General features: G+C 62.5%; 208 protein-coding genes and 3 pseudogenes (2 of these 211 cut by a window edge). 120 read left to right on the forward strand and 91 right to left on the reverse strand.

The window, feature by feature from the left end:
- The 3 genes in view from BTO02_RS24875 to BTO02_RS24885 are tightly spaced (at most 39 nt apart) and all read left to right on the forward strand, a layout consistent with a single transcriptional unit that may run on beyond the window.
- On the forward strand, nt 1-283 hold the 3' portion of the coding sequence (locus BTO02_RS24875) for an ABC transporter permease (protein ID WP_075159845.1). It extends 707 nt beyond the left edge of the window; only the last 283 of its 990 coding nucleotides appear in the window; the start codon falls outside the window, past its left edge; it ends in the stop codon at nt 281-283.
- Nucleotides 284-307: 24 nt separating this feature from the next.
- Entirely contained in the window at nt 308-1,204 is an 897-nt protein-coding gene (locus BTO02_RS24880) for an amidohydrolase family protein (protein WP_075159846.1), read from the forward strand.
- A 39-nt stretch (nt 1,205-1,243) separates the two neighbouring features.
- Nucleotides 1,244-3,022 carry an IlvD/Edd family dehydratase gene (locus tag BTO02_RS24885; RefSeq protein WP_075159847.1) on the forward strand — a complete coding sequence of 593 codons (1,779 nt, stop codon included), beginning with the start codon at nt 1,244-1,246 and terminating at the stop codon, nt 3,020-3,022.
- A gap of 117 nt (nt 3,023-3,139) precedes the next feature.
- On the opposite strand, the gene BTO02_RS24890 is transcribed toward BTO02_RS24885, so the two are convergent.
- The 4 genes from BTO02_RS24890 to BTO02_RS24905 all read right to left on the reverse strand — a co-directional run bounded on the left by BTO02_RS24890 (nt 3,140) and on the right by BTO02_RS24905 (nt 6,702).
- Complete coding sequence (locus BTO02_RS24890; protein ID WP_075159848.1) at nt 3,140-3,619, reverse strand: CreA family protein; 480 nt, start codon at nt 3,617-3,619, stop codon at nt 3,140-3,142.
- 75 nt (nt 3,620-3,694) lie between these two features.
- A complete protein-coding gene (locus BTO02_RS24895; RefSeq protein WP_232243663.1) occupies nt 3,695-4,156 on the reverse strand; it encodes a hypothetical protein in 462 nt (153 codons plus the stop codon).
- 196 nt (nt 4,157-4,352) lie between these two features.
- Nucleotides 4,353-5,834: an MFS transporter gene (locus BTO02_RS24900; protein ID WP_156883976.1), complete on the reverse strand. Its 1,482-nt coding sequence runs from the start codon at nt 5,832-5,834 to the stop codon at nt 4,353-4,355.
- On the reverse strand, nt 5,797-6,702 hold the full coding sequence (locus BTO02_RS24905; protein ID WP_075159850.1) for a halocarboxylic acid dehydrogenase DehI family protein: 906 nt from the start codon (nt 6,700-6,702) through the stop codon (nt 5,797-5,799). Before BTO02_RS24905 ends, BTO02_RS24900 begins: the two co-directional genes overlap by 38 nt.
- A 421-nt stretch (nt 6,703-7,123) precedes the next feature.
- On the opposite strand from BTO02_RS24905, the gene BTO02_RS24910 reads away from it, so the two are divergent.
- Nucleotides 7,124-7,738: a TetR/AcrR family transcriptional regulator gene (locus tag BTO02_RS24910; RefSeq protein WP_075159851.1), complete on the forward strand. Its 615-nt coding sequence runs from the start codon at nt 7,124-7,126 to the stop codon at nt 7,736-7,738.
- Between the two features lie 131 nt (nt 7,739-7,869).
- On the opposite strand, the gene BTO02_RS24915 is transcribed toward BTO02_RS24910, so the two are convergent.
- The 4 genes from BTO02_RS24915 to BTO02_RS24930 form a co-directional block, all read right to left on the reverse strand.
- Entirely contained in the window at nt 7,870-8,784 is a 915-nt protein-coding gene (locus BTO02_RS24915) for a LysR family transcriptional regulator (protein WP_075161353.1), read from the reverse strand.
- A gap of 500 nt (nt 8,785-9,284) precedes the next feature.
- On the reverse strand, nt 9,285-9,662 hold the full coding sequence (locus tag BTO02_RS24920) for a hypothetical protein (RefSeq protein ID WP_156883977.1): 378 nt from the start codon (nt 9,660-9,662) through the stop codon (nt 9,285-9,287).
- 44 nt (nt 9,663-9,706) lie between these two features.
- Nucleotides 9,707-9,910: a cold-shock protein gene (locus BTO02_RS24925; RefSeq protein ID WP_075159853.1), complete on the reverse strand. Its 204-nt coding sequence runs from the start codon at nt 9,908-9,910 to the stop codon at nt 9,707-9,709.
- A gap of 71 nt (nt 9,911-9,981) precedes the next feature.
- Nucleotides 9,982-10,266 (reverse strand): hypothetical protein, encoded by a 285-nt coding sequence (locus BTO02_RS24930; protein WP_156883978.1) that lies wholly within the window; start codon nt 10,264-10,266, stop codon nt 9,982-9,984.
- 227 nt (nt 10,267-10,493) lie between these two features.
- Here BTO02_RS24930 and BTO02_RS24935 point away from each other — a divergent pair, with 227 nt between their 5' ends.
- Entirely contained in the window at nt 10,494-11,969 is a 1,476-nt protein-coding gene (locus BTO02_RS24935) for an aldehyde dehydrogenase (protein ID WP_075159855.1), read from the forward strand.
- Nucleotides 11,970-12,042: 73 nt separating this feature from the next.
- Here the strand turns inward: BTO02_RS24935 and BTO02_RS24940 are convergent, their stop codons facing one another.
- A complete protein-coding gene (locus tag BTO02_RS24940; RefSeq protein WP_083615355.1) occupies nt 12,043-12,705 on the reverse strand; it encodes a hemerythrin domain-containing protein in 663 nt (220 codons plus the stop codon).
- Between the two features lie 365 nt (nt 12,706-13,070).
- Between BTO02_RS24940 and BTO02_RS24945 the strand changes: the two genes are divergently transcribed.
- Complete coding sequence (locus tag BTO02_RS24945) at nt 13,071-13,331, forward strand: hypothetical protein (RefSeq protein WP_075161354.1); 261 nt, start codon at nt 13,071-13,073, stop codon at nt 13,329-13,331.
- Between the two features lie 17 nt (nt 13,332-13,348).
- Here BTO02_RS24945 and BTO02_RS24950 read toward each other — a convergent pair whose 3' ends face one another.
- The 3 genes from BTO02_RS24950 to BTO02_RS24960 all read right to left on the reverse strand — a co-directional run bounded on the left by BTO02_RS24950 (nt 13,349) and on the right by BTO02_RS24960 (nt 16,117).
- The gene (locus BTO02_RS24950) at nt 13,349-14,092 is read right to left on the reverse strand and encodes a hypothetical protein (protein WP_083615356.1); all 744 of its coding nucleotides are present in this window, start codon (nt 14,090-14,092) and stop codon (nt 13,349-13,351) included.
- Between the two features lie 249 nt (nt 14,093-14,341).
- Nucleotides 14,342-14,815 carry a GDP-mannose mannosyl hydrolase gene (locus tag BTO02_RS24955; protein ID WP_075159857.1) on the reverse strand — a complete coding sequence of 158 codons (474 nt, stop codon included), beginning with the start codon at nt 14,813-14,815 and terminating at the stop codon, nt 14,342-14,344.
- Nucleotides 14,816-14,836: 21 nt separating this feature from the next.
- Complete coding sequence (locus tag BTO02_RS24960; protein WP_075159858.1) at nt 14,837-16,117, reverse strand: glycosyltransferase WbuB; 1,281 nt, start codon at nt 16,115-16,117, stop codon at nt 14,837-14,839.
- 259 nt (nt 16,118-16,376) lie between these two features.
- Here BTO02_RS24960 and gmd point away from each other — a divergent pair, with 259 nt between their 5' ends.
- The 3 genes from gmd (at nt 16,377) to BTO02_RS24975 (ending at nt 19,178) form a co-directional block, all read left to right on the forward strand.
- On the forward strand, nt 16,377-17,489 hold the full coding sequence (gene gmd / locus BTO02_RS24965) for a GDP-mannose 4,6-dehydratase (RefSeq protein ID WP_075159859.1): 1,113 nt from the start codon (nt 16,377-16,379) through the stop codon (nt 17,487-17,489).
- 10 nt (nt 17,490-17,499) lie between these two features.
- Nucleotides 17,500-18,471: a GDP-L-fucose synthase family protein gene (locus tag BTO02_RS24970; RefSeq protein WP_075161356.1), complete on the forward strand. Its 972-nt coding sequence runs from the start codon at nt 17,500-17,502 to the stop codon at nt 18,469-18,471.
- Between the two features lie 95 nt (nt 18,472-18,566).
- Nucleotides 18,567-19,178: a putative colanic acid biosynthesis acetyltransferase gene (locus tag BTO02_RS24975; protein WP_083615357.1), complete on the forward strand. Its 612-nt coding sequence runs from the start codon at nt 18,567-18,569 to the stop codon at nt 19,176-19,178.
- Between the two features lie 385 nt (nt 19,179-19,563).
- Here the strand turns inward: BTO02_RS24975 and BTO02_RS24980 are convergent, their stop codons facing one another.
- From BTO02_RS24980 to BTO02_RS25045, 14 genes are all read right to left on the reverse strand, one after another.
- Entirely contained in the window at nt 19,564-20,703 is a 1,140-nt protein-coding gene (locus BTO02_RS24980; RefSeq protein WP_075159860.1) for an acyltransferase family protein, read from the reverse strand.
- Nucleotides 20,704-20,842: 139 nt separating this feature from the next.
- Nucleotides 20,843-21,412 (reverse strand): hypothetical protein, encoded by a 570-nt coding sequence (locus BTO02_RS24985; protein ID WP_156883979.1) that lies wholly within the window; start codon nt 21,410-21,412, stop codon nt 20,843-20,845.
- A 4-nt stretch (nt 21,413-21,416) separates the two neighbouring features.
- The gene (locus tag BTO02_RS24990) at nt 21,417-22,670 is read right to left on the reverse strand and encodes a glycosyltransferase (RefSeq protein WP_198039317.1); all 1,254 of its coding nucleotides are present in this window, start codon (nt 22,668-22,670) and stop codon (nt 21,417-21,419) included.
- On the reverse strand, nt 22,667-23,800 hold the full coding sequence (locus tag BTO02_RS24995) for a glycosyltransferase (protein ID WP_075159862.1): 1,134 nt from the start codon (nt 23,798-23,800) through the stop codon (nt 22,667-22,669). The genes BTO02_RS24990 and BTO02_RS24995 overlap by 4 nt, the downstream gene beginning before the upstream one ends.
- A 103-nt stretch (nt 23,801-23,903) precedes the next feature.
- Nucleotides 23,904-25,100: a glycosyltransferase family protein gene (locus tag BTO02_RS25000; RefSeq protein ID WP_075159863.1), complete on the reverse strand. Its 1,197-nt coding sequence runs from the start codon at nt 25,098-25,100 to the stop codon at nt 23,904-23,906.
- Entirely contained in the window at nt 25,097-26,362 is a 1,266-nt protein-coding gene (locus BTO02_RS25005) for a hypothetical protein (protein ID WP_075159864.1), read from the reverse strand. The genes BTO02_RS25000 and BTO02_RS25005 overlap by 4 nt, the downstream gene beginning before the upstream one ends.
- 34 nt (nt 26,363-26,396) lie before the next feature.
- Nucleotides 26,397-27,353, reverse strand: a complete 957-nt coding sequence (locus BTO02_RS25010; protein WP_075159865.1) for a glycosyltransferase family 2 protein — start codon at nt 27,351-27,353, stop codon at nt 26,397-26,399.
- A 17-nt stretch (nt 27,354-27,370) separates the two neighbouring features.
- Nucleotides 27,371-28,819, reverse strand: coding sequence for a lipopolysaccharide biosynthesis protein (locus tag BTO02_RS25015; RefSeq protein ID WP_198039318.1), 1,449 nt, complete (start codon nt 28,817-28,819; stop codon nt 27,371-27,373).
- A 7-nt stretch (nt 28,820-28,826) separates the two neighbouring features.
- Nucleotides 28,827-30,797, reverse strand: a complete 1,971-nt coding sequence (locus tag BTO02_RS25020; RefSeq protein WP_075159867.1) for an acyltransferase family protein — start codon at nt 30,795-30,797, stop codon at nt 28,827-28,829.
- A gap of 139 nt (nt 30,798-30,936) precedes the next feature.
- Complete coding sequence (locus tag BTO02_RS25025) at nt 30,937-33,081, reverse strand: right-handed parallel beta-helix repeat-containing protein (RefSeq protein ID WP_083615361.1); 2,145 nt, start codon at nt 33,079-33,081, stop codon at nt 30,937-30,939.
- Nucleotides 33,082-33,084: 3 nt separating this feature from the next.
- Nucleotides 33,085-35,385, reverse strand: coding sequence for a polysaccharide biosynthesis tyrosine autokinase (locus BTO02_RS25030; protein WP_083615362.1), 2,301 nt, complete (start codon nt 35,383-35,385; stop codon nt 33,085-33,087).
- A 126-nt stretch (nt 35,386-35,511) separates the two neighbouring features.
- Entirely contained in the window at nt 35,512-36,768 is a 1,257-nt protein-coding gene (locus BTO02_RS25035; protein ID WP_083615363.1) for a polysaccharide biosynthesis/export family protein, read from the reverse strand.
- A 78-nt stretch (nt 36,769-36,846) separates the two neighbouring features.
- A complete protein-coding gene (locus BTO02_RS25040) occupies nt 36,847-37,866 on the reverse strand; it encodes a helix-turn-helix domain-containing protein (RefSeq protein WP_083615364.1) in 1,020 nt (339 codons plus the stop codon).
- A 79-nt stretch (nt 37,867-37,945) separates the two neighbouring features.
- The gene (locus BTO02_RS25045; RefSeq protein ID WP_075159870.1) at nt 37,946-38,353 is read right to left on the reverse strand and encodes a GFA family protein; all 408 of its coding nucleotides are present in this window, start codon (nt 38,351-38,353) and stop codon (nt 37,946-37,948) included.
- Between the two features lie 716 nt (nt 38,354-39,069).
- Here BTO02_RS25045 and BTO02_RS25050 point away from each other — a divergent pair.
- A pseudogene (locus BTO02_RS25050) lies at nt 39,070-40,197 on the forward strand (glycosyltransferase family 4 protein); the annotation flags it as partial.
- 191 nt (nt 40,198-40,388) lie between these two features.
- Here BTO02_RS25050 and BTO02_RS25055 read toward each other — a convergent pair.
- From BTO02_RS25055 to BTO02_RS25070, 4 genes are all read right to left on the reverse strand, one after another.
- Entirely contained in the window at nt 40,389-41,147 is a 759-nt protein-coding gene (locus BTO02_RS25055; protein ID WP_075159871.1) for a molybdopterin-dependent oxidoreductase, read from the reverse strand.
- The gene (locus BTO02_RS25060; RefSeq protein WP_075159872.1) at nt 41,144-41,770 is read right to left on the reverse strand and encodes a cytochrome b/b6 domain-containing protein; all 627 of its coding nucleotides are present in this window, start codon (nt 41,768-41,770) and stop codon (nt 41,144-41,146) included. Before BTO02_RS25060 ends, BTO02_RS25055 begins: the two co-directional genes overlap by 4 nt.
- Nucleotides 41,771-41,831: 61 nt before the next feature.
- On the reverse strand, nt 41,832-42,524 hold the full coding sequence (locus BTO02_RS25065; protein WP_075159873.1) for a hypothetical protein: 693 nt from the start codon (nt 42,522-42,524) through the stop codon (nt 41,832-41,834).
- A 270-nt stretch (nt 42,525-42,794) separates the two neighbouring features.
- Nucleotides 42,795-44,240, reverse strand: coding sequence for an NAD-dependent succinate-semialdehyde dehydrogenase (locus BTO02_RS25070; protein WP_075159874.1), 1,446 nt, complete (start codon nt 44,238-44,240; stop codon nt 42,795-42,797).
- A gap of 264 nt (nt 44,241-44,504) precedes the next feature.
- Here BTO02_RS25070 and BTO02_RS25075 point away from each other — a divergent pair, with 264 nt between their 5' ends.
- On the forward strand, nt 44,505-45,134 hold the full coding sequence (locus BTO02_RS25075; RefSeq protein WP_075159875.1) for a nucleoside/nucleotide kinase family protein: 630 nt from the start codon (nt 44,505-44,507) through the stop codon (nt 45,132-45,134).
- A 21-nt stretch (nt 45,135-45,155) separates the two neighbouring features.
- Here the strand turns inward: BTO02_RS25075 and BTO02_RS25080 are convergent, their stop codons facing one another.
- Entirely contained in the window at nt 45,156-45,569 is a 414-nt protein-coding gene (locus BTO02_RS25080) for a GFA family protein (RefSeq protein ID WP_075159876.1), read from the reverse strand.
- Nucleotides 45,570-45,931: 362 nt separating this feature from the next.
- On the opposite strand from BTO02_RS25080, the gene BTO02_RS25085 reads away from it, so the two are divergent.
- The 8 genes from BTO02_RS25085 (at nt 45,932) to rbsK (ending at nt 54,699) form a co-directional block, all read left to right on the forward strand.
- Nucleotides 45,932-46,873 (forward strand): ABC transporter substrate-binding protein, encoded by a 942-nt coding sequence (locus tag BTO02_RS25085; protein ID WP_075159877.1) that lies wholly within the window; start codon nt 45,932-45,934, stop codon nt 46,871-46,873.
- A 72-nt stretch (nt 46,874-46,945) separates the two neighbouring features.
- Nucleotides 46,946-48,508 carry a sugar ABC transporter ATP-binding protein gene (locus BTO02_RS25090; RefSeq protein ID WP_075159878.1) on the forward strand — a complete coding sequence of 521 codons (1,563 nt, stop codon included), beginning with the start codon at nt 46,946-46,948 and terminating at the stop codon, nt 48,506-48,508.
- Nucleotides 48,501-49,541 (forward strand): ABC transporter permease subunit, encoded by a 1,041-nt coding sequence (locus BTO02_RS25095; RefSeq protein ID WP_442953506.1) that lies wholly within the window; start codon nt 48,501-48,503, stop codon nt 49,539-49,541. The genes BTO02_RS25090 and BTO02_RS25095 overlap by 8 nt, the downstream gene beginning before the upstream one ends.
- Before the next feature lies 1 nt (nt 49,542).
- Nucleotides 49,543-51,261 carry a ribulokinase gene (locus tag BTO02_RS25100; protein WP_075159880.1) on the forward strand — a complete coding sequence of 573 codons (1,719 nt, stop codon included), beginning with the start codon at nt 49,543-49,545 and terminating at the stop codon, nt 51,259-51,261.
- Nucleotides 51,246-51,974 carry an L-ribulose-5-phosphate 4-epimerase AraD gene (gene araD / locus BTO02_RS25105; protein ID WP_075161361.1) on the forward strand — a complete coding sequence of 243 codons (729 nt, stop codon included), beginning with the start codon at nt 51,246-51,248 and terminating at the stop codon, nt 51,972-51,974. Before BTO02_RS25100 ends, araD begins: the two co-directional genes overlap by 16 nt.
- A gap of 57 nt (nt 51,975-52,031) precedes the next feature.
- Nucleotides 52,032-52,832 carry a DeoR/GlpR family DNA-binding transcription regulator gene (locus BTO02_RS25110; RefSeq protein WP_075161362.1) on the forward strand — a complete coding sequence of 267 codons (801 nt, stop codon included), beginning with the start codon at nt 52,032-52,034 and terminating at the stop codon, nt 52,830-52,832.
- A 67-nt stretch (nt 52,833-52,899) separates the two neighbouring features.
- Nucleotides 52,900-53,562, forward strand: a complete 663-nt coding sequence (locus BTO02_RS25115; protein ID WP_075159881.1) for an HAD-IA family hydrolase — start codon at nt 52,900-52,902, stop codon at nt 53,560-53,562.
- 198 nt (nt 53,563-53,760) lie between these two features.
- Entirely contained in the window at nt 53,761-54,699 is a 939-nt protein-coding gene (gene rbsK, locus BTO02_RS25120; RefSeq protein ID WP_075159882.1) for a ribokinase, read from the forward strand.
- Between the two features lie 69 nt (nt 54,700-54,768).
- Here rbsK and BTO02_RS25125 read toward each other — a convergent pair whose 3' ends face one another.
- Nucleotides 54,769-55,704 carry a LysR substrate-binding domain-containing protein gene (locus BTO02_RS25125; protein ID WP_075159883.1) on the reverse strand — a complete coding sequence of 312 codons (936 nt, stop codon included), beginning with the start codon at nt 55,702-55,704 and terminating at the stop codon, nt 54,769-54,771.
- A 156-nt stretch (nt 55,705-55,860) separates the two neighbouring features.
- On the opposite strand from BTO02_RS25125, the gene BTO02_RS25130 reads away from it, so the two are divergent.
- The 5 genes from BTO02_RS25130 to BTO02_RS25150 all read left to right on the forward strand — a co-directional run bounded on the left by BTO02_RS25130 (nt 55,861) and on the right by BTO02_RS25150 (nt 61,097).
- Nucleotides 55,861-57,201 carry an NAD(P)/FAD-dependent oxidoreductase gene (locus BTO02_RS25130; RefSeq protein WP_075159884.1) on the forward strand — a complete coding sequence of 447 codons (1,341 nt, stop codon included), beginning with the start codon at nt 55,861-55,863 and terminating at the stop codon, nt 57,199-57,201.
- Nucleotides 57,202-57,290: 89 nt separating this feature from the next.
- Nucleotides 57,291-58,109: an ABC transporter substrate-binding protein gene (locus BTO02_RS25135; RefSeq protein ID WP_075159885.1), complete on the forward strand. Its 819-nt coding sequence runs from the start codon at nt 57,291-57,293 to the stop codon at nt 58,107-58,109.
- Nucleotides 58,110-58,201: 92 nt separating this feature from the next.
- On the forward strand, nt 58,202-58,999 hold the full coding sequence (locus BTO02_RS25140; protein ID WP_075159886.1) for an amino acid ABC transporter permease: 798 nt from the start codon (nt 58,202-58,204) through the stop codon (nt 58,997-58,999).
- A 37-nt stretch (nt 59,000-59,036) separates the two neighbouring features.
- On the forward strand, nt 59,037-60,374 hold the full coding sequence (locus tag BTO02_RS25145; RefSeq protein WP_075161363.1) for an NAD(P)/FAD-dependent oxidoreductase: 1,338 nt from the start codon (nt 59,037-59,039) through the stop codon (nt 60,372-60,374).
- A gap of 39 nt (nt 60,375-60,413) precedes the next feature.
- Nucleotides 60,414-61,097 carry an SDR family NAD(P)-dependent oxidoreductase gene (locus BTO02_RS25150; protein WP_075159887.1) on the forward strand — a complete coding sequence of 228 codons (684 nt, stop codon included), beginning with the start codon at nt 60,414-60,416 and terminating at the stop codon, nt 61,095-61,097.
- Nucleotides 61,098-61,161: 64 nt separating this feature from the next.
- Here BTO02_RS25150 and BTO02_RS25155 read toward each other — a convergent pair whose 3' ends face one another.
- Nucleotides 61,162-61,998 (reverse strand): class I SAM-dependent methyltransferase, encoded by an 837-nt coding sequence (locus BTO02_RS25155; RefSeq protein ID WP_075161364.1) that lies wholly within the window; start codon nt 61,996-61,998, stop codon nt 61,162-61,164.
- Nucleotides 61,999-62,186: 188 nt separating this feature from the next.
- On the opposite strand from BTO02_RS25155, the gene BTO02_RS25160 reads away from it, so the two are divergent.
- On the forward strand, nt 62,187-62,423 hold the full coding sequence (locus tag BTO02_RS25160; RefSeq protein ID WP_075159888.1) for a type II toxin-antitoxin system Phd/YefM family antitoxin: 237 nt from the start codon (nt 62,187-62,189) through the stop codon (nt 62,421-62,423).
- Nucleotides 62,423-62,803, forward strand: a complete 381-nt coding sequence (locus tag BTO02_RS25165) for a type II toxin-antitoxin system VapC family toxin (protein ID WP_075159889.1) — start codon at nt 62,423-62,425, stop codon at nt 62,801-62,803. The genes BTO02_RS25160 and BTO02_RS25165 overlap by 1 nt, the downstream gene beginning before the upstream one ends.
- Nucleotides 62,804-62,858: 55 nt before the next feature.
- Here BTO02_RS25165 and BTO02_RS25170 read toward each other — a convergent pair whose 3' ends face one another.
- From BTO02_RS25170 to BTO02_RS25180, 3 genes are all read right to left on the reverse strand, one after another.
- Nucleotides 62,859-63,998: a GGDEF domain-containing protein gene (locus BTO02_RS25170; protein WP_075159890.1), complete on the reverse strand. Its 1,140-nt coding sequence runs from the start codon at nt 63,996-63,998 to the stop codon at nt 62,859-62,861.
- Between the two features lie 416 nt (nt 63,999-64,414).
- Complete coding sequence (locus BTO02_RS25175; protein WP_083615365.1) at nt 64,415-65,386, reverse strand: response regulator transcription factor; 972 nt, start codon at nt 65,384-65,386, stop codon at nt 64,415-64,417.
- A complete protein-coding gene (locus BTO02_RS25180; RefSeq protein WP_075159891.1) occupies nt 65,379-68,813 on the reverse strand; it encodes a hybrid sensor histidine kinase/response regulator in 3,435 nt (1,144 codons plus the stop codon). Before BTO02_RS25180 ends, BTO02_RS25175 begins: the two co-directional genes overlap by 8 nt.
- A 192-nt stretch (nt 68,814-69,005) precedes the next feature.
- Between BTO02_RS25180 and urtA the strand changes: the two genes are divergently transcribed.
- The 9 genes from urtA (at nt 69,006) to BTO02_RS25225 (ending at nt 78,455) form a co-directional block, all read left to right on the forward strand.
- Complete coding sequence (urtA, locus tag BTO02_RS25185; protein WP_075159892.1) at nt 69,006-70,319, forward strand: urea ABC transporter substrate-binding protein; 1,314 nt, start codon at nt 69,006-69,008, stop codon at nt 70,317-70,319.
- 59 nt (nt 70,320-70,378) lie between these two features.
- Nucleotides 70,379-71,296 carry an urea ABC transporter permease subunit UrtB gene (urtB, locus tag BTO02_RS25190; RefSeq protein ID WP_075159893.1) on the forward strand — a complete coding sequence of 306 codons (918 nt, stop codon included), beginning with the start codon at nt 70,379-70,381 and terminating at the stop codon, nt 71,294-71,296.
- A gap of 73 nt (nt 71,297-71,369) precedes the next feature.
- Nucleotides 71,370-72,557, forward strand: coding sequence for an urea ABC transporter permease subunit UrtC (gene urtC / locus BTO02_RS25195; RefSeq protein ID WP_075159894.1), 1,188 nt, complete (start codon nt 71,370-71,372; stop codon nt 72,555-72,557).
- On the forward strand, nt 72,547-73,290 hold the full coding sequence (urtD, locus tag BTO02_RS25200; protein ID WP_075159895.1) for an urea ABC transporter ATP-binding protein UrtD: 744 nt from the start codon (nt 72,547-72,549) through the stop codon (nt 73,288-73,290). Before urtC ends, urtD begins: the two co-directional genes overlap by 11 nt.
- A 10-nt stretch (nt 73,291-73,300) precedes the next feature.
- A complete protein-coding gene (gene urtE / locus BTO02_RS25205; protein ID WP_075159896.1) occupies nt 73,301-73,990 on the forward strand; it encodes an urea ABC transporter ATP-binding subunit UrtE in 690 nt (229 codons plus the stop codon).
- Nucleotides 73,991-74,071: 81 nt separating this feature from the next.
- A complete protein-coding gene (gene fmdA / locus BTO02_RS25210) occupies nt 74,072-75,310 on the forward strand; it encodes a formamidase (RefSeq protein ID WP_075159897.1) in 1,239 nt (412 codons plus the stop codon).
- 29 nt (nt 75,311-75,339) lie between these two features.
- On the forward strand, nt 75,340-75,693 hold the full coding sequence (locus BTO02_RS25215) for an FmdB family zinc ribbon protein (RefSeq protein WP_075159898.1): 354 nt from the start codon (nt 75,340-75,342) through the stop codon (nt 75,691-75,693).
- An 88-nt stretch (nt 75,694-75,781) separates the two neighbouring features.
- A complete protein-coding gene (locus BTO02_RS25220; RefSeq protein WP_075159899.1) occupies nt 75,782-76,822 on the forward strand; it encodes an aliphatic amidase in 1,041 nt (346 codons plus the stop codon).
- Nucleotides 76,823-76,907: 85 nt separating this feature from the next.
- Nucleotides 76,908-78,455, forward strand: a complete 1,548-nt coding sequence (locus BTO02_RS25225; RefSeq protein WP_075159900.1) for a class I adenylate-forming enzyme family protein — start codon at nt 76,908-76,910, stop codon at nt 78,453-78,455.
- Between the two features lie 91 nt (nt 78,456-78,546).
- On the opposite strand, the gene BTO02_RS25230 is transcribed toward BTO02_RS25225, so the two are convergent.
- Nucleotides 78,547-78,873, reverse strand: coding sequence for a DUF4148 domain-containing protein (locus BTO02_RS25230; RefSeq protein ID WP_075159901.1), 327 nt, complete (start codon nt 78,871-78,873; stop codon nt 78,547-78,549).
- Nucleotides 78,874-79,048: 175 nt separating this feature from the next.
- Between BTO02_RS25230 and BTO02_RS35660 the strand changes: the two are divergent.
- A pseudogene (locus tag BTO02_RS35660) lies at nt 79,049-79,093 on the forward strand (hypothetical protein); the annotation flags it as partial.
- A gap of 35 nt (nt 79,094-79,128) precedes the next feature.
- Here BTO02_RS35660 and BTO02_RS25240 read toward each other — a convergent pair.
- Complete coding sequence (locus BTO02_RS25240) at nt 79,129-79,887, reverse strand: CerR family C-terminal domain-containing protein (RefSeq protein WP_075159903.1); 759 nt, start codon at nt 79,885-79,887, stop codon at nt 79,129-79,131.
- Nucleotides 79,888-79,981: 94 nt separating this feature from the next.
- Between BTO02_RS25240 and BTO02_RS25245 the strand changes: the two are divergent.
- From BTO02_RS25245 to BTO02_RS25255, 3 genes and pseudogenes are all read left to right on the forward strand, one after another.
- Nucleotides 79,982-81,131: pseudogene (locus BTO02_RS25245) on the forward strand (HlyD family secretion protein).
- Nucleotides 81,097-82,707, forward strand: coding sequence for an MDR family MFS transporter (locus tag BTO02_RS25250; protein ID WP_075159904.1), 1,611 nt, complete (start codon nt 81,097-81,099; stop codon nt 82,705-82,707). Before BTO02_RS25245 ends, BTO02_RS25250 begins: the two are co-directional and overlap by 35 nt.
- A 17-nt stretch (nt 82,708-82,724) precedes the next feature.
- Complete coding sequence (locus tag BTO02_RS25255) at nt 82,725-84,209, forward strand: efflux transporter outer membrane subunit (protein ID WP_075161366.1); 1,485 nt, start codon at nt 82,725-82,727, stop codon at nt 84,207-84,209.
- Nucleotides 84,210-84,232: 23 nt separating this feature from the next.
- Here BTO02_RS25255 and BTO02_RS25260 read toward each other — a convergent pair whose 3' ends face one another.
- Nucleotides 84,233-85,099, reverse strand: a complete 867-nt coding sequence (locus tag BTO02_RS25260) for a LysR family transcriptional regulator (RefSeq protein ID WP_075159905.1) — start codon at nt 85,097-85,099, stop codon at nt 84,233-84,235.
- 200 nt (nt 85,100-85,299) lie between these two features.
- Here BTO02_RS25260 and BTO02_RS25265 point away from each other — a divergent pair, with 200 nt between their 5' ends.
- Together BTO02_RS25265 and BTO02_RS25270 are read left to right on the forward strand one after the other, a co-directional pair.
- Nucleotides 85,300-86,124, forward strand: a complete 825-nt coding sequence (locus BTO02_RS25265; RefSeq protein ID WP_232243665.1) for a DMT family transporter — start codon at nt 85,300-85,302, stop codon at nt 86,122-86,124.
- 266 nt (nt 86,125-86,390) lie between these two features.
- Entirely contained in the window at nt 86,391-87,005 is a 615-nt protein-coding gene (locus tag BTO02_RS25270; RefSeq protein ID WP_075159906.1) for a LysE family translocator, read from the forward strand.
- Here the strand turns inward: BTO02_RS25270 and bla are convergent.
- Nucleotides 87,002-87,910: a class A beta-lactamase gene (gene bla / locus BTO02_RS25275; protein WP_075159907.1), complete on the reverse strand. Its 909-nt coding sequence runs from the start codon at nt 87,908-87,910 to the stop codon at nt 87,002-87,004. The genes BTO02_RS25270 and bla overlap by 4 nt on opposite strands.
- A gap of 221 nt (nt 87,911-88,131) precedes the next feature.
- Between bla and BTO02_RS25280 the strand changes: the two genes are divergently transcribed.
- Both BTO02_RS25280 and BTO02_RS25285 read left to right on the forward strand, forming a co-directional pair.
- On the forward strand, nt 88,132-89,559 hold the full coding sequence (locus BTO02_RS25280; RefSeq protein WP_075161368.1) for a cytochrome P450: 1,428 nt from the start codon (nt 88,132-88,134) through the stop codon (nt 89,557-89,559).
- Between the two features lie 385 nt (nt 89,560-89,944).
- Complete coding sequence (locus BTO02_RS25285; protein WP_075159908.1) at nt 89,945-91,090, forward strand: porin; 1,146 nt, start codon at nt 89,945-89,947, stop codon at nt 91,088-91,090.
- 49 nt (nt 91,091-91,139) lie between these two features.
- Here the strand turns inward: BTO02_RS25285 and BTO02_RS25290 are convergent, their stop codons facing one another.
- The gene (locus BTO02_RS25290; RefSeq protein WP_156883981.1) at nt 91,140-92,180 is read right to left on the reverse strand and encodes an AraC family transcriptional regulator; all 1,041 of its coding nucleotides are present in this window, start codon (nt 92,178-92,180) and stop codon (nt 91,140-91,142) included.
- A 208-nt stretch (nt 92,181-92,388) separates the two neighbouring features.
- On the opposite strand from BTO02_RS25290, the gene BTO02_RS25295 reads away from it, so the two are divergent.
- The 4 genes from BTO02_RS25295 (at nt 92,389) to BTO02_RS25310 (ending at nt 96,485) form a co-directional block, all read left to right on the forward strand.
- Nucleotides 92,389-93,927 carry an FAD/NAD(P)-binding protein gene (locus BTO02_RS25295; RefSeq protein ID WP_075159910.1) on the forward strand — a complete coding sequence of 513 codons (1,539 nt, stop codon included), beginning with the start codon at nt 92,389-92,391 and terminating at the stop codon, nt 93,925-93,927.
- A gap of 138 nt (nt 93,928-94,065) precedes the next feature.
- On the forward strand, nt 94,066-94,797 hold the full coding sequence (locus BTO02_RS25300; RefSeq protein WP_075159911.1) for a PIG-L deacetylase family protein: 732 nt from the start codon (nt 94,066-94,068) through the stop codon (nt 94,795-94,797).
- Nucleotides 94,794-95,489 (forward strand): 4-carboxy-4-hydroxy-2-oxoadipate aldolase/oxaloacetate decarboxylase, encoded by a 696-nt coding sequence (locus tag BTO02_RS25305; protein WP_075159912.1) that lies wholly within the window; start codon nt 94,794-94,796, stop codon nt 95,487-95,489. Before BTO02_RS25300 ends, BTO02_RS25305 begins: the two co-directional genes overlap by 4 nt.
- An 84-nt stretch (nt 95,490-95,573) precedes the next feature.
- Complete coding sequence (locus BTO02_RS25310) at nt 95,574-96,485, forward strand: NAD(P)-dependent oxidoreductase (protein WP_232243667.1); 912 nt, start codon at nt 95,574-95,576, stop codon at nt 96,483-96,485.
- Here BTO02_RS25310 and BTO02_RS25315 read toward each other — a convergent pair.
- Entirely contained in the window at nt 96,482-97,771 is a 1,290-nt protein-coding gene (locus BTO02_RS25315) for a LysR family transcriptional regulator (RefSeq protein WP_075159913.1), read from the reverse strand. The two genes, BTO02_RS25310 and BTO02_RS25315, sit on opposite strands and share 4 nt — an antisense overlap.
- A gap of 76 nt (nt 97,772-97,847) precedes the next feature.
- Nucleotides 97,848-99,608, reverse strand: coding sequence for a SulP family inorganic anion transporter (locus BTO02_RS25320; RefSeq protein ID WP_075159914.1), 1,761 nt, complete (start codon nt 99,606-99,608; stop codon nt 97,848-97,850).
- A gap of 165 nt (nt 99,609-99,773) precedes the next feature.
- Between BTO02_RS25320 and BTO02_RS25325 the strand changes: the two genes are divergently transcribed.
- A complete protein-coding gene (locus BTO02_RS25325) occupies nt 99,774-100,790 on the forward strand; it encodes a hypothetical protein (RefSeq protein ID WP_075159915.1) in 1,017 nt (338 codons plus the stop codon).
- Between the two features lie 34 nt (nt 100,791-100,824).
- On the opposite strand, the gene BTO02_RS25330 is transcribed toward BTO02_RS25325, so the two are convergent.
- Entirely contained in the window at nt 100,825-101,406 is a 582-nt protein-coding gene (locus BTO02_RS25330) for a BPSL1445 family SYLF domain-containing lipoprotein (protein ID WP_075159916.1), read from the reverse strand.
- A 329-nt stretch (nt 101,407-101,735) separates the two neighbouring features.
- Here BTO02_RS25330 and BTO02_RS25335 point away from each other — a divergent pair, with 329 nt between their 5' ends.
- Complete coding sequence (locus BTO02_RS25335) at nt 101,736-102,323, forward strand: hypothetical protein (RefSeq protein ID WP_075159917.1); 588 nt, start codon at nt 101,736-101,738, stop codon at nt 102,321-102,323.
- A gap of 16 nt (nt 102,324-102,339) precedes the next feature.
- Here the strand turns inward: BTO02_RS25335 and BTO02_RS25340 are convergent, their stop codons facing one another.
- A complete protein-coding gene (locus tag BTO02_RS25340) occupies nt 102,340-102,861 on the reverse strand; it encodes a hypothetical protein (RefSeq protein ID WP_075159918.1) in 522 nt (173 codons plus the stop codon).
- 430 nt (nt 102,862-103,291) lie between these two features.
- Here BTO02_RS25340 and BTO02_RS25345 point away from each other — a divergent pair, with 430 nt between their 5' ends.
- The gene (locus tag BTO02_RS25345) at nt 103,292-103,882 is read left to right on the forward strand and encodes a TetR/AcrR family transcriptional regulator (RefSeq protein WP_075159919.1); all 591 of its coding nucleotides are present in this window, start codon (nt 103,292-103,294) and stop codon (nt 103,880-103,882) included.
- A 107-nt stretch (nt 103,883-103,989) separates the two neighbouring features.
- Nucleotides 103,990-104,718: a cysteine hydrolase family protein gene (locus tag BTO02_RS25350; protein WP_075159920.1), complete on the forward strand. Its 729-nt coding sequence runs from the start codon at nt 103,990-103,992 to the stop codon at nt 104,716-104,718.
- Between the two features lie 29 nt (nt 104,719-104,747).
- On the opposite strand, the gene BTO02_RS25355 is transcribed toward BTO02_RS25350, so the two are convergent.
- Both BTO02_RS25355 and BTO02_RS25360 read right to left on the reverse strand, forming a co-directional pair.
- On the reverse strand, nt 104,748-106,151 hold the full coding sequence (locus BTO02_RS25355) for a PhoPQ-activated pathogenicity-related family protein (protein WP_232243668.1): 1,404 nt from the start codon (nt 106,149-106,151) through the stop codon (nt 104,748-104,750).
- A gap of 54 nt (nt 106,152-106,205) precedes the next feature.
- Complete coding sequence (locus tag BTO02_RS25360) at nt 106,206-107,207, reverse strand: isoaspartyl peptidase/L-asparaginase family protein (protein WP_075159922.1); 1,002 nt, start codon at nt 107,205-107,207, stop codon at nt 106,206-106,208.
- A gap of 466 nt (nt 107,208-107,673) precedes the next feature.
- Here BTO02_RS25360 and BTO02_RS25370 point away from each other — a divergent pair, with 466 nt between their 5' ends.
- From BTO02_RS25370 to BTO02_RS25400, 7 genes are all read left to right on the forward strand, one after another.
- Nucleotides 107,674-108,453 carry a sulfite exporter TauE/SafE family protein gene (locus BTO02_RS25370; RefSeq protein WP_075161370.1) on the forward strand — a complete coding sequence of 260 codons (780 nt, stop codon included), beginning with the start codon at nt 107,674-107,676 and terminating at the stop codon, nt 108,451-108,453.
- A 279-nt stretch (nt 108,454-108,732) separates the two neighbouring features.
- A complete protein-coding gene (locus BTO02_RS25375) occupies nt 108,733-109,752 on the forward strand; it encodes an AAA family ATPase (RefSeq protein ID WP_075159923.1) in 1,020 nt (339 codons plus the stop codon).
- A 4-nt stretch (nt 109,753-109,756) separates the two neighbouring features.
- Entirely contained in the window at nt 109,757-110,641 is an 885-nt protein-coding gene (locus BTO02_RS25380) for a DUF58 domain-containing protein (protein WP_075159924.1), read from the forward strand.
- A complete protein-coding gene (locus tag BTO02_RS25385) occupies nt 110,638-111,624 on the forward strand; it encodes a hypothetical protein (protein WP_083615368.1) in 987 nt (328 codons plus the stop codon). The genes BTO02_RS25380 and BTO02_RS25385 overlap by 4 nt, the downstream gene beginning before the upstream one ends.
- Nucleotides 111,625-112,623 carry a vWA domain-containing protein gene (locus BTO02_RS25390; RefSeq protein ID WP_075159925.1) on the forward strand — a complete coding sequence of 333 codons (999 nt, stop codon included), beginning with the start codon at nt 111,625-111,627 and terminating at the stop codon, nt 112,621-112,623.
- Nucleotides 112,620-113,177 (forward strand): hypothetical protein, encoded by a 558-nt coding sequence (locus BTO02_RS25395; RefSeq protein WP_075159926.1) that lies wholly within the window; start codon nt 112,620-112,622, stop codon nt 113,175-113,177. Before BTO02_RS25390 ends, BTO02_RS25395 begins: the two co-directional genes overlap by 4 nt.
- Complete coding sequence (locus tag BTO02_RS25400; RefSeq protein ID WP_075159927.1) at nt 113,174-114,100, forward strand: MxaL protein; 927 nt, start codon at nt 113,174-113,176, stop codon at nt 114,098-114,100. The genes BTO02_RS25395 and BTO02_RS25400 overlap by 4 nt, the downstream gene beginning before the upstream one ends.
- A gap of 21 nt (nt 114,101-114,121) precedes the next feature.
- Here BTO02_RS25400 and BTO02_RS25405 read toward each other — a convergent pair whose 3' ends face one another.
- Both BTO02_RS25405 and BTO02_RS25410 read right to left on the reverse strand, forming a co-directional pair.
- The gene (locus BTO02_RS25405; protein ID WP_083615369.1) at nt 114,122-115,078 is read right to left on the reverse strand and encodes a helix-turn-helix domain-containing protein; all 957 of its coding nucleotides are present in this window, start codon (nt 115,076-115,078) and stop codon (nt 114,122-114,124) included.
- A gap of 17 nt (nt 115,079-115,095) precedes the next feature.
- Complete coding sequence (locus tag BTO02_RS25410; RefSeq protein ID WP_156883982.1) at nt 115,096-116,481, reverse strand: hypothetical protein; 1,386 nt, start codon at nt 116,479-116,481, stop codon at nt 115,096-115,098.
- 230 nt (nt 116,482-116,711) lie between these two features.
- Between BTO02_RS25410 and BTO02_RS25415 the strand changes: the two genes are divergently transcribed.
- Both BTO02_RS25415 and fliD read left to right on the forward strand, forming a co-directional pair.
- Nucleotides 116,712-118,166: a flagellin N-terminal helical domain-containing protein gene (locus BTO02_RS25415; protein ID WP_075159930.1), complete on the forward strand. Its 1,455-nt coding sequence runs from the start codon at nt 116,712-116,714 to the stop codon at nt 118,164-118,166.
- A gap of 138 nt (nt 118,167-118,304) precedes the next feature.
- Nucleotides 118,305-119,876, forward strand: coding sequence for a flagellar filament capping protein FliD (fliD, locus tag BTO02_RS25420; RefSeq protein ID WP_075159931.1), 1,572 nt, complete (start codon nt 118,305-118,307; stop codon nt 119,874-119,876).
- Between the two features lie 36 nt (nt 119,877-119,912).
- Here fliD and BTO02_RS25425 read toward each other — a convergent pair whose 3' ends face one another.
- The 6 genes from BTO02_RS25425 to BTO02_RS25450 form a co-directional block, all read right to left on the reverse strand.
- Complete coding sequence (locus tag BTO02_RS25425) at nt 119,913-120,953, reverse strand: hypothetical protein (protein ID WP_075159932.1); 1,041 nt, start codon at nt 120,951-120,953, stop codon at nt 119,913-119,915.
- A 145-nt stretch (nt 120,954-121,098) separates the two neighbouring features.
- Nucleotides 121,099-122,124 carry a beta-ketoacyl-ACP synthase III gene (locus tag BTO02_RS25430; RefSeq protein WP_075159933.1) on the reverse strand — a complete coding sequence of 342 codons (1,026 nt, stop codon included), beginning with the start codon at nt 122,122-122,124 and terminating at the stop codon, nt 121,099-121,101.
- A gap of 38 nt (nt 122,125-122,162) precedes the next feature.
- Nucleotides 122,163-122,507, reverse strand: a complete 345-nt coding sequence (locus BTO02_RS25435; protein ID WP_075159934.1) for an acyl carrier protein — start codon at nt 122,505-122,507, stop codon at nt 122,163-122,165.
- Between the two features lie 44 nt (nt 122,508-122,551).
- On the reverse strand, nt 122,552-126,424 hold the full coding sequence (locus BTO02_RS25440) for a type I polyketide synthase (protein ID WP_075159935.1): 3,873 nt from the start codon (nt 126,422-126,424) through the stop codon (nt 122,552-122,554).
- A 57-nt stretch (nt 126,425-126,481) separates the two neighbouring features.
- Nucleotides 126,482-127,759 carry a crotonyl-CoA carboxylase/reductase gene (ccrA, locus tag BTO02_RS25445; protein WP_075159936.1) on the reverse strand — a complete coding sequence of 426 codons (1,278 nt, stop codon included), beginning with the start codon at nt 127,757-127,759 and terminating at the stop codon, nt 126,482-126,484.
- A 43-nt stretch (nt 127,760-127,802) separates the two neighbouring features.
- Nucleotides 127,803-128,561: an SDR family NAD(P)-dependent oxidoreductase gene (locus BTO02_RS25450; RefSeq protein ID WP_075159937.1), complete on the reverse strand. Its 759-nt coding sequence runs from the start codon at nt 128,559-128,561 to the stop codon at nt 127,803-127,805.
- 292 nt (nt 128,562-128,853) lie between these two features.
- On the opposite strand from BTO02_RS25450, the gene BTO02_RS25455 reads away from it, so the two are divergent.
- Entirely contained in the window at nt 128,854-130,038 is a 1,185-nt protein-coding gene (locus BTO02_RS25455) for a carboxymuconolactone decarboxylase family protein (RefSeq protein ID WP_232243670.1), read from the forward strand.
- Between the two features lie 45 nt (nt 130,039-130,083).
- Nucleotides 130,084-130,578 carry a MaoC family dehydratase gene (locus BTO02_RS25460; protein ID WP_075159938.1) on the forward strand — a complete coding sequence of 165 codons (495 nt, stop codon included), beginning with the start codon at nt 130,084-130,086 and terminating at the stop codon, nt 130,576-130,578.
- A 65-nt stretch (nt 130,579-130,643) separates the two neighbouring features.
- On the opposite strand, the gene BTO02_RS25465 is transcribed toward BTO02_RS25460, so the two are convergent.
- The 5 genes from BTO02_RS25465 to BTO02_RS25485 all read right to left on the reverse strand — a co-directional run bounded on the left by BTO02_RS25465 (nt 130,644) and on the right by BTO02_RS25485 (nt 133,967).
- Nucleotides 130,644-130,853 carry a DUF2945 domain-containing protein gene (locus BTO02_RS25465; protein ID WP_075159939.1) on the reverse strand — a complete coding sequence of 70 codons (210 nt, stop codon included), beginning with the start codon at nt 130,851-130,853 and terminating at the stop codon, nt 130,644-130,646.
- 33 nt (nt 130,854-130,886) lie between these two features.
- Nucleotides 130,887-131,606, reverse strand: coding sequence for an MgtC/SapB family protein (locus BTO02_RS25470; protein ID WP_442953507.1), 720 nt, complete (start codon nt 131,604-131,606; stop codon nt 130,887-130,889).
- A gap of 257 nt (nt 131,607-131,863) precedes the next feature.
- The gene (locus BTO02_RS25475) at nt 131,864-132,346 is read right to left on the reverse strand and encodes a PRC-barrel domain-containing protein (protein WP_075159941.1); all 483 of its coding nucleotides are present in this window, start codon (nt 132,344-132,346) and stop codon (nt 131,864-131,866) included.
- 86 nt (nt 132,347-132,432) lie between these two features.
- On the reverse strand, nt 132,433-132,666 hold the full coding sequence (locus BTO02_RS25480; protein ID WP_075159942.1) for a DUF2795 domain-containing protein: 234 nt from the start codon (nt 132,664-132,666) through the stop codon (nt 132,433-132,435).
- Between the two features lie 578 nt (nt 132,667-133,244).
- Entirely contained in the window at nt 133,245-133,967 is a 723-nt protein-coding gene (locus BTO02_RS25485) for an EAL domain-containing protein (RefSeq protein ID WP_232243671.1), read from the reverse strand.
- Between BTO02_RS25485 and BTO02_RS34845 the strand changes: the two genes are divergently transcribed.
- From BTO02_RS34845 to BTO02_RS25500, 4 genes are all read left to right on the forward strand, one after another.
- On the forward strand, nt 133,953-134,309 hold the full coding sequence (locus BTO02_RS34845; protein WP_198039362.1) for a hypothetical protein: 357 nt from the start codon (nt 133,953-133,955) through the stop codon (nt 134,307-134,309). The genes BTO02_RS25485 and BTO02_RS34845 overlap by 15 nt on opposite strands.
- A gap of 659 nt (nt 134,310-134,968) precedes the next feature.
- Entirely contained in the window at nt 134,969-136,678 is a 1,710-nt protein-coding gene (locus BTO02_RS25490; protein ID WP_075159944.1) for a sensor histidine kinase, read from the forward strand.
- A gap of 215 nt (nt 136,679-136,893) precedes the next feature.
- Nucleotides 136,894-137,607, forward strand: coding sequence for a response regulator transcription factor (locus tag BTO02_RS25495; protein WP_075161373.1), 714 nt, complete (start codon nt 136,894-136,896; stop codon nt 137,605-137,607).
- A 381-nt stretch (nt 137,608-137,988) separates the two neighbouring features.
- A complete protein-coding gene (locus tag BTO02_RS25500) occupies nt 137,989-139,308 on the forward strand; it encodes an MFS transporter (protein WP_083615370.1) in 1,320 nt (439 codons plus the stop codon).
- A gap of 32 nt (nt 139,309-139,340) precedes the next feature.
- Here BTO02_RS25500 and BTO02_RS25505 read toward each other — a convergent pair whose 3' ends face one another.
- Complete coding sequence (locus tag BTO02_RS25505) at nt 139,341-140,234, reverse strand: LysR family transcriptional regulator (RefSeq protein WP_075159945.1); 894 nt, start codon at nt 140,232-140,234, stop codon at nt 139,341-139,343.
- A 135-nt stretch (nt 140,235-140,369) separates the two neighbouring features.
- On the opposite strand from BTO02_RS25505, the gene BTO02_RS25510 reads away from it, so the two are divergent.
- Nucleotides 140,370-141,407 carry a TauD/TfdA family dioxygenase gene (locus BTO02_RS25510; protein ID WP_075159946.1) on the forward strand — a complete coding sequence of 346 codons (1,038 nt, stop codon included), beginning with the start codon at nt 140,370-140,372 and terminating at the stop codon, nt 141,405-141,407.
- A 123-nt stretch (nt 141,408-141,530) separates the two neighbouring features.
- Here the strand turns inward: BTO02_RS25510 and BTO02_RS25515 are convergent, their stop codons facing one another.
- Nucleotides 141,531-143,093 (reverse strand): methyl-accepting chemotaxis protein, encoded by a 1,563-nt coding sequence (locus BTO02_RS25515; protein ID WP_075161374.1) that lies wholly within the window; start codon nt 143,091-143,093, stop codon nt 141,531-141,533.
- Between the two features lie 653 nt (nt 143,094-143,746).
- Between BTO02_RS25515 and BTO02_RS25520 the strand changes: the two genes are divergently transcribed.
- Nucleotides 143,747-144,724, forward strand: coding sequence for a zinc-binding alcohol dehydrogenase family protein (locus BTO02_RS25520; protein ID WP_075159947.1), 978 nt, complete (start codon nt 143,747-143,749; stop codon nt 144,722-144,724).
- 45 nt (nt 144,725-144,769) lie between these two features.
- Here BTO02_RS25520 and BTO02_RS25525 read toward each other — a convergent pair whose 3' ends face one another.
- The gene (locus tag BTO02_RS25525) at nt 144,770-145,681 is read right to left on the reverse strand and encodes a LysR family transcriptional regulator (RefSeq protein WP_075159948.1); all 912 of its coding nucleotides are present in this window, start codon (nt 145,679-145,681) and stop codon (nt 144,770-144,772) included.
- A gap of 124 nt (nt 145,682-145,805) precedes the next feature.
- On the opposite strand from BTO02_RS25525, the gene BTO02_RS25530 reads away from it, so the two are divergent.
- The 18 genes from BTO02_RS25530 to BTO02_RS25610 all read left to right on the forward strand — a co-directional run bounded on the left by BTO02_RS25530 (nt 145,806) and on the right by BTO02_RS25610 (nt 161,842).
- On the forward strand, nt 145,806-146,654 hold the full coding sequence (locus tag BTO02_RS25530; RefSeq protein ID WP_075159949.1) for a transporter substrate-binding domain-containing protein: 849 nt from the start codon (nt 145,806-145,808) through the stop codon (nt 146,652-146,654).
- Nucleotides 146,655-146,668: 14 nt separating this feature from the next.
- Entirely contained in the window at nt 146,669-147,352 is a 684-nt protein-coding gene (locus tag BTO02_RS25535) for an amino acid ABC transporter permease (RefSeq protein WP_075159950.1), read from the forward strand.
- Nucleotides 147,342-148,004: an amino acid ABC transporter permease gene (locus BTO02_RS25540; RefSeq protein WP_075159951.1), complete on the forward strand. Its 663-nt coding sequence runs from the start codon at nt 147,342-147,344 to the stop codon at nt 148,002-148,004. The genes BTO02_RS25535 and BTO02_RS25540 overlap by 11 nt, the downstream gene beginning before the upstream one ends.
- A gap of 63 nt (nt 148,005-148,067) precedes the next feature.
- The gene (locus BTO02_RS25545; protein ID WP_075159952.1) at nt 148,068-149,045 is read left to right on the forward strand and encodes an agmatinase; all 978 of its coding nucleotides are present in this window, start codon (nt 148,068-148,070) and stop codon (nt 149,043-149,045) included.
- A 3-nt stretch (nt 149,046-149,048) separates the two neighbouring features.
- On the forward strand, nt 149,049-149,456 hold the full coding sequence (locus tag BTO02_RS25550; protein ID WP_075159953.1) for a RidA family protein: 408 nt from the start codon (nt 149,049-149,051) through the stop codon (nt 149,454-149,456).
- A 317-nt stretch (nt 149,457-149,773) separates the two neighbouring features.
- Nucleotides 149,774-150,871 carry a BMP family ABC transporter substrate-binding protein gene (locus tag BTO02_RS25555; protein WP_075159954.1) on the forward strand — a complete coding sequence of 366 codons (1,098 nt, stop codon included), beginning with the start codon at nt 149,774-149,776 and terminating at the stop codon, nt 150,869-150,871.
- Nucleotides 150,872-150,946: 75 nt separating this feature from the next.
- Nucleotides 150,947-152,089 carry an ABC transporter permease gene (locus BTO02_RS25560; RefSeq protein WP_075161375.1) on the forward strand — a complete coding sequence of 381 codons (1,143 nt, stop codon included), beginning with the start codon at nt 150,947-150,949 and terminating at the stop codon, nt 152,087-152,089.
- Nucleotides 152,082-153,008 carry an ABC transporter permease gene (locus tag BTO02_RS25565; RefSeq protein WP_075159955.1) on the forward strand — a complete coding sequence of 309 codons (927 nt, stop codon included), beginning with the start codon at nt 152,082-152,084 and terminating at the stop codon, nt 153,006-153,008. The genes BTO02_RS25560 and BTO02_RS25565 overlap by 8 nt, the downstream gene beginning before the upstream one ends.
- A gap of 54 nt (nt 153,009-153,062) precedes the next feature.
- Complete coding sequence (gene biuH, locus BTO02_RS25570; RefSeq protein ID WP_075159956.1) at nt 153,063-153,755, forward strand: biuret amidohydrolase; 693 nt, start codon at nt 153,063-153,065, stop codon at nt 153,753-153,755.
- Between the two features lie 2 nt (nt 153,756-153,757).
- Nucleotides 153,758-155,362: an ABC transporter ATP-binding protein gene (locus BTO02_RS25575; protein WP_075161376.1), complete on the forward strand. Its 1,605-nt coding sequence runs from the start codon at nt 153,758-153,760 to the stop codon at nt 155,360-155,362.
- Between the two features lie 19 nt (nt 155,363-155,381).
- Complete coding sequence (locus BTO02_RS25580; protein ID WP_075159957.1) at nt 155,382-156,392, forward strand: formamidase; 1,011 nt, start codon at nt 155,382-155,384, stop codon at nt 156,390-156,392.
- Nucleotides 156,393-156,395: 3 nt separating this feature from the next.
- A complete protein-coding gene (locus tag BTO02_RS25585) occupies nt 156,396-157,055 on the forward strand; it encodes a cysteine hydrolase family protein (RefSeq protein ID WP_075159958.1) in 660 nt (219 codons plus the stop codon).
- A 14-nt stretch (nt 157,056-157,069) separates the two neighbouring features.
- Nucleotides 157,070-157,468, forward strand: a complete 399-nt coding sequence (gene hpxZ / locus BTO02_RS25590; protein WP_075161377.1) for an oxalurate catabolism protein HpxZ — start codon at nt 157,070-157,072, stop codon at nt 157,466-157,468.
- 60 nt (nt 157,469-157,528) lie between these two features.
- Nucleotides 157,529-158,254: a GntR family transcriptional regulator gene (locus BTO02_RS25595; protein ID WP_232243716.1), complete on the forward strand. Its 726-nt coding sequence runs from the start codon at nt 157,529-157,531 to the stop codon at nt 158,252-158,254.
- Between the two features lie 152 nt (nt 158,255-158,406).
- Nucleotides 158,407-159,342 carry a non-homologous end joining protein Ku gene (gene ku, locus BTO02_RS25600; RefSeq protein WP_075159960.1) on the forward strand — a complete coding sequence of 312 codons (936 nt, stop codon included), beginning with the start codon at nt 158,407-158,409 and terminating at the stop codon, nt 159,340-159,342.
- Nucleotides 159,339-160,181, forward strand: a complete 843-nt coding sequence (locus BTO02_RS25605; protein WP_075159961.1) for a tetratricopeptide repeat protein — start codon at nt 159,339-159,341, stop codon at nt 160,179-160,181. Before ku ends, BTO02_RS25605 begins: the two co-directional genes overlap by 4 nt.
- Nucleotides 160,182-160,472: 291 nt before the next feature.
- Nucleotides 160,473-160,637 carry a DUF6531 domain-containing protein gene (locus BTO02_RS34465; protein ID WP_156883984.1) on the forward strand — a complete coding sequence of 55 codons (165 nt, stop codon included), beginning with the start codon at nt 160,473-160,475 and terminating at the stop codon, nt 160,635-160,637.
- Nucleotides 160,638-160,708: 71 nt separating this feature from the next.
- A complete protein-coding gene (locus tag BTO02_RS25610; RefSeq protein ID WP_075159962.1) occupies nt 160,709-161,842 on the forward strand; it encodes a porin in 1,134 nt (377 codons plus the stop codon).
- Between the two features lie 50 nt (nt 161,843-161,892).
- Here the strand turns inward: BTO02_RS25610 and BTO02_RS25615 are convergent, their stop codons facing one another.
- The 7 genes from BTO02_RS25615 to BTO02_RS25645 form a co-directional block, all read right to left on the reverse strand.
- On the reverse strand, nt 161,893-162,690 hold the full coding sequence (locus BTO02_RS25615) for an IclR family transcriptional regulator (protein WP_075159963.1): 798 nt from the start codon (nt 162,688-162,690) through the stop codon (nt 161,893-161,895).
- A gap of 41 nt (nt 162,691-162,731) precedes the next feature.
- The gene (locus BTO02_RS25620) at nt 162,732-163,655 is read right to left on the reverse strand and encodes an SMP-30/gluconolactonase/LRE family protein (protein WP_075159964.1); all 924 of its coding nucleotides are present in this window, start codon (nt 163,653-163,655) and stop codon (nt 162,732-162,734) included.
- Nucleotides 163,652-164,488 carry a citryl-CoA lyase gene (locus tag BTO02_RS25625; protein WP_075159965.1) on the reverse strand — a complete coding sequence of 279 codons (837 nt, stop codon included), beginning with the start codon at nt 164,486-164,488 and terminating at the stop codon, nt 163,652-163,654. Before BTO02_RS25625 ends, BTO02_RS25620 begins: the two co-directional genes overlap by 4 nt.
- Nucleotides 164,489-164,515: 27 nt before the next feature.
- Nucleotides 164,516-165,973 (reverse strand): MFS transporter, encoded by a 1,458-nt coding sequence (locus BTO02_RS25630; protein ID WP_075159966.1) that lies wholly within the window; start codon nt 165,971-165,973, stop codon nt 164,516-164,518.
- A gap of 44 nt (nt 165,974-166,017) precedes the next feature.
- Complete coding sequence (locus BTO02_RS25635) at nt 166,018-167,229, reverse strand: CaiB/BaiF CoA transferase family protein (protein WP_075159967.1); 1,212 nt, start codon at nt 167,227-167,229, stop codon at nt 166,018-166,020.
- 374 nt (nt 167,230-167,603) lie between these two features.
- Nucleotides 167,604-168,479 carry a glutathione-dependent disulfide-bond oxidoreductase gene (yghU, locus tag BTO02_RS25640; protein ID WP_075159968.1) on the reverse strand — a complete coding sequence of 292 codons (876 nt, stop codon included), beginning with the start codon at nt 168,477-168,479 and terminating at the stop codon, nt 167,604-167,606.
- Between the two features lie 127 nt (nt 168,480-168,606).
- A complete protein-coding gene (locus tag BTO02_RS25645; RefSeq protein ID WP_075159969.1) occupies nt 168,607-169,281 on the reverse strand; it encodes a RibD family protein in 675 nt (224 codons plus the stop codon).
- Between the two features lie 168 nt (nt 169,282-169,449).
- On the opposite strand from BTO02_RS25645, the gene BTO02_RS25650 reads away from it, so the two are divergent.
- A complete protein-coding gene (locus tag BTO02_RS25650) occupies nt 169,450-170,019 on the forward strand; it encodes a TetR/AcrR family transcriptional regulator (RefSeq protein ID WP_075159970.1) in 570 nt (189 codons plus the stop codon).
- 66 nt (nt 170,020-170,085) lie between these two features.
- On the opposite strand, the gene BTO02_RS25655 is transcribed toward BTO02_RS25650, so the two are convergent.
- From BTO02_RS25655 to BTO02_RS25665, 3 genes are all read right to left on the reverse strand, one after another.
- Nucleotides 170,086-171,540: an efflux transporter outer membrane subunit gene (locus tag BTO02_RS25655; RefSeq protein WP_075161378.1), complete on the reverse strand. Its 1,455-nt coding sequence runs from the start codon at nt 171,538-171,540 to the stop codon at nt 170,086-170,088.
- Between the two features lie 116 nt (nt 171,541-171,656).
- Nucleotides 171,657-174,803, reverse strand: a complete 3,147-nt coding sequence (locus BTO02_RS25660; protein WP_075159971.1) for an efflux RND transporter permease subunit — start codon at nt 174,801-174,803, stop codon at nt 171,657-171,659.
- Nucleotides 174,804-174,826: 23 nt separating this feature from the next.
- Entirely contained in the window at nt 174,827-176,080 is a 1,254-nt protein-coding gene (locus tag BTO02_RS25665; protein ID WP_075159972.1) for an efflux RND transporter periplasmic adaptor subunit, read from the reverse strand.
- A gap of 557 nt (nt 176,081-176,637) precedes the next feature.
- Between BTO02_RS25665 and BTO02_RS25670 the strand changes: the two genes are divergently transcribed.
- The 6 genes from BTO02_RS25670 to BTO02_RS25695 all read left to right on the forward strand — a co-directional run bounded on the left by BTO02_RS25670 (nt 176,638) and on the right by BTO02_RS25695 (nt 180,852).
- Nucleotides 176,638-177,057, forward strand: coding sequence for a VOC family protein (locus BTO02_RS25670; protein WP_075159973.1), 420 nt, complete (start codon nt 176,638-176,640; stop codon nt 177,055-177,057).
- A gap of 1 nt (nt 177,058) precedes the next feature.
- On the forward strand, nt 177,059-177,967 hold the full coding sequence (locus BTO02_RS25675; protein ID WP_075159974.1) for an RNA polymerase sigma-70 factor: 909 nt from the start codon (nt 177,059-177,061) through the stop codon (nt 177,965-177,967).
- A 271-nt stretch (nt 177,968-178,238) separates the two neighbouring features.
- Nucleotides 178,239-178,718 (forward strand): carboxymuconolactone decarboxylase family protein, encoded by a 480-nt coding sequence (locus BTO02_RS25680; protein WP_075159975.1) that lies wholly within the window; start codon nt 178,239-178,241, stop codon nt 178,716-178,718.
- Nucleotides 178,719-178,807: 89 nt separating this feature from the next.
- Nucleotides 178,808-179,218, forward strand: coding sequence for a cupin domain-containing protein (locus BTO02_RS25685; protein ID WP_075159976.1), 411 nt, complete (start codon nt 178,808-178,810; stop codon nt 179,216-179,218).
- Between the two features lie 104 nt (nt 179,219-179,322).
- Nucleotides 179,323-180,363, forward strand: a complete 1,041-nt coding sequence (locus tag BTO02_RS25690) for a LysR family transcriptional regulator (RefSeq protein WP_075159977.1) — start codon at nt 179,323-179,325, stop codon at nt 180,361-180,363.
- Between the two features lie 78 nt (nt 180,364-180,441).
- A complete protein-coding gene (locus tag BTO02_RS25695; RefSeq protein WP_075159978.1) occupies nt 180,442-180,852 on the forward strand; it encodes a DUF3331 domain-containing protein in 411 nt (136 codons plus the stop codon).
- Nucleotides 180,853-180,899: 47 nt separating this feature from the next.
- Here BTO02_RS25695 and BTO02_RS25700 read toward each other — a convergent pair whose 3' ends face one another.
- The gene (locus BTO02_RS25700; RefSeq protein WP_075159979.1) at nt 180,900-181,184 is read right to left on the reverse strand and encodes a hypothetical protein; all 285 of its coding nucleotides are present in this window, start codon (nt 181,182-181,184) and stop codon (nt 180,900-180,902) included.
- 120 nt (nt 181,185-181,304) lie between these two features.
- On the opposite strand from BTO02_RS25700, the gene BTO02_RS25705 reads away from it, so the two are divergent.
- Entirely contained in the window at nt 181,305-182,255 is a 951-nt protein-coding gene (locus BTO02_RS25705; protein WP_075159980.1) for an NADP-dependent oxidoreductase, read from the forward strand.
- 54 nt (nt 182,256-182,309) lie between these two features.
- Here the strand turns inward: BTO02_RS25705 and BTO02_RS25710 are convergent, their stop codons facing one another.
- From BTO02_RS25710 to BTO02_RS25720, 3 genes are all read right to left on the reverse strand, one after another.
- Nucleotides 182,310-184,757, reverse strand: coding sequence for a glucose/quinate/shikimate family membrane-bound PQQ-dependent dehydrogenase (locus BTO02_RS25710; RefSeq protein WP_083615373.1), 2,448 nt, complete (start codon nt 184,755-184,757; stop codon nt 182,310-182,312).
- 248 nt (nt 184,758-185,005) lie between these two features.
- Nucleotides 185,006-186,175, reverse strand: a complete 1,170-nt coding sequence (locus tag BTO02_RS25715) for a zinc-dependent alcohol dehydrogenase (protein WP_075159981.1) — start codon at nt 186,173-186,175, stop codon at nt 185,006-185,008.
- Nucleotides 186,176-186,578: 403 nt separating this feature from the next.
- A complete protein-coding gene (locus tag BTO02_RS25720; RefSeq protein WP_083615374.1) occupies nt 186,579-187,757 on the reverse strand; it encodes a porin in 1,179 nt (392 codons plus the stop codon).
- A 247-nt stretch (nt 187,758-188,004) separates the two neighbouring features.
- Between BTO02_RS25720 and BTO02_RS25725 the strand changes: the two genes are divergently transcribed.
- Both BTO02_RS25725 and BTO02_RS25730 read left to right on the forward strand, forming a co-directional pair.
- Complete coding sequence (locus BTO02_RS25725; RefSeq protein ID WP_075159982.1) at nt 188,005-190,359, forward strand: FdhF/YdeP family oxidoreductase; 2,355 nt, start codon at nt 188,005-188,007, stop codon at nt 190,357-190,359.
- Nucleotides 190,360-190,439: 80 nt separating this feature from the next.
- Entirely contained in the window at nt 190,440-191,306 is an 867-nt protein-coding gene (locus BTO02_RS25730; RefSeq protein ID WP_075159983.1) for an SDR family oxidoreductase, read from the forward strand.
- A gap of 25 nt (nt 191,307-191,331) precedes the next feature.
- On the opposite strand, the gene BTO02_RS25735 is transcribed toward BTO02_RS25730, so the two are convergent.
- On the reverse strand, nt 191,332-191,547 hold the full coding sequence (locus BTO02_RS25735; RefSeq protein ID WP_075159984.1) for a hypothetical protein: 216 nt from the start codon (nt 191,545-191,547) through the stop codon (nt 191,332-191,334).
- A gap of 136 nt (nt 191,548-191,683) precedes the next feature.
- Nucleotides 191,684-192,622, reverse strand: coding sequence for a manganese catalase family protein (locus tag BTO02_RS25740; RefSeq protein ID WP_075159985.1), 939 nt, complete (start codon nt 192,620-192,622; stop codon nt 191,684-191,686).
- Between the two features lie 356 nt (nt 192,623-192,978).
- On the opposite strand from BTO02_RS25740, the gene BTO02_RS25745 reads away from it, so the two are divergent.
- Together BTO02_RS25745 and BTO02_RS25750 are read left to right on the forward strand one after the other, a co-directional pair.
- On the forward strand, nt 192,979-193,233 hold the full coding sequence (locus BTO02_RS25745; RefSeq protein ID WP_075161381.1) for a hypothetical protein: 255 nt from the start codon (nt 192,979-192,981) through the stop codon (nt 193,231-193,233).
- A gap of 13 nt (nt 193,234-193,246) precedes the next feature.
- Complete coding sequence (locus BTO02_RS25750; RefSeq protein ID WP_075159986.1) at nt 193,247-193,777, forward strand: DUF488 domain-containing protein; 531 nt, start codon at nt 193,247-193,249, stop codon at nt 193,775-193,777.
- Between the two features lie 10 nt (nt 193,778-193,787).
- Here BTO02_RS25750 and BTO02_RS25755 read toward each other — a convergent pair whose 3' ends face one another.
- The 3 genes from BTO02_RS25755 to BTO02_RS25765 all read right to left on the reverse strand — a co-directional run bounded on the left by BTO02_RS25755 (nt 193,788) and on the right by BTO02_RS25765 (nt 196,947).
- The gene (locus tag BTO02_RS25755; protein WP_232243718.1) at nt 193,788-194,378 is read right to left on the reverse strand and encodes a PqiC family protein; all 591 of its coding nucleotides are present in this window, start codon (nt 194,376-194,378) and stop codon (nt 193,788-193,790) included.
- 62 nt (nt 194,379-194,440) lie between these two features.
- Nucleotides 194,441-195,742, reverse strand: a complete 1,302-nt coding sequence (locus BTO02_RS25760; RefSeq protein ID WP_075159988.1) for an MlaD family protein — start codon at nt 195,740-195,742, stop codon at nt 194,441-194,443.
- A complete protein-coding gene (locus BTO02_RS25765; protein WP_075159989.1) occupies nt 195,739-196,947 on the reverse strand; it encodes a paraquat-inducible protein A in 1,209 nt (402 codons plus the stop codon). The genes BTO02_RS25760 and BTO02_RS25765 overlap by 4 nt, the downstream gene beginning before the upstream one ends.
- A 254-nt stretch (nt 196,948-197,201) precedes the next feature.
- On the opposite strand from BTO02_RS25765, the gene BTO02_RS25770 reads away from it, so the two are divergent.
- The 4 genes from BTO02_RS25770 (at nt 197,202) to BTO02_RS25780 (ending at nt 200,032) form a co-directional block, all read left to right on the forward strand.
- Nucleotides 197,202-198,236 carry a flavodoxin family protein gene (locus tag BTO02_RS25770; protein WP_075161382.1) on the forward strand — a complete coding sequence of 345 codons (1,035 nt, stop codon included), beginning with the start codon at nt 197,202-197,204 and terminating at the stop codon, nt 198,234-198,236.
- A 95-nt stretch (nt 198,237-198,331) separates the two neighbouring features.
- Nucleotides 198,332-198,478 carry a hypothetical protein gene (locus tag BTO02_RS34850; protein WP_198039319.1) on the forward strand — a complete coding sequence of 49 codons (147 nt, stop codon included), beginning with the start codon at nt 198,332-198,334 and terminating at the stop codon, nt 198,476-198,478.
- A 104-nt stretch (nt 198,479-198,582) separates the two neighbouring features.
- Complete coding sequence (locus tag BTO02_RS25775) at nt 198,583-199,290, forward strand: succinate dehydrogenase/fumarate reductase iron-sulfur subunit (protein ID WP_075159990.1); 708 nt, start codon at nt 198,583-198,585, stop codon at nt 199,288-199,290.
- A 256-nt stretch (nt 199,291-199,546) separates the two neighbouring features.
- Entirely contained in the window at nt 199,547-200,032 is a 486-nt protein-coding gene (locus BTO02_RS25780) for a hypothetical protein (protein WP_075159991.1), read from the forward strand.
- Between the two features lie 80 nt (nt 200,033-200,112).
- On the opposite strand, the gene BTO02_RS25785 is transcribed toward BTO02_RS25780, so the two are convergent.
- The 4 genes from BTO02_RS25785 to BTO02_RS25800 all read right to left on the reverse strand — a co-directional run bounded on the left by BTO02_RS25785 (nt 200,113) and on the right by BTO02_RS25800 (nt 204,998).
- Nucleotides 200,113-201,723, reverse strand: coding sequence for an FGGY-family carbohydrate kinase (locus BTO02_RS25785; protein WP_075159992.1), 1,611 nt, complete (start codon nt 201,721-201,723; stop codon nt 200,113-200,115).
- Between the two features lie 36 nt (nt 201,724-201,759).
- The gene (locus BTO02_RS25790; RefSeq protein ID WP_075159993.1) at nt 201,760-202,491 is read right to left on the reverse strand and encodes an SDR family oxidoreductase; all 732 of its coding nucleotides are present in this window, start codon (nt 202,489-202,491) and stop codon (nt 201,760-201,762) included.
- On the reverse strand, nt 202,484-203,458 hold the full coding sequence (locus BTO02_RS25795; RefSeq protein ID WP_075159994.1) for an AraC family transcriptional regulator: 975 nt from the start codon (nt 203,456-203,458) through the stop codon (nt 202,484-202,486). Before BTO02_RS25795 ends, BTO02_RS25790 begins: the two co-directional genes overlap by 8 nt.
- A 205-nt stretch (nt 203,459-203,663) precedes the next feature.
- Nucleotides 203,664-204,998, reverse strand: coding sequence for an aminotransferase-like domain-containing protein (locus BTO02_RS25800; RefSeq protein WP_075161384.1), 1,335 nt, complete (start codon nt 204,996-204,998; stop codon nt 203,664-203,666).
- A gap of 107 nt (nt 204,999-205,105) precedes the next feature.
- Here BTO02_RS25800 and BTO02_RS25805 point away from each other — a divergent pair, with 107 nt between their 5' ends.
- The 3 genes from BTO02_RS25805 (at nt 205,106) to BTO02_RS25815 (ending at nt 208,564) form a co-directional block, all read left to right on the forward strand.
- A complete protein-coding gene (locus BTO02_RS25805; RefSeq protein WP_075161383.1) occupies nt 205,106-205,714 on the forward strand; it encodes a DJ-1/PfpI family protein in 609 nt (202 codons plus the stop codon).
- 199 nt (nt 205,715-205,913) lie between these two features.
- Nucleotides 205,914-207,782: an FAD-binding oxidoreductase gene (locus tag BTO02_RS25810; RefSeq protein ID WP_232243672.1), complete on the forward strand. Its 1,869-nt coding sequence runs from the start codon at nt 205,914-205,916 to the stop codon at nt 207,780-207,782.
- A 59-nt stretch (nt 207,783-207,841) separates the two neighbouring features.
- A complete protein-coding gene (locus BTO02_RS25815) occupies nt 207,842-208,564 on the forward strand; it encodes a haloacid dehalogenase type II (protein WP_075159995.1) in 723 nt (240 codons plus the stop codon).
- A gap of 43 nt (nt 208,565-208,607) precedes the next feature.
- On the opposite strand, the gene BTO02_RS25820 is transcribed toward BTO02_RS25815, so the two are convergent.
- Nucleotides 208,608-209,036, reverse strand: a complete 429-nt coding sequence (locus tag BTO02_RS25820; RefSeq protein WP_075159996.1) for a hypothetical protein — start codon at nt 209,034-209,036, stop codon at nt 208,608-208,610.
- Nucleotides 209,037-209,345: 309 nt separating this feature from the next.
- Between BTO02_RS25820 and BTO02_RS25825 the strand changes: the two genes are divergently transcribed.
- The 10 genes from BTO02_RS25825 to BTO02_RS25870 all read left to right on the forward strand — a co-directional run bounded on the left by BTO02_RS25825 (nt 209,346) and on the right by BTO02_RS25870 (nt 220,163).
- The gene (locus BTO02_RS25825) at nt 209,346-210,521 is read left to right on the forward strand and encodes a helix-turn-helix transcriptional regulator (RefSeq protein ID WP_075159997.1); all 1,176 of its coding nucleotides are present in this window, start codon (nt 209,346-209,348) and stop codon (nt 210,519-210,521) included.
- Nucleotides 210,522-210,635: 114 nt separating this feature from the next.
- On the forward strand, nt 210,636-211,862 hold the full coding sequence (gene fmdA / locus BTO02_RS25830; RefSeq protein ID WP_075159998.1) for a formamidase: 1,227 nt from the start codon (nt 210,636-210,638) through the stop codon (nt 211,860-211,862).
- A gap of 27 nt (nt 211,863-211,889) precedes the next feature.
- Complete coding sequence (locus tag BTO02_RS25835) at nt 211,890-212,408, forward strand: AmiS/UreI family transporter (protein ID WP_075159999.1); 519 nt, start codon at nt 211,890-211,892, stop codon at nt 212,406-212,408.
- Between the two features lie 37 nt (nt 212,409-212,445).
- Nucleotides 212,446-212,802, forward strand: coding sequence for an FmdB family zinc ribbon protein (locus BTO02_RS25840; RefSeq protein WP_075160000.1), 357 nt, complete (start codon nt 212,446-212,448; stop codon nt 212,800-212,802).
- A gap of 390 nt (nt 212,803-213,192) precedes the next feature.
- Nucleotides 213,193-213,639, forward strand: a complete 447-nt coding sequence (locus BTO02_RS25845) for a DUF2231 domain-containing protein (RefSeq protein ID WP_075160001.1) — start codon at nt 213,193-213,195, stop codon at nt 213,637-213,639.
- Nucleotides 213,632-214,951, forward strand: coding sequence for a PQQ-dependent sugar dehydrogenase (locus BTO02_RS25850; protein ID WP_075160002.1), 1,320 nt, complete (start codon nt 213,632-213,634; stop codon nt 214,949-214,951). Before BTO02_RS25845 ends, BTO02_RS25850 begins: the two co-directional genes overlap by 8 nt.
- Before the next feature lie 660 nt (nt 214,952-215,611).
- A complete protein-coding gene (locus tag BTO02_RS25855) occupies nt 215,612-216,547 on the forward strand; it encodes an AraC family transcriptional regulator (RefSeq protein ID WP_075160003.1) in 936 nt (311 codons plus the stop codon).
- A gap of 239 nt (nt 216,548-216,786) precedes the next feature.
- Nucleotides 216,787-217,062 (forward strand): hypothetical protein, encoded by a 276-nt coding sequence (locus BTO02_RS25860; protein WP_075160004.1) that lies wholly within the window; start codon nt 216,787-216,789, stop codon nt 217,060-217,062.
- 219 nt (nt 217,063-217,281) lie between these two features.
- The gene (locus tag BTO02_RS25865) at nt 217,282-218,556 is read left to right on the forward strand and encodes a multidrug effflux MFS transporter (protein ID WP_075160005.1); all 1,275 of its coding nucleotides are present in this window, start codon (nt 217,282-217,284) and stop codon (nt 218,554-218,556) included.
- Nucleotides 218,557-218,762: 206 nt separating this feature from the next.
- Entirely contained in the window at nt 218,763-220,163 is a 1,401-nt protein-coding gene (locus BTO02_RS25870) for an amidase family protein (RefSeq protein ID WP_075160006.1), read from the forward strand.
- Nucleotides 220,164-220,380: 217 nt separating this feature from the next.
- On the opposite strand, the gene BTO02_RS25875 is transcribed toward BTO02_RS25870, so the two are convergent.
- The 4 genes from BTO02_RS25875 to BTO02_RS25890 all read right to left on the reverse strand — a co-directional run bounded on the left by BTO02_RS25875 (nt 220,381) and on the right by BTO02_RS25890 (nt 224,273).
- Nucleotides 220,381-221,256, reverse strand: a complete 876-nt coding sequence (locus tag BTO02_RS25875) for a hypothetical protein (protein WP_083615377.1) — start codon at nt 221,254-221,256, stop codon at nt 220,381-220,383.
- A 91-nt stretch (nt 221,257-221,347) separates the two neighbouring features.
- Nucleotides 221,348-222,271 carry a DUF2950 domain-containing protein gene (locus BTO02_RS25880; protein WP_075160007.1) on the reverse strand — a complete coding sequence of 308 codons (924 nt, stop codon included), beginning with the start codon at nt 222,269-222,271 and terminating at the stop codon, nt 221,348-221,350.
- A 10-nt stretch (nt 222,272-222,281) separates the two neighbouring features.
- Nucleotides 222,282-223,748, reverse strand: coding sequence for a DUF3300 domain-containing protein (locus BTO02_RS25885; RefSeq protein WP_075160008.1), 1,467 nt, complete (start codon nt 223,746-223,748; stop codon nt 222,282-222,284).
- Between the two features lie 126 nt (nt 223,749-223,874).
- Complete coding sequence (locus tag BTO02_RS25890; RefSeq protein ID WP_075161387.1) at nt 223,875-224,273, reverse strand: hypothetical protein; 399 nt, start codon at nt 224,271-224,273, stop codon at nt 223,875-223,877.
- Between the two features lie 274 nt (nt 224,274-224,547).
- Here BTO02_RS25890 and BTO02_RS25895 point away from each other — a divergent pair, with 274 nt between their 5' ends.
- The 5 genes from BTO02_RS25895 to BTO02_RS25915 all read left to right on the forward strand — a co-directional run.
- On the forward strand, nt 224,548-224,766 hold the full coding sequence (locus BTO02_RS25895) for a DUF2964 family protein (RefSeq protein WP_075160009.1): 219 nt from the start codon (nt 224,548-224,550) through the stop codon (nt 224,764-224,766).
- 189 nt (nt 224,767-224,955) lie between these two features.
- Nucleotides 224,956-227,457 (forward strand): glycogen/starch/alpha-glucan phosphorylase, encoded by a 2,502-nt coding sequence (locus tag BTO02_RS25900; protein ID WP_075160010.1) that lies wholly within the window; start codon nt 224,956-224,958, stop codon nt 227,455-227,457.
- Nucleotides 227,458-227,679: 222 nt separating this feature from the next.
- Nucleotides 227,680-228,579 carry a LysR family transcriptional regulator gene (locus BTO02_RS25905; RefSeq protein ID WP_075160011.1) on the forward strand — a complete coding sequence of 300 codons (900 nt, stop codon included), beginning with the start codon at nt 227,680-227,682 and terminating at the stop codon, nt 228,577-228,579.
- A gap of 210 nt (nt 228,580-228,789) precedes the next feature.
- Nucleotides 228,790-229,824, forward strand: a complete 1,035-nt coding sequence (locus BTO02_RS25910; RefSeq protein ID WP_083615378.1) for a PDR/VanB family oxidoreductase — start codon at nt 228,790-228,792, stop codon at nt 229,822-229,824.
- 40 nt (nt 229,825-229,864) lie between these two features.
- Nucleotides 229,865-230,053, forward strand: the 5' portion of a protein-coding gene (locus BTO02_RS25915) for an aromatic ring-hydroxylating dioxygenase subunit alpha (RefSeq protein ID WP_075161389.1). The gene runs 924 nt beyond the window's last position; only the first 189 of its 1,113 coding nucleotides appear in the window; its start codon is at nt 229,865-229,867; its stop codon lies off the right edge, out of view.

Consider the following 230,053-nt stretch of genomic DNA (forward strand, 5'->3'; position numbering starts at 1 on the left):
GCACGGAACGTTCTATGAGCTGTACGGTATCGCGGCCGCGGTGCTCGGCGGCTGCTCGCTGCGCGGCGGCGAAGGATCGGTATTCGGCATTGCGTTGGGTGCCGTGTTGCTGCAAGTGCTGCAAAACCTCGTCAATCTGCTCGGCATTCCGTCATCGCTCAACTTCGCGGTGATGGGTACCGTGATCGTGATCGGCGTGCTGTTCGACGGACAGTTGCAGGCGCTGCGCAAACGTCGCGCGGCGAGCATCGCTCACGCACAGCGCGTCGTCGCAACGAAATAGCGGACCATTGCCGCGAGAGCCATCATGTCACACCCTGCGAACCACGACGCGCCGCTCTGCGCGCCACCGCCGCCGGCGCAAACACGCTCTGGCGAGTTTGCAATGCCCGCTTATGCGGTCGATGCGCACGCCCATGTGATTGGTATGCCGCCGCGCCATCCATGGATGCCGGACCGCGCCTATACGCCGTACGAGGCTAGCGCACAAGCGTACCTGCGCATGCTCGACGAGGTCGGCTGCGCGTTCGGCGTGCTCGTGCAGGTCAGCGTACATGGCCAGGACAATACGCTGATGCTCGACACGTTGCGCGCGCATCGCGACCGGCTGCGCGGTGTCGTCGTGCCGTCGTTGTCGCTTCCCGACGCACGGTATCAGGCCATGAACGACGCGGGCACGGTCGGCATGCGTATCAATGCCATGCATGCAGGCGGCGGCATTTCATTCGACCAGCTCGACGAATACGACGCGCTGGCATGCGACTGGGGCTGGCATCTGCAAATGCTCGTCGATGCGCGTCAGCTGGTCGAACTCGCGCCACGGCTGTCGAAACTTCGCTCGACGCTCGTGATCGATCATATGGGACACGTGCCTGCGGCAAGCGGCGTGCAAACACCGGGTTTCACCACGCTCGTCGACATGGTGCGCGACGGCGCGTGGGTCAAGCTATCGGGTGCCTATCGCATGAGCGAAGCGGAGCCGCCATATCGCGATACGGCCGCTTTCGCGCAACGGCTCGTCGACGCCGCGCGCGAGCGCTGCGTGTGGGGCTCGGACTGGCCGCATGTCGCGCATTGGCGCACGATGCCCACCGTCGCGCAGTTGCTCGATACGCTTGCGCTGTGGGTGCCCGACGCTCCGACTCGCGACGCGATCCTCACGACCAACGCGCATGCGCTCTATGGTTTTTCGCCGCGCGGCTGAGCGGCACGATTATTCGAACTTCACTGCAATCACATACTCATGGCTGACACCAGGAAGCAGGAACGCGAGGCCGACGCGGCCGCCAATGCGACGTCGAATGACAAGACGGGCTTGCGCCGTGGGCTGACGAACTACGGCGATAACGGCTTTTCTCTTTTCCTGCGCAAGGCCTTCATCAAGGGCGCAGGGTTCACCGACGGCGCGCTGGATCGCCCCGTCGTGGGCATCGTCAACACGGGCAGCGCCTACAACCCGTGCCATGGCAACGCGCCGCAACTGATCGAGGCCGTCAAACGCGGCGTGATGCTGGCGGGCGGCCTGCCGATGGACTTTCCCACGATCTCGATCCACGAAAGCTTCTCCGCGCCGACGAGCATGTACTTGCGCAACCTCATGTCGATGGACACCGAGGAAATGCTCCGCGCGCAACCGATGGACGCAGTCGTGCTGATCGGCGGCTGCGACAAGACGGTCCCCGCGCAGTTGATGGGCGCTGCATCGGCCGGGCTGCCAGCGATCCAGTTGATCACGGGTTCGATGCTGACGGGCTCGCATCGCAGCGAACGGGTCGGTGCATGCACCGATTGCCGGCGTTATTGGGGGCGCTTTCGCGCCGAGGAAATCGACGCTGACGAGATCGATGACGTGAACAATCAGCTTGTGGCAAGCGTCGGCACGTGCTCGGTGATGGGTACCGCAAGTACCATGGCATGCATTGCCGAGGCGCTCGGCATGACGGTGCCCGGCGGTGCGTCGCCGCCCGCCGTGACGGCCGACCGCATGCGGATTGCGGAACGCACGGGCGAACAGGCGGTGCGTATAGCGCGCGAACGTCTGACCATCGACAGGATCCTGACGCCCGAGGCGTTCGAGAATGCGATGCGCGTGCTGCTTGCGATCGGCGGCTCGACGAACGGCATTATCCATCTCGCGGCCATCGCGGGGCGCTGCGGACTCGAGATCGACATGAAGGCGCTCGACAGAATGGGCCGCGAAACGCCAGTGCTTGTCGATCTGAAACCTTCCGGCCAGCACTATATGGAAGATTTCCATCACGCAGGCGGTATGGCGACCTTGCTTCGCGAACTGAAGCCCTTGCTCAATCTGAATGCACTCACCGTGACGGGGCGCACGCTCGGGGAAGAAATCGGGCGCGCAGGCGAGGGGTTTGCGCAGGACGTCGTCAAGCCGTTCGATCAGCCGATCTATCCGCAAGGCGGCATCGCCGTACTCGAGGGCAATCTGGCGCCTGGCGGCGCGATCATCAAGCAATCCGCGGCCGATCCGGCTTTGATGGAACACACGGGGCGCGCCGTTGTCTTCGAGAACGCCGAGGATATGGCCAATCGCATCGACCGCGACGATCTCGATGTCACCGCCGACGACATCCTCGTGCTGAAGAATATCGGCCCGAAAGGCGCACCGGGTATGCCTGAGGCCGGCTACATTCCGATTCCGCGCAAGCTGGCGCGAGCGGGAGTAAAAGACATCGTGCGCATTTCGGATGGCCGCATGAGCGGCACGGCGTTCGGCACCATCGTTCTGCACGTGACGCCTGAAGCGGCGGTGGGCGGCCCGCTGGCCTATGTGAAGACGGGAGATCGCATCCGGCTAAGCGTCGCGGAACGCAAGCTCGAATGGATGGTGTCCGAGGCGGAACTCGCCGAGCGCATGCGCGCCGTGCCGGTCGTGGCACCTACCGCCGGACGCGGTTATCGCAAGCTGTTCCTCGAAACGGTCACGCAGGCGGATCAGGGTGTGGATTTCGATTTCCTTCGGGCGGAAGAGGTGAAAGCGAAAATACCGCGGTCGTCTTGATAAAAACTGCCTAAAACCCGCCTAGGCCCGCCTGAGCGCCGTTTAGCTGGGAGTCCGGGAGTCCGCCAAATTTCTATGATCCGTTAGCCGCGAACTCGACCGCGGCTGTTGGATTCCCTACTCCCCACTCTGGGCCGTCCGACCCTGCAGCCGAATCACGTCGATACGGCCTGGCATATCTCCAGCCAGTTCGCTCTCCGAATAACTGAAATACAGCACGGTTAGCCGTTTCGGGTCCAGGATCCGGAACACGTGAAGCTCCCTGAAGACGGGATCCATCGATTCGTCGAAAACCTGCGCCTGTTGAGGGATGTTTTTTGACACACTGATCTTCCCAACCTGATGACAGGAGACCTCGGCGCCAGGTATGCGCCCAGGCTGGGCGTTACCTCCGAAGGAGTTTTCGTCATGTGTTCTGGAGACGTAGCAGGTTACGCCCTTCAAAAGGGGATCGTCGAAGGCAGAGATTCCGATTTGCCCGCCATAGCGTTGTGAGTGCGTCGCGATTCTCGCGACTTCTTCACTGTGACCCGGGAGGGATACCAACAGGGCGAGCGCAGCTGCCACACTGCGACGAAAAACAAGGCAACGACTCATGACAATTCTCCTTGGGCGTTGCACCCGAAATGTTGTCGTCGCTCGTTCCTGCCGCAAACAGCGGCGCTTTCGTGCTCAGTAGCGATGCTCGTAATCGAACCGGATATTGGTCGGCTTCGGCTGATCTTTTTGCGTGATGGCCAGAGCGACGTGGTAAATGCCACTCCATGGCATCTCGAAGTCATTGCCGTACGTGACGTCGTTGCCGGCTTTGTCGACATCGAGGTGCTTCCGGATGGGCCTGGCGTGAAAATGCGTTTCGTAGCCGCGGGGGCCCTTGACGCTCGCGATCACGCTCGCATCGCTCACGCGTTTGCCCGTGGCGGTATCGAAAATCGCGACCGTCAGGTGATAGGCATTGGGACGCGTCCCGCCGGCATTGCTTGCAGCTGTCGGGTCGGCCTCGGCGGCCTTGCTGGCGGGGACCACGCCGTAGTGAACAGTAAGGCCGTGCGCGGTGACTTTACGGGAGAGATCGTCTGCATGGGCGACAAGGCATGCGCTAACGAGAAACGCCGTAAAGATCGCGCCGATCATTTGAACTCGGATCCGCATATGAACTTCTCCGCTGCTGATGACGAGGCTTGAATGCCCCACTGTCGAGGGCTGCACGGAGATATGTTCGGGCCTTACGGGCATGGCGCGTTGATTCAGATCAATCAATGACTGCGCACGACTGAACTGCGACTTCGAGGTCTCCTCGACGCACCGGGCAGCGCACACTGGCGCTTGTTCAATCGCTCGCGCCGCCGGCGGCGAGCGGTACGCGGCGCGCGGCATCATCGTCGGTGCCGAGGTGGCAGCCGGCCGTTTCGGGTGCCACGAGTAGCGTGACGAACGTGATCGTCGACACCAGCATCAGCCACAGCGAAATCGGCCAGGGCTCGCCACCCGACCAGGCGAGCCCCGCGGTCGCAATCAGCGGCGACGGTCCGCCAGCGACGATAGCCACCAGCTGAGCGCCGATCGACATGCCCGAGTAACGCACCTGTGGCTCGAACAGCTCGGCGAAATACGCTGCTTGCGGCGCATACATCGCTGCCCAGCCTATGGCCAGCGCGAGCACCAGGGCAAGCGCGACCATCATCGGTTCTCCGGTGCGCAGCAGTAGGAAGAACGGAAACGCGAACACCAAAGTAAACAGGCTGCCACCGATGAATATCGGGCGCCGGCCGAAGCGGTCAGTCAACAGGCCGAACAAAGGAATTGTCACGGTGGTGGCGAGCGCGCCTAACACGACCGCGCCGAGTATCACGCCACGCGGCACGTGAAGATACTGCGTCGCATACGAGAGGCTGAATACGCTGAAAATGAAGAACGATCCGTTTTCGGCAAAGCGCGCACCGATTGCAATCAGGATGCGCTTTTTCTTGCGCCGGAAAACTTCGACCACCGGAAAACGCGCAACCTGCTTCTTTCTTTCGATCGCCGCGAATACCGGCGTCTCTTCCACCGCGATCCGGATGAACAGGCCGACAGCCACTAGCACGATGCTCAGAACAAACGGCACGCGCCAGCCCCAGCTTTCGAACTCGCTTCCCGACAGCGCGGCCACCAGCGTGATCACGCCGGTCGACAGCAACAGTCCGACCGGCACACCCATTTGCGGCCACGCGCTATGCCAGCCACGGCGATGCGCCGGCGCATGCTCGACTACCATCAGCACAGCGCCGCCCCATTCTCCACCCAGCGCGATACCTTGCACGAGGCGCAACAACGTGAGCAGCACAGGCGCCCAGATGCCGATGGTTGCGTATGTGGGCAACAAACCGACAAGGCAGGTCGATAGACCCATGATGCCGAGTGTGGCCACCAGCACCGTCTTTCTACCGAGGCGATCGCCGAAGTGCCCGAAGATGATGCCGCCTACAGGACGCGCGACGAAGCCCACCGCGAAGGTACCGAAGCTCGCCATGGTTGCCGCGAACGGACTGGTGTTTGGGAAAAACAGATGTCCGAACACCAGCGCGGCCGCGGTGCCGTAGATGAAGAAGTCGTACCATTCAATCACGCTGCCGATCAGACTCGACAGACGTGCACGCCTGAGCGTAGTGGAGGGCAGCCGGATGCTGCCGAGCGATTCACCGTGGACATCCATTGCGCGCTCCTTCATGCGGATGCACCGCTTGTCGGGCCGGCACGCGCATACCGCCGCGCGACACCGGCGCCGTACGGGCCTAGACCGGGAACTTGTTTTCCGTTGCGTCCTGAGCACCGCCGAACGCCTGTTTCAGGCGAATCACCGCAATCGTGATGTCGGCGATGAAGCGGTTGTACATGAACAGCAGGCCGGTCAAGCCCGCGATCTGCTCCGCCGTGAGTTGTTCGGTCATATCGCGCCACGCAACTCCGCCTGGCTTCGCGAAGTCGCGAATGTGCTCGCGGGCGATCTTGCGGATTCGCCATGAAGTGTTGTCATATTCGGCGCTCAATGCGACAGGTTTGAGCGCATCCTCATAGGCGATTTCGAGGTAGTCGGGCCATGCAGCAAGTACCCGGTAATCGCTCGCTGGCCCGTGATGCAGCGATGCATCGCGGATGTCCCGCAACACACGTTGCACCCGCTCGCCCGCACCGTCCGGGTCGATCAGATGGAATTTCTCGACCCCTTCGGGCAATCCGTACGGCAGCAACTGCGCGTCCGTGCCGCTCAACTGCTTGTCGGATCGACCGCCGGCGTCCCGTTCATGCCATGCCTCGTTCCATGCGCTAATCAGAATCAGATACTTCGGATTCCCATAGTTCAGGGCATCGAGCGCTGCCTTCAGCTTGTCGATATCCTGCATGCTCCAGCCGTTCTTCAACAGCTTCGGCGTGGGGTCGGGCGGCGCGTCGCCGGGAATGATTGACGCCTCGCGAACCTTGTCGGCCCCCAGCTCCGCATACCGGGTCGAGATCTGCGGCTTGAGCGCCTCCCATGCAGCCGGGACGAAATGTTGGAACTGCGACATGACGCGGATACCGAATGCAACCCATGGTACCCGCAACGTGTTGTGAATATCTTCATACACTTCGGCAAGTTTGCCGCTCGCCTGATGGTGATCGACTTGTGGAAACTTTTGCAGAACCGGCCGCTGCGACATACAAACCTCCTCGTCAGTAGGTCTCGCTCAATTACGAGACTTATCGGTATCGTAATTGAGCGCGCGCGAATTTCAAGGCAATGTTGTGCGTCGACGATGGAGGAGCACGCCCGCAATGCAGCACGCCGGGTCGATACAAAGGATATCGAAGCGATGTTGATTTGCCGCGCAAAAGCTTGTCGAAGCGGCTGCTCGGCCTGTTGCTGTCCGTCAGTTTTCGCGCTGCTGCAGCGCGACGCCTCTGCGCGCGGAACATTAACGCCGAACCACCTGGGACTTTCCCGCATCGGCTGTCTCTGCTTGGCCGGGTCGACAGCCCAGCAGTGCTAAGCTGATGCATGAAAGGCGCGCGGGCAGCGGCTATGCATAAGGCGGCCGCGCGCTGGCGAACAGACATCGTCTATTGGACACATTGACCACCATGGCACACGGAACTGCATCTGCGCTGGAACAGGACGCCCCGCGCGCGGGCCGGCCGCGCAATCCCGAAACGGAGAAGCAGATCGTGCGCGCGGCGGCGCAGATTCTGTGCGATGAGGGCTACGACGGCTTGACGATGGAAAAAGTCGCGGCGCGTGCGAACGTCAGCAAGATGACCGTGTACCGCCGCTGGAAGTCGCGCGCCGATCTGATCGCCGCCGTGCTCGATGAAGCGAACCTCGCATGGCCGATGCCGAACCCGCAGTCCAGCAGCCTCGCCGATGATCTCAGCATTCTGTATCGCAACTGGGTAAATGGCATGAAAGGAGCGGGCCGCGTGATTCCCGCGCTGATCGCCGAGGCGGTGCAGAATCCGGATCTCGCCACCCTGCTGCACGAGCGCTTCATTCTGCCGCGACGGTTACTGGCGGTCGCAATCGTCGAACATGCAATCCGGCGCGGTGAAATACCGGCCGGCGCCGACGCGCAAACCGCCATCGACATGTTCATGGGACGCATGTGGTACCGGCAACTCGTGACAGGGGCGAGCATTCGCGTGGCCGACGAGCAGAAAGTCGTCACGTTGCTGCTCAACGGCTTGCGCAACAGCGGCTAGTGCCGCGCGACTGCAGCGGTGGGGTGGCACCGCATTCGTCAATGCCCGCTCGATGACGAGCTGCAGATCGACGTCAGCGATGCTCTTAAACCCGGCAGTCCGGTAACCCGGGGCGCGCGGAATGCGTTTCCCTATCGCATGCAGTAGCGTGAGCCACGGAAAAACTGTATCGAAAAATCGATGAACTGGCGTACCCGGACCTGTTGTCTCGTCCGCCCTGAATAAACGATCGACACCCCGTTTGCAAAGCTGGCGGGCGGCATATGAGACGGCAGTACACGTACTAACGTGCCGTGGTGCAGTTCGTCGCTAACCATGTCCAAGGGGAGGAGGGCGATGCCCATTCCCTGCACCGCTGCAATGCGGGCGGACGAGTAACTGGGCACTCTTAGCACGCTGCGCAGCGGTTCGATACGGAACATGTCGCTACCGTCGGTCAGGTCCCATGCGCGTTGCGTCCGGTCCGCCACCATCAACAGGCGATGAACGGCAAGCGACGCCGGCGTGGTCGGAATGCCGTGGTTGGCTAAATAGTCGCGAGACGCGGTGAGTCCTTCGTCGAACGTCAACAGCGTACGCGATATCTGTGACGAAGCAGGCTGATAACGCCTGTCGGTGAAGCTGACATCAAAGCGGTCAGCCCGGAAGTCGTCGGACGAATAATGGGAGCGTACATCGAAAGTCACCGGTGCCTCGGTTGCGTGATAAGCCGCGAGCAGATCGCATACGTGCGACGAGGCGGATGCGGCGGATACACCGATGCGCAGTACGCCCTGCTTCGCTCTGCTATTCCGGATCACTTTTGCGTCCATGTCATCGAGCATTCGGACCAGTTTCCGGCAATCGTCGAGATACTGTTCTCCGATATCGGTCAACGAGACCGAACGGGTAGACCGGTTGAGCAGGCGGACATTAAGATGCGCTTCAAGCATATTGACGCTGCGAGTGACCGCCGCGGCCGACATGCCCAGTTCCTTCGCGGCTGTCGAAAACCCTTTCAATTCGACTACGCGTATGAACACGCGCATTCCCAATAGCTGATCCATTTGAGTAGCCTGAATCGCCGACTTCACATCGAACGACATTGATTTGGATAAAGGGATGCGCCGGTCAACGCCCGCACGGTTGTGGACTTCCGGTTAGGGCGACGGCCAGGCGATCTCTGTAGTTCAATATCGTTAGTTCGGATGGGCGCGTTGTCCGGTTACATCGAACAGAAAGAATTGCGACGGTTCAGGCGTTGTCGCCACGGCCTCGGTCTTCCGGTTGGGACAGTCTCGAAGGGCTTCGCTCGTTGCGAGCGGTACTTGCCACATTACTGGGCCTCAGACGGGCGGTGCGACGGTGCGACGATGCGCGCGGTCGCTGCGGCGTTTCTAGCGTTGGGACGATTGCTTGGACCCGACGCGCTCGATGAGCGTACACGCTCAGATGCGAGATGCCTCGTCAGCACTCAGGCCGTTTCGGTTTATCGTGCGAGCCTGATTTTGTTTGCCCGGGTTCGAATGAGCGACAACTCCATATCGCCGTGGCCGCGCCCGGGCCGTCACCATCGCCCCCAGTAGCCGAAGCGGAACGACACCGATGGCCCCCACCACCCCGGCCAGCCATACCATGGGTAGGGCGCGTAGTAGGCAGGAGCATAGTAGGGAGGGTAGGCGGGCGCGACGTAGACCGGCACCGGATAAACGTACGCGGCGGCGCCCTGCGACGCCGGCGGGATGTTCTGCGCGTCGGCGCCGTTGGCGAGGCCGGAGCCTGGGACGGGCACCTCGCGCTGCGTAGCGTAGGCCGGCACGGCGGGATAGTAGCCGTACGGGTAATACCCGTAAGGATAGTAGCCAGGGCCGACGTAGTAGCAGCCGTACAGCGCAAGTAGTGCGGCAGCGCTAACTGCGCGCACCGCCGCCGCGGAGGGTCCCATGACATGTTCCTGATAGCCGCGATACCTGGCGGCTTCTTTCAAGCTTAGCCTGGCCGAATGTTGGCTGCCTGCTTTCCCTTCGGACCTTGCTTGATGTCAAATGTCACCTTCTGATTTTCCTGCAATGATTTGAAGCCTCGAGACTGGATCTCGGAGAAGTGTGCAAAGAGATCTTCACCGGCGTCGTCCGGCGTGATGAAGCCTAAGCCCTTTGCATCGTTGAACCATTTCACGGCGCCAGTTGCCAATCTTTCCCCTGATTCAAAGCGGGCAGGTCGTTACCTGCGGTTGATAAATGTGATCGTGCTTCGCGCCGAACTCACGGGGCAACAGCAGTCACGTCCGACGCTACGCCTGCCGCCTGCAGGGATGGGGCGGCAGATCCAGAAAGCAGTGATGCGGCGGCATCGAGGCTTGCTTCCTTCGACCGGGCGAGCTCGCGCATGGCCGCATGCAGCGCTGGCCAGGGCGCCAGCCATTTCGTCCTGTAGATACAGGCGCCATAGGCATTGCTGATACGCAGATCCTGCGTGTCGGGATAATAGTTCAGGGTGACGGCGACGCCGTCGATGACGCACGTTGCGATGCAGGGTTTGGAACTCAACACAGGGACTCCGGTAACTCGAAAAAATGCCGCGCAACTCAAGCATTTCGCGTGCCCGGCCCTCACGTGCGCCGCCGTACGACTCGCTGTAAGTATCTCGGCCCGATGAGAGACTTACGTTGTCGGAAAATGCAGGCTTCCATGTAACCGTGCCTATAGCACCGAAGACCGCGGCACAAAACTCCCGCTACCGGTACGCTATCCAACCATTCACCAGGAGAATCGGAATGAAAACCTACAGCCATTTCATCGATGGTCAATACGTCGAGCCAGCCGACGGGGAATGGATGGACACCGTCAATCCATACACGGGCGAGGCCTGGGCGCGCATTCCCAAAGGCAGCGCGAAAGACGTGGATCGCGCGGTACAGGCGGCGAAGCGGGCGATGTCGTCGGGGCCTTATGCCGCGATGAGCGCATCCGAGCGCGGCAAGATGATGCTGCGCCTCGCCGATCTGGTCGCCGCGAACGCGCAGCGTCTCGCGGAAATCGAGGTGCGCGACAACGGCAAGCTGCTGTCGGAGATGCGCGGTCAGCTGAACTACCACCCCGAATGGTGGCGCTACTTCGGCGGCATCGCCGACAAGCTCGAAGGCGCCGTCGTGCCGATCGACAAGCCCGATCACTTCGCGTTCACGACGCATGAACCGGTGGGCGTGGTGGGCGCGCTGACCGCGTGGAATTCGCCGCTGCTGTTCATCGCGTGGAAGTGCGCACCGGCGATTGCGGCCGGTTGTTCAGTGGTGGTGAAGCCTTCGGAGTTTACGTCGGCCTCGACGCTGGAATTCGCGGCCCTGACCAAAGAAGCGGGTTTTCCCGACGGTGTGTTCAACGTGGTGGCCGGACTGGGACCCACGGTCGGTGCAGCGCTGGTCGAGCATCCGGATGTCGCCAAGATTACGTTCACGGGCTCGGATGCGACGGGCGCGGCGATCTATGCGCAGGCCGCCAAAACCATGAAGCGCGTTACGCTGGAGCTCGGGGGCAAATCGCCGAATATCGTGTTCGACGATGCGGATCTCGACAAGGCCGCGAGCGGTGCGATTTCCGGTATTTTCGCGGCGACGGGGCAGACCTGTATCGCCGGCTCGCGGCTGCTCGTGCAGAACTCCATCAAGGATGCGTTTACGAAGCGTCTCGTCGAACTGGGCGGGTCGGCCAGAAAGGGCGATCCGATGGACCCGCAGACGAATATCGGGCCGGTCACGACGCCGGCGCAGTACCGGAAGGTGCTCGACTATATCGGCATTGCGAAGGCCGAAGGCGCGCACTGCGTGCTCGGCGGCGCGGCGGCAAGCGGACTGCCCGGCGGCCAGTTCGTCGAGCCGACCATTTTTGTCGATGTGACGCCGGCCATGCGGATTGCGCGTGAAGAAGTGTTCGGTCCCGTGCTGTCGATCATCGGGTTCGACGACGAGGACGAAGCGATTCGCCTCGCCAACGACACGATCTATGGGCTTGCTGCAGGGGTGTGGACGGAAAACATCGGACGGGCAATGCGAATGTCGAAGGCCCTGAAAGCGGGCACGGTGTGGGTGAACACGTATCGCGCGGTCAGTTACATGATGCCGTTCGGCGGCATGAAGCATTCGGGCATCGGCCGCGAAAGCGGCATCGAGGCTGTCCGGCATTACCTCGAAACCAAGAGCACGTGGATTTCCTACGCGCAAGGCGTGCCGTCGAATCCGTTTGTCATGCGCTGATGCCTTGCAGCGTCGCACGGCGACATTGCTACAGCGATAAAGGGCCTGCTGCGTCGCGCCGCGGTGCGACGCTTCATTCCGACGTGCGCGCCGGCCCATGCACCCGCTCGGCGTAGGGGACATACATTTGTAGGGCCTGTTGCTCGAAAGGCGACACGGATGCTTCCGGAGCGCTTTCGAGCTTCGCGCATGTGATCATGCCTTTCGCCAACAGGAGATCATCCTGCGAGAAGTGACTGCGTGCCGCCTCGTGCATCCGTTCCCATTCGGCGGCGGTTACATGTTGCTCGATCGCCGGGAAGGCTCTCGATTCTTCTAACGACATATGATCGAGCAGCGCCGGGATCAACTGCCTGATCGCTTGCGACAAAGCCGAACGGTGTTGTGAGCCGGCACCGCTGCGCCAGCTTTGCAACTCATCGTTTATGCGAGCGACGATTGTCGCGATGTCCGAGTGATGGTTCTCCATCAAAAGCGAAATCTCAGCCGTTTCGGCGGAACCGCGGTCCTTCAGCCTGGGCCACAAGAACTCGTCTTCGAGTGTGTGATGCGCATGCAAAATGGCGCACAGGAAATGGATATGACCCGCTACCACGTCGGTCCGCGGCCGGTCGTCGGGCAGAACGCCGTCGACCAGCGCCGGAGCACGACGAAACTCGCGCCTGAACATGGCATGGACGTCGAGCATCGTTCGGGTATCGGCATAAGGCCCTTCAGGCGTCGTTTCTCTGCTCATGGTTCAACTCGGTTCCAAGAGTGCGCGTGCAGGCACTCGCAAAGGTGCGCGGATGCGATTCATACGGGGCAAGCGCGTCGCGGGAGAGCGGCCCCGGCTCGAAGCTTATGCGAGCGACGCGCGCACGCGGATCGGAAGCTTCGTTCGACGACCGTGCGTTTCGCATCGAGGCTGTGTGGGACCGCCTGCGGTAGCGCTCCAACGAACGCGATCCGACGTGGTGCGGTGACAGGTGGCAACGGATGCGCCTGAAGCTGCAACAATGAATCTCGCCGCGCATGCTCATCAACGAGCGCATGCAGGTCTACACTGCGTCATCGCATGCGTACAGATGGATACGCAGCACGTTTCCTGGAGAGACAGTCGTGAAAATCGCAAAGTTCATCGTCGCAAGCCTCATGGCCATTCCGCCCGCGTTTGCGTTTGCACAGTCGACGCCGCCTTCGATCAACGACGATCTGAGGGCAAGCATGGCGCAAGAGAAGATGACCTATCACTACGCCGATCGCGTCGACCAGACACAAGCTCAAATAAACGATGCGAAGCGGGCTGGCCTGCTGCCGCATCGGATGGCCGAAGTGAACATGGGCCGTTATTCCCTGTCGGTCGTCCGTCCTTCATTCTGATCGACCCTCGGGTCGCTTCAAGTCTGTCCCGAACGCACATCGACGAGCCGGTCGCGGATAGCGCGCCAGATGCGCGGCACGACCCGCAGGCCGGCGGTCATGCCGGGATCGTAGTAATGCACGATCAATGTGCGGCGTTCGCCTCGCTCGACATGAAGGTTCGCGTGCCGCGTGACAAAGCCGTTGAACGCGTAGACGTTGCCCGGCACGCACGCGATGCGGTCGCAGCGTTGCCGCGAGAGATCGCGGCGCGTCTGTGCACGGCGCATCGCGAGCGGCAAGCGCCGCAGCGCGATCATCCAGGCCTTCGCCATCACGTTGGTCGCGGCCGATAGTTGCTGGCGCTGCCGGCGATAGACGATCAGATCGCCGTTCTCCGCGGCGTCGTGCGCTGAACGCAGCGGAATCAGCAGCGTCAGGATATGTGAATCGAAGTGCCGCAGATGGCTCTGGGCGGGCAGCGTCCGGTTTATGCAACGCAATACACAAAGCGATTCTCCATCGACTTTTAGCCCCTTCTGTGCGGCCCAGCGCTGCGAGTCGACGCGGGCCTGCTGTTCGACGCGCAGGAATTCGCCGTGCTGCCGGAGCAGTTCGACGACGCGCGCGGTCGTCTGCGTCGCGCGCCGGCCGTCGGCCGGTTGCCACGTGTCGCGCGTTTCGTCGATGGTCGCGTTGATCTCGTCGAGCACGGTCTGCGGCACCACGTTCTCGTACAGGCGCACGCGAGGCGGTGCGATATCCGTGTCGTCCTCAAGCATCTGTGGAGACTCCGGCAAGCACTGCCTCGCAAGGCGCTGTGGATCCGCACGATAGCCGTCGCGCGGGCGGCCAGGCGGTTGTCGGATCCGGGTAGCAGGAGGGGAGCGAAGTTCGAAGCAAAATCTTTCGGTAACCGGTCGGGAATGCGTCCTTGTCACCTTAAGTCATGCAATGGCGGCCGATTAGACAAAACATATCTTTGATCCGCCACATTTCACCGCATAGGGCAATGCATGCGGGCGCCGCTGTTATGCAATCACCCTCGTCAGGAAATACGCGCGACTGTTCTCATGAACCGATTCGTCGAGCGCGATATCCTCTGCGCTCGCCCAGCGATAATCGGAATGCTGATCGAGCGGCAGATGGGACAGCCGCTGGGGTACGCGGAAGCGATAGCCGAGCACGACGTAATGGGTCGATATGCCTTCCTTGCCGCTGAAATTGTCGTCGTAAAAGTGCTCGTAGACGCCCATCAGTTCGGCATCGGAGCGATCCGCGCGATGCAAGCCCAGTTCTTCGAGCATGAGGCGCGTGAACGCATCGTCGAGACGTTCGTTCTTGCGCACGCGGCCGCCGGGGACGAACCATACGCCTTGCGCGGGACGATTGACGCGCCGCCCGAGCAGATAGCGGTCCTGGCCGTCATGCAGAATCAGGTCCAGCGCGATCAGCGGCGTGTTCGAGACGACACTCAGAAATTCCGTATTGCCAAGCTTTGCCATAGGGGCTCCTCAAGCACTCAATCAGAGGTCGCGCTCACGCAGCCCGAGCGGGCTTTCCGCCGTTTCGACGTCGACGCAGCGCGCGCGCAGGGTCGACTCGAATTCGCCGAGCACGCTGTCGCGCGAGAGCGCGGCGAGCGCATAGTCGCGGCCCGCACGGCCGAGGCGTTCGCGACGCACCGGATCGGCCGCGAGCGCCACGATCGATGCAACGAGCGGCTCGAGCGCTTCGGGCGGCACAACGACGCCGCGCGGCGCAACCGTGTCGAACAGTTCAGTACCCTCATGCGCCATTGCGATCACAGGACGGCCGCTTGCAAGCATGCCGGTCAGCTTCGACGGCATCACGAGATCGGCCGCGTCGGCGCGCTGCGGCAGCAGATGGATGTCGGCGAAATTGAGCAGCTCGTTGAGCTTGTCCATCGGCTGCAACGGAATGAAGCGCGTGTTCGGCAGATCGCCGCATACGGCCATCAGCGTGTCTCTCGCCGGCCCCTGGCCGCAAAACACGAAGACGATATCGCGGCGTTCGGCGAGCGCAACCGCAGCAGCCCCAAGCACTTCGAGTCCTTGCTTCGCGCCCATGTTGCCCGAGTAGAGCACGACGTTCGCAGCGTCGGGAATCTCGAGCTCGGCCCGCAGCGGAATCTTTGCACCGGCCTCTGGGTCGAGCGGATGGATGGCCGACGTATCGACCCAGTTCGCGAAGTGAACGACCTTGTTGCGCGGCACGCCCTTATGCAATGCATGCTCGATCATCTTGGCCGAGATCGTCGAGACGGTGTCGAAGCGACGCAGCAGATTGCGTTCGATCGCGAGCGCCATGCGCTTGCGCCAGTCGCCTTTGAGCACGCCTAGTTTGAACGCCGCATCGACCTCGTAGTCCTGGACATGCAGCCATGCATGCGCACCGCTCAGTCGCGCGACGAGCCAGCCGGCCGGTGCGTTAAGCAGGCTCGGCGCGATGCTGAGCACGGCATTCGGCCGCCAGAAGACATGGCGCAGCAGCACGGGAAAGCTCGAGAGCGCGAAGCTCGCAAGATGCACGAGGCGGCGCGCACCCTTGGGTTTGGCCGGCACCCAGAGCGGAGCGCGCCAGATATGCACGCCTTCGCTGCGCTCTTTGGCATAGCGAATCGATGAGAAACCGGGTGCTATTCGCCAGGCGGGATAGTAGGGCGGTGCGCAGACCACGCGCACATCGTGGCCGGCGGCGGCGAGCGACGCGGCCATGTCGGCGGTATAGCGACCAATCCCGGTGAGCTCCGGTGCGTAGTTGATGCCGTAGACGAGAATCTTCATCGGGCCTCACGATGTGTCGACGCAAGACGCATTGCGTGTGGAGCGCATCTTGCCCGCACTGCACCATCGGGACCCGCCAGGATATCGCCGTGCGCCGCCAATCGTGAAGCCCGCCGTGAAGCCCGCTTAGGCGGGCAGCTTCACGACGCCAAACTACCGTTGCTATCCGCCAAAAAAATTAATGCACTTGCGTTGTGTTTCGTCGAGGCGCTTTACTGCTGCTACGCATCCCCCTTTATTCATTTGCGAGATTTCCTCCATGTCGAAAACCGCGTTGATCACGGGTATCACGGGCCAGGATGGTTCTTACCTGGCAGAATTCCTTCTGGCCAAGGGTTATACCGTTCACGGCATCAAGCGGCGCACTTCGCTGTTCAATACCGAGCGCATCGACCATCTCTACCATGCTCCGCAGGACAAGGATCGCCGTTTCATCCTGCATCATGGCGACATGACGGATTCGTCGAACCTGATCCGCATCATCCAGGCGGTGCAGCCCGACGAGATCTATAACCTCGCGGCCCAGAGCCATGTGGCGGTGTCGTTCGAAGAACCGGAATACACGGGCAATGCCGATGGCCTCGGCACGCTGCGTATTCTCGAAGCGATCCGCCTGCACGGGCTGACGCGCAAGACGCGCTTCTATCAGGCGTCGACGTCCGAACTCTACGGCAAGGTCCAGGAAATTCCGCAGAAGGAAACCACGCCGTTCTATCCGCGCAGCCCGTATGCAGTCGCGAAGATGTACGCGTACTGGATGACGGTCAACTATCGCGAAGCCTATGGCATGTATGCATGCAACGGCATCCTGTTCAATCACGAATCGCCGCTGCGCGGCGAGACCTTCGTGACGCGCAAGATCACGCGTGCGCTCGCCCGCATCTCGCTGGGCCTGCAAGACCGTCTGTATCTGGGCAATCTCGATTCGCTGCGCGACTGGGGCCACGCGCGCGACTACGTCGAGATGCAATGGATGATGCTTCAGCAGGACAAGCCCGAAGATTTCGTGATCGCGACCGGCAAGCAGCATAGCGTGCGCGAATTCGTCGACCTCGCGGCGCGCCATGTCGGCATCGAGATCCGCTGGGAAGGCAAGGGCGACGACGAACGCGGCATCGTGTCGGACGTCACGCTCGATCCGCGCGTGAAGGTCGGCGACGTCATCGTCGAAGTCGATCCGCGCTACTACCGGCCGACCGAGGTCGAGACGCTGCTCGGCGATCCGACCAAGGCGAAGGAAAAGCTCGGCTGGGAGCCGCGCACCAGCTTCGAACAGCTCGTGCGCGAGATGATGGTCAGCGACCTGACCGAAGCCCGCAAAGACTCGCTCGTGCATCAGCACGGCTTCCCGGTCTACGAACGCCAGGAGTAAGGACGTGATCATTGCCAAACGCAAGCGCGTATTCGTCGCGGGGCACCGCGGCATGGTCGGCTCGGCAATCGTGCGGCGGCTCGAGGCCGACGGCAACGTCGACGTGGTCAAGCGTAGCTCGAAGGAGCTCGATCTGACCAACCAGTCGGCCGTGCGCGATTTCTTCAGTTCCCAGCGCATCGACGTCGTGTATCTCGCCGCGGCGCGCGTCGGCGGCATCCATGCGAACGATACGTATCCGGGCCAGTTCATCTACCGCAACCTGATGATCGAATCGAATGTGATTCACCAGGCCGCGCAGACGGGCATCGAACATCTGTTGTTCCTCGGTTCCTCGTGCATCTATCCGAAGCACGCGCCCCAGCCGATCGTCGAAGACGCGCTCCTGACCGGTCCGCTCGAGGAAACCAACGAGCCGTACGCGCTCGCGAAGATTGCGGGCATCAAGCTCTGCGAGTCGTATAACCGCCAGTACAAGGTTGATTACCGCAGCCTGATGCCGACCAATCTCTACGGCCCCGGCGACAACTATCACCCCGTGAACAGCCACGTGATTCCCGCGCTGATCCGCCGCTTCCACGAGGCGAAGGAAAGCGGCGCGCCGAGCACGGTGCTCTGGGGCACGGGACAGGTGCGCCGCGAGTTCCTGCATGTCGACGATCTCGCATCGGCCTGCGTGCTGACCATGAACGTGCCGAAGGGCGTCTACTACTCGGTCGCTTCGCCGCGCTGTTCGCATCTGAACGTCGGCTCGTCGACCGACGTGACCGTGCTCGAGATTGCGCAGATGGTCGCGCGTGTGGTCGGCTACACGGGCCGCATCGAGCACGACCTGACGAAGCCGGACGGTACGCCGCGCAAGCTCATGAGCAGCGAAAAGCTGGCCTCGCTGGGCTGGGAGCCACGCATCGGTCTCGAAGAGGGACTGCGCGGCGCGTACGAGGACTTTCTCGAGTCCGAGGCGCTCGCTGTCGCGCAATGAGGCAGCGGGTACAGGCGATGGAAAGCCGCGGCGAGGTGTCTCATGGGCACGTGCAAGGTCACGCATTTCGCAGCCCGCCGTCGCCGGTACAACCGATGCAGCCCATACCGCATCCGTCGGCGGATGCCGATGTCGAGGCGGCCTCGGTACCGGGCCGCTATCTGAACCTTGCGCTGTTCAAGGTGCCGGCCGGCTTTCGCGGCCGGCCGGGCTGGTACGTGCAGCTATGGTGGGTCGTGCAGGCGCTGCTGTTCCGGCCGTCGCCGCAAATCGCCTACGGCTGGCGGCGCATGCTGCTGCGTTGCTTCGGCGCGCGCGTCGGCGTCGGCGCAATCATCCGGCCGACCGTGCAAGTCACGTATCCGTGGAAGGTCACGATCGGCGATCACGCCTGGATCGGCGACGACGTCACGCTGTATTCGCTCGGCCCGATCGACATCGGCGCGCATTCGGTCGTCTCGCAGAAGTCGTATATCTGCGCCGGCGATCACGACTACGAGAGCGTCGATTTCGCGATTCGCGGACGGCCCGTGCGGATCGGCACGCAGGTCTGGATCGCCTCCGATGTGTTCGTCGCGCCCGGCGTGACGATCGATGACGGCGTTGTCGTCGGCGCACGCAGCACCGTGGTGCGCTCGCTGGAAAAAGGATTCGTGTACGTGGGCAACCCGGCGCGTGCGGTGAAGCCGCGCAAACCGAGCGTGTGACATTCCTCGCGCGCGACGCGGCGTTGCTCGTCGTGTCGCGCTCACTCGTTTCCGGTATCGCGCTTCTTTTTCGTGGTCCATGCACGATCCGACTGCGGCGCGCGAGTGTCTCATCTCCCAACCACGCTACCCGTCGCGACGATCCTATAGCTTCCCGTTGCATTCGCCTCATGCCGGCTAGCGCTTAGCGCGTATGCCAGCCATCTATCCATCATCGTAAATGCCAGCTCGCCGAGGCGGGCGATGATCGCTGGCGCGCCCGCGGGCACGCTGCTGCTGATCGATCCACTTTCCTTTGAAGAAGATCCAAAAGCCTAAGGCCCTCTGCACCCGAGTGCAAAGGGCCTCCGTTATCTTCGACAACGATGCAAAACTTTGCGCTTGCCTAGGACGTCGCTCTCGTCACATCCTCGATAGCAGCCGCCTTCCGCTCGGCCGGGAACAACGCATTGCGAATCTTGAGGAAAGGAAACTCGATGGCTCGCGTCGTCACGTAGCCCAGAGCGATGGCGATGACAAACTGCGCCGTCATGATGGCCGCCCAGGCGGGGATCGCCGGCACATGCAGCGCGGTAGCCTTGCGAATCAGCATGTCCGCCGGCGCGAGCGCCAACGAATGCCACAGGTAAATGCCGTAGGAGTACACGCCGATCCACGCAATCAGCCGATAAAGCATCATCTCGCGTATGGGCCGCGAATACTCCACCGTCAACACGATCAATGCGCAGAATCCGATTGCCTGAATCGTATATCCGATGCTCCGGTCGAGCGGCACGTTGCGCGTGCCGAATACGAGCCACAGCACGAGGCCGAGCACCGCGGCGATCAGAAGACCCTTGCGGCCGGCGATCGCGCGATACGCCGCCGGCTTCATCCAGTACAGCGCCGCGAGCATCACGCCGAACAGCAGACTGTCGATGCGATATTGCGTGTAGAAGGCCGTCTCGTCGATCAGACCGTCGTGCACAGCGACGCATCGGGCGATCAGCACCGCCACGCAGATCGAGCCGAGCACCACGAGCATCGTATCGATGCGCGCCCGAAAACGTGCGAGCACGATCAGCAGCAGCGGCAGGAACAGGTAGAAATGCTCCTCGACGGCAAGACTCCATGTCTGCGCGATCGACGAGCCGAAGTAGTTCTGCGTGTGCGTCAGGTTCTGCACGAGGAAGGTGTCGAGCGGATGCCGTCCCGCAGTCACATGAAACAGAATCAGCACGTAATACGCGGGCCAGATCTTGAAGATGCGCCGCACGATAAAGCGCGTTGCGTCGATGCGCCCTTCCTGGGCGTACTGCTTGAGCAGCAAGCCACCGACCAGAAAGCCCGACAGCGTGAAGAACAGATTCACGCCTTCCAGTCCGAAGCTCTTCAGCGGATACTCGATCGCGGCAACCACCGCGCTGCCGGTCGGAAAAGAGTGAAAGTGAGTCCCCATCACCGCGATGATTGCGATTCCCCGAATAAAGTCGAGTTCGATCGATCGCTTGCCTCCGGGAATGCGTGTCGCGCCGAACAGGCTCATGGTTCCCCCTACAAGATCGCACTGAGTATGAACGGCATCCCGCCTGCGCACATCATCGCGACCCGCCAGGATATCGCCGTGCGTCGCCAAGTGCAGGTCGGGTTTTCGAACGATGTCACCCGTGAACGGCGAACGCGGTTCATTGTTTGTCCGCTGCGCCAAACCTGTAATTGTCGGTCGGCGGGACGTCGGTGGGCGACTTGTAGAGCGAATCGGCATTGCGCCCTATCTGGTCGGCACCGTAGGCGTAGTCGTAAAAGCTGTGCGGCGCCGAGCCGGCGGATGCGCCGCTGGCGGCCGTCAGCTTCAACTTCGGTGCTTTGCCGCCAGACGATCCGGAACTCGAACCCGACGCACCCGCGTGGCCGCCCGCCATGCCGCCGAGGCCTTGCGAACCTCCGCCGCCAGCGGATCCCATCATCGAGCCTGCCGAACTGCGTTGCCCGAATCCGCCCGAGATGCCGCCGAATCCGCCGCCCGACGAGCCGGGCATGCGGCCGATTCCGCTCCCCTGCGACGACGCACCGATGCCGCCCGAGGAGCCCATGCGCAGCGACGAGGTCATGCCGCCTCTGCGGTTCTGATTGCCGTTCATCGCTTGCGCAAGCGCAGTTGCGGGCGCGAGCGACATCAGGGCGACGCTTACCGTGCAGGCGAAACAGAGACCCGATAGCGCAGCCAGCCTGGTTCGGCGAGTCATCTCTTTCATGGCGCTAGCGCTTGCTCGAAGCGGACGCGAGATTCACGCTGCCGACCAGCTGGCGCGCGGCGGTCTCGATCCGGAAATGACGCTCGTAGCAGGCGAGCGCGGTATCGCGCATGGCCTCGCGCGAGGCGGCGGTCGTCTCGCGCGCCCAGCGCCGCAGCGCATCGGCCACGCTGTCGCGCGTGTCGTCGCACACCCAGCCGCCGCCGGAGGCCTCGATTTCGCGCCAGATGTTGACCTTGTTCGTGATGATCACCGGCGTGCGCGAGGCCAGCGCCTCGACGACCGCGATACCGAAATTTTCCTGGTGCGACGGCAGCACGAACACTTCGGCCGTGCGCAATGCGCTCCATTTGATCTCGCCGGCGAGCATGCCGGTCCAGACGATGCGCCGAGCGATACCGCGCGCGGTGGCCACGCCCTTGAGCCGCTCGAGCAAGGCGGGCTCGGCTGGGCCCGCGATCACGAGGCACAGCTCGCTATCGAGCGCCGCGATATCGGCGAAGGCATCGATCAGCAGATCGCATCCTTTCTTCTCGTGGATGCGCGAGAGGAACAGCAGCACGCGCTTGTTCCGGACCTCGGGGAACGCGTTGCGAAACGTCTCTGCCGGAACGTCGCCGCCATCGGGCACCGAGTCGATGCCGAAGCCGTTGACCGCGAGCCGGTGCCGTGCCGTCAGAAACGGCCGGCGCGCGAGCTCGAGCTCGGTTTCGCAAGTGAACAGCACGCGCTCGGCGCGATTGAACACCCACCGTTCGAGCAAGGCCCAGTAGATCCGCTTCTTCAGATGCTTTTTCGGGTACGTGTGCTGAAACCAGGGGTCGAGCATGCCGTGCGGGAACACGAATAGCGGCGTGCGCGAGCCGATCACGCCGGACCACGCGGCGACGCTGTGAAATTGCCAGATGCCGTGCACCACGAATGCATCGAAGCGCGCGCGGTTCGCGCGCAGCCAGCGCACGAGCGGCATACTCAAGCCGTAGAAGCCGCGGCCCGGCCCGACGCGATGCACGGGCGCATCGACGCGCTCGAAAGCGGGGCCGTCGGGCGCATCGAGCGTCACGACTTCGCTTGCGCAGCCGAATGGCGTCATATGCCTTACCAGCTGCACGACCGCTTCGGCGACGCCGCCCATGCGCGGGTCCAGCGACGGCAGGATATGCAGCACACGCAGCGCGTGGCGGCTCGTCGACGACACCGTTGCGGTCGGCGGCGTGGATGGCAGCTGGTCGGCCGCTGGGGATTCGACTCGATTCACAGGTAGAACTCCTTGGGCCGCGGCGCGTCGCCGATCCGATGCCGGACGATCTGTTCGAAGTACGAGGCGCCGGCGCGCGCGGTCAATCGTTCGCGCGCCCATTTCACGCGAATCCGGCGCGAGCCCATCGACAGCGCGCCGCTGCGTTCGAGGTCGGCAATCGCCGCGGCGATCGCGCGACTGTCGCCCGGTCGCACGACGCGGCCGTTGCGCGGAAGGTCGAGCAGGATCGACGCACCCGCGCAGCGCGAGGCGACGACTGCTGCGCCTGCCATCAAGGCCTCGCTGACGACCGCGCCCCAGCCGTCGTCCTTGCTGATCGACGGCAGCACGAGCACATCGAATTCGCGCATGCGGCGCTGAACCTCTTCGATTGGCAGCACGCCGCAGAACTCGGCGTCGACGCCGGACTCGCGCGCTTGCGCGACGAGACGCTCGCGCAACTCGCCGTCGCCGATCAGCGTGAGCCGCGCGCGAGGGGCGAGCTCGCGCATCGCCGGCAGCAGGAACTGCACGCCTTTCTTTTCGATCAGCCGGCCGACGTAGGCGATGCGCAATTGCGCGGCGCTCGTGCGCGGCGCATCGATTTCCGCGGGCGGCGGCAGGAAGTACGCGAACGGAAACACGCGCTCGCGCCGGTAACCGACCGAACGGAACCAAGGCGGACCATGCCGGCCGATCGCGAGTACGAACTGCACCTGGCGGCGTAGCGCGGCTTCGGTCATCCACGATTGAACGTAGCGGACCACGCCCGCGAGGCCCGCGTTGTCGCGCGGCTCCGACATGATCGCGAACGCACGCCGCTCGCGCCGCACGATCTCGAGCGCGGTCGTCAGCGTGCTGAACCAGCGGATTCCAGAGAACACGTGCAGGCACCACTCGCCGCCGCGTTGCACGAGCGCGGCGATCTCCTGAGCGGACGGCGCGACCACGGTCGGCGGCAACGCCGCCGAACCGTCGCCCCAGCCGAGTGCCTGACGCGCCTCGGGTACGCCTTCGTGCGCGACGCAGCTCACTTCGACGCCTGGGCCGAAGCGTTCGGCGACCGCATTGATGAACGCCGACTTGTGCGGCGACACACACGGTTCCCAGAAAACGATGCGCGAATAGAGTGGCGATGGCGTGTTCATGTCAGTACGCGCCTGGCAATGGCGGGGCAGCCGGCGAGCAGCGTGTCGGCCGGCAGGATCGCGAGGTTGGCCGCAAGGTTGCGCAGCGCGCAGAGGATGCGTTTCATCGTGGGCTCAGTTCCGGAGTAACGCCGAGGAATTCGACGAGACGCCGTCCGACCGACCGGCGGCTGCATCGCTCGACGATCCTGCGTTGTCCGGCCGCGGCGATCGCGGCATACCGCTCGGGATCGGCGGCGATCGCGGCGAGCAGATTCGCGAGCGTGGCGGCCTGGGCATCGGGCAGGATCGCCGCAGTGTCGCGGTCGAACAGTAGCGGGATATCGCTGACGTCGGTGGTCAGCACCAGCAGCCCATGGCTCGCGAATTCGATGACCTTCGACGGAAACGTCGTCGCATTGAGCTCGCTGTCCGGCAGCTTCAGCGAGAGGCCGACGTCGGCACGCGCAAGAATCTGCTTGTACTCGTCGGGACCGGTGTCCTGACGCACGTCGAGCGTGAAGCCGGTTGGTGCGAGTTCGCGCGCGAGCGCGGCCAGCTTGTCGCCGCCGCCGAAACCGGTGACAACGAAACGCGTGCGCACGCCGAGTTCGGGGCGCTCGCGCGCGAGAGTGCGCAAGGCCGCGATGAACAGATCCAGGCCGGTGTCTGGGTTGATCGAGCCGCCATAGAGGAAGGTGACGCTCGAGCCAAATGCCGTGCGCCGCGGCCCGAAGTCCGGCGATACGCCGTTCACCACGCACGCATCGTCGACCTTCATCATGTCGGCAAGCGTTTGCGAGACGACGATCGCGCGCGGGCTGCAGACGCGCGACATCAAACGCAGGCTGAAGCGGTTCATATAGCCGCGCAGGTTCTTTTCGTCGGTGCGCGGACCGTCCTCGAGATCCATCACGATCCGGTCCCGGCCGAGCCGCCAGCGCAGGACGGCCGCCACGGGCACGTATTCGGGGAAGTAGTTGTAGAACACCACGCCGTCGCCGCCGCGTATGTGGCGCATCGCAAAGGCAAGGTAGACGAGCGCCGCGAACACGCGGTTCAGCCCGCGCACGCTGATCGCTGGCAGATACGCGCAGGCGAGCTGCTGGTCGCGGCAGACGAAGCCGCCGAAGTATCGCCGTTTCGGGCTTGCGGTGACGATCGGGGAACTGACGATCAGCGACGCGCCGGTCTGGCTGCGTACTCCGGCGGCCATGCCCATGACCTTGTTGGAGGCAGCGTTGACGGGAAAGGTCGTGCCGTTGTGCCGGTTGTAGCGGGGCAGGACGATCGGCGCGAAAAAGAATTGGCGTGGCTTCATGAGTTCTGAACCGAAGGGGTGGGCACGGCGTGCCGGTTGCCGACGTCGTACAGACGCGGCTCTGTCAGACGGGTCAGCGCATGGAGATCCGTCGTCGCGCGCACCTGGCGTGCAACGTGTACCGCGAAAATCACCATGACGAGCTTGTCGAAGTCCGCCGTTACGCCGCTCTGGCAAAACAGCAGCAGCAGGAACAGCGCGCAGATGCCGCCGCCCGCCACGCGCAGCAGCATGCCGATCACGGCGAAGCCGAGCCAGCCATACTCGAATAGCATGTTGAACACGCCGTTCTGAAACGGCACGTCCTCGAAGCGCTGAATCATGCGCAGACGGACGAAGTATTCGAGCGACGTCGTCTCCGGCACGCCGAACGGTACCTTGAACAACACGTGGCCGAGTATTTCAAACGGCTGGAATATGCGCAGACCCGTCGATACGTCGTTGCCCGACAGAATTCGTTCGATCCGGCTAGGCTCGGCCGCGAACACCGGCAACGCGAGCGCTGCCAGCCCGAGCGCCGCGAGGCAGATCATCACGCTCTTGTTGATGTGGCGGTGGTAGAACGCCCCCATGACGGCGAGATTCGCGACGAGCCCGAACATCGTCTGCGAGATCAGGCAGGCGACCAGCGCCAGGACGTTCGCGGCGAGCCGCGGGCGGCCGCGCAGCAGATGCAGGCACAGGAAGTTCAGGAACAGGCTCACGCCGCCGAGATACGACGGCTCCGAGAAAGTCGCCGTCGAGCGGATTTTGAAATCGAGGCCGTGTTCGGCCGCGTGCTGGGCCCACGTGGCCGCAAGCGCGTTGTCGTTGCTGTTCACGAAGAAGCGCGTCGGCACGAACAGCGCAATGCCTTTGCGAGTCGCGATCGATTGCAGCAGCGCGAGGCCGGTCAGCGCGAGCAGCATCAGCAACGGCCACCAGCCGTTGAACTTGGCGATGTTGTGGCGCGGCTGACCGTTGAGCCCCCAGGCGAGCAGCAGCATGCCGACGGCCAGCCGTGCTTCGCGCGGCATGTTGGGCATTTCAGGCAGGTAGATCGTGTTCCAGAGCAGGCTCAGCGACGTGGCGATCACGAGGATGCCGGTGGTCAGCGGCGTGATGCGCATGCGCGTGTTCAATGCGAGCGCGACGAAAAGGAGCGCGGAGACCGACGCGAAATAGTTGATCCCGTACTGGATCGCGGGCACGAGCAGAATCAGCCCGTGCGCAAACGGATTGGCGCGGAAGTCCGCACGCATGCGCGCGATCAGGTGTTTCATGAGGCGCCTCCCGCCGGGCAATGCATGGCAGCGTTCATGCGGTGACCTCGACGGTCTCGACATGCCGCATGCCGAGCAGCCGGCCGTACAGCGCCTTGCCGCCGCGAGCGCCGAGCAGGCCGATCGCGAGCCAGAACGCGGTGCGCTTCGAACCGCGGTCGGCGATCAGCGCGCGCACGAAGAAGTCGACCGAGGCGAGATAGCTCGAGCCGAGCCGCGCCTTGCCGTTCGCGATCAGCGCATCGACCTGGACGCGCCGCCGGAACGCCGCGAAGTCGGTGTGCGTGTTCATTTCGGCGCCCCACTTTTCTTCGATCGCGGCGAGGCCGGCCATGCGCCGCTGCAGGTTCACGCTCGTGCGGTCGCCGCCGTGCTGGATGAAGGTCACGAGCGCGTCGTCGACGTAGCCGAAATTGCCGAACGAGAGGCAGCGCAGCCACATGTCGAAATCCTGGAAGCTCGGCAGCGTTTCGTCGAACAGGCCCGCCTCGACGAGCACGGCCTTCCTGACCAGCACAAGGCTCGTCGAGGTCGGGCATTCGCCGCCGAGCGCCTGCGTGCGCGTGAGCACCGGCGCGCTCGGGCGGCAGCGCCGCGCGTGATTGAACTCGACGTCGACGTCGATGTAGTGGCATAGCGCGGCGACGTACGGCGTGCGCTCGAGCAGCGCGACCTGCTCGCGGATCTTGCCGGGCATCCAGAGGTCGTCGTCGTCGAGAAACGCGATGCACTCGCCGCGCGCGCGCAGGATGCCCGTATTGCGCGCGCCGCACGCGCCTTTGGTGCGCGCATTGGCAATCACGATCACGTTCTCGCCGAGGCCGGCGAGCGCGTCGCGGACCGCCTGCTGCTCGGCGGGCTCGGTGTTGTCGTCGACCACGATGACCTCGAGCGCCGGATAGTCCTGCGCGAGCACGGTTTCGACTGCGCGACGGACCATCTTCGCGCGGCGGTAGGTCGGGATGACCGCGGTGACCAGGGGCGTGTTCATCGATAGCTCCTCACGGTTCAGGCGAAGCGCAGCACGCGGCGCAGCGCGAACATCTGTTCAGGGTTGAAACGGTTGACGTGCCAGAGGCCGTAGGCAGCGCCGACGAGGCCCGCCACGATCAGGCGCGCGAGCGCCGGCCAGTCGAGCGAGCCGATCGCGCGGCTCGCGAGCATCGCAAACAGACACACGCCGACGCCGAGCACGACTTGCCAGCGCAGCGCGCGATAGAGCGCGCTGAACGGCATCTCGAGCAGGCGCGCCGTCACGCCGAGGTGAATCGGCGCGCTCGTCAGCGTGGCGACGAGATATCCGGCGGCGATGCCTTGCACACCCCAGTGCGCGCCGACGAGCCAGCAGGCGATATGCAGTACCGCGACGCAGAAGTTCAGGATCAGCAGCCAGTCCGTGCGGCCTTTGACCATGAATACGGCGGGCGCCGTGCTCAACACCGACTGCACGAACCCGACCGGCGCGAGCCAGACGAGCAGCGTCGCGACGCCAGCCCATTTGGGGCCGAGCGCGACCGCGATAAACGGCTCGCGCAGCGCGACGAGGCCACCCATCAGCGGCGCCGTGATCAGCGCGACGAACGACACGCTTTGCAGATAGCTCTCGCGCTGCTTGTCGGGGTCGGTCTGATGCGCGCTCAACACCGGGTAGAGCGCCTTGGACGCGACGAAAGCGATGCTCTGCAGCGGATAGAGCATGATCTTGAACGCGAGCGAGTAGGGGCCGAGCGCGATCGCGCCGAGCACCTTGCCGACGATCATCGAATCGGCATTGCGGTTCAGGTAGATCACGAGGTTCGACAGCGTGAGATTCGACGAGAAGCCGAAGATGTTGCGGACTTCCTTGCCGTCCCAGTGCAGCGTCGGGCGCCACGAGGAGGCGAGATACATCTGCGCCGACGACATGGTCGAAGTCACGAGCGCCTGTACGACGAGACTCGTGAGCCCGAGACCGAAACGTGCCGAGACGATCGCGGCGCACATGCCGCTCGTGTACGAGAGCACGTCGGAGCGCGCGACCGTGCGGAACTGCGATGCGCGTTCGAGCAGCGCCTGGTGCGCGGCGCCGAAGGCCATGATCGGGAAGGTGAGGGCGAGCCAGCACAAGACGTGGCTCAGCGACTCCGAGTGGAACAGCCGCGCGATCGGCACTGAGAACGCGACGATCGCGAGCGCGACCGCCGAGCCGGCGCTGATATTCACCCAGAACACCGAATTCGCGAGCGTCGGCGACATGTCGCGGCTGCGGATCAGCGCGGGACCCGTGCCCATGTCGCGCAAGAGTCCCGCGAAGTTGGTCACGACCGTGGCGAGCGCCATCACGCCGAAGTCGGTGGGGCTCAGCAGATGCGAGAGGATCGACAGGCCGACGAGCTGGACCACGCTCTTGGCGATCTGTGCGCTGGCGAGCCAGCGCGCATTGCGTCCGACCGATGGCAAAGGTTGGGGAGTGGACATAGTCGCATCAGCTCGCATCGAAGAGTGGGCGGAACAGCGGGCTCAGCCGCCGGCTGCCGCGCTCGCTGAGGTGGTCGCTATCGATATAAAGCGGGATCAGCGCCTGCGAGCCGTAGCAGCGGGCATCGCGGCACAGCAAGGGCAGCGGATCGAGCGTCTTGACGCCGCAGCTCGCCGCGGCGTCGTCGATCGCCGCGCGCGCGACGGCGTTGCGCTTGAAATAAGCGGCCTCGGAGATCGACACATCGACCGTATGCCTGCCGAGGATCAACGATTTCGCGAGCGTGTTCGGCACATCCTCGTTCATCTCGGGAATCGGCATCAGCACATACACGGGCCGGCTCTGCGCAAGCGTGCAGAGATCCCGCGTCAGGAAGCTCGCGAAGCGCGTGCGGCGTTCGGCCGGATCGGCGAGCGGTCGTTCGCCGTTGTAGCCGATCAGCATGGTCGGGTCGTCGACCGTGTTCTTGCCGTCGACATACATCGAGAACCGCGCGACGACGATGACCGGCACGCTCGGCGGGTACTGTTTGAGATCTTCGGCAACGTGCTTCGCGAATTTGCGGCACGGCTCCTCGGTGTACTTGCCGAATCGGCTCGCGCCGACGAATGGCGGGCAGCCGGACGTGCCGTAGAACATCACGCTGTCGTGAGATTCGGCGGCCGCCGCGACGACGCCGGGAATGACCGCGTTGCCGTGACTGTCGCCCCAGACGATTGCGCCGATCTTCGGCGAGTCCCCGTATTGGCAGCCGATTTCGCGCGAGCCGTCGAGCATGCGCTGCACGCTCCTGTTCAGGCACTCGACGCGGCGCGGATCGAAATCGGTGCTCTCCGCGGAAGCGAGCCGCGCCGCGCTCGGCAGTCGCGCGGCCGCGCCGTTCGAGAAGGTGACCGCCGTGCAGGCGAGCACGACCGCGACCGGCACGCTCGCGAGCGTGGCGAGCCCGCGCAGGCCGAAGCGTTCGCGCAGGCCCGCGGCGCGGCGTTCGACGAGCTCGTACGAGAGGAAGCCGAGCAGCACCGAGAGCGCAAGCCCGCTCGCGATAACCGCCGGATCGTGATCCGGCAAATCGAAGTAGCGGATCAGCACGGTCAGCGGCCAGTGCCACAGATAGATCGAATACGACCAGCGTCCGAGCAGTTGCAGCGGCTTGAAGGTCGAGAACGCGCTGTCGTTCGCGCACGCGAGGATGACGAGCGCCGCGCCGAGCGCCGGCACGAGCGTCATGACGCCGGGCCAGTCGTAGGCCTCGGTGAAGAACATGCCCGCGCAGACGATCGCGGCGAGACCGATCGCCTGGAGTATCGAGGCGGCGCGCGCGTCGAACGCGAAGCGCCCGGCGTTGAGCATCACGAGACCGCCGGCCACCATCTCCCAGGCGCGCGTCGGCAGCAGGAAGAAGTTGGCCTCGGGTGCGCTGCGCGCGATCACCGGGTCGAGCGCGAACGAGATAAGCCCGATCAGCACCAGCAGCACCTGGAACGCGCCGCGCTTGTTGCCGAACACGCGCGCGCCGAGCATCAGGATGATCGGATACACCATGTAGAACTGCCATTCGACCGCGAGCGACCACGTATGCAGCATCCACTTGGACTGCGAGGACGCGTCGAAATAGCCGGCTTCGCGCCAGAACACGAAGTTCGAGATGAAAGTCAGCGACGCGCCCGCATGCTCGGCGAGCAGCTTGTACGCGCGCTGGTCGAGATAGAACCAGCCGAACACCATCAGCACCGCGGCGAGCACCGCGAGCGCGGGCACGATCCGCGTAAAGCGCGCAACGTAGAAGTCCCACAGGCTGAAACGCGTCTTCTCGAGCCGGCCGACGACGATCGACGTCATCAGATAGCCCGAGATCACGAAGAACACATCGACGCCGATAAAGCCGCCGTTGAAGCCCGGAGTCTGGAAGTGGAACAGCGCGACGAGCGCGACCGCCACTCCTCTTAGGGCATTGATGTCTTGTCTGAAGCGCATGATGCTGCGTGTTCCGAGTGAAAGACCTTGAGGGATCCTTGCCGGCAATGCGTGATGCCGTTGCCTGCTGCGGCCGGTCGTGCTGCGTATCCTGTGCTGCTGCGAACCTGGTTGACTAACCAGCCTCGCTGACTGCTGGTTACCTGCTGGCCGCCGTCGCGGGCCGCTTGCCGGCGCCCTCGGCATCGAGCGGGCGGAACGGCGACAACTGGAATCCCTCGTGCAGCGCCGGCGAAGACGGCGCGATCTGCAGATCGGCGAACGTGCTGCGTTGTCCGTCGGGCATCGCCTTCACGAAATTCACATCGCCTGCGCCGAACACCGGTCCGACGTCGATATACGGTGTCGCGCGCAGGTCGATCGAGGCCGCCTTGCCGCCGATCACCGCATTGCGGCGCAGGACATTGCCCTTCGGCGCGCCCGGCGCGTTCTCGAGCAGTGTCGCAAGGCTCGGGTAGCGGGTCGAGTAGGGCGGCTGGTTGTAGCGGACCAGCGCGAGCTGCTGCCTGAGCTGGCCGTTCGGATCGTTGGCGAGGCCCTTCTGCCACGAGAGTCCGCGCGAATCGATATGGATCGCCGGCGTGCAGTTCACGAACAGGTTGTCCTCGACCAGGTTGTCGCGCCCGCCGCCGATGAAGATCGCCTGATTGACCTTCGAGAACACATTGCGGCGGATTGTCGTGCCGCCGCCCTGGTCGTCGAGATAGATGCCCATCGTCGCCTGCGGTTGCGCGGCGCTGCCGATGTCGTGCAGGAAGTTGCCTTCGATCAGCGTGCCGCGCGCGGTCCAGTCGCGGCCCGTGTAGATCGCGCCCGTGTCGTCGGATTCCTGTGCGACGTGGTCGATCTCGTTGCCGCTGATCACATGGTCGTTGCCGCCGAAAATGATGGCGGCGTGCGGACCGTTGTAGATATGGTTGCGCTCGATCCGGTCGCCGACGCCCGTCATGCTGATCGCGGGCCGGTACGCGCGCGAACGCAGCGCGTAATCGTGGATCACGCTGTCTTCGATCGTGACGTTGCCGGCCGCGAGGGTCTGGCGGTTGCCCGCGAATACCACGAAGCCGCCTTCGCCCGTGTTCGACACGTCCATGAAGCGGTAATGGCTGTTGCTCGCGGTCGACCAGACCGCGACGCTGCCCGCGTTGCGCACCTTGGCGTGATCGATCTCGATGTTCTGGCCGCCGACGATCTCGATTGCGTTGCCGCGCGTGTACTCGAAGCCGAGATCGTGGATCGTCAGATTTCCCGCGGCGCTCGCGACGAGCAGCTGATTGGTGACGGACGCTTCGACGTCGCCGTCGGAGAGCGGCGCCGGCGGCCAGAAGTAGACCGTCATCGACGCGCGGTCGAGATACCATTCGCCGGGCCGGTCGAGTTGCGACAGCGCGTTCTCGAACACCATGCGCTGGCCCGCTTTCATGCCGAGCATGGGCGCCGGCCCGGCGAGCGTGACGATCCCCGAGGACGGGTCGACCGATTCGACGGGCAGCGTCGTATCGGCCCAGTTACGCGCCCAGTAACCCATCGCGCGCAACTCGGGTTCGGCCTTCAGCGCGTCGAGCGGCGCGCCCGCGACCGTGAAGCTCGTGCCCTTCTCGCCGCCCGGCAGCGACGCAATCGTCGCAAAACCGTGGCTCGGCCAGCGCGCGAGCGTCTGCGGTTCGCCGCGATAGAACAGTTCGAGCGGCGCGGGCGTGACGCGAATTCCAAAGCCCTGGCGCTCGAAGGTGCCCGCATCGTCGATGCCGCTATCGGCGAGCTTCGCGACGAGCACATGACTGCGCGCGGCAGCCGGCAGACGAGCCGCCGCCGTGTCGTTTGCGTCCGGCGCACGAAAACCGCGCACGATCTTCGCACCTGACAAGATAGTGCGGTCCGCGCCCGCGCCCGACAGACTGACCGGCGTACCGCGCCAGCTCGGGTCGAACCGTATCTGCAGCGGTTGCGCGAGCCGGTAGGTGCCCGGGCCGAGCACGATGTCGAGACGATCGGCCTTGCCGCCCGCGAAGCGCGACTTGCTTGCGGCGAGCACGGCCACCGCCGCGCGCAGCCCGAGCTCGCCGCTTGCCCGGGTGGGCGCGGTGGCGGCGCTCGCCTGTTCATCGGCCGGCGTATCGGTGGCGGCGGCGCTCACGTGAAGCGTCAGCGCGCTCGCGACGGCCGGCAGCAGGCACACGCCGAGCCCGAACCAGCGGGCGGCGCGCTGAGCCGGACCTGCGCTGTGCGATGAGGCGCGCCATGTGCTGCTCAACGAGGCGCGCAATGAAGTACGAAGAGTCATTGATCAGGCCTTCGCGTGGGCACGCGGCGCGCCCGGATAGGCGTAGGTGCCGTAACCGTAGGTCTTGTCGCCAGGCCGCGGCTTCACGTCGTTGAGCACGAGCCCGTCGAGCATCACGCCCACGTGCGCGAGGCGTTTGGCCGATTCCTTGATCTGCGCGACGGTCGTCGAACCCTGGCGCACCACGAGGAACGCGGAGCCCGCGAGCTGGCCGAGCGAACCGACGTCGGCGACCGCAAGCACCGGCGGCGTGTCGATCAGCACGACGTCGTACTGCTTCGCGATTTCCGCGACGAAGTTCGTGAAGCGCCTGCTCATCAGCAGTTCGGACGGATTGCTCGGCGCGACACCGCGTGCGAGCACATCGAGGCGCGGCAGCAACGCGCGGTGAACGACCTCTTCGAATGGCTTTTCGAGCGCGATCAGTTCCGCGAGCCCCGGGCCTTCGCGCTGGCCGAAATGGCGGTGCAGGTCGCCGTCGCGCATGTCGGCGTCGATCAGCAGGACGCGCTGCTGCGAGTTCGCGAGCACGGCCGCGAGATTGGCCGAGGTGAACGACTTGCCGACGCCAGGCGTCGGCCCTGACAGCAGCACGACGTTGTTGCTCGCTTCGAGCAGCAGAAACTGGAGCGCGGTGCGGAAGCTGCGCAGCGCCTCGATCGGCAGGCTGTCGCTGTCGGTGTGCGCGAGCAGCGTGATGCGGCCCGCTTGTGCCGGCGACCACATGCGTCCGTACGTACGCGTGTCGCGCGCCTGCTGCAGTTTGCTGTGCGGGATGCTCGCATAGACGGGCAGGCCGGTATCGCGTTCGATATCGCGCGCATGCATGACGGCCTGCGACAGTTGCCGGCGGAACCATGCGATCAGGCAGCCGCCGAACAGGCCCACCGCCGCGCCGAGCACCACCACGAGCTTGCGGTTCGGCTTGACGGGAATCTCCGACACGACCGCGGTATCGACGAGCCGCGCGTTGCCGGTCTTGCCCGCGCGCGCGATTCGCAACTGTTCGGCGCTGTTGAGCAGGCCCGTATAGAGATCGGTGTTGACCTGCACGTCGCGCTGCAGCCGCAGCTCGTTCTGTTCGAGCTGGGGCAGCTGGCGCGTTTTCGAATCGATCTGCGCGAGCCGCTGCCTGAGCACGGCCTCCTGATTCGTAATCGCGATCACGGCGGGGTGATCGTCGGTGAAGCGTGCGATCAGTTCGTTGCGCTTCTGTTCGAGATCGGCGAGCTTGTTCTGCGCGTCGACGGTCTGCTGAAGCACCGCCGCGCCTTCCTGCGTGAGGTCGATCGTCTGGTTGGCGGCGCGGAACCGGTTGTATGCGCTCTCCGATTCCTCGAGCTGATGCTTGAGTTGCGGCAACTGCTGGTTGAGGAACGCCAGCGACTTCTCGGCTTCGGCGGACTTGCGCTCGATGTTCTGGGCGATGTACTGCCGGCCGATCTCGGTGAGCACCGCGCTCGTCTGATGCGCGTCGCGGCCTTGCAGGCTCGCCTGGATCACATCCGAATCCTTGGAGGTCTGCGCGATGCGCATCGCCCGTTGCAGCGCCTCGACGGCCGTCACCTCGGAGACGCGCTTGAGCCAGAAGGTGCCGCCTGGCTGTGCATGGAGACTCGTGACGTCGGCCGTGAGCGGACCGTCCGCGGTCTGTGCCGTGAGCGGCTCGCCGACGTGGCCGCTCACGCGGATGCCGGCCTTGTCGTTCACGATCGTGTACTGGCCGTTCGGACCCGCGATCAGCTTGAACGGTTTGCCATACAGCGCCCGCGGCGGATCGAAGGTCGCGACCTGCGCCTGCTCCTGCGCCCATACGTAACCGCCATAGCCGAAGAAGCCCGGCGTCGACAGGCCCTTCTGCATGGTCGACCACCAGCGGCCGAATATCGGGAAGCGTTGCGGCTCGACGTCGATCGTGAGGCCCTGGCTGCGCACCGCGGGCGTGAGCACGAGCCGCGACTGCAGGATTTCCATCTCGTCCGAGGCCTCGGACTTGATGTCGAACATCTGCGACACGCTCGACAGCGTGTCGGTCGGCGAATTCGGATTGTCCTCGACCTGGATCAGGATGTCCGACTGGTAGATCGGCGCGGCGAGCACCGCATAGCCGATTGCGATGGCGGTCGTGACGGCGGTGATGCCCGTGATCATCCAGCGGTTGTCATAGAGCGTATCGATGAACGCGCTCGCATCGACGATGCTGCCCGCCGGCTCGGCGGCGGGCGCCGGATGGAGGGTGGCGACTTTCAGGCCGCGCCTGTCGTTACCGGGCTGCTTGTAAGACGGGTTAGTCGGTCGATCCACGGTACGGCTCCTGCTTCAATGAGTTGCAACGTCTGTGGCGCAGCGCGGAATCGCCGCTGGGCCGGTTTCGCCGGGGATGAGGGCGAGGATCGCGTTGCGCGCCTCGGCTCGTCCGCGGGCGGTCGATCAATTGCCGTACGCCGACTTGCTGTAGAACGCGGCCTGTGCGCTCGGCACGACGTTGTTGATGACGCGGCCCCAGCGGACGACCGCGGCCGTATCGACGAACACGACGTCTTTCGCCTTGAGCTCGAAGTTCTCGGCGAGCGCGAGCGCGCTCGGGTTCGACGCGTCGAGGTGGAAGATCACGTGCTTGTCGGCGGTGATATTGCGCACGACGTAGACCTGTTTCGCGTCGGCCGTGTTCTGGCTCACGCCGCCGGCATCGCCGAGCGCCTCGTTGAGCGACAGCTCGCCGTTGCGCAGGAACAGCGTGGTCGGGCGCGTGACTTCGCCCATCAGGAATACCTTGCTGTCCTCGCGGGCGAACACGCGAACCATGTCGCCGTTGCGCAGCAAGACGTCCGACGGATTGATGCCCTTGTCGACCAGCGCGGGGATATCGACGATGACGGATTTGCCGTCGCGAATCACTGCGATATTCGCGCGGTCGCCGACCGCGGTGAAACCCCCCGCGCGATTGATCGCCTCGGTCAGCGTCATCGGCACGTCGTTGAAGATCTGCAGACCCGGCGAGCGCACTTCACCGTCCATGTAGACGCGCTTGCTTCGGTACGACTGCACGCGCAGCGTGATCTGCGGGTTGCGCACATATTTGCCGAGTTGCACGGCGAGCGCGTTGCGCGCCTGCATCTCGGTGAGTCCGCCGACGTGAACCGCGCCCGCATAGGCGAACTGGATCATGCCGTTGGTATCGACGGTGTAGCCCGTCGACACCGAGGCCGAACCCGTGAAGTCGATCCCGACCGTCTGCACGTTCGTGGTCGGCAGGTTCAGCTCGGGGTGGTCCCAGACCTCGATGGCGAGCACGTCGCCGGGGCCGATCCTGTAAGGCGACGGCGTGGCGAACAGCGCCTGCACGTCCGCCGGAATACGGGTCGGCGCGGCGAGCCGCTCGGCCTTGATCAGCGCGGGGGTGATCTCGGTCAGCGCACCGGGAGGCGGCTGATCGCCGTTGGCCGTGGCCGAACCCGTGGTGTGCGCGGCGGGCATACCCGACACGGTCGTGCCGTAGGTATCCTGATTCATGCTGCTGTAATGCTGGCCCGGATCGAATCCGCAAGCGCCGAGCGAGAGCAGCAGCGCCAGCGCGCCGCCAAGCCCGAGCGTGCGCAGCGCGTGCGCCGCACGCCGCGGCCGTTGGAGGAACGTGTGAACCGGCGAAGATGGCGGCAGGGAAGCGGTATGTCCGATCTGATTCATCTAGTTCGTAGCTGAACGACTGAAGGCCGGCAGACGTGATCCGCCGGATGAGCCACCTGTAGAGGAGTCAATAACCGCTCAGGATGCAGCCTGGTTCTGGCGGTTCTGCAAGCGATATTCGGTTGGCGAGACGAAGAGCCGCTTGCGAAAAATCTTTGCAAGCCGGTCGCCGTTGGCCATGCCGATGCGTCGTGCGATCTTGTCGACCGGCAGGTCGGTTTCGATCAGCAGACGGCACACCATGTCGAGGCGTGCGCGCAACAGATACTCGGACGGCGTGATGCCGATTTCATCCTTGAAACGGCGCAGATAGTTGCGCTCGCTCATTGCCGCGACCTGCGCGGCGTCGGCGACCGATATGGATCGCTCGCAGTTGTCCTTGAGCCAGCGTGCGGACGCGCGGACCTTGTCGGCCACGCTGGTGACGCCTGCTTCGGCGAGCAGCATGGCGAGCTTGGCGCCGGTGCCGGGCAGGACCTGTTCGCCGACTTCGCGCGCGACGTCATGACCGAGGTCGTACTTGACGAGCATCAGCGCGCTGGCCATTGCCGAAAAGCAGTCCTCGTCGCTGTCCGCATCGCCGTGGCTGCCGAATCCGGGCCTGTCGCCCGCGCCCATCAGGCCCGGCGAAGCGAAGTTCGAGCGCGTGCCCGGCGTGCCGCGCAACGTTCCGCTCGCATAGCCGAAGCGCATCCGGCCGAGCAACGCTTCTTCGAGCGAGGCATCCTGCGCGCCTTTGCCGCCGCCGATGAACAGCGCGTCGAAATTCTGGTACTGGCGCACGTCGAAGCGCTCGGTCCACAGATGCACCGACGACGAGCACGGCACGTTGCCGCCGGCGAGCGACAGCATCTTGACGGTATATATCCAGTTCACCGCGCTTCCCGCGACGGCCAACTGGTTCGCCTTGTTGAACACCTCGGCGACGATGCCGGCGCGCAGCAGCGAAAAGCCCTCGAACAGGACGATACCGATCTGGCGCGCGGGGCCCCGCGCCGCCGTCCACGGTTCGGGACTATTGCCGGAGACCGTCTCCACTTCCTTGACGAGGCGGGGAACGATACGGTCTGACTCTACAAGCTGTGCAACGTACGGCATGTCGCGTTTCCTCAGAAACGTTTCCCCGGGATGTCGTCATTTTGTTTTGTGCGTCGTGCTGCATGTGCTGCTTACTGCTTCATATCGGGCTGAGTTGCTCCTGTGCCCCGTCTGACGGTTGAAGCGCCTTCGGCTGGCTCCGGTTCGAGCCGTCGGCCACGGGCTTCAACCGTGCGGGATTGATGTTGTCGATGCAGCGCGCGTTGACCGCGACCATCTCTGTGCCATCCGGCATCTCGCTATAAAAGAACGTCTCGACGCCGCAGACCGAACAGACCTGATGTCTGCTCGCGCGCCGGTTGAAACCGTATTCCTGCGTGCTGCCGCCGGCGGTCACCCGGAAACGCTCCGGCGCCGCGAACCAGAAGATCAGACCGCGCTTCCTGCAGTTCGAGCAGTTGCACGAGATCGTGTGGTCCAGGTCGAGATCGATGGTGAAGCGCACGGCGCCACAGTCGCAACCGCCCGCGTAGTGCTGCTGTGCCATGTCTCTCCTCATTCGCGTCAAACGCGCCTCGGGTCGCAGGCGATGCGGTGATCGGAGGATGCCGCCGCAACTCCTGACGCACTTGCGCACCGCGCAGGCTCCAAGGCACGTGCAGTATATCGAGAACAAATGATTGCACACGCAACGGCACTGCGAAATTGCAAAATTAATTCCGAACGAATGCGCCGACCTTTGTCAGTTCACATTCAGTTCACATTTGGAAAATTATTCATGGTATTTGCATGCACAGCGCATTTTTGAATAAAGTTTTTTTGCGTATTTTTTGTTATAAGGATGTCGCAAATCCTTGCTACAGAAAGGTTTGACGCCGGTGTTTCACACGTCTAGTTCAAGTGGCTGGTTCGTGGAGCAGCAACATGGTTTATTCGATAAATGCTTTGGAAATGTGCTCAACAAAGGAATCGTGGCATGCCATGCAGTCGTGGGAAAAAGATGGTTTTGGCGGATAAAGACTGGCGGAAAAAGGCTAATAATTTAACTTTCCCAAACCACTGCCGTACTTTAGATTGAGCGACGCCGCGTCGGCCGGCCCCAGCCGGCCATGGCGGCGCGGCCGCCAGCCGCATGTCGGCGAGAAGCCGACCGGCGAAACCCCATTCGGAGAAGAGCGCATGAGCAACGGGGACATCGAGACGCCCGCCGGGCGCGTGTCGCCGGGGCGCAGTACGGGCGCAGCCAATCGCGCAGCCGGTCCCGTGCGCATCGCGATCGTTCATGACTGGCTCGTGACCTATGCGGGCGCCGAACACGTCCTCGAGCAGATCATCGCGTGCTTTCCAGACGCCGACCTGTTCGCGCTGGTCGACTTTCTCGAAGACCGCTCATTTCTGCGCGGCAAGCCGGTCAGGACCACCTTCATCCAGAAGCTGCCGCGGGCGCGCGCAAAGTACCGCGCGTATCTGCCGCTGATGCCGTTTGCTATCGAGCAGTTCGATCTGTCCGCGTACGACGTCGTGATCTCGAACAGCGTTGCCGTCGCGAAGGGCGTGCTGACCGGCCCCGACCAGGTGCATATCAGCTATGTGCATTCGCCGATCCGCTATGCGTGGGACCTGCAGCACCCGTACCTGAACCAGGCGAAGCGGACGAGCGGACTCAAATCCCTATTCACGCGGCTTCTCCTGCACTATCTGCGAACCTGGGACGTCCCGCCCGTCAACACGGTCGACTCGTTCATTGCCAGTTCGACGACGGGTGCACGCCGGATCTGGAAGGTCTATCAGCGTGATGCCGCAGTGATCTTTCCACCGGTGGATGTCGAAGGCTTCGCGTTGCATGTGCAGAAAGAAGATTTTTATCTGACCGCGGCGCAGCTCGTGCCCGACCGCAGGATCGACCTGATTGTCGAAGCGTTCGCGCAGATGCCCGAGCGGCGGCTCGTCGTGATCGGCGACGGCCCTGAGATGCGCAAGTTGAGTGCGATGTCGGCGCCGAATGTCGAGGTGATGGGCGCTCAGCCGTTCGCGGTGCTGCGCGACCGGATGCGGCGCGCCAAGGCGTTCGTGTTTGCCGCCCAGGAAGACTTCGGCACCGCGGTCGTCGAAGCGCAGGCATGCGGCACGCCGGTGATCGCGTTCGGCAAGGGCGGTGTGCTCGAAACGGTGCGGGGTCTGTCCGACGCGCACCCGACCGGCATGGTGTTCGGCGAACAGACGGCGCAAGCGATCGTCGCGGCGGTCGAAGACTTTGCGGCGGATCCGCGTCGGTTCTCGCCGATCGATTGCCGTACGAATGCCGAGCGTTTCTCGGCGGCGCTGTTTCGTACGCGCTTCTTCGCGCATGTGCGCGCGAGGGTTCCGGCGTTGCGAGACGCGGCGCTGCCGATGCTCGAGGCGCCTCGCCAAGGGGGAGTGCGTTGAGTTACGTTTCGTTTGACCGGGAATGGCGCTTCGACACTTCGAGGTCGACCACGCCGTCGTGACTGGCCGCTCGCCAGGGGCAACGTTGCAATCGAGTATCAACCGCTGCTTTGGCGTCGCGCGTCGCAAACGGTGTCATGCGGGTGTCATGCGGTTCAAACTCCGGCGAACCAGTCGTATCCCTGCTTCTCCCAGTACCCGCCCGGGAACGTGTTGGTTACCTCGATCGCCTCGATATTCTTCGCACTCTTGAATCCGAGCTTCGTCGGAATCCGCAATCGCACCGGCGCGCCCCATTGAGGCTCGAGCGCTTGCGAGTCGAAATCGAGTGCGAGCAGGGTCTGCGGATGAAGCGCGCTTGCCATGTCGATACTGGTCGAATACCCGTCGAAGCACGTGAACGCGACATAGCGCGCGCTCAGATCGGCGCCGACGTGACGGAGAAACACATGTAGCGGCACGCCGCTCCATTGACCGATCTGGCTCCAGCCTTCAATGCAGATATGCCGCGTGATCTGGCTTTCCTGCGGCAGCGCCATCAGCGCCGCGAGTGTCCACGGCCGCTTCTCGGCGACGCGTCCCGCGACATTGAGCAGCCAGCCGTCCGGTACTTCCCGCACCTGCCATTCCGGGTAATACGCGTTGAAGCGGAACGGCCGCGTGATCGCGCTCGCCGGATACGTTTGCACGAGCCGGTCGCGGCTGAACAGCGCCGCCTGAACCCGATCGTCGAAGCGAAGCATGGATTCGAGCGCCGCGTCGACGCCGGAATGAGTCGAGAGGTCGCAGCCGCTCAACAGCGCGAGGCCGCCCAGCGAAAGTGTCCGACGCAAAAAGCCTCGCCGGCTGGCACGGGCCAGCTCCGTTCTGATTTCGTCGGCATTCACCGCAACGTGATTGCGTTTGTCTGTCATCGCTGTTCCTCCGTTTCGCGAGGCTCGGCGACGATCATCGATTTCAACGTCCGCGGGTGGATCGCGACGAGTGTGACGTGAACGACCGCGAACGCGACAATCCCGAACATGATCGCGAGATGGATATGGCGCGCGAGCGGATAGCCGCCGAATGCATACGCAAGCCAGCCGAACTGCACCGGCTTCCAGATCGCGAGTCCGGTCGCTACCTGCAACACGACGGCGACGATCACGCCCACATAGAGGCCGCGTTGCACTGCGTTGTAATGCCCGAGCCGGTGCCCAAGCCGCAAACGCAGTGCCGCGACGAGATCGCGTGCGAACGCACCGATCGAAGGCGGCTGCAGATCGTCGCGGAAATGGCCGGATGCGAAGCCGTAAAGCAGATACGCGAGCCCATCGGCGCACAGCAGCCACATCGCGCTCAGATGCCATGCAAGGGCGCCGCCGAGCCAGCCGCCGAGACCCGTCCAGGCCGGAAAGACAAACGGCAGATCGGGCGATGCGTTGTAGATTTCCCAGCCGCTGAAAATCATGCATCCCATCGCGTAGACGCCGATCCAGTGCATCACGCGGATCGGAACCGGATGAGCGGGCCGCGACGACCCATGAGCATGGCGCATCGGCGTCTCCTCAAAATGAAGTTGGCATGACGAAAAACCCGGTGGGGCACCGGGTTGCGGTTTACATCGGGGGCTTCACGCCGCCGATGCCGACAGCGACGAGACCGGCCGTCGCCTGGCCGCCATTCGTCACCGCCTGCACGAAGACCGATGCGCCTTGCGTCAGGTCTGCCGTCGTGCCGGGACGAAACGTGACGACCGGCGCGGTCGGCGGCACGAGGATGCTTTGCTCGCCGCCCTTGTAGGAAACAGTCAGCTTCTTCACGCCGTTCTGCGCGGACGACGCGCTGACGTTGCCGTTCGTCATCGCGCTGTTTACCGTCGCGCCGGAAGGCGTGGAGACCGATGCGACATTGCCGTTCGTCATGGCGCTCGACGTGGTCGAATGACCGCCGGCGAGCGTCGTATCGGGCAGCTTGTCCCATGCATAGTGACCTTCGCCGACGCCCTTCATCGCGGCCGGAAAGACGACGACTTCGAGCGCGACCTGGGTCGGGCCGACGCTCTTGGTCGCCGTGCCGATGTAGCTGCCTTGCTCGATCTTGTCGAGACTCGAATTGACCACGCCGAGGTATTTCGTGTCGGCGGTGAGCGCGATCGGCAGATCGTCTCCTGCCGTGGTATGCACGACGATCTTGCCGGCCTCGACCGACGAAATGGTGCCGCGAATGCGCGAAGGGGCGGCAGGCGGGGCGGCGATGGCCGTTACGCTGGAGAACAGGAGGGCGGCAAGCGCGAGGCTCATTCGTTTCATCGTTGTTCCTTTTTCAGACGGGTAGAGAGTGGATCGGCAGGCATCGGGATGCGTATTCGCATCGAGCCCGTGGACCACAGCATGGCGCCGCGCGGGCTTTGCCGGTATCGGTCAAATGTCCGATGCAGGCGATTGCCTGACCAGAACGGCTGGCGCCGCTGAAAATTGCGCGGCCAAAAAAAAGACCGGGGTGTGTGCCCCGGTCTGTGTGCCGCGCCAAGCGCCGATATGGCGACGCGCATTGGCGCGCGCCGGCCATCCTGCCTTACGCTACGCCGACATCACGGTCACCGACTTCGTCACGAGGTACGGCTCGAGCGCTTCCGGGCCGCCTTCCGAACCGTAGCCCGAATCCTTGACGCCGCCAAACGGCATTTCCGGCCACGGCGTGGCGGGCTGATTGATCCACAGCATGCCGACTTCGACCGAATTCGACAGCAGATGCACATTGCGGAACGAACGCGTGAATGCGTAACCCGCCAGACCGTAAGGCAGGCGGTTGGCTTCCGCAATCGCGTCCTCGAGCGAATCGAAGCCGCGAATCGCCGCGATCGGACCGAACGGCTCTTCGTTGAACACGTCGGCGTCGAGCGGCACATCGGTCAGCACGGTCGGGCGGAAGAAGTTGCCCGCATCCGAAAAACGCTCGCCGCCCGTCGCCACGGTCGCGCCTTTCGCGCGCGCGTTGGCGACGATGTTTGTCATCGCGGTCAAACGGCGCGGATTCGCGAGCGGTCCGAGCGTCGTGCCTTCGGCGAGACCGTCGCCGAGCTTCAGCCCTTCCGCGTGCTTGACGAGTGCACGCGCAAACTCTTCGCGCACGCTGTTGTGCACGAGGAAGCGCGTCGGCGAGATGCACACCTGGCCCGCGTTACGGAATTTAGCGCCACCCGACGCGCGCACGGCGAGTTCGATATCGGCGTCTTCCGCGACGATCACCGGCGCATGGCCGCCGAGTTCCATCGTCGCGCGCTTCATGTGCTGGCCGGCGAGCGCCGCCAGTTGCTTGCCGACCGCCGTCGAACCCGTGAAGGTGACCTTACGGATGACCGGATGCGAGATCAGGAAGCGCGAGATCTCGGCCGGGTCGCCGTATACGAGGCCGACCACGCCGGCCGGCACGCCGGCATCGACGAACGCGCGCAGCAGCTGCGCAGGCGATGCAGGCGTTTCTTCCGGCGCTTTCACGATGAAAGAGCAACCGGTGGTGAGCGCCGCCGACAGTTTCCGCACGACCTGGTTGACCGGGAAGTTCCACGGCGTAAAGGCCGCGACCGGCCCGACCGGTTCCTTGATGACCGTTTGCTGGGCGGCGGGATTGCGCGGCGGCACGATGCGGCCATATACGCGCCGGCCTTCGTCGGCGAACCAGTCGATGATGTCGGCGCCCGACATGACTTCGATGCGCGCTTCGGCAAACGGCTTGCCCTGTTCCTGCGTCATCAGCCGGGCAATCGAATCGGCGCGCTCGCGCAGCAACGCGGCGGCCTTGCGCATCATCGCCGCGCGATCGAACGCCGGAATCTTGCGCCAGGTGTCGAAGCCGCGCCGCGCCGCTGCGACCGCACGCTCGAGGTCGGCGACGCCGGCGTGCGCGACCTTGCCGATCACATTACCGGTTGCGGGATTGACGACGTCGATGGTTTTGCCGCTTGCGCTGGCGCACCATTCGCCGTCGATAAGCAAAAGGGTATCGGTGTAAGTTGCGGTATCCATATTTCTCCGTTCTGGTGGGAGTAAAAGACGGCGCGGCCGCTGCATGGGCGGTCGGGCGGGCGTGGTGAGGGATGCTATGTGTGCAGGGGAACAGGAGTCTCCATCCCTTAATGGTACAGAGAGTTCGGGTGGCCTGCTGAAGGTGCGCTTGCCGGGCGGATTTTAACGCCGGTTTCGAGGCCGCTTTTCAAGCGGCGCAATCGGGCATTGCGACGTCGGCGTGATAAAAAGAAGGCTTGGTAAATATCACGAGGCAACCGCGAGATGACGATCGATACCCATCTGGCAAGAATCCGCGCGAAGACGGCCAACGGCGAGCGCTTGATCATCGGGCTGACCGGGGCGCCCGGCGCGGGCAAGTCGACGCTTGCGCAGACGCTTGTCCAACATCTGGGCAGCGATGCCGTCGTGGTGCCGATGGACGGCTATCACCTCGCGAATACCGTGCTCGCGCAACTGGGCCGCGCGGATCGCAAGGGCGCGGAAGATACCTTCGACAGCGCAGGCTATGTGGCGCTACTGCGTCGCTTGCGCGCGCAATCCAAAGATGAAATCGTCTACGCGCCGATGTTCCGGCGCGAGATCGAGGAGCCGATTGCCAACGCGATTCCGGTGTTGCCGGAAACGCCCGTCGTCGTTACCGAGGGCAACTATCTGCTGCTCGATCGCGGCCATTGGCGGCATGTGCGCGAACTGATCGACGAAATCTGGTTCGTCGACATCGACGGCGATCTGCGTCGCGAGCGGCTGATCGCGCGGCACATGCACTTCGGTCGATCCGCCGAGGCCGCAAAGGAATGGGTCGAGCGCAGCGACGAAGCCAATGCGCGCCTGATCGATGCCACGCGAGACCGGGCGGACTACGTGATCGATCTCGAGCCCGGCAGGCGATGAGCCGGCGCGCATACGCATCGATCAGTGCGGCATGCCGGCGAATTGCGGCAAGTCGGGATGCGTCATCCAGCCGAAGCGGCGCTTCGTGAACATCTCGACATTCGGTTGAACGCGTTCAGGCTCATCGAGGCTGCCGAGCGCCACGAACACCATGCCGGGAAACGTTTCCAGATTGCTGCTGAAGAGCCGCGCGCCGCAATCGGGACAGAAATTGCGGTCGAGTCCCTTTCCCGATTCGGCAACGTAATGGAAGGACTTCGGCGTGCCGCTGATCAACGTGAAGTCCTCTTGCGGAACGCCAAAGAATGTCGCCATCGCACCGCCGCCCGACTTCTGGCAGTCCTTGCAATAGCAGTCGGCGATAAATGTCGGATCGCTATCGAACTCGAACCTGATGGCGCCGCACGCGCAGCGCGCTGTGTATTTCTTCGCCATGACCTGTCTCCTCGTCGATCAAGGGGGAAAACAGTCTGTGCAAACTTCTGCCGATCGTCTTGCCTGCGCGGCCGAATATTTGAAGAACGAACGATTTGCCACGGACTGTCTTTAGCGGGGCTCGCGGCGGCCGGACAGGTCATTCGCGCGTACGATCGGCCCTTTGCCGGGCACATCGCCGCGACGCGCACGCCGCGCTCGCATGCTGCATCGCGTCATGAAAAACCCGATTTTCATGTTCGACTTTGGTTGATATAGTTTGTTTATGTTTGATATTGTTCGTTTTGTGCCTCGATTCGAACTCAAGCATCGCTTCAAACATCGTTTGGGCACACCAACTACACAATCAAAGGAGACGTCCGATGAAGAAGAGTCTTGCCTGTCTGCTCGCCACTTCCCTCTTTGCTTTTGCGGCAGGCGCGCATGCCGGCGACAAACCGCTGCGTTCGGTCGGCGTGACGGTCGGCGATCTGGCCAACCCGTACTTCGTCGCGGTCGGGCAAAGCGTGACGCGCGAAGCGCACAAGATCAACCCGAATGCACAGGTAACGGTCGTGTCGGCCAAATACGATCTGAATACGCAGGTCGGGCAGATCGACAATTTCATCGCGAACAAGGTGGACCTGATCATCCTCGGCGCGGCCGATTCGAAAGGCATCGGGCCCGAAGTGAAGAAGGCCGAGAAGGCCGGCATCGTGGTCGTCGCGGTGGACGTGAGCGCCGAAGGCGCCGATGCGACCGTCATGTCCGACAACACGATGGCCGGGCAGGAATCGTGCAAATACATCGCGCAGCAGATGAACGGCAAAGGCAATCTCGTGATCGTCAATGGGCCGCCGGTCTCGTCGATCATCGATCGCGTCACGGGCTGCAAGGCTGCGCTGGCCAAGTATCCGTCCATCAAGATCCTTTCCGATAACCAGGACGCGGGCGGCAGCCGCGACGGCGGTTTGACGTCGATGTCGAACCTGCTCGCCGCGTATCCGAAGATCGATGCGGTGTTCGGCGTCAATGATCCGACCGCGATCGGCGCCGAACTCGCCGTCAAGCAGGCCAGGCGTTCCGATATCAAGCTGATCGGCGGCGTCGACGGCGGTCCCGACGGCGTGCAGGCGCTCAAGACGCCGCAGTCGCTGTTCGTCGTATCGCCCGCGCAGGATCCGAACGGCATGGCCGCGCAAGCGGTCGACGTCGGCTATGCGCTGATGAACGGCAAGCCTCCGAAGGACAAGGTCAAGCTGCTGCCCACGCCGCCCATCACGCGCGCGAACGTCGCTACATATCAGGGCTGGATTCGCGACTAGGCGGCCGCAGCCGTAATCCGGCGACGGCGAGCGGCCCGTTTCGACACTGCGCTCGCCGTCCGCGTTTCGAGGATGACGATGACCAATCCAGTTTTGCAAATGACCGGCGTCGACAAGTCGTTCGGCGCGACGCGTGCATTGGCGGGCGTGAAGCTGACCGTCCATGCTGGCGAGATTCACGCGTTGATGGGCGAGAACGGCGCCGGCAAAAGCACGCTGATGAAGATTCTTTCCGGCGTCTACCAGCCCGATGCGGGCGAGATCCGCATCGACGGCAAGACCGTGCGCCTTGCGAACCCGGCCGCGAGCCGCGCGTTAGGCGTGAGCCTCATCTATCAGGAGCTCGCGGTCGCGCCGCATATGTCGGTGGCGGAAAACGTCTTTATGGGCAGCGAGCCGCGTTCGCGGCTTGGCTTCACCGACCGTGCATCGATGCTGCGCCGTACCGGCGAAGTGCTGCGGCAGCTCGGCGCGAAGTTTCGTGCATCGGATCGTGCGGGCGCGCTGTCGATCGCCGAACAGCAGCAGGTCGAAATCGCGCGCGCGCTGATTCATCACGGCCGCGTACTGATCATGGACGAGCCCACGGCCGCCTTGTCGGACCGCGAAGCCGAGCATCTGTTTTCCGTCGTGCGCCGGCTTCGCGACGAAGGCATGGCCGTTATCTACATCAGCCACCGCATGGCCGAGGTCTATGCGCTCGCGGACCGCGTCACGGTGCTGCGCGACGGCAAATACGTCGGCGAACTCGCGCGCGACGCGCTCGATTCGAGAAAGCTTGTGCAGATGATGGTGGGCCGGCCGCTCGACGACTTCTATCGGCACGAGCGGCATGCGAATACGGATCGCGACGCGGCGCCTGAACCGGTATTGCGAGTCGAAGAGGTCGGCGGCGACGGAATTCAGCCGGCCACGTTCACGGTCGACCGCGGCGAAGTGCTGGGTCTCGCGGGCCTCGTCGGCGCCGGCCGCACCGAACTCGCGCGTCTGATTTTCGGCGCGGACGCAAAGACGTCCGGCTCGATACGGCTGAACGGCAAACCGGTCGACATACGCGATCCGCGCGCCGCGATGAACGCCGGCATTGCCTATGTGCCGGAAGACCGCAAATCGCTGGGGCTGTTCCTGCAGCTCGGCGTGCGCGAGAACGCGATTCTCAATGTCGCGAGCCGCCACACGCGCTTCGGCCTTGTCGACCACAAAACCTTGCGCAAGCGCGCGAAAGGCGCAGTCGCGCGGCTCAACGTCAAGGCGTCGCATCTCGAACTGCCGGTCGGCCGTCTGTCGGGCGGCAATCAGCAGAAGGTGCTGCTCGCGCGCTGGCTCGAGATCGGCCCCAAGGTGCTGATTCTCGACGAACCGACACGCGGCGTCGACATCGGCGCAAAGAGCGAGATCTATCAGATCATTCATGCGCTCGCCGAATCGGGCGTCGGCGTGATCGTTATTTCGAGCGAGCTGCCTGAAGTGGTCGGCATCTGCGACCGCGTGCTCGTCATGCGCGAAGGGGCGATTACCGGCGAGCTCGCCGGCGAGGCGATCACGCAGGAAAACATCATGCGCCTCGCGACCGATACCGATGCTGTCGCGGCGTCACATCAAGCAACTGCGGGAGACGACATTCACCATGGCTGAGACAACTGAAACGCGGGCCGGCCCGCCAATGGGCGCCGACACGGACGGATCGGGCAAGCACGCGGCTTTCTCGGCGCGCGCGCTGCTGCATCGCATGGGCATGTTGCCGGTGCTGGTCGTGCTGTATGTCGTGTTCTATTTCCTCACGGTGCATTTCAGCGCCGACGGCACATCGAATTTCGCCACTGCCGCGAACACGATGAATGTGCTGCGGCAGGTCGCGATCAATCTCGTGCTGGCGGCCGGCATGACCTTCGTCGTGCTGACGGCGGGCATCGATCTGTCGGTGGGTTCGATTCTCGCGGTGTCGGCCGTGCTCGGCATGCAGCTGTCGCTGATGGGCGGCCTTGCCGCATGGTCGATTCCGGTGTTTATCGTGTCGGGGCTCGTGATGGGCGCGGTGAACGGCGCGATGGTCGCGTTCCTCGACATCAATCCGTTCGTCGTCACGCTCGGCACGATGACCGCGTTTCGCGGCGCCGCGTATCTGCTGTCGAACGGCACCACGGTGCTCAACAACTCGATTCCGGGCTTCGAATGGATCGGCAACGACGATTTTCTGCATGTGCCATGGCTGATCTGGATCGCCGTGGCAGTGGTGCTGGTTTCCTGGGTCATCCTCAGAAAGACCGTGCTCGGCATTCATATCTATTCGGTCGGCGGCAGTCCGCAAGCGGCGCGGCTCACCGGTATCCGCGTGCGCGGCGTGCTGCTGTTCGTCTATTCGATCAGCGGGCTCTTCTCGGGGCTGGCCGGGGCGATGTCGGCGAGCAAGCTCTATGCGGCGAGCGGCAACTGGGGCAGCGGCTACGAGCTCGATGCGATCGCTGCGGTCGTGCTTGGCGGCACGAGCCTGATGGGCGGCGTGGGCACGATCTGGGGAACGGTCGTCGGCGCGCTGATTATCGGCGTGATGAACAACGGGCTCACCATTCTCGGCTTGTCTTCTTTCTGGCAGTACGTCGCCAAGGGCGTCGTGATCGTGCTTGCCGTGATTCTCGATAAATGGCGGCAAAAGGGAGCGGCAAACTGACATGGCGAACCGGGACGAATCCACCTTTGTGATCGGCATCGACTTCGGAACCGATTCATGCCGGAGCGTCGTGGTCGACGCCGGCACCGGGCACGAGCAGGGCAGTGCCGTTGCGTTGTACCGTCGATGGAACGAGGGCCGTTACTGCGACCCCGATCGCGGCATTTACCGGCAGCATCCGCTCGACTATATCGAGGCGCTCACGCAAGCGGTTCGCGCGTCGCTCGACGCGGCCGGCGAGGCGGTGCGGCAGCGCGTGAAAGGGCTCTCGATCGCGACGACAGGCTCCACTTCGGTCGCGGTCGATCGCGACGGCACGCCGCTGTCGCTGACCGAGCGCTTTCGCGACAATCCGAACGCGATGTTCGTGCTGTGGAAGGACCATTCGGCCGTGCGCGAGGCCGACGAAATCAACGCGCTGGCGCACGGCTGGGGCGGCGAGGACTTCACGCGCTACGTGGGCGGCGTGTATTCGGCCGAATGGTTCTGGGCCAATATGCTGCACGTGTTTCGCGTCGACGCGGACGTGCATGCGCAGACGTACAGCTGGGTCGAGCATTGCGACTGGATGCCGGCGCTGCTCACCGGAACGACGGCGCCCGCCCGACTGCGGCGCAGCCGCTGCGCGGCAGGGCATAAAGCGATGTGGCACGAGGCCTTCGACGGTTTGCCGAGCGACGCATTCCTGTCGCGTCTCGATCCGCTGCTGTCGGGCATGCGCGAGCGTCTCTATCGCGACACGCACACAGCGGACGTGCCCGCCGGTCGTTTGACGGACGAATGGGCGCATACGCTTGGGCTTGCGACCGACGTGATCGTCGGAGTCGGCGCGTTCGATGCGCATATGGGCGCGGTTGGCGCCGGCGCGCAGTCGCATACGCTCGTCAAGGTGATGGGCACCTCGACGTGCGACGTCGTCGTCGTGCCGACCGAGGAGATCGGCGATCGCGTCGTGAGCGGCATTTGCGGACAGGTCGACGGTTCGGTGATTCGCGGCATGACCGGGCTCGAGGCGGGGCAATCGGCTTTCGGCGACGTCTATGCCTGGTTTCGCCGGCTGCTTTCATGGCCGCTCGGCCTGCTTGCCGAAGCCGATGTCACGCAGCAGCAGCGCGACGAACTCGCCTCGCGCATTCTGCCCGCGCTCGAACGCGCGGCCGCGAGTGAAGATCCGCTGCTCACGGGCATCGTCGCGGTCGATTGGCTCAACGGGCGGCGCACGCCCTATGCCGATCAGAGCTTGCGCGGCGCGCTGTTCGGTCTGTCGCTCGGCAGCGATGCGCCGAAGGTCTATCGCGCGCTGATCGAAGCCACGGCATTCGGCGCGCGCGCGATCATCGAGCGGTTTCAGGAGGAAGGCGTACGCATCGACGACGTGATCGCCGTGGGCGGCGTCGCCCGAAAATCGCCGCTCAATATGCAGATCGCCGCCGACGTGTTCGGCAAGGAAATTCGCGTGACCGCCGCCGACCAGGCCGTGGCGCTCGGCGCGGCGATGTTCGCGGCCGTGGCCGCCGGCATTCACGGCACCGCGCAACAGGCGCAACGCGCGATGGGTGCGGGCTTCGAGCACGTCTACCGGCCCGATGCGAAGGCGAGCGTCGTCTACGAGCAGCTGTATCGCAGGTACCGTTCGTACGGCGCGCTCGTCGAGCAGGCCGGACGCGAGACGCGGCATCACGTATCGGAAACAGAAGACACATCATGTTCACTGAACTGAAACGCGAGGCCTACGAGGCGAACCTCGAGATTCCGAAGCAGGGGCTCGCCATCTATACGTTCGGCAATGTGAGCGCGTTCGATGCCGCGCGCGGCGTGTTCGCGATCAAGCCGAGCGGCGTGCCTTATGAGGCGTTGACGGTCGACTCGATGGTGGTCGTCGATCTCGATGGGGAAATCGTGGAGGGGGGCGGTCGCCCGTCGTCGGATACGAAAACGCATGCGGTGCTGTATGGCGCGTTCGACGGCATCGGCGGCATCTGCCATTCGCATTCGATGTATGCGGTTGCCTGGGCGCAAGCGTGCCGCGAAATACCCGTGTTCGGCACGACGCACGCCGATCATCTGACCGAGCCGATTCCTGTGACGGAACCGATGGACGATGCCGCGATCGAGCGCGACTACGAGGTCGAAACCGGCCATCAGATCGTCGAGCGGCTGCGCGGGCTCGATCCGCATGAAGTCGAAATGATCATCGTGGCATGCCACGGACCGTTTACGTGGGGCAAGTCGGCGCAAAAGGCGGTATATAACAGCCGCGTGCTCGAAGAGATTGCACAGATGGCTTATCTGACCCGCACGATCAACCCGGTCGCGCCGCCGATCAAGCAGACGCTGATCCGCAAACACTATCTGCGCAAGCACGGCGCCGGCGCCTATTACGGGCAGGCGGGGCAGGCGGAAGCGCCCGACGTGGCCGACGGATTAAAATAGCCCGTAGATAACCCGCGCGGCATGCAATTTCGTGGCCGCATTTCGGACCCGGATTCGATGCCCACGCCTGAGAAAACCACAACGGATAGCGTACTGGCCGATCACCGTCGCGAGCTGATTCTCGACGCGCTGGCCAAAGGCGGTCAGTGCCGGGTGACCGACCTCGCACAGCAGTTCTCGTTGTCGCCGATGACCGTGCGGCGCGATCTGCAGGTCCTCGAAGAGCAAGGCCGGCTGCGGCGCGTGCACGGCGGCGCGGTGCTCGTCGATTCCGAAATCGACTACCCGCTGCGCGCGCGCGAAGGGCAAACGCAGAAGCAGCGCATCGGCCAGCAGGCCGCGGCGCTGATCCGCAACGGCATGGTGGTCTACCTCGACTCCGGCACGACCGCCATGGAACTTGCGCGCCGCATTCGCGAAGGGCTGCCCGATGTGAACCAGCTGTCGATCGTCACGCATGGCATCAATCTGGCGATGGAACTGGCCGGCCATCCCGCGTACGATGTGCATCTGATCGGCGGCGAGCTGTACCGCAACGGGCTCGCTACTGTCGGGCCGGTGGCGCTGGCGCAGGTCGGGCAACTGCATTTCGACCTGTTTTTCATGGGCGCGCGCGGCATCGACCTCGAAGCCGGGTGGACCAATGCCAACCAGCTCGAAACGCAGCTCAAGCACGCGGCGATCGAACGCAGCCGCGACGTATGCGCGATCGCGGACAGCACGAAGTGGGGGCAACGCGGGTTCGTTTCGATCGTGCCGTTCGAGCGCGTATCGGCCTGGGTGTGCGATAACGAGTTGCCGCAGGCCGCACGACTTGCCGCCGACAACGCCGGCATCGAATTGCTGATCGCGAGCTGATGTGCTGATGTCGCCCACCCTGCAGGGCCGGGCGAAGGCTCGCGAATATTGACGAAGACACGACTCAATGCATCGACAACTGGACTTTCTGCGCTGTAAATGTGTGCTGTTCGATATGGACGGCACGCTGCTCGATTCGCGTGCACCGATGCATCGCGCGTACACGGAGTGGGCCAACCGCTACGGGCTCGATCCTTCGCTCGTGATCCGCGAAGCGCAAGGGCGGCGCACGATCGACACGCTGTGGGCGCTCGCGCCCGCCGGTACCGATGTCGAGGCGGACACGGTCGCGCTGATGCAGCGCGAGTACGAAGACACCGAGGGCATCGTCGAGATTCCGGGCGCGGGCGACCTGCTGCGCGCGTTGCTGCCGCATCGCTGGGCCGTCGTGACGTCGGCGGACCGTGCGCTTGCGCAACGACGTCTCGCGGCGGCCGGCTTGCCGCCGCCGCAACTGCTGATCAGCGCCGAAGACGTGGTGCGCGGCAAGCCTGCGCCGGACGGGTTCGAACTCGCGGCGCGGCGCATGGAATTCGACGCGCGCCATGGCGTGGTGTTCGAAGATGCGCCGGCCGGTATCGAGGCCGGCGTCGCGGCGGGCGCGAAAGTGGTGGCCGTCGGCTTTGCCTCGGCGGCGGCGGGGCTTGGCGAGACCGTTCGCGTGCACGACCTGCGCGGCATTCGCGCGTCGATGGACGGCGACGACATCCTGCTGCAACTCACCGCGTGAGTGCCGGATAAATATCGCGCCCATGCCGCGGACGTTGCGGCGGGTAAGCCCTGGCTGCCAGCCGGCCTTGCGGCACGATCATTCCGATTCAGAAAGCGTTATCCTTCGCATCAGTGCGTGGGGGCCTGCGGCGGCGAACCGGCCGCGGGCATGCCGGCTTTGCCGCGAAGCCGATCAGCGATCTTTTGAACGAACGAGATGAGAGACGATCCGTTGCCGCGCATTGTTGTCGTCGGGAGCGTGAATATGGATCTCGCGACTTATGTGCCGCGCTTCCCGCGACCGGGCGAAACGCTGAAGGGGAGCCGGTTTCTCGTCGCGCCCGGCGGCAAGGGCGGCAACCAGGCGATTGCCGCGGCGCGGCTCGGCGCGCACGTCGCGTTGATCGCCTGTGTCGGCAACGACGAATTCGGCGCGCGGCTCATGGCGAGCCTCGAAGCGGAGGGAATCGACTGTTCGGGCGTCGCCGTCAGCGAGCACGCCGCGAGCGGCATCGCGATGGTCGTGGTCGACGAGGCCGGCAACAATTCGATCGTCACGGTGCAGGGCAGCAACGGCGATCTGACGCCGGAACTGGTTGCCCGGAATCTTCAGATGCTTACCGTCGCACGGATGATCGTGTGCGACCTGACCGTGCCGCTCGCGACGGTCGAAAGCGTGCTTTCCATCGCGGAGCGCTTCGATATTCCCGTTCTGTTCAATGCTTCGCCTGTGCAAAGCCCGCTGCCTGCGCGGCTGCTTCGACAGGTCGATTACCTCGTCGTGAACGAAGTGGAAGCCGCGACGCTCGCCGGTTGCCCGCTCGATTCGATCGACGACGCAATGAGGATCGCACGCGCGCTGCACGACGCCGGCGCGCCGCATGTCCTCGTCACGCTCGGCGCGCGCGGCGTGGTCGCGTATTTCGCCGACGAAGGCGGTACGCAGGTCGAATTCTTCCCGGCTGCCGCCGTGACCGCGCTCGATACGACCGGCGCCGGCGATACGTTCGCCGGCGCGTTTGCGACGGCCATCGTCGCGGGTGCGTCGGGATCGCGCGCCGTCGCGTTCGCGCAGGCGGCCGCGGCCACGTGCGTAACGCGTGCCGGCGCGGCGCCGTCGATTCCCTATCTGCACGAGATCGGCATCGACATCTGATGCGGGCGGTGGAGGGCGCTCATTGGCGCTCATTGGCGCTTAGTGGCACGTAGCGGCACTTAGTGACGCTCAGCGGCGCCGTCGCGACCGCGCATCGACGCGTCCTGCACGCAGCGCGCCGATCTCGCGCTCCATCGTTTCACGGACCAGCTTCAGAAATGTCTCCACCACGGGGTTCGCCTGCTGTAGTTGCGGACACAACGTAAACCCGCGAAACAGGATAGCCGGCGTAAACGGCCTGAATGCAATCCGGCGCGGATTCGCATCGAGTGCTGCGAGCGGGTTCACGATACCGATGCCGAGCCCGCGCGACACCAAGGCGCAGATCGTCGCGCCATAAGGCGTTTCCACGGCAGGCACCTGGTCCGCGCCGGCGGGCCGCAACACGCGATCGAGCGGCGCCCGCGTGTCGTCCGCGTACGAAGGCAGGATCAGGCGTTCGCCGCGCAGATCGCTGGCATCGATGCTTGTGCGCGCCACAAGCGGATGCCGGACCGGCAGCGCACAGAGTCCCGGCAGCCGGTAGAGATCGGCGCTCGTCACGCCGAACGCATCGGGCGTCACGGTCGCAAACCCGACGTCGCAGTAGGCGGACGACACCCACCGTTGAATGGTCCCTTCGCTGCGCATTTCGAGCGACACGATCACGCGCGGATAGGCGGCGAGAAATCGCTCGATCACCATCGGCAGCAACGAAAGGGCGAGCACCGGTGCCGCGACGATGCGCAGACGCCCGGTGCCGAGCTGGCGAATCTCGCGCGCCGAATGCTCGAGCTTCTCGAGCCCGACGAAGCTGCGGTCGACTTCACGATAGAACGCGCTGCCCGCATCGGTCGCGCGAATGCGGCCGCCGATGCGCGTGAAAAGCGCGAGGCCGGTGGCCGCTTCGAGCTCCGCGATCAGGCGGCTGATGCTCGGCTGCGAGGTGCCCAGTTCCTGAGCCGCGGCTGTCATCGAGCCTCGCAGCATGACGAGGCGAAACGCTTCGACCTGCCTGAGATTCATCCATCCTCCGCTAGTGAAGGCGCATTGAATCGTTAGCTTGCCATATCAGAAATGAATAGAAGCCCTTTTTGGCGCTATTTGACCGGATGATGCGCGCAAATCTAGACTGGCCTCAATCCTGATTCTCTCGCCCCGCACACTGCCCGAAGCAAACCCATGCGCCCTGACGCGTTGCTGTTCCACGAAGCTTTTCGCTGCGCTCCTTACTGGTGGGACGCGGCGCCCCCTGAAAGCGCTCCGCTGCCGCTGCCGTCCAGCGTGGACGTCGCGATCATCGGCAGCGGCTACTGCGGGCTCTCCGCTGCCGCGCAGGCCGCACTGCACGGCGCGCGCGTGGCCGTGCTCGATGCGGCCGAAATCGGCGCGGGCGGCAGCACGCGCAGCGGCGGGATGGTCTCGAGCGGACAGAAGCTCGCGCTGACGAACGCGATTCGCGGCGTATCCCCCGAGCGGCTCGCGCGCCTCATGCATGAATCGATGGCGAGCTTCGACTACCTGCAGCAGCTCGTGATTGGCGAAAGGCTCGACGCCGATCTGCGCATCACCGGTCGCTTTTTCGGTGCTTTCACGCCGGGACATTTCAACGAGTTGCGACGCCAGGGCCAGTTGCTAGGCGAGAAGACCGGTGTGACCGTTCATGTGATCGAACGCGACGCGCAGCGCGCGATCGTCGGTTCCGACTATTACTACGGCGGCATTCTCGTCGACGAATACGGCGGATTGCATACGGCGAAATATCATCGCGCGTTGCGCGAACTCGCACGGCGCCGCGGTGCAACATTGCATTCGCATGCCGAAGTGGAGCGTATCGAAAGGACCTCGCCGTTCCCTTCCGGTGGCGCACGATTTCGTCTGCATACGCGGCGCGGCACGCTCGATGCGAGGCATGTGCTGGTGGCGACTAACGGTTATACGGGGCGGCTGCTGCCGTTCTTCGCACGCCGCGTACTGCCGGTGGCGAGCTATCAGATCGCGACCGAGCCGCTGCCCGCCGGTCTCATGGATGTGCTCAATCCAGGGCGGCGGATGATCAGCGATTCGAAGCGCAATCTTTTCTATACGCGTCCGTCGCCGGACGGCACGCGCATGATTTTCGGCTCGCGGCCTGCGATACGCGAACTCGACGAACGCGGCGCGGCGCGCCATCTGTATGCGAAGCTCGTGCAATTGTGGCCGGCCCTGCGCGATGTGCGCATCACGCATGCGTGGAAGGGCTATGTGGCGATGACGAGCGACAAGCTCGCGCATACGGGCTCGCACGACGGCATTCACTATGCGCTTGGCTGCAATGGCAATGGCGTCGCGCTGATGAGCTATCTCGGCCATCGCATCGCGAAACACATGCTCGGCGTCGAGCGCGATGCCGGTGCGTTTGGCGAAGGCGCGTTTCCGTGGAGCGGCGCGGGTATGGCAAGGCAGCTCGCCGTGCCGCTCGGCACCGCGCTTTACCAGCTCGACGACATGTGGCGCGGCCGCGTGCGCGCCGCGTTGTCCTGAGCATCAACCGAACAATAAGGGTTATGGCTCGCAGCCTCGAGCCGGTTCTGGTTTCGTTCACCACCGTTTCTTTCGGGAGGAGCCTCATCATGCGTTTCAGTCACTTTGCACGCCGTCTTGCGATGGCGATGTCGTTGTGCGTCGCCGCGGTATCGGCCGCTCATGCCGAGGACGTGGGTACGCTGACGCCGGGCAAGATCGTGGCCGGCGTGGATGCGAACAACAAGCCTTATTCGTATATCGACAATGGCAAGATGACCGGCTTCGACGTCGAGCTGATACGCGCGATCGCCGCGAAGCTCGGCCTGACGGCCGACTTTCGTGCACAGGACTTCTCGGGACTGCTGCCGAGCGTCGCGAACCAGCAGATCGACCTTGCCGCGGGCTCGATTTCGATCACGAAAGACCGGCTCAAGATGGTCGATTTTTCCGAAGGGTATCTGACAGGATTGCTCAGCGTCGCGACCTTGCCGGGCGGCACGATCTCGAGCGACGTCGGGTCCGTCAAGGGAAAACGCATCGGTGTGATTCAAGGCACGATCGAAGACACCTATTCGTCGAGCTACCTGCCGGATGCGCAGATCGTGCGCTTTCCGAACCTCAATGCGGGCTTCCTCGCGCTGCGCAATAAATACATCGACGGCTACTTTGTCGACAAGACGCTCGTCGAGGGCTTGCAAAGCAAATACCCGCAGATGAACATCGCGGACAAGCTCGACATCTCCGCGGTGAACTTGCCGGCCGGCTTTCCGGTCCATAAAGGCAATACGAAACTCGAAGCCGCCCTCAACAAGACGCTGGGCGAACTCGTCGCCGACGGCACATGGATGAAGCTCTATCTGCAATTCCATCCTGGCTATCCGAAGCCCACGAGCCTGCCGCCGTACGAGATGAAAGCGGGCACCTGATCGGGCAAACGCGCGGGTGCACGCGCCGGCGCACGAGAGGCCACGAGACGGCACGGACTTGAGTCGACCACGCTTTTCCGGAGAGCGCGCATATGGACGCCTTTTTGCAGAACTTCTTCGACTGGCCGCTTCTGATCGATTCGCTGCCGAGCCTGCTCGGCACGGGTCTCGTGAACACGCTGATTCTCTCGGTGTTTTCCACCGTGCTCGGCATCGTTGCGGGCCTCGTGCTTGCGTTGATGGTGGTGTCGAATATACGGTGGCTCATGCTGCCCGCGCGAATTTATATCGACGTGTTTCGCGGCCTGCCGGCGGCGCTCGTGATTCTCGTGGTCGGACAGGGGCTTGCGCCGGTCGGACTCGCGTTGTTCGGACCCAATCCGTACCCGCTCGCGATCGTTGCGCTCGCACTGATTTCGTCGGCCTATATCGCCGAGATTTTCCGCTCCGGCATTCAGAGCGTCGGCCATGGCCAGTTGTATGCGAGTCTCGCGCTCGGCATGACGTACTGGAGCAGCATGCGCTACGTGATCGTGCCGCAAGGCATCCGGCGCATTCTGCCGGCGCTCGCGAATCAGTTCATCGCGATTGTCAAAGATTCGAGCCTCGTTTATTTTCTCGGGCTTCTGACGTCGCAACGCGATCTGTTTACGATCGGCCAGAACACCGCCGTGAACACCGCGAATCTGTCGCCGCTCGTGGCCGCGGGCGTCGTTTATCTGCTGATCACGGTGCCGCTCACGCACGCGATCAATCATATCGACCGCTGGACCAACCGCTTCGCGAACCCGAACATGCGCACCAATAGCCGTGCGGCGCGCCCGTCGCGGCGCGCGCAGGCGCTGCAATCGCAGGCCGCCGCGGCCGCCGTCGCCGAGCGGCACCACTGACACCCACATCGACATCACGCACAACGACAACATCATCATGGGACCACCAGTCGACATCGTCGCCGACGATATCCAGATACCTGAAGAAACCGATGTCGTCGTGATAGGCGGCGGCATCATCGGCGTATCGACCGCGCTTCATCTGAGCGACAAGGGCCTGCGCGTCGCGCTCTGCGAGAAGGGACACATAGCGGGCGAACAGTCGAGCCGCAACTGGGGCTGGGTGCGCGTCACGCGGCGCGATCCGCGCGAGCTGCTGCTTAGCATCGAGAGCCTGAAAATCTGGCGTACGCTCGATCGCACGCTTGGCATCGATACCGGCTTCAACGAGTGCGGCATTCTCTATGTGTCCGACGATGACGAAACGCTGCAACGGCATCGCGACTGGCTATCGCGTGCGCGCGAGATAGCGGGCGACAGGCTCGATACGCGCGAAGTCGACACGCTTTCGATTGCGCAACTGCTGCCGGGCGCGTCGCGCAGTTTTCGCGGCGGCATCTTTACGCCGAGCGACGCGCGCGCCGAGCCGCAAAAGGCCGCGCCGGCGATCGCGAATGCGCTGCGCCGGCGCGGCGTGAAGATTCTGACGCCCTGTGCGGTGCGCGGCGTCGAGACGAGCGGCGCTCGCGTGAGTGCGGTGGTGACCGAGCACGGGTCGATACGCTGCCAGGCCGTCGTCGTTGCGGGCGGCGCGTGGACGCGATATTTCTGCGGCAATCTCGGCGTCGACTTGCCGCAATTGCTGACGCGCGCGTCGGTGCTGCGTACCGAGCCGCTCGAAGGCGGCCCGACATGCAGTGCGAACAACGAGGAATTTGCGTTCAGAAAGCGCGCGGACGGCGGCTATACGGTCGCGTACGGCATGCGCACGCATACGGACCTGACGCCCGATTCGTTTCGCCTGTTCTTCAAATACATCGAGGCGCTGAAAAGCCAGATGGGCGCGCTGCAGATTCACTTCGGCAAACGCTTCTTCGACGAAATGAAGCGGCCGCGCCGCTGGTCGCTCGACCGCCCGACCGTATTCGAAGCGGTGCGCACGCTTGACCCCGATCCCGTCGTTCCTTATGTCGATAACGGCTTGCGCGAGTTCGTCAGTGTCTTTCCGAAGCTGGCCGATGCGCGTATCGCGCAACGCTGGGCCGGCTATATCGACGTGACGCCGGACGCGATCCCGATCATTTCGCCGGTCGAGCGCGTGCCCGGTCTCTTTATCGGCACGGGTTTCTCGGGCCACGGCTTCGGCATCGGACCGGGCGCGGGCCGGCTGATGGCGGACCTGGTCAACGGCGATGCGCCGCTGGTCGATCCGCATGCGTTTCGCCTGAGCCGCTTCAGCGACGGCACGAAGATCACGATCGACGCTGGCTTCTGATGCCCGGCGCGGAAAGCACTTCACGAAAGGAAGCAACCGATGACGAAAGTGGCGATGATTTCCGGTGCGAATCGCGGCATTGGCCGCGAGATCGCACTCGAGTTGCACCGGCGCGGATATCGGCTTTCGCTGGGCGTGCGCGAGCCGGCTTTATTCGATAACGACCTGGACGCATTCGTCTGTGCCTACGAGGCACGGCATACGGATGCGGGGCGGCAGTGGGTGAACGCCACGATCGAGCAGTTCGGCCGTCTTGACGTATTGATCAGCAACGCGGGCATCTGCAAGATGATCTCGTTCGACAATGGCACTGAGGATTTGCTTGAAGAAACGCTGGATATCAACGTCAAGGCGCCGTTCAGACTCGTGCAGGCCGCGCTTGCGCATCTGAAACGTGCGAGTGCCGGGCGTTTTGTCCAGATTGCGTCGTTGTCCGGGAAACGCGTGAAAAACCTCAATGTCGGTTACCAGATGTCGAAGCACGCTGTGATCGCTTTGACGCACGCGGTGAGACGTGCGGGCTGGGACGACGGCGTGCGCGCGACGGCCGTGTGCCCCGGCTTCGTCAATACCGATATGGCGGCAAGTCTTGCGGACCTCGAACCGTCCGCGATGACGCAGCCGCGCGATATCGCGACGCTCATTGCCAATACGATCGAACTGCCGAACTCGGCGAGCATGGCGGAGTTGCTCGTCAACTGCCGGTTCGAGGACACGCTTTAAGCGGCAAGCCTGGCCGCCGCCTACGCGGGTGCGATGTTCGCTGCGGGCGACATGCGGCTGCTCTTCAGGGCTTTGCGACGATCGCCTGGATCAACCCCGCTCGTCCTTCGCGCAGATTGCGGGCGAGATTTTTCGTCATCTCGCCGAACCCCGGCCCCATCACGACTTGCAGGCCAAGCGCGAGCGCGGGCGTGCCGGACCTCGCTGCGCGCGCTTTCTGCACTTCGGCAAACCAGTTGATGGCGGCTTCGGTGCAGTCCGTCCATGAAACGATCTCGAAGTTCTGCCCGAGCAGCAGGCTTTGCATGCGGTCCGCCGTGACGAGGAAGCTTGTTTCCGGCGTGGCTGCCCACGGAACCGGATAGTGCAAAGGCTCGCCCGACGCGGCGACCACGTCGTATATCGCGAAGCGGCCGCCTGGACGCAATACGCGATGGGCTTCGCGATACAGCGTCGCGCGGTCCGCGATGTTCATTGCGACATGCTGGGTCCAGGCAATGTCGAACGATGCGGATTCGAAGGGAAGCGATAGTGCATTGGCGCGCGTGTAATTGACGCGATCCGCCAGGCCGGTGCGCTCGGCGAGAAATCTTGCTGCGTCGACATAGGCCTCGCTGAGGTCGATTCCGCGGACGTTGCAGCGGTACGTTGCGGCCAGGTATCGGGACGGTCCGCCGAGACCCGAACCGATATCGATCACGTGTGTTGCCTCGCCGATGTTCAGTGCTTGCGCGAGTTCTACAGTGGCTTGCAGGCCTCGCGAGTGAAACTGGTCTAGCGGCGCAAGGTCTTCCGCGTGCAGCGTTCTGTCGTCGAACCCGTCTGCCTTGAGCGCATCGCGCAGGCGTTCGATCAGGCTTGCCTGCCCGTAGTGCTGTTCAACCTTTGCTGCGTCGATCATGCTGTTCTCCTGGCTGACGCTCGCTGTCGCCATCGAGGCTGCATTATAGGATTGGGAAGGCCGCTTTATCAGTTCGAGGGTAACCACGGCACGCGACACTAGTCGCGATATTAGGGCACGGGCACTTGCTGGCAGTAGACCAACTTAGCCAAGTTGGCTAGAATGGTGTCGTTCCATGGAGCGATGTCATGCAAAACGCCAACATTCACGAAGCCAAGACGACTCTGTCGCGGCTTGTCGATGCAGCGATGGCTGGAGAAGAGGTCGTTATCTCCAAGCGGGGTAAGCCGGCGGTCCGGCTCGTACCCGTCGAATCTGAAAAACCTCTCCGGCGCTTCGGCGTGATGCGCGATAGCATCCGCATTGCCGACGACTTTGATTCGCCGCTGCCCGACGACATTCTCGCCGCTTTTGAGGGACGGTGATGCGCCTGCTGCTCGACACGCATATTTTCCTGTGGGTGGTCGCCGACGACGCAAAATTGAGCGCCGCGGCCCGCGCGAAAATATCAGAGGCGGCGGAAGTGTTCGTCAGCAGCGTGAGCATCTGGGAGGCTTCCATCAAGGCAGGGCTGGGGAAGCTGGACGTCGATATCGACGAACTGGTGAGCGCCATCGAGACGAGCGGATTCAACGAATTGCCCGTCATCGCGGCGCACGGTGCGGCGGTACGCCATCTTCCCGACTACCACCGTGATCCATTCGATCGGCTGCTCATCGCCCAGGCGAAACACGAGCCGATGCATTTCATGACGGTTGACGGCCATCTTGAACAGTACGCGCCTGATCTGGTCATGAAGGTTTGACGCGCGTAAGCCACATCGTTTGCACAAGCGGCACGGAAGAGATGCGTATCCTGGCTTAGGTAGCCACTTCCCGCTTTTTCTTATTCCGTTTGGCCTCATACATCGCGACGTCCGCCGATTCGAGCACCGTATCGATCGCGCTATCGTCGCCGGTCACCGACGCGATACCAATGCTGGCGCCGATGCTGACCGTGACGTCTTCGCTCAGGTGAAATGGCTTTTCGATCTCCGCAATCACGCTATTCGCAAACGCATGCGGCTCAGCCGCATACGGCGGTTGATCGACGATGACGAACTCGTCGCCGCCCATGCGGGCCACGAGAGCATTGGGCCCCGCGAGCCGGCGAAGTCTTGCCGCGACCTCGATGAGCAGCCTGTCGCCGCACTCGTGACCATAAGCGTCGTTAACCGCTTTGAATCCATCGAGGTCGATATAGAAAACCGGTGCGCCGGCTCCTTGTCGAGCCGCGTCGGAGAGCTCATAGGTGACGGCGTGAAAAAACCCCGCACGGTTAAGCAATCCAGTCAGGCCATCGTGACGTGCGCGGCGGTCGTTCTCGCGCTCGGCCTCCATCGTGGATATCAGCATCACGTTCAGTTTTTTCGCGGCGACGCTCATGGCGAACAGATAGAACGGGATCTGAACCAGCGTCAACAGAAGCACGGGTTCGCCCGACAGCACGGCGCCGATACAGCATGGACCGAGCGACAGAAAAATCATGATGGCCACGAGGCGCGGCGCAGCGAAGTTTCTGAAACAGATTCCGCCCACCATCGCGGCAGCGGAAAGGAAGGATAGCGTAGCGGCTACCCAGTCTCCACTGGTTGCACTGATCAGCGCGCCATAGCCGACGGTCGCGCCCCATAGCGGCGCCAGAAGAATGTAAAGGTCGGTCGGCGTGGGCTTGCCCTGTCGCGCGCGCCGATGAGAGAGCATCAGCAGCACGAGGCGCGTCAGGCAAACCGCGATTTCCGAGAATAGCCAGAACAGGAAGGGCGGGCTCGGATGACGATACGCGAGCGCTGCGGCAACGGCGATGGTATTGAATACGCCACCGAGGAAAATCGGCAAGGTGCCGAATAGCGTCGAAACGAGCGCGGCACGAATAGCGAGCGGCGTGTCTCTGCCGGGGTAGACGAGCCAACTGGCCAGTTTTCCCTGTGGCATGCTGAACGATTCAAAAGACCTCCTCACCTGAACACCTGCGAATTGTCGTGCGACAATTAATGGTCTCCTCTGTCATGCTATGACCCTAAGGGCCGCGACAAAAACGCGTCCTTGGTTAACGGCGCCCTTCGGGAAAAATTAAATCCCTTCAGCATTGCGCCAGGCGTTAAGCACGTCGCATACGTTTGCGCGCGTTTTGAACGAATACGTTTCATTGCGCTGTTATTATGCGCCGCACGCGGTGACGAGCGATTCAGCGGTGCGGTTCAGGGATCAGGCGACACCAGCTCGGAATATACCGCGCCGTCCTCGTGGTAACGAGCGGACTTTTATAGTTTGCGTAGGTGCCCGGTAAGCGCGTGGTGACGATCAGGCGCTTCATGCATCCGCATGACGACTCCGACACGCCGTGTATCGCGTGACCGGATTCACGCCTGTGGATCTCACGCCCGATTCGCAGCCTTCACCGCCAGCGCGGCCGCAGCCGAACGCGTCTCCACATGCAGCTTGTGGAACAGATGCTCGAGATGCTTGTTCACGGTACGCGGCGCCATGCTCAGAATCTCGCCGATGTCGCGATTCGTCTTGCCACGCGATAGCCACAGCAGCACTTCCGCTTCGCGCGTGGTGAGCCCGAATTGCGTGCCGAGCGTCGTGGCGTGCGCGGCGTCGTCGAATTCCTCGAGGATCAGCATCCATTCGCCGCGCGCCGGGTTGCCGGACACGCGGGCGGTGCAGCGCACGCCGTGCGTCGTGCATTCGAACATTGCCTGTGCGTCGCAGCCACGCGCAATCCAGCCGGTGAACCACTGCAGCAAGGGCGGCGGCAGGCTTGCCGGCGCTGGCGATATATCGTCTTGCGCCGTCGCTTCATAGCGGCGCAAGCGCAGTGACGCTTGCGGATTCAGCCAGCGGATCGTACCGTCCGCAGCCGCGATCAACGCGGCGCGCGCATCGAGACCGAGCACGGCATCGGCGTAGCGCTGCGCCTTCGAGCGCTGCACGTGTGCGGCAATGCGCGCACAGACTTCGTTTGGCTTGACAGGCTTCGTCACATAATCAATTCCGCCGACGCGGAATCCTTGCACGACATGTTCGGTCTGCGTCAGCGCAGTCATGAAAATAACGGGCAAATGTGCGTGACGCCTGTCGAGCTTCAGGCGGCGGCAGGTTTCGAAGCCGTCCATGTCGGGCATCATCGCATCCATCAACACGACATCTGGCGTGACGCGCCCGAGGCACTTCAGCGCCGCTTCGCCGTTCAGCGCGACGAGCACCGTATAGTCGGCCGATTCGAGCGTGGTGGACAGCAGCGCGAGATTGTCGGGTGTGTCGTCGACGATCAGCACGACGCTGCGGTTGCTGGCGAAGTCGAGCGTGGCGGCTTCGGCGAGGTCAACGTAGTCTTCAGCCATCGGAGTCGTCGGAGAGTAGGGCGAGTCGGCGGCCGAATGCCGCCAGCTCGAAACGCTGCGCGAGAGCGCGCAGCGACGCGAATTCGTCGGTCAACTGCGGCCATTGCAGCGTGGCCTTGTCGAGCTGTTCGACGATGCCTTGCACGTAGCCCATTTCGAGTAGCGCCTTGAGTGCATCGCGCAAGGCACGCGGCAACGCGGGCCGCGCCTCGATCGCCGCCGGCGGCGTTGGCGCACCGGTCGGGGCCGCGCTTTCGGGCGCGACGATCCATTCGATGTGCAGCAGCCGGGCGAGCTTTTCGAGCAGCAGCGTTACCTGCAGCGGTTTCACGAGATAGTCGTCGCAGCCGATCGCCGTTGCACGCTCGCGATCGTCGGCGAAGGCGTTGGCCGACAGCAGCATGATCGGCGCGTGGCTCAGCTGGCTGTCGCGAATCAATCGGCTCGTTTCGTAGCCGTCCATGTCGGGCATCGAGATATCCATGATGATCGCGTCCGCGCCATGAATGCCGAGCCAGCGCAACGCATCGGGGCCGCTGCCGGCTTCCGCGACCGTAAAGCCGAGCGGCGCCAGCACCTGAACGACGATGGCGCGCTGATCGGGCAGATCGTCGACAACGAGCACCGTGCGTCGCGCGCCGTGGTAGCCGCCGATGCCGCCGGTGGCAGCGGGCATATCTTCCACCGCATGCACTTCCGGCGCGAACAGCTTGACGACGAAGCGCGTGCCGCGGCCAGGCGCGCTGTCCACTTCGAGGCTGCCGCCGAGCGCCTGCGTCAGCAACTGGCAGATCGTGAGCCCGAGGCCCGCGCCATGGTCGTGGTCGCGCGCCGCATGGCCGCGTTCGAAGGGCATGAAAAGCCGCTCGATATCGGCAGGCGCGATGCCGGGCCCCGTGTCGCTCACTTCGAACGTGACGGTGTCCCACGCGTGGCTCACGCGCAGTGTCACCGAACCGGCCGACGTGAAACGTATTGCGTTGCCGATCAGGTTGATCAGGATCTGCCGCATGCATTTCTCGTCGGAGCGGACGATGCGCGGCAGGCGGCCGACGGTCTGCACGTCGAAGTCGAGCGCCTTCTCGGCGGCCTGCGGGCGCAGCATCGCGGCAAGATGTTCGATGAAATCGGGCAGCGGCACCCTGGTCACGTTCAACTGCAGTTTGCCGGCTTCGATGCGCGCGACGTCCAGTAGCCCGTCCACCAGCGCGAGCAGATGTTCGCCGCTGCGCTGGATGGTCTGGATCGCGTGATGGCGCGCGGCCGGTATCTCGTCGCGTGCCTGCAGCAGCAGATGTGCGTAGCCGAGGATGCTGTTGAGCGGCGTGCGCAGTTCGTGGCTCAAGCCTGTCACATAGCGGCTTTTCGCCTGGTTGGCCGACTTGGCTGCCTCGGTCGCGCGTTTGAGTGCCGCATCGGTTTTCTGGTGCGCGTCGATTTCGACCATCAGCAATTCGGTCTGGCGCTGCGATTCCTCCTGCGTGACACGCCGGTTTTCGCGTTCGAGCACGAGCCACCAGGCGCCGATGCAGCCGATCAGCGACAGCGCGAAAAAGATCGTCACGTAGCTGTGCGCGAGTTCCTTCCACGCGAGCGTGTCGAGCGGCGCGAGAGAGCGCGTGCTTTGCGACCACACGAGATAGAGCACGAGGCCGAGCAGCGCGAGCATGGCCGCGACGAGGCTCAGGTAGCGCGCAAGGCGCAAGGTGGTCGGCCCGAGCGCCGCATCCGGAAACAGCCGGTGCACCGCGTCGTTCAACTGCGTGCCGAAGCGCGCGTGCGGCTTGCAGCGGTCGTTGCAGCGCGAGTCGAGCGAGCAGCACAGCGAGCAGATCGTGCCTCCGTACGCGGGGCAATGCGCGGTGTCGTCCGGTTCGAAGTCGTTCTCGCAAATCACGCAGCGCCGCGTCTCATGACCGTCGGGCGCTTGCGCTTCGCGTGCGAGGTAAAAGCGGCCGCGCGTGGCGATTGCGATCGCCGGTGCGCAGACGAACGCCACGCCGAACGCGATATACGAAGACATCGCTTGCGCGAGCACGCCGAGCATGCCGACGTGCGCAAACGCGGCCACCACCGCGGCGATCAGCATCGCACCGACGCCGACCGGATTCACGTCGTACAGATGCGCGCGTTTGAATTCGATATGCCGTGGGCTATAACCGAGCGGTTTGTTGACGACGAGATCCGCAAACACCGCGCCAATCCATGCGATCGCGATGTTCGCGTAGAGCGACAGCACTTTGCCGATCGCTTCGAACACGCCCATTTCGACGAGCAACAGTGCGATCAGCACGTTGAACACGAGCCAGACGACGCGGCCCGGATGGCTGTGGGTGAGGCGCGCAAAAAAATTCGACCATGCGAGCGAACCCGCGTACGCATTGGTCACGTTGATTTTCAGCTGCGAGACGATCACGAACAGCGTCATCGCCGGCGCCGCCCAGGCGGCGAGCCCGAGCGGATCGAGCAGATGGTGATACGCGATCAGATACATCTGCGTGGGCTGCGCCGCATGACCGACGTCGATCTCGTACTGGACCGCGACAAAAGCGAGAAATGCGCCGCCGAGCATTTTCAGCGCGCCGGGCACGATCCAGCCGGGACCCGCCGTCAGCAACGCGATCCACCAGCGCCGCTTGTTGTGCGCGTCGAGCGGCGGCAGGAAGCGCAGATAGTCGACCTGCTCGCCCACCTGCACGATCAGGGCGAACACGACGGTGCACGCCTGCCCGAATGCGATCACGCTGAATTCGTGGCCGCCCGGCGCGAGGCCGGCGAAGGTGGTCCAGTCCGCGAGCAGACCGGGGCTGTGCCATAACACCGCTGCGTATGGCAGCACGAACAGCACGAGCCACAGCGGCTGGGTCCAGCTTTGCAAACGGTTGATCAGCGTGATGCCGAACATCACGACCGGAATCACTGCCAGCGAGCTGATCACATACGCGACGTCGATCGAAATGTGAAAGTACAGCTGCAGCGCGAGCGACATGATTGCCGCTTCGAGCGCGAAAAAGATAAACGTAAAGCTCGCGTACAGCAGCGACGTCAGCGTCGAGCCGATATAGCCGAAACCGGCGCCGCGCGTCAGCAGGTCCATGTCGACGCCATAGCGCGCCGCATAGTAGCTGATCGGCAGGCTCGTCAAAAAGATCAGCAACGAAACGGCCGCGATCGCGCAGACCGCGTTGGCGAAACCGTAATTGATCACGAGCGCGCCGCCGATCGCCTCGAGCACGAGAAACGATACGGCGCCGATCGCGGTATTGGCAACGCGGAATTCGGACCAGCGCCTGAACGAGCGCGGCGTGAAACGCAGCGCATAGTCCTCGAGCGTTTCGTCGCCGACCCATGCGTTGTAGTCGCGCCGGATCTTGACGATGCGCTGGGTCGTGACGGGCAGCGCTGCGGTCTGGTGCGTCTGGGCCATATTCGATGATCCAGTTTAGTGCGTGTACTACGCGGGTCGATGCATCGAGCAAGTTACGTTCCAATTTTTTCGGCGGATATACGTCAATCGACGTATATCGAATCCGAATTTGTCCTCCTACATTGCGTCCACGCAGCGCCGAACACTACCGGCGCTTCAACCCACGACGCGGATCAGACAAGGAGAACAACGATGGCCGTAGACGATCGATTCGAAGACCCCGCAACCGGTTCTGCAGTGACGGACGCAACAGCCGCGGCACCGCAAGCGCCTTCGCCGTTACGCCGGCGCCTGCTCGGCGGCCTCGCCGCGGCGCCGCTGGCCGCGCTCGGCATGCCGAGCCTGTCGTTCGCGCAAGGGGCGCCGACGGCAAAGGTCAACACGACCGGCCTCGCCGTGACCGATACGACCGTGACGGTCGGCCAGCTGCATTCCGCGACCGGCACGATGGCGATTTCCGAAACCGGTTCGATCCAGGCCGAACGCCTCGCCATCGAGCAGATCAACGCAATGGGCGGCGTGCTCGGCCGCAAGATCCAGATCATTCAGGAAGACGGCGCATCCGACTGGCCGACCTTCGCCGAGAAGTCGAAGAAGCTGCTCGAAAACGATCACGTCGCGGCGGTGTTCGGCTGCTGGACCTCGGCGTCGCGCAAAGCGGTGCTGCCGGTGTTCGAAAAGGATAACGGCCTGTTGTACTACCCGACCTTCTATGAAGGCCTCGAGCAGTCGAAGAACGTGTTCTACACCGGCCAGGAAGCCACTCAGCAGATTCTGTGGGCACTCGACTGGGCATCGAATACGAAGAAGGCAAAGAGTTTCTTCCTCGTCGGCTCCGATTACATCTGGCCGCGTACGTCGAACAAGATCGCGCGCCGCCATATCGAGCAGCACCTGCATGCGAAGGTGGTCGGCGAAGAGTACTACCCGCTCGGCACCACCGAGTTCAACTCGCTGATGAACAAGATCAAGCTGGCGCGCCCGGACTGTATTTTCGCGACCGTGGTGGGCGGCTCGAACGTGGCGTTTTACAAACAGCTGAAGGCCTCGGGTATCACGCCGCAGAAGCAGTTCCTGCTGACGCTGTCGGTAACCGAAGACGAAGTGCTCGGCATCGGCGGCGAAAACTTCGCGGGCTTCTACTCGTCGATGAAGTATTTCGAATCGCTGACCAACGACAACAACAAGAAATTCGTCGCGGCCTTCAAGGCCCGATACGGCCAGCACGCGGTGATCGGCGACGTCACGCAGGCGGCCTACCTCGGCCCGTGGATCTGGAAGGCCGCATGCGAGCGCGCGGGCAGCTTCGACGTCGACAAGGTGGTCGCGGCGTCGCCGAACATCGAACTGAACAACGCGCCGCAAGGTTACGCGAAGGTCGATGCGAACCACCACCTGTGGAGCCGCTCGCTGATCGGCGAAGGCCAGGCCGACGGCCAGTTCAAGGTCGTCGCGCAGTCGGATGCGCCGATCAAGCCGGATCCGTTCCCGAAAGGCTACATGTAAGCCGCCTGAATGGGCCGTGCGACGGCGGGCGCGAACCCGCCGAACCTGGGAGAACTTCGATGTCACCAACCGACATTCTCAACATTACGTTGATGCAGGGTTTCGCCGGCTTGAGCCTGTTCAGCGTGCTGCTGCTGATGGGGCTCGGGCTCGCCGTGATTTTCGGCCAGATGGGCGTGATCAATATGGCGCACGGAGAGTTCATGACGATCGGCGCGTACACCGTGTATCTGTTTTCGCTGTTCGCGCAGAACGTGTGGCACGCGTTTGCGCCGGTGTACTTCTTCTTTGCGATCGTGGCCGCGTTCTTTATCGCGTTCGCGGCGGGCTGGCTTGCCGAGTGGGCGCTGATCCGGCATCTGTACCGGCGTCCGCTCGATACGCTGCTGGCCACCTGGGGCTTGAGCCTAGGCATGCAGCAGCTGTTCCGCTCGACCTTCGGCCCGAAGGAAGTGAGCCCGGCGCTGCCCGACTGGCTGATGGGCTCGTGGGAGCCGGCGCAGGGCCTCGACATTCCGGTGAGCGGGATGTTCGTGATGGGCCTCGCACTGCTGATGACCGGCGGCCTGCTGCTTGCGCTGTACCGCTCGCGCTGGGGACTGCGGGTGCGGGCCACGGTGGTGAACCGGCCGATGGCCAACGCCGCCGGCATCAATACGAAGCTGACCGACCGCGCGACCTTCGCCATTGGCTGCGGCGTGGCCGGTGTGGCTGGCGCCGCCTTCACGGCAATCGGCTCGACCGGGCCGACCAGCGGCTCGCTCTACATCGTCGATTCGTTTCTCGTGGTGACCTTCGGCGGCGCCGCGAGCCTGCTCGGCACGGTCGCATCGGCATTCGGCATCGCGCAGACACAGTCGATCAGCGAGTTCTTTCTGTCGGGATCCACGGCGCGCGTGCTGACCTTGTTGACGGTCGTGATCATCCTGATGTTGCGGCCGCAAGGGCTTTTCGCTTCGAAGGTGCGGCGCGCATGAAACTGAAGCACGCGCTGCACCAGCTTGACGCTTCCTTTGAGTTTGCCCGATCAACCTGTTCGGAGAGACGGACATGGAACCTCTGAATCCCTCTGCCGGCGCGGCAGCGGCCCGCGGCCAATCAGCTGCCGCGCCCGTCGGCTGGCGTGCGCTTGCCGCGCGCATCGAGGCATCCGGATACGGCGGCATCGTGCTGCTCGCCCTGGTGATCCTGGTCGTCTTCCCGCTCGCACTCGACGCGTTCCGTTTGAACCTGATGGGCAAGTACCTGACGTACGCGTTCGTGGCGATCGGTCTCGTCATCGCATGGGGCTACGGCGGCGTGCTGAGTCTCGGCCAGGGCGTGTTTTTCGGTCTCGGCGGCTATGCGATGGCGATGTTCCTGAAGCTCGAGGCATCCGATCCGATCGCCACCAAAACGCAAACGACGCCAGGCATTCCCGACTTCATGGACTGGAATCAGATCACTGCGCTGCCATACTGGTGGAAGCCGTTCCATTCGTTGCCGTTTGCGATACTCGCGTCGCTGGTCGTGCCCGTCGCGGTCGCGTTGATCGTCAGTTATCCGATGTTCAAGCGGCGCGTCGGCGGTGTGTACTTCGCGATTATCACGCAGGCCATTGCGTTGATCCTGTCGGTGCTGATCATCGGCCAGCAGGGGTTGACCGGCGGCGTCAACGGCATTACCGATCTGCGCACGCTGCTCGGCTGGGACATTCGCACCGACCACGCCAAGCTGATTCTTTATTTCGTCAATGCGGTGCTGCTGCTCGCGGCACTGATCGGCTGCCGCTGGATCCAGCGCAGCAAGCTCGGCACGCTGTTGCTCGCCATGCGCGACAAGGAAGACCGCGTGCGCTTTTCCGGTTACGACGTGTCGATGTTCAAGGTGTTCGCGTTCTGCGTGGCGGCGCTGCTCGCCGCGATCGGCGGCGCGATGTTCACGCTGCAGGTCGGCTTCATGTCGCCTTCGTTCGTCGGCATCGTGCCGTCGATCGAGATGGTGATCTATGCGGCGGTCGGCGGGCGCATGTCGCTGGTCGGCGCCGTGTACGGCGCGATTCTGGTCAACCTCGGCAAGACGTGGTTTTCCGAGAGCTTCCCGAACCTGTGGCTGTATCTGATGGCCGCCATGTTTATCGGCGTCGTGATGGCGTTCCCGAACGGACTGGCCGGACTGTACGAGCAGCACGTGCGTGCGCGCCTGCAAAGGGCGCTGCGCGGCTCCGCCTACAAGAGGAGTGCCAGCGATGAGCAATAGCGATTTCCTGCTCGCGATCGAAGACCTGAGCGTGTCGTTCGACGGCTTCAAGGCGATCGATTCGCTCAACCTGTACCTCGAACGCGGCGAACTGCGCGTGGTGATCGGGCCGAACGGCGCGGGCAAGACGACGCTGCTCGATCTGATCTGCGGCAAGACGCGCGAAACCGCGGGCAGCATCAAGTTTCGCAACGAAGAGATCACGAGCCTCGCAGAATTCCGGCGCGTGCGCAAAGGCATTGGCCGCAAGTTCCAGACGCCGTCGATCTACGAAAACCTCAGCGTTGCGCAGAACCTCGAGGTGTCGTTTCCGCGCGGGCGCAGCGTGTTCGGCGCGCTGGCGTACCGGCAGGATACCGAGGTGGCCAATCGCGTGCAGTCGGTGGCCGACGAGATCGGCCTTGCCGCATCGCTCGATCTGGAAGCGGGCTTGCTGTCGCACGGGCAAAAGCAATGGCTCGAAATCGGCATGCTGCTGATGCAGGAGCCGGAGCTGCTGATGCTCGACGAACCGATTGCCGGCATGAGCGTGCGCGAGCGCGAGGTGACGGCCGAACTGCTCGATCGCATTTGCGAGAACCGCTCGATGATCGTGATCGAGCATGACATGGCCTTCGTCGAACGCATCGCGCACAAGGTGACCGTGATGCATCAAGGCAAGATTCTCGCGGAAGGGCCGATGGCACAGGTGCAGGCCGACTCGCGCGTGATCGACGTTTATCTCGGGCATTGAGGGGGCGCGCATGCTGCAAGTCGACGATCTGGCAGTGAACTACGGGCAAAGCGAGGTGCTGCACGGCATCGGCTTCGACGTGGCGAGCAAGGAGACCGTGGCGGTGATGGGCCGCAACGGCATGGGCAAGACCACGCTGTTCAAGACGCTGATCGGCATTCTGCCGGCGCGGCGCGGTTCGGTGCGCGTCGGCGGTGTCGACGTGACGGGCGAAGAGAGCTATCGCCGTGTGGCGAAAGGCATTGGCTATGTGCCGCAAGGACGGCAGATCTTTTCGACGCTGACCGTCGAGGAAAACATACAGACGGGTCTCGAGAACGCGAGCAGCCGGCAGGTGCCCGACGACATCTACGCGCTTTTCCCGGTGCTGTTCGATATGCGCAAACGCAAGGGCGGCAACCTGTCCGGCGGGCAGCAGCAACAGCTGGCGATCGCACGAGCGCTCGTGACCAACCCGAAAGTGCTGCTGCTCGACGAGCCGACCGAAGGCATTCAACCGTCGGTGATCAAGGACATCGCGAAAGCGCTGAACGAAATCCGCAAGACGCGCGACATCGCGATTCTGGTATCCGAACAGGTACTCAGTTTCGCGCTCGATGTGGCCGACCGCCTGTTCGTCATCGAAGGCGGGCGTTTCGTGCATCAGAGCACGCGCGATGCCGGCGACAGCGAGCGGATTCGCGAATACCTGTCTGTCTGACCGGCCCGCCGACGAGGCCGTGGCGTGCGGCGGCACGAGCCGCCGCGCATGTTCGAGTGATTGAAACGAGGAGCGTGTGAGATGCCCGATACCCTGATCAAGGTCGACCTGAACCAGTCGGCTTACGAAAACGAAAACGTCCACAACCGCTGGCACCCGGACATTCCGATGGCCTGCTGGGTCAATCCCGGCGACGATTTCATTCTGGAAACCTACGATTGGACCGGCGGCTTCATCAAGAACAACGACAGCGCCGACGACGTGCGCGATATCGACCTGTCGATCGTGCACTTCCTGTCGGGCCCGGTGGGCGTGAAAGGCGCGGAGCCGGGCGACCTGCTCGTGGTGGATCTGCTCGACGTGGGCGCACGCCCCGATTCACAGTGGGGCTTCAATGGCTTCTTTTCGAAGTCGAATGGCGGTGGCTTTTTAACCGATCATTTTCCGCATGCGCAGAAGTCGATCTGGGATTTTCACGGCCTGTATGCGAGTTCGCGGCACGTGCCGGGCGTGAATTTCGCCGGGCTGATCCACCCCGGGCTGATCGGCTGCCTGCCCGATGCGAAGATGCTCGAAACATGGAATACACGCGAAGCGGCGCTGATCGCCACCGAGCCCGCGCGTGTGCCGCCGCTCGCGAATCCGCCGTTCGCAGCCACCGCACATATGGGCAAGCTCGGCGGCGACGCGAAGGCGCAAGCGGCCGCCCACGGCGCACGTACGGTGCCGCCGCGCGAGCATGGCGGCAATTGCGACATCAAGGACCTGTCGCGCGGTTCGAAGGTGTATTTCCCCGTCTACGTCGATGGCGCGGGTCTCTCGGTCGGCGATCTGCACTTCAGCCAGGGCGACGGCGAAATCACGTTCTGCGGCGCGATCGAAATGGCCGGCTGGGTGCATATGCGCGTCAATCTGATCAAGGGCGGCGTCGAGAAATACGGCATTCGCAATCCGGTCTTCAAGCCAAGCCCGATCACGCCGAACTATAACGACTACCTGATCTTCGAAGGCATCTCGGTCGACGAGAGCGGCAAGCAGCATTACCTCGACGTGCATATCGCTTACCGGCAGGCTTGCCTCAACGCCATCGAGTATCTGAAGAAATTCGGCTATTCGGGCGCACAAGCGTATGCCGTGCTGGGTACGGCGCCGGTGCAGGGGCATATCAGCGGCGTGGTCGATATTCCGAATGCGTGTGCAACGTTGTGGCTGCCGACGCAGATCTTCGATTTCGACATTCGTCCGAATGCGCAGGGTCCGGTGAAGCACGTGCACGGCGGCGTGGATGTGCCGCTTTCGTACGATCTCGCGCGGTCCTGATCGTCAGTGGCCAACACGGGGAGTCAGTCATGCCGGTTTACGAGTTTGAATGCGCGAGCTGCGGCCCGTTCGCCGTGATGCGCAGCGTCGCCGCGCGCGATCTGCCGCTGCATTGCCCTGATTGCGGCGCCAGTGCATCGCGCCTGATCAGCGCGCCGGCGCTCGCGCTGATGGCGAGCGGCGAGCGCCATGCTCACGCGACCAACGAACGGGCCGCGCACGAGCCGCGCCAGACAAGCGGCGGGGCGGCGCGCCATCCATCGGGTTGCGGCTGTTGCAGCGGCTCGCGCGTCGCGTTGGCGGGCGCGAGCAGCGGTGGCACGCAGCGCGATGGGCTCAAGCGTCCGGCGGGGAGCAGCCGCCCATGGATGATCAGCCATTGAGCAGCGCGCGCCGTACCGTTGCATGCACAACGTTCGCCGCACCGTGAGCGGCGAACGGTCAGCCTGAATCGAAACTGGAGGAACAGCGATGCGACATGGTGACATTTCGAGCAGCAAGGACAGCGTGGGCGTAGCCGTAGTCAACTACAAGATGCCGCGTCTGCATACGAAAGCCGAAGTGCTCGACAACGCCCGCAAGATTGCGGACATGGTAACGGGCATGAAGCAGGGTTTGCCGGGGCTTGATCTGGTGATTTTCCCCGAGTATTCGACGCACGGCATCATGTACGACCGCGACGAAATGTTGGAAACCGCGGCGGTGATTCCAGGCGCGGAAACCGACGTGTTCAGCGCGGCGTGCCGCAAGGCCAACGTATGGGGCGTCTTCTCGCTGACCGGCGAACGTCACGAAGAGCATCCGAAGAAGGTGCCGTACAACACGCTCGTGCTGATCGACAATCATGGCGAGATCGTGCAGAAGTATCGCAAGATCATGCCGTGGACGCCTATCGAAGGCTGGTACCCGGGCGATCGCACGTATGTGTCGGAAGGGCCCAAAGGGCTGAAGATCAGCCTGATCATCTGCGACGACGGCAACTACCCGGAAATCTGGCGCGATTGCGCGATGCAGGGCGCCGAGCTGATCGTACGCTGCCAGGGGTACATGTACCCGGCGAAGGAGCAGCAGGTGATGGTGTCGAAGACGATGGCCTGGATGAACAACACCTACGTCGCCGTCGCCAATGCGACGGGCTGGGATGGCGTGTATTCGTATTTCGGGCATTCGGCAATCGTCGGTTTCGACGGGCGCACGCTCGGCGAATGCGGCGAGGAGGAAATGGGCGTGCAATACGCGGAATTGTCGTTGAGCCTGATTCGCGACGCGCGGCGCAATATGCAGTCGCAGAATCATTTGTACAAGCTGCTGCATCGCGGCTACACCGGCCTCATCAATTCGGGCGAGAGCATGCATGGCGTGGCGGCATGCCCGTTCGGGTTCTATCGCGACTGGATCGCCGATCCCGACGTGGCCCGCAAGAAGGTCGAAGCAATGACGCGTAGCGCACCGGGTACGCCGGAATGCCCGATCGAAGGTATTCCCGTGCGCGCCGCGACAGGGGAAGGCTGAGTAGACGGGTCAGAATTGCCGCTCATTTTGTCCTCATTTTGCACGGGCATACTGCTTCCATCGGATCGGTAACGAAGGGGCGGTCATGGAATGGAGGGAGAAAGCGGCGTTTCGACCCTATGTCGACGTGCTGCTCGATCAGTTGGAAAGACGTGCCGATGGCACGGTGCTGCGCTATCTCGACGAAGACGTAACCGGTAGTACGTTTAGCGCCTCGATCTATCGTCATGCGCGGGCGCTTGCGACGCTCGGTATCGGGCGCGGCTCCCTCGTCGCGCTCTTCGCGCCGAACTGCCCCGATGCACTCGCCATTCGCTATGCGGCGAACCTGCTTGGCGCGGCAGCGATGTTCCTGCCCGCCATCGCGTCGGCTCATCATCGTGCGGCTTTTGTGGCTCGCCTTCAACCTGCGCTGCTGGTTGCTTTCGCGCAGACGGCGCATCTCGTGCCCGCGGGCGTCGACGCCCGCGTCGTGCATGTCGACGCGGGTCCGGTCGCTGCGCGTTTCGATCGGCTGGTGCGTGTGCAATCCGCGCTTCCGATGCGCTGTTGCGCGAGACCCGACGATCTCGCGGTCATTGTTTCGTCGGGCGGCTCGACAGGTGTGCCGAAAGCGAGCCGGCGCAGCTTCGCTGCCTATTCGATGCTGGTCGGCGCGCCGAGTCGCGAGGACCGTCGGCAGCTCGTCAACGGCGCGCTCGCGTACCTGTCGCAAGTGCTCGTCGACAACACCTTGGCAGGCGGCGGGACGGTCGTGTTGAAGCCTCGCCACGATGCGGCCGACACGCTGGCGACGATCGAAGCCGAACGCATTACCGACGTGCTGCTCGTCGAGCCGCAACTGTTCGATACGATGGATCACCCGGACGTGCGCCGGCGCGATCTCTCCTCGTTGAGCTCGATCACGCATATCGGCGGATCGGCGCCGGCCATTCTGCGGCGCCGTGCGATTGCGCGGTTCGGCCCGGTGCTGACCCATACGTACGGCGCGAGCGAAGCGGGGCTCGTGAGTGTGCTGTCGCCGTCGGACTATCTGTCGGATCCGCACCTGCTCCATTCCGCGGGGCATATCCGGCCCGATGTCACGGTGCGTATTCGCCGCACGGACGGCACGCTCGCGCACGCTGGGCAGACAGGCGGCATTGAAGTGAAGTCGGCCGCGGTCGCGCAAGGCTATTACCATCAGCCGGTCGAGGAAGCGCACAAGTTCAACGATGGATGGTGCATGACGGGCGACGTGGGCTTCGTCGACGAGAAGGGCTGTTTGCATGTGCTCGGCCGCGCGGCCGATGTTGCGACGGTCGATGGCGCCGATATCTGCCCGGTGCAAATCGAGTCGCCGTTATGTGCGCTGCCCGAAGTGCGCTACGCGGTGGCCGTGGCAGCGGCGCCCGAAGACGTCGCGCGCGGGTATGGGTGGAATGCCGTGGCTGTGCCGTGGCCGGGCAAGCACATCGATTTCGCACGCTGTACCCGCAAGCTCGCAGCGGCGTGCGGCGTGAATGTCGCGCGCGCGGTACGGGTGCTGGCGGCACAGCGCGTGCCGCTTACCGAGCAGGGCAAGGCAGACCGTGCGGCGATCGGACAAATGGCTTGGCTTGCCGGCGCCGTGCCTGGGGCGATTTGCGCGTGAACCGGTTGAATGCATAACGCGTAACCGATCTCGCATGCGCGTTGCGGAAACAGCGAACCAGGCTGCCGCCGATTGAACGGCGACGCGTGCCTCAATTGGGCTGTACCTGCTGGCAATCTTCGGCATACCACTGGTCAACGCGCTTCTGTGCGGCTTGAAGATCGGCCGGATAGTACGGATCGAAGCCCCACGACGGGTTGTAACCCGCTGCTTCGAGGGCCGCCAGCTGGCTCAGGTTGCGCTCGCGTGTCAGAGGTTCCTTGTTTCGAAGCGCGGTCAGGTCGCGGCATTGTGCCGGGCTCAGATGCGTGCGCGCGCCTTGCTGCGTGCCGCCGCCGGCGGCGCAGCCGGCCAGAGCGAACGCCAGTGCCCATGCCGATGCGGGAAGAATCAGCCAGAGTTTCAGCGAGTGGTTCATGTCACGTCTCCTTCAATGAGATAACGCTCATCACGCATCGGTTGTTCCCAACGTTGCGTGCGCATTCGTCTGATTGTGTCCAGTCGGAGTACGGGATCCTGGCATTACGTCATTGCCGGCGCGCGTGCGTGCGCATGTCGACTTCATTGAATATACGCCGTTTGTGGTGGTTCCGATGGCGCTGCTCGAATATGCAGGCGGGTCCCCGACATCGCTTCGAGGACTCGGCGCGGCGAATGCGGTCGGGCGTATTCGCTATTTGCGCGGCTTCGTTCTGGCAGTGGCGTGGACGGCCGCAGGCCGATGCGTTTTGTCCCGCTCGATGCTCCACTGCTCGAGCAGCGTGCGCGTCTGTTCGCGTATGGTCGACTTCAGCAGCTGGGCCTTCTGCGCGTCGATGTTTTTCCAGCGCAGCATCGCGAGCGTCGAGCGATGCGCAACGTGAAAAATCACCATTTGCCCATTGAGGCTAAAGCTACGGATCAGCGTGGTCGGATCGTCGGCTGCAAGCCCGGAAATGCGCGCGATGAGCGCCGCGCACGCCTGGTTCAGCGGCTCGCGTATTTTGCAAACGAGGATTTCCGACGCGCTTTCGGGTTCGTAGCCGGCCTGCTCGCGTGCGAAGAACATGCGCCGGCCCGGTTTGCTCGTTTTTGCAAAGGCGGCATCGGCGATCGCTTCCTGAATGCGCAGGAACGCGTCGATCAGCACTGACGTGTCGGCGTTCTCGCGCAGCACGTGCTGCGCGTGTTCGACTGCCGGTCCGAAGGTCTTCCACGCTTCGTCCGCCAGCGCTTCGACGCATGCGCGATACACCCCTTCCTTGTTCTCGAAGTAGTACTGCAGCGCCGGTGCGTTGACGCCGGCGCGTGCCGCGATATCGCGTGTCGACGCGCCATCGAAGCCGTATTCGCCGAACAGCTCGACTGCGGCATCGATGATGCGGTGGCGCGTTTCGTCGCCGCGCGCATAGCCGCCATCGGGCGATCTGCGCAGCTTCTTTGCGGGGTTCATGCGTTTCTCTCCGTTGCTCCAGAGAAATATAACACTTGACACAATTTTAACGACTGGAATAATTATGCCAGTTGGAAAAAATTGGACCATAACAATGTCGACGACCGCAGGCTCTCCTTCCCGCCCTCTGCCGGGCGAACCAGCCGAACTTTCTCCCGCATCGGGCGCGAAACGCCCCAGCCGGCGTACGGTGCTGATCGTGCTGGGCACCGCCGCGCTGATCGTCGGCGCGCTTTGGCTCGTGCGCTGGTGGACCGTGGGCCGCTTCATCGAAAGCACGGACGACGCGTATTTGCAGGCCGATAGCGTGACGGTCGCGCCAAAGGTGGCCGGTTACGTCACCAAGGTATTCGTCGGGGACAACCAGGTGGTCAAGTCCGGCGATCCGCTCGTGCAGCTCGATGCGCGTCAGTACCGGGTCGCGCTCGATCAGGCGCTCGCCACGGTCGACGCGCGCCGCGCCGACATCGCGCGCGCAGGCCGACATCAAACAGCAGCAGGCCAATATCGCGCAGGCGCTCGCACAGCAGCAGGTCTCGCGCGTGAGCGCGCAGCATGCCAGCGATGAAGTGCGGCGCTACGCGCCGCTCATCGCAACCGGCGCCGAAACCAGCGAACGGCTCTCGGAACTGACGAGCAGTCGCGATCAGGCCAATGCCACGCTGGCCGCGAACGCGGCTGCCGTGGACGCGGCACGTTCGCAGATCGCTTCGCTCACCGCGCAGCTCGCGCAGGCCAACGCGCAACTCGAAGCGGCACAGGCGAGCGCGGCGCAATCGCAACTCGATCTCGACAACACGATGGTGCGCAGTGCGCTCGGCGGCAAGGTCGGCGACCGCACGGTGCGCGTGGGCCAGTACGTGCAGCCGGGCACACGGATGCTGACGGTCGTGCCCGTGCAAAACACCTATCTCATCGCCAATTTCAAGGAAACGCAGGTGGGCCGCATGCGTGTCGGCCAGCCGGTCGATATGCGCGTCGATGCATTGCCTGGTCACGATCTGCACGGCGTGATCGACAGTTTTTCGCCGGGCACGGGTTCGCAGTTCGCGTTGCTGCCGCCCGAAAACGCGACCGGCAACTTCACGAAGATCGTGCAGCGCGTGCCTGTGCGGATTCGTCTCGAGACGGGCCCTGAAACGCGCAGCGTGCTGTTGCCGGGGCTCTCGGTGACGGTCGACGTCGACACGCGTTCGGCGCGCGACCGCGATGCACGTATCGACGCAGAGAACCATCGTGGCTAATTCATCCACCGCATCGCACGCTGAACCGCGCGCCAGTGCGAGCGACTGGATTGCCGTCGCGGCGGGCGCGCTCGGCGCGTTGATGGCCACGCTCGATATTTCCATCACGAACTCGGCGCTGCCGCAAATTCAAGGCGAAATCGGCGCGACGGGCACCGAGGGCACGTGGATCTCGACCGGCTACCTGATGTCGGAGATCGTGATGATTCCGCTTGCCGCATGGCTCACGCGCGTATTCGGCCTACGCAATTTCCTGTTCACGAATTCGGCGCTTTTCATCGCGTTTTCGATGATGTGCGGCTGGTCGCACACGCTGCCGATGATGATCGCAGGCCGCATCGGGCAGGGCTTCACCGGCGGCGCGCTGATTCCGACCGCGCAGACCATCATCCGCACGCGGTTGCCGATGTCGCAGTTGCCGGTCGGCATGACCATGTTCGGTTTGATCGTGTTGCTCGGGCCGCTGCTCGGGCCGGTGGTGGGCGGATGGCTCGCGGAAAACATCAGCTGGAGCTGGTGCTTCTTCATGAATCTGCCGATCTGCCTTGCGCTGATGACGCTGCTCGTGGTCGGTCTGCCATCGGACAAGCCGCATTGGGAGGCTTTCCTGAAGGCAGACTGGCTCGGCATCGTCGGTCTTGCGATCGGGCTCAGTTCGCTGACGGTGGTGCTCGAAGAGGGGCAGCGCGAGCGCTGGTTCGAGTCGTCGACAATCGTCTCGCTGACGTGCGTATCGGTATTCGGCATGCTTTTGATCGGCGCCTCGCAGTTGACTGCGAAGAAGCCGATCCTGCGCTTGAGCCTGATGCGCAATCCGAACTACGCAAGCGTGATTGTGATCGTATCGGCAGTGGGCGCGGCGCTGTATGGCGTGTCGTATCTGCTGCCGCAGTTTCTCGGCATCGTGGCCGGATATAACGCGGAGCAGTCGGGTGCGATCATGCTGCTTTCCGGTTTGCCTGCTTTCATGATCATGCCGGTCTTGCCGCGGCTGCTCGCGAAATTCGACTTTCGCCTGCTCGTGATTACCGGGCTGCTGCTCTATGCGGCCAGTTGCCTGCTCGATATCGATCTGACCGCGCAGAGTGTCGGGCACGACTTCGTCTGGTCGCAACTGATACGCGGCACCGCCCAGATGCTCGCGATGATGCCGCTCAACCAGGCGTCGATGGCGGCCGTCTCGCGTGAGGATTCGGGTGACGCCGCGGGTTTGTACAACATGGCGCGCAATCTCGGCGGGTCGATCGGCCTTGCGATCATCGGCACCGTGATCGATCGGCGCACGACGTTTCATACCGCGATGATCCGCGAGTCGGTCAGCGCGAATTCGCTGATCGGCCAGGAAAACCTCGCCACTAATGCGGCCAGCTGGTTCGCGCATACGGGCGATATGGCGTATTCGCGGATGCGCGCGCTCGGGCAACTCGCGACGCAGATCCAGCAGCAGGCTACGGTCATGACTTATTCGGAAACCTTCTATCTGCTCGGCATCGCGCTGCTTGCATGCATTCCGCTCGCGCTGCTGTTGAAAACGCCGCGCAGGAATGCGCCGCCGCCTTCATCGGCCGGGCACTAATGTCTTTTGATCCCATCATGACGTTCAACCGTCCTTCGTGTTCTGTACGCGCGCGCGCCGCGCTTTTGCCGGTGCTTCTGTTTGCGCTTTTATCGTCAGGCTGCACGGTCGGCCCCGACTATCGCGGTGCGCCGGCCGTCGCGCAAGATTCGACGAGCAACAAGACGTTCGTGCGTGCACCGAACTCCGGCACGACCGCCGCCTCCGCGCCTCCGAACCAGTGGTGGCTCGCATTCGACGATCCACAGCTGAACGAACTCATCGCGGCCGCTTTTGCGCATAGTCCGGACGTGCATATCGCGCAGGCGCGCTTACGCGAATCGCGTGCACAGCTCGATCAGCAACATGCCAACGAGTTGCCGAAACTGTCGGCGAATGCGGCCGCGCTGCGCACGCGCGAGCCGGATCTGAGCGCCTTCACGAATGGCAATAACGGCGGCAATGGCAATTCATCGTCGTCGGGGCGGGGCCCGTTGCAGTTCTATACGGCTGGCTTCGACGCGTCGTGGGAAATCGATCTGTTCGGCGGCACGCGGCGCGCGATCGAAGCGGCATCGACGAATGCGCAGGCCGTCGACGCCGATCTTGCCGATACGCAGGTGTCGCTCGCGGCCGAGGTCGCACGCACTTATATCGAACTGCGTGACGAGCAGACGCGTCTTGAACTCGCGCAGCGTCAGGCGCAGACCGAGCAGAAAATCTTGACGCTCACGCAGCAGCGCCGTGCGCGCGGCACGGCTGCGGACGTCGATGTCGAACGTCTGACGACGCAGGTCGAGAACACGCGCGCCACGCTGAGTCCGCTCGACGCGCAAGTGACCGATTCGCTCGATCGTCTCGCGGTGCTGACTGGCCGCGCGCCCGGCGCACTCGACGAACAGCTCGGCGCCACGCGGCCGCTGCCGGCATTGCCTGAGACGGTCGCGATCAGCGATCCGTCGGCGCTGTTGCAGCAACGCCCCGATATTCGCGCTGCGGAGCGGCGGCTCGCGTCGAGCAATGCGCAGATCGGCGAACATATTGCCGATTTTTTTCCGAAGGTCACGCTGCTTGGCGATATCGGCTTTAGCGCCAGCGACCCGGGCCATTTGATACGCAAAAGCAATTTCAGCTGGGTGGCCGTACCGTATCTGCAATGGGATGTATTCGATTTCGGCCGCACGCTGGGCAGTGTGCATGCAGCCGAGGCATCGCGCGACGAGGCCGAAGCCCAATATACGAAGACCGTGCTCGAGGCGCTGCAGGACGCGAATTCGTCTCTTTCGCGCTATGGGCATCAACGCGAGCATGTCGTCACGTTGCAGAAGGTGGAAGCGTCGGCCACTCACTCGGCGGTACTGATGCGGCAGCGCTATACCGCGGGTGTATCGACATTGATCGATCTGCTCGACACGCAGCGCCAGGAATTCAGCGCGCAGCAGAATGTCGTCGCGGGGCAAGCCGAATTGCTGAAGGATTTTGTGTCGTTGCAGAAAAGCCTGGGGCTTGGCTGGCAGCTTTAAATGCGCTAGGCGCGCTGTGCGCTTCAATGCGCGCCTTTGCCGAGCGCAAGCACGATCTGCTCATGCATCGCATCGACGGCTTGCGAGCGCACTGACTTCTTGCCCCGTACCAGCGCGACATCGAGCTCGGGCAGATCGGGCAAGCCATGCCGCGCATCGAGAATCTTCAGCGTGGGCGGCACGCTGCAGCGTGTGAGCACGGCGATTGCCATGCCGCTGGCGGCTGCCGCATGCTGGCCCGCGACGTTCGGGCTGTGATACACGATGCGATAGTTGCGTTTCTGGGCAGCAAGCGCCGATAGTGCAATGGCGCGCGGCAGACTGCCGGCTTCGTGCACGGCAATCGGCAGCGGGTCGCGACGCCACGCTTCGTGTTGTTCATCGCCCACCCACACCAGACCTTCGCGGAACAGCAGCGTGCCGCGCTCGGGATGATCGCGTGTGACGACGGCGAGCTCGAGTTCGCTGCGATCGACCTTCGGGATCAGTACGGTGGACTGCTCGCACACGAGCGTGACCTCGATGTTCGGATAGCGCGTCGAAAACTGACGCAGCACGGGCGTCAAATAGGCCATCGCGTAGTCGTCGGGTACGCCTAGGCGAATGCGGCCCGTGATATGGGCGCCATGAATGGCGGCCAATGCTTCCGCTTGCAATTCGAGCATGCGGCGTGCGTACACGAGCAAATCCGCGCCGACGGGCGTCAGCGACACGTGCTTCGAATCGCGGGAAAGCAGCGGTTTGCCCACCACCTCTTCGAGTTTCTTGATTTGCATGCTCACCGCGGATTGAGAACGGTAGACGAGCCGCGCGGCGGCAGTGAGCGAGCCGGTGTCGACGGCTGCCACGAATGCGCGCAGCCAGTCCGTCTGGAGGTCTTTGGGTAACATCGCGTCTATTCGATTTTCGAAGGATTAAACCAATATAAATTCGCTTTTGCGATGTCGTCAATGCGCACAGAATGCGCTGCATGAAAACTTCGACATCAACATCGACGTCCGGCGTAATAAGTACGGAGCAAGGCACCGGCGCGCAACGCGCTGCCGGCCATGAGCGAGGCGGTACCGTTTTGATGGTGCTGGGCGGTGTCATGCTCGGCACCATCGGTATCTTTATCGAGGAGGCGGCGCAGGATCCGTTCACGACCGTTCTATTCCGATGCTTCTTCGGCTGCCTTGCGCTATCGCTTTGGGGCGTTGCGCAAGGGCGTCTTGCGGAGCTGCGGCTGAGCGGGCGCGCATTGGGCTGCGCCGTAGGGGCGGGGCTGCTGATGGTCGTGAACTGGGGGCTCTTTTTTGCGGCCATTCCGCGCACGTCGATTGCGGTATCGACCGTGATTTTCCATGTGCAGCCGTTCTGGGTCATCGCGATGGGCGCGTGGCTGTTGCGCGAAAGAATTTCGACGCAACGCGCGGTTGCGACGGTCGTCGCACTCGTCGGACTCGTGCTGGCGACGGGCGTGTTGAATCGCTCCGATCAGCCGGATGGCGGCGTATCGGCGGACTATTGGAGCGGCGTGGCGATGTGCCTCGTCGGCTCAGTCGCTTACGCGGGCGTCACGATGATCGCGAGGATGGCGACGCAGGCCAGCTCTTTCGCGCTCGCATGGTGGCAATGTCTGATCGGCATGTTGGCGACAGGCTGGTGGCCGATGCTGCATGGTCTGCCGCATTGGGGCGCTACCTGGGGATGGCTTGCGGGTATCGGGGTGATTCATACGGGCCTTGCCTATGTCGTGCTCTATGCGGGCATGAGCCGATTGAAGACCGGCAATATCGCGGTGCTGCAATTCGTTTATCCGTTGACCGCGATTCTGGTGGATAGGATGGTGTATGGACACGCGCTTGGTTCGACCCAGATCCTCGGCGTGTGCGTGATGGCGGCGACGTTGTGGTGTGTCAGACGGATGCGTTGACGGGGGAGTGCGTGTCGGGTGGCGCGCGATCGGCGTTTCGTCTCGACTGATACTCGATGATCCGCATCAAGCACGCATGGTCGACGGGGCTCCTGCTCGAGCCGTTCGATCGTTGCGTCCGTAGCTGTTTGCGTGTTGCCTGAGAGACCGTGCAAGCGGAGAAGCCCAACGCGCGATATATACTTCGCGGCGGCGTGCGACTGCAGAGCAGTCACGATGCCCTTGGCAGAGCATTCAGACCAACGCGAACGATAAACTCAAAGAGCATGATTCCGCTATCCAGCCTGTACACCTGCCTGTGTGCCGTGTTTCTTGTGCTTGTGATGCCTGGCCCGACCAACACGCTACTCGCGGCGGCGGGCCTCGAGCATGGCTTTCGCCGTGCGTTCAGGTTGACGGTAGCCGAATGTTGCGGATATCTGATCGCGATCTCGTTCTGGGGCATGTTTCTGCTCGAACTCGCGCGAGCAGTGTCCTGGTTGCAGTGGGCAGCGCGTCTTGTAAGCGCGGTCTATATCGCGTGGCTTGCGATTCGCATGTGGAGCGCGACGCTCGACCTCGCGGGCGGGCAGCGGAGAACCGTGGATATGCGGACGCTTTTTGTCGCGACGCTATTGAATCCGAAGGCGATCCTGTTTGGCGGAACGCTGTTTCCTGCGGCGGCGTTTGCCAGTGTGGCGGGCTACCTGGAAGTGATGGGAGCGTTCGTTGCGTTGCTTTTTCCGATCGGCTCGTTATGGGTGGCAGTGGGCGCGCAGTTGGGAAAGGGGCGACTTGCATGGTTTAAGCCGGTATATGTGCTGCGGAGTGCGGCTATCGTGCTTGGCGCGTTTTCGGTGACGGTAGCGTGGTCGGCGCTACTGCCCACAGCTAGCCACTAGCCGCGCCATCGGGCAAGCGCCGCTCCGACGGAAGCGATCGTCGCATTCTGGTGCTTTCCGTCGATCCGATCGCCGGTCAGATAGATCGATATGAAAAGCGGGCGGCTTCCTTCCGACGGCCAGACGACTGCGACGTCGTTTGTCGTTCCGCGTTCGCCTGCGCCGGTCTTATCCCCGACTCGCCATTCGCGCGGCAGTCCCGCGCGCAGTCTCGACCCGCCGGTTTTATTGCCGATGAGCCATCCGCTTAGACGGTCTCGCGACTCTCGCTGTAGCGCATTGCCCGTTACGAGGTCGCGGAGATTCGACAGCATGGCGGCCGGTGACGTCGTATCGCGCGGATCATCGGGAAGCGCCTCGTTCAGTTCAGGTTCGGTCCGATCGAGACGCGTCACCGTATCGCCGAGCGAGCGCGCATAGGCGGTGAGCGCTTTGGGTCCGCCGATGCTTGTCAGCATGAGATTGCCCGCCGTGTTGTCGCTATAAGTCATGGCGGCTTCGCATATTTCCGCGAGTGTCATGCTCTCCGGAGCCGACCTGTTCTGCGTAACCGGAGAATTCACCACCACATCGCTCGCCGCGAAACGAATGCGGCGGTCCAATCGATCGTCGCCGCGGTCGATCCGGGAAAGCACTGCGGCGGCGGCTAATAGCTTGAATGTGCTGCACATCGGAAACCGCTCGTCCGCTCGGTAACCCGCGCTTTTACCGGTCTGCGAGTCGAGTACCGCTACGCCCAGACGGCCTCCGCGCTCGGCTTCGATGTTCCGCAGGGCAGTCGATAGCGCATCGGATGCGGCTTTGTCGTTTTGGGCAAGCGCCCTTGCCATCGGGCAAAACATCAGGAAAGAACACATACTTGAAACAGCCAGAGCCGCTTTTGCAAAACTGCGACGATCAGTCATCCCACGTTCTCCACGATCAGGAACGCTACTGTCTCCGGGCGAGGCGCGATCGACAAGCAACGAAAAATCGCGAGAGCCAATAGTTAAACCTGGCCTTCGATGCGCAGCGGGGCAAGTAAGCGCTTCGCTCAGGTCAAGGCTTGGAAAACGCTGACGCGATTGGCTAAAGTATTTTTCAAGGCCGTCTCCCTCGTATGGCGGCATGCGAAGCGGAGGAAACTATGGCCGACCTTCAATTCGATGCGCCCCCGACCCTTCGCACCGTTGCAGATCTGCCATGCCCGCGAGGCGTACCGCTTCTAGGCAATCTCTTCCAGATGGCGCCGGCGAAGCTGCACCTGACGTTGGAGCAATGGGCGAGGCAATTCGGTTCGCCATACCGCGTTCAACTCGGCACGATTCCGGTCACCGTGTGGACTCAGGCCGATTTGTTCCAGACCGTCATGCGCGAGCGTCCGCATCTGTATCGACGATTTGCGCCGATGGAATCCGTTATGGCGGAACTGGGCGGGAACGGCGTATTTTCGGCGGAAGGCGCGGCATGGGAGCCGCAGCGCCGGCTCGTGATGCGCGCGCTTTCCTTTCCCAACGTCAAGAGCTTCTTTCCTACTCTGGCCGCTATTACCGGCCGATTTCTCGTTCGCCTTCAGGACGCCGCGAAAGAGCGCAGAACGCTCGAAATGACGAAGGAGCTCAAGCGCTACACCGTCGATGTGACGAGTACGCTCGCCTTCGGTGAAGACCCGCATACGCTCGAACGGGAGCGAGGCGTCATCCAGGAGCAGCTGGCGCTGGTTCCGCCCGCGCTCATGCGGCGCGTCACCGCGCTCTTTCCCTACTGGCACTATTTCACGCTTCCCGAGGACCGGCGACTCGCGCGGGCCATGGTGGAGGTGCACGGCTATATCCGTCAGATGATCGAGCGCACGCGCGAGCGCATGCACGAGTCTCCCGATGCGCCGCCGCGCAATCTGCTCGAAGCGATGCTCGCCGCGCGCAACGAGCCCGATTCAACGGTAACCGACGAGCAGATCTCGGCGAATGTTCTAACGCTGCTCGTCGCGGGAGAGGATACGACGGCCAATGCCATTGCCTGGGCACTGATGTACGTTGCGGCGGACGACCGCCTGCAACAGCGGCTGTTCGAACAATCGCGTGCGGTGTTCGGCGAAGCCGGAATCTGTCCGGACTACGACGCGTTAAAGCATCTCGACCTGTGCGAGGCCGTGTGCAACGAAGCGCTCAGATTGCGCCCCGTCGCCGCGATACAGACTTTCGAGCCGCTAAGCGACGTGCAGATCGGCGGCGTGGCCATACCAACTGGAACACGCATGCTGTTTCTCACGCGTCCTGCCATGCTCGACCCGCTGAACTTCGCGCATCCGGAAAGGTTCGACCCCGACCGCTGGAGGCACCCGCGAGATCCATCGGAAGGCGCGCACGAACTGAAGGCGTATCTGACGTTCGGCGCCGGCCCACGGGTATGTCCGGGCCGTTATCTCGCCGCGGTCGAAATGAGGCTCGTCCTGTCGATGATGTTGAGGCACTTCGAAATCGAACTCGCAATCGACCCGGCGAAGATCGAGGAAGTGTCTGCATTCACGATGGTGCCGAACACCATGCCGGTGCGGCTCAAGCCACGCAGCTGATCGACGCGCAGACCTGCCTTCGTCATCGCGCTTTCTTTCAACGGCCCGCGTGACGCAGCTTGACGAATTCGGAGCGGCAACCTCACGGTTTTCGCCTTCACGGCAACCGCGCATCACCGTTCATGAGCGCGCCCGGGCTATATCGGTACGGAAAATCCAGTCTGTCGTGTCTGGTATTCATAACATTGCGAAAACAATGTTATGAAATCGTGTCCAATGTAGTTCGGGAAACTAACTACATACAGTCTTTAGGGATGCTTTTTCAACAAAAAAGGGCATCTGTGTAGCGCCGGCGCAGGCGCGAAAGATAAATTACAGCCCAATGTCGTGATAAGCCGGCTCAACCGAACCGGTTTTCGACCTTCTATTACATGAGAGGAGAGAGATGAAGCGGGGTCTGTATTTTATTGCCTGTTCAGGTATGTGCGCCGCCCAGTTCGCGCACGCGCAAAGTTCTGTGACGCTGTATGGCCTGCTGGACGCAGGCCTCCAATACACGAATAACGTGGGCAAGGGCGGATCGCTGTTTCGACAGACCACCGGCAATGTGAATGGCAGCCGCTTTGGTTTGCGAGGTAAAGAAGATCTTGGCGGCGGCCTTGGTGCGATTTTCGTGCTCGAAGGCGGATTCAACATTAACAACGGCAAGTCGGCTCAGGATGGGCGATTGTTCGGTCGTCAGGCATTCGTCGGGCTGAACAGCACGAAATACGGTACCGTTACGCTCGGCCGTCAATACGACGCGCTGACCGATACGCTGATTCCGCTTTCGGCCACCTCGATCAACTTCGGCGATACCGCGTTCGCTCACCCGTTCGACAACGACGACATGATTCACTCATATCGTTTGAGCAACACAGTGAAGTATACGAGCCTTGTTTATTCCGGTTTGAAGTTCGAAGCGCAGTACGCGTTCTCCAATAGCACGGACTTTGCAGTGAATCGTGCTTACAGCGCCGGCCTGGCATACAGCAAGGGTCCGCTAAACGCCGGCATCGCTTACTTTCAACTGAACGGCACGAAGAACACCACGATCAATAGCCCCGGCGCGCTCGATGTCAACGAAACGCAGGCGAATAACACTGCTGGCTTCGTGCTCGGCGCGGATGTGCAGCGGATCGCCGGCGCAGGCGTGAGCTACGAGATCGGCAAGGCGACGCTCGGCTTCGTCTATACGCACACGCAGTTCCAGGGCTCGACGTCATTCGGTTCGCAGAATGGAACCGTACGCTTCGACAACTACGAACTGAATGGCAAGTACCAGGTGTTGCCGCAACTAACGTTCGGTGCCGAATATGTCTTCACGAACGGCCATGTGACGAAAACCTCGACGTTCGGGTCGTCGCCGAAGTGGAATCAGATCGGTCTGCAAACGGTGTACAGCCTCTCCAAGCGTACCGATGTCTATCTCGAAGGCGTGTATCAGCACGTCAGCGGCCACAATTTCAGCGCGTTCATCTACAACTCCGGCGGGGCTTCGTCGACCGGCAATCAGATTGTCGGCATGATGGGGATGCGCGCGCGCTTCTGACGGCGCGCGGCGGCGCGTTACCGGTCGACACGCGCACGCATGAGCGGCATCAGTCAGAGTCAGGAACCTGAAACGCGTCGCGATACTGACCGGGCGTCACGCCCATAATTGCCTTGAACGTGCGGGTCAGGTGCGCCTGATCCGCAAAGCCGGTCGCGATGGCGATGTCGGCAAGCGGATGCTGCGAGCGCAACAGCCGGCACGCCGCACGGATGCGCGACTGCGTTTGATAAGCATGCGGCGTAAGTCCGACCGACTGCTGAAACGCACGCAGAAGCCGGAACGGCGGCACGCCCGATGTAGCGGCCAATGCGTCCAGCGTAACCTTGTCATCGAGATTTTCGATCAGATAGCCGCGCGCGAGTTCGACGGCACGCGGTTCGCGTTCGCGCGCGGGCAGCGTGACCGCGGTTTCCGAATGCTGCAGCAGTAGTCTCGCGATCAGCGTGACCAGCCACGATTGACGTTCGAGTGAGGACGCATCGTGCTCGGAGCGTCTGTGCAATTCCAGCAGCTCGCCGGCGGCGGCGGGATCGTCGAACGTCGGTCCAAGAAATGCGACGCTCGATGCCGGCGAGTATCTCCGCAAATCCTCGGCGGTGCTTTGCACCATGTGCGCAGAAAGGTGGATGGTTCTGCAGCGCCAGCCTGCGCCGGTTACCGGTGTGCCGCAGTGCGCTTCCTCCGCGTTGATCAGCGTGAAAGAGCCTGCTTTGGCGATGCCCTGACGCGAGCGAGTGCGCAGGTCGATCGCGCCTTCCAGCACCAGACCGAGGCTGATTTCCTCATGAGAGTGCCACGGATACGTGTGGCGAACATAAGTACCCTTGAGCATCTCCGCGTCATGCAGATCCGTCATCCGCCAAACCTTGACGCTGCTGTCGTGCGACATCTGTGCCTCGAAATCAGATTCTCGATGCGCCCCCCGACGCAAAGCGAGGGTCCGCAAAGCAAGACCATACCGAATATTTGCCGTTTTTGCCCGGCGCGCTGACGCAGCGACGTTTTCCGGAGCGAACGTGCGCCGTTTGGGGCATACCGGCGCGTGACCGCGGCGCCGGGCGATTCCTGCACCCCCTTCCTGCACCACGCGTCGCTTTCTCAGCTTACCGGGCTGCGCAGCGCTTGGTCTTGAAGAATCTTGCAACCGGGCGTGGCGCCCGGTGGCACCGCTGCGCGGCTGCAGGATTCTTCAAGATGCGGTACCGAGCGCCGGATATCGTTCGTCCTGCATGAAAGCAGGAAGCACGGAAACGATGGCAGCAGGCCGGTGATCGGTAAAACAGGACTTCGATACGATGAAGCGGGACGAAAATAGTGTGGCTCTGGTTGGCGGCGGCGCCGCATGCGTGGCAACGTTCATTGCGCTGGTCAAACGGCGCGCGGCGAAGACGATTTACGTAATAGCGCCCGGCGAGATCGGCCCCGGCATGGTTTTCGGAAGCCTTGACGATGACCTGTTATGCAATACGTCGGCGGAAATCATGTCGGTCATCGCCGATGCCCCGCAGGACTTTCTGCTGTATCTGCGTCAAACCGGGCGATCGATCGATCCGGAAGCGTTCGTGCCGCGCTCGTCGGTCGGCGCCTATCTCGCGGAACGTTTCCGCCACTTCGGCGATATCGCGCGCCGACGCGGCATCAAACTCGTTCACCTGCCGTATCGTTTTCGTTCCGTGCGTGTTCTCGATGCAGGCGGCCACGAACTGAAGCTCGAGAGCGGCGATGCGTCGTATTCGCTCGTCGCGACCGACGTCGTTTTCTGCACGGGCTTTGGCGCGCCCCGCATTCCCGGTCCGCTGAAGCCGTACATCGGACATCCGCGTCTGATCGACAGCCCGTATCCGGAAGCCGACATGTTGCGCCGGGTGCCGGGGCAATCGCGCGTGCTGGTGATCGGCAGCAAACTGTCGGCCGTCGATGCGGCGATTCTGCTGTGCCGCCAGGACTGCAAGGTGTCGATGGTCTCGCCGTCGGGTGCGCTGCCTGCGGTGCGCAGCCGGTCCGTCAGAAACACGCGGTTTCGCCTCGACCGCGCGTGGCTCGAATCGCTTTTCACGCGGTGGACGCCAGGCAGCGACGCGTCGTATCCGAAGGGCTTGAGGCATGCCTACCTGAAGTATCTCGCGTACCACATGTCGACCCTGGGCGGACCTTCGTGGCGCGAGCAGTTCAGCACGGCACACGCCTATGCCGAGCGGTTGCGCGACCAGATCCGTCTCGCGGAACGCGGCCAGTGCCAATGGCAGGACTTGCTGGTCGACCTCGTAGAGACGATCAATGCGATCTACGCCGGAACGCGGTTTCCGTTTCGCGGCGCAATGCACCCTGCGATGGCCGAACGCGTCGACCCGTATCTTACGGCGCTCGCGTTGCCGAACGCTAAGAAGTTGCTCAGCCTGATAGACGACGGGTTGTTGTCCGTCTGCAAGGGCAAGCTGCTCGATGTCGTTGCTCCGCCCGACAAGGCCGTGCCATGGTGCGTGAATTTCGGCGAGGGTTTTCAGCGATTCGATGCGATTGTCGTTACCGCCGGATTTCATGCGCCACGCCTCGTGAAAAACGAGGCAGGTGAAATGGAAATCGAAGCGCGCGGCGGGCGCCACGAAGAGACGGTGGCGCTATCGCAGCGATTGAACGCGGAGCCGACCCGCGCGGCCGGCGCGGGCAACCTCTGGTTTGTCGGGCCGCCCGCTCATTCGCGCGTGCCGATTTCGAGCGCGCTATTTGCCAACGCATCGGTAGCCGCGCGCGTGGCGGACAATCTTGCATCGGACCACGGTGCCGCGATGTTCGACGAATACTGTCCTCAAGACGCGCCGTGCAGCGATGCGTGATTTGCCTTCAAGACGGTTTCAATAAACAGAATAGATAGCCAACGAGGGTTCTTCGCGTACCCTTCGCCGGCGCGCGGCTCCTAGAATCGTCAGCGTTGGATCTCGCTTTTTCGAATAAATCAACGGACAGGGCTGCAGATGGCGGAGAACAAATCGATGCTGGTCGTCAGCGCGCATAGCGCTGACTTTGTGTGGCGGGCAGGCGGTGCGATCGCGCTGCATAAGAAAAACGGTTATCGCGTCAAGGTAGTGTGCCTGTCGTTCGGCGAGCGCGGCGAGTCCGCCAAGCTGTGGCGAAAAGAAGGCATGACGCTCGACAAGGTCAAGGCGTCGCGCCGCGAGGAAGCGGAACTTGCCGCCGACGTGCTGGGCGCGGAAGTCGAATTCTTCGATCTCGGCGACTACCCGTTGCGCGTATCGGACGAAGCGCTGTTGCGCCTCGTCGACGTCTATCGCGACGTTCAGCCGGCTTTCGTGCTGAGCCATTCGCTCAAGGATCCGTATAACTTCGATCATCCGCTCGCGATGCACGTCGCTCAGGAAGCGCGCATCATTGCGCAGGCCGAAGGCCACAACCCGGGCCAGAAGATTGTTGGCGCGCCCCCCGTCTACGCATTCGAGCCGCACCAGACCGAGCAGTGCGAGTGGTCGCCGAACACGTTCCTCGATATCACTGAAGTATGGGACGTAAAGCGCAAGGCAATCGAATGCATGGCAGGACAGGAGCATCTGTGGGAGTACTACACCCGCGTCGCGCTGCAGCGCGGCGTGCAGGCCAAGCGCAATATCGGCATCACCGCGAAGCGCAACATCGAATACGCGGAAGGGTATCAGCGCGTCACGCCGAGCGTGGTCGGAGATCTGTCATGAAGCGCGGCGTCGTCGTAACGCGCATTTCGCGCGCTGATCCGGCCGCGGTCGAAGTGCTGAAGAACGCCGGCAGCGCGACCGTTCATGAAGCGCAGAGCCGTCTCGGGCTGCTCGCCACTTATATGCGGCCCATCTATGCGGGCGCATCGATTGCAGGCTCCGCGGTGACGGTACTGATTCCGCCGGCCGACAACTGGATGATCCACGTGGCCGTCGAGCAATGCCAGCAAGGCGATGTGCTCGTCGTCGCGCCCACGTCCCCGTGCGATGACGGCTATTTCGGCGAACTGCTCGCCACCTCGCTCGCTGCACGCGGCGTGCGCGGTCTGATTATCGACGCGGGCTGCCGGGACGTGCGTGCGCTGAAGGAGATGGACTTCCCGGTCTGGTCGAAGGCGATCTCGTCGCAGGGCACGGTGAAGGAAACGATCGGCTCGGTCAACGTGCCGGTGGTGTGCGCGCAGCAACTCGTGCGTCCCGGCGACGTGATCGTGGCCGACGACGACGGCATTGTCGTGGTCCCGCTCGAGACGGTCGCCGCGGTTGCCGAAGCGGCAAAGGCGCGTCTCGTGAAAGAGGAAAAGACGCGCAGCGTGCTCGCCACGGGCCAGCTCGGCCTCGACTACTACGGTATGCGCGACAAGCTCGCGGCCAAGGGCCTCGTCTACGTCGAATCGGCCGACGACCTTTAACGCAGCCACGTTGCCTCGCATTGTCGTTCGAGATACGGGCGAACGCTAAAGCGCTCGCCCGACATGAAAGAAGGAGACACTTCGATGCACGATGCAGCGAGTATGACGGCAATCGCAAGCGTAGCGTTCATCGGCTTTGGTGAAGCGGGCGGTATTCTCGGCGCGGCGCTCGCGAACAAAGGCGTGCAGGTGTCGATGTACGACCGCCTGCTCGACGCTGACCACCCGCATGCCGAGGCCATGCGCGACAAGGCGCGTAAAGCCGGTGTGCGCGCGGCGCCGGATCCGGCGCAGGCGTTGGCCGGCGTGCAATTGATAGTGTCCGCGGTGACGGCTGCTTCGGATATCGAAGTAGCCGAAGCAGTGAGCCGCCGCATCGCGCGGGACCAGACGTATCTCGACATCAACTCGGTATCCCCGCATACGAAGCTGCACGGGCAGCACTGCATCGAAGCGGCGGGCGCACGCTATGTGGAAGCCGCGGTGATGGCGCCAGTGCCGCCGTATGGACTGAAAGTGCCGATGCTGCTCGGCGGCACGACGGCCGAAGCGCTTGCGCCGCAACTGCAGGCACTCGGCTTCAATGCGCAAGCCGTATCGGCGAAGGTCGGCGTCGCGTCGGCCGCGAAGATGTGCCGCAGCGTGATGATCAAGGGCATCGAGGCGCTATCCGTCGAGTGTCTCGCGGCGGCGCGGCATTACGGCGCAGAGGAAATCGTGCTGGCGTCGCTGAAAGAGACCTTCGGCAAGATGCAAAACGATGCTGATGTGCCCGGCTATCTGATCAGCCGGGTTGCCGAACACGGGCGCCGGCGCGCGGAAGAAATGCGCGAAGTCGCGCAGACGCTGCGCGACGCAGAACTCGACCCGCTAATGAGCGAGGCGTGCGCGAAACTGCAAGACGGCGTGGCGAACGCCATGCAAACGCGCGGCACGCGTTACGAGGACGTCGTGCCGTTTGTCTGGCGGGACTTTCTGGACCTGCTTGCGCGCTAGGCGACCGCACGCCTCGATGCAAGCGGATTGAATTGCGCAACGACCTCGCGAATCGCATCGATCAGCTTGCGCGCGGCCGGCGACGGTTCGGCGAACGCACGCATCGTCAAGCCGATATCGCGCTCGGTGTCCGGCATCGGCACGTCGAGCACCGCGAGCTGGCCCAGTTCGCATTCGTACTGCATCTGGTGCGCGGACAGCGCGGCCACCATATCCGATTGCAGCAACAGGCCGCGGATCATCGCAAGATCGGCGGTTTCGACCGCGGGTACGGGTGGCGCGAGTCGGCTGCGCTCGAACAGCGCGTCGAGAATCGCGCGGCTCGGCGAATGGCTGCGCGGCAATACCCATTGCATGTCGGTCAGCTGTTCGAGCTTCAGATTGCGCACGCTCGCGAGCGGATGACCGGGCCGCGCCAGCACTGCCATCGGTTCGGACATCAGCGCCTCCGTGACGAGGCCGCTTGCCGGATCGGGCTCGCGCACCGCGCCGAGAATAAAGTCGATGTCGCCCGCACGCAGGCCTACGGCGAGTGTTTCATAGGCGCTTTCGTCGGTAATGACGCGCACGCCCGGATAGGCCTTGCTCAGATGAGCGACCGCGGCGGGCAGGATCAGCGTGCGCGCGAGCGGCAGCGCGCCGACGAGCACATGCCCGCGAATCGTGCCCTGCAATGCCGCAACGTCATCGGGCACATGGCGCAATTCGTTTAATGCGCGACGTACGTGAAGCACGAAGATTTCGCCATCGGGCGTGGGCTGCAGGCCGCGCGCGCTGCGGTGAAACAGTTCGAAGCCCGCGCCTGTTTCGAGCACACGGATCGCGCTGCTGACCGCGGGCTGGCTGATGCCGAGCGCGCGTGCGGCGCTCGGCATATGCCGGTGGCGTGCGAGTTCGACGAGCAGTTGCAGACGCCGCGTATTGAGCAGCGACGACGGCACGCCGCGCGGCCCGTTCAGGCGCCTGTCCTGCTGACGCGTCGCGCACCATGCGGCCAGCGTTTCCAGTTCGCCGAATACACGCTGGGCACGCTCGAGCACCGTGCGTCCGGTCGGTGTGGGCAGCATGCCCGACGGATGCCGCACGAACAGCGACACGCCGAGCGCACCCTCGAGTTCGTGAATCGAGCGCGTGACGGCCGACTGCGCGCGGTACAGCGTCTCGGCCGCACGCATCGCGCTGCCGAGCTGCGCGACGCGAACGAACACGAGCAGATGCGCGAGATTGAGCAGCTCGCGCGTTGCGTGCGTATCGGTGACGGGCGGGCGAGGGCGGTTGGGGGTCATGGCGCACAGTGGACGAGTGGCGGTCAATGATACGCGACGCGTTCGGCGCTTTGTCGCGAAACGGGCGGTCGCGGCGTTACCTGCGTGCTTCCTTGTCGCTCGTGTGGGTCTCCTTTTTGCCCAGGTGGTAGTCGACGGCGCTGTTTATAGTCGGATGAAATCGCTCGGCGCCGACGAGCTCCATCAATTCGAAGCGTTTGAGCTTGTCGCGAACGGGGTCCTTCATTTCGGCGAAATGCAAGGTGATCCCGCGCTCGTTCAGTACGCGAATCAACTCGAGCAACATATCGGCCGACGTCACGTCCACGCTCGTAACCGGTTCGGCTGCCACGACGATCCTGCGCACGGGCGTCGGCGATTCATCGACGGCTTGTAGCAGGCGCTCCTGAAATAGCTCCGAGTTCGCGAAAAACAACGGGGCGTCCCAGCGAAACAGCAGCAATCCCGGAATGCGCGCGGCATTCGGGTAGCGCTCGATGTCATGGAAGCCGCGCACGTCGTCGACGTGGCCGAGGACCGCAAAGTGAGGCCGCCAGCCATCCCACAGAAACTCGACGACGGCGATGGCGACCGCGATGCAGATGCCCGTAATGGCGCCAAAGACCGCCACGCCGACGAAGCACACGACGGAAAGCCAGAACTCCCACTCCTGGATGCGATAGATCCGCCTGAGGTCCGCGATTTCGAAGAGGCCAATAGCAGCCGCGATAACGACGGCGGCCAGCGCGCTGTTAGGCACGGAACGCATCAGGTTCGGCGCGGCGATCAGCAGCACGGCGACCGCGAGCGCACCTGCCACGCCGGCCAATTGCGTTCTGGCACCCGCGGCTTCGGCCACCGGCGTGCGCGAAGAGCTGCTGCTGATCGGAAACCCCTGAAATAGACCCGCCGCCAGGTTGGCGGCACCGAGGCCCACCATTTCCTGGTTAGGGTCGACGCGGCTCCGGGTTCGCGCCGCAAAGGTTCGCGACAGCACGCTCGTATCGGCAAACGATATAAGCGCGACGGCGCAGCCACCGACGACGATTCTGGTCAGATCGGCTCCGTTCGCCCAGGGCAAGACAAAGGACGGCAGACCTTGAGGAATCTTGCCGAGCACCTTGACGCCGAGGCTGTCGAGGCCGAACGCGCTCACGCATAGCGTCGCGAGCACGACCGCGATCAGAATGCCCGGCACCTTTTCAAAGCGTTTGAGCAGGAGGATCAACGCAAGGCTGCCTGTGCCTACCGCGAAGCTATACCAGTTCGTTTTGCCGTCGGCGATGCCTATAGCAAGGCTTAAGAGATCCCTTAATGGGCCGCTCTCATCGATCTCGATAGCGAAGAGCTTAGGCAACTGGCTGATCAGGACGGCAATCGCGATACCGTTCATATAGCCGTACCGGATCGGTTTAGATAGCAGCTCGGTGATAAAGCCGAGACGCAGTACGCCCATGGCAATGCAGAATATACCGGAGACGATCGCCATCATGCTCGCGACGGCGATTGCTCGCGACGGATCGCCGCTAGCCATCGTCGCGACGACAGCGAGAATCGGCGCGGCAAGGGCGGAATCCGGGCCGAGCACGAGAATGCGGCTGGGTCCGAAGACAGCATAGGCAAGCAACGGAACGACGGTCGCGTAGAGGCCGTATACGCCGGGTACACCCGAAGCCTCTGCGTAGGCAATGCCGACCGGCACCAGCATGGTGGTCAGGACAAGACCGGCGGCGATGTCTTTCGGCAGCTGGCTCGCCTGGTATTCCCTTAGCATCGTGACGCCGGGCAGCCAACGCAACCACCCGTGAGCGTTCCTGCCAGACCGTTTGGATTCGGAGAGGGATGTATCGGATTGCATGGAGCGATCGCGTGAGATCGAACCGGCCTCACGTACGGATGGTTGGAAGCTGTGCCGCCTGGCGCTTCGATAACGCCTAGAATAGTCGAGGGATGCAAAAGCGAACAGTGCGTCAGGCGTCGTTCGTGTGGCTCCGGAGTCGCCGCTGGCAGCGAGGAATAGCAGATGGCAATGTTCGACTGGCTACTCAACCGGAATCGTGCGCAGCCTGGCTCGCAAAAAGCAGCGCGGATCGACGAAAGCATCGAACGCATTCTGGCCATTCATCCGCGGCTGCAAATGGCGCCGCACTATGAGCAGCGTCTGAAGCCCGCTGTATCGGCTTCTCTCCAGCACATCGACGGCTTGCTGGCTTCGTTGCCGTCAGCGCATCGCGCCGGCGCGCAGGCGTGGTCATCCGATTTTCATCTGCGTGCTTTTTTTGCTACGCCTGACGTGTTGCTGGAGGCGTTCGCCCGCGCCGAAGAACTGCGGTCGTTTTTCGACCGGAATCCCGACGCTGCCGAAGCCTATGCGACGCTGGGCATGGCGATGAATGAGCGGCATTTCCTCGGCGTCGAGCTTGAGGGCAATGACGTTCGTCACGACGTTCCTCAGACTTCATTGCTGTTTGGCGATCATCGCGTGCGCATGTGCAGTCGCACCGAGACCGAACTGCGTGACGAGATTGGACGTCGTCTAATGGACCAACTGGTGCTCGAGGGCATAGCGAAGCTGACGAACGATCACAATAAACTGCTTGATGAAGCGCGCTTGCTGCTGCAAGCGCGCAAGACGCTTCTGGAACAGCAGGGCACCGGCATGCGTTCGGTAGTCGGCGGTGAATCGGCGGACGAGGCGGGACAGCTCGAACACGTGCAGAAGCAACTGGAAGAAAACGCGCGCAACCTCGGTGAGATCAGGATGCCGGGCAAGACGTACGACCTGCAGCTCAAGGGAATATGCGACGTTCTGGCTAATCCTGCGGTGCATCTGTATGTCGGCTCGAAACGCGTTCGCATCGACCTGATGAACGTTGTCCGCGACAAGGAAGGCTCGGGTTGCCACGAAATCGAGTTTCATTTCGCGCGCATTCCGGGCGACCCGCCCCGGACACGCGCTTTTGCGCTCGTGTGCTTTCCGCGCACGGAACTGATGCCAGGCGGGTTGCGAATCGATGCCGCGATGCGCGGCCTGATCTGACAGTCGAATGGCATCGCGTATCGCGGGCCCGAATTCAAATCTGGAGCGGAGTCACTTTCGTGCCGGCAAGCGAGACGTCCGCCATCAATCCGGCATTCGTCATGACGATGACTTCCACAGGCGCAGTGGCCGAGGTCGTATCGATCATACCGTTCGCGCCGATCTTCACGAGCGCCACGGAAGCGTCGCCGGCAACGGTCCAGCCTTGCGACTTCCTGAACTGATCGAGCGCGTCGGACGTCATGAAAAGAAACACGATCGCCTTCGATTGCGCCCCCGCAGTCAGACCAAACGAACCCGATGTCGTGCTGTAGTACCCGACAGTGCCGCCACTTACTCGCAATGCACCATCGCCATGCTGTCCGCCAACGATAAATCCCGCCTGGAGTACGTTCGGGAAGACCAGAACCCCTTGCGCCTTCGATACGAGTTCCCGCGATCCTTTGACCGAAGTGTAAAGACGCGATAGCGTACCGTCGACGCTCGCGTCGATGGACTGACGCCGGGCCATATCCGTTGCGGCGCTTTCGCCGCTGCCGGTAGTCGTCGTGCAGCCGGTGCAGGCGGCGAAGACAGCCGCTGCGCTCGCGCTTATCAAGAAATCTCGCCGCTGCATTGTCATCCTCCATGTGGGGTCGATGGCTAATTCATTTAATGCTCTGTGTCGGAATTTTCAAATCTATTTTTTATTAAATAAGGGTTCCGAATTATGGGTTTTGATTTTAATGGACTGAGAATGAGAATTAACCGTCTACGGAACTGTGCTAAAGGCGGGGGGATTCGCGAAGCGGCTACATGCAAGCGCTTCGAATGATTAATTGGACCAAGGTCCAATATCGTTCGTGTAACGCTGTGAGTAGGCTGAAGCAGGATCCGCTCACGCTGACTTTCTGCATGAGCCATGTTTGCATGTGGACTGCGCACGAATTATCGAGGAGCACAACGATGAAGATCGGAAACTGGCTGCTGGTGGTCACCCTCGCCGTGGTTGCACATCTGGCACTCGCTCAACCGCAGACGTCGGTCGACGTGACAAAAGGAACTGGCAATGCGTCGGTGACGGCAACTTCCACGGTCACGGCCGCGATCGTAGCGATTGCGCCGTCAACCCGAACCGTGACCTTGAAGGAGAGGAGCGGACGGGTGTTCGAGGTTCAGGTGGGCGAGGAGGCGCGCAATTTCGATCAGCTCAAGGTTGGCGATATCGTCACGATGGAATACAGAAAGGCGATGTCGCTAAGTCTCGAGAAAACGAACGGCCCGCGCTCGGCCACGCAGCAGCTCATCGAAAAGCGTGCCGCTCCCGGTGAGAAGCCCGGCGGCACCATCGGCAGGGAGGTGACGGTGATCGCGGATGTCGTCTCCGTTAATGCCAAGGCCAAATCCGTTACGCTGAAGGGCCCACAAGGCAATACCGTCGATGTCGTCGTAGAAGATCCGGAGCAGATGAAAAACATCCGGAAGGGCGATCAGGTGAAGGTTGTCTATACGGAAGCAATTGCCATATCGGTGAGTCCCGGCGCCAGCCAGTAGGCAGAGGCGGGTCGCGCTAGAAATCGTGCCGGACAGAAACGGCTGCCCCTATTTCATGCGAGTGGGTGGCGTTGATGAGGGGGTTCGCCATAAAGCGCCAGGTGTCGTCGGGCGCAGTCGAACGCGCTGACGATGCCGACGTGGCAGGCGCGCCATATTGCGTCGAATTGCGCTTCAGAATCTGGCTCTCGACTGTCGTGCCCGCATAGGTCGATGCGCCGGCGTCCGGCTGCGGAGAGAACGGGACATTGGCGTTTCCGTACGCAAACTGGTATTGGCTGAGTGCCGCACTGTAATTCTGTTCGGGCTGCTTTGTTGTTGGTGCGCTGGCCGGCTTCGTCGCAAGCGCTGTTTTCGTGCGGGGGCTGTGCGAATGCCTTTGCGGCCGATCAGCCGGCCGAACGTTGTTCGGGTGCGCGGAGGAAGCGTGTGCGGCGGGCCTTTCAGGCAGCGCGACAGCGACCTCGGCGAGGGCGGCGCCGGTGAGACCCCATAAAAATGCCCCGGCTACCCAATAGCGCGGATTGCGACCGTTCATGAAAACGCCCCATTGGATGGCTCATAAACCGCCATTCGAAAACCTCTGTTTCGTACGCGCGCCTGCTGTCCGAATGCCAGGAAGCTGTCTCGCGCGGTAACTGATGCATGCTTGCCCATAGAACAGGCAGCGTCATCATAGAGCACGTCAAACGGACTAACAGTTCGAGATTTCCCTTGTAACCTGCATTTCGCGGCTTGAATACAACAGGGGTTTTCACTTAGGCTGTGTTTGCATGCAGTGTCTTCGACTGGCCGCATAGTCGCGCGAGGTTATTTGGTAGCGGTGCCTGAACGGCGGCTAGAGTGCGCCGCGCTCGCAAAGATCGGCGGATATGCGACCGCTAAATCTTCTTGCGCCAACGCGTTTGACAATAAATAGATGACCGGTTATCTTGTTATCCGTCGACGCTAAATGGAGGTCAACGACGATGCCGCGTCCCGCCAATCCCGAAGTGCGCTCGCGACTGCTGTCGGTCGGGCGCGATGTTGTTCACGACCGCGGTTTCAACGGCTGTGGCGTGCAGGACATCACGGCGGCAGCCGGCGTGCCAAAGGGTTCGTTCTATAACTATTTCGACAGCAAGGAAGCGTTTGCGGCCGAAATCCTCGAAGACTACTGGCAATCGATCGAAGACCGCCATGGTCCGATTCTCTACGACGCGCGAATCAAGCCGCTTGTGCGCATCCGGAAGTTCTTCCGCGCGCTTACCGACGATCACGGCAAGAACGACTTTGCATTGGGTTGTCTGATCGGCAACCTGTCGCTGGAGCTCTCGAATGGCAGCGAAGAGGCGCGCGCGAAGCTGCTGGCATTGCTTGCACGCTGGCAGGCGGCGGTTGCGGCGTGCCTGCGCGAGGCACAGGAGCGCAACGAACTGGATCGTAAAGAAAATGCGGAAGAACTCGCGGCCATCATTATCGAGGCCTACGAAGGAGCGGTCATGCGCGGCAAGATCGAACAGAGCGGCGCCGCCTACGAGCGTTTCGAGAAGGTCGTATTGCCGAGATTGATCCGCTGATTTTTTTTAACTCTTTAATAAAGCGACTGGTCATATATATTTGAGGCGCCGGCACGTCCGGGTGATTCTGGTTTCCCGCGGTACTTTCTAACAGATTGGAGGATTTGATGAGTCAGGCAAATGAAGCAGGGCAAGAGCACGTCAACCCCTACGCTGACCCGGCCGATCCGGCGCTGCCGCCGACCGGATTCAAGCTGGACCGTTCGAAATCGGCGCTGGTCGTAATCGATCCGCAAAACGACTTCCTGAGTCCGTCAGGCGTGGGCTGGTCGGTGTTCGGACCAAGCATCACGGAAAACAATACGGTAGGGAATCTGGGGCGATTGTTCAGGACCGCAAAGCAGGTCGGACTGACGGTGGCAGTTTCTCCGCACTACTACTATCCGTGCGACCACGAGTGGCATTTCGGTGGTCCGCTGGAAAAGGTCATGCACAACATCTGCATGTTCGATCGCAAAGGGCCGACCACGCTCGAGGGTTTCGAAGGATCCGGCGCGGATTTTCTTGAAGACTATAAACCGTACATCCTCGACGCAAAAACCATCATCGCGTCACCGCATAAAGTGTATGGCCCGGAGACGAACGATCTGGCGTTGCAGCTTCGAAAGAAGGGTGTGTCGCAGATCATCCTTGCGGGCATGGCTGCAAACCTTTGTATCGAATCGCACCTGCGCGAGCTCATCGAGCAAGGGTTCGAGGTCGCCGTCGTGCGCGATGCCACCGCGGGTCCGCGGCTGCCGGACGGCGACGGCTATCTCGCGGCGCTGATCAACTACCGCTATCTTGCGCACGCGTTGTGGACCACCGAGCAGACGGTTCAGGAACTCACGCGCTGATGCGGCTTGCGCGATCATGCGCCTCGCGTTCAAGCGTTCGCAGAGACGCGTCCCGGAATCGTTTGGCACGCCGCATTTTCCTTTGCCGGAGACGAATTCGGGTACGTTTCTTTACCGAGAATATACGTTCGGCTCGTCGCGACGAACCCGTCGGCGTAGGTCGCTTCGATAAAGAAAGCGCTCCAGCCCGTTTCGGGTTCGCGAATCGGCACGTCAATCGTGCCGTCGGCTGTCGGTGCAATGGGATTCGCGGAATATCGAACACCGCACGCCAGCCGGAAATCGCGCGCGTGCGGATTCGTCGCGCTCCATAATGCAAGCGTTTTCGGCGGCTCCGAAGAGCCGAAGCGAATGAGCGCGTCGCGGCCCTCGCAGCTTAGCGTGGTATCGATCGACGGCAACGGCACTGCGTTTTGCAGCCTGTTGACGAACGGCGTCATCGAACGATGCGTCGCATCCTTGATGTCGTGATGCGACGCATTCGGCACCATGCGCAGCGTCTTGATGCCGCCTAGCTTGTCATAGTAAAAGCCGGCGTTATCCGGCGCGAACAGATCGTCGCCGCTAGCGTTGACGATGTACTTTGGCACGTCGAGCCTTTGCGCGTGGCGCGTTCCAAGATACCGGAGCGGATCGACGATCTGCATCAACGCATCGAACTGCGTAGTGTCGATCTTCTCGTCGATATGCTCCGCAAAGTATGGGAAAAAAGCGATTGGCCATGCACCGCCGTACGAGCGATACATATGGTTCAGCACCTCGCGCGTGTCGAGAATGTCGGCGGCGAATGCCACAATCGCATCGATTCTCGTGTCGGCGATGACGGCAAGCCAGCTCGCCCACGCGCGTTTCGATACGGCAGAGATCGCAAACGTGCGAATGCCGAGCGCGCTTAATTCGCGTTCGGCCAGCGACATCGCGCGGGAAATGGCCGCGACCATCGGCACGTTCAACGGCAGTGTCGCCCGTCTGACGGGCTCGTCAAGAAAAAGCGCCCAGCTATGCGCAACGCTGTCGTCTTCGGCGCGCGCTCGGCCGTCGTCGGTATAGACGAGGTTCTGGTTCGGCACGTCATGGATCACCACCACGGCCGTTCGCGTTTCACAGGCGATGGTTGCGAGCACATCGTGTGCATAGTCGTGCGGACGGGCAGCATCTTCACCGCTTTGATCGTGCCGTGTCCCACCGTTCACGACGAGTAGCGCGCGCTCGCGCATTGCGTCGGGTGGCACGTAGAGAGTGACGTCGTGTTGCCACTGAGCCGGCTGGACGAGTGCTTCAGGCGACCAGTTCTGCGAACTCAGCAAATACGTATGCTGCTCGACACCGGGCAGGCTGTTGCGGGCAGTTTTCACATATTGCAGCGGTTGGCGCTCGATCGCGTCCCGGTAAGCAACGATGACATCTTCGAAGGCAATCGAGTCGTTGGGCATATGCAGGCTTGGCGCGCAAGGGGTAATCGAATGATTGAACGACCGTTCGCGCATTCAGTGGCCGATCATCGTAACCGGGGTTTCCCCCACGCGCGCGAAACCGCGATACATTCCTTCGGTATTGAACGGCAATGCGACGTTGCCATGGGCGTCCACGGCAATCAGGCCGCCGCGTCCGTCGATGCGCGGCAAGCGATTCATCACGACATCGTGCGCCGCTTCGCCGAGCGACACGCCGCGATAGGCGATCTGCGCGGCTACGTCGTAGGCGGCGACCATGCGGATAAACATTTCGCCCGTGCCGGTCGTGGACACGGCGCAGGTCGCGTCGTCGGCATAGCAGCCCGCGCCGATCAACGGAGAGTCGCCGACGCGGCCCGGCTGCTTGTTCGTGATGCCGCCCGTCGATGTCGCGGCTGCGAGATGGCCTTGCAGATCGACGGCGACGGCGCCGACCGTGCCGAATTTGTTATCGGGATCGATCGGCGCGCGCGGCGGCGCATCCCCCTGGCTTTGCGCGTTTGGCGATTGCGCGGCAGCAAGCGTGGCGCCGTCATGGTCGAGCATGGCGCGTTGCCGACTGCGTGCCAGCTGCCATTGCCGGTGACGGTCGTCGGTATGGTAGTAAGACGGCTCGACCAGTGCCAGGCCTTGCGCTTGTGCGAAGGCTTCCGCGCCGTCGGCCGTGAACATCACGTGTTCGCTGCATTCGAGCACACGCCGCGCTGCGAGTACCGGATTGCGCACGCGCGTCACGCACGAAACGGCACCCGCTTTCAGCGTGCGGCCGTCCATGATCGACGCGTCGAGTTCGTGCTTGCCTGCCGATGTGAAGACCGCGCCGCGCCCTGCGTTGAACAGCGGGCAGTCTTCGAGTAGCCGCACCGCTTCGGTAACGGCATCGAGCGCGCTGGCGCCATTGGCGAGCACGCGCTGCGCGGCGTCCAGCACCGCGCGCAATTCGGCGTGATAGCGCGCTTCGACGTCCGGCGTCATCGACGCTAGCGAAATGGTACCGGCACCGCCATGAATCGCGATGACTGCGTTCGAGGTCATTGTTTGGTCTTCGACAGGTTCGGGGGGGGACATCGGCGAGCCAGGTTAGCACGAATCGGCCGTTCGGTCGAAAATCCGGTAGCCGGTAGCCGGTAGCCGGTAGCCGGTAGCCGATAGCCGGTAGCCGGTAGCCGGTAGCCGGTAGCCGGTAGCCGGTAGCCGGTAGCCGATAGCCGATAGCCGATAGCCGATAGCGCCGCGCTGCGGTGAGGATCGGCTATCACTTTGCGGAATAACCGTTGTTTATCGATCGCAAGCCGTTGCCGCCGGCGCTGTGAGGCGTAACGAGAACTACCGTCATGCGTATGAAAGCATCGATTCGAATGATACGAAAGCTTAGGCATTGTCGTTCGCGACAACGGTAACGAGCGGTGGCAGGAGCCGATAAGAATCGTTCGCATTCAAGCGTCGACTCACGTAGTATGGCGGCTCGCGTTCCTCGCGGAACTGAATGCGGCGTCATGCGATGTTGAATACTCTGCTGATAAGCAATGTCTGGTTTTATGTTTTGGGCGTGCCGGCGCTTCTGCTGACGAGTCTTTCAAAGGGCGGCTTCGGCCTTGGCCTCGGCGTCGTGACCGTGCCGCTGATGGCGCTCTACCTGCCTGTGCCGGAGGTGGTCGCGATTCTTCTGCCCGTGCTTTGCCTGACCGACCTGCTCGCGTTATGGCAATACCGCGGTCAATGGAACTGGCCGTTGCTGCGACTCGCCATACCGGCATCGTTTATCGGCATCGGCGCCGGCACGCTGGCGTTGCATCATCTCGGCGAAGCATGGTTGCGGCTCGCTGTCGGTTTGATCTCCGTCGATTTTGCGCGGCGTCGCATACTCGGAGCGCGCCGCGTTGCGACGACGGAAGCGGTGCCGCGTCTGCGACCGGCTTCTTGTGTGTTCTGGGGAGCGACATCGGGCTTCACGAGCTTTATGGCGAACGCAGGCGAACCGGCACTGACGATGTATCTGTTGCCGTTCAGGTTGAGCAATCGCTGTTTTGCCGGCACCACGGCGGCATTCTTCGCCGTGGTCAACCTCACGAAGCTGATGAGCTTTTCGATGCTTGGCCTCTTTACGCGGACCACTTTGCTGACGAGCCTGCTGCTTACGCCCGTCGCGGTGCTCGGCACATATGCGGGCATCCGCTTGAATCGCAGACTCAATGCAGCGCTCTTTCATCAGCTTTCATGCGCGATTCTGCTCGTGATCGGCGTCAGGCTCATTTATACGAGTCTTAGGGTGATTGTGTAGTCTGGTGGCCCGATGAAAATCGGCACCCTCGCCAATCTCGCGTGCGGGCGCGGGGAATGGGCACAAAGCAGGGCACAAAGTGTCCTCCGCGGTGGAACAGACTGGCACAAACCCTGACGCCCTTCGGGCGCATTTTCGGATGCGTTCGCGGCCAAGGCTGCATCCCGCGCTACAGGCATGGGAAATGCGGTCTGCAGTCGAATCCTTACCCACACGCCGGAGCGGCCATGAAACCAGCGAGCATCGCGTGCCGCCGGGCGGATTGCGAGGACGCAGACGATGGGCGCGAACGAGCAACTGCAGGATTGGCGCAGCTATGCGCTTAACCTCGAGCAGGAAGCCGCCAAAGCCGTAATCGGGCATCACGACACCGTACGCCTGATCAATATCGCGCTGTTCGCGCGGGGCCACGTGTTGCTCGAGGGCGGCGTGGGCGTCGGAAAGACGACGCTGCTGCGGGCAATCGCACGAGCGATCGGCGGCGAATTCGAGCGCGTCGAAGGCACGATCGATCTGATGCCGGGCGACCTCGTTTATCACACGTATGTCGACTCGGTCGGCAAGCCGCGCATCGAGCCGGGGCCACTGCTCAAGCACGGCGAATCGCTATCGACATTCTTTTTCAACGAGATCAACCGTGCTCGCCCGCAGGTGCAGTCGCTGTTGCTACGCGCGATGGCTGAGCGCTCGGTGTTCGCGTTCGACCGCGAATACAACTTTCCGCACATGACGCTGTTCGCCGATCGCAACAAGGTCGAGAAAGAAGAGACCTTCGAACTCGCATCGGCCGCGCGCGACCGCTTCATGTTCGAACTCAACATGGCGACGCCCGACGACGACGACGTGCGCCGCGCACTTGTATTCGATCCGTCGTTTCACGATATCGACGCGCTGGTCGAGCGCGTGACGCCGGAAGTGTTGCCGTGGCGCGAATTGAACACGATGGCCGCGATCATTCAGGCAAGCGTGCATACGTCCGATGCGATCGAGCGTTACGCGCTCGATATCTGGCGAGCGACCGAATCGCCGCGGCGTTACGGCATCGAACTCGAAGACGTCGATATCGACAATCTGATTCTTGCAGGAGCGAGCCCGCGCGGCATGAGCATGCTGCTGCGCGCCGCGCGCGTCGTAGCATGGCTTGCGGGGCGCACCTACGTCGAGCCGGAAGACGTGCATGTCGTGCTGACGCCGGCGCTCGGACATCGTGTGTTTTTTACGCCGATCTACGAACTGCGGCGCACCGAGCTTGCACAGGCGCTGACGCAGCAGATCGTCGCGCGCATTGCAGCGCCGTAACGCCATGCGTGCGCAACTCAAGGAATTCCACTACAGGCTGCCGGTGCGGGTAGCGGGAGCCCGGCCTGGCTCGCATCGCGGCACGAGCGTCGGCGCAGGGCAGGAATTCGTCGCGCACACGCGGCTTTTCGACTATCCGGACCCGCGGCGCATCGATATCCGGGCCAGCATTCGCGGCGGTCACGGCGACTGGCTCGTGCGGCTTCACAGGCAGCGCGTCGCGGTGCCGGTCTACGCGGTCGTCGATGTTTCGGCATCGATGCGATTCGGTCGCGATGCAAACGCGCCGACGAAGCTCGATGCCGCGGCGCAGTTTGCCGAGGCGCTGGGCTATAGCGCATTTCGCCACGGTGACCGGGTGGGCATGCTCGCGTTCGACGAAGGCGAGCGAGAAGACCTGTTTCTGCCGGCGCGGCAGGTGCGCGGAGCCGGTGCGCTGATGCGCGCGACACTGCTCGACGCGAAGGTTCGCGATCGGCATGCCGTGTCGAAGTCGCGGGCAAGCGGATTGGAAAGAGCGTTTGCGCGCATTGCAGAGCGCGCGTGTCTTGCCTTTCTGGTCTCCGATTTCCAATGGCCGATCGAGACGTTGCCGGACATGCTCCGGTCGATGTCGCGTGTGTGGCTCGTGCCGATCGTCGTCTGGAGTTCGGCGGAAGTGGAGCCGCCGTCGGCTCGTGGTTGGCTCACGACACACGATATGGAAACCGGCGAACAGCGATCGCTCTGGATAACAGACAAACTGCGTGACCGATGGCGTGCTGGGATGGCTGCGAGAAAGCAACACATTATCGATACCTTCGCGAAGGGCGGCGTGCGTCCGCTCTTCATGACCGACACGTTCGATGCCGATGCGCTGAGCCGCTATTTCGTGGAGCAAGTCGCATGACGCCACGACGGAACGGCGCCAGATACGGCGCATCGCAAGGCAACTTCGGTGTGGGTCTGCGCGTGACGGCCTGCCAGCATGCGTCCGCTTTCGCACTAGCGTGCGCGTTTGCATGCGCATTCGCATGCGCATTCGCGATATTGTGCGGCTGTCCACCGGCTAGCGCAGCCGAGGCGTCGGTTCAGCAGCCTCCCGCATACGGTCATGCTTTAGCGGACGTGCTCGAGCAAAAGGTGTTGCTCGAAGAGCATGGGCAGCGCGTGGATCTCGTGGCGCCGCCATCCGCGGGACGAATTTCGCTGTGGCTCGAACGCCGCCCTTCATCGATTTCAACCGATAGCGGCGGACGACGATGGCTCGTGCTGCGTTATCAGATCATCAATGCACCCGAGCAGCTCACGTCGGTGACCATTCCCGCGCTAAAGCTTCCGCTTGCCACGGGTGCAACGCTCGACATTCCCGACTGGCCGGTGACGGTCGCGCCGTTGACGCTGAGCGAACCGCCGAACGTCGGCCGGCTGACGCCGTTGCAAGGAGACCGCATTGTGCCAGCGCCGCCCGTGGTGCCAATCCGGCGCGCGATTGCGATCTGGGCCTCGGCAACGTTCGGCATCCTGATCGCATGGGGCCTATGGTGGTTATGGCGCGAGCGTCGCGAGCGCGCCGCGCTGCCGTTCGCCCGGACATGGCGCGCGCTGCGCCGTCGCGACGCCGCATCGATGGAAAGCGATACGCAGACGTGGCGACTGATTCATGATGCGTTCAACGCGACGGCCGGCCGCGTCGTGCGCGCGCGCTCATTACCTGAACTGATGCGGCATGCCCCGCACTTGCAGACGCTCGAACCGCAGATCGAAACGTTCTTTCGCTGTTCGAGCGCGCGCTTTTTTCAAGGCGCGCAAATCGGGCCGCAGCTGGAGCATTTTGCGCTGCGCGAATTCGCCCGCGCGCTATATCGCGCGGAGCGGCGCAACCGGCGCTAATTGAATGCCATGCCTGACTTTGCCTATCCGTGGGTGCTCCTGCTGCTGCCGCTCGCTGCATTGCCGCTGTTGCGGCAGCACTTCGAATCGTTGCCGTTTTCATGCGTGACGTGGCTGCCGGGCGACCGGGTGGGACGCTTTTTCAGCGCGTTGTGGCGCATTCTTGCGATGCTGGCCATTGCGTCGATCATCGTAGGACTATCGGGACCGGGCAACTCGAATCTCGAGCGGCGTGTAACGGGCACCGGCGGTGAAATCATGATTCTGATGGACCGCAGCGCGAGCATGGACGCCGAATTGGGCCGCGGACTCGCGAAATACTCAAACGCGCTTTCGACCGGCGAATCGAAGCGGCAGGTCGCATCGCGCGCGTTGGCCACTTTCGTTGCACATCGTCCTAACGATAGCTTCGCATTCGTGCTGTTCGGTTTGCAGCCAATGCTGGCGGTGCCGTTCACTCGCGATCACGGAATTGTCGATGCGGCGATGGAAGCGACCAATGTCGGACGCGGTATGCCGGATACGCGGCTCGACGCCGGTTTGTCGTATGCCGTGCGCCTCTTCGATGGCCGGCCGCGCTCCGGCGGCCGCGCAATCGTTCTGGTCTCGGACGGCGGGGCGCGGCTCGATTCAGACGCACGTCGAAAGATTGCTGCGGCGCTTGCCGATAACGGCGTCGCGCTCTATTTCGTCTATCTGCGCAGCGGCATCTTTAGCCCCGATCTGAGCAACATCGAACCGCGATTCGAACACTCGGCCGAGGCGGAACTGCATCGCTTCTTCCAGTCGATACGGACACCGTACCACCTGTATCAGGCAAAGGATGCGGAGCAGATGGCCGCCGCAATGGCGGAAATCGGGCGCCGCGAGAGTCAGCGTTCGGTATTCATCGAGCGATTGCCGCGGCAGGACAGAAGCATACGGTGCTTTGCGGTGGGCCTATTCTGCTGTGCCGCGTTGATCTGCATGAGTGCTGTTCAGAAGCGGAGCTTCACATGAAACGTATACGGATGCATATTCTGTTCGGCGGTGCCGCGGCCTGCTGCGCAGGTATTACCGTGTACTACGCAGTGGCGCTTGAGCGGGCGATCGATGTGAGCCGCGCGATCGAGGCCATGCGCAGCGCCACCGTCGCGCAGCTTTCGAACGGACCCGCCAATGAGGCACCGCAGGTGCGTCTTGCTCGCGCCGTTGCGTTGTCCGCCGCTGGGAGCGAGGCCAACGCGGGCAAGCTGTTCAACGAGCTCCTGCTGGAACCCGGTCCGGTCGACGTCAAGCGGGCCACGCTTTTCGATCTCGCGAACATGTCGTTGCGCGCATCGGCCGGCGGCGACGCGCGCGGGCCGCTACGATCGCTGCCGTTGCTCGAAACGGCAAAAGCGCGCTACCGCGATCTGCTACGCGACGACCCGGGCGACTGGGACGCGCGCTACAACCTCGAGCGCGCACTGCGTCTCGCGCCGGAATCGCCCGACGAGACCGAGACGGATCAGGATATCGAGCAGCGACGCAGCGTCAGGGTACGCGGCGCGCAGCCTCAGGAACTGCCGTGAACATCGGCACGGGCGGCAGGCCGGGCGTCGTGCGCCGATATGCATTGCTCGGCGCGGCTGCATTGCTGCTGGTTGCGGCCGTATGGATGCCACCGATTGCGCGTACGAGGTACATATCGAGCTACATCGTTACGTTCGACATTACACAGAGCATGGATACCGAGGACGTGACGCTGAACGGGCGTCCCGTGAGCCGGCTGACGTTCGCGAAGACAGCAATGCAGCATGCCTTGCAGCGCTTGCCTTGCGGTTCGCATGTCGGCTGGAGTGTCTTCACGGGAACGCGTTCGCTGTTGCTTTTCGTTCCGGTGGAAGTCTGTGCGCATTACGATGCTTTACTGTCGTCGCTGGATCAGATTGGCGGACAGATGCGCTGGGCAAACAGCAGCGTAATTGCGCAAGGCGGCCTTTACTCGGCCGTGCATGCGGCGTCGGAGGGGGAATCCAAGGCCGCGGTGGTCTTTATCACCGATGGACAGGAGGCGCCACCCGTTGCGCCGTCCGACACGACCATTCGCGGTATTGCGCGAGGGCAGGCCGATGGCTGGATCGTCGGAGTAGGCGGCGATCAACCGGCGCCGATTCCGCACACCAATGCGCAAGGCGTACGCATCGGCTTCTGGCGTGCTGATGAAGTGATTCAGTCGGTGCCATCGCGAAGTGGCGCCGGCGCTGGCGGGCACGAGGAACTGTCGGCATTGCGCGAGCCTTATCTTCGCGCGCTGGCGGCGCACGCGGGATTCGGTTATCAGCGGCTGGACGATTTCAAGTCGCTATCGGCGGCAATGGCCGATCCTAAACTGGGTCGGCGCATGCAGGCCGCGACGGATTTCCGCTGGTGCCCGGCGCTCGTCGCGCTGCTGCTGCTCGTTTTATATTTTCTTCCACGACGGAAGCGAGAGAGCGGCTTCACGAAACATTAGAGCGCGCTTAGGGCCGAATGCTTACTTGGCCGAATGACCGGGTCGAACGCGCTGGATCGCGGTGGGACTCGTGCCGTACTGTTTCTTGAAGACCCTGCTGAAGTGGGCCGCGCTTACAAATCCGCATTGCCACGCGATGTCGCTAATGCGAACGCGATTATCCCCATTCGTGAGGATCTTGTTCGCTCTCGCAAGCCGTTGCTGCAACAGGTAACGCATGACGGAAGATCCGTCGCGTTCGAAGAGCTTGGTTAGATAGCGCCTTGAAACACCCATTGCGGCGGCAACGAAGTCGATGTCGATCTGTTCGTTCGCTACGTTGCGCTCGATAAAGCGCTTGGCTTGCCTGAGCAGGGCATCTGAGCTCGTGACGCGTTTCGGCGCCGCCAGGTCATCGGTGATGATTTCCATCAGGTCGGTCAGGTGCTCCGCAACGAGCCGTGCACCGTACGAACTGCACTGTTCACCGTAAGCCGCCGCCCCTGCGATCAGAGACTTCAGCAACGCGACGTCAGGCGACGCAGCATCGGCCACGAACATCTCACGGCTCGACAGAACCTTTCCTCGCGTTTCGAGCGAAGCCTTCGATACGCGAAGGATCATGCCGCGCGAGTCCGCACGCGCGGTCTGCGTGTACTTGATGCTGCCGTCGAAGAGCAGCAGCGAGCCTTCGCCGAGTTCGACGCGGTTGCCATCCTGTTCGATCTCGATCGTCCCGCTCTCGATCAGGAACAACAGCAGCGTATTCTTTCGCCAGCCGTCGAGTCCGGGGCCGGGCATCCATGTCCACTGTTGACCGGACAGTTCCGCGGCCTCGAAACGAAGATCGCCCATGTACCAGGACGCGGTCAGAAGTTCGCGCGTGACCCCTTTCTCGAACTGGCACTCCATGCTCCAGTTCTTTCTTACGAGATCACACCACTCGCTTTCGGTCTTGGCTGACTTATCCTGGGTTGCCTGTTTGACGAAATGCATCATGCTACGTACCTGACAACTCAACTAAAGCTGCGTTGCACGACCGCTGCGTCGAGGCGTTCATGTGGCGCCTCATGTGCCGCCGCTCGCTGTAAGAGCCGTGTTACGGCATCGCGGCAAGCGACGTCGGTCTGGAATTTGGACAAGGCCGTCAAACAGTTAGAAACGGCTTCGCCGCCTAACTGTGCGACGAGCACGCTATCCGACGAAAGGCGCTGTGAAAGCCTGACTGCTGCCGATCGGCAGGCAGGATCGTCTTCCATATCGCCAAGCGACGTAAGGCAATTGACTACATGCTTGGCGCTAAGACGGTTGCATATCGAAGAATCCGTTGCAAGCCGCCGCGACAATTGACCCGCCGCTGTACGGCACGTTTTATCGGTATGCAACTTTGCGAGCGTGTACAGGCACACGGCAACATGCCGGCCATTCAGATTGTGTCGCAACGGACCGTCTTCGACAACGCGCGTTGCGAGTCGAACGATAGCGCGCTGACAAGCGGAGTCTAAAGCCCATTCGCCTAAAGCGCTGAGGCAATTTGCGAGGCGAACTCCATTCAACTGTTTTACGACCGTTTCATCGGTAACAATACGGGAGGCGAGCCGCCTTCCCGCAAAGAAAACGGCTTCATTACCGTGCCATTTACCAAGCGCATACAAAGCGTTGGCAATTGCATGGCCGTTCATGCGCGACAGCAACCTGTCGTTCGTCACGATCTGTTTCGCGAGATAGGCTCCCGCCTTTACGCTGTTTTCGTGATCCGGCCATTTGCTTAATGCATTTAGACAAATGCCGATTTCGTGTCCGCTCAAATCGTTCCAAAGTGGCGAATCAGATGAAATGCGTGCCGCGAGGTATATGCCTGAAGCGCGACAAATCGGCTCCTTGTCCCACTTGCACAACGCGTTCAGACATTCGATGACGTCGGGCGCATCAAGCGTCAGACGCAAAGTCTTATCGCCGGCAAGTCGCATCGACAAACGCAAAGCCGCTCGGCGGCATGCCTCTTCTTTGTGCCATTTGCCAAAAGCGGTCAGGCAGTCTGCGATCTGAGCGCCGCTCAATGAATCGCAAAGGCGGCTGTCTATTTCGATGCGTGCGGCGAGTCGGACAGCGGCCGCCTGGAACACCTCATCGTCCCACTTCGCTAGTGCGATCAGGCACGACGCGAACTCGCGACTAGTGAGCTTGTTGCGCAGTGCACCGTCCGACGCCAATGTTTCTGCAAAGCTTGCAGCGATTTTCTGATTGGCTTTTTCGTGGTTACGTTCGTTTAACGAAGCCAGTAATAAATGGAAATCTGAGGCGCTGTCCTTGTGTGCGGCGAAGATATCTGAAGCGTTTGCGATAGATATTCTTTCGTTATCCAAATTCTTGGATCGAAGGAGACTTTCGACTCCTTTCATATCTATTTCTCCCTTTAGGTCCATTGGGCGAAGCTATCTTGGGCCAACGGCTAGCCGGGAGTTTGACTATGCGACGACTTTCTTTTGTCTTTGCGGGCATGGGCGGCCTTTGCTTCTCAAGCATGGTGCGCCCTTGCCGTCAACGCAGGCTAAGGTGGCCAGCAATGCATAAGCGCTTCCGCCGACGTCAACGTTGTCAACGATCAGACTACCCTTCTACGGAGTACCGCATGTCTCTTTTTATTAACGACAATATTTCCTCGCTGGTCGCGCAGCAGAACCTGAACACGTCGAACTCATTGCTCGATCAGTCGATCCAGCGTCTGTCATCGGGTAAGCGCATCAACAGCGCGGCGGACGATCCTGCTGGTCTTGCGATTTCCACCACGCTGCAAACGCAGATCCAGGGTTTGAATCAGGGCGTGCAAAACGCTAACGATGGCGTGTCGCTGACGCAGACGGCTTCCACCGGTCTGACGCAAATCGTCACCGCGCTGCAGACGATCCGCTCGCTCGCCAACGAAGCACAGGGCGGTACGCTGACGACGGCGAACCAGCAGGCGCTGCAGCAGGAAGTGTCGCAGGAGATCGCCGAAGTGAACCGGATCTCCAACACCACGACGTTCAACGGCCTGAACCTGTTGAACGGCACGTCCGGCATCATCAACGTGCAGGTTGGCGCGGACGTCGGCCAGACGGTCCAGCTGGACCTGAGTCAGGGCGTTTCGGCGGGATCGCTCGGCGGCGGCATCGCCGAATCGGGCCAGGTGCTCGGCACGATCTCGAACCTGAACCTGAATGCGGACGGCACGGAAGCGAGCGGCGCAGGTGCGATTACGCAGATCAGCATCGTCTCGAACGGCAGCGGCGGTTTCACGTTCGAGGATCAGAACGGCAGCGCGATCTCGGCGGCGGCATCGGCATCGCTGTTCACGACGACCACGACCAACGGCGTGTCGTCGCTGTCGCTGAACAGCACCGGCGCGCTCACGCCGACCAACGAACTGACCTCGATTTCGGCAGCCGTTGCCGGAGGCAGCGGCGCGGCGAAGGGCACGGTGTTCGGCAAGATCTCGGACATCGATATTGACCCGTCGACAGGTCTCGATGCGACCTCGTCGACCAATAACGCGATCACGTCGATTACGGTGGAAGCGAACGGTTCCGGCGGTCTGCAGTTCATCGATCAGAACGGCAACGCGGTTCCGGCATCCGCAACGGGCGGCCTCTTCAACCTGACCACTAGCGCCGGCGGTGCTGTTACCGGTATTTCGTTCGCCGCCACGCCGACCAGCACGATCGGTTCGACCGCAGCCGGCGCGCAGCCGGCAAACAGCGTGCTCGCCAACGTCAACGCGCTCACCACGCCGACATCGGTCGCGAACATCGATGTCAGCACGACGGTCGGTGCGAATAACGCGGTGCTGTCGATCGACAATGCAATCGCCACGATCAACAACCTGCAGGCCGTGATCGGCGCGGCGCAGGTCCGCTTCCAGGGGATCTCGCAGTCTCAGCAGGACGAGTCGACCGATCTGTCGAATGCGAACTCGCAGATCAGCGACGCCGACTTCGCGACGGAATCGGCGAACCTGAGCAAGGCGCAGGTGATGCAGCAAGCGGGCATCTCTGTGCTCGCGCAAGCGAACGCGCAGCCGCAACAGGTGCTCAAGCTCCTGCAGTAACCGGCGTCGTCGCTTAACGGCGAACGCGGATGAGCCGGCAGGGCGTGCAGTTCGGCTCATCCGCGGTATGTGACCGCACAACGCCCTATACCGCATAGGACGTGTTACCGGCCGCTCAGGCCACATGGAGCTTTTCAAATGTCGACTACATCCGTTGGCGCTCAAGCGGCGCTGGCTGCCCAGAAGGCGGCCAGCGCCGTTCAGCAGGCCGCCCAATCGCTGATTTCCCAATCGACCGGCAGCACCGTCGACGTCAACTCGCTCGTCTCGGCCCTCGTGAACGCGCAAATCGCTGGTCCGAACGCGGCGTTGACCGCGCAGGCAGGGATAGACAAGACCGACATCAGCGGTCTTGCGTCGCTGTCCGCTTCGTTGTCCGGATTACAGGGGGCCTTGAGCCCATTCCTGAGCGGCGATGCCCTGGCATCGTTCTCGGCGAAGTTGAGCGGCGACGGGATTACCGCGAAAGCCGGCCAGGGTGCGGTGGCGCAGACCTATCAGCTCGATGTGCTGCAGGTCGCGCAGGCACAGATCATCACATCGCAGCCGTTCTCGAAGGCGGACACGGCGGCAATGGGCACGGGCACCATCACGATCTCGGTTGGCAGCGGGTCCAGTGCGAAGTCGTTCAACGTCGATATCGATTCGTCCGACGATAGCCTGCAGGGCGTCGCCGACGCGATCAACTCGGCATCGGGCAACACCGGCGTCAAGGCGAGCATCATTCAGGGCGCGAATGGCGCGTCGCTCAGCCTTCAATCGACTACCACGGGCTCGGCGAACACGATCAACGTCAGCGTGAGCCAATCGAGCCCCAGCGCGCTTTCGGATCTCGATGTGACGTCGGGCACCAGCACGGACCCGGGCCCTCCGGCCGGCGTGTCGACGATCACGTCGGGCAACAGCTTCTGGAACCAGACGCAAGGCGCGCAGGATGCACAGCTGGACGTCGACGGCCAGCTCGTGACGAACCCGAACAACACGATTACCGATGCGATTTCCGGCGTGACGTTGACGCTCGATCCGACCAACACGAAGACGCTCGGAGCGCAGACGCTGACGGTCGCGCCCGACGAAAGCTCGGTCGAAGGCGATCTGTCGGCGTTCGTGTCGGCGTACAACGCCGTTATCGATCAGCTGAACTCGCTTGCTGCGCCAGGCACCGCGGGGGTGCAGGGCAGCGGCGGCGCGATGCTCGGCGACGAAATGCTCAATCAGATCGGCGCGTCGCTCGGCGGTATCGTGGGGGACGCAGTATCGAGCGGCGGGTTGTCGGCCACGCTCGCGTCGCTTGGCATCAATTTCCAGACCGATACGGGCGGCGAGCCCTTCGCGCAGCTACAGATGGGGACGAACGCGAGCGGTCAAACGCTCGACGATATCGTGTCGAGCGATCCGGCGCTGATCAGCGCGCTGTTCAACGACACGAACGGTCTTGCGCAGCAGCTCGACTCGGTGGTGGTGAATTACACGTCGACGTCGACGGGCATCATTTCGAAGCGCACCGCCGACCTGACCGCCGATATCGCCAGCCTCGCGAAACAGCAGGACTCGCTCGACGATTTCGCCACGCAGTTGACCTCGCAATTCAACGATCAGTTCACCGCACTGAACACGATCATGGCGCAGTCGCAATCGAACGCGAACTTTCTGACGGCGCTGTTCGGCGGCAACAATAGCAATGGCGCGCTCGCGCAGAACAGCAATTGAGTGTCGTGGCGGCCGGCGCGGATCGCCGCGCCGCCATCAATTCCTGCCGCCGATCAGGAACAGATTGAATGCGATGAAGGTCAACGCGACGATCGCGCCGCATACATACTCGAAGATCAGCGAAAACTTCCTGCCCCGGTTCGTCGAGATGCTCGCGGTGATCGTGACGATGGTGGCAAACACGATATCGACCAGCACGACAATGTTCAGGCGATCGACAATCGTCAGGTGATGCTCGTGGCCGAGCACGTTCGCGACGGCGCGGAAGTTCAGCACGACGGCAAACAGCGCGCCGGCCAGCAGGGTCACGCGCGATTCGATCAGCGGGCGGCCATCGTCCTTGTGAAGCAGAAAGCTGACTGTGCACAGCAGAAATGCCGCATAGAGCGGTGCGGCCAGATTGAGAAACAGCGCAAGGCTCGAGCGCTGCAGCGTGATCGTCATTTCGAGCTTCGTGTAATCGGAGCCCTTGCCGCCGGCGGGGTCGCCGAACTCGGTTGCATAGTGCGTCGTGCCGACGTCGATGCGCTGATCCGTGATGCGCCAGCCCTGCGGGCTCGCGGTCGGTAAATAGCCGGTGTTCGCGACATCGGGCACATAGACCATGCTCGACGTGTCATCGACGCCTTCTTCGATCGTCAGGTGAACGACCTGTTCGTCGAACGGGAAATTGCGCAAATCCCAGTCTTGCCTGAATTTGCCGACGATTTTGACCTGGCGCCAGTACAGGTCGCCGCGTTTCGTCGTGCTCTCCAGACGCTTCGTGATGGCATCCGAATGGACGAATTCCATCGTCTGCAGCGGATTCTTCGTGGCCGGACGTCCGACGCTCCAGATCCAGAAGTCCGCCGCAAAGGTATTCTCGGCAGTATCGACCGCATAGATCGCGGTGACGAACATGCCTACCTTGTACTGTTCCGGTGGAACCTTCGGCTTCGAGACGGAGATCGCCTGGCAGGTAGCGACCGACGGCAGCACGAGCATCGCAAGCGTCGCAAGCAGTGCCAGGGCACCGCGAGCGAAACGCGTGAATGGCGGACAGCACCGGCGCGCCAGGTTGATTGCAGAACGTCCCATCCTCGGTTCCTCGACGGTTCACCGCGGGAAAAACGCCGCTCCAATCCCGGATGTAAAGGGATTGGGAAACCAGTGTCAACCGGTAATAATGCTCGATGGGACAAGCCTGCTCTGTGCCCTGGCGTACAGACAGGCGATATCGGCGTTACCAGCGGATCAATGCCGCGCCCCACGTAAAACCGGCACCCATGGTCGGCGTCAGAACGAGATCGTTCTCCTTGATGCGCCCGTCTTCCACCGCTTCCGCAAGCGCGAGCGGAATCGACGCGGCCGACGTGTTGCCGTGGTGATCGACCGTCAGGATGACCTTCTCCTTTGGCAGATGCAGTTTTTCGCCGAGTGTTTGCACAATGCGCTGATTCGCCTGGTGCGGAACGACCCAATCGAGATCGGCCTGCGTCAACCCGTTGGCCGCGAGCGCTTCCTGCGAAGCCTCGGCGAGATTGACGACGGCATGGAGAAACACTTCGCGCCCTTCGAGATGCATGTTGCCGGCAGTCTGCGTCGAAGATGGTCCGCCATCCGTACGAATCTTGTCCTGATGCCGGCCATCGGAGCGCAGATGCGTGGACAGGACGCCTTTGCGCAGTCCCCCGGTCTGGCGCTCGGCGCGCAAGACGACCGCGCCCGCGCCGTCGCCAAACAGCACGCAGCTATTGCGGTCGGTCCAGTCGATAATGCGCGATATCGTTTCGGCGCCAATCACAAGGGCAGTGCGTGCCTGGCCAAGTCGAATCATGTTGTCGGCGACCGACAACGCATAGACAAACCCCGAGCAGGCTGCCTGGACGTCGAACGCGATGCCAGCGGTCATGCCGATGGCTGCCTGCACGCGAACGGCGCTGGCCGGCACGGTGCGATCCGGCGTGCACGTCGCGAGCACGATGAGGTCGACGTCCGAGCCGCGAATGCCGGCCTGTTTCAGCGCAGAGAGCGCGGCGCGCGTGGCGAGATCGGAGGTGTTTTCTCCATCCGCTGCAATCCGGCGTTCCTTGATGCCGGTTCGCTGCGTGATCCACTCGTCCGATGTATCGACCATCGTGGCGAGTTCGTGGTTCGTCATCCTGCGCTCAGGAAGCGCCGATCCGCAGCCGGCTACGCGAGAGGCCCATCCCGTCGCCAGCGTTTCGGCTGGACTCCGGGAATCAGGGCCGGTTACTTCCGTCGTCATTTGGGCTCCGATGAGTAGGGATAGAGGGCGTGGCGCGGTTACCAGTTTCCGGCGCCGCCAGCGGACCCGTTCGACGGCGCGGCGATCTGCGGCTCCGATGCGGTGGCCGGGCTGCTGAGCGACACCAGATGCCCGGCGAGCGAGGCGAAGGTCGGATAGTCGAACAGGACGGTCTCGTCGATTTTTATCCGGAGCCGTTCTTCGAGGAAGAAGGCCAGTTCGACCGAGTGCATCGAGTCGAAGCCCGCCTCGGCGAAAGTCTGATCGAGATCGGCTGGCACCTTCAGGTTGTTCGCCTCGGTCCACTCCTGAATCCAGGCGAGAATCTGATCCGCGTTGACGGCGGTACTTTCCATCGGTGTCGCTTGAAGTTGGTCGCTCATTCTGGTTCTACTCCTAAGGGTCCAGCTTAAGAAAAGGAGAACATCTACGCTTGCGCTACGCGCGACAGCTGCTCTTCGCCAGCCGCCGTGGCATCGAGAAAATTTGCGAGACCTTCGGCAGACGGTGCGCGGACGATGGAATCGTGGTCGTCGTCGAATACCTTCACGGTGATTTCGCCGTTTGTCAGCAAGCGCAGCTGCGCGGCCACGTGTTCGCCGGAGGCGCCGCCTTTACCACGCGTAGCTAGCGCATAGCTGATGCGGGTACGGGTCTGCCGGGGGCGATGCAGCGCAACTGCTGCAGCGCTTGAAGCATGAAGGCGTGCAAGGTGCGCAAAGACGTCGGGATGCGCACGTCGGCGCACCTCGGATAGGGAGAAGTCGCTATCGAGCATCGAGTCGAAGCGAGGGTCGGCCAGCAGCCTGTCGACAAGATCCGAGGCTTCGTCGTCTCGAGCGACACCCTTTATGATGTTTTTCAGACGTGTCGCGAATGCTCCGTTGTAGAGCGGACTGTCGACGATCAGAAGCGGCGGCGCATTCGATCCTTCCGCTTCCCATTGCGCAGCCATTTCATGCGCGACGAGGCCGCCGAACGACCAGCCGCCGAGCAGATCGGGCATCCGGCCGACTGCCCTGACGAATGCAGAGCGGTAGAGCGACGCAAGCTGTTCGATGGTGAGATAGCCGACCTTCCGGTCATGGTCCGCATACGGATGCCGGAGCGCGACGATGGTCGGATCGCCAGGCCATGCCGAAGCGAGATCCTGGTAAGACAGGACATCGCCGCCGATCGGATGGACGAGCGCGATGAACGGGCCCGAGCCTTCGCGCAGCGATACCGCCAGCGCGCGTTCGTCGATTTCGACGGGCCGCGTTTCTGTTTTCGTCGTTTCGCTCGCTTCAGTTGCGCAACGCGATCGCGACGCTGCGAAGAACCCGGCGAGCGTGATCAACGACGCGCCTCGCGCCAGCATCGACATCGGCGGCATTTTTCCGAACGCCTGATGCAGGCGAACGCGCAATTCGGTCATTGCAAGCGAGTCCATGCCCAACTGGACGAGCGGCACATCGTCCACGAGGCTCACTGCGTCCGATGCGACTGAAGCCGCGATCGTACGTATCGTCGCGAGAAGCTGCTCACTGTTCGTGCCTTGATCCGCGGCATCCGCAGACGCTGAGGCGCTACCAACGGCTACGCCGATTTCCGCGATTTCGTGCTGAAGCTGTTCCACGTAGTGCGCGGGGGCAGCCTGCTTGCGCTGCGGAAATGGCAGTTCGAAGCGCTCTTCGTCGAAGCGATAGGTTGGCAATTCGGCGGGCGGAGGCGCGTTTCCATACATCTTGCTCCATGCGACGGCATGTCCGGCGCTGTAAAGGTGCGCGCACGCATGGGCGAATCCGGTCATTTCGGATTCCTCGTCACCGTCGGGGCCATCGGCGAGCGATGAGATCGCGCATTGCCAATCTCCCGACGCCTTGGCGCGTGCCAGTTTCGAAAGCGCTGCGCCAGGCCCGACTTCGATAAACGTGGTCCTGCCGTCCGACGCAAGATGCAGCGCCTGCGCGAATCTCACCGGCTGTTCCACGAGATCGAGCCAGTGTTCGACGTTCGCTAGCTGCGCGGTTGCGGGTTGCCCGGTCAGCGTCGATACGATCGGGATGCGCGCGGGCGCGAGCGTCAAGGACTCGAGCGCCCGCCGGAACGCGTCGCGCATCGATCTGAGCATCGGCGAGTGGCCGGGGGTGTCGTAGGTCTTCAGCAACGAAACGCGCTTGCCCGCGGCCGTCATGGCGTCCTGCACTTGCGCCACTGCTTCCTGGGTACCGCTTACGACGGTCTGCTCGGGTCCGTTCACGCCCGCGACGAACAGGTTCGTGCCGAACTCGAACTGCCGCGATAGTTCTTCGACACCGGCGGCCACCGCGAGCATCGCGCCGCGCGGCGTCTGCGTATCGAACAGACGGCCGCGCGCCTCGACGGCCTTCAGGCCGTCCGCGAGCGTCATGACACCACCGATCACGGCTGCGACATGCTCGCCAAGCGAATGCCCGATCAGGAGGTCGGGCCGCTGCCCCAGTTCCATCCATGTGCGAGCCAGTGAATAGCAGACGACGAAATGCGCAAGCTGGCCCGGATGATGGCGCACCGCCGCCGGATCGCGGCCAAGAATCGCGTCGAGCACGTCGCGCGCGGTCTGTACTTCGAGTTCGCTAAAACAGGCGTCCGCAAATTGCCTGAAGATCCAGTTGCCGCTATAGAGTTCAGCGCCAACGCCCGGTTGCCACGCGCCTTGCCCGGGGAACAGAAAAGCAAGCCGCTGTTTTTTGGGCGCGTCGCCCGCGTGCCATTTACCGGACGGGCTGGCATTGAGGAAATCGTCCATGGCGTCGATAAAGTCCTGTCGGGTCGTACCGACGAGTGCAACGCGATGCGTGAAATGGTCGCGTCTGACGCTTGCCGTATGACAGATGTCGCGCAGCGGCATCGCGGTATCGACAAGACATTCGCGATACGCCGACGCGAGCCGCTCTCTTGCTTGCGGCGAGCGGCCCGACAGCGTCAGCACGCGTTCGCGCTCGACGCTGGCGACCGCCGCATCGGCGCCGCTTTCATGCGTCGCGAGGATCAGATGGACATTGGTGCCCGTAATGCCGAAGCCGCTGACGCCGACCATCGGCTTGCCGCCCTCGAGCGGCCTGCCGTGCTGCGGAATTTCAAGCTGCGCGCCTTCCCAGCGGAAGCGCGGATTCGGCGTCGAAAAGTTCACCTGGGCCGGCACGTAGCGATTACGCAGAATCAGTATCGCCTTGATGATCGCCGCCATGCCGGCGGCGCCTTCGAGGTGGCCCACCTGAGCCTTGACAGAACCGACAAGGATTGCGTTTTGCCTTGCAACCGATTGCGTGTAGACGTTGCGCAACGCCGACAGTTCGATCGGATCGCCCAACGAGGTGCCCGTGCCGTGCGCCTCGACGTATGCGACTTCTTCGGGGCGTGCGCCGGCGCGCGCGAGCGCGTGGCGGATCACCGCTTCCTGAGCGGCGCCATTGGGCGCGGTCAGCCCATTGCTCGCGCCGTCGCTATTGATCGCGGAGCCGGCCAGCACCGCGTCGATGCGATCGCCATGCGCGTGCGCATCTTCAAAACGCTTCATGACGACGACTCCACCGCCTTCGCCGCGGATATAACCGTCGGCGTCCGCGTCGAACGGGCGGCAGTGTCCCGAGGCGGACATTGCCTGCAAGCGTGCGACGCCGATCGTCTCCTCGGGCCCGAGAATCAGATTGATGCCGCCCGCGATTGCGATATCGCAATCGTCCGCGCGCAGGCTTTGCGCGGCGAGATGGATCGCAACCAGCGACGACGAGCAGGTCGTATCGACGAACAGCGCGGGGCCGCTAAAGCCGAACAGATGGGCGACGCGTCCGGGCGCCATTGCGCGAAGATTGCCGAGCTTCGAATACGTGGTGATGCCGGCCGGATCGCCCGACCATATCGTTCTGCGGCCGTAGTCGGCTTCGCCGGTCGTCATGAAAAGACCGACTCGCTTGCCGCGCAACTCGCTCGGCACAAGTCCCGCGCTTTCGAGCGCCGCCCACGTCAATTCGAGCATCCATCGTTGTTGCGGATCCGTTTCCAGCGCTTCCGCTTCGGATGTGCGAAAGAACTTGCGGTCGAAGCGAAACGGATCGTCGACGTAACCGGCCACACGCGAATAGGTCGTGCCGGGTGCATCGGGGTCGGGCGAATAATAAGCGTCGATATCGAAACGCTCGCGCGGCGTTTCGCAAATCGCCGATCGTCCCGAGTTCAGAAACGCCCAGTAAGCGGCTGCCGTCGAGGCGGCCCCGGGAAACCGGAACGACATGCCGATAATGGCCAGCCGTCCGGCGTTTGCTTTGGAATTTTCCATGCTGTTCTCGCTACTCGATGGCGCACCGAAGGACGGTACTTTTGCCGCTTTCGCCGCTCATGCGCGACGCGCCGCGTCGAGATCGTCGCTGCTGCTGGCCTGCACGAGCACGGCCATATTTCCGGGCAAATGCAGGTTGTTGCGGATCTTCGCGTGGGCCTCGGGCAACCGGTTCCATGGAAAGACTTCGGACAGGCACGGGTCGATGCGGCCGCTCATCACAAGCCGGTTTGCCTGCGCGGCCTCCTTAAGGTTGGCGAAATGGCTGCCTTGAATCCGCTTCTGACGCATCCAGATGTATCGTGCGTCGCAGGTGAGGTCGTAGCCGCTCGTCGCTGCACAAAACACGACCATGCCGCCGCGCTTGACGACGTAGCAGGAAGCGGCGAACGTGTTGCGGCCCGGGTGTTCGAACACCATGTCGACATCGCGCTTTTCGCCTAGCGCTTGCCAGATCGCCTTGCCGAATTTCTTGACGCCGTCGATATAAGCGGCGTATTCGGCGGTCGAGTCGATGGCTGGCGGCGCGCCCCAGCATGAGAACTGCGAGCGATTGATCACACCCACCGCACCGAGGCTTTTGACGAATTCAGCCTTGGAGTCGTCCGACACCACGGCAACGGGGCGTGCGCCTGCCAATGCGGCGAGCTGGATCGCCATCGTGCCGAGCCCGCCCGCGGCGCCCCATATGAGGACCGATTGTCCGGGCCCGAGCACATGCGGCTTGTGGCCGAAGAGCATGCGGTAAGCGGTCGCGAGCGTCAGCGTGTAGCACGCACTGGCCGACCACGTCAGGTGTTTGGGGCGCGGCATCAGTTGCGTCGCCTGAACGCGCGAGAATTGCGCAAACGAACCGTACGTGGTTTCGTATCCCCAGATACGTTGCGAGGGCGAGAGCATCGGGTCGCCGCCATTGCATTCCTCATCGTCGCCGTCGATTTGCGAACAATGCGCAATCACTTCGTCGCCGACTTTCCATGCCCGCACATTGGATCCGACTGCCCACACGATGCCGGCTGCATCCGAGCCAGTGATGTGATAGGGATCGTCATGCAGATCCAGAACGGAGAACGGTTGACCGAGCGCGGCCCAGACACCGTTGTAGTTGACGCCTGCGGCCATCACGAGAATGAGCACATCGTTTGCGCCGATCGAGGGCACATCGACGATTTCCTTCGTGAATGCCGTTTGCGGTTCGCCATGGTTTTCACGGCGTATCGTCCACGCATGCATCTTGCGTGGGACACGGCCTAACGGGATCGGCTGGCCGATCTCGAACAGTTCGGGCTGGTCCGTGATCGAATCGACGACAAGATCTAACAGTTCGGTATCCATATGTGTGTCACCAGGAATTTCTGATTACCGCTTTAGTTGAGCTTCACGCAGCTGCCATGCCACCGTCCACCGAAAGCGCGGTGCCTGTGATGAATGAGGACGCATCACTGGAAAGGAACACGACCGCTTGCGCCATTTCATCTTCGGTGCCGAGCCGGCCGATCGGATGAAATCCTTTGATCTGATCGGTCATGCCGGTCTCTTCGAGAAATTTCTCGACCATCGCCGTGGCGACGAAAGCGGGGCAGATCGCGTTGACTCTGATCTGCTGTTTCGCATATTCAAGCGCCGCGGCTTTAGTGAGTCCGATAATTCCGGCTTTGGAGGCGTGGTAGCCGCATCCGCCGAATGCGGACGCAACGAGTCCATAGGTCGACGACATGTTGACGATCGATCCGCCACCGGCCTTGAGCATCTCGGGAATCTCGTATTTCATCGACAGGAACATTCCCTTGAGGTTGGTCCCCACGACGTAGTCCCACGTCGACTCGTCGGTCTCGGCGACTGGTTTGCCGAACACCTCGACTCCTGCATTGTTGAACGCGATGTCAAGCTTGCCGAACGCGTCGACGGTCCGCGCGACTGCGTTTGCGCAGTCGTCGGCTTTCGATACATCCGTTTTAACGAAAATGGCCTCGCCGCCCGACTTGCGGATCGCGTCGACAACGTCTTGCCCTTCCTTCTCGCGCCGCGATGCGACGGCGACCATGGCGCCTTCTTTCGCAATCAGCAAAGCAGTTGTCCGTCCGATTCCTGAACTTCCGCCGGTAACGAGCGCAACCTTTTCCCGAAGCTTCTGCAAAGGATTCTCCTGGTTATGGTGATGCGAGCGGTCCTTGCTAAGAACCGTTAAAGGAACCGCCCGAACGATTCTATTAGCGCCGTTAAGAGCAGCGATCGAACTTCACAAAAGTTCAGATTTCTGACGAACAGGACGAACCTCACGCGACTGCTAATCGAGTACGATGGCTTCGCCATGGATGAATAGCGTTTGAACAGTCGAACAGAAAATAGAGGCAGTCTGAATGCGGCAACAGGAAAGAGAGTCGAACCCGATGCGCGATTCACGTAGCGCACCAGAGCATCGAGGCTCGATGTACGAACGCGGCATGGCGGTCATCCGCACGATAGGCGACGAGGGATTCGACAGCCTGAGCGCGGCGTTGGATCGCCTCGATCCGGACTTCAAGCGATTGCTTGTCGAAGGGGGGTATGCCGAAATCATTGCCCGTCCCAAGCTCGCGCTCAAGCATCGTGAACTCGTTACCGTCGCTGTGCTAGCTACGATGGGCAACGCTGATTCCGCGTTCAAATATCATGCGAGCGGCATGTTGAATACGGGATGGTCGGCCGAAGAATTGCTCGAGACCGTATTGCACACATCGGTCTACGCTGGAATTCCCGTGGCGTTAGCCGGCATTCGCATGGTTTGCGTCATGCTTGCCGAGCGAGGCATCGATGTTACGCATAAGAAATCTCCGTTCGTGCGCGAGGTGGCATTGCGCGAAACAAACCTGGCGCAATGGCTGCGCAGTCAGCATGAACAATTCGATTCGCTGCCTGCGGAGCTACGCCAAGTATTCGCCAATGTCGCGTATGGCACCGCCTTGAACAGGCCCGCGCTATCGATCAAGGATCGCCAGCTTGCGACGTTGGCCATCACCATGGCTTGCGAAAATCGGTGGTCTGCCGTCAGACTGCACCTCAGGGCCTGCGTTCGGCTCGGCTGGACGCGCAGCGAGTTGACTGAAGTGCTGATCCAGCTGACGGGTTATATCGGCTGGCCGCTCGTTCTTCCCATTACAAGAATTGCGTTGGACGTTTTCGACGAGGCCACAGGCGGAGACTCATACGACGGAGCGGTGGCGTCTCAGGCGGCTGAGCAGGTCGAGGTGCGAATGGCACACCAGCCTGCAGACAAATTGTCCGCTTTCGCCTTGCCGCAAGACATAGCGGACCTATCGCCGCTCATTGCTCAATACCTCGCGCAGATGGGATCGACAACCAGCCGGTTCGATTCGGTCGAAGCAGCTCGAGCTTCACGGCTTTCGGATGTTGCATGCCTGACGTGTCTTGCGCGAAACGCAGACGCGGAGGTTCTGGGTGCGCATGTGAGGGAAGCGCTAGTGCTCGGCGCGTCGAGGCGCGATGTTGTCGACGCGATACTGAGCGCGTTACCTCATGCCGGCGTGCTTGCCGTGGAGTATGGCTTCAACGTGGCAAGCAGGATTTTCGCAACGATAGGCGTAAGTGAGCAGGCAGAAAGCAAGTTTTCCTGAATGAAAGACGAATGAACGACAAACGAGCGAAAGGGACATCAAGCGATGAATGAGGCTGGCGGATACGATCTCGAAGACCTGGTAGTGGGCATGAATGCGCGCTTCACGAAGACGCTGTCGGAGCGGGACGTCTTCCTGTTTGCCGGCGCTTGCGGCGACCGGAACCCTGTGCATTTCGACGAAGAGTATGCGAAGCGAACGCGATTCGGCGGTCGTATCGCGCACGGCATGCTGTCGGCGTCCGTTATTTCCGCCGCCATTGCTGCGCATCTGCCAGGCCCCGGCTCCATTTATCTTTCGCAAAACCTGAGCTTTCGGCGTCCCGTCAGGATCGGCGAAACGGTTTGCGCAATGGTTACGGTCAAGGAGATACTGACGGGCCGGCGGCGCGCGGTACTCGAGACGAGATGCGAGGTAAACGGCATCGTCGTGGTGGATGGCGATGCCGTTGTCATGCCTACGTCGTCGGCCGAACGTGCGCAAGAGCAGTCTCGAATGCAGGGTGCGGAAATCGCGGGGTTCGCGCAGACATCCGGTTAGCGGTCGCCAGACCTCCATCGACGAGATGGATCGACCCCTCGCGGTCTGGTTTCGAGATCTCGTTTTTACGCTTTGCGCAGTCCTTCGCCGCGATGTACGGCGTGCTTGCCGCTTTTTTCGCTCGCCACCTCATAGTGCGGGTCGTCCTTCGATGCGGCCACCGCATGACCGGCGAACGTCGTACGTTGCGTGATCATGCGCACGATCTCGCCATAGGTCGTGCCTTGAGGCGTGTTCCAGCTCACGCGGTCGTGAGTTTTAAAGCGTTCGCTCATTGCTGTCTCCCGGTCACGAATCGATGCTTCGCTTCAGCGGACGATGGACCATTTGATTTCCAGAGCGCCCGCTGCCGCTGCCGCTTCCTGTAGTGGCGGCACGCGTTTCAGATCTGGCTGGCTGTGCCAATGGACCTCGAAACGCTCTTCGATGCGCCTGCTGACCGTTTGTGACGCGCTCTCCACTACATTGATCGTGCAGCCCTGCTTCGCAAGCGATTGAACGAGTGCATCTCTGGAAAACAGGCCCTTATCGTAGACGACGGTCAATTCGGCTTGAGTGTCGCGCGGAATGCGATCTTCGACGGCCTTGAGAAACCAGAGCACCACGATTCCGAGCACGGTGCCGATTGCGCCGAGTGCCAGCTGACCGCCGCCGAAACGCAGACCGATGACGGTCACAAACCACATCGTGGCGGCTGTCGTCACCCCTTTGACGAGTCCATCCTTGCGAAGGATCGCGCCCGCGCCGATAAAGCCGACGCCGGACAGAATGCCGAGCGGCAAACGCATCAGATCGAGCGTAACGAACGACGAGGGCGCTTTCCCGGCTTGCGATAGCAGTGCATTGACCTGCAGCATCGCGAGGCACGCGGCGAGGCAAACTAGCAATGTCGTTCGCAGCCCGGCGACTTTTCCGGACTCGCCGCGGTTAAAGCCGATCAGCAAGCCGGCAATAACGGCAAGCCCGATACGGATCAATACGTCTCGCCAATCGAGCGTGAGCGGCATCACTCCCGGCATCACTCCCATTTGGCAACTCCTTTTTACAACAGATGATCACTACGCCAAGTGGTTCGCGCGATCGGCCCGACCGGGCGTTGCGCGAAGCATATGCCGCCGCCAGAACGGTGCCGCTGCGCAGAGTTTCTTCTATTTGGGCCGCAGCAGACGGCGCAGCTTGTCGCCTCACAGCGCGTTGGCGACGGTGCAGGGCGCGGACCAAAACAGCATCCGCGCCACTACAGCGGGTTGTTGAGCCGTCCGAGCCGGAGCGGCGAGATCCCGGCCTAGAGACCTTGCACATCCGTCCCTTGACGTTGCGCAGCGGAGCTGCTCCCAAGCGGCGCTTCGGACCAGTACGGCTGGCGGTTGTAATACTGATGCATCTGCGCGCCCCATGTGGAATCCGCCATCGACGGCCAGTGGTCCTTGTCGAAGCCTGGATCGTCCTTGATGCGTTGCGCTGCAATATCGACGCGGAAGCACTTTTCCGCGGTGTCTAGCGTGAGCGCGTTCCATGGAATAGCGTGCAGCGTGGAGCCCATGCCGAGAAAGCCGCCTTCGGACAGCACCGCATACGCGACGCGGCCGCTGCGCACATCGAGCATGATGTCCGAGATCTTGCCGACGTGCTCGCCATCCGACGTTATGACCTTGTTGCCGTCTAGCGTAGCTGCGGCCATGACGTCCGGACCCGGGCCTTCGCCGACTCCACCGCCTACGATTTCTGCGCCTGAGTTGGATGCGCCTTGCGGGTTAAGCGTGCTCATAATATCGTCCCTCCCTGGGAATGGGGTTGCGTGGGTGCTGCGTCATTCAAAGCGCAAACGCTATGCCCAACTCGCGCATTCGGCAGTCACTGCTCGTGGGCGATTTCCTTTTCAACGGCGGCCGGGCTGTCGTAGTTGCGGTCCGGCAGGCGGCTCACGATGTCGACGATGTCGGTGCTCGCGTGGTTTCGGCGCGTCTGTTCGACGAGCTTTTCGCGTGTCGTCGGATAGCGGACGCCGGACAGCGCCTTCTGGATATCGATCGGGTTCGGCTGGCCCGGATGCCGATGGTCTTGCGCGTGCGTAGGGTGTTGTGACACGGGTTCCTCCTTGCGTTGACGGAAAGGATTGGCCTACCTCGCATTTTGCTGGCAGTAGCACATGCGTCGGGCCGCATATCGCATGCCGCAGTGCGGCGGTTTTCCGTTCAGCCGTCCTCCCGCGTCGCGCGTCAAGGCGACGCGCTCCGGCAAGCCATCGAGCAGGCGGGGCGCCTTTGTACGAAATCTGTGTGTTACGTACACGAGCCGACACTTTACGTCAGTGTTTTGCTTTCCTAGTCTTGTCCGAAGATAAAATCAGTCTCGTATGTGTATGCAATGCCGCAGATTCCGACATGCTCTCGTCCGCATGTCTTTGCGGCATCGCTTTGAGCGGCCTTCACGGCGCGGCTCCGAAGCGGTCCTATGCGGCCGCTTTTTTTGGGGCCGACGGGAAAGAACGTTTTGCTCATGGATGAAGTTGCCGGTATCTCAGGACCTTCGCCGAACCCGCGAGGTCATGGGCCACAATGCGGTGTCCGGTGCCGGATCCGCACCTTCCCGACACTATTAACGATGCCCTTGCCGTGCCGCTTTTTGCGTAAGTGCAAACGCGTTCTCCGCGTAGACATGCGCCGTCACTCCTTCCCCGCCGCTCCCCCCTCATGGCGGCAAATCACATCATCGACATAGTCCTCCTCGACCGGTTCGCAGATAAAAAACCCTTGACCTTCGATATCGATATCAGGCAGCGCTTTAGCCCAGGCGAACTGTTCCTTCGTTTCGAGCCCCGTCAGCACGATTCGTTTGCCGTGGTTCTGAGTCAAACGCACAAGCGTTTCAACCATGCGCTGCGACTCGCCGTTCACACGCACCTGCCTGATTAACGACCGGTCGAACTTCACCGTATCGACGGGCAATTGCTGCAGCAGCGTGAGTGAATTGAACCCCGATCCGAAATCGTCGAGCGCAACGCGCACGCCGATCGCCTGAACTGCATGAATCGCATCGACCAGCCAGTCGAGCTGGTCCGGATGCACGACGCCGGTCAGTTCGATTTCAAACCGGCACGGTCTTACGCCAAGCGACGAGAACAGTGCCTTGAGGCGGCCAGGCAAGTCTTTGCGGCCGAGTTCCGCGGCCGACAGATTGATCGCGAGAGACAGATGCTCGCGGCCCTCCATCTTCCACTGCACAAGCGTTTGTGCCGCACGGGAAATGAGCAGATCGGTGAATCTTCCCGCAAGGGACGAGTCTTCGACGACGGTGATGAAGTACGCAGGCTCGAGTATGCCGCCTCCAGGATGCTGCCATCTGATCAGATACTCGAAGCCGGACAGCCGGTTTTGCTGCAATCTCAACTTCGGCTGCAGCACAAAGAAAAACTCGTTTTGGCCGAGACCACGTTCCGCATCGCTGACCAGAGTGAATGTGTTTCGTATTGGCGAAGTTTGTCGCATTGGTGTTCCGCTTCATCTGATGCGGTTAAATTGCGCAGCGAACCGCGCATCGTCTCCCAAATGCAAGGCTTGGCGCTCCACCCGGCGCGTCATTTTTTTGGCCGGCGTTTGTCTATCGCTTCAAACACGGGATGGAAGCTGGCTTGTTCCAGTTCAAGGCACGCCTTTTCGGAGAATCAATTTAATAATTCTTTGCGCTGCAACGACAGCCTGCCGCTGCCTCCTGCTGTTCTCCAGCAGTGACCGTATGAAAATAGAACATTACGTGATTTCCGGTTAATATGGAAAACCCTGCAAAGAAGCGTCGCACATCCTTGTTTAAAATGGTGCACGCGAGCAGCGCGCCCAAAAAGAATATTTTACATGGGAAATCTTCGAAAAAAACCAGCGTGCGCGGCACATCGACCCATGCAACGACTCATTCGTCACAATTGTTCACATTTGTAAGTTATCGTATTCCGTATGGTACGTGCACTTGTCTAGACGACAGGGTGCAGCAAGTCACCTGTTCTAGTGGACTCTGGAGCTCCTGCCGTGCCGGTAAGTATTGATATTGAAAGATTTTTGTGCGCAAGAGAGCGGTCGGCGCCCGAGGTCTAAAGTTCGCCGGCCGGCACGCGGGATGGGCGTCGGCGAGCCGGAAAACACATAACCTGCTTATCATGTGCGTCAAACAAGGCTCGCACGGTGCGTGGCGCATAAGCAACCTCGCACGGTGCCCTTAAAATATGTTAGATATATATAACGATATCAAGGATAAATCGATATATCCTATTCTTGTTATTTCAGAATAAGTAGCAAGAGAACGGATAAAAAAGAAAGATGAAATTTATGGGAAAAGGCGTCAAAGAAATGGCTCAAAATTGTCGCATGAACTTTTGGTCACTTATGCATCGACGCCAATGACCCGGCGTTCGAATCTGAAGCGCGACTGCGGCTGGCTGGCAATGGCACTGATGGTGCTTTGCTGGTGCGTTACATCGGCTCATCTGTTTCGTGGTGCGGACCTTGTGTTCTTCGATACCGCGTTGCGTGTCGCGCACCCGGCAGCGGCGAGCACGACAGTTCGTCCCATAGACGACACGTTCCAGCTGATGTTCAACGAAGGGGTCGTTCCGCTGGTGTGCGTGATGCTATATCTGCTTAGTCCCCGCACCGGTCTTCTCATGTCCGTCATGCTCGTCGCGATGATGGTCGGCGGTTCGATTGCGGTGCTGAAATACGAGCATCTTTTTCTGTCGCCTTGCGTGGGTATTTTCACGTGCGCCATTGCAAATCCGCTTTGGGCCTGGCGGCGCATCGAGGCGCTACTGCGCTACCTGTCGAGCGAAGCGGAGAAGGGCGCCAAAGAGCCGTCGCTGCGGGAGGAGACGAGGCCCGCGAAGTTCCTCGACGATCCGGTCCAGCGGCGCCTGCATTCAATGGCGTCGCTGTTCGACCGGCTTCGGCGGCATCGCGAGTTCATTTCCGAATGGGTCGACAGTCTTCCCGAGGCAACCCTCGTGACCAACGCCGCAGGGGAAGTGATCCTCGCAAACGAGCGCGTCAACGCGCTATGCCAACGTTCCGGATTGCGCATTGCGGAGCGCGGTTCGGTGGCCGGCCGGCCCGTTTCGGACGTTCTGTTCGAGATCACCGCGTCGCACCGCGCAATCGAGTTTGCATCGCAGGCGCTCGCACTGTTTGCGCTCTGGTCCAGTGACGACGATCCGCCCGCTTATGGCGAATCGATGTTCGCGCAAGGAATCGAGATCACGAATGCACGAAATGGGCGCTCGCTCCTGCTCAAATGCGCGCAGATCAAACCGTCGAAAGGCCGCGAGGGCGCGTTGATTTTTCATGTCGCCGATGTCTCCTCGGTGCGCATGGCCGAGCGTCAGCGCGATACCGCGCTGCGGTTTCTGTCGCACGATATGCGTTCACCGCAGGCCGCGATTCTGGCGCTCGTCGAACAGATGCAGCAGGCCCCTGCGCGTTTCACCGCTCGGGAATTTGCGACGCTGGTTGGCCAGTACGCGACGTCCGCCCTGAACCTGGCCGACGATTTCCTCTTTCTTGCACGGGCCGAAAGCTTGCCGCCGAAATTGGCCCCGGTCGATCCGGCGCTCGTACTTGGGGACGCAATCGACGACCTCTGGCCGCAGGCGACGGCAAGATCGACGACCGTCAACCTCGCGGCGGAGCCGGGCAGAAGCACCATTGCCGACGTTCAGCTATTGCGCCGCGCGTTTGCGAATCTGATCGGCAATGCGATCAAGTTCAGCCCGCGTTATTCGACCGTCGACGTGCAGCTCGCGGAAACGGACCATCACCTGAAGATCTCGGTGATCGATCGCGGCGTCGGCATTCCCGAACATGAGAGAAAGGCGCTCTTTCAGGAATTCAGCCAGCTTGATGAGAAGTTCTCGAGATCGGGTCACGGCTTGGGGCTCGCTTTCGTCAAGACCGTGGTCGACTCGTTAGGCGGCACATTGCAGGTCGATTCAGTGCCCGGCCGCGGTACGACTTTCATGGTGTTCTTGCCCAGGATGGCCGGCGACTCGGGCGACAAATCGACCGAAGCGTCGACCGGGCACTCAAGCAACGCACCGGACAACGGGCCTCGCCTATAACCCAATTCTGTGTAACCGGTGATTATGATGCGGGACGCATTGATTGCGAAAGCAATGCACCGGGGAGTTCACAAAAATTCAAACATATTTATAGTGTGTATCCTACGATCATTCGTTGTGTCGACACCGCCGGGTCCGCAAACGTTTGCGTAATCGGCGAATGCTTCAACTGTATCCAGGTCGGACATAAGAACGTCACAATGCACGGGGGCAACATGCGCATTCTGGTTGTCGAGGACGATCCCATTCAAGCCGAGGCCGTATCGACTGCATTGAGCTCGTTGAGTCACGCGGTCACGATTGTCGATGATGGCGAGCGGGCGGTGCGGTGTTTGCGGTCCGAACCGATCGATGCCGTCGTTCTCGATTGGCATTTGCCGCGCATGAGCGGCATTGAAGTGCTGCATTGGATTCGCGCTCGCACGAACGTCCGGTATGGCGTGCTGTTCCTGACCAGCCGCGTTCACGAGGTCGATGTGGTCCGCGCACTCGATGCGGGCGCCGACGATTACATGGTCAAGCCGTTTCGCGCCGAAGAACTCGCCGCCCGCGTGAACGCGCTATTGCGCCGGGTTGCGCGCACCATGGTACGCGATGAGCCAATCATGGCCGGCGACTACGCGCTCGATCCGATCGAACGCACCGTCACGCTGCGCGGCAGCAGGATCGAATTGACCACCAAGGAGTTTCAGCTCGTCGCGGCGCTATTCTCCAACCTCGGCAAGATTCTCTCGCGGGATCTGCTTGCGATGACGGCATGGGGGCGCGAGCTCAGCGTCGAATCTCGCTCGCTCGACACGCACATCTATCGGATCCGGCAAAAGCTCAAGCTGAGCCCCGAGAATGGCCTGCGGCTATCTTCCATCTATACGCTTGGCTACCGCCTCGACCTGGCCAAGACGCCGATCGAAAGCGAATCTTGCGCTTAAGCGCTTTCTGTTAAAACATCGCATTCCAGATTAAATAAGAAATCGGCCTCGATGAGGCCTGGAACGCGCACGCCTGCAATGCGGAAATGCGGCAAGGCTTCCTCCTTTGTAATGACCTGTCATCGCATGCAAGCGATGACGAATTCACGTTTTTCTAAAGTCTTTTCGCTTCGTACCGTAAACCTCCGGGTTTGACGTTTCGGTCATCCCTTTGACGATTTTCATATTCCTAAATTATAGGAATTGAATAACGATATTTGGGTTTACACATCTGAGCGATCGCTGCACAATGCGGGCAACTGGCGTCGCAGTCCTACAGGCATCAAACAATACGAACACGGGGTTTGACACAGCAGCATCAGCGAGAAGGGGAGGCCACCCATGCAGGCGCAGTCCAGATCCGAACCGTGGGCAAGAACGATCTTCCGCGTGACGAGCGGAAATTTTCTGGAGATGTACGACTTCTCCGTCTACGGCTTCTACGCGGTGTCCATTGCGCACGCACTGTTCCCGCGCGGTAACGAATTCGTTTCGCTATTGCTGTCGCTTGCCACATTCGGCGTCGGTTTTCTGATGCGGCCCATCGGCGCGCTCGTGCTCGGTGGATATATCGACCGGAAGGGACGGCGCAAGGGTTTGCTGCTGACGCTCGGCCTCATGTCGATCGGCATGCTGATGATTACCTGCGTGCCGGGCTATTCGACGATCGGCATCGCGGCTCCGATCATCGTCGTCTGCGGACGTCTGCTGCAGGGGTTTTCTGCGGGCGCCGAACTCGGCGGCGTATCGGTCTATCTCGCGGAGATTGCCCCGCCGAAGCGGCGCGGTTTTTTCGTCAGCTGGCAATCGGCGAGTCAGCAACTGGCCGTCGTCTTCGCAGCGGTGCTCGGCGTGGCGCTCCGATGGCAACTGTCGCCCGAGCAGATGGATTCGTGGGGATGGCGCATTCCATTCGTGATCGGCTGCCTGATCATTCCTGTGCTGTTCTCGATGCGCCGCCGCTTGCGCGAGACCGAAGTATTCGAGGCGCGCAAGACAACGCCCTCGCCGCGGCAGATCGCCGATTCGCTGCGCGAGCATCGGCGCACGATCGGCGGCGCGGTCATGCTGGTTACCATGACCGCGGTGATGTTCAACCTGATCACCGCCTACACGCCGACCTACGGACAAAGCGTGCTGAAGCTGCCCGCGATGGACACGTTTCTCGTCACAATGGCGGTCGGACTGACAAACTTCGTCATGCTACCGGTCATCGGCGCATTGTCGGACAAGATCGGCCGCCGCGCCGTGCTGACCGCATGCGCGGCACTGGTCATTCTCACCGCTTATCCTGCGATGTACTGGCTCGTTCAGGCGCCGAGCTTTGCACGGCTGATGGCTGTCGAGGTCTGGTACGCGTTTATTTACGGCTCGTATCAGGGCGGGATGGTCGTCGCGCTGACCGAAATCATGCCGGCCCATATTCGCAGTACAGGGTTTTCGCTCGTGTGGAGCGTTGCGCAGGCCGTGTTCGGCGGTTTCACGCCGGTCATCTGTACGATGCTGATTCACTCGACCGGAAACAACGCGGTGCCGGCCGTATGGCTCAGTTGTGCGGCGGCGGTCGCGCTGATCGCAACCTTCAGGATGTTCCCGAAGGCGGTGCAGGTGCCAGTAACGCCGAGCGCGAGCTTTGAAGAGGGTTTGTCGCAGCGGCCTTGAACCGCGCGCGTGGTCGCCATGCGATCGCGCGCCTATCGACCGCGGTTGGCGAACTCGCTGATTTCAGTAGCCAATGCGGCAATGGCGCTCGTCAACGGATTAGGCGTGCTCGTGCGGTATAGCGCGACGAATTCCACGGGCTTGATATCGGGCGTCGTGTCGAGCACGGTCAGCATGCCCGCTGCGATTTCCGCGGCGTACGAGCGGCGCGGAAGCAAACTCACACCAAGCCCTGCAAGCGTCAGGTCGCCGAGCACGCGCACGGTATTGCACGAGATGACAGGCTTGTATCCGGCGCCGCCTTCGCGGAACCAGCGCTCGATCACGGGCGCGTGATGCGATTGCGACGACAGGCCGAGGACCGGCCAACGCGCGAGGTCGACCGGCGTCATGCGTTCGGCCGGCACGTTGAGCGAGGTCGGAGCGATCCACACGAATTCATCGTATCCAAGCGGAACCGACGACGTGCCTGCTTCGTCGATCGGGCCCGTGACGATGGCCAGTTCGATTTCGCCGTCGCGCAGCTTATCGACGAGTCCCGCCGTTAGTGCGATGTCGAGCACGACCGTGACGCCCGGGTAGCGATCGCGCACGGCGGACATCAATTTCGGAAGCCACGTCTGGGCGACGAGCCCTACCACGCCCATTCTGATCGTGCCGGTGAGCGTCTGGGCATCGCCGATCTGATGACGCACGCGCGCTGCCAGCGCGACGATTTCCTGCGCCGGCTTCAGCAGTTCCTGTCCCTTCGGCGTGAGCCGTGCGCGATGTGACGAACGATCGAACAGAACCACGCCGAGCGAGCGCTCGAGCGCGCCGATGCGCGCCGAAATGGTGGACTGTGTCGCGCAGAGCGCGTCGGCGGCGCCCGCGAAGCTGCCAGTTTCGACGATGCGGATCAGGGTTTCGAGTTGTCGGATATCCATAGGCGGAAGGTGTGGAGTTCGTAGCGTTCATCGAGCTTTTCGATGTGGTCTGATCGAAATATATCGCTATTCGGCAGCATGCAAAAACCCTAGAGTTTTCATGCCGTACAGACAACTTCGTAGAGGAGCGGGTGGATGGACCAAAGGGTGAACCATAACGTGGCGCGCGGCGTGTCGATTCTCGAAGAAGGGACGGCGCCGGGAAAGCAGGACATCAGAACGACGCCGTTCAACGGCCCGATTGCATGGACCGGCGAAAGCCTCGATCCGGCCGACGGCATGATCGCGATCGACGCCGAATGCCGGCGCGAACTCGATGGGCTCGTCGAGACATTGAATGCGAATCCGATGCAGACGGCGCTGCTCGATGCGGCGGAATTCGAACTGCCCGCGTGCCGTCAGATGATGCAACAGGCGAAGGCGTCGCTCGAAGCGGGTCCCGGCTTTGTGATTATCGACAAGCTGCCGGTGAAAGAATACGGCGTACAGGCTTCGCAAGCCGTGTACTGGATTCTGTCGCAGCTCGTTGCAAGGCCCGTTGCGCAGAGCTGGGACGGCAAGATGATCTACGATGTGCGCGACCAGGGCAAACCGCCGGGCAATGGCGTGCGCCCCGATATCACGAACGCCGAACAGAATTTTCACACCGACAATAGCTATAACCTCTATCCGCCCGACTACGTTGCATTGTTGTGTCTGCAACCGGCGATGGAAGGCGGCGTGAGCAGCATCGTCAGCTTCTATACGGTGTACAACGAAATGCTCAAGCGCAGCCCGCATCTTTTGTCGCGGCTTTATCAGCCTTATCTGTTCGACCGCCAGCGCGAGCACGCACCCGACGACGCAACGGTGATCAGTCATCCGCTGTTCCAGGCTGCTGGCGGGCAATTGCTTTGCCGTCTATCGCATCGGCACGTCGTCAACGGTTATGCAATGGCCGGGGTGGCGATGGACGAGGAGACGGCCGAAGCGCTCGAAGTACTCGAACAGACGATGCGCGAGCCGCAGCTGTGCAGGGAGTTTTTCTTCGAGCCGGGGCAGATCCAGATTGTCGATAACAAGCGCTGCGGGCATCGCCGTACCGCTTTCGTCGACTACCCGGAGCCCGAACGCAAGCGGCATCTCGTGCGCTTGTGGTTGCGTAACGAAGGTCGACGCTTCTATAACGGGTGATGCCCGTCAACACAGTCACACCGGCAAGCGGCTGTGATTTGTAGCGTTGGATAAAGAAGGGGAATCTCGCGATTCCCCTTTTTTTGTGCTTTTAGAACTTCGATGCGGGTCGATTCCCGAATCTTAGGCCGCCGTCAACGCTCCGCTTCCCACGCGAAACACGTTGACCGCTTCTCTCAAGCTGCGCGCCTGCTCTTCCATCGATTGCGCCGCGGCAGCCGCCTGTTCGACCATCGCGGCGTTCTGCTGCGTCGTCTCGTCCATCTGCGCGATGGCGATATTGACCTGCTCGATGCCCTGAGTCTGTTCCGACGAAGCGGCTGAGATTTCGCCGATGATGTCGGTCACATGCCGCACCGCCTTCATGATCGAATCGATCGTTTCGCCTGCGCGTTCGGCGAGTCCGCGGCCCGATTCGATCTCCTGCACCGAAGCTTCGATCAACGCCTTGATCTCCTTGGCCGCGTCCGCGCTACGCTGCGCGAGGCTACGCACCTCGCCGGCGACAACCGCGAAGCCGCGGCCGTCTTCGCCGGCGCGGGCCGCTTCCACCGCGGCATTGAGCGCGAGGATATTCGTCTGGAACGCGATGCCTTCGATCACCGAAATGATCTCGACGATGCGCGTTGAACTCGATGCGATGCTTTGCATGCGATCCACCACCTGATGGACGACTTCTCCGCCTTCGCCGGCAATATGCGAAGCGTTCGCGGCCATCTGGTTCGCCTGCTTCGCGTTGTCGGCATTCTGTTTGACGGTGGCGGTGAGCTGCTCCATGCTTGCCGCCGTCTCGCTTAGCGAGCTTGCCTGTTCTTCGGTTCGCGACGACAGATCCTGATTGCCGGCGGAAATCTGCTGGGCAGCCACGGTGATCGTCTCGGCGCCTCCGCGGATCTTCGAGATCGTGTCGATGAGCCGCTGCTGCATGTTATGGAGCGCGAACAGCATGCTCTGCGTGTCGTTCGCGCGCAGATTCAGGGCACCGGTCAGGTCGCCGCTTGCAATCGTTTCCGCGATTTCGACCGCGTACGCGGGCTCGCCGCCGAGGCTGCGCTCTACGTTGCGGATGATCATCACCATGGCAAGCGAGATCAGGCCACCCACAACGAGCACGACAATCAGGTAATTGCGCAGGTTGGCGTAAAACGCGCTGTCGATATCGTTGACGTAGACGCCTGACGTCAGATACAGATCCCATGGCGCAAAGCGCTTGACGAACGCGATCTTCGTCGCGATGCCGTTGTTCAGGCGACCTTCATACTGGACGAATCCCTGACCTTTCTCCTGCGCGAGCTTGACCATCTCGAGCCAGAACAGCTTGCCGTTGGGATCCTTGTAGTTGGTTACATCTCGATTACGCATGTCGGCGAGCACCGGATGCATGATCACCGTCGGATGCGAGTCGCAGATGATGATGTAGCCGTTATTCGGGTAGCGCATTGCACTGATGCGCTCGAGCGCTTCCGCGCGCGCCTGTTCGACCGGCATCTTGTGCTCGTCGGCAAGTTTCGCGTACTGCTGCGCGACCCCGTACGCGGCCTCGACGACGTTTTGCACCGCGCCTTGCCGCTCCGAAAGCATCGTATTGCGTGATTCGCGCGCAGCCCAACCGCCCAGGATGAGAAGACCCAGCCAGGTTACGACGAGCGCCATCCATAATTTTGTGTTTACGCTGAGACGGCTCAATTGCAACTCCTTGAGAGGCACGCATTTGTTGCGTGAGGTGAAAATGCAAAGTCGTTCTTTTCAGCTAACGGAGGGAATGACGCGATAATGAATAAGGGTTAACGCTTATTCGTCGTAGTTTATCGGCCCGGTCTGACTTTTATTTGTCATCTGAGCAAATTCAATCGCGTCGAATTCCTGAATGTCAGGAATTGCGCATTTATCCGGACTTCAGGGAAGCGAGAGAGACAGCCGGCTCTGGGCGGCTCAGGCGGGACCTTCACGCGGGGTTCCGGATGAATCGGGTAATCTGGATCGCTCGATAACGCTTACCGCGGATTTGAATTGTTTCTCGCGACGAGATTCTGTGATGCCGCGAGATTTTCGATTTGAGCCTCGCGAGAGACCCGTCCTCTTATGCTGCCGCGGGGGATCAGCCTTGACTGGCGTACGGGGCGGCGCATTACGCAGACTTCGTACCGGCCCGGTCACAGGCGCCCGACTTTGTTCACATCGCACGGCATCCGTCAGTCTCGCCTCGTGTAACCCATAATAAACACTTTGACAAGTTACATAGCCTGGCTATCATGCGTTCCACGGACGAACTGACTGGTGCTATGCGGTTATGTCTGAAGGTCAGTCGACGAGTCAATTGGACGTTACAGGAGAGCGAAGTGAAGGCGATTGTTCTGGATGGTTTTGGCGGTCTTGAAGCGCTGGTGTACAAGGACATTCCGAAGCCCGAGCCTGAGGCAGGAACCGTCGTTATCAGGATCAAGGCGTTTGGCATCAACCATGCGGAGATGCATATGCGCCGCGGCGAATGGGCGGAAGCCGCGCCGGTCAGCGGAATCGAATGCGTGGGTATCGTCGATGCCTGCCCGGGTGGCGAATTCGCCGTGGGCACGAAGGTCGCGACGATGATGGGCGGCCTCGGCCGCACGATCAACGGCAGCTATGCGGAATACACGCGGGCGCGCGTCAGCAATGTGACGCCGATCGAATCGAATCTGTCGTGGGCCGAGCTTGCGGCGATTCCGCAATCGTACGCAACGTCATGGACGACGCTGTTCCGTAATCTGAAGATTCAACGCGGGCAGACAATCGTCATTCGCGGTGCGTCGTCGGCACTTGGAATCGCCGCGGTCAACCTCGCGGTCAATGCCGGCGTGACAGTGATCGGCACGACCTCGAAGGAGTCGAGCTTCGAGCAACTGAAGGCGCATGGCGTGAGCCGCTGCGAAATCGAACGGCCGGACCTGTCGAAGCATATCGCGGAGCGCAAGCAGATCGATGCTGTGCTCGATCTCGTCGGCAATAGCACGATGCTCGATTCGCTCGACATGGTGCGTCGTGACGGCAAGGTGTGTCTGGCCGGCTGGCTTGGCGGCCTTGCGCCAATTGCCGATTTCAATCCGCTGCTGCAAATGCCGAGCGGCGTCGACCTGACTTTCTTTGGCAGCTTCGTATTCGGCACGCCGGAATTTCCGCTTTCGGAAGTGCCGTTGCAAGCGATTGCGGCCGATGTCGAAGCGGGGAAATACTCGGCCAAACCGTGGCGCGTGTTTCGCTTCGACGAAGTGCCGCAGACGCATCGGATCATGGAAGCCGGCGAGGCGAGGGGCAAGATGGTGGTCGTGCACGACGAGTGAATGGGGTGCATATGTCGGCCCTCATTTCGACGGCTTCGTCGTCGATCAGTCAGTGCGCGATGCAACTGCGCGCCGCTGATGCGCATCGAGCAGCAACTGCAGAAACATCTCGGCGCTGCGCGTGAGCGGCCGCGCTTCTTCCACAATGGCGCAAAACGGCATCGGATAGGACGGCGAGTCGGGCAGCACGTCGAATTCGTAACGTGGCGAGAGCCGCGCCGCGTAGTGTTCGGGCAACAAGCCCACCGATCGGCCCGATGCGACCATCATCGCAATCGCTTCGAGGCCGCTTGCCTCCATGCCTTGAGTGAACCCGTGATTCACGAGGGCATCTTCGACGAACGGATGCGGCCGGTACGCAAGCGGCAACGCGCGCGTGTCGCCGTTCGCATGCATTTCGCCGACGGCGGCCGGACAATAGAACACGCGATGCGTCTCCGTGAACAGCGGGTAATGGCGAAACGTGCGCATTTGCCGGTACGCGCCGCGGATCGCGATCTGCACGCGGCGCTCAGCCAGTGCCGCACTAAGGTCGTTGAAGGTCATCACCGACAACGATGGCCGCACGAGCGGCGCGACGCGCTGCAGTTCAGCGAGCGCCTCGGGAATATGGCAATCCTCATGGGTCATGACGTGCTCGGACGTGCCGAGCAGCAACGGCCCCGACAGAACGCCGCGCACCGCATCGACTTCGGGCTTGATGCGCTCGAGCGATTCGAGGGCCTGCATCGCGACGCGCAGCGCGACCGCGCCGCTTTCCGTCAACTGAAAGCCGCCGGGACCGCGCTCGCATAGCTTGACGCCAAGGCGTGCTTCGACGTCGTTGATGTGCCGGCTGATCGACGCTTTCGACATCGCGAGCGCGCGCTCCGCCGCGGCGAATCCGCTCGCCTGCGCGGCGGCGCAAAACACGCGAAGCGAGCGCAGGTCGCGCTCGGTCAGGTCCATCTTCTTCATGGCGCAGGGACGCGAAAGGTTTTGGTTTTCGAAACCATAGCAGCGAAAAAATGGTTTTCCAAAACTATTTTGACTGCCTACATTCGATTCGCCAATTCGATCCGCCACGACCTCGGGGAACCTCATGCTCTCGCTCGACCGACGCAAATTTCTGACCGTAGCGGGCGGCGTGTCGCTCGCGCTTGCCTTGCCGTCTCTCGCCTTCGCCGAGGGCGGCACGCTCGACGATATCCGCAAGCGGGGCAAGCTGACGGTCGGCACGGAAGCGGCCTACGAACCTTTCGAGTTCGTCGAGAACGGCCAGGTGGTCGGCTACGGCCACGACATTCTCGAGTACATGGCGGGCAAGCTCGGTGTGACGCTCAATCAGGTCAACCTGCCGTTCCAGGGCTTGCTGCCCGGCCTGATGGCGCACAAGTTCGATTTTGTCGCGACGAGCGTCGGCATCAATGCGGAACGCGCAAAGCGCTTTGCGTTTTCGGAGCCGGTCGGTGTCGTCGACACCGTGCTCGTCGTGCGTTCGAACGACACGCGCATCAACAAGGCCGACGATGTCGCGGGGCATGTGGTCGGCACGCAAATGGGTTCGTCGTCGCAACCTGTCGCGCAGGCGTTCGATACGCAACTGAAAGCGAAGGGCGCGGGCTATACGGACATGAAGCTGTTTCAGGCCTATCCGGATGTGATGGTCGCGCTGTCGAACAAAACGCTCGATGTCGGCATCATGCCGTCGAATATCGTCGCGGTGATGATGAAGCGCGAGCCCGGCCAGTATCGGGTGGTCGGCAAGATCGGCGAACCGAAGGTGCTCGCCTGGGTTGCGCATCCGCAGGACAAGGAAATTCGCGCGTTCATCAATACGTCGCTGACCCAACTGGAGCAGAGCGGCCAGCTCGCGCAGATGCAGAAGAAGTGGTTCGGCTACACGATGAATTTGCCGACAAGCGGTTATCTTCCCGCAGGCGCGGTCTAAAGCAGGCGCATCGCATGCCCGGGACAGGCGATGGCCTCGTTGCGACCGTCGCGCCGTTCGTTCGCGATTTCGCGGCGGGTGCGGCGACAACGATCGTAGCCAGCGTCATTGCGTTCGCGATCGGCATCGTCATCGGTTGCGTGCTGCTATTGCTTCGGCAACATGGCGGCCGGTTCTTCGCCGCGTGCGTGATCGTCTATGTCAGCGTGATTCGCGGCACGCCCGCGCTGATCCAGATGCTGATCGCGTACTACGTATTGCCTGCGGTGCTGAACATTTCGATCGCGCCGCTGCCGGCCGGCATTCTTGCGCTCGCGCTGAATACGGCTGCCTACGTGTCCGAAATCCTGCGCGGTGCGCTCAACACGCTTGGGCGCGGCCAGGTGCCTGCAGGGCGCGCGCTCGGTATGAATACGCTGCAGGTGTGGCGCTACATCGTGCTTCCGCAGCTGTTCTACCGCTCGATTCCGCCGTTGACGAGCGAATTCACGATGCTGCTCAAAGCCTCTTCGCTGATGTCGATCATCGCCGTGCACGATCTTGCCACCGTAGCGCGCGACGCGACACTGCAAACGAATCTGCCGCTGCAGCTCTTTTCGCTGACGGCCGCGCTCTACTTCGCCATCCTGTTCGTCGCATCGTCGGCCTCGCGGCGGATCGAGCGGCGCTTCGCGAAGGTACTGCCCCATGGCCATTGATCTTGCCGTCGTCGAGTCGTCGGTGGGACCGCTGCTCAAGGGGCTCGCGGTCACCGCGCAGGTCTGCGTGCTCGGCATTCCGCTCGGCATCGTTGCCGGCACGATCGCCGCATATTGCCGGGCGGCGCCATGGGCCGCGCTGCGTGCGCTCGCGCTCGCCTATGTGGAGATCGTGCGCAACGTGCCCTTTCTGATTCTCGTCTACCTGGCTTTTTTTGGCTTGCCGAAGCTGGGCATCACGCTATCCGCGTTTGCGATCGGCGTCGCGGCGACGGCGTTCTATACGGGCGGCTACTTCTGCGAAATTCTGCGTGCCGCGTTTTCGAGCGTGCCGCGCGGGCAATGGCAGGCAAGCCGCTCGCTGGGGCTTTCGGGCCTGCAGATCCAGCGTTACATCGTGCTGCCGCAGATAGTCGGATTCCTTGCGCCCGCGACGACGAGCCTCGCGATCATGATGTTCAAGGACTCGTCGGTGTTCTCCGTGATGAGTCTCGCGGAACTCACGTACCAGAGCAATCTGCTGACCGCGGACACGTTCGCCTATGTCGAAGTGCTCGGCACGACCGCGCTGATCTATTGGGGGTGCAGCGTGCTGCTCGACGTTGTGGGCCAATGGACCGAGCGCTATGCCACGCGCTACCGGCGCGTCTGAACCTCGATCAGGATCGTTCAGGCAGTTCCCTTTCCGTTCCTCTTGCCACGCTGGAGTTTCCCGATGACACGACCGCATATTGCGCCGCTTACGGTGCCGCCGAAGACCGGACACAAGACGCTGCTCTATTCCGACCTCGCGCTCGATCTCGACCACCTCGAAGCCGACATTGCCGTGCTCGGCATGCCATATGGCGCTGCGTATTCGGCTGCTGATTTCACGAACGACCAGACCCGCGCACCGGCGGCAATCCGCGCAGCGACGGACCGCGTCGTGCGCTCGCCGGGCCACTACGACTTCGACATCGACGGCCCGCTCTTGCAGGAACGCGACGATATCCGCTTTGTCGACTGCGGCGACGTGATGGCCGACCTCGCGGCGCCCGGCAGCCACTATCAGCGTGCAGAAGCGGCCGTACGCAAGATTCTCGCGGCGGGCGCGCTGCCGATCGTGATGGGCGGCGACCATGGCATCACGACACCTGTACTGCGCGCATTCGATAGCCTCGCGCCGATCACGCTCGTGCATGTCGACGCGCATCTCGACTGGCGCGACGAAGTGAACGGCGTGCGCGACGGGCTGTCGAGCCCGATCCGCCGCGCGTCGGAGATGGCGCACGTCGATCGCATCGTGCAGATCGGCCTGCGCGCGCAAGGCAGCGGCCGCCCCGAGGAGTTGCGCGCGGCGCGTGCGTACGGCTCGGAGCTCGTGACCGCTTACGAGTTGCATGACGTGGGCATGGACGCCGTGCTCGCGCGTATTCCCGACGGCGGCAACTACTATCTGACGATCGACGCCGACGGTCTCGACCCGTCGGTGATGCCGGCCGTGGCCGGTCCGGCGCCCGGCGGCGTGACGTTCGTGCAGGCGCGCAAGCTGATTCATGGTCTCGTGAAGAAGGGGCGCGTGGTGGGGATGGATATCGTCGAAATCCAGCCGGAGAAGGACGTCAATCAGATTTCGTGCATCACGGCGGGACGGCTGATTCTGAACCTGATCGGCAGCGCGATCCGTGCAGGCTATTTCGACAAGGGGCGCTAACTGATGGAACATATTCGCATCCGGCCGTTCAATACGCGCGACACGTATCCCGAGCAACGGCTCGACAATGACCTTTCGCAGGCGGTGGTGGCCGGCAAGATGGTCTTCCTGCGCGGCCAGATCGGCCAGGATCTCGACACGCGCGAATCGGTCGGTATCGGCGACGCGGCCGCGCAGGCCGAGAAAGCGATGTCGAACGTCAAGATGCTGCTCGAGGAAGCCGGCAGCAAACTCGAAGATATCTGCAAGATTACGATCTATCTGACCGATGTCCGCTATCGCGAAGCGGTGTATCGCGTGGTCGGCCGCTGGCTCAAAGGCGTGCACGCGGTGTCGACGGGGCTGACCGTGACCGCGCTTGCGCGGCCCGAGTGGGTGGTGGAGATCGACGTAATCGCCGTCAAGCCCTAGGGCGAGAGCTGTTCCATTCGGATGCACGCCCTTCGTGTGCGCTATTTCACGCACGATCGCAGGGAACGCTGCACCAAATCACGACTTATTCGAATCACGCTGGATCATGCGAGCGACTTCCACCGAGTCGCTCGCATGCCTGATCGCCGCCCGCAAATCATTGTCCGGTATGGCTTGGCGCCATCTTGCGCAAGAACCGGCACGAAAGCTGCAGTCCCCCCGTCTGAACTTGTATCCAAGATTGCACGCAAGATGCGCGCGATCGTCCACGCGGCAGTCCATGCAGCAGCCCACCACGACAGACAGGAATCCAGACCATGACCCAACGCCGCGACTTCATCAAACAGATCGGCGCGATCGCGCTCGGCAGCGCGCTGCCGTTCGACGTCGCTTTTGCCGCCGGCAATCTGACGGTCGGTGTGATCTACGTCGGCGCGCGCGGCGACTATGGCTACAACCAGGCGCAGGCTCAGGCCGCCGCGGTGATCAAAAAGCTGCCGAACGTGAAGGTCGTCGAAGAAGAGAACGTGCCTGAGACGGTGGCCGTTCAGAAAACCATGGAAGCGATGATCGAGCAGGACGGCGCGACGCTGATCTTCGCGACGTCGTTCGGTTACTTCGATCCGCATGTGCTGAAAGTGGCCGCGAAGTATCCGAAGGTGCGCTTCGCGCATTGCGGCGGACTGTGGAAGAGCGGCAATCCGGCCAATATCACGAGCTATTTCGGTTACATCGACGAGTGCCAGTATCTGAACGGCGTGGTGGCCGGTCATACGAGCAAAAGCAAGAAGCTCGGCTTCGTCGCGGCGAAGCCGATTCCGCAGGTGCTGCGCAATATCAATGCGTTTACGCTTGGCGCGCAATCGGTCGATCCGTCGATCACGACACATGTGATTTTTACCGGCGACTGGTCGATGCCGATCAAGGAGGCCGAGGCGACCAACAGTCTCGTCGACCAGGGGTGCGATGTGATCACCTGCCACGTCGACGGTCCAAAGGTGGTGGTCGAGACTGCGGAAAAGCGCGGTGCGATGAGCTGCGGCTATCACGCAAGCCAGGCGGCGCTCGCGCCGAAAGGCTATCTGACCGGCGCCGAATGGGATTGGGCAACGCCGTTCAAGACCATCGTCGCGTCCGCGCAAAACGGGCAGCCGCAACAGAACCTGATGCGCGGCGGCCTCAAGGAAGGCTTCGTGAAGATGTCGCCGTACGGGCCGAAGGTCGGTGCCGATGCGCGATCGAACGCCGATTCGGTCAAAGCGAAGATGGTGGCAGGCGACTACACGATCTTCAAGGGGCCGATCAAGGACAACAAAGGCGCGAGCGTGATCGCGGCCGGTGTGGCGCATCCGCAAACCGATATCGCGCTCGAAAGCATGAACTATCTCGTTTCGGGCGTGGTGGGGCAGATCTGACCGTCGCGGTCGTTGCAGGGAGCCGCGCCTGACGTTCGCGCGGTGGTCTGGTTCGGTCCGAGGCAAGGAGTGACGATGCGTTCCGATGTTTCAGCCAGCGCGAGTGTGACGGGCGGCAGGACGAGATTCATGCTCGGCATGCTGCCGGCCGTGCCGACGCTATGCGCGTTCGTGTGCACGCTGCTGCTGTTTTCGCTGTTCCTGCTCGTGCAGGGGCAGCCTGCCGCACAAGCGCTAGGACTTATCGGCGAGGGCGCGTTCGGTTCGTGGTTTGCATGGCAAAACACGCTGCTGCGGGCCGCGCCGCTGATGCTCACGGCGCTGTGCGTCGCGCTGCCCGCGCAGGTCGGGCTGATCGTGATCGGCGGCGAGGGCGCGCTTGCGCTCGGCGGTCTCGCGGCGGCAGTCGCTGCGCAGGCGGTGCCGCATGGGTTGCCATGGCTCGTCGCGCTGCCGTTGATGGCGTTCGCTGGCATGGCGGCAGGCGGTGTCTGGATCGGCGCGGTGGGTGCGCTGCGCCAGTGGCGCGGTGTCAACGAGACGATCAGCAGCCTCCTGATGTCGTATATCGCGATCGCGGTTTTCAAACAGCTGGTCGAAGGGCCGCTACGCGATCCGGCCAGCCTGAACAAGCCCTCGACGCCGCCGCTGCCCGACGCGCTCGCGATCGGTTCGATGCCGGGCCTCGACGTGCATTGGGGGCTGTTCTGGGGCGTGCTCGCGAGCATCGCTGCCTGGGTGTTCGTGCGGCACAGCACGCACGGCTTCGCGATGCGTGTCGCCGGCGGCAACTTTCGTGCGGCGCGGCTCGTCGGCTTGCCGGTGAACCGGCTCGCGTTTGCTGCCTGCGTGCTCGGCGGCGCGGCCGCAGGCCTTGCGGGCATGTTCGAAGTCGCGGCCGTGCAGGGCAGCGCGAACGCGTCGCTGCTCGCCGGTTACGGCTATGCGGGCATTCTCGTCGCCTTTGCCGCGCGGCAGAATCCGCTCGCGATCATGCTGTGCGCCGTGCTCGTCGGCGGGATCGAAGCGAGCGGCAGCTTGCTGCAGCGCCGCCTCGGCCTGCCCGATGCGACCACGCTGTTTCTACAAGGCTTGCTGTTCGCCAATCTGCTCGCCTGGGAGACCTTGAACACGCGCCTCGCGGCGTGGCGCACGAGGCTGCAATCGGCCGCGCGTACCGGAGAAGCGGGCGTGCAACTGGAGCGTACTCATGCCTGATCCGCATTCGACTCTCGCCGTGCTCGCGCTATCGCTCGTGGCGGGTGCGATTCGCGTCAGCACGCCCTATCTGTTCGTCAGTCTCGGCGAATGCCTGACCGAGAAGGGCGGCCGCGTCAATCTCGGCCTCGAGGGCATTCTGGTATCGGGCGCGATGACCGGTTACGCCGCGTCGTTCCTGTCCGGTTCGCCGTGGATCGGTGTGCTCGCCGCGGGTGGCGCCGGCCTGTTGCTCGGTTGTCTGCACGGGCTCGTCTGTTCGTTGCCTCGCGTGTCGGATATTGCTTTTGGTATCGCATTGATGCTGATCGGTACCGGCCTTGCGTTCTATCTCGGCAAGCCCTTTATCGAGCCGCAGGCGCCGATGCTCGCGTCGCTTCATCTCGGCGATGCGTCGGCATCGCCTCAGGTGCGCGAAGCCTTGCATGTGAATCCGTTGTTCGCGATCGGCGTCGTGCTCGCCTTCGCATTGCAATGGGGCTTGCGTCATACGCGCTGGGGCATGGTGCTGCGCCTCGTCGGCGAAAACGAGGAGAGCGCGCGGGCGATGGGCTATCCGATCACGCGTGTACGCGTTGCGGCGACTGCGGTAGGGGGCATGTTCGCGGGCGTCGGCGGTGCTTATCTATCGCTCGTCTATCCAGGCAGCTGGAACGAAGGGCTGTCGAGCGGCCAGGGGCTGATGGCGGTGGCCCTCGTGATTTTCGCGCGCTGGAGACCGCTCGCTTGCCTCGCGGCCGCGCTGCTGTTCGGCGCCGCCGGTGCGCTCGGGCCCGCGCTGCAGTCGATCGGCGTGACGAGCGGTTACTACCTGTTCAATGCCGCGCCTTATCTGCTGACGCTCGTCATCATGATCGTCAACTGCCGCCCTGATCGCACGCTCGCCGGCGCGCCGGGCGAATTGAGCCTGACGCGATGATGCGCACCTGAGATGAACACCGTTTGCCCTACGAACCCGCAAGAGAGCACGACCATGAACCGTTTCATCGAAGCCCGTCCGTACCCCTGGCCCTACGACGGCGCGCTGCGCGCGGATAACACCGCGCTCGTGATCATCGACATGCAGACGGATTTTTGCGGCATCGGCGGCTACGTCGACAAGATGGGCTACGACCTGTCGCTCACGCGTGCGCCGATCGCGCCGATCAAATCCGTGCTGGAACTCATGCGCGAACTGGGCTTCACGATCATCCACACGCGCGAAGGGCATCGGCCCGATCTGTCCGATCTGCCCGCGAACAAGCGCTGGCGCAGCCGCCGGGCCGGCACGGACGGCATCGGTATCGGCGACGATGGGCCATGCGGCCGGATTCTGGTGCGCGGTGAACCGGGCTGGCAGATCATCGACGAACTTGCGCCGCTGCCCGGAGAGATCGTTATCGACAAGCCCGGCAAGGGCTCGTTCTGCGCGACCGATCTCGAACTGATTCTGCGCACGCGCGGCATTGCGAATCTCGTGCTGACCGGCATTACCACCGACGTCTGCGTGCACACGACGATGCGCGAAGCGAACGATCGCGGCTTCGAATGCATGGTGCTTGCGGACTGCTGCGGCGCAACCGACGCTGGCAATCACGAGGCGGCGCTGAACATGATCCTCATGCAAGGCGGCGTGTTCGGCACCGTTTCGGATTCGGCGGCGCTGCTCGCGGCGCTCGGGAGTTGATCGTGTCGACGGCTCGCGCACTCGGCATCGAAGTGCTGAACGCGACGAAACGGTTCGGTGCGTTTTGCGCGCTCGACGGGGTTTCGCTGAAGGTGCGCGCCGGCACGATACACGCGCTGCTCGGCGAAAACGGCGCGGGCAAGAGCACGCTCGTCAAAGGGCTCGTCGGCTACGGCGTGCTCGACGACGGCGAGATCGTCGCCGACGGCCGTCAGGTTCACATAGCGTCGCCGCGCGACGCGCAGGCGCTCGGCATCGGCATGGTGTATCAGCACTTCACGCTGGCTGCGGGCCTGTCGGTCGAAGAGAACCTGCTGCTTGCGCGCGGTCGCGTGCCGTGGCGTATCGATTGGGCCGCAGAGCGCGCGGCGCTCGACACGTTCATGCGCGGCATGCCGTTCCGTTTGCGGCTCGATGCGCCCGTTGCGGGCCTCGCGGCCGGCGAGAAGCAGAAGCTCGAAATATTGAAGCAGCTCTATTTGCGCCAGCGCTTCCTGATTCTCGACGAACCGACCTCGGTGCTGACGCCGCAGGAGGCCGACGAGGTGCTCGGTCTGATGCGCGAGCTGACCGCGCGCGGCGAACTGACCGTGCTGATGATCACGCACAAGTTTCGCGAAGTCGATGCCTATGCGAACGACGTGACGGTATTGCGCAAGGGGCGCTGGGTCGGCACGAGCGCCGTGTGCGACACCGACCGCGACCGGCTTGCTGCATGGATGATGGGCGACGAGGGCACGCGGGATCCGCGCGCGGCCGCGGAGCTCGATGCTCGCCGGTTGCCGCGCGGCGCCGTGGCAACCGGCGCGCCGGTCCGGCTCGAGTTGCGAGAACTGAGCGTGGGCGACGATCGCGGCCATCGCGCGGTGCGCGAGGTATCGATCGCGGTGCGTGCGGGCGAGATTCTCGGCATCGCAGGTGTTTCGGGCAACGGCCAGAAAGAGTTGATCGATGCGCTCGTCGGACAGCGCGGCGCCGAGGCCGGTGAAATGCGCGTGAAGGGCGAGCCGTATCGCGCGACGCGCGAAGCGATGACGCGCCTGCGCGTATTCGCGCTTCCGGAGGAGCCGCTGCGCAATGCCTGTGTGGCCGGCATGAGCGTCGCCGAGAATCTCGCGTTGCGCGAATTCGACCGGGCGCCGCTCAAGCGCGGCGGCTGGCGCCTCGACCGCCGCGCGCTGCGCGCGCGCGCACAGAAACTGATCGCCGAATTCAACGTGCGGCCGCCGGTACCCGAGCGTGCAATCGGCACCTTGTCGGGCGGCAATGTTCAACGTGCGGTGCTCGCACGCGAACTTGGCCAGCCCGTCGACGTGCTGATCGTAGCCAACCCGGTGTTCGGCCTCGATTTCGCATCGGTGGCCGATATTCACGCGCGGATTCTGGCCGCGCGGGCCGCGGGCGCAGCCGTCTTGCTCGTCAGCGAAGATCTCGACGAACTGCTCGAACTCGCGGATCGCATCGCGGTAATGGCCGATGGCCGCATCGTGTTCGAAACGGCTGCGGAACAGGCGGACCGGGTGTTGCTCGGCCGTCATATGGCGGGACACGGCGACGCGAGCACGGAAGGTGCGGACGTGGCGGCTCCCGTGCATGCGGGTATCTGACCAAGGAGAGAGGACAGCAATGAGTTCGAGTGGATTGGGTGGATTGAACAGGTCACCGAATGGGATCGTGGTCGGCCTCGTGCAATTGCAGAACCCCGATGTCGAGACGCCGGCACAACTGGCCGCGCAAACGCAGCGGATCGTCGAACTGGTGGGCAAGGCGCGGCGCAACAACCCGGCGATGGACCTCGTCGTGTTTCCCGAATATGCGCTGCACGGGCTATCGATGCGCACTGACGACGCGATCATGTGCAGTCTCGACGGCCCCGAAGTGGCGGCGTTCAAGGCTGCCTGTATCGAGCACCGCATCTGGGGCTGCTTCTCGATCATGGAGCGCAATGCCGGCGGGAATCCGTATAACAGCGGCATCGTGATCGACAGCGACGGTGTCGTACAGCTCTATTATCGAAAGCTGCATCCGTGGGTGCCGGTCGAGCCCTGGGAACCCGGCGATCTCGGCGTGCCGGTCTGCAAGGGGCCGAACGGCGCGATGCTGTCGCTGATCATCTGCCACGACGGCATGTTTCCCGAGATGGCGCGCGAAGCCGCCTATAAAGGCGCGGAAATCATCTTGCGCACGGCAGGCTACACGGCGCCGATCCGTCACGCGTGGCGCGTCACGAACCAGGCCAATGCGTTCCAGAATCTCGCGCAGACCGCGAGCGTGTGTCTGTGCGGCAGCGACGGCACGTTCGATTCGATGGGCGAAGGCATGTTCTGCGATTTCGACGGCACCGTGCTCGTCGAGGGAAGCCATCGTCCCGACGAGATCATCACCTGTGAAATGCGGCCCGATCTCGTGCGCGAAGCGCGCGCTCACTGGGGCGTGGAAAACAATATCTATCAGCTTGGTCATCGCGGCTATGTCGCGGTGAAGGGCGGCGCGCGCGATTGCCCCTATACATTCATGCAGGACCTCGTGCGCGGCGAATACCGGTTACCGTGGGAGCACGAGGTGCGCGTCACGGACGGCACGCCGTGCGGTTTTCCGGCCCCCGAGCGGCATTACCGCAACGGATCGCGAGGCTGAGCGATGCAAACGGTGAGCGGCGCGCAACCTTTTCCGTTTCATTTCGACCCGCACCGCACCGCGCTGGTCGTGATCGACATGCAACGCGACTTTATCGAGCCGGGCGGTTTCGGCGAGGCGCTCGGCAACGACGTGTCGCTACTCGCCTCGATTGTGCCGACGGTCGCGGCGCTGCTCGCGCATGCGCGCGCGCAGGGTTGGCTCGTCGTGCACACGCGCGAATCGCACGCGACGGATTTATCCGATTGTCCCCCGGCCAAGCGTGCGCGCGGTGCGCCGCTTGCCCGCATCGGCGACCAGGGGCCGATGGGCCGGATCCTCGTGCGCGGGGAGCCGGGCAACGCGATCGTCGACGCACTCGCGCCGGCCGGTGGCGAGATCGTGATCGACAAGCCCGGCAAGGGCGCGTTTTATGCAACACGCCTTGCGGAAGAACTTGCGTTGCGCGCGATTACGCATCTGATTTTCGCGGGCGTGACGACCGAAGTCTGCGTGCAGACGACGATGCGCGAAGCGAACGACCGGGGCTACGAATGCCTGTTGATCGAGGACGCGACGGCGAGCTACATTCCGGCCTTCAAGGAAGCGACGCTGGCGATGATGCGTTCGCAGGGGGCGATTGTCGGTTGGACGGCGACGCTTGCGAACCTGATGGAGGCATGAGGATGACGGTATCGATGAGCGAGTTGAATCGTCCGGACGTGATTGCGCAAGTCACGGCGGCATTCGATGCCTATGAGCGCGCACTGGTCGACAACGATATCGCGACCATGAACGCGCTGTTCTGGCATGCGCCGCAAACCGTGCGCTACGGCATAGCAGAGGTGCAGCACGGCGGCGACGCGATCCGCCGCTGGCGCGAGATGTGTGCGCCCGTGCCGCGCTCGCGGCGGCTTCATCGTACGGTCGTGACGGCATACGGCAACGATCACGCGACCGTGAGCACGGAATTCACCAGCGACGAGACGCCGCTGCTCGGGCGGCAGATGCAGACATGGGTGCGTTTCGACACGGGCGGTGTGTTCGACGGCTGGACCATCGTGGCCGCCCACGTCAGCCTGATCGATACGCGCTGATGCGACGCGATCCGGTTTATGAACGGCGGTGCGCACATGGCTGAGGTATCGGGTTGGCCCATGCTCGCCGATGACGAGCACGCCGGGCCGGAAAAGGCCGCGTCTCGCGCGAATCCGCTCGCGGAAGAGGTCTATCAGCGGCTCAAGCACGATGTTTTCAGTTTCCGGCTGTTTCCCGGCGACCGCTTTTCGGAGAACGATATCGCGCAGTACTACGGCGTGTCGCGCACACCGATGCGCGATGCGTTGTTCCGTCTTGCGCGCGAAGGCTATCTCGAAGTCGGATTCCGGCGCGGCTGGAAGGTGTCCGCGGTCGATTTCGAGCGGCTCGATCAGCTTTACGACCTGCGTATCGTGCTCGAAACCGCGTCGCTCGAGCGGTTGACGATGAATGCGGCCACCCCTGCGCTGCTCGGCGAACTCGATCGGATATGGTGTGTTGCCGAACAGGACCGCACGCGCGATGCAGTCGATATGTTCAGGATGGACGAGCAGTTTCATCGCGGGCTGGTCAGGGCGGCGGGCAATCTGGAGATGCTGCGCGTTCATGACGAAGTGACCGAGCGCATTCGCATCGTGCGGCGTCTGGATTTTCTGAAGCCGCATCGCACCACCGCGACCTATGACGAGCATTCGACGATTCTTCGCCTGATCGAGCGCGGCAAGCTGACCGAGGCACGGATCATGCTGAACGCGCATATCACGCAAAGCAAGCTCGAGGTCCGCAAGATTACGTTGTCGATGCTGACCTCGGCGCGGGATAGCAAGCTGCCGTTTGTGACGTAGCACACGTTGCCGTCGAACCGGGGGAAACGTCAGCGGTGCTATTCTTTCGGAATCGGCCCCGCGTCGGGGGGCGAACGGAGCCACCCGCCGCGAGGCGGGCCGGCGTTGCCGCTGGAGCCGGCGTCCTTGCGCCGGCTTATGAGGAGAAGCCCATGCCTGCGCGCTCGATCGCATCGCTTTCTCTGTCTTTCGGTCTTGTTTCAATACCTGTGAAGCTTTACTCCGCAACCGAGAGTTCGGCGGACGTCCGCTTCAATCTGCTTGCGCCGGACGGCTCGCGGGTCAAGCAGCAGTACATTTCGGAGGCGACTGGCCAGATCGTCGAGCGCGGGGCGATGAACAAGGGCTACGAGTTCGAAAAGGACCGGTTCGTCGTATTTACTGCAGACGAATTGAAGGCACTCGAGGATAGCGCGAGCCACGTCGTGGAAATCGTTGCTTTCATTCCTGAAAAATCCGTCGATCCCCTTTACTACGACAAGGCGTATTTCATTGCGCCCGATAAACGCGGCGGCAAGCCGTATAGCCTGCTGCAGCAGGCACTGCTCGAAAGTGAGCGCGGCGCATTGGCGAAATGGGCCTCAAAGGGTAAAACACACATCGTACTGATCCGCCCGACGGAAAACGGCCTTATTTTCCAGCAACTGCTGTTTGCCGACGAAGTGCGCTCGCTTGCCGATTTGCATATCGAGCATGTGCCCGTGTCCGCCGCGGAACTCAAGCTTGCATTGCAGATTATCGAGCAGGGCACCGAGGATCACTACGACCCGGCCGCCTACGAGAATGAAGAGAAGAAGCGGATTCTCGCTGCGATCGATCGGAAAATCGAGGGCAAGGAGATCGTGTCCAACGAACCGGTGGAGAGCGAGTCCGGCGGCCAGGTGATCGATCTGATGGAAGCGTTGCGCGCGAGCCTGTCGAAGGGCGGCGGTGGCGGTGCCCGGCAAAAGCCCGTTGCGCGTAAGGCGGCGGAGGAGGCTCAGGTGACCGAAATGCCGGCGCCGCGCGCGAGGAAACCCGCGCAGCGGGCGGCGAAAGCGGCGGCTCCGTCCGCAGCGGCTCCGGCCAAGGTCCGTGCTCGCAAGTGAAGCAGAAGAACAACCGCCACGACATATCGGTACGGAAGCTCCAGTCGTTGCTCGGCGTGTCGCGCAGCGTGCTCGCGGGCCTGATCGACGAGGGCTTCGTTACACCGGCGCGTGGGCCGCGCAACGAGCTGCGCTTCACGTTTCAGGATGTCGTGCTTCTGCGTACCGCGTTTCAGCTGCAATCGGCGCGGATTTCCTCGCGCAAGATTCTCGCTGCGCTCGCACGCTTGCGCACGCAACTTCCCGACGAAATTCCGCTTTCCGGCATACGCGTGAGCGCGCTCGGCAACACGATCATGGTCAGGACCGGCCCGTCGCAGTGGGATGCGAACACGGGGCAGCTCGCTTTCGATTTCGAGGTTGCGGATATCAAAGGCGATGTGGTTTTTCTCGACGCGTCTCCTGCGAAGAAAGACGCTCGCGCGCAGGCGCACGAGTGGTATGCGCTTGCGGATCAACTGGCGGCCGATGGGGAAGCCGACGAAGCAGAGCACGCTTATCGGAAAGCGCTGGCGGTTTCGCCTTTGCCGTTCTATGGTGCGTACGTCGACCTCGGTGCGTTGCTGTGCGAGGACGAAGGGCGTTGTCTGGATGCGTTAGCCGTCTTTGACGAAGCGATCGGGCATTTTCCTGAAGATGCCGTTCTTCACTTTAACCGGGCGGTTGCGCTTGAACTGCTCGGGAGGCTCAAGGATGCCGAGCGGAGTTACGCGCGGTCTCTCGAGATCAACCCGAATTATGCCGACGCGCATCACAACCTTGCACTTGTCAAGGAGCAGCTTGGCGACAAGCAGGGGCTGGTCCGGCATATGAGTGCTTTCCGGAAGCTAAGTAGCTGATCTCTGACTCAGGCGTGCGATTCCCTCCGTCGCCCTCTTGCCTCGTTCCTTACCGCTACGCATTGCAGACCTTTCTGCACCCGAATCAGCGCGTTCGTAGATTCAAAACCCGTTTCTCTCGATATGTTTGACGTACCTGTTCACCACAGGGAAATCGAACAATGAATCTGGAGAAATCATGGTTGACCGAGGGTAGCTGAATCGCGCGTGCCTGCGCGCCGTACATGTACTGGCGGCTGGTTTGATCGCTGCATTCGCAACGGATGTGCACGCCGGTTCGGGCGATGCGTCGTGTTTCGGACTTTATTCGCAATCGCCGACCCGGTGCATCCGGCGACCGGCGTGACGACGGTCAGCGAGACCGACTTCGTCAGCGGCGGCGACCTGCCGCTCGTATTCAAACGGACGTATCGCGATCGTACGGGCGGCCTTTCGTTGAACACGCTTGTCAAATAAGCAGGGCGTCATCGGGACATTCCGATGTACCCGGGCAACGCGCGCCCGGCTTTATTTCTGTTGGGGATTCAGTGAAAAAGAAAATTATCGGCGCAGCTGCTTTGTCCGTTTTCGCCGTGGCGGCTCATGCGCAAAGCAGCGTCACCCTTTATGGTTTGATCGACACCGGTATTGTCTATACGAACAACCAGGGCGGCAGCAGCGCATGGCAGGAACAAAGCAGCATGTTGTCGAATGAAGTGTGGGGCTTGAAAGGCAGCGAAGACCTTGGCGGCAACCTGCATGCGATCTTCCGCCTCGAAAACGGCTTCAATATCCAGAACGGCAAAACCACTTATGCGAACACGATATTCGGCCGCCAGGCGTTCGTCGGCCTTCAGCACGACCAGTACGGCACGCTGACGCTCGGCCGTCAATACGACTCCGTTGTCGACGTGCTCGGCCCGATCGCGCTTGCGAACAATGGCGACGGCAACAACCTCGCCGCTCACCCGTTCGATAACGATAACGTCGACGACTCGTTCTACATCGACAATTCTGTCAAATATGTCAGCCCGACGTACCGCGGCCTGACCGGTGAAGCGCTTTATGGCTTCAGCAACACGGCCGGTGGCTTCTCGGACAATCGCGCGTATAGCGTCGGTCTGACATACAGCATCGGTCCGATCAACCTCGCAGCGGCATATTTGCAGCTCAATAACGGTTCGCTCAACGGCACCGGCGCCGTTTCGAACAACGACTTCGTCAATTTCCCTGCCGCGCGTCAGCGCGTGATGGGCGCCGGCGGCAACTATACGATCGGCCCGGCCGTCGTCGGCCTGCTGTGGACGCATACGCTGTTCGAGAACACGCAGCCCGGTGCGAATTCAGCGATCCAGCAACCGTTCGATACGCTGCACTTCGATAACGATGAAGTCAACGTGCACTACGCGGTGACGCCGGCAATCTCGCTGGCGGGCGCTTATACGTTCACACAAGGCGCCTTCAGCGGCGCCACCGGTTCGGCCGATCCGAAGTGGCATCAGGTCACGCTGATGGCCGATTATTCGCTGAGCAAGCGCACCGATGTCTATGCGGAAGGTGCTTACGAGCATGCGTACGGTGCGGAAGGCTCGGCGTTCGAAGGCGCGTTTATCAATGGCCTCGCGCAGTCTTCGACGGGCAACCAGGTCGCGGCGACCATCGGTATGCGCACGCGCTTCTAGAACACCGAGCGCCGGCAGCCTCAAAGGCCGTCGTGCGCCCGGCTTGTGCCTCATGACTTTTGCCGGTTGCGCGCCTTCTTGCCGTCGATCAATGCAAGCGCGGCGCGTAGTGCTTGTGCGTCGCCGCCGAGCAACTCGCTTGCCTTGATCGACGATTCAAGCATTGAAACGCGCATGCCCTTGAGCAACGCTTCATCGACGCGCGGGCGCGGCCCCGCTAACGTGAATGAGCCCGCGAGCGGCTGAGCGGCGGAAAACACCGGCGTCGAAATACCGGCCGTTTCGCTGTCGCGCTCGCCGATCGAAATGTAATAGCCGTCGCGGCGAATCCGGTCGTATAGCTCTCCGCGGGCGCCACTGAATGCATTGAGAACCCGCCCGCCCGAGCCTTTTTCCATCGGCAGCACATCGCCTTCGCGAACGTGGTCGCGAATCGTATGCGTCGTATCGACACGATGCAGGCACACGCGCAAATCCTGACGCCGTACATAGAACGACACGCTTTCGTTGCATTCGTCGCGCAACGCGCGCATCAACGGCAAAACGACGTCGGCCAGCTGCAGGCCGCGCTGATAGAGCGCGCCGAGTTGCAATGCGGCAGGCCCGATCAGGTAGCGCCCATCGTCGGAACGCAACAGCATACGGTGGTGTGTCAGCGACGCAATCAGCCGCAAGATCGTGCTCTTGTAGAGGCCGGTTCGTGTCGCGAGCTCGGCAAGCGAAAGTCCCTTGTCGTCGGGGCGGAACGCGAAGAGGATGGCAAAGGCACGATCGAGTGCCGCGACGCCGTCGGGGGAAGTCGAGGGCGCCGCGGTGGCGTCGTCGGACACGCGGCTGGAGGAAACCATGGCTAGCGAACGAAAGTAACCGAAACGATAACGGCGCAATTCTACGCCGGCCGGGGCGCCGTGAACGCGCGGTGCGCGTTCCAGTCGGCGCGCAGCACCGAACCCGTGCTCGAATCGGTGATGAATAGCGTGCGCTGCCCCGGTCCGTCGAAGGTCACGTTCGTGATCGTGCGCCCCGCGCACGATTCGATTTTCGCAAGCGGCTCGCCATGCGCATTCAACACGAACACCGCGCCAAGCGAGGCATGCGCGACGAACAGATTGCCGTGCGCGTCGATCGTCAGGCCATCGGGACCGCTCGTACCATAGAACTGCGCGAACCGGCCGACCTTGCTCGTGCTGCCGTCGGGCAGCAGCGGCAGGCGCCAGACCGCGTTATCGCGCGTCATCGCTACGAATAACACCTTCTCCTTGCCGTCGAGCACAAGTCCGTTCGGACTCGGGCCGTTGTCGAGCAGGCAGTCGAGGCGTCCTTCGGCCGTCAGGCGAAACACGCGTCCCGTTGGATCGTGCAAACCCGTTTGCCCCTGGTCCGTGAAATAGATGTCGCCGTTACGCGCGACGATCAGATCGTTGACGCCCTTGAACCGCTCGCTGTTACGCCGCGCAAGCAGCGGCTTCACTTCGCCTCGCTCGGGGTCGAGCTTCATCACGCCATTTTTATAGTCGGCGATGATCAGCTGATGTTGCGGATGCCATGCGAGGCCGTTAGGCTCGCCGTCGTAGGCCGCAATGACGCGCCATTCGAGCGACGGCGTAATCTGGAAAATGCGCCCGTGCGGAATATCGACGATATACAGGTTACCGTCCGGATCGAAGCACGGGCCTTCGATAAAGCAATCGATTGGCTCGCCGCCCTTGTTCGCGCGAGACCATTCGGACACCATGCCGTGTTTGCGCAGCGCATCCGGCATCGCGGTATGCGCGACCGTTTTAACGGTCGGCGGGACCGGATTCCAGCTCATTGCTGCTCTCCGTCGAGATGGCGCGCGGGCGCACCCGTGTACCTGTACGGCATCTGCCGCGGCATCGGCCCCTTGTTACGCTCGGCGCGGCCGCGCTGTTCCCATGCATGCGACAGAATGCCGACCGCGCGCGACAGGCAGAAAATGCCGCGCGCAAGCTCGGGCTCGAAGCCGAGTTCTGCATAGATCACGCCTGTCGCGCCATCGATATTCATCGGAATCGTGCGGCCTTTGCGTGCTTCGAGCAATGCTTCGACGCCGCGCGCAATCGTGGCGTAGCGACCGGACACGACTCTGTCTGCAGCCGCTGCGTCGACCAGATGCAGCAGACGGCCCGCGCGCGGATCGACTGGATGAAAGCGATGGCCGAATCCCGGCAGGTATTTGCCATGTGCGGCGTTGAATGCGTCGACCTCTTTCACGACAGCTTCTTCTAGCGTTGCACCTTGCGCTTCGGTGCGCTCGATGGCATGAAACAGTTCGACGGCCTGCTGTCCCGCGCCGCCGTGAACGTCATCGAGCGTGTTGAGCGCGGAGGCCATCGCGCCGTTCAACGGCAGGCCGCAGCTTACGGCCATTCGCGAAATCGCAATCGACGGCGCATGCGGACCATGATCGACCGAGGCGACAAGCGCTGCTTCGAGCAGACGGGCCTCGCCGTCGCTCGGCAAATCGCCGCGCAACATCAGCCAGATCATCTGCGGGAAGCTGATCGAGCCGATCAGGTCCTGAATCGGGTAGCCGCGTACCCTGATCGAGCCGGGGTGAATATCGACGATCGACGTGCTCCAGTAGTCGGCGGCGAGTGCGGCGAAATCCTGCGGGGAAGTCATGACAAAAAATCCTCGGCGGTGCGTTGTTCAGCGGTTGATGTCTTCGAGCGCGAGCTCTTTCGTGCGTGGCCCCATGATGCCGATCAGCAGCATGACGAACACCATGCACCCGGTGATCATGTAAAACACGCCCGTCGCGCCGAATTCGCGCAGGCAGAACGCGACGATAAAACCGGAAAAGATCGCGCTCAGCCGGCTCCATGAATAGACGAAGCCGATCGCGCGCGCGCGAACCTCGGTCGGATAGAGCTCCGATTGGTACGTCTGGAACGAGTACGTCAGCACGGTAAGCGCAAGGTTCATGCAGAAGCCGAACACGATCAGGCCCGCCGTGCCGGTCTGATTCGCGAACGCGAGGCCGAATGCGGCCGCTACGCCCGATGCGCCGACAAGGCTCCATTTTCGTTCGATGCGATCGGCAAAGAAGAAAAACAGCGCCGGGCCGAGCGGCAACGCAATCGACATCAGAAACGAGTACTGCAGGCTGTGGACGAGGCCGATGCCCTTGCTCGTCAGCAGCGACGGAACCCAGTTGCTGAAACCGTAGAAACCGATCACCTGGACCGCGTTGAACAGCGACATCATGATCGTGCGCTTCAAATAAGGCGCTTTCAGGATGTCGCGAAAGCGTCGCTCGACGGTGGGCGCGGCGTGTTCGCGCGGCGCGGGCGGCGGCAACGCCCGGCCATATTGGCGTTCGACGACCTGTTCGATCTGTCTCGTGACGCGTTCCGCTTCGGCGAGACGGCCTCGCGAGACGAGCCAGCGCGGGCTCTCCGGAATGCCGAGGCGGATGATCCAGATCAGCGCCGCGCCGATCGCGCCCGCGAGCACCACCCACCGCCACCCGTCGATGCCTAGTGGCTGCTGCGGCACGAGCCACCACGACATCAACGCAACGATCGGCACAGCAAGATAGGGCACAACCTGCGTGATCGCGAAAGCGCGACCACGCAGATCTTTCGGCATCAGTTCTGCGACGTACGTATTGATCGTCACCATCTCGATGCCGAGTCCGATGCCGGCCAGCAGACGGAACAGATTGACTTCGACGGCGCTACGCTGGAACGCCATTAGCACGCTGGCGGCCGTATAGCCGAGCAATGCAACGACGAATATCTTGCGGCGCCCGAAACGATCGGCAAGGAAACCGAGCCCCATCGTGCCGATAAAAAGCCCGATGAAGGTTGCGGCAACGAATGCGGCGATGCTGTTCATTGCGAAGATCGACGTCGACGTCTTCACGAACAGGCCGCTTTCGGTAAGGCCGGGGGCGATATAGCCGGTCATGAACAGATCGTAGAACTCGAAGCTGCCGCCAAGCGACAGCAGAAATACGATGGTCCAGATATGGCGCGTGGCAGGCAGCCGGTCGAGGCGCGCGACGATATCGCGTGCGGCGACGTCGCGTCCGGTTTCGGCCCGCACGCTCGAGGTGGTTGGTGCGGGCTCGGGAAGCGCATCCGCGGTCAATGTCTGTTTCATGTCTGCCTCGTGTCTCCGGTCGGTTTTTCGTTGGCGTGCGATGTTCAGATCGCGCCTTCGTTTTTCAGCTGTGCGATCGCATCCGCGTCGAATCCCAACTGCTGAAGATGCGCTTGCGTGTGCTCCGACAAGTAAGGCGCACGTCTCGCGGGACCGCCTTCGAGCGTCGCGCCTTGCGCATCGAGAAAGCGATAGCCGGCGCGGGTAACGCGTTGCACGGATTCGCCATCGGGCAATTCATGGATAAATTGCCGGCCCGCGATTTGCGGTTGAGAAACCGCTTGCGGAACACTCAACACCAATCCCGCCGGCACACCGGCGGCGCTCAGGCGTGCTTCCCAATTGGCCGCGGTGTCGGTACGCAACGCGGCTTCGATCTCGTGCTTGAGTTCGGCGCGATGGCGTTTGCGCGTGTCGCGCTCGCGAAAGCGCACGTCGTGAGCGAGTTCCGGCCGCTCGATCACGTTGCACAGCGCGACGAACTGTTTGGTTTCGTTAGCCGCGATGTTGAGCTTGCCGTCGCCGCAATCGAAAGTGCCGGACGGTGCAGCCGTGAAATTTTCGTTGCCCATCGGTTTGGGTTCGACGCCTGCGTTAAGGTAGTTCGAGACGACCCAACCCATCGTCGACAGCGACGCTTCGAGCATCGACACATCGATGATTCGTCCTTCGCCTGTGCGTTGCGCGGCGAGCACGGCAGCGCAGATCGCGAGGGCCGCGCTGATGCCGCCGACCGTATCGGTCACCGGATAGCCGACACGCAGCGGCGCCGATCCGGCGTCGCCGGTCACGCTCATCGTGCCCGACATGCCCTGGATAATCTGATCGTAAGCAGGACGATGCGCGAGCGGGCCGTCGCTGCCGAAGCCGGAAATCGCGCAATACACGAGGCGCGGATTCAGTGCGAGCAGCGACTGCGCCCCGAGGCCGAGGCGATCCATCACGCCGGGGCGAAAATTTTCGACGAGCACGTCAGCGTCGCGCGCGAGTTTGCGCAGGATGTCTTTCGCCGAATCGTGCTTCAGGTTCAGCGTGATCGATTCCTTACCGGCGTTGACTGCGACGAACGACGCGCCCATGTTGCGCGCGGACGCGCCCGGGTCGGCGCCTAAACGACGCGCTAGATCGCCGCCGTCGGGGTTTTCGATCTTGATCACGCCGGCGCCGAGCAACGCGAGCTGATAGGTGCAGAAGGGCCCGGACAGGACGTTCGACAGATCCAGTACACGGATGCCCGAGAGAGGAAGAGCGGTCATCGAGGGAGGTTTCCTTGGGGATTTCACATCGTTCTGTTAGACAGAACGATGTTCTGTAATTGCGTTGGCTGAATCGTAGGGCGCGCGCAGACACTGCAGAATCCGGGATTACCCGCATTTGCCGGCGTGCCGGAGCGATGGTTCAGATGTGAAAAGGCCGCGTACCCGACGCGGCCTTGGCGTACTGTGACGTATCAGCGCTTCGGGACTCTGCATCGTCGTTGACGAGCGGGGGCGCTTCGAGGAACTGCAGATTTAAACCGGAGCAATGCCGCAAAGGGCGAGGGATAGTGTGTGCAGTGACAGTGGCAATGCAATGGCGTCTGCTTCGAATGCCATTGCATTGCGAGCCCGATTGAACGGGCTTCAGCGCTTTACGTTTCTATCGACAACTTGTCTTGCGTGCGCGTTTCGAAGTCGGATGCGTCGTGACGCTCGTGCAGTTGGCTCGAAGGATCACCCGAGATGCGGTTGACCATGCGCCCGCGCTGCACGGCCGGACGGCGGTCGATTGCATCGGCCCAGCGCTGCACGTGTTTATAGTCGCTTGCCGAAAGGAATTCGGCGGCATCGTAAAGCCGGTTTTTAACGAGTCCGCCAAACCAAGGCCAGATCGCGATATCGGCAATCGTGTATTCGCTGCCGGCCATGTATTCGTGTTCCGCGAGGCGTCTGTCCAGCACATCGAGCAGTCGCTTCGTTTCCATCGTGAAGCGATCGATCGGGTATTCCATCTTCGACGGCGCGTACGCATAGAAATGGCCGAAACCGCCGCCCACATACGGCGCACTGCCTACCTGCCAGAAAAGCCACGACATGCACTCGGCCCGCCCGGCGGCGTCTTTCGGCAGAAACTCGCCGAATTTCTCAGCCAGATGCAGCAAGATTGCGCCGGATTCGAATACACGCACGGGCGCAGGGCCGCTGCGATCGACAAGCGCGGGAATCTTCGAATTCGGATTGATATCGACAAAGCCGCTGCCGAACTGATCGCCGTTGTTGATCCTGATAAGCCACGCATCGTACTCGGCGCCGCGATGACCGCGTGCAAGCAGTTCCTCTAGCATTACCGTGACCTTGACGCCGTTCGGTGTGCCTTGCGAGTAAAGCTGAAGCGGATGCTTGCCGACCGGCAACGCCTTGTCGTGCGTCGATCCGGAGACGGGGCGATTGATACTCGAGAAATGACCGCCGTTTTCCCTGGACCATGTCCAGACCTTCGGCGGCTCGTAATCGGATGATGGGGGCATGTTTAAAGTCTCCTTGCCGCTACCTCGATGCAGGTACGGCGATCAAGCTTATCAAATCGCTGGATAACACGCTGAAAGCCAATAAAGCGCGAACGGGATTTGCCGGAATGCGCTTCGTTGGACCGGATCACGCCTTGCGCCCGTAGCGGAGCCAGACGACGTCGTTATCGAGCCGCTCGACAGAATCGAGCCGCAAATACGCGGGCTTTTTCCATTTTTCCATCGACACTTCGAACGAAGACGTATGGGCCTCGCGACCGTCGACGAGCGGGATGACGAGCACGCTCACTTCATCGGCGAGCCCCGCATTGACGAAGGCGCCGGATACATGGCCGCCGCCTTCGACGATCAGCTTTCGTATCTGCAGCTCGCGCTCGAGCGTATCGACGACGCGCTTCAGTTCGATATCGCCGCTGCCGCCGAACAGATACGACGCGCCGATCGATTGCAGGTGCGCAAGATAATCGTCGTCCACGTTTTCGGAAAGCACTTCGACGACATGCGAATCGAGCGCGGTATCGCTTTTCCATGCAACGCGTCCGTTTGGATCGATCGAAATCGCATATTGGCTCGCGTCGCGTCTGACGAAACGGTCGGTGCGCTCGATCGGCTGCTTTGCCAGACCGCGCGGATAGTCGCCGCCGTGTGAAATCTCCTGCATCGTCACGCGGCCGCAGGCCCACGCGTCGGCCTTGAAGCTTGCGGCTGTTTCTTCGTAGCAGGGGCTTGCAAAGTCGAGATGCCAGCCATCGGTAAGGCTGCGGCCATCGAGCGACGACATCATGTGACAGACGATATGCATGGTTTCTCCAGATAAGCCATTCAATGGGATGTTCTATTCAAGTGCCAGGGCTCAACACAGAACGGAACCGTGCTTCCGCAATTACTATGCCGCGCAGATTGGATGGTATATATAATCTAAGAAACCGGAGCACCGAGAATCCGGAGCTTTGTTTGGAGATTGCAGGCAATGAGAAAGTCAAGACTGGAGACCGCTGAAACGCGGCAGCGGATCGTTGAAGCGGCGTCGGGAAAATTTCGTTTGCAGGGCATCGGCAACACGGGCCTTGCCGACTTCATGGGCGAGGCCGGACTCACGCACGGCGGCTTTTACAAGCACTTCTCGTCGAAGGACCAGGTCGTGCAGGAATCGGTCGCGCTTGCCGCCGATGCGCTGCAGGAAACGCTTGAATCCGCATTGCAGGCCACACCCGCGAATCGCGGCGTCAAGGCGATTGTCGATCGCTATCTATCGCCCGAACACCTCGAGAACGTCGTAGACGGCTGTCCGTTCGTCGCGCTGTCGGGCGAACTCGCGCGCGGCACGGAAGAAGTTCGTCAGGTTGCGACCCGCTCGCTCGTCGACCTTGCCGAACTGATCGCCTCTCAGTTGACCGACATGCCGGCAGCCGCGGCGCGAAAGAAAGCATGGGTCATGCTGTCGACGATGATCGGCGCGATGAGCGTTGCGCGCATGGTGAACGATGAAGCGCTGTCCGCATCGATTTTGCGCGAGGCGCGCAAGTCGCTGATCTCGTGAAGCATAGGCAAAGGGGCTTCGAAGATTCGAAGCCCCTTTGCCGTGGCGTTGAGCGTGCCGCGAGCGTTAGTGCGCGGGATCAGCCTTTTTAGTGCCGTCGCCGCTTGCGATTTGCGGCACCGCATCGACTTTCCACCCGCCGCCGAGCGCACGGAACGTCGTCACGGCCGCGCGTGCCGCATCGGCCCGTGTGCCGTCGAGGTCGTCGCGTGCGAACAGCAATTCGCGGTCCGCGTCGAGCACGTCGGTCAGCGTGATCGCGCCTGCCTTGTAGGCGCGCTCGGAAAGATCGCGAGACTTCGTCAGCGCCGCGACTTCGTCTTCGACCTCATGACGGCGCGCTTCGGTCTGCGATAGCGCCGTAAACGCGTTCTCGACATCTTCCGCGGCTTTCAACACCGTTTGGCGATACTGTGCGAGCGCTTGCGCGTTTGCACCGCGTGCGTCAGCCACTTCGGCGTCGACCTTGCCGAAGTCGAACAGGCGCCAGCGCAATCCGCCTGTCACCGCGGGCTGGAATGCACGCGAGGTGAACAGATCGCCTGACGTGATGCTGTCGACGCCGAGCAATCCGGAAATCGAAATCTTCGGGTAATAGTCGGAAAGCGCTGCGCCGATCCGTTCATTCGATGCCGCAAGACGCCGTTCCGCGGCGATGACGTCGGGCCGGCGGCGCAGCACGTCGACCGGCTGGCTGCTGTCGTCGATCGACGGAATGCCCGGAATCGCGGCGGGCTGCGACAGTTCCTTCGCATAGGTGCCGGGCTGCGCACCCATCAGCACGTCGAGCCGGTTCAACTGCGCTTCGAGCTGAATACGCAGCGTCGGCACGATCGTTCGGGCCTGCTTCAGCAGTGCGTCGGCCTGCGCGATTTCGCGTTCGGTCGCCGCGCCCGCGCGACGGCGCACACGCACGAGTTCGAGCAGACGCGTATCGGTGTCGATCTGATCCTGCGCGACCGCAAGGCGTGCCTGAAAGCCGCGGATTTGCATATAGGCATCGGCCGCATCGGCCGCGACGGTCACGCGTATGCCGAGCTGCTCCGCCTCCGCGGCTTGCGCCTCGTTTCGTGCGGCCGCGGCGTCGCGCCGCAAACCACCGAACAGATCGATTTCCCAGCTCGCCGCGGCCGCGACCGTATATTCGCGCTGATCGCGCGAGTAGCCCGGGAACGTCTTCGCGAGCGAGCCGAACGGACTCACGGTGCTTTGATGCTCGATCGACGCCGCCGCGTCGAGGTCGACGGTCGGCAGCAGTTGCGCGCCCGCGGCCGACGCAGCGGCACGCGCTTGCTGCACGCGCGCGATCGACGCCGCGAGATCGAGGTTTTGCGCGAGTGCTCGCTGGACAATCGTGACAAGCATGGGATCGTTGAAGCCGGTCCACCATGTATCGAGCGGCGGGGCGGCGGTTTTCGCCTGCTGGTCGGTCTCGATCCTGTTGTGGAACGGCGCGAGATTTTCGGTCGGCTTCACATAGTCCGGTCCGACGGCGCAGCCCGACAGTACCGCGGCAAGCATCAACGCAGGTGCGATGCCGCCGACACGGCGCAGCCGGACACGCGACGGCGGCGATGTTTCGGGGCGCATCGTTTCCAAAGCACGCAACGGCTTCGCGTCAAAGAAATCGAAAGCCATCACGTGCGCTCCTTGCGGCCGAATTTTCGAATGAAGACATAAAACGCCGGGGTAAACAGCAGGCCGAAGCCGGTTACGCCGAGCATGCCGAACAGCACAGCCGTGCCGAGCGACTGCCGCATTTCCGCGCCCGCACCGGTCGCGACTGCGAGCGGTGCGACGCCGAGAATGAACGCGAACGACGTCATCAGGATCGGGCGCAGGCGCGTACGGGCCGCATGCACGGCGGCATTCACCGCCGTGTCGCCTTCGTCCTGCTTTTGCCGTGCGAACTCGACGATCAGAATCGCGTTCTTTGCCGCAAGGCCGACGAGCACGACGAAGCCGATCTGCGCGAGGATGTCGATTGGCATGCCGCGAATCGCAAGGCCCGTCACCGACGCGAGAATGCACATCGGCACGATCAGCACGATCGAGAGCGGCAGCTTCCAGCTTTCGTACTGAGCGACGAGCACGAGGAACACGAACAGCGCAGCGGCGCCGAACACGAGCAGCGTGGGCGTGCCGCGTTGCTGCTGCTGGTACGCGAGTTCGGTCCACTCGAAGCCGATGCCTTGCGGCAGCACCTGGTGCGCAAGCTCCTCCATCCGGTGCAATGCCGTGCCGGTTGCGACGCCCGGTGCAGCCACGCCTTGCACTTCTGCGGCCGGGTACAGGTTGTAGCGCGGCACGCGGTACGGAATCGTGCGCGTTTCCATCTTCGCGACCGTGCCGATCGGCACCATCTCACCAGCCTGGTTGCGCGCCTTCAGCCGCGTAATGTCCGACGCGTCGCGCCGGTACTGGCCGTCGCCCTGCACGATGACTTCGTACGTGCGGCCCAGATAGTTGAAGTCGTTCACGTACTGCGAGCCGAGGTATACCTGCAACGTGGAGAACACGTCGGTCGGCGTGAGTCCGACTTTCTCCGCCTTCACGCGGTCGATATCCGCGAATACCGAAGGCGACCCGGCGTTGAATAGCGTGAATACGCCCGCAAAATCAGGGTCCTTGTTCGCCGCGGCGACGAGATCCTTTGCTGCGTGCACGAGTGCGTCGGGACCGAGGCCCGCGCGGTCTTCGAGCATCATCTTGAAGCCGCCCGCATTGCCGATGCCTTGCACGGGCGGCGGCGGAATCGTCAGCACGTAGGCATCCTTGATGACCGACAGGCGCTTGCGCAGGTCCGCGAGCACGCCGTCCGCGGTCAGGCCCGGTATCTCGTGGTTGTAAAGCGACGGCAACCCGGAAAAGATCGTTCCCGAATTCGAGGCGACCGTCAGCGTGGTCGCGTCGAGCCCGACAAACGGTGCGACGTGCTCGATGCCGCGCGTCGACAGGATGATGTCCGTTGCGCTGCGCACCACCTTCTCGGTGCGCTCGAGCGATGCGCCGGGCGGCAATTGCACGACGGTAATCAGATAGCCCTGGTCCTGCTCCGGAATGAAGCCGGTCGGCGTGTGCGCGAACTCCAGTGCGGCGACGCCGATCAACGCAACGTAGATCGCAAGCATCACCGTGAGGCCGCGAACCAGGCGGCGCGTGAGCTTGCCGTAGCCGGAGGAGAGCCTTTCAAAGCCGTGATTGAACCGTGTAAAACCGGCGTGCAGCAAACGCGAAACAGCGTTGCCGCGCTGCTCGCCGTTGGTTTCATGCGGCGCGCGCTGCTTGAACAGCACCGCGCACAGCGCAGGGCTCAGCGTGAGCGAGACGAAGCACGAAATGACCGTCGATGCCGCGATCGTCACCGCAAACTGCCGGAAGAACAGCCCCGAAATGCCGCTGAGGAATGCGGACGGAACGAACACCGCGCAAAGCGTCAGCGCGATCGACAGCAACGCGCCGCCCACTTCGTCCATGGTCCGGTGCGCGGCTTCGGTCGGCGACATGCCCGCATGCATATTTCGCTCGACGTTCTCGACCACCACGATCGCATCGTCGACCACGATACCCACCGCCAGCACGAGCCCGAATAGCGACAGGTTGTTGAGCGAAATGCCGAACGTGGCAAGCACGATAAACGAGCCGAGCAACGAAACCGGAATCGCAACGACGGGAATGATCGTCGCGCGCCAGTTCTGCAGGAACACGAACACGACGCCCACCACGAGCAGAATCGCGACGAAGATCGTGACGACCACTTCGTGGACCGATTTGCCGATGAAGATCGTCGGGTCATAGATGATCTTGTACTCGACGCCGGGCGGGAAGTCTTTACTGAGGCCGCGCATCGTCGACAGCACTTCCTTCTCGACCGCGAGAGAATTCGCGCCTGGTTCCGCGTAGATCAGCATCGTGGCCGCCTGGTTGCGGTCCATGAACGCGGTCGAACCGTAGTCGGCCGCACCCACTTCGACGCGGGCGATATCGCGGATGCGCGTGACGCGCCCCTGCGGGTCCGATTTCACGACGATGTCGCCGAATTCATCGGGCGTCGACAACCGGCCGAGCGCTTCGACGTTGATCTGATAGGCGGCGTCGCTCTTCGTCGGCGGCTGGTTCAGCACGCCGGCCGACACCTGCAGATTCTGTGCGCGCAGCGCGGCGAGCACTTCGCTGGCCGTCAGATTGCTGGCGGCGACCTTGTCCGGGTCGACCCAGATACGCATTGCGTACTCGCGGCCGCCGATGAACTGCACGTCGCCGACGCCTTGCAGGCGCGCGAGTTCGTCCTTCACGTGCAGCGTCGCATAGTTCGACAGATACAGTGTGTCGCGCGTCTTATCGGGCGAATCGAGGTGGACGGCGAGCAGAATACTCGGCGTCGATTTCCTGACCTGCACGCCGAGGCGCTGCACGTCGTCTGGCAGGCGCGGCAGCGCATCCTGCACCCGGTTTTGCGTGAGCATCTGCGCAACGTTCAGATCGGTGCCGATGCGAAACGTCACGGTCACGGTCAGCTTGCCGTCGCCGGTCGACTGGCTGCTCATATAGAGCATGTTTTCGACACCGTTGATCTGCTGTTCGAGCGGTGTCGCAACGGTGCGCGCAATCGTCTCGGCAGACGCGCCCGGATAAGTCGTCGTCACCTGTACGGTAGGCGGAACGATTTCCGGATACTGCGCGACGGGCAAGACGAACATTGCGCCGAGGCCGATCAAGGTCAGGAAGGCGCTGACCACCGTCGCAAAGCGCGGGCGGTCGATAAAGAAATGGGCAATACGCATGGCTTCGTCCGGTCCTTCCCGCCTTACTGGCCTTGCGTGGCCGCATAACGAAGCGTGCCGTCACGCGTCGCCACCCTGGCGCCGGGCGCCGCGAACGGCAGGCCGTCCACGATCACGCGATCGTCGGCATTCAAGCCCGAGCGGATCACGCGCAGGCCGCCACGCATATCGCCTACCTGCACCTGCTTCGGCACGACCGTGCCGTCGGCTGCGACCGTCAGCACGATGTGCTCGGACTGGTCGGGCAGCACGGACGCGTCGGGAATCAGCAGCGTCGGCACCGGCCGCGCGACCGCGAGGCGTACGCGCGCGAATTCGCCGGGCGTCAGACGCAGGTCCGGGTTCGCCACCGTCGCTCGCGCGTGAATCGTGCCGCTCGAGCGGTCGAGCACGTTGTCGACGAAGTCGAGCGTGCCCTGCCGCTTCAACACGGTGTCGTTGCCGTTACCCGATGTCAGTTCGACCTTGTTCGCAAGCGGGCTCTTCAAATCGCCGCGGTAGTGCGAAAACGTCTGGAAATCGGCCTCGCTCATATCGAAATCGAGGTAGATCGGATCGAGCGACACGATGGTCGCCAGTAGCGTGGTCGGACTCGTCGCCGCGCGGCTGCCGGCAATCAGGTTGCCGATCGAAACGAGGTGGCGGCCGATGCGGCCCGTAAACGGCGCGGCAATCCTGCAATGATCGAGGTCGAAGCGCGCGTCGCGAATCTGTGCCTGCGCATCGTCGATCGCGGCCTGCGAGGCGCTCAGGTCGGATGTGCGTTGCTGCACGTTTTCGACCGTACCCGCGTCGTTGCGCTCGAGTTCCTGTGCGCGGCGCAGCTCCTGCTCTGCGAGCACACGCTTCGCCGTCGCATTCTCGAGCTGGGCCTTGGCCTGTGCAAGCCTGATCTCGTAAGGCACCGGATCGATCGAAAACAGCAGATCGCCCTTATGAACGATGTCGCCGTCCTTGAAGTAGATGCCGGTGAGCGTGCCGCCCACCTGTGCGCGCAGCTCGACCTGATCGACCGCCGAAAATTGCCCGAGAAAGCCCAGACGCGTATCGAGGTTTTCGACGAGTGGCTTGCTCACGGTCACTTGCGGCGGCGCCGCGGGTTTTGCATTTGCAGCCAGCGCTTTGCTCTCGCGGTGCTGGTAAAACCACCAGCCGCCACCGATGACGGCCATGACGACGAGCACCCCCGCCCAGCTCTTGACCGGCGATCGCTTGCGCGTGTGCAGTGCATCGCGCTCTTTGACCTGATCGTCTTGCAGTTCCGTTTCCGTATCCACTTGCAGGCATCCCAGACTTGTTTGACGTGCGATATGAGATCGTGTTTCTTATAGATGTTGAATACACTCTAAGGTCATGAAAGATTGCATGCATAATCTAAATCGTCAAGTCAAAGCTGGTTGAGATTGACGATGACGCCGATCGCCAGGCGCGGGTGCATCGGTCCGGCCTAGGTTTGCGCGATTGTTCACGCTTGCCGGTAACTGAATTCAGGAAGGCCCGGTATATCGAGGCAGGTCGATGCGCTAACCTTCGTGGTGCAGCAGAAGGACGGCTCCCTCCATACCTCGGCCTTTTGTTGTTGCGTTTGTTTGTCGCTTTGTAGACTACGCACGAGCTCTGCTCGTGCGTTTTTTTTGGTGTGTTTTCAGCCGTTCTAAGGTGTGAGCGCCTTGTGGGGCGCAGGTTGCGGCGAGATTTCACCCGGCTGCAACCAAATCGGGCTATCCTCATCGTTGTCATCCAACGTCGAACGCCCGTCATTGCGCCCGTCCGGTGCGCAGATCTCCTCATTCGAACCATTCGAAGGCGTCGACAAGCCCTCGCAGGAGCCGTCATGCTTGCACTGGAAGTCGTTTCGCTGCCTGTCGCCGATGTCGACCGCGCCCTTGCGTTCTATGCGCAGAAGGTCGGATTCAAGCTGGACGTCGACTACCATCCCACGCCCGCGTTCCGGGTCGTGCAGCTCACGCCGCCGGGCTCGTCGTGCTCGGTGCAACTGGTGACGGCCGATTCCGCGGCGCGCCTGCGTAACCTGTATCTGGTCACGACAGACCTGGCGGCCGAGCGCGCCGCGCTAATCGGGCGTGGCGTAGCGGTTAGCGAGTGCCGGCACAAGGCGCCGATCGATACATGGGAGGGCGGCTTTAGCGCCGGACTCGACGCGAAGCGTCGCGATTACGCGAGCTTTGCCGATTTCGAAGACCTGGACGGCAATACATGGACGCTGCAGGAGCGCGGTTACCGTGCACCGTGATATGAAAGACAGCCTCTACGTCTTTGACCAGCTTCGCCCGCGCTTGCAGAAAATGGCGTACCGGATGCTCGGATCGGTCGCCGAAGCCGAGGATATCGTGCAGGAGGTCTGGCTGCGCTGGCATGCGGCCGCGCACGATACGATCGACAACGCGGAGGCATGGCTCGTCGCCGTGACGACTCGCATGTCGATCGATCGCCTGCGCGCGGCGAAGATTCAGCGCGAACAGTATGCAGGTATCTGGCTGCCCGAGCCGCTTCTGACCGAATCGCCGGCTACGCCCGAGGAAGTCAAGGAACGCGCGGACGATGTGTCCGTTGCATTTCTTTTGCTGCTCGAACGCCTTACGCCGGAGGCACGCGCGGCGTTCTTGCTGCGCGAGGTGCTCGATGTCGATTATGACGAGGTGGCCGAAGTGCTCGGCAAGACGGAAGCGGCCTGCCGTCAACTCGTGAGCCGTGCGAAAACGCAGCTGCGCGACGGGCGGCCGCGTTACGAGGTGTCGCGCGAGACGCATCGGCGCTTGCTGCAGAGCTTCACCGTAGCAGTGGAGCGCGGCGACTTCGCCGGCATCCATGCATTGCTCGCCGAAGAAGCGATGCTGTACGGCGATGGCGGCGGCAAGGTGCCAAGCTTCCCGGAGCCGATGCTCGGCGCCAAGCGCATTGCGCAGCTTTTCTATGCGTCCGCGCTGCGTTACGGTAGCGACGTTCGTTTCAGGCTTGTCGAGCTTGGCGGTCAGTGGGCGCTATTGCGCTATCTCGACGGTCAGCTCGAATCGGCGATGTCGATCGAAACGGACGGCAACCAGATTGTCCGTCTCCTCGTTCAGCGCAATCCCAACAAGCTCACGTTCATTGCAAAAGCGCACGGTATGCCGCCCGATCGCTTTGCGTCTTCCCAGGACTAAACTCGCGCCACAGCGAGCGTCTGGTCTTCCGCGGGTGCGTATCGGGTTTAAGGCCGATGTATGTCCGGCCTTTGTTTGGGCTCCGATCGATGCGCGATCGATGTCCAGGCGGTACCTGATTGGTGCCTCCGGGACAACGCCGTGAGTCCAATCGTCTATCTACCGCCGCGCGCGCGGCAACCCTACCATTGTCCTCGTCGCTCCGCTGCGGCGCATCAAGCTCGCACCGCGCCAGGAGCCCATCGGCGCAATTTCATCAATGAGGTAGGCCATGTCCCAGCGCATCAACTATATTCAACAATCGCCGGAGCTCTTTAAAAAGTATCTCGACTTCAGCATGCAGCTGAAGGAAAGCGGTATCGAGCAGGCGATTCTCGACTTCGTCTCGCTGCGCGCATCGCAAATGAACGGCTGCGGGTTTTGCTGCGACATGCACGTGAAAGAGGCGCGCATTCACGGCGAGCGCGAATTGCGGCTTCATCATGTCGCGATCTGGCGCGAGTCGACGCTCTTTTCGCCACGCGAGCGCGCCGCGCTTGCATGGACCGAGGTGCTGACGAAGCTGCCCGAGCATGGCGTGCCCGACGAGATCTACGAACGTGTGCGCGGCCAGTTCTCGGAGAAGGAATTGTCGGACCTGACGTACGCAGTGATGGCAATCAACGGCTGGAACCGCGCGAACGTCGCGTTCGAGACTGTGCCGGGTTCGGCGGACAAGGCATTCGGACTCGACAAGGCGAATCTCGCCTAAGCGCCGGCGCACGGTTTTTCCGTTGACCCGCGGTTGTTCTGTTTTTATCGCGGCCCGCGGTTGCGGGCCGCATTCTTTTGGAGCCCATCATGTTCCGCTCGAAAATAACTGCGATGGTTTTGGTCACCCTCTCGGCACTGTCGCCGGCGGGCGCCGCGTATGCCGCAGCGCCCCAGGCAATCGTCACACCGCTGATGACGCAGCCGCTGCCCGACTACCCGGGCAAGGAGGGCCTTATGATCATGGTGGAATATCCGCCTGGTTCGGTCGACCCGGTGCATCGACACAACGCGGATGCGTTCGTCTATGTGCTCGAAGGGTCGATCGTGATGCAGCTCAAGGGCGGTAAGGAAGTGACGTTGAAGCCGGGCCAGACGTTCTACGAAGGGCCGAATGATGTCCATACTGTGGGACGCAATGCGAGCCAGACACAGCCCGCGAAATTTATCGTGCTGCTGTTGAAGGACAAAGGCGCACCGGTTCTCGTGCCCGAGAAATAGATTCGGTCTACATAGCCGGGGCCAGATAAAAATAAAGGCGGTCGTGTCACAAACGGCCGCGCTCATCCGTCTAGTCAGGTGTGGACTCAACTATTTGCGCTTCCATGTCAGACTATGCCCCCCGCCGATCCCTCAGCGGCGCCGACGATCCGTTTGCCAGCAGTTTCGCAACGAGCTATGCCGGCGTCGTATCTTTCCTTGCCGTTGCCGACGAAGGGAGTTTCGCCAGAGCAGGCGACCGCCTCGGCATCGGGCGCTCTTCGGTCAGCCGCAATGTGCAAAAGCTCGAGGCGCAACTCGATACGCGGCTCTTCCTTCGCACGACACGCAGCACGTCGCTGACGCGCGAGGGCGAACTGTTCTACGAGAACTGCAGGCCCGGCGTCGAGCGCATCGTGCAGGCGCTCGACGAGATGCGCGAGTTGCGCAACGGTCCCCCGCGCGGGCAGTTGCGTATCTGTTCGACGCCCGGGTTCGGCCGCAAGATCGTCGCGCCGCTGTTGCGCGGTTTCCATGCGCAATTCCCCGGCATTACGCTCGAACTGCTGCTTAACGACCGCGTTTTGGACTTCACCGGCGATCGCATCGACGTCTCGTTTCGCGACGGGCGTATGGAAGACAGCGAAATCGTCGCGCGCAAGCTGATACCGATGCAGATGCTCGTATGCGCGTCGCGCGACTACGCGCGCGTGCACGGCTTGCCGCGCGAAGTCGACGAACTGGCCAAACATCGCTGTATCAACTTCCGGACTGCGTCGGGGCGCGTAAGGGAATGGGAGTTCAAGGCCGGCGGTGTCGCGCTGCGGCGCGTGCCCGTTGCACGTCATACGTTCAACGATGCAGAGCTGATGCTGCAATCGGTGCTCGACGGGCAGGGTATCGCGCAGCTGCCCGCTTATCAGGTGTGCGATTTTCTTCGCGAAGGGCGCCTCGTCAGCTGTCTTGCGCAGTATGTGCCGGACGACAGCGGCCACTATCTTTGCTATCTGAGCCGAAAACATCTACCCACGAGAATCCGTGTATTCGTCGATTACATGATCGAGCACACGAGAAGGCTCGACCTCAATTGCGTTACCGCAATGCCGGTACATCGGCAGACTTTCGCCGATACTTCGGATGACGAGAGAATGGTCAATGCAGCTTAGTCAATGTAATAGTCAGCGTGATCGGCAACGCGATCGGCGCTGTCTATTTCCGCACGGCGGGCTTGCGGGGCAACGAGCATGAAACACATCGACCCCTGGTCACACATTGTCAAAGGGTTGCGCGGCCATCCTCACGATATCGGAGATGCGATTCGCAAGGCGTCTTTTGCGTCACGCGATTTCGACGATTCGTTGCGCTGCGGCATGGCCAATATCCTGTCGATTCGCAGGATCGAACGACAGACCGAGTCGACCATACTCGTTTCGTGGAGCGACCCGACCTTGGGCCGGTATCAGGACCAGACCTGGCGCGCGGGCTTTGCCCGAGTGGCCGGCGTATGCGGGTTGACCGGCATGCCGGTGCGCCGCGGCGACCCTGTGTTCAGGCCTGTCGTGCGCGGCGGATTCCGGCCGTTGAACGCATTCGACATGATTCTGGCGGACACGTTATCGCGCGCGAATATGCGCAAGGCCGATCCTTTTGCCTAGCGCCTGAGTACTGCTCTAGCGTGGCCTGGAAACCTCGCACAGAGCGCTCACTGACTGGCCCCTGAGGCCGGTTCGCTCGCCGTCGCCGAAGGCGTGCTTACAGCAGGTGCTTGCTGCGTCTGCGCCCCTTGTCCTGCCGTTGCCGCCGAATCGCTCGTTGCATCAGCGGCCGCGCTTTGCCCGGGCGTACCGCTCGGCCCCGCGCTATTGCTCATCACGCCGCTGCTGCCGGCGCTCAGGTTTTCGCCGGCCTTCCGATCTGCCTTGTTGCATGCGGTGATGCCGAACATGAGCGCGGCCGCCGAGCATGCAACGCAAATGACCCGTTTCATCGTGTCTCCCTTTCAATGTGAGCCCACTGCGTAACGAGCAGGGCGTATGCCCGATTTTGGCTAGCGAAAGGCACATCGCTTGCGCGCCCGTTTAAAACATTGCACCACTGGAGACGTTCAATGACAGCATCGACATCCACCTCAACCATGCGCGCCTATCGCATTCACCGCTTCGGCGGCCCGGACGCCGTGCAGCTCGAGTCGATTCCCGTTCCCGAACCCGCGCCGAACGAGGTCCTTGTGCAAGTGCTCGCCGGGGGCGTCAACCCGGTCGACGTAAAAACGCGCGAAGGGCGCTATTCGGCGATTCGCGAAGACGCGCTGCCTTTCACCCTGGGGCGCGATCTCGCCGGCATAGTGATGCGCGTCGGGCGTGATGCGGTGCAGTGGCGCGCCGATCAGCACGTGTACGCGTTCGTCGGCCAGGGGCAGGGCGCGTTTGCCGACTTCGTGGTGGTCGACAGCGCCGCGCTTGCCGAGCCGCCGCATTCGCTCGATATCGTCACGGCCGGCGCAGTGCCGCTTGCCGCGTTGACGGCATGGCAAGGGCTGTTCGATCAAGGGCTGCTGGAAAAAGGCGAACGCGTACTCGTGCATGCGGCGGCGGGTGGCGTCGGCCATCTGGCCGTGCAGTTCGCACGCGAGAAGGGCGCCGAAGTCTACGCGACCGCATCGGACGACGGCATCGACTTCGTCCGCTCGCTTGGCATCGACCACGTGATCGACCATAAACGCCAGCGTTTCGAAGACGTCGCACGCGATATGGATCTTGTGTTCGATCTCGTTGGCGGCGAGACGCAGTTGCGTTCGTGGCAGGCGGTCAAGCGCGGCGGCGCGCTCGTTTCAACGCTGACGGAGCCGTCGCAGACCGAAGCGGCCGCACGCGGTGCGCGAGGGGTGCGCTACACCGCGCGGCCGGACGGATCGCAACTCGCGTCGATTGCGGCGCTGATCGACGAGGGTCGCGTGAAGGTGCGTGTTGCCGAACAGTTTGCGTTCGACGATCTGAAACAGGCGTTTGCGCGTATCGAAGCCGGCCACGTGCGCGGCAAACTGGTAGTGAAAGCATAGCGATGCGCAAGGCGGCCTCGTTGCCGCCATCGCATGTATTGCCGTGTGCCTGTGCTATTGCTTTCCCGGCAGTGCATAGGCAATCACGTAGTCGCCTAGCTTCGTGCCAAACGACCCATGTCCACCGGCGGCGATCACCACGAACTGTCTGCCGTTCGCCTCGTACGTCATCGGCGTGGCCTGTCCGCCGGCGGGCAAGCGTGCGCGCCATAGTTCGCGGCCCGTGTCGGTGCTGAACGCGCGCAGGTAGTTGTCGGCGGTGGCGCCGATAAAGAATACGTGGCCCGCGGTCGTCATCGGACCGCCCAGCATCGGCATGCCCATGCGGAACGGCAAAGGCAGCGGCGAGCTGTCTCGCACCGTGCCGATGCGCTTTTTCCAGACGATCTGATTCGACGTCAGATCGAGCGCTGCGACATAACCCCACGCCGGTTCCTTGCACGGCAGTCCGAGCGGCGACAGGAACGGATTCAGCGTTACGCCGAACGGCACGCCGTACTGGGGCTGGATGCCGACCTCGGTGCCGGTGCCGCTCTGGCCCGCTTCGGGCGGCTCCATCGGATTGTGCGGACCGCGTGGAATCAGCCTCGATACGAAGGGCAACGCGTTCGGGTTAGCGATGGCGATGCGCCGATCCGTATCGACTGCGAGCCCGCCCCATTCGAACATGCCGAGATTGCCCGGGAAAACGAGCGTGCCTTGCTCGGACGGCGGCGTAAACGGACCTTCGTAGCGCAGCCGATGAAACATCACGCGGCATACGAGCTGGTCGTACATCGTGGCGCCCCACATGTCGGCGCCGCGAAGATTTTGCGCGCGCCGCAATGTCAGCTGCGAATACGGTTGTGTCGGCGAGACATGATCGCCTTTCGCGGCACCTTGCGGCACCGGCCCTTCCGGCGCGGGCACGAGCAGCTTGCCGGTGCGGCGGTCGAGCACGAAGATGTTGCCCGTTTTCGCCGGTGCATAGATTGCCGGCACGATATTGCCCTGCGCGTCCTTGAGGTCGACGAGCGACGGTTGCGCGGGCAGGTCCATATCCCACAGATCGTGGTGCACGGTCTGATAGAACCACGCGAGTTTGCCGGTCGACGCGTGCAACGCGAGCAATCCGCTTGCATAACGCTCCATGTCCGGCGTGCGCCGGCCGCCCCAGATGTCAGGCGTGCTCACGCCCATCGGCAGATAGACGAGGTCGAGCTTCGGGTCGTAAGCGGCCGGCGCCCATGAGTTCGGGGAGTTCGGCACGAAGCTGTGCTGGTCGTCCGGTATCGCATTGGGCGCATGAGCGCCCGGGTCGAATACCCAGAGCAGCTTGCCGGTTTCGACGTCGAAGCCGCGGATGGCACCGGACGGCTCGCTCACCGAAAAGTTGTCGGTCACCGAGCCCGCCACGACGATTACCTTGTCCGTTACAACAGGCGGCGAAGTCGGTTCATACGCGCCTGACGTTTTGACAGGTTCGAGGTGCTGAAGGTCGAGGTCGCCGTTATTGCCGAACCCTGCGCAACGCTGACCCGTCGCTGCATCGAGTTCATAGAGATGGCCGTTGTTGACCGGCAAAATCACGCGCCGCGAGCACATCGGCAAAGCGGCTTGCGCTTGCGGCGTGGCCGATGCGCTCGCCGCGCGTGCGGCCGCGGTCTCGTGATACGACACGCCGCGGCAGGTTACATGCTGAAAGCTCGGGTCCGTCTTGAGGCCCGGATCGAAGCGCCACTTTTCCTTGCCGGTTGCCGCATCGAGCGCGAACAGTTTCTGGTGCGGCGAACACAGGTAAAGCATGCTGCCGACCTTGATCGGCGTAACCTCGTCTGTGATTTCCACCGGGTCGCTCTTTCCCTTGCGATCGCCGGTTTCGAAAGTCCACGCGACTTGCAGATTTTTCACGTTCTGCTCGTTGATCTGCGCTAGCGGTGAATAGCGCGTGCCGCCTTGCGTGCGGCCGTAAGCGGGCCAGTCGCCCGCGCGCGGATCGGCATCCGGCGTCGGCGACGCCTGCTCCGCGGCAAGCGTGCCGTTGATCTGCTGCGGATCGTTGTAGGCCGCATAGACGAGCACCGCGGCGCTCGCGATGAGCCCGATGCCTGTCACGAGCGCGGCCGGCATCACGGTGCCGACGAACTGCCGGCAGATAAACGGAAGCAGAAGCCAGACACCGAATACGACCAGCACATCGATGCGCGGCGCGAGCGCCCAGAAGTCGAACCCGGATTCGGCGACGGCCCATGCGAGCGTGCCGAGCAGCAGCAGTCCGTACAGTGCGAGCGCCCATCGGTTGAGCCGGAAAACGAGCCATGCGACGGCGAGCATCGCGATGCCCGCGGCAACGTAATACGGCGAGCCGCGCAGCGCGACTAGCCAGATCCCACCGACGAGCAGGTACAGGCCGGATAGCGCAGCGAAGAGTATGGTTAGCCAAAGGAACCAACGTGCGCCTCGTGGGACAGGTTTCCGGAGGGGATCCCGCGTATTTCGCGGTTGCGGCGTTTCGGGCGTCATGGCAATGAATCTCGATCCATTTCGTTTTTTTGAGTGTCCGCATCGGGCATGCAGCGCGTAATGAAGCCTGGCGGCGCTGCATCGGGACAGCGGCTAAAGAAATGCGTCGCACACTCCGTTCCCGGCGGCAAACATTACGCGACGATCCGGATGCACTTGCTGCCGTGGCGCGCGCGAGCGGACATCGTCGACGTAGTGGGGCTGCCAGGCAACAGCGTGTTTATTGTCGTTGCATCATTCGGTGCCGGTCATGGCTTCATTACGACCTTGATGCAGCCGTCTTCCTTGTCGCGAAACGTCTTGTACATCGCGGGCCCGTCTTCGAGCCGCACCGAATGCGTGATAACGAAAGACGGATCGATTTGCCCTTCCTGTATGCGCCGCAGCAGATCGTCGGTCCAGCGGTTCACGTGCGTTTGGCCCATTCGCCAGGTCAAGCCCTTATTCATCGCCGCGCCCATTGGAATCTTGTCGACGAGGCCGCCGTAGACGCCGGGTACCGAGATCGTGCCGGCCGGACGGCACACGTAAATCATTTCGCGCAACACGTGCGGCCGGTCGGTTTCGAGCATCACGGCCTGTTTGGCCCGGTCGTACATCGAGTCGACCGAGCGCGTGGCGTGCGATTCCATGCCGACTGCGTCGATGCATTTCTCGGGCCCCTTGCCGGCGGTCAGATCATGCAGCCGCTCGAGCACACTTTCGTTTTTGAAGTCGATCGTCGTCGCTCCGCCGGCACGCGCCATTGCGAGACGCTCGGGCACGTTATCGATGGCGATAACCTGTTTCGCGCCGAGCAGCACGGCGCTGCGAATCGCCATTTGCCCGACGGGCCCCGCACCCCAGATCGCCACTGTGTCGGTTGGCTCGATATCGCATTGCACCGCAGCCTGCCAGCCGGTCGGGAAAATATCGCCGAGAAAGAGCACCTGCTCGTCGGTCAATCCGTCCGGAATCTTCACGTGGGTCGTGTCGGCGAACGGCACTCTGACGTACTCGGCCTGACCGCCGGCGTAGCCGCCCGTTAGATGCGTATAGCCGAAAAGCCCCGCGGTGGTGTGTCCAAACATCTTGTCGGCCGCTTCCTTGCTGCGATTCGAGCGCTCGCATACCGAGAAATTGCCGCGCCTGCATTGATCGCATTCGCCGCAAATGATCGTGAACGGCACGACGACGCGGTCTCCCACCTTCAATGCAGCGTTATCCTTGCCGACTTCGACGACCTCTCCCATAAACTCGTGGCCCATGATGTCGCCGTGTTTCATGCCCGGCATGAAGCCGTCGAACAGATGCAGGTCCGAACCGCAAATCGCGCAAGTCGTCACTTTCACGATCGCGTCGCGCGGGTGTTCGATCTGAGGATCCGGCACAGTGTCACACCGGATGTCTTTTTTGCCGTGCCATCTAAGCGCCTTCATGGTGAGCCTCCCTGACGTTGGGTTCGCGCCGGTAGCGGCGGGCACGCGCTTGTGCCCGCTCATACCCGCTTCCCTGCACAGGTTCGTTTGTCCGCGTGCGGGTTGCGTTACTTGCGCCAGGTGATGCTTGAGCATGCCTCGTTCCGGCGGAGCGAGAAATGTGTCCTTTAGCGACGTTTTACGGACACGTCAAAGACATTGGCCTATTCGCGATGCTCCGATACGCTGTATGTGGGGGCACGCAATGTAATACCCTCCTTCAGCGTCGCCCTACAAGCGGGGACTTGCCACCCCGTTGCGTGTTGCGCGGCCGGCAACCTTGCGTTGCCGGCCACTTTCTCCGCTGCGTGGCTGGCGTACGGTCTGCATATCGCGCGCGCGTAATTCGCAGTGCTACGCCGCGTCAGAAGTTGCTCATTATTCCCATGTACGCGCCGGTTTGCGATTCTCCGGCGAGCGGACTCGTGTTCGGCGTCGAGCCGCGCGGGTTGGCGAACACCGAGAAGGTCGCATTCGCACTGTTGCGTACATATGCGACGGTCGCGTAGAAAAACGTACGCTTGCTGAAGTTGTACGTGGTGCCAAGCGCGTAGAGCGTGGCGTGTCCCGCCGGGTCGTGCGTCGCATCGCCGCTGCCGTTGCGCACGTTGACGTAGAAGCCGGCAGCCGTTAGCGCCCAGCGCGTGGTTGCCTGGAACGTGGCGCCGAGCCAGTAATGGTCCGCGCTGTCGGCGAGGCCGGCGGGCGTATCGGGTGCCGCGTAGTGCGTCCACGCAGCCTGGACTTTAACCGGGTCGACGTTGATGTTCGCGCCGACAAAGTATTCGCGCGACGCCGTGAAAATATTGTCCATCTGGCCGTTCGAGTTACGCAGCTCGTCGTAAATGCCGCGAAACTCGAGGGCCGGCGAATGCCATGTCAGCATCACGCCATCCGAGCGGCCGAATTCGCCGGGCGCTCCCGTGTTGAAACTCGTCTGGTTGCCGAATGCGAACTGCGTCTGCACGTCGAATCCGCCGATGATCGGGCTGTGATACTCGACATTGTTGTTCGTCTGCTGCCAGTTACGCCCGCGCACGAGCGACGCCGACGACACCGCCTGTTGCACGAACGGATCGAATGCCCACACGCCGTCGCTATCGATGAAGAGATTGCGGCCCGCCTGGATCTGCCCGAGCGTCTGATCGCTCAAACCGACGTAGGCGCGGCGCGAAAACAGCCGCCCGTTGCCGCCGGTCGTGCCGTTCATCACCTGGAAGGCCGTTTCGAGATCGAACAGCGCATTGCGGCCACCGCCTAGATCTTCGGTACCCCGCATGCCCCACATGCTTGTGCCCCAGTCGCCGCCCTCGGCGCTCCAGCGCGTGGCATTGGTGCCGTTCGGCTGGGCCAGATGGTTCAGATACTCGATGCCGCCGTCGATGCGGCCATACATCTGGACGCTCGATTGCGCATGTGCGGGTGTCGATACGGTGAGGGCGATAACGAGCGCGACCGGTGTTGCGGCGCAAAAACGCGGCGCTTGCGCGCGCCCATGGCGCAGGCGGCGGGCATGCAGGCGGGAGGAGGCAGGGCTCGGCATCGGGCGTCTTGTTCTCTGTTGTTGTACTGACTAAAGCGACCACCTCGAACGCGCGGCCGCTGACCATATGCCCGATACGATACACCGCTTGCCGGTTTGCCGTATCGGGTCTTTGCCGCCGGTGCGGTCGCGGCGAACGCGGCGCTTTCCAGCGCATCAGTGAGCGCCGGGGTGTTCCTGCGAGCACGACTGGAACGCTGCTTGCTGATCAATCACATCGTGATACTTCGGTAACAGGTGAATTGATATGGCTAACGAGGGAAAAAGCAGTGCGTATCCTTACGCGTCGGGCGGTTGGGGATCGGTGAAGGCGGTCACGAAAATTCTGCTGCAGGAAAAGGCCCCGCTCGCAGATAGCCGCGCATTGATGCATCAGAACAAGCCCGACGGCTTCATGTGCGTCAGCTGTTCATGGGCCAAACCGGCGTCCCCGCATCCGTTCGAATTCTGCGAAAGCGGCGCGAAGGCGACCGCGTGGGACATCACGGCAAAGCGCATTACGCCCGACTTTTTCCGCGTGCATTCGGTCAGCGATCTGCTGACATGGCACGACCACGATCTGGAAGAAGCGGGTCGCCTGACCGAGCCGATGCGCTATGACCCGGCCTCGGACCGATACGTGCCCGTCTCGTGGCAGGAGGCGTTCGATGCGATCGGCGCCCAACTGCGCGCGCTTGACCCGAAGAGCGTGGTGTTCTACACGTCGGGCCGCGCGTCGCTCGAAACGTCGTACATGCTGCAACTGTTTGCGCGCATGTATGGGACGAACAATTTGCCCGACAGTTCGAATATGTGCCATGAAAGCACGAGCGTCGGGCTCAAGGAAGCGATCGGCGTCGGCGTGGGCACCATTACGCTCGACGACTTCGAAAAGACCGACCTGATGTTCTTTTTCGGCCAGAACGTCGGCACGAACAGCCCGCGCATGTTGCATCAGTTGCAGGATGCGAGAAAGCGCGGCGTGCCGATCATCACGTTCAACCCGCTGCGCGAACCGGGCCTGCTGCACTTCGCGAACCCGCAGTCGCCTAAGGATATGCTGACGCCCGGCGATACGCAGATCAGCACGCAGTACCACCAGGTCAGGACGGGCGGCGACACGGCCGCGATTCTCGGCATCTGCAAGATCGTGATCGAGGCGGACGACCGCGCGCGTAGCGCGGGCGAACCGCGCATGATCGATGTCGATTTCATCCGCGATCATACGAACGGCTTCGAGGAGTTCGCGCGCTATGTGCGCGATGCCGACTGGGACGACATCGTGCGCGTGAGCGGTCTGCCGCGCGAGGCGATCGAAGCGGCCGCAAACGAATATCTGAAGGCGAACGCGGTGATCGCGCATTACGGCATGGGCATGACGCAGCACCGCATGGGCGTGCAGAACGTGCGCATGCTCGTCAATATGCTGTTGCTGCGCGGCAATGTCGGCAAGCCCGGCGCGGGGCCTTCGCCGGTACGCGGCCACTCGAACGTGCAGGGCCAGCGCACGGTCGGCATTACCGAAAAACCCGAACTCGCGCCGCTCGATCAGCTTGCGAAGCAGTTCTCGTTCGAGCCGCCGCGCGACAAGGGCATGAATATCGTCGAGGCATTCGAAGCGATGCTCGACGGCAAAGTGAAAGCGATGGTCAATCTGGGCGGCAACCTCGTGCGTTCGGTACCGGATCGTTTGCGTACCGAGCCAGCGTGGGGCGAGCTCGATCTGACCGTCAACATCACGACGAAGCTCAATCGCAGTCATCTTGTGCACGGCCGGAACTCATATATGCTGCCGTGCCTGAGCCGCATCGAGATCGACCGGCAGGCGGGCGGCGAACAGGCGGTGTCGATGGAAGACAGCACCGCATGTTTTCATGGCTCTCGCGGCGTGGTGGAGCCGGCGTCGCCTTCCATCCGCTCCGAGCCGTTTATTGTCGCGGGCATTGCAAAGGCGACGTTGGGCGATCGCTCGAGCGTCGACTGGGACACGTGGCGCGACGACTACTCGCGCGTGCGCGGCGAAATGGCGAAGACATGGCCCGAGATGTTCCACGATTTCGACGCGAGGATGTGGACGCCCGGAGGCTTCCCACGTCCGCTGCCCGCGCGCGAACGCAAGTGGAAAACGAAAAGCGGCAAGGCGGAATTCATGGTGCCTTCAGCGATCGGCGAGGATCCTGACATGCCGGTGCGCGAGCCCGATTCGCTGCGGCTCATGACCTTGCGCAGCGACAGTCAGTTCAACACGACGATCTATAACCACGACGATCGCTTCAGAGGCATCAAGGGCACGCGCATGGTGATCCTGATGAACCCCGCCGATATCGACCGGCATGCGCTGTCCCACGGCGACACGATCGCGTTGCAGACGATTGCCGACGACGGCGTCGAGCGCCGCGTCGACGGACTCACGATCGTCCCGTTCGACATTCCGCAAGGCTGCATCGCCGGCTACTTTCCGGAATGCAATCCGTTGCTGCCATTGTGGCACTACGCGAAGGAGAGCAAGGTCCCGGGAGCGAAGTCGATACCGGTGCGGATAGTAGAAAAGACGGCGAAAAAAGTGGTGAAAAACACGGCGGAAAACGAGCCGCATGAGGTGGCACAAGAAGAGGTCCCCTGATCGCACGCGGGTTCGCGGCTTGCTGAGCGTTAGCGGTCGCCGGGCCGCGTTGTGTCCGGCGCAACGCACAGGGAGCTAGCATGACCGAAACTCAGCAGAAGGGACAGTCGACGCCCGCCCAGCAGCAGAAGCAGGTGCCCGGCCGCACCGCGCCGATGGATCCGCAGCCCGATCACGGCGAACAGAGCTACCGCGGCTCGGGGCGCCTCGCAGGCAAGGCCGCGATCGTCACCGGCGGCGACAGCGGCATCGGACGCGCGGTGGCGATCGCTTTCGCACGCGAAGGCGCCGACGTGCTGATCGCGTATCTGAACGAAGACGACGATGCGCGGGAAACCGCGCGCTGGATCGAACAGGCAGGGCGCAAGGCGGTACTCGTGCGAGGCGACATTACGGACAAGGCGCATTGCGATGAGATTGTCGAGCGCGCCGTGCGCGAATTCGGCAATCTAGACGTGCTTGTCAACAATGCCGCTTACCAGATGACGTACCCGTCGATCGAAGCGATCAGCGACGACGAATGGGACCGTACGTTCGATACGAACATGGGCGCGATGTTCAGAATCACACGCGCTGCCGTCAAGCAGATGAAGGCCGGCGGCTCGATCGTCAACACGGCGTCGATCAACGCCGACAAACCGAACCCGGGCCTGCTCGCGTATGCAACGACGAAGGGCGCGATTCAGAACTTCACGGCCGGTCTCGCGCAATCACTCGCCGAACGCGGCATACGTGTCAACTGCGTCGCGCCGGGGCCGATCTGGACACCGCTGATTCCGTCGACGATGCCCGAGGAAAAGGTCAAGGAATTCGGCAAGCAGGTACCGATGAAACGGCCGGGGCAGCCCGCCGAGGTCGCACCGCCGTACGTGATGCTTGCTTCCGATGAAGCAAGTTACATCTCGGGGGCGACGGTCGCGGTGACGGGCGGGGCGCCGATGCTGTAGGGACGCTCGCGCGAACGGGCGACGACTACTTTTGACTGTCGCACCAGTCGATCGCCCATTTTCTGCCGTGCTCGGCGGCCTCGGCTTCGGAAGCGAACTGGCCGAGGTCGCCGCTCCATTTCACCTCGTTGCGGTTCGCACCGGGCGCCGTCGCCATGCAGATCCGCGCTCGGGCAAAGTAGCGCCCGCCTTCCGAGAGCGGGGATGCATCGATGTGGTAATTCCCGTAGTCGAATTCCATTGTCCGCTACCTCTCGTATCAGCGCTGCGCATCGGCCAGGCGCGGGCGAGGCGCGCGTGCCGCGACGGCACGCGCGCTACCGGATGCACGGCAGGCCGCCGTTGTTGCGCGGCGGCCGGCCTACACCGATTGCGACTTACTTGGCGCTGGCTTTCGCCCCCGCTTTCGCGCTCGCCCTGGCGCCGGCTTTCGCGCCAGCCTTTGCATCGACCGGCGACATGCCGAGTTCCGCACCTGTCTCGGGGTCCGACGACGGATCGGACATGAGCCGCTGTTGCATCGCCTCGAGCGCGGCCGTCTGCTCCTCGCCGAGCTTGACCGACGCGAGGCCGTCGCCGCCGTCGACAGCCGGTTCGGGGTCGCCGACGAACTTCAGGCCGCTGCCCTCGTTCCACGGCCCCATCTGCGGCGGCTCGCCCTGCGACATCTTCAGATACGCGTCGGCGAATTCCGGCATCGGCGGCATCTTGCCCGGCGGGAAGTTGCCGACGATCGAATACAGCGCCTTTTCGAACGACTTTTGATGCGAGACTTCGCGTGTCATCAGAAAGCCGAGCGCGTCGCGAATGCCGGCATCGTCGGTCACGTTGATCAGCCGCTCGTAGATGATTTTCGCGCGCGCTTCGGCCGCGATATTCGAGCGCAAATCGGCCGTCGGTTCGCCGATCGTATCGATATATGCGGCGCTCCACGGCACACCCGCCGAGTTCGTCAACGGCGTGCCCGCGCCGTACAGCACTTGCGTGACGTGGCTGTCGTTGCCGGCGCCGTTCAGCTTGCGGTACAGCTCGGCTTGCGCGTCGACGGCTTCGGCCAGCTCGCCTTTCGCGCCGCGGTTGAGCATCGCGACGATCGATCCGATGATTTCGAGGTGGCTTAGCTCTTCGGTCGCGATGTCGTAGAGCATGTCCTTGCGGCCCGGATCTTCCTCGGTTACAGCCTGCGTGAAGTAGCGCATCGCAGCGGCGAGCTCGCCTTGCGGTCCGCCGAACTGCTCGAGCAAAAGATTGGCGAGCCCGGGATCGGGCGCGGCGACGCGAACCGTGTATTGCAGACGCTTGTTGTGCATGAACATAGAGCGCTCCTTGGTAATCGTGGTTGAGTTATCGATGCTGCCGGGGACGGCGCATGATTCACCGCATCGCGCGTACCCGAGCGGGTGCACCGCGCTGCGCGCAGCGGGTTCGCGTAGCCGGAGCGGCATGCTGCGAGCGTGGCACGCAACATGCGTAGACATCACGTTCGTTTATTTACCGGGGAGCCATAAGCGATGCAGTTTTCAAGCTGGAATCACGGCGATCACCGAGGTCGTGCACGAGAATCGGGGCAAGCGCATTCGCGGCATGCGCGTGGGCGAGAGCCGGAGGCCGCGTGCGACGACGTCGTGCGCGCGCCGGCAACGTTGTTTCGCGCAAACGGATGGGGATGTCCATGCTGACGCCGCACGAATTCGCGACGCTGCTGCTTGTCGAGCATGCGCCCGACGCAGCCGACCTCGAGCGCTACGAACTGAGGACGCTGCTGGAGCGGCGACTGGTCGCGCTCGAACCGACAGTCGACGGCATCGCGCTGCCGACGCTGACGCCGGGCGGTCAGTCGTTGTTGCGCGCGCTGGCTATGCTCGCAGCTCGCAATGCGTTGCAGCCCGGCGACGCACAGTCGGGCGACGCCCGCGAGGCGCGTTGAGCGGCCACTGCTCATGGCGAATACTTTCTACACAATCGGTCATTCGACACGAACGCTCGATGAGTTTCTCGCCCTCCTGAGAGACGCACGGATCGCGACGCTAGTCGATGTCCGGCGCATTCCGCGCTCGGCGACGAACCCTCAGTTCAATGCCGCAACGCTGCCCGATGCGCTCGCGCCTGCGATCGGCTACCTGCATCTTGCCGAGCTCGGCGGGCGACGCAGCATGCGCAAGGACGTGCCGCCCACGACGAACGCGTTCTGGCAAAACCGCTCGTTCCACAATTACGCCGACTACGCGATGGGCGCGGAGTTCGCAGCCGGTTTCAGGAAGCTGCTCGAACTCGGGGAAGCGGGTCCGTGCGCGATCATGTGCGCGGAGACGGTCTGGTGGCGTTGCCATCGGCGCATCATTGCCGATTATCTGATCGCGCACGCAGAGAAAGTCGTCCATATCGTCGATGCCGAGCACGTCGGCACGGCGACGCTGACGCCGGGTGCGTGTTTGCAGCCTGACGGAACGTTGACGTACCCGACCGAATGACGTGTGCGTTTTAGCGCGCGGCGATCGACGTCGCGATCTGATCGGCCAGTTGCCCGAGAGCCCGGCTCATCGCGGCCGCCTGCGCCGCCGCGTCGCCGCGATTCTCGATCTCCGCTTTCAGCGTTGTCTGTCGCGCGAACGTGGCGCGGGCGGGTCGTCCCGATAGCAGCGTCCATGCTGCTTGCAGCGTCAGCGTGCCGTTTGCGTCGGCTTCTGCATCGAGGACCGTCACGACGAGCGTTCGCGTGTCGGGCGGCGCTGGCGCATCGGGCAGCACGAACGTGCCCGCGGGCAGGCGCGTGACGAGGTCTTGCGCAAGCGTGCGGCGCATCATCTGTGCGAGCGGCGCGCCCCAGCGGTCGCTTTCGGCCACCGAGATCCGGTTCGGCGACTGCTGCGTGACGACCTCTGGCCGGTCCAGTTCCGCGGGAATATGGACTGCGGTCAGCTGCACGGGCGGTATCTGGGCCGTCGCGAGCGGCGCATCAGCCGGCGTTGCGTTCAGCGTCACATAACGTGTAGGCGGGCTGTGCCCGCAGCCGGCGAGCGCGGCTGCGGCAATCACTGCGATGACGCTCGCCGCGAGCGGCGCAGCGCTCACGTTCTCCGGTGACGCTTTCGCCGGTACGAATGCGCGCGTGGTCTTGTCCGTCAATTTACGGCTCACGGCCTGTCCTCCTGTCTGCCTCGAACGAGCGCCTCGGGATGCCGGTCCAGATAATCGGCGAGCGCGCGTATCGATCTCGCGGTGTCGGTCAGCTCGCGCAACGTGGCCGGCAAATCGTTCTGGCTCGTCGCGTCGCCGCCAAGCGTGCGGTTTGCCGCCAGCACGGCCTGGTCGGCCGAATTCGCCGTCTCGCGCAGCTGCGCGACGAGCGGACCGATTTGCGGCGATACCTGCTGCAGCGTGCGATCGATCTGCGCGACCGAGTGGTCGATATGTTCGAGGCTATCTTTTATCTGCGGCGATGAACTGAGCCTGTTCACATGCTCGGCAATGCTGCGCACCTGTTCTCCTGTTTCCTTGATCGGCAGGCTGTCGATCTTGTCGACGATGCCGTTCGCGGTCGACATCATCGTGTCGATGTCGGCGGGCGCGACGCTTGGAATGACGGACATGCCGTCGTCCGCAGCCACGAGCGCGGCGGGAGACGCATCGCGCACGAAATCGAGGCTTATTTTGCGTGCACCGATGAGCGGCGGATCTTGCGTGAGCCGCGCACGCATGCCCTCGCCGACAAGGCGCTTCATCATGTCGTCGACAATCGGCCGCCAGTCGCCGTTGGCGGGTGGCTGTACGTCGACGATGTCGAGCGCGGCCGGGTCGAGCGCGATCTGCACCGGCGTGCTCAATGTGCCGGTGCGTGCGTCGTAGCTCAGGCGCACGCTCGTGACCGTGCCGACATGAAAGCCGCGCAGCTCGACGCCGGCGCCGTCCTTCAGGTCGCCCACTGCACCGTCGAAGCGCACGACGTAGGTGACGATCGGGCCATGTTGCGGCGCGAGCGCAGGCTTCCGGTCGCCGCCGTCGAAGTGGTCGGTCGGCTGGCCGGTGCCGGGCTCCATTACGATTTCAGGCCCGGCAAGCATCGCCTTCAACGACGAAGGATCGCTAAAGTCCGGCTGCGCGCCGAGCAGATAAAACTTCGTGCCGCTCACCAGATACTTCTTTTCGGCACGATCTATCTTCAGTTTCGCTTCGACATGCTTGCCGTCCGGCGCGAGCGATACGTCCGAAACCTTGCCGACCTTCACGCCGCGCAGCGTGACGTCGGTATCGTCGGCTTTCATCCCGTGGGCATTCGAGAACGTCACGGTGACCGTTTCGCCGCCTTGCACGAGCGAGCGGATGCCAAGCCACAAGGCCACGCCGAGTGCGGCGATCGGCACCGCCCAGATCCAGCCCGGCCACGCGCTGCGCCGCACCTCGGCCTGGGTGCGCCGTAAGCGTCCCGCGCCGTTCACGGCCGCCTCCGCGACGCGCGCGTGTCCCAGAGCAGCCGCGGATCGAAGGCGCGCGATGCCGACATCGTGAAGAACACGACGAGGGCGAACGCCGTCGCGCCGATGGCCGGCCGCGACGACGCGATGCTGCCGAAACGGATCAGCGGGATAAACGCCGCGATCGTAAACACGTCGACATTCGACCATCGGCCGAGTTCGTCGATCCATCGGTACAGGTGCGCCTTGGCGCGCAAATGCCTGCGCGAGCCGCGCTTGACCGAGACGACAAACCACGCCATGCCCGCGATTTTCGCCACTGGAATCACGATACTCGTGCAGAAGATCAGAATGCCGAGCGGCCACAAGCCCGCATGAAACAGTTGATAGACGCCGTCGACGATCCGGTCGGTCACGCCTTGGCCGAGTTGCAGCGAGTACGTCATCGGATACAGATTCGCGGGCAGCGTGAGCACCAGCGCGGCCAGCGACAGCGCGCCCGCGCGTACGACCGCATCGGGTTTGCGCGTACGCAGCGTCAGCCCGCAGCGCGGGCACGCGTGGCCCTCGCGCGATGCCGGCTGGACGAGGTCGCACGCCGTGCATGAAATTGCCGGTGTGTCGTCCGGCAGTTGTTCTTCGGGCGCGATCGCGCGCCAGACCGTGCGGCGATCGAGCGCGGCGCGCGTGATCATCGACATCAGCGCCGCGGTAATAAAGCAGTAGCCGCCCGCGCCGATCGTGCCGGTCAGGTTTTGCGTGACGCGCGCATAGCCGACGAAGCAGCCGACCAGATACACGTCGGGCATGGCCCAGACGTCGAGCCAGAGCGTCCAGCGAAACAGCCTGCCTATTTGTCTGAAATGCCATCCGAACCGGACCGCGCCGAGCACGATCGCAAGCCCGCCGAAGCGCACGAACGGCAGCACGATGCCGAACGTGCCGAGCAGCAGCGCAAGGATCACCCAGCCGCCGTTCCACATGTCGACGATGCCCGAGGACAGCACCGACGAGCGTTCGGCGCCGAGCATCTCGACGGTCATCAGCGGGGCGAGGTTCGCGGGGAACAGCAGGATGAACGTCGTGCTCGCGCACGCGAGCGCTGCATTCACGCTACGGCCGCTACGCCGTTCGAGCGGATAGCGGCAGATGCGGCAGCGGGCGATTGTGCGCGCGGTAAGCGGCGGAATGTCCTCGAGCGCGCCGCATTCGGGGCAACCGATCGTCATGGTGTTACGCCTTCGTCAGTTCCGTTTTTTTCACGGTTTTCAATCGGGCTAGCACGGTTCGTTCCCGTTGACGGGTGGGGCCGCATTGACCGGGCGCCGGCGACGAGTAGTGCGGCACACTTTCTGCGCATCGCTCATTGCTTATGTCTGTTTGAACAAACTTTCGACTCGCGAGGCGTGCCGTGAGCAACGACAAAGAAGATAGCCCCGGCGAAGTTAGCCCCGAAGTCAGGAAAGGCCAGGTCACGGAGAAGATGTCGCGTGATGCTTTTCACGAACGTTTTGCCGCGCGCTTCTTCGATCCGGCGTTTCGCGCAGAAGACGCGTCGATCGCTCGGCTCGAAGCGATCGCATGGGAAGCGTATATGCAAGGCCGCAAATCGCCGGTAACGGCGAAGGCCGGGCCCGGTTTCGCCGATCCCGGCTATGACCTCTCGGTCGAATGGCGCCACGCCGCGCAGCGCATTCGGGCCGCGCAGCAAACGCAGCAGGATCGGGCGACGCGCTCGCGTGTTCTGATCGTCAACGCGTCGGCGCGAAACGACCGTACGTGCCCTGGCGAGATGTCGAAGAGCTTTCGTCTCGCGAAGCGCGTCGAGTCGATCGTGACGAACGCGCAGTTCGATGCCGATTTTCTCGATCTATCGCTGCTGACGTCGGACCGCGATCTTCATATCCATCCGTGCAAAGCCTGCGTATCGACGGCCATGCCGCTGTGCCACTGGCCTTGCAGCTGCTATCCGAATCATTCGCTCGGGCAGGTCAACGACTGGATGAACGAAATCTACGAGCGCTTTGCCGCGTGTCACGGGGTTGTCTTCGTCTCGCCCGTTTACTGGTATCAGTCGCCGAGCCCTTTGAAACTGATGATCGACCGGCTCGTATGTGCCGACGGCGGCAATCCCGACCCGACTTCGACAAGCGGCAAAGACGCGAAGAAGGCGAAGCAGCTCGAGCTGAACGGGTGGAGCTACCCGAAGCATTTGCAGGGGCGCGCATATGGCGTCGTCGTGCACGGGGACGTGTCCGGTATCGAGACGTCTCGCGCGGCGTTGTGCGACTGGCTCGACTGGATGGGATTGATCGAATGCGGCGCCCAGTCGCGGCTCGACCGCTTTATCGGTTACTACGAGCCGTATGCGACGAGCCATCATGCGCTCGACGAAGACACAGGCATGCAGGCCGAAACCGACAACGTCGCGCGCGCGGTAATCAATGGCGTCACGGCCATCCGTGAAGGGCGGCTGCGTCGTCCCGACGAGACCCTGAAGCCGCCGCGCGCGAAGTAGGCCGATGCATCGTCTGGATAGATTTCGCGCGGGACCACTGTTGGCCTGCGACATGCTGATCAGCAGGGAACACCATTTCTTTGAAGGAGCGACGAATGAATACGGGACAAACCTTTATCGACCATGCCCCGGCCGAGGACGACGGTACCGATCTGCCGCAGGTGCCGCGCGAACCCGATCCGCCATCGACGGAAGACCTGCCCGATTTGCCCAATCCCGCCGAAGTGGGGGAAGACGGCTAACGCCGGGCCACGCGGGAACGCGCCGTGCGTGCCTGACGCCGCGACGCGCCGTTCGGCTACTGTCTGGAAGCCGCAAGCGGATTCGCGCCAACCGGGAGCCACCTATGTCCGACATCCGAACCATCGACGTCTATCGATACGACCCTGACGCCGATACCGCGCCGCGCATGCAGCGGTACGAACTCGAACTCGGCCATGGCGAGCGCATGCTGCTCGACGTGCTCGTCAAGCTGAAGTCGATCGACGAAACGCTTGCTTACCGCCGCTCGTGCCGCGAGGGCATCTGCGGTTCGGACGCGATGAACATCAACGGCAAGAACGGCCTCGCGTGTCTGGCCAACATGAACGAGCTGCCGAAGCATATCGTGTTGCGGCCGTTGCCCGGCTTACCCGTGGTTCGCGATCTGATCGTCGACATGACGACGTTCTTCAACCAGTACCATTCGATCAGGCCGTGGCTCGTCAACGACGATCCGCCACCCGAGCGCGAACGCCTTCAGTCTCCCGACGAACGCGATCAGCTCGACGGACTTTACGAATGCATTTTGTGCGCGTGCTGCTCGTCGTCGTGTCCGTCGTTCTGGTGGAATCCGGATCGTTTCGTCGGGCCGGCCGGGCTGTTGCAGGCGTACCGGTTCATCGTGGATTCGCGCGATAACGATACGGCCGGGCGGCTGACGAATCTCGAGGACGCGTACCGGCTGTTCCGTTGCCGCACGATCATGAATTGCGTCGATGTGTGCCCGAAAGGGCTCAATCCGGCACGGGCGATCGGCGAGATTCGCTCGATGCTGACGCGGCGCACGGTCTGACGTCGCCGCGTGCGCACCGGATCGACGGGCTTCGGCGAGAACGCGCTCGAGCAGACGCTCGTCCGTCGATCGGCTCGGGACATATCGGGTCGGCACATATCGGCCCGGCACGACAGGCCGGCGCTTATTGCATGTCTACACACTGCATGCCTACACGGCGAGACCGCGACGCACCGAACGTGCTACACGCTAATCCGCGACCGCTTGGGGAGCACGGCTATAATCGCGCTCACCCTTGGCCACGGAAGTTCGACGCGTGAAAAAAACCACAGCCTTTGCGATTGTCATGCCCGGTGCGCTTGCCATTGCGTTTGCGCTGACCGCCTGTTCGTCGCCTGAGAAGGAGCAACGAGCCGAGCAGCGTCTGGAGCGCAATCAGGCCGGCCTTTCAACCGCGCAACACGACGCCACGGTCGATTGCAGCAGTACGGCTCAATGCGACTCGGCGTGGGCGTTGACGAAGCGCTATATCGAGCAGCATTCGAGTACGTCGGTCACGCGCGCCGACGCGTTCGCGATCGATACGGACGTGCCGTCCGGTTCCGGCGACCCTGCTTATTCGGCCACGCGCGTCGCGAAGGGCAGCGGCGGCGCGGCGACGCTCACGCTCTACGCGCAATGCCGCGGCATGTACGGACCCAACGATACGAAAGCGTCGGACTATAACGAGTGCGCCGAGAAAATCATCAAGATCCAGAACGGGTATGTCGATTTCCTGCGCTCGCATCTGCCGGGGCAGTAGAGCGGTAGCGGGCAGTGGGGACGGCAGCAGACGCAATGAGCACGGCGGGCGCCGTCGTGGGCGCCGCCGCAAGTCGATTTCTATCTGATGTCCCTCGCCACGCTCTGCAGCTTCGTGAACGCGAGATAGCGCGCATCGTGCAATGAGGCGATTGCGCCTGCAGCGGGCGCGTAAGTATGCGTGATGCGCGACATACCGGTCATCGCCGAGCGCACGTCGTCGAACAGCCCCCCTGCCACGCCGCCGAGCATCGCGGCGCCCAGCAGAACAGGTTCTTCCGCCTGGATCGCGAGTACGGGCTTGCCCGTTGCATCGGCAAGCAGCTGACGCACGAGGTCGAGCCGTCCCGCGCCGCCGCTGATCACCACCTGCTCGATCGGCGCGCCGGCCTGCGCCTGTGTTTCGATGATCTGGCGCAGTCCGTAACCGATACTGCAAATGCCGGCGATATAAAGCGCGACAAGACTGTCGAGGCCGGTTTCCATGCCGAGACCCGCGATGACCGCGCGCGCATGCGGATCGGCGAACGGCGCGCGATTGCCGAGGAATTCGGGCACGACATGCAAGCCCTCCGCAAGCTGCGCCGTGTCCGACAGATCATCCGACCGACGTGACGCGATTTCCGCAAGCATCACCGGCAACGATTGGCCCGCCTGCGCTGCTTCGGTTTGCGCTCGCAGCGTTTCCGGATGCATCGAAAGCAGGCGCTCGATCGCCGCGCCCGCCACCGATTGGCCGCCTTCGTTGAGCCACGCTTCGGGCACCATGGCCGAGAAGTACGGCCCCCAGACGCCGGGCACGAACACGGGCTGCCGCGTGGTCGTCATCGTGCACGACGAGGTTCCGAACACGTAGCCGAGGCTCGATTCGGGCTTGCCTTGCGCACCGACCGTGCCGATGCCGCCGGCGTGCGCGTCGATGATGCCGGCCGCGACCGGCGTGCCCGCGCGCAAGCCCAGTTCGGCGGCGGCGGCGGCCGTCAGTCCGCTGCCGAGCGGCGTGCCCGGATCGACCACCTTCTGGCCGATACGCGCAAAGCCTTCGTCGGCGAGCACGCCGAGGCCGACCGTGCGGAAATACGTGTCGTCCCAGCGCTGCTCGTGCGCGAGATACGTCCATTTGCAGGTGACCGTGCACGTCGATCGCGACAGATCGCCGGTCGCGCGCCAGGTCAGGAAGTCGGTCAGGTCGAAGAACTGCCACGCCGCTCCGAATACGTGCGGACGATGCTCGAGCAGCCACAGCAGCTTTGGCGTTTCCATCTCGGGCGAGATCTTGCCGCCGACGAACTTCAGCACCTCATGGTTCGTCTCGTTGATCCGCTCGGCCTGTTCGAGCGCGCGGTGATCCATCCAGACGATGATGTCGCGTGCGGCCTGTTCGGACGGACCGACCGCCAGCGGCCGTCCGCCGTCGCCCAATACGACGAGCGAGCACGTTGCATCGAAGCCGATGCCGGCGATCTGGTCCGGCGACAGCGCGGCCTGCGCCAGTGCTTCCTTCACCGAATGGCAGATCGCGTTCCAGATTTCCGTGCTCGACTGTTCGACGATCGAGCCGGCTTCGTGGAAAACGGTGATGTCGCGTTTGGCCGATGCCATCATATGGCCGGCCGTATCGAAGATGCCGGCGCGGGCACTGCCGGTGCCCACGTCGACGCCGATCACATAGCGTGTGTTCGCTGAGGTCATGGTTCGAGGCCTCGCATCGAGGCTCAGACGGGTTGGTTACAGGTCGACGCTGTTCGGCAAAATGACGAGGTCGCGAATCGTCACATTGCGCGGTCGCATCAGCATGAATACGACTGCATCGGCCACTTCCACGGGCTGCATCAGACTGCCCGATGCGAGCGCTTCGTCCATTTTCGCCTTCGGCCAGTCGTCGAGCAGCGCGGTGACGACGGGGCCCGGCGCAACCGCGCCGACGCGCACGCCGTGTTTCGCGACCTGGCGCCGCGTCGTAGCGACGAAGGCCTGTACCGCGAATTTCGAAGCAGTGTAGATCGGTTCCCACACCACCGGCACGAGACCCGCAATCGAACTCGTGAAAATGATATCGCCGCTCTTCTGCGCGACCATATGCGGCAGCACCGCGTGAACCGAACGGAACGCCGCGTTGATGTTGAGATTCAGCATCCGGTCCCAGTCGTCGGGATTGCCGTTCACGATGTCGCCGCCAATGTATGCACCCGCGTTGGCGTGGAAAATATCGAGGCCGCCCGCAATGTCGAGAATTTTCGGCAGCAATTGCGTCGACACGTCCGCTGGCTTCAGCAAATCGAGCTGCAGCGGCAGCGCGTTCGGCCCCAGTTCCGCGCAGCATGTCGCGAGCCGGTCTTCCGCGCGGTCGACGAGCACGACCTTCACGCCCTGCTCGACGAGGGCGCGCGCGCACGCGAAGCCGATTCCCGATGCCGCGCCGGTAATCGCGGCCACCTTTCCTTTGATCGATTCAGACATTGACTCCTCCCGTTGATGGCTGAACCGCTGCAGCCGATTCGTTTTTGCTCGCGGCATTGAGTTGCTGGCAAGCGCGCCAGCGCGACGGCGACATCTTCTTGAGCAGCAGGAACTGGCGATTGAAATTCGACAGGTTGTTAAAGCCGACCCGGTAGCAGATATCGGTGATAGGAAGTTCGCCCGACATCAGTAACTGACACGCGAAGTCGATGCGCAGCCGGTTGACGTACTGAACGAAGGGCACGCCGGTATGCCGGCGGAAATAGCGTGAAAACGCGCTGACGCTTTGGCCCGCCAGTTCGGCGAGTTCCGATTCGCGCAATTCATGCGACAGATTCCTGTCGATAAACGACAGCACATGATTGATGCGCGTCTGCGCATAGCGCGTCGGGTCCGCGCGAAACGCGGTGCTCGCAAGCTTGACCGGTTCGGCGCCTTGCGCGAGCAGGTCGAACAGTTCGATAAAGAGCACGATGCGCCGCAGCCCTTGCGCACCGAGCATTTCGCGCATGACCGGTTCGGCGGCAGCGCCCGTCTGCGGCGAAAAAAGCAAACCCCGGCGCGATGCGTCGAGCAGCGGCTCGACGCGTTTGAATTCGGGAAAGGCCGCGATTGCGCGCGCGACAAAACCGGAATCGAATTGCAGCACGAGGCACCGTTCGTCGACACGTTCGCCGTGCGGCACATTGCTGACCCAGTTATGCGGCAGGTTCGCGCCCATCATGACGAGATTGTGCGGCTCGAAATTGCCGATGTGGTCGCCGACGAAGAATTTGCCCGTCGTCGCGGTGATCAGATGGATTTCGTATTCGGGGTGGAAATGCCAGCGCACGGTCCGGTACGGATAGCCGTGCGACCACACCTTGAACGATTCGTCGCGTGGCAAGGCGACGAGTTCGAGATCGGGCTCGGCGATGTTCGTGCGGCGGGCGTCGTGTCGGGCCGTCGGTTGCGCAAGGGGATGCATCTGTCCTCCTGCGCTGGCTTTTGCGGGGTGGGCAGCTCGCATTTTTGTCGTGGTTGCCATGATCGAAAAAATAAGCCCTGACGGGGCTGTCTCACCACTGAAATTAAAGCCGCGCGCTGATACTTTTTTGCATTCGGGTTAGCCCTGGGAACGTCAATGTCAATTTTTGTGCAAGGCAACAGGGCCTGGATTTTCGCGGACCGTGCTAGTACGTATGGTCCGCCACCACGCACCGGACGCGGTTCAGCGCGGCCTTCAGCGTGGCAGCGTCGACGGAGCCCAAGGCCAGACGAATCGCGTGAGGCGCTTGCGGCGTGGTCGAAAACGGCTCGGCCGTGGAGACCGACACCCGTTGCTCGAGCAGCGCGCCGGCAATCCGGTCTGCGCGCGTTTCAGCAGGCAGCGGCAGCCAGACGAAGTAGGACGCCGGGTGGCTGATCCGCTTCAACCGTCCGAGCGCTTCGACGGCTATCGCTTGCCTTGACCTGGCGTCCTTGCGTTTCTCGTCTTCGAGCCGGTCGACGGTGCCGTCGTCGAGCCAGCCGCAAGCGATCGACGTCATGACGCCAGGCGTATTCCACGTTGTCACCCTGATCGCGCGTTCGATCTTCGGCACGAATTCTCGTGGTGCGGCGACGTAGCCGACACGCAAGCCTGTTGCGATGTTTTTCGAAAAGCCTGAGACGTAGACGGTCAACTCCGGTGCGAAGGTGGCGAGCGGCGGCGGCGCGTCGTCGGCGAGAAATGCATAGGCGCCGTCTTCGATCACGAGCAGGCCGTGGCGACGCGCGATCGATGCCAAAGCGCGGCGCCTGCCAGTTTTCACGACCCAGCCGAGCGGGTTGTGGAGCGTCGGCATCGTATAGATCGCGCGCACGCGCCGGCGTTTGCATAGCGCCTCGAGTGCATCGACGTCGGGGCCGTCGCCCGCTGCGGGCAAGGGCGCGAGTTCGAGACGATGCGCCTGTGCAAGCAGCTTGAACCCGGGATAGGTGAGCGCATCCACGGCGACGACGTCGCCCGGTTGCAGCAATGCCATGACGGTTGTGGCGAGACCATGTTGGGCACCGTCGACCAACATCACCTGTTCATCGGTCACGCAAAGGCCACGGCGCGCGAGATGGCGCGCCACCGATGCGCGTTCATGCCTGCGGCCTCCATGCGGCTGATAACGGAGCAGCGCTTCAAGGTCGCCGGCCTGAGACAACTGCCGTAATGCTGTTCTCAGCAGGTCCGCTTGACCCGGCAGCGCCGGATAGTTGAAGTTCAGGTCGACGATATCCGCGGCGACGGACACCTGATCGATGCCGTGAGCGCGCGGCAGCAAAGCTTCCTTGACGAACGTGCCGCGCCCGGTCTCGCCGCTGACGAGCCCCATGGCGTTCAGTTCCGCGTAGACGCGCGAGGCCGTCACGAGCGCGAGCCCTTCTTTTGCAGCGAGCTTTCGATGCGTGGGCAAGCGTGTGCCCGGCGCGAGGCGGCCGCTGCGGATATCGGCGGCGAGCCTGTCGACGAGTAGCTTGTAGCGGGGAGTGGGCATAGGAAATGTATCCATGACAATTTTTTGATTGTCTTCATTCTTGCCCGTAGCATCGGTGTCGCGCAAGCATGATCGCCGCGCGACGGAATACACAAAGGAGCAAGCGCATGCACATCGCCATTCTCACTTTCGAGGGCTTCAACGAACTCGATTCGCTGATTGCGCTCGGCATACTCAATCGCGTGAAGAAGCCGGCCTGGCGCGTGTCGATCGCGTGTCCGACGGCCGAGGTGCGATCGATGAACGGTGTCGTGCTAAAGGCCCAGGCGTCGCTCGAAGATGCGTCGCAGGCCGATGCGGTGATCGTCGGCAGCGGCGCGCATACACGCGAGGTGGTCGCGGATGCCGTGCTGATGTCGCGGCTGAAGCTCGACCCCGCGCGCCAGCTGTTGGGCGCGCAATGCTCGGGAACGCTCGTGCTTGCGAAGCTCGGCCTTCTGCGCGGCGTGCCCGCGTGCACGGACTTGACGACCAGGCCGTGGGTGGAGGCGGCCGGCGTTCGGATCGTGAACCAGCCGTTCATTGCGAACGCGAATGTCGCAACGGCCGGCGGTTGTCTTGCATCGCAGTATCTGGCCGCATGGGTCATCGCACGTCTCGAAGGGCTAGAAGCGGCGCGCAGTGCGATCCACTACGTGGCGCCCGTCGGCGAGAAAGACGGTTACGTCGAGCGCGCGATGCGAAATATCATGCCGTTTCTCGAAGGTGCGCGCTGACTCACCTCGTATGTGTCGGCGTCTACTCCATGCGGTCGTTACGCTGTTCAAAGCGGCTGTCGACGGGCATCGCTTATTCCGTATGGGTCGTTCGCGGCGCGGTGGTGGAAAGCAGGCCGGCTTTCGGATATCTTTTCGATGCTTCCGGCGGTAAGCGATCCTGATGTCCTAATCGGCAGCATCGTGGAGACATTCGCATATGGCTTCATTGAAAAGAAGAACGCTGATCAACGCTGCAATCGGCATAGCCACCACGGGATACATGCGCCGCCTCATGCCGCTGGCTGCGGAGCAGAAGCTCGCATCGGTGCCGGCGCCGGCGCCCGCGCAAACGCCGCCGAGAACAATGCGCCGCGTGCGCCCCTCGGACCCCGACTGGCCGTCCGCCGGCGATTGGGCATCGTTAAAAGAAAAGGTAGGCCCACGCCTGCTCGAGATTTCGTCGCCATTCAATGCATGCCGGGCTTCACCACGCGATACCGCCTGCAAGAACGCACTCGCGCAGATCAGGAACCCGTATTTTCTCGGCGACGAACCTGCCCTGACTCAATCGTCGGGCTGGATCGACGCATGGGCTTCATCGCCGAGCGTCTACGCGGTGGCGGCCGAACAGCCGAACGACGTCGCCGAAGCGGTGAAGTTCGCGCGCGACCATCGGTTGCGGCTCGTTGTGAAAGGCGGCGGTCACAGCTACCAGGGCACGTCGAATGCGCCCGATTCGCTTCTGATCTGGACGCGGCGGATGCGCGGCATTCGCCTGTACGACGCGTTCGTGCCGCTCGATTGCGAAGCGGACATGCCGCCGCAGCCAGCGGTGACGGTGGGCGCAGGCGAGATCTGGATGCATGTGTACGAAGCGGTAACGACGCAAGGCGGCCGCTATGTTCAAGGCGGTGGCTGTGCGACGGTCGGCGTCGCGGGCCTCGTGCAAAGCGGCGGCTTCGGGAATTTCTCGAAGAAGTTCGGCACAGCGGCGAGTTCGCTGCTTCAGGCGGAAATCGTGACGGCGGACGGCATCGAGCGGATTGTCAACGCGCGTACCGATCCGGATCTGTTCTGGGCGATCAAGGGCGGAGGCGGAGGCAGCTTCGGCGTCGTGACGAGCCTCACGTTAAAAACGCATCCCTTGCCCGACTATGTGGGCGCCGTATCGGCGACGCTCAAGGCCGCGTCGCCTGAAGCGTTTCGCCGTTTGATCGACGGCTTTCTCGCGTTCAGTGCGGATAGTCTTCTGAACGAACATTGGGGCGAGACGGTATCGATGCGGCCCGACGGAACATTGCGCATTTCGATGCTGTTTCAAGGCCTCGATCGCGCTGAAGCTACGCGCATCTGGCAGTCGTTTTTCGATTCGGTATCGGGCGCAAGCGATAGCATCCGGATGACCGAGCCGCCGCAGATTCTCGCGACGTCTGCACGCCACTTTTGGGACCCGGCGTTCATCATGAAAAACGCGCCGAATGCGATGAAGGCGGATACACGCCCCGGTGCGCCGAAACGCAATGTGTTCTGGGCAACCGACGTAGCGGATGCCGGCCAGTTCCTGTACGGCTATGAATCGATGTGGCTGCCGGCGGCGTTGCTCGATCCGTCGGCGCGGGCGTCGCTCACGGATGCGCTGTTTCAGGCAAGCAGCCAGTGGAACGTGACGCTGCACTTCAACAAGGGGCTAGCCGGTGCGCCGGACGAAGTGCTCGATGCGACACGCGATACGGCGACGAATCCCGACGTGCTGAATGCGTTCGCGCTGGCGATTATCGCGGGCGAAGGACCGGCCGCCTTTGCGGGCATGCCGGACAGCGCCGTCGATGTGTCCGTGGCCCGGCGTACGGCCACACGCATTCACGACGCCGCGCAGAGCTTGCGCGTGGTCGCGCCGCGCGCGGGCAGCTACGTCTCCGAGAGCAGCTACTTTCAGCAGGACTGGCCGCGCGCATACTGGGGCGAGCATTATCCGATGCTAAGCGAGGTGAAGCGCAAGTACGACCCCGATGGTCTGTTCTTCGTGCACCAGGGGGTGGGCTCGCAAGAATGGGATCGAGATGGCTTTGTCCGCGTGCCGACGTGAGCACGGTGGCTGCCTCTGCTATAAAACGGGAACAGCGACTCGACCCTCGGGAACACACGATGAAAGATGTGAAAGCTTTTGTATTCGATGTTTTCGGCACGCTCGTAGACTGGCGAGGCGGCGTGGCGCGCGAAGCGGCGCCGTTCCTGCAACGCCATGGCCGCGGTGCACACGAAGCCGAGGCCTTTGCCGATGCATGGCGCGCGCTTTACCAGCCTGCGATGGAGAAAATCCGTCAGGGCGCGCGCCCGTTCGTGAGGCTCGATGTACTGCACCGGGAGAATCTCGAGCAGGTGCTGCCTGAATTCGGTATCGAGAGCCGGCAGGTGCCGCCGTCGGAACTCGACGAATTGAACCTTGCGTGGCATCGGCTCGATCCATGGCCCGATACGCTCGAGGGTCTCACGCGCCTCAAATCGCGCTACATCATCGCGCCGCTTTCAAACGGCAATATCCGGCTAATGGTCGATATGGCGAAACGCGGCGGCTTGCCGTGGGACGCCATTCTCGGCGCGGAGGTCGCGCAGGCCTATAAGCCGTCACCCGAAGCTTATCTGCGGACCGCGGAGGTGCTCGCGTTGCCGCCCGAGAGTATCTGCATGACAGCGGCGCACAACAGCGATCTCGCCGCCGCGCAGAAGTGCGGCCTGAAGACCGCGTTCATTGCGCGGCCCCATGAGCATGGCGCTTCGCAAACAACCGATCTGAAACCCGAAGGGAACTGGGATTGGGTCGCGCGCGACCTCGTCGACCTGGCGAGGCAAGCTGGCCTGAACGGGTAACCGACCACGCGTTAAGCGTTAAGGGCGATCGTCGTCGTTCAGCTCATTCCTGACACTGCACATCCTTCTTGCGCACCGCGATGATGACCGGATAGGTGCCGTGTTCGAGTTCGACGCGCGCGACGACGGACACCAATGTGCTGTCGACGTTCTCGTAGATGCTGACTTTTTCATGGCTCAGGCTCGTCACGCCCGTGCACGCGGACGCGCGGCCTTCGTCGGATACCTGGCAGTTGATGTCGTTGTCCTTCAGGTAGCGGAACTGGTCGAGCCGCGGCGTCGCGAGGTATTCGCGAAGGCTCGGCACCGATCCGCCGACGCCCGATACATATCCGATGTCGCACGGCAGGGCGGACGTATCGTTGCCGCTTGATGCCTGGCCCGATGCCTGGCCTGCCGGAGTCTGGGCAATTGCAGCGCTGCTAGCGGCTGCGACGAGTGCGGCGAGTGTCGTTGCGAGAAAGTATTTCATGGCGCCATGACGGTTTGTCGGATCAAAACGCCTGATTGTAGTGGCAATCAGGACCGATAGCTTGCGCGCGCGCATTGCAGCCCGCGCGCGGCGGACCGAAGGTCCGCTCTGTTGTAAGCGGTGTGCGGAGTTTTGCCGATGTATTTTTGCCGTCCCGATGTTTTTTGTTGCCCATCTCCTGGCGGATCGGTGCACGGCTACATAGACTTCGCACATGCGCATCGAGCGACCGGCGCTCGAGCGTACAAAAAGGCTTCTACATCGTGTAACTACATCGAGCAAACCCATCGAGCAACGACAGACACTGCCATGGTTTGGATCCGTCCGCCCGCGTTCGGCAATCCGGCGGCTCCGCTAGAGACGCTGCTGTATACGATCCAGATGGCCGCAACCCATCCGGACCTGTGGCGCAATGTGCTCGATACGTTGAATCACCATATTGGCGGCTTTTGCAGCGTGCTCGCGAAGTACGACTTCCAGGCTGCACGCGGCAAGCTGCTGACCCAGGCGCCCGCGAACATCGACGTGCGGTCGAGCTACGAGGAGATGTCCCCGACCAATCCGTATTTTCTCGCGCGCGGCGGCTATACGCCCGGTGCCGTGCTGGTCGGCTCGGAGACGATCAGCGACAGCGATCTGATCCGCACCGACTATTACCGCAAACTGTTGCGTCCGCATCGCCTGTTCAGGAGACTGACCGGCGTGCTGTCGGTTCGCGAAAGCGACGTGACGCTCGTCTCGATCCACCGCACACGCGAGCAGCCCGACTTCGACGAACGCGAGCAGCAGGCACTCGCGAAAATCCTGCCGTATCTTGCGCTCGGGCTTGAAACGCAGGATGGATTCTTCACGTTCCGGGCGCAGCTCGAGGCGTTGTCGCTGACCGTGCGGCAGGCGCTGCCGCCCCTGATGATTGTCGACGGCGACCTCAACATCGTGTTCGAGAATTCGGAAACCGATACATTACTCGGCATCGACCTGCTGCAACGCACGAAAGAGGGGCGGCTCGCTGCGGTCGATTCGTTTTGCGACCGCGCGCTGCGGGACGCAATCGGCCAATGCTGCACACTCGGCACGAATGGCGATTACAACGCGCATCCGCTCACGCTGATGCCGGCACACAGAAGCGTTGCCAAATTGAGGCTCTGCTACATCGGCAAAGGCCTCAGCACCCAGACGTTGCGCAAGACGGCGCTTGTCTGTGTGATGCGCGTCGATGCGCAAGGCGAGGCGCGCGAGCGCTTCTTGCACTTCTCGCGCGAGTTCAATCTGACCCCGGCGCAGGCGCGCGTCGGCGAGCTCGTGATCGGCGGCATGCGGCCTTCGATCGTCGCACGCACGCTGAGCGTTTCCGAGAACACCGTCAAGACTCATCTCAAACAGATCTTCAAGAAGACGGGCGTGCACAGCCAGCTCGATCTGTTTCGTCTCTATCGAATTCCGGCTGCTGCGGACGAACCATCCGCGCATCACCCATCGAGGTGATGCGCAAATCACCTACCCTGGTGATTCGGTTTGACGGGCGCGCATCTACGCTGCTGGAAGCGACGATTCGATCTGCATGAGCGATTGGATCGTATTTGTGCGAGGAGACGGATCATGGCAGATACGGCATTTCGCGTCGAATTCGACAAGGCCCCTGAAGATCAGGTGACGAAGACTCATAACCGATGGCATCCGGATATACCGATGGTGGAGTGGTTCAAACCGGGTGACGAGTTTCGCGTCGAGTGTTATGACTGGACTGGAGGACAGATCAACAACGACGACAGCGCGAACGATGTACGCGATGTGGACCTGACACGCGTGCACTATCTAAGCGGTCCATTCGGTGTGCAAGGAGCCGAGCCCGGCGACCTGCTCGTCGTCGACCTGCTCGATGTGGGCGCACTGCCGGCATCGGCGTGGGGCTTTACCGGCATCTTTGCGAAGACGAACGGCGGCGGATTCCTCGTCGAACACTTCCCGGAGGCACGCAAGGCCTGCTGGGATTTCCACGGCATCTACACGACGTCGCGGCATGTGCCGAACGTGCAATGGGCGGGCATTATCCACCCAGGCCTGATCGGCTGTCTGCCTGATCGCGCATTGCTCGAAAAGGCTAACAAGCGCGAGGCCGCGTTGTTCGCGACGAATCCCGAACGTGTGCCGCCACTGCTTGCGCCGCCGTATGCCGACACGGCACTGATGGGGCAGATGAATGGGGCGGAAGGGAAAGCGGCTGCAGCGGAAGCGTGGCGCACCGTGCCGCCGCGCGAACACGGCGGCAATTGCGACATCAAGAACCTGTCGCGCGGCTCGCGCGTGTATTTCCCGGTCTACGTGAAAGGCGGCGGCCTTTCGATGGGCGATATTCACTGGTCGCAAGGCGACGGCGAGATCACGTTCTGCGGCGCCATCGAAATGGCGGGCTTCCTCGATATACGCGTCGACGTGATCAAGGATGGCATCAACAAGTATGGCGTGACGAATCCGATTTTCCGGCCGAGCCCGATCGAGCCTCATTTCGACGAATACCTCGTGTTCGAAGGCATATCCGTCGACGAACACACGGGCGAGCAGCTATACCTCGACGCGCATGTCGCCTATCGCCGCGCGTGCCTGAACGCGATCGAATATCTGAAGAAGTTCGGCTATACGGGCGAGCAGGCATACATCATTCTCGGCACCGCGCCGGTCGAAGGACGCATCAGCGGCATCGTCGATATTCCGAACGCTTGCTGCACGCTTGCGATTCCGACTGCGATCTTCGATTTCGACATACGGCCGGATGCGAAAGGGCCAGGCAAGAAGGTCAATGCGGCCAAAGTTGCAACGACGAGCTAAACGAAAACCTGTCGCGGGAGGTGCGCCATGCTGCTCGGTCTATCGCTGCTGTACGTGGGAGCCGTGCTGTTCTTGAACGGGCTGTGGCTGCTTGGCCGCATCGGCGACAAGGAGATCTGGATTATCAACGTGTTTTCGGGCGGACTGACGCTTCTCGTGGCGCTGCGACTCGCTTTCGCCGCCGATGCCGATGCGGCATCGATCCGGGCGGCAGCGCTCACGCTGCTCTTTACGTTCACGTATTTCTGGGTTGCGATCAATCGCAACAATGCGCAGGCCGACGGCCGCGGACTCGGCTGGTTCAGCCTGTTCGTCGCGCTTACGGCAATACCGGTCGCCATCGACACGCTTATCGGCTCGCATAGCTTCTGGGGCGTCTGGTTCGGCCTGTGCTGGGCCGCATGGGCGATTCTGTGGTTTCTGTTTTTCGTGCTGCTCGCGCTGCAAAAGCCGATCGGTAAAATGACAGGATGGCTAACTGTTATCGAAGGGATTTTCACCGGCTGGATACCGGGCTATTTGCTGCTTTCGGGAGCGCTCAAGTAGCGTCTGACGCGACGAATCTTGCGGGATAGATACGACCATGCCCATCTACGATTACCACTGCTCCGAGTGCGGACCGTTCCGCATGATGCGTCCCATGGCGCAGTCCGGCGCGCCGACGGTGTGCCCTGCATGCGGCCGCGTGTCGAACAGAACGATCACGGCGCCGTTCCTCGCCGATATGGCGCCGCATAACCGCATTGCGAGCCAGCGCAACGAGAAGAGTGCGCATGCGCCGCGTGTGATGTCGCGCAGCGAATTCGATCTGCACGACAGCGATCCGTATGGCAGCCATAGCCACCTGCACAGCCATGTCGAACATGCGCCCGGCGCGAAGACTTTGCCTGGCGAAGGCTCATGGGTTCGGTCGCGTCATCGCAGCATGGTCGGGCATTGATGCGCACCGCGTCACGGCGTTTTCACGATCGGCAACGATCTCAGCGTGACAGGCTGATGGCGGAAATGCCGCCGTGTGGCGCGTTCATGCTGTCGTTGCCGGCGTTGTGAGCTTTTTTGCAAGCGCCGACGCCGAACGCGAGCACTGCAGTTGCAATGGCTACGTAAGCGAAACGTTTCATCACTGCTCCTCGCGAGGTGCGGGTTGAGCGCATATGCGCGCGATCGACTGGGGCAAAATCGCCCCCATCCTATGATTTCGCAGCAGACGCTGTGCCCGCCTGAGGCGCGAATTTCGATCGCCATTCATACCGCTGATGGCATTTCGAAGGGCTCGGGCATGGGGTGTGCGTACGCATTGTCATCTCCACCCCTCGAGACATGCCGATCCATGAGTACGATCACACCCACTTACCGTTCGAGGTTCGCCACGGCGCTCTTCGATCTACTGAACCCCATTCCGTATGGCCTCTTTGTCGGCGCACTGATATTCGACGTCACCTATGCGACCACCCGCAATGTGTTCTGGGGCAAAGGCGCCGCGTGGCTCGTCACGGTCGCTTTGTTCTTCGCGATCATTCCGCGCCTCATCAATCTTTGTCATGTGTGGTTCGCGCCGTCCCGCTTTCCGGCTACCGGCATCGAGAAGCTCGACTTCTGGTTGAACCTGCTCGGCATTATCGCGGCTATCGTCAATGCCTTCGTGCATAGCCGCGATGCGTACGCAATGGTTCCGCTCAATGTGATTCTGTCGATCGTCACAGTCGCATTGCTAAGCATTGGGCACATTGCAATCGCAGTCGATAAAGCGGGTTTCAAGGAGGTGGTGCATGAATAAGCTCGCTTTGAAGGGCTCGCTTTTGGTCGCTGTCGCGGCGCTCGTCAGTGGATGCAACGACCACGCGCAGTATGACGACCAGCATCAGTACGGCGCCAATCCGCCGATGCCGGCGGAGCGGAATTTTCTGGCGCCGCCGATGCAGGTGCCGAAGTTCGTCGGCTGGAAAGACGGCCAGGCGCCGAAAGTGGCCGAGGGCCTGAAGATCGAGAAGATCGCCTCGGGGCTTGTGCATCCGCGCCAGGTTTATACGCTGCCGAACGGCGATATTCTCGTTGCGGAATCGAACAGCCCGAATGAAGAGCCCGTGACCACGCCCAAGCAACTGATCGCAGGGCTTATCGAAAGCCGCTCGGGCAAAAAGGCCAAGGGTGCGAATCGCATTTCGTTGTTGCGCGAGCGCAATGACGGCAGCGGGCAGTGGGACAAATACGTGTTCATCGACAATCTGCATTCGCCGTTCGGTATGCAGCTTGTCGGCGATACGCTTTACGTCGCGGATACTGACGCTATCCTGAAGTTTCCGTACAAGACCGGCGAGACACATATTGCGCAGCGCGGCGTCGAGCTGACCGATCTTCCCGATACGATCAATCACCACTGGACCAAGGCGCTGCTTGCGAGTCCCGATGGCAAGAAGCTCTTTGTCGGCGTCGGCTCGAACAGCAATGTCGGCGAAAACGGTCTCGACGTCGAATACCGGCGCGCAAACGTGCTCGAAGTGGATATCGCGACCGGGGGCAGCCGTATCTATGCAGCAGGTATCCGCAATCCGACCGGTCTGCAATGGGAACCGAAGACAGGGCAGTTGTGGGCCGTCGCCAACGAACGCGATGAAATCGGCGCGGACCTCGTTCCCGACTATCTGACGTCCGTGCAGGAGAACGCCTTTTATGGCTGGCCGTATAGCTACTACGGTCAGCACGTCGATCCGCGCGCGCAACCTCAGCGCCCGGACCTCGTGGCGAAGGCAATCAAGCCCGATTATGCGATCGGCTCGCACGTCGCACCGCTCGGACTGCTGTTCTATACGGGCGACAATCTGCCGGCCCAATATCGCGGCGGCGCGTTCATCGGCGAGCACGGCAGTTGGGACCGCTCGCCGTTAAGCGGATATCAGGTCGCTTATGTCGCGTTCGATAACGGCAAACCCGTCGGCGATCCGAAGCCTGTCGTCACGGGCTTCGCGTCCGGTGACCAGAAGCAGTTGCATGGTGCGCCGGTCGGGCTCGCGCAAGGCAAGGACGGTGCGCTGATCATTGCCGATGACGTCGGCAACGCAGTCTGGCGCGTGACGAAAGCAGGCAGCTAGGAGAGCAGGGACGAGGTCTCGATGTTCGCCACGTGTGTTGAACATCGAGGTTCGTCGCGCGCCATACCGTTGCGCGTCGTGTCCGTTTGAGAAAGAATGTATGCGCAATGCATGCGTAGCTATTGCGGATCGCGAGTACTTGCGAGCATCAGCCAACCTCTGAGCCAACATCTGGCGATGCCGAGCCAAAAGCGAGTCGAAGCTGCACTCGCAACACGCGTTATCAGACGCGTGTATCAACGACCTCTCATCCATATCGATACAGCCAGAATGCTTATGTACTCTTAAAACTCTTTACTGCGAGTGTCGGCATGTCAGGCATGAGCTAAAGGCGACCGCTTCTGCGTTGACAGTACATCGAGGTGACCGCTAGTCTTCGCCGTCAACCGTATCGCATCGACTCGCGACAGTCTGTCCGGGATTGGATCATTAGCGTTTGCGCTGGGATCGCGCAACGGTTGCGCTTGCTGCGCGAATGGGAATTCGATTTGCCTGTCCGTTGCAATGCCTTGACTGAACATATCAGGATTCAGATGTGCTGTTTCTTTATCACGGATCGAATGCTTAATATTGCTATTAAACGGCTGCGCGTTTCTCTCGCTGAAGCACATGGATACTGAGCGCGCGGCAATGGGCCGATTCGAGGTGAGCAGTGTTCGCATGGACACGGACGCTGTCGATCGCCGGCATCGGGAAGCGTTTCGCGTCGACGGCATGCTGGTCCAATTCGGAGCCGGCGGGCCCGGCGATTCCGTCGTGCGCAACTGGAGCCTCGGTCCGCTCGGCTTGATGCTGCTCGAAGTCGGCAATCTGTCGCTGATGCCTGATTCGACCTATACCGAACGATTCGTTTATCTGGCCGTGATCTTGTCCGGCGGGGTCACAATCGAAGCAAACGGACAAAAGCACATCCGCGGTGCCGACAGCGTGGTGCTGATCGATCTGGACGTGCCGCATGTCCAGCGCTTCGATCAGTCCTCCGAGGCCATCGTGCTCAGAATTCCGCGCAAGGTGCTCGCGGATCGCGGCGGTTTTCGCGAGCGGCGGCTCGGGTTGCTGACGCCGGATATGACGGAGCCGGACGTGCGCGCGGTGTGCGAAACCGTCGAACTGATCGGCCGGCAAAGCGGGCATACGAGTATCGAGTTGCGTCGCCGGCAAGGCGAGCATCTGCTCGACATATTAAGCGCGATCATCGACGATCCTTACGGGCTCGCGAGCCGGCGCAGCAGCAATGCGACGCTGCTGCGCGCCAAGCGGTTTATCTCGCAGAACATCGGCAATGTCGATCTCAGCGTCAAACTCGTTGCCACTGCGGTTGGAGCTTCGGAAGCACATCTGCATCGCCTGTTTCGCGCGGACGGCCACTCGCTGATGCGCTACGTGCTGTGTCACCGGCTCGAACTTGCCGCTGAATTACTGACCCATATGAGCGAACGCCGCTTGCATATCAAGGAGATCGCGTATCGATGCGGCTTTTTGAATGCTGCTCATTTTAGCCGCGCATTCAGGCAACGCTTCGGCGTTTCGCCAAGAGTCGCGGCGACGTTCGGCGTGAAGGTCGAACGCAAGTTCGAAGACGATCCGGCTAACTGATCGAGTCATTCCTCGTGCCTCTTTTTTCGCGGTCCGTCGTAGACGACGATTCGTTGCACTTCGCGCGCATCAGGATAGTGCTGGAATAGTCCTGATTTTTGTCGGCAAGAATAGAAAAGAAATAATTTAGCTTGCCCAATGATTCGGAATAGCCGGTGTTTTCCGTCTGTTCTGAATTCAAGTGCGCCGATCATTGTTGCAGTTTTCCTTTTGTGCGCACTTCAAATGCGGAGGTGCATATGGAGAAGACGATCACGCAGTGCGGCGCCGATATTCCGGCGTCGTTGCGTGCGGCGGTGCGGCCAACGCTTGTCTGCACGATATCGAGGTCTACGTCGACGGCGACGCAGCTGTTCGGTTTGCAGCGCAATGAGGTGTCGCCGCAGACTCATACGCTCGATTCGGCGCGGTCGACGAGGCTCGCGGCAACATGGGGGCGGACCGTCGACGGTACGCTCGTTTGCCGCTGGGTCAGCAGGGTCGAAGCGCAGATCTCCTGGGCGGAGCAGGAGTAGGCGTCGCGCAGAATGCGCGCGGTGCACTCGAACAGGAATCGTGCAGAATTGCGCGCGGCGCCGCGTGTCTGATCGAATGCCAATGCGTGTGCGGTGGGGACTCGCATCGGCTAGCGAAAGCTCAGGCACAATATCGATCTTCAACGGTCATGCAGGCGGCTTCCGATGGTTCGGGCCGCATGACGTGCCGTCGCCGCGATCCGCTTCCACGATGCTTTCATGAAAGACGACACCCCAGCCAGTCATCCCTCTCACCGTGCCTCTTCCGCGCGTTCAAAGAACTCGCAGCGCTTCCTGATCTTTCTGACCTGCCTGTTTACCTCGGCGGGCCAGCTTGCAATCGATATCTACGTGCCTGCACTGCCGGCGATGGCGCGCTACTTCCAGACCTCGCCGCAGGCGATCCAGTCGAGCGTGTCCGGCTTCATGGCGGCCTACGCATTCGGGCAACTGGTGTTCGGCCCCGTCGCCGACGCATATGGGCGCAAGCGGGTGCTGGCGTTCGGGCTGATCGTCTACACGATCGGCTGTCTGCTTTCGCTCGCCGCACCGAATCTCGAAACGTTCGTGCTTGCGCGATGCTTGCAGGGCTTCGGCATCGCCGCGACGAACCTGCTCGCAAAGGCGATCACCACCGACTCGTTCTCGGGCGAGGCGCTCATGCACGCGTTCACGTATCTCTCGATCGCCTGGGGGCTGGCGCCAATTATCGCGCCGGTGATCGGCGCGCATCTGCAGACATGGTTCGGCTGGCATTCGTGCCTTGTTTTCCTGCTCGTTTATTCGCTCCTCATGTGGGCGGTGTGGTGGCGCTACGAGGAAACCTTGCCGGTGCCGGTTCATCTCGAGATGCGCACGCTTATGGTCAACGCGCGCAAGGTGCTGTCGAGCCCGGTTTTTCAGAGCTGCTTTCTTGCGCAGGGCATCTGCTACAGCATCCTGCTCGTTTTCAATATCGTCGGGCCGTTCATGGTGCAGAACACGCTGCATAAGCCGCCGACGTATTTCGGCTACCTCGCGCTTGGTATCGGCATGGCGTACTTTATCGGCGGTCTGTCCAATCGTATTCACGGTCCGCGTCTGCCGACCGCCGAGCAGCGCTTGCGCATCGGCGCGCGCGTCATGGCGGGCACGTCGGTCGTCATGTTGCTGCTTGCGTTGACGGTCGGGCTGCGCGTCTGGACACTCGCTATACCGGTTCTCGTGATGGGCGTGTGCGCCGGCGCGATGTATCCGACGCTGATGGCCAAAGGCAATTCGCTGTTTCCGCATATCGCGGGTCTGACGGCTGCGATTCTCGGCTGCGCGCTGCTGCTCGTGTCGGCCGCGATGATGGGCCTTGCCGGTTTCGTCTCCGTGCATGTGCTGACGCCGCTCGCGCTGTTCTTCGTGATTCTCGCTTTCACGGTCGTCGCAATGGTGACGAAGCTGCTGCGGCATCTCGCGCAGTTGCAGGACCAGGGCGCCGGGCGGCGCGGCGGCGAAGCGGCTTGACCGACATGACGGGGCAGGCATGACGGGGCAGGCATGACGGGGCATGCATCGCGGAACAGGCATCGCGGGGCTAGCATCGGGGCTGGCATCACGGGGCGGGCATCACGCACGTGAGCGACTCAAAGCGGCGGAAGCGATAAAGCGGAGTAGGCGCCGTTAGCGTCATCGATGGCGTAGCCGGTGCGGCAAACATTAGGAGCGTGCTCATGTCTGAACTCTGGCGTCTATCGGCAACCGAACTCGCACGGCTTGTCCGCAACCGCGAAGTATCCGCGCGTGAAGCCGCGCGGGATGCGCTCGAGCGGCTCGATGCGGTAAATCCGCGTATCAATGCGGTGGTTGCGCACCGTCCCGAATCGGTCTACGAACAGGCAGATCGCGTCGATCGGGCGATTGCGCGCGGCGAAGATCCGGGTCCGCTCGCGGGCGTCACGGTCACGACCAAGATCAACGTCGATCAGGCGGGCTTCGCGACGACGAACGGCACACGTCTGCAGGAAAACCTGGTGGCCGGGTTCAACAGCCCCGTCGTCGATAACCTCGTGCGCGCGGGCGCTGTGCTGCTTGGCCGGACGAACTCGCCCACGTTCGCGCTGCGCTGGTTCACGAGCAATCAGATCCACGGTCGTACATACAATCCGCGCAACCGGTCGCTGACGCCGGGCGGGTCGAGCGGCGGCGCCGCGGCGGCAGTGACGGCCGGGATCGGGCATCTCGCGCTCGGCACGGACATCGGCGGGTCGGTTCGCTATCCCGCGTATGCGTGCGGCGTGCATGGCATCAGGCCCGGCATCGGCCGCGTGCCGGCTTTCAATGCGTCGTCGCCGGAGCGGCCGATCGGCGCGCAACTGATGTCGAGTGCGGGGCCGATCGCGCGTACGGTGGACGATCTGCGCGTTGCGTTGATCGCGATGTCGGCGCCCGATCTGCGCGACCCGTGGTCGATGCCGGTTCCGTTCGACGGCCCGCAGGCACCGCTCACGGCCGCGCTTTGTCTGCGGCCCGGGGGCATGGCCATCGCAAAGGAAGTGGAAGACGCGTTGCTCGATGCCGGGCGGCGTCTTGCCGATGCCGGATGGACGGTCGAGCAGATCGACGACACGCCGCTGATTCGCGAGGCAGGCGAAGTGCAGGAACGTCTGTGGCTCGGCGATGGCTATCCCGCACTGGTCGACGCCGTTGCGCGCGACGGCGACCCTGGCGCGCGTGCCGTGGTCGAAGGCGTGCGCGCGACGGTCGAGGCAATGCCCGCCGATGCGCTCACGCGTTCGCTCGTGCGGCGCACGACATTGACGCGCGCGTGGCGTCAGTTCCTCGCGCAATACCCGGTGCTGTTGCTGCCGGTATCGGGCGAACTGCCGTTTGCCGACGACCTCGACATGCAGGGCGACGCGAGCTTTCAGCGCGTCTGGGAAGCGCAACTGACAATGCGCGCGCTGCCGGCGATGGGTTTGCCGGGGCTCGTCGTGTCGACCGGCATGGCCGGCGCGGTGCCGGTCGGCGTGCAGATCGTCGCCGGGCATTTTCGCGAGGATTTGTGCCTGCTCGCAGGAAAGGCGATCGAGGCGCGCGGCGCGCCCGCTTCGCCGGTTGATCCGGCCGAATAGGCGCGCAACTGGCGGCGCCGCCGTGAGTGCGATGCGGCGGCGACTCCATCGGGCGGCATCGCTTGCAGCCGCGCCGCGGAGTCACGCAGGCCTTCGAAGATGCGCGACGCCTCGCCAGATATTCGTGCGAGGCATAAAACGCGATCATGCGTGTGGGAAGTAAATCCTGAAGAATCACGCGCACGCCGATCGCCAGCGATGCCGGTCATTCGCTGCGTCAATGTCCGCGCGCGCGCCCCGGCTGCGTGGACGCCGGCGACGGCGCGACGGACGACGAAGCGCCGCGTGCCGGCGTTGCGCTTTCGTCGACCGAATGCATGATCGTAAGAAGCAGAACGAAGTCGCGGTCGGGATCGGACATCGACAGGATCGCATGCAAGGTCACGCGCGTCGCCCAGCATGCGTCGCTCGGTGTCGCCCGAGATGGATTGGATACGTAGTTTTCGAAACGCGACATATCGTATGTGTTCCCGCCGAGCTGGACAAAGAGCGCGCGCGCGAGATGATGTTGCGCTGATGCATACTGCGCACCTGTCGGCAGAATGACCGGGCGATTGAGCGCATCGCTCTCCAGCACCTTCGAAAGCAGTTCGAAGTATTGCGCGACATCCGCTTCCGGCATCTCGCGCAGCGTGACCCGCGCCATGACATCGCTCAGGTTGGTCAAGCCGAAGCAATTGACCGGCACGAGTTCGTCGAGAAACTTCGTCATCAGCGCAACGTAGCTGAGCCTGTCTGCGGCGGAAAGCCGTACGAGCCCGTTTGTCATGACGATTTCGCGCGCCTGCGGATCGAGAAACAGTCGCCCGATACCGTTTGCGCCGCCCGGGATCGCCGATGCGATAAGCGGATCTTGCCGGATCCTGTCGGTCCACGCGTGCACGATGCGTGCCTTGTTCGAGCCGGGATCGACACCCTGGGCGCGAAACATCTGATCCCAGAAGCGCTGCTCCGGCCGGGGCGACAGCGTCGGAAGGGCCGCATCCTCCGGCAACTGCACGGTGTCCCGGTTGTAGCGCAGCGTCGCGTCGGCCGACGTTGCGGTAACGAGCGCAACGAGCATTGAGATGAGGCAGCCGGCGAACCTGATCATGGGTTGCCTACTCGAAGCGTGCGAGGCGGCGTAGAGGTGTAGGGGCGTGAAGGCGTAGCGAGCTGGACGGACTGTCCACGCATCGGTCGAATCAAGGTGCAACTTTGCTCCAGCCTGGCCCGGGGTCGAACGACTTCATCGCGCTGGCAGTGGCTGCGCTGTCCGGGCCGAGGTCGCGTTCGTAGACCTGTCCAGCATGACTCACCATGAACGTCTTGATGCCGGTGTCGTCGTATCGTACGGGCCACGCGATAACTGCGAAGCCGCCGAATAGCCGGCCATGCGTGAGGTAGTCATAGGCGCCGCCCGGCGCATGCGGACCTTGCGACGTCAGAAGCTTGTAGTGGTAGCCATAGTACGAGCTTCTCTCCGCACTGCGGGAACCCGCCTTCATAAACGCCGGCCCGAGCGGGCTTGGCGGTTCGCCCGGCTGTGTGGGCCAGTACAGGCCGTCCTGCTTGCCCGGCGAACTCGACAGTTTCGATGCATAGGCGAGCAGGCCGTCGCCGTCATGATCGGTCGTTGCATACTCGCGCTGCGCGTCGTAGACGGCGAGCAACGCCTGAATGACCGCAAGCTCATTGCGGCCGATCCGCCGTACGCGCATTTCCTCGACGCCCGCGCGCGTATCGAAGTGCCACCCTTGCGCGGCTTTCACGAGCGGAACAGGGAAGGTCCAGCCGTCGTTGCCGACTGCAATGCGCGCATGTGTCGCATCGATCGTCTGGACCGTATGCGATATGTGCCATTCGTCGATGAAGCGGCTGCGCACTTCCGCGCCGACCGGCGGAATCAGCTGGCGAAAGTCGCGGCCGAAGATCGATTGCAGCGAACTCTCGCGGTTGTCGATGACCGCATCGCCAAATGCATTCATCGCCGCTTCCGGACTACTGAAGGTTTTCTGCGCGTGTGCGGCCGATATCGTCACGGCGCCGAACACGCATGCGGCAGTGAATACGCGAAGCACGCCCGCAAGCGTCTCGCGCAGCAGGCCGAACCCTGACCGTAGCTTCATGCTTTGTCTCCTAGCGCCTGCCTCCGCCTCGCATTCCGCCGCCACCGCGCATTCCGCCGCCACCGCTCGGACGGTTGAATCCGGAACTCTGCATGCTCGAACGCCCGCGATCGGCGCTGCGCTGCGCAGAGCCGCCGCCAACGCCTTGGAAGGCGCTGTCGCGCCCGCTGCCGCCACCACCGAAACTGCCGCCGCCGCCGGCCTGATCGCTTGCGCGGCTGACGTTGCCGGGGCCCGCGTTGCTGCGATTCTGGATGCCGCCGCGCTCGCCGAGGCTCGAGTTGTCCGCGACCGATGCGCGGCTGTTGCGTCCGCCTGCCCGGTCCACGGTCGATGTGCGATTGCCTGTGCCTGCGCCGCCGCGATCAGCCGTGCTCGCGCGATTGCCTGCGCCCGCGCCGCTGCGGTCGGCGGCCGCCGCACGGTTGCCCGCTCCGGCGCGCTCGGCGGCGTTCGCGCGCTGGCTCGCAGCGTTATCGCGACCGCGAAAATCATTTCGCGCCTCGGCTCCTGGCACATTGCCCGCGTATTTGTTGCGAGTCGCGTTGTCGCGATACGCGACGCCCTGACGATGGCTCGCGTCATGCTGCCAGCGGTTGCCGTTGCCTTGTACCTTGGTTCGGTCGAAGTTGCGGTCGATATTGGCGGCCTTGTTGACGTTGATATTGACGTCGCCGCCGCCCCAGTTGCAGTTGCTGAAAATCGCGCCCGCGGCGGCGAGGCCGATGCCCCATGCAAAGCCGGTCGCGAGCGCCGCGCCTGGATAATAGGCGGGCGGCGGCGGCCAGTAGTATGGCGGATACGTTGGATAGCTCCACGCGCCATAGACGACCGTCGGATTGTAGGCCGGCACATAGATCACCTGCGGATCGGCCGGCTCGATGCGCACGATGCTTTGTCCGCCGCTCTGGGCCGGCGGGTCGACGACCACATTCTGCTGTTCGGTCGACTTGAGGTTGCCGGCATCCTTCGCCCGCGCGCGCAAGCGCTGGATAGCGGCAAATACGTCTTTTTCCTGCGCGAGGAATGCGTCGCCGAGTTTCTGCGTCCAGTCGAGCTTATCGTTCATCGGCTCGAGAATTTGCGGAAACGCAACGAGCGACTTCACGCTGACGTCCCACGGTTGATTCTCGACGGCCTTGATCGCGGCGTCGCCCTTCAGTTTAGGGTTCGCTTTGACCCAGCGCGCGGCATGCACGATCTCGAGCGGATAGGTCGAGGCCATCAGCACCTGAGATAGTACGGAGTCCGGGTAAAGAGCGATCGGCGCGACCAGTGCTTCGATTTCTTCAGGTTTGAAAGGGGCAGGCTGTGCGGTTTGTGCCGGCGGAGCCGGTGATGCCGGTTCGGCGGGCAGCGCCGGTGGCTGCCCGGCGGGCGGGGGCGTTTGTGCACATACGATACCCGCTGCTGTCGTCAGCGTGACGAACAGCCACATGTGCACGGCTCTGATCCGTCGTCCGGTATGCGAGGACATTGCCGCTCCTCGTGGGGCGTCAACCCGATTTGATGTTAGGTCATTCACAGCCGTTTTGTGATGCGTTGAAACACGGAACAGCGCATTATCCGTGCGCGATCGTCCACCGCGATGCGCGCGCAGGTTCTATCTTGGCGTACAGGCGCCGAACATCACATAGGTGTGGTCGCGGTTCGCGATCGTCGAGGTCATTTCGCCGGTCGTCGAATCGAGCACGAGCGTCCACGCGAAGCCGAGTTCCTTGCCTTGCATGAGAATCTGATCAGGCGTTTTTTCCATCGATTCGATCGGCGTCGCGCGCGACGTTCCCTGAATCGTCTTCTTTTCGAAGTCGATGCGCATGAATTGCGGCAAGCCGAAATCGGCCGGCAAAGCGCGCTCGCAGATCTCGCCGGGATCGCACGAATGCGCATCGACCGTTGCGCAGATAAGCGGGGTTTTGCCGTCGAAGTCGGCGGCGGTGCCCGCTAGCGGCAATAGCACACAGGCTACGGCGCATGAGATTGCGGTGAGTGTCGTTTTCACGGTGTCAGCTCCGTAGCGCCGCAGCGCTAGTCGATCGTATAGCCTCGTCCGCTCATACGCGCCGAAATAGCACGATTGTATGTAGCCACGTGCTGCGACCATCGGTATGGACGGTTCGCCGAAGCGGTGGCCGTTTGCCTCCTCACCTGAGTATTGGACGCGGACGTAGTAAACGATATTGGACCTTGATCCAATAGCAGATCGCTGCACCGGTGTACTAAGCTGAACCGGCTATGGAAGAATCGCTCAAGGCCCGACGGCGTTAGAGGTATTCATGAAGAAATCCGAGAGACGTGTGGCTATCGCGCTGGTAGGCGTGGCGATCTGGCTCGGCGGACTTTATGCAGCGATTCACGGACTGGTTTTCGACAAGACGATGGAATTCCGCTACGGGGCACTTGCGATTTTCGTCGGGGTGGCGATAGCGGTGATCGCGATGAACCTGATATCGCTTCGAAGATCGAACGACAAGAAAGAAAAGAGCGTGCCGTGACAGCAACACCGCGACAATGCCGTATAAGCGCCTTACGGCATAAACTCAAGAAGCAGTTCGTTGTACGCGCAACGCTGCATATTCAGTGTGCATCGGCATGCCGATGCGCGCGGTATTTTCCTGCGCAATTTCATCTGATCCTGCCGGCGCACAGGCGGCACGCACGCAAAACGACGACAGGGACAGCCCATGGACGACGCAGCAGCCATCACCCCGACGCCAGGTGCGGAACCGGCCCGCAGCGGTCTTGGCGTCGAAGCACTGCGGCGCGATATTGTCGATAACCTGATCTGTCTGCAGGCCCGGTACCCGGAAATCGCCACGCCGCAGGACTGGTACATGGCGCTTGCGTACTCCGTGCGCGACCGGATGATGACGCGCGGCGTCGCAACCGGGCACGCCTATGTGATGCGCAATGCGAAAGTTGCCTGCTATCTGTCGGCGGAGTTTCTGATCGGTCCGCAGCTCGGTAACAACCTGATCAACCTCGGCATCGAGAGCAATGTGCGCGACGCGCTGCGACCGCTTGGCGTCGACCTCGACACGCTGCTTGCGATCGAGGAGGAGCCGGGCCTCGGCAACGGCGGGCTGGGACGCCTTGCCGCCTGTTACATGGACTCGCTGTCCACGCTCGAAATTCCGGCTATCGGTTACGGCATCCGCTACGAGTTCGGCATATTCGATCAGGAAATCCGCGATGGCTGGCAGGTGGAAGTGACCGACAAGTGGCTGCAGAAGGGCAACCCGTGGGAGATTTCGCGGCCGGAAATCGCCTTCTATGTGAATTTTGGCGGCCGGACAGAAAGTTCAACCGACGAAGAAGGACGCTTTCGCGTGCGCTGGATTCCGGGGTACACGGTCAAGGGTGTCGCGTGCGATACGCCGCTGCCCGGCTATCGCGTGAATACGTGCAACGTATTGCGGCTCTGGAAGAGCGAAGCGGTCGAATCGTTCGATCTGCAGGATTTCAACGCCGGCGACTACTACGAGGCCGTGCACGAGAAGGTGAAATCGGAAACGCTGTCGAAGGTGCTCTATCCGAACGACGAGCCTGAAGCGGGCAAGCGTTTGCGTCTCGCGCAGCAGTATTTCTTCGTTTCGTGTTCGCTGCAGGACATGCTGCGCCTGCTTGCGCTCAAGGGCGAGCCCGTCGGCCGCTTCGCGTACCTGTTTAGCGCGCAGCTGAACGATACGCATCCGTCGATCGCGGTCGCTGAACTGATGCGCCTGCTCGTCGACGAAAAGCGAATGTCGTGGGACGACGCGTGGGATATCACACGCCACACATTCGCCTATACGAACCACACGCTATTGCCCGAAGCACTCGAAACCTGGGGCTTGCCGCTTTTTCAAAGCTTGCTGCCGAGGCCGCTCGAGATCGTCTACGAGATCAATCGCCGCTTTCTCGATGAAGTGCGGCACCGCTACCCCGGCGATGACGCCCGCCTTGCGCGCATGTCGCTGATCGACGAGAGCGGTGCGAAGCACGTGCGCATGGCACATCTGGCGACCGTCGGCAGCCATGCGGTCAATGGTGTTGCTGCGCTGCATTCGAAGCTGCTCGAAGAGACGGTATTGCGCGATTTTGCCGGGTTCTGGCCCGAGCGCTTCCATAACGTGACCAACGGCGTGACGCCGCGGCGCTTCGTGATGCTCGGCAATCCGGGGCTTGCGGCGCTGCTCGGCGAAGCAGTCGGCGACCGGTGGGCGACCGACCTCGCGAAGCTGCGCAAGCTCGACGAATATGCGGACGATCCTGCGTTCCAGGATCGCTGGCGCCGCGTCAAACGGGCAAACAAGGAATTGCTCGCGGCGAATATGCGCAGCGCGACGGGCATTGCCGTCGATCCGGCCGCGCTGTTCGATATCCAGGTAAAGCGCATTCACGAGTACAAGCGGCAGCATCTGAACGTGCTTTACATCGTCACGCTATACGAACGGCTGCGGCGCGATCTGCATCTCGATGTGCCGCCACGTTGCTTCGTGTTCGGCGGCAAGGCGGCGCCGGGCTACGCCATGGCGAAGCTGATCATTCGCCTGATCAACGGCGTGGCGGAAGTGGTGAACAACGATCCGGTAATCAAAGGGCGGCTCAAGGTGGTGTTCTTTCCGGATTTCAATGTGAAGAACGCGCAGTTCATTTATCCGGCCGCGGACCTGTCGGAGCAGATTTCGACGGCCGGCAAGGAAGCGTCGGGCACCGGCAATATGAAGTTCATGATGAACGGCGCGCTGACGATCGGTACGCTCGACGGTGCGAACGTCGAGATCCGCGAGGAAGTCGGCGACGAGAACTTTTTCCTGTTCGGTTTGACGGCGGACCAGGTGGAGCGGGTAAAACGCGAGGGCTACCGGCCTGCCGATTACGTGCGCGATAACGATGAATTGCGCGGCGTGATCGAGATGATCGGCAGCGGACATTTTTCGCGTGGCGATCGCGAGATGTTCCGGCCGCTCGTCGATAACCTGCTCGACCACGATCCGTTTCTCGTGCTCGCCGACTATGCCGCTTATGTCGCTCGCCAGCAGGACGTCAGCGCTGCGTGGCAGGACACGCGGCGCTGGAACCGCATGTCGATTTTCAATACTGCGCGATCGGGGAAGTTTTCCTCCGATCGCGCCGTTCGCGAATACTGCGAGCGGATCTGGAAGATCGAGCCGGTAAGGATTGCCCTTGAGCGAAGGCGCTAAAACACGACCGGCGCACGTCCACGCGGCGCGCGCCGGTTCACGATTTTCCGCCGGGCGCGACGGCGCTGCACCAAGGGGGCAATTTCTGAATGGGCGGGTAGGGTATGACCTGACCGGTATCGAATACATCGCGGGCGTTGCAAGGCATAGGTGCTTTCCATTGCAGACCCCTTTTGAGCGACTCCTTAAACTTCTACGGACAACGATAGACGTAGAGGTTCCATGACCCTTCAGCAACTGGAGACGTTTTTCTGGACCGTCAAGCTCGGCAGCTTCGGCGCAGCCGCCGAGCGTCTGTACGCGACGCAATCGGCAGTCTCGATGCGCGTGCGCGAACTCGAGCGCGCGCTTGGCGTCGAGCTCTTCGACCGGACCCATCGCACGGCGCGCCTGACGCCGAAAGGCCGCGAACTGATGGACTATGCGAGCCGGATCCTCGATCTGTCGACCGAACTCGAGCACCGCATCGGCGCACCCGAAGCGGTGTCGGGCGTCGTGCGCTTCGGCGTGGCCGAGGTCGTAACGACCACCTGGCTGCCGCGGCTCATCACCGTCATTGCAGAGCGCTATCCGAACGTGCGGCTCGAGATCGAAGAGGCGCTGACCGCGGAATTGATGGCAAGTCTGCGCCTCGCGGAACTCGAACTCGTGCTTGCGCCGGGGCATACGCGCACGCCCGATCTATCGACGCTGTCGCTTGGCGTGGTCGACTTTCAATGGATGGCGAACCCCGCGCTGGGTCTTGGCGACCGGACGTATTGCCCTCGCGAGCTGGCCGACTATCCGATCATCGGGATGAAGCAGTCGTCGTTTCATTACGCCGCGCTCGAGGACTGGTTCATGAGCGAGCACGCGCGCTGCCGGTATCTTGCGCGCTGCAAAAGCGTCGCCGTAGCCGCGTCGATGACGATTGCCGGCATGGGCGTGTCGTATCTGCCGGTGCGTTCGTACCGGCAGGAGCTCGCGCAAGGCAAGCTGGCGATCGTTCATGTAACGAATCCGCTCGAGCCGGTCGAGTTTATTGCGGCTTGTCCAGAGGGTCATTCGTATTCGCTTGCGCGGGCAATTGCGGAGCTGGCTAGCGAAGTCAGCGATTTCGATCGTGACGACAGCGGCCTATAAGCGGGTTCGTCAGGCAAAAGGCACTCGAACTATGCGCGGCGGCGTGCAATGCTGCGGCGCATAACGAAAGATCAACAATCTTGATGCTTTCCCGCGCGAATTACTCGTTTGAGTTCATGCTTTCGCGCGCCTAATCTTTCCTTCAAGCACAGCGCATGAGCCCCACATCAGGCCTCGCACAGACTGTCGCTGCGAAACAAGGAGGAAGACATGGAAGCGGTCCTCGCGCGGGAGGAGGCCCCCGTTTGCGCCGACGAGGCGCGGCACACGAAGCTCGAAGTCCGTCTCAAGTCGATTACGGCGCTCGCCGACGATATCAACGCTTTCGAATTCGTGAGCGCGGACGGAGGATGGCTGCCCCGGTTCACGGCCGGCTCGCATATCGACGTTTATCTCGCGGGCGGCGTCATACGCCAGTATTCGCTCTGTAACTCGCCGCAGGAGCGGCATCGCTATGTGGTGGCCGTGCTGCGCGATCCGAAAGGCCGCGGTGGCTCGATTTCGATGCACGACGAACTGCGCGCGGGCCAGAAGCTGCTGATTTCCCAGCCACGCAATCATTTCGCGCTTTCGGAGACTGCCGGCCGCCACGTTTTTATCGCCGGCGGGATCGGTATCACGCCGGTCATGGCGATGATCGACGAGGTGCGCCGCCGCGCACAGGCATTCCACCTTCACTATTGCGCGCGCACTGCACAACGCGCTGCGTTTCTCGACGAACTGAAGCCGCTTGTCGAAAGCGGCCAGGCGTCGGTTCATTTCGATAATGGCGACCCGCGTAACGGCCTCGACCTCGTGTCGACGCTGAGCGGCTACGCGCCCGGTACGCATCTCTACTATTGCGGCCCGGGCCCGCTCATGGACGCGATCGAAGCAGCGAGCGCGCACTGGCCGGCCGCGACGCGGCATTGCGAGCGCTTTTCCGCGGGCGCCGCGGCGAATGCTGCGCGCGTCGACGGCGCCGATAGCGGCGGCGAAACAGACGCTGCGTTCGAGGTCGAACTGCGCCGTTCGCAAAAAACGCTCACCGTGCAACCGGGCGAGTCGATTGTCGACGTGCTCCGATCCAATGGCGTCGATGTCGATACATCGTGTTGCGAGGGCTATTGCGGTACCTGCATGACGCGCTATCTCGCGGGCGAACCGGTCCATCGCGACACGGTGCTCGACGACGAAGACCGTGAGGAGTTCGTGATGATCTGCTGTGCGCGCGCGAAGAGCCCGACGCTCGTGCTCGATATCTAACAGGCCGGGAATCCCCATTCTTCTGGAGAGGATGCTTGTCATGAGTACATTCGAATACGTCAAGGATTGCTGGTATCCGATCGGCTTTTCAGCGGAGTTTCCCGCGGGCCAGTTGCAGGGGCACAAGATCGTCAACCGGCCGATCGTGATGTGGCGTGCCGAAAGCGGCGAGGTGGTCGCATTCGACGACCGTTGCTGCCATAAACGCTTTCCGCTGTCGCAAAGCAGG

The sequence above is a fragment of the Paraburkholderia sp. SOS3 genome (assembly GCF_001922345.1).
In the GTDB taxonomy this organism is placed as follows: domain Bacteria; phylum Pseudomonadota; class Gammaproteobacteria; order Burkholderiales; family Burkholderiaceae; genus Paraburkholderia.

Excerpts from the sequence above, each read along its gene's own strand:
- BTO02_RS24880 (WP_075159846.1), top strand. The coding sequence starts at position 308 with ATGTCACACCCTGCGAACCACGACGCGCCGCTCTGCGCGCCACCGCCG.
- BTO02_RS24885 (WP_075159847.1), top strand. The coding sequence starts at position 1,244 with ATGGCTGACACCAGGAAGCAGGAACGCGAGGCCGACGCGGCCGCCAAT.
- BTO02_RS24890 (WP_075159848.1), bottom strand. The coding sequence starts at position 3,619 with ATGAGTCGTTGCCTTGTTTTTCGTCGCAGTGTGGCAGCTGCGCTCGCC.
- BTO02_RS24895 (WP_232243663.1), bottom strand. The coding sequence starts at position 4,156 with ATGATCGGCGCGATCTTTACGGCGTTTCTCGTTAGCGCATGCCTTGTC.
- BTO02_RS24905 (WP_075159850.1), bottom strand. The coding sequence starts at position 6,702 with ATGTCGCAGCGGCCGGTTCTGCAAAAGTTTCCACAAGTCGATCACCAT.
- BTO02_RS24910 (WP_075159851.1), top strand. The coding sequence starts at position 7,124 with ATGGCACACGGAACTGCATCTGCGCTGGAACAGGACGCCCCGCGCGCG.
- BTO02_RS24915 (WP_075161353.1), bottom strand. The coding sequence starts at position 8,784 with ATGGATCAGCTATTGGGAATGCGCGTGTTCATACGCGTAGTCGAATTG.
- BTO02_RS24920 (WP_156883977.1), bottom strand. The coding sequence starts at position 9,662 with ATGGGACCCTCCGCGGCGGCGGTGCGCGCAGTTAGCGCTGCCGCACTA.
- BTO02_RS24935 (WP_075159855.1), top strand. The coding sequence starts at position 10,494 with ATGAAAACCTACAGCCATTTCATCGATGGTCAATACGTCGAGCCAGCC.
- BTO02_RS24940 (WP_083615355.1), bottom strand. The coding sequence starts at position 12,705 with ATGAGCAGAGAAACGACGCCTGAAGGGCCTTATGCCGATACCCGAACG.
- BTO02_RS24950 (WP_083615356.1), bottom strand. The coding sequence starts at position 14,092 with ATGCTTGAGGACGACACGGATATCGCACCGCCTCGCGTGCGCCTGTAC.
- BTO02_RS24955 (WP_075159857.1), bottom strand. The coding sequence starts at position 14,815 with ATGGCAAAGCTTGGCAATACGGAATTTCTGAGTGTCGTCTCGAACACG.
- BTO02_RS24960 (WP_075159858.1), bottom strand. The coding sequence starts at position 16,117 with ATGAAGATTCTCGTCTACGGCATCAACTACGCACCGGAGCTCACCGGG.
- gmd (WP_075159859.1), top strand. The coding sequence starts at position 16,377 with ATGTCGAAAACCGCGTTGATCACGGGTATCACGGGCCAGGATGGTTCT.
- BTO02_RS24975 (WP_083615357.1), top strand. The coding sequence starts at position 18,567 with ATGCAGCCCATACCGCATCCGTCGGCGGATGCCGATGTCGAGGCGGCC.
- BTO02_RS24980 (WP_075159860.1), bottom strand. The coding sequence starts at position 20,703 with ATGAGCCTGTTCGGCGCGACACGCATTCCCGGAGGCAAGCGATCGATC.
- BTO02_RS24985 (WP_156883979.1), bottom strand. The coding sequence starts at position 21,412 with ATGAAAGAGATGACTCGCCGAACCAGGCTGGCTGCGCTATCGGGTCTC.
- BTO02_RS24995 (WP_075159862.1), bottom strand. The coding sequence starts at position 23,800 with ATGAACACGCCATCGCCACTCTATTCGCGCATCGTTTTCTGGGAACCG.
- BTO02_RS25000 (WP_075159863.1), bottom strand. The coding sequence starts at position 25,100 with ATGAAGCCACGCCAATTCTTTTTCGCGCCGATCGTCCTGCCCCGCTAC.
- BTO02_RS25005 (WP_075159864.1), bottom strand. The coding sequence starts at position 26,362 with ATGAAACACCTGATCGCGCGCATGCGTGCGGACTTCCGCGCCAATCCG.
- BTO02_RS25010 (WP_075159865.1), bottom strand. The coding sequence starts at position 27,353 with ATGAACACGCCCCTGGTCACCGCGGTCATCCCGACCTACCGCCGCGCG.
- BTO02_RS25015 (WP_198039318.1), bottom strand. The coding sequence starts at position 28,819 with ATGTCCACTCCCCAACCTTTGCCATCGGTCGGACGCAATGCGCGCTGG.
- BTO02_RS25020 (WP_075159867.1), bottom strand. The coding sequence starts at position 30,797 with ATGCGCTTCAGACAAGACATCAATGCCCTAAGAGGAGTGGCGGTCGCG.
- BTO02_RS25025 (WP_083615361.1), bottom strand. The coding sequence starts at position 33,081 with ATGACTCTTCGTACTTCATTGCGCGCCTCGTTGAGCAGCACATGGCGC.
- BTO02_RS25035 (WP_083615363.1), bottom strand. The coding sequence starts at position 36,768 with ATGAATCAGATCGGACATACCGCTTCCCTGCCGCCATCTTCGCCGGTT.
- BTO02_RS25040 (WP_083615364.1), bottom strand. The coding sequence starts at position 37,866 with ATGCCGTACGTTGCACAGCTTGTAGAGTCAGACCGTATCGTTCCCCGC.
- BTO02_RS25045 (WP_075159870.1), bottom strand. The coding sequence starts at position 38,353 with ATGGCACAGCAGCACTACGCGGGCGGTTGCGACTGTGGCGCCGTGCGC.
- BTO02_RS25055 (WP_075159871.1), bottom strand. The coding sequence starts at position 41,147 with ATGACAGACAAACGCAATCACGTTGCGGTGAATGCCGACGAAATCAGA.
- BTO02_RS25060 (WP_075159872.1), bottom strand. The coding sequence starts at position 41,770 with ATGCGCCATGCTCATGGGTCGTCGCGGCCCGCTCATCCGGTTCCGATC.
- BTO02_RS25065 (WP_075159873.1), bottom strand. The coding sequence starts at position 42,524 with ATGAAACGAATGAGCCTCGCGCTTGCCGCCCTCCTGTTCTCCAGCGTA.
- BTO02_RS25070 (WP_075159874.1), bottom strand. The coding sequence starts at position 44,240 with ATGGATACCGCAACTTACACCGATACCCTTTTGCTTATCGACGGCGAA.
- BTO02_RS25075 (WP_075159875.1), top strand. The coding sequence starts at position 44,505 with ATGACGATCGATACCCATCTGGCAAGAATCCGCGCGAAGACGGCCAAC.
- BTO02_RS25080 (WP_075159876.1), bottom strand. The coding sequence starts at position 45,569 with ATGGCGAAGAAATACACAGCGCGCTGCGCGTGCGGCGCCATCAGGTTC.
- BTO02_RS25085 (WP_075159877.1), top strand. The coding sequence starts at position 45,932 with ATGAAGAAGAGTCTTGCCTGTCTGCTCGCCACTTCCCTCTTTGCTTTT.
- BTO02_RS25090 (WP_075159878.1), top strand. The coding sequence starts at position 46,946 with ATGACGATGACCAATCCAGTTTTGCAAATGACCGGCGTCGACAAGTCG.
- BTO02_RS25095 (WP_442953506.1), top strand. The coding sequence starts at position 48,501 with ATGGCTGAGACAACTGAAACGCGGGCCGGCCCGCCAATGGGCGCCGAC.
- BTO02_RS25100 (WP_075159880.1), top strand. The coding sequence starts at position 49,543 with ATGGCGAACCGGGACGAATCCACCTTTGTGATCGGCATCGACTTCGGA.
- araD (WP_075161361.1), top strand. The coding sequence starts at position 51,246 with ATGTTCACTGAACTGAAACGCGAGGCCTACGAGGCGAACCTCGAGATT.
- BTO02_RS25110 (WP_075161362.1), top strand. The coding sequence starts at position 52,032 with ATGCCCACGCCTGAGAAAACCACAACGGATAGCGTACTGGCCGATCAC.
- BTO02_RS25115 (WP_075159881.1), top strand. The coding sequence starts at position 52,900 with ATGCATCGACAACTGGACTTTCTGCGCTGTAAATGTGTGCTGTTCGAT.
- rbsK (WP_075159882.1), top strand. The coding sequence starts at position 53,761 with ATGAGAGACGATCCGTTGCCGCGCATTGTTGTCGTCGGGAGCGTGAAT.
- BTO02_RS25125 (WP_075159883.1), bottom strand. The coding sequence starts at position 55,704 with ATGAATCTCAGGCAGGTCGAAGCGTTTCGCCTCGTCATGCTGCGAGGC.
- BTO02_RS25130 (WP_075159884.1), top strand. The coding sequence starts at position 55,861 with ATGCGCCCTGACGCGTTGCTGTTCCACGAAGCTTTTCGCTGCGCTCCT.
- BTO02_RS25135 (WP_075159885.1), top strand. The coding sequence starts at position 57,291 with ATGCGTTTCAGTCACTTTGCACGCCGTCTTGCGATGGCGATGTCGTTG.
- BTO02_RS25140 (WP_075159886.1), top strand. The coding sequence starts at position 58,202 with ATGGACGCCTTTTTGCAGAACTTCTTCGACTGGCCGCTTCTGATCGAT.
- BTO02_RS25145 (WP_075161363.1), top strand. The coding sequence starts at position 59,037 with ATGGGACCACCAGTCGACATCGTCGCCGACGATATCCAGATACCTGAA.
- BTO02_RS25150 (WP_075159887.1), top strand. The coding sequence starts at position 60,414 with ATGACGAAAGTGGCGATGATTTCCGGTGCGAATCGCGGCATTGGCCGC.
- BTO02_RS25155 (WP_075161364.1), bottom strand. The coding sequence starts at position 61,998 with ATGATCGACGCAGCAAAGGTTGAACAGCACTACGGGCAGGCAAGCCTG.
- BTO02_RS25160 (WP_075159888.1), top strand. The coding sequence starts at position 62,187 with ATGCAAAACGCCAACATTCACGAAGCCAAGACGACTCTGTCGCGGCTT.
- BTO02_RS25165 (WP_075159889.1), top strand. The coding sequence starts at position 62,423 with ATGCGCCTGCTGCTCGACACGCATATTTTCCTGTGGGTGGTCGCCGAC.
- BTO02_RS25175 (WP_083615365.1), bottom strand. The coding sequence starts at position 65,386 with ATGGCTGAAGACTACGTTGACCTCGCCGAAGCCGCCACGCTCGACTTC.
- BTO02_RS25180 (WP_075159891.1), bottom strand. The coding sequence starts at position 68,813 with ATGGCCCAGACGCACCAGACCGCAGCGCTGCCCGTCACGACCCAGCGC.
- urtA (WP_075159892.1), top strand. The coding sequence starts at position 69,006 with ATGGCCGTAGACGATCGATTCGAAGACCCCGCAACCGGTTCTGCAGTG.
- urtB (WP_075159893.1), top strand. The coding sequence starts at position 70,379 with ATGTCACCAACCGACATTCTCAACATTACGTTGATGCAGGGTTTCGCC.
- urtC (WP_075159894.1), top strand. The coding sequence starts at position 71,370 with ATGGAACCTCTGAATCCCTCTGCCGGCGCGGCAGCGGCCCGCGGCCAA.
- urtD (WP_075159895.1), top strand. The coding sequence starts at position 72,547 with ATGAGCAATAGCGATTTCCTGCTCGCGATCGAAGACCTGAGCGTGTCG.
- urtE (WP_075159896.1), top strand. The coding sequence starts at position 73,301 with ATGCTGCAAGTCGACGATCTGGCAGTGAACTACGGGCAAAGCGAGGTG.
- fmdA (WP_075159897.1), top strand. The coding sequence starts at position 74,072 with ATGCCCGATACCCTGATCAAGGTCGACCTGAACCAGTCGGCTTACGAA.
- BTO02_RS25215 (WP_075159898.1), top strand. The coding sequence starts at position 75,340 with ATGCCGGTTTACGAGTTTGAATGCGCGAGCTGCGGCCCGTTCGCCGTG.
- BTO02_RS25220 (WP_075159899.1), top strand. The coding sequence starts at position 75,782 with ATGCGACATGGTGACATTTCGAGCAGCAAGGACAGCGTGGGCGTAGCC.
- BTO02_RS25225 (WP_075159900.1), top strand. The coding sequence starts at position 76,908 with ATGGAATGGAGGGAGAAAGCGGCGTTTCGACCCTATGTCGACGTGCTG.
- BTO02_RS25230 (WP_075159901.1), bottom strand. The coding sequence starts at position 78,873 with ATGAACCACTCGCTGAAACTCTGGCTGATTCTTCCCGCATCGGCATGG.
- BTO02_RS25240 (WP_075159903.1), bottom strand. The coding sequence starts at position 79,887 with ATGAACCCCGCAAAGAAGCTGCGCAGATCGCCCGATGGCGGCTATGCG.
- BTO02_RS25250 (WP_075159904.1), top strand. The coding sequence starts at position 81,097 with ATGCACGTATCGACGCAGAGAACCATCGTGGCTAATTCATCCACCGCA.
- BTO02_RS25255 (WP_075161366.1), top strand. The coding sequence starts at position 82,725 with ATGACGTTCAACCGTCCTTCGTGTTCTGTACGCGCGCGCGCCGCGCTT.
- BTO02_RS25260 (WP_075159905.1), bottom strand. The coding sequence starts at position 85,099 with ATGTTACCCAAAGACCTCCAGACGGACTGGCTGCGCGCATTCGTGGCA.
- BTO02_RS25265 (WP_232243665.1), top strand. The coding sequence starts at position 85,300 with ATGCTCGGCACCATCGGTATCTTTATCGAGGAGGCGGCGCAGGATCCG.
- BTO02_RS25270 (WP_075159906.1), top strand. The coding sequence starts at position 86,391 with ATGATTCCGCTATCCAGCCTGTACACCTGCCTGTGTGCCGTGTTTCTT.
- bla (WP_075159907.1), bottom strand. The coding sequence starts at position 87,910 with ATGACTGATCGTCGCAGTTTTGCAAAAGCGGCTCTGGCTGTTTCAAGT.
- BTO02_RS25280 (WP_075161368.1), top strand. The coding sequence starts at position 88,132 with ATGGCCGACCTTCAATTCGATGCGCCCCCGACCCTTCGCACCGTTGCA.
- BTO02_RS25285 (WP_075159908.1), top strand. The coding sequence starts at position 89,945 with ATGAAGCGGGGTCTGTATTTTATTGCCTGTTCAGGTATGTGCGCCGCC.
- BTO02_RS25295 (WP_075159910.1), top strand. The coding sequence starts at position 92,389 with ATGAAGCGGGACGAAAATAGTGTGGCTCTGGTTGGCGGCGGCGCCGCA.
- BTO02_RS25300 (WP_075159911.1), top strand. The coding sequence starts at position 94,066 with ATGGCGGAGAACAAATCGATGCTGGTCGTCAGCGCGCATAGCGCTGAC.
- BTO02_RS25305 (WP_075159912.1), top strand. The coding sequence starts at position 94,794 with ATGAAGCGCGGCGTCGTCGTAACGCGCATTTCGCGCGCTGATCCGGCC.
- BTO02_RS25310 (WP_232243667.1), top strand. The coding sequence starts at position 95,574 with ATGCACGATGCAGCGAGTATGACGGCAATCGCAAGCGTAGCGTTCATC.
- BTO02_RS25315 (WP_075159913.1), bottom strand. The coding sequence starts at position 97,771 with ATGACCCCCAACCGCCCTCGCCCGCCCGTCACCGATACGCACGCAACG.
- BTO02_RS25320 (WP_075159914.1), bottom strand. The coding sequence starts at position 99,608 with ATGCAATCCGATACATCCCTCTCCGAATCCAAACGGTCTGGCAGGAAC.
- BTO02_RS25325 (WP_075159915.1), top strand. The coding sequence starts at position 99,774 with ATGGCAATGTTCGACTGGCTACTCAACCGGAATCGTGCGCAGCCTGGC.
- BTO02_RS25330 (WP_075159916.1), bottom strand. The coding sequence starts at position 101,406 with ATGCAGCGGCGAGATTTCTTGATAAGCGCGAGCGCAGCGGCTGTCTTC.
- BTO02_RS25335 (WP_075159917.1), top strand. The coding sequence starts at position 101,736 with ATGAAGATCGGAAACTGGCTGCTGGTGGTCACCCTCGCCGTGGTTGCA.
- BTO02_RS25340 (WP_075159918.1), bottom strand. The coding sequence starts at position 102,861 with ATGAACGGTCGCAATCCGCGCTATTGGGTAGCCGGGGCATTTTTATGG.
- BTO02_RS25345 (WP_075159919.1), top strand. The coding sequence starts at position 103,292 with ATGCCGCGTCCCGCCAATCCCGAAGTGCGCTCGCGACTGCTGTCGGTC.
- BTO02_RS25350 (WP_075159920.1), top strand. The coding sequence starts at position 103,990 with ATGAGTCAGGCAAATGAAGCAGGGCAAGAGCACGTCAACCCCTACGCT.
- BTO02_RS25355 (WP_232243668.1), bottom strand. The coding sequence starts at position 106,151 with ATGCCCAACGACTCGATTGCCTTCGAAGATGTCATCGTTGCTTACCGG.
- BTO02_RS25360 (WP_075159922.1), bottom strand. The coding sequence starts at position 107,207 with ATGACCTCGAACGCAGTCATCGCGATTCATGGCGGTGCCGGTACCATT.
- BTO02_RS25370 (WP_075161370.1), top strand. The coding sequence starts at position 107,674 with ATGTTGAATACTCTGCTGATAAGCAATGTCTGGTTTTATGTTTTGGGC.
- BTO02_RS25375 (WP_075159923.1), top strand. The coding sequence starts at position 108,733 with ATGGGCGCGAACGAGCAACTGCAGGATTGGCGCAGCTATGCGCTTAAC.
- BTO02_RS25380 (WP_075159924.1), top strand. The coding sequence starts at position 109,757 with ATGCGTGCGCAACTCAAGGAATTCCACTACAGGCTGCCGGTGCGGGTA.
- BTO02_RS25385 (WP_083615368.1), top strand. The coding sequence starts at position 110,638 with ATGACGCCACGACGGAACGGCGCCAGATACGGCGCATCGCAAGGCAAC.
- BTO02_RS25395 (WP_075159926.1), top strand. The coding sequence starts at position 112,620 with ATGAAACGTATACGGATGCATATTCTGTTCGGCGGTGCCGCGGCCTGC.
- BTO02_RS25405 (WP_083615369.1), bottom strand. The coding sequence starts at position 115,078 with ATGATGCATTTCGTCAAACAGGCAACCCAGGATAAGTCAGCCAAGACC.
- BTO02_RS25410 (WP_156883982.1), bottom strand. The coding sequence starts at position 116,481 with ATGAAAGGAGTCGAAAGTCTCCTTCGATCCAAGAATTTGGATAACGAA.
- BTO02_RS25415 (WP_075159930.1), top strand. The coding sequence starts at position 116,712 with ATGTCTCTTTTTATTAACGACAATATTTCCTCGCTGGTCGCGCAGCAG.
- fliD (WP_075159931.1), top strand. The coding sequence starts at position 118,305 with ATGTCGACTACATCCGTTGGCGCTCAAGCGGCGCTGGCTGCCCAGAAG.
- BTO02_RS25425 (WP_075159932.1), bottom strand. The coding sequence starts at position 120,953 with ATGGGACGTTCTGCAATCAACCTGGCGCGCCGGTGCTGTCCGCCATTC.
- BTO02_RS25430 (WP_075159933.1), bottom strand. The coding sequence starts at position 122,124 with ATGACGACGGAAGTAACCGGCCCTGATTCCCGGAGTCCAGCCGAAACG.
- BTO02_RS25435 (WP_075159934.1), bottom strand. The coding sequence starts at position 122,507 with ATGAGCGACCAACTTCAAGCGACACCGATGGAAAGTACCGCCGTCAAC.
- BTO02_RS25440 (WP_075159935.1), bottom strand. The coding sequence starts at position 126,424 with ATGGAAAATTCCAAAGCAAACGCCGGACGGCTGGCCATTATCGGCATG.
- ccrA (WP_075159936.1), bottom strand. The coding sequence starts at position 127,759 with ATGGATACCGAACTGTTAGATCTTGTCGTCGATTCGATCACGGACCAG.
- BTO02_RS25455 (WP_232243670.1), top strand. The coding sequence starts at position 128,854 with ATGTACGAACGCGGCATGGCGGTCATCCGCACGATAGGCGACGAGGGA.
- BTO02_RS25460 (WP_075159938.1), top strand. The coding sequence starts at position 130,084 with ATGAATGAGGCTGGCGGATACGATCTCGAAGACCTGGTAGTGGGCATG.
- BTO02_RS25465 (WP_075159939.1), bottom strand. The coding sequence starts at position 130,853 with ATGAGCGAACGCTTTAAAACTCACGACCGCGTGAGCTGGAACACGCCT.
- BTO02_RS25470 (WP_442953507.1), bottom strand. The coding sequence starts at position 131,606 with ATGGGAGTGATGCCGGGAGTGATGCCGCTCACGCTCGATTGGCGAGAC.
- BTO02_RS25475 (WP_075159941.1), bottom strand. The coding sequence starts at position 132,346 with ATGAGCACGCTTAACCCGCAAGGCGCATCCAACTCAGGCGCAGAAATC.
- BTO02_RS25490 (WP_075159944.1), top strand. The coding sequence starts at position 134,969 with ATGACCCGGCGTTCGAATCTGAAGCGCGACTGCGGCTGGCTGGCAATG.
- BTO02_RS25495 (WP_075161373.1), top strand. The coding sequence starts at position 136,894 with ATGCGCATTCTGGTTGTCGAGGACGATCCCATTCAAGCCGAGGCCGTA.
- BTO02_RS25500 (WP_083615370.1), top strand. The coding sequence starts at position 137,989 with ATGCAGGCGCAGTCCAGATCCGAACCGTGGGCAAGAACGATCTTCCGC.
- BTO02_RS25505 (WP_075159945.1), bottom strand. The coding sequence starts at position 140,234 with ATGGATATCCGACAACTCGAAACCCTGATCCGCATCGTCGAAACTGGC.
- BTO02_RS25510 (WP_075159946.1), top strand. The coding sequence starts at position 140,370 with ATGGACCAAAGGGTGAACCATAACGTGGCGCGCGGCGTGTCGATTCTC.
- BTO02_RS25525 (WP_075159948.1), bottom strand. The coding sequence starts at position 145,681 with ATGAAGAAGATGGACCTGACCGAGCGCGACCTGCGCTCGCTTCGCGTG.
- BTO02_RS25530 (WP_075159949.1), top strand. The coding sequence starts at position 145,806 with ATGCTCTCGCTCGACCGACGCAAATTTCTGACCGTAGCGGGCGGCGTG.
- BTO02_RS25535 (WP_075159950.1), top strand. The coding sequence starts at position 146,669 with ATGCCCGGGACAGGCGATGGCCTCGTTGCGACCGTCGCGCCGTTCGTT.
- BTO02_RS25540 (WP_075159951.1), top strand. The coding sequence starts at position 147,342 with ATGGCCATTGATCTTGCCGTCGTCGAGTCGTCGGTGGGACCGCTGCTC.
- BTO02_RS25545 (WP_075159952.1), top strand. The coding sequence starts at position 148,068 with ATGACACGACCGCATATTGCGCCGCTTACGGTGCCGCCGAAGACCGGA.
- BTO02_RS25550 (WP_075159953.1), top strand. The coding sequence starts at position 149,049 with ATGGAACATATTCGCATCCGGCCGTTCAATACGCGCGACACGTATCCC.
- BTO02_RS25555 (WP_075159954.1), top strand. The coding sequence starts at position 149,774 with ATGACCCAACGCCGCGACTTCATCAAACAGATCGGCGCGATCGCGCTC.
- BTO02_RS25560 (WP_075161375.1), top strand. The coding sequence starts at position 150,947 with ATGCGTTCCGATGTTTCAGCCAGCGCGAGTGTGACGGGCGGCAGGACG.
- BTO02_RS25565 (WP_075159955.1), top strand. The coding sequence starts at position 152,082 with ATGCCTGATCCGCATTCGACTCTCGCCGTGCTCGCGCTATCGCTCGTG.
- biuH (WP_075159956.1), top strand. The coding sequence starts at position 153,063 with ATGAACCGTTTCATCGAAGCCCGTCCGTACCCCTGGCCCTACGACGGC.
- BTO02_RS25580 (WP_075159957.1), top strand. The coding sequence starts at position 155,382 with ATGAGTTCGAGTGGATTGGGTGGATTGAACAGGTCACCGAATGGGATC.
- BTO02_RS25585 (WP_075159958.1), top strand. The coding sequence starts at position 156,396 with ATGCAAACGGTGAGCGGCGCGCAACCTTTTCCGTTTCATTTCGACCCG.
- hpxZ (WP_075161377.1), top strand. The coding sequence starts at position 157,070 with ATGAGCGAGTTGAATCGTCCGGACGTGATTGCGCAAGTCACGGCGGCA.
- BTO02_RS25595 (WP_232243716.1), top strand. The coding sequence starts at position 157,529 with ATGCTCGCCGATGACGAGCACGCCGGGCCGGAAAAGGCCGCGTCTCGC.
- ku (WP_075159960.1), top strand. The coding sequence starts at position 158,407 with ATGCCTGCGCGCTCGATCGCATCGCTTTCTCTGTCTTTCGGTCTTGTT.
- BTO02_RS25615 (WP_075159963.1), bottom strand. The coding sequence starts at position 162,690 with ATGGTTTCCTCCAGCCGCGTGTCCGACGACGCCACCGCGGCGCCCTCG.
- BTO02_RS25620 (WP_075159964.1), bottom strand. The coding sequence starts at position 163,655 with ATGAGCTGGAATCCGGTCCCGCCGACCGTTAAAACGGTCGCGCATACC.
- BTO02_RS25625 (WP_075159965.1), bottom strand. The coding sequence starts at position 164,488 with ATGACTTCCCCGCAGGATTTCGCCGCACTCGCCGCCGACTACTGGAGC.
- BTO02_RS25630 (WP_075159966.1), bottom strand. The coding sequence starts at position 165,973 with ATGAAACAGACATTGACCGCGGATGCGCTTCCCGAGCCCGCACCAACC.
- BTO02_RS25635 (WP_075159967.1), bottom strand. The coding sequence starts at position 167,229 with ATGACCGCTCTTCCTCTCTCGGGCATCCGTGTACTGGATCTGTCGAAC.
- yghU (WP_075159968.1), bottom strand. The coding sequence starts at position 168,479 with ATGCCCCCATCATCCGATTACGAGCCGCCGAAGGTCTGGACATGGTCC.
- BTO02_RS25645 (WP_075159969.1), bottom strand. The coding sequence starts at position 169,281 with ATGCATATCGTCTGTCACATGATGTCGTCGCTCGATGGCCGCAGCCTT.
- BTO02_RS25650 (WP_075159970.1), top strand. The coding sequence starts at position 169,450 with ATGAGAAAGTCAAGACTGGAGACCGCTGAAACGCGGCAGCGGATCGTT.
- BTO02_RS25655 (WP_075161378.1), bottom strand. The coding sequence starts at position 171,540 with ATGCTTGCCGCGGTACTGTCGGGCTGCGCCGTCGGACCGGACTATGTG.
- BTO02_RS25660 (WP_075159971.1), bottom strand. The coding sequence starts at position 174,803 with ATGCGTATTGCCCATTTCTTTATCGACCGCCCGCGCTTTGCGACGGTG.
- BTO02_RS25670 (WP_075159973.1), top strand. The coding sequence starts at position 176,638 with ATGCTTGCACTGGAAGTCGTTTCGCTGCCTGTCGCCGATGTCGACCGC.
- BTO02_RS25675 (WP_075159974.1), top strand. The coding sequence starts at position 177,059 with ATGAAAGACAGCCTCTACGTCTTTGACCAGCTTCGCCCGCGCTTGCAG.
- BTO02_RS25680 (WP_075159975.1), top strand. The coding sequence starts at position 178,239 with ATGTCCCAGCGCATCAACTATATTCAACAATCGCCGGAGCTCTTTAAA.
- BTO02_RS25685 (WP_075159976.1), top strand. The coding sequence starts at position 178,808 with ATGTTCCGCTCGAAAATAACTGCGATGGTTTTGGTCACCCTCTCGGCA.
- BTO02_RS25690 (WP_075159977.1), top strand. The coding sequence starts at position 179,323 with ATGTCAGACTATGCCCCCCGCCGATCCCTCAGCGGCGCCGACGATCCG.
- BTO02_RS25695 (WP_075159978.1), top strand. The coding sequence starts at position 180,442 with ATGAAACACATCGACCCCTGGTCACACATTGTCAAAGGGTTGCGCGGC.
- BTO02_RS25700 (WP_075159979.1), bottom strand. The coding sequence starts at position 181,184 with ATGAAACGGGTCATTTGCGTTGCATGCTCGGCGGCCGCGCTCATGTTC.
- BTO02_RS25705 (WP_075159980.1), top strand. The coding sequence starts at position 181,305 with ATGACAGCATCGACATCCACCTCAACCATGCGCGCCTATCGCATTCAC.
- BTO02_RS25710 (WP_083615373.1), bottom strand. The coding sequence starts at position 184,757 with ATGACGCCCGAAACGCCGCAACCGCGAAATACGCGGGATCCCCTCCGG.
- BTO02_RS25715 (WP_075159981.1), bottom strand. The coding sequence starts at position 186,175 with ATGAAGGCGCTTAGATGGCACGGCAAAAAAGACATCCGGTGTGACACT.
- BTO02_RS25720 (WP_083615374.1), bottom strand. The coding sequence starts at position 187,757 with ATGCCGAGCCCTGCCTCCTCCCGCCTGCATGCCCGCCGCCTGCGCCAT.
- BTO02_RS25725 (WP_075159982.1), top strand. The coding sequence starts at position 188,005 with ATGGCTAACGAGGGAAAAAGCAGTGCGTATCCTTACGCGTCGGGCGGT.
- BTO02_RS25730 (WP_075159983.1), top strand. The coding sequence starts at position 190,440 with ATGACCGAAACTCAGCAGAAGGGACAGTCGACGCCCGCCCAGCAGCAG.
- BTO02_RS25735 (WP_075159984.1), bottom strand. The coding sequence starts at position 191,547 with ATGGAATTCGACTACGGGAATTACCACATCGATGCATCCCCGCTCTCG.
- BTO02_RS25740 (WP_075159985.1), bottom strand. The coding sequence starts at position 192,622 with ATGTTCATGCACAACAAGCGTCTGCAATACACGGTTCGCGTCGCCGCG.
- BTO02_RS25745 (WP_075161381.1), top strand. The coding sequence starts at position 192,979 with ATGCTGACGCCGCACGAATTCGCGACGCTGCTGCTTGTCGAGCATGCG.
- BTO02_RS25750 (WP_075159986.1), top strand. The coding sequence starts at position 193,247 with ATGGCGAATACTTTCTACACAATCGGTCATTCGACACGAACGCTCGAT.
- BTO02_RS25765 (WP_075159989.1), bottom strand. The coding sequence starts at position 196,947 with ATGACGATCGGTTGCCCCGAATGCGGCGCGCTCGAGGACATTCCGCCG.
- BTO02_RS25770 (WP_075161382.1), top strand. The coding sequence starts at position 197,202 with ATGTCGCGTGATGCTTTTCACGAACGTTTTGCCGCGCGCTTCTTCGAT.
- BTO02_RS34850 (WP_198039319.1), top strand. The coding sequence starts at position 198,332 with ATGAATACGGGACAAACCTTTATCGACCATGCCCCGGCCGAGGACGAC.
- BTO02_RS25775 (WP_075159990.1), top strand. The coding sequence starts at position 198,583 with ATGTCCGACATCCGAACCATCGACGTCTATCGATACGACCCTGACGCC.
- BTO02_RS25785 (WP_075159992.1), bottom strand. The coding sequence starts at position 201,723 with ATGACCTCAGCGAACACACGCTATGTGATCGGCGTCGACGTGGGCACC.
- BTO02_RS25790 (WP_075159993.1), bottom strand. The coding sequence starts at position 202,491 with ATGTCTGAATCGATCAAAGGAAAGGTGGCCGCGATTACCGGCGCGGCA.
- BTO02_RS25795 (WP_075159994.1), bottom strand. The coding sequence starts at position 203,458 with ATGCATCCCCTTGCGCAACCGACGGCCCGACACGACGCCCGCCGCACG.
- BTO02_RS25800 (WP_075161384.1), bottom strand. The coding sequence starts at position 204,998 with ATGCCCACTCCCCGCTACAAGCTACTCGTCGACAGGCTCGCCGCCGAT.
- BTO02_RS25805 (WP_075161383.1), top strand. The coding sequence starts at position 205,106 with ATGCACATCGCCATTCTCACTTTCGAGGGCTTCAACGAACTCGATTCG.
- BTO02_RS25810 (WP_232243672.1), top strand. The coding sequence starts at position 205,914 with ATGGCTTCATTGAAAAGAAGAACGCTGATCAACGCTGCAATCGGCATA.
- BTO02_RS25815 (WP_075159995.1), top strand. The coding sequence starts at position 207,842 with ATGAAAGATGTGAAAGCTTTTGTATTCGATGTTTTCGGCACGCTCGTA.
- BTO02_RS25820 (WP_075159996.1), bottom strand. The coding sequence starts at position 209,036 with ATGAAATACTTTCTCGCAACGACACTCGCCGCACTCGTCGCAGCCGCT.
- BTO02_RS25825 (WP_075159997.1), top strand. The coding sequence starts at position 209,346 with ATGGTTTGGATCCGTCCGCCCGCGTTCGGCAATCCGGCGGCTCCGCTA.
- fmdA (WP_075159998.1), top strand. The coding sequence starts at position 210,636 with ATGGCAGATACGGCATTTCGCGTCGAATTCGACAAGGCCCCTGAAGAT.
- BTO02_RS25835 (WP_075159999.1), top strand. The coding sequence starts at position 211,890 with ATGCTGCTCGGTCTATCGCTGCTGTACGTGGGAGCCGTGCTGTTCTTG.
- BTO02_RS25840 (WP_075160000.1), top strand. The coding sequence starts at position 212,446 with ATGCCCATCTACGATTACCACTGCTCCGAGTGCGGACCGTTCCGCATG.
- BTO02_RS25845 (WP_075160001.1), top strand. The coding sequence starts at position 213,193 with ATGAGTACGATCACACCCACTTACCGTTCGAGGTTCGCCACGGCGCTC.
- BTO02_RS25850 (WP_075160002.1), top strand. The coding sequence starts at position 213,632 with ATGAATAAGCTCGCTTTGAAGGGCTCGCTTTTGGTCGCTGTCGCGGCG.
- BTO02_RS25855 (WP_075160003.1), top strand. The coding sequence starts at position 215,612 with ATGGACACGGACGCTGTCGATCGCCGGCATCGGGAAGCGTTTCGCGTC.
- BTO02_RS25860 (WP_075160004.1), top strand. The coding sequence starts at position 216,787 with ATGGAGAAGACGATCACGCAGTGCGGCGCCGATATTCCGGCGTCGTTG.
- BTO02_RS25865 (WP_075160005.1), top strand. The coding sequence starts at position 217,282 with ATGAAAGACGACACCCCAGCCAGTCATCCCTCTCACCGTGCCTCTTCC.
- BTO02_RS25870 (WP_075160006.1), top strand. The coding sequence starts at position 218,763 with ATGTCTGAACTCTGGCGTCTATCGGCAACCGAACTCGCACGGCTTGTC.
- BTO02_RS25875 (WP_083615377.1), bottom strand. The coding sequence starts at position 221,256 with ATGATCAGGTTCGCCGGCTGCCTCATCTCAATGCTCGTTGCGCTCGTT.
- BTO02_RS25880 (WP_075160007.1), bottom strand. The coding sequence starts at position 222,271 with ATGAAGCTACGGTCAGGGTTCGGCCTGCTGCGCGAGACGCTTGCGGGC.
- BTO02_RS25885 (WP_075160008.1), bottom strand. The coding sequence starts at position 223,748 with ATGTCCTCGCATACCGGACGACGGATCAGAGCCGTGCACATGTGGCTG.
- BTO02_RS25895 (WP_075160009.1), top strand. The coding sequence starts at position 224,548 with ATGAAGAAATCCGAGAGACGTGTGGCTATCGCGCTGGTAGGCGTGGCG.
- BTO02_RS25900 (WP_075160010.1), top strand. The coding sequence starts at position 224,956 with ATGGACGACGCAGCAGCCATCACCCCGACGCCAGGTGCGGAACCGGCC.
- BTO02_RS25905 (WP_075160011.1), top strand. The coding sequence starts at position 227,680 with ATGACCCTTCAGCAACTGGAGACGTTTTTCTGGACCGTCAAGCTCGGC.
- BTO02_RS25910 (WP_083615378.1), top strand. The coding sequence starts at position 228,790 with ATGGAAGCGGTCCTCGCGCGGGAGGAGGCCCCCGTTTGCGCCGACGAG.